General features: G+C 71.8%; 197 protein-coding genes, 1 other RNA gene, 2 pseudogenes and 1 riboswitch (2 of these 201 only partly in view). Of the genes and pseudogenes, 80 read left to right on the top strand and 120 right to left on the bottom strand.

Translation table 11 applies throughout. The annotated features are described in order from the left end of the window. On the top strand, positions 1-683 hold the 3' portion of the coding sequence (locus BKI49_RS10820; RefSeq protein ID WP_095934016.1) for a LysR family transcriptional regulator. Its footprint begins 214 nt before the window's first position; only the last 683 of its 897 coding nucleotides appear in the window; its start codon lies beyond the left edge, outside the window; the stop codon is at positions 681-683. 246 nt (positions 684-929) lie between these two features. Here BKI49_RS10820 and BKI49_RS10815 read toward each other — a convergent pair whose 3' ends face one another. Together BKI49_RS10815 and BKI49_RS10810 are read right to left on the bottom strand one after the other, a co-directional pair. Then, complete coding sequence (locus BKI49_RS10815; RefSeq protein ID WP_095934015.1) at positions 930-1,838, bottom strand: ketopantoate reductase family protein; 909 nt, start codon at positions 1,836-1,838, stop codon at positions 930-932. 130 nt (positions 1,839-1,968) lie between these two features. Further along, on the bottom strand, positions 1,969-2,742 hold the full coding sequence (locus BKI49_RS10810; RefSeq protein ID WP_095934131.1) for an MBL fold metallo-hydrolase: 774 nt from the start codon (positions 2,740-2,742) through the stop codon (positions 1,969-1,971). 168 nt (positions 2,743-2,910) lie between these two features. Between BKI49_RS10810 and BKI49_RS10805 the strand changes: the two genes are divergently transcribed. Further along, positions 2,911-3,138 carry a DUF2277 domain-containing protein gene (locus BKI49_RS10805; protein WP_095934014.1) on the top strand — a complete coding sequence of 76 codons (228 nt, stop codon included), beginning with the start codon at positions 2,911-2,913 and terminating at the stop codon, positions 3,136-3,138. 258 nt (positions 3,139-3,396) lie between these two features. Here the strand turns inward: BKI49_RS10805 and BKI49_RS10800 are convergent, their stop codons facing one another. The 5 genes from BKI49_RS10800 to BKI49_RS10775 form a co-directional block, all read right to left on the bottom strand. Beyond that, positions 3,397-4,020 carry a DedA family protein gene (locus BKI49_RS10800; protein WP_179332396.1) on the bottom strand — a complete coding sequence of 208 codons (624 nt, stop codon included), beginning with the start codon at positions 4,018-4,020 and terminating at the stop codon, positions 3,397-3,399. Positions 4,021-4,258: 238 nt separating this feature from the next. Then, positions 4,259-4,711, bottom strand: coding sequence for a DoxX family protein (locus BKI49_RS10795; RefSeq protein WP_095934012.1), 453 nt, complete (start codon positions 4,709-4,711; stop codon positions 4,259-4,261). Positions 4,712-4,798: 87 nt separating this feature from the next. Next, positions 4,799-6,811: an FAD/NAD(P)-binding protein gene (locus BKI49_RS10790; RefSeq protein WP_095934011.1), complete on the bottom strand. Its 2,013-nt coding sequence runs from the start codon at positions 6,809-6,811 to the stop codon at positions 4,799-4,801. A 151-nt stretch (positions 6,812-6,962) separates the two neighbouring features. Next, the gene (locus BKI49_RS35725) at positions 6,963-9,035 is read right to left on the bottom strand and encodes a DUF7800 domain-containing protein (protein WP_257004700.1); all 2,073 of its coding nucleotides are present in this window, start codon (positions 9,033-9,035) and stop codon (positions 6,963-6,965) included. 112 nt (positions 9,036-9,147) lie between these two features. Continuing rightward, positions 9,148-9,792 carry an HNH endonuclease family protein gene (locus BKI49_RS10775; protein ID WP_028800892.1) on the bottom strand — a complete coding sequence of 215 codons (645 nt, stop codon included), beginning with the start codon at positions 9,790-9,792 and terminating at the stop codon, positions 9,148-9,150. 488 nt (positions 9,793-10,280) lie between these two features. On the opposite strand from BKI49_RS10775, the gene BKI49_RS10770 reads away from it, so the two are divergent. After that, positions 10,281-10,862 carry a TMEM165/GDT1 family protein gene (locus BKI49_RS10770; RefSeq protein ID WP_095934010.1) on the top strand — a complete coding sequence of 194 codons (582 nt, stop codon included), beginning with the start codon at positions 10,281-10,283 and terminating at the stop codon, positions 10,860-10,862. A gap of 247 nt (positions 10,863-11,109) precedes the next feature. Next, on the top strand, positions 11,110-11,772 hold the full coding sequence (locus BKI49_RS10765) for an HAD family hydrolase (RefSeq protein ID WP_095934009.1): 663 nt from the start codon (positions 11,110-11,112) through the stop codon (positions 11,770-11,772). A gap of 661 nt (positions 11,773-12,433) precedes the next feature. Here the strand turns inward: BKI49_RS10765 and BKI49_RS10760 are convergent. Further along, positions 12,434-13,537, bottom strand: coding sequence for a peptidoglycan-binding domain-containing protein (locus BKI49_RS10760; protein WP_257004699.1), 1,104 nt, complete (start codon positions 13,535-13,537; stop codon positions 12,434-12,436). 165 nt (positions 13,538-13,702) lie between these two features. On the opposite strand from BKI49_RS10760, the gene BKI49_RS10755 reads away from it, so the two are divergent. Then, entirely contained in the window at positions 13,703-15,871 is a 2,169-nt protein-coding gene (locus tag BKI49_RS10755; protein ID WP_095934007.1) for an MDR family MFS transporter, read from the top strand. 13 nt (positions 15,872-15,884) lie between these two features. Here BKI49_RS10755 and BKI49_RS10750 read toward each other — a convergent pair whose 3' ends face one another. After that, a complete protein-coding gene (locus BKI49_RS10750) occupies positions 15,885-16,430 on the bottom strand; it encodes a GNAT family N-acetyltransferase (RefSeq protein ID WP_095934006.1) in 546 nt (181 codons plus the stop codon). Positions 16,431-16,602: 172 nt separating this feature from the next. On the opposite strand from BKI49_RS10750, the gene BKI49_RS10745 reads away from it, so the two are divergent. Together BKI49_RS10745 and BKI49_RS36135 are read left to right on the top strand one after the other, a co-directional pair. Next, positions 16,603-17,280: a hypothetical protein gene (locus BKI49_RS10745; RefSeq protein ID WP_095934005.1), complete on the top strand. Its 678-nt coding sequence runs from the start codon at positions 16,603-16,605 to the stop codon at positions 17,278-17,280. Positions 17,281-17,285: 5 nt separating this feature from the next. Beyond that, positions 17,286-18,134, top strand: a complete 849-nt coding sequence (locus BKI49_RS36135; RefSeq protein ID WP_143658412.1) for a hypothetical protein — start codon at positions 17,286-17,288, stop codon at positions 18,132-18,134. A gap of 180 nt (positions 18,135-18,314) precedes the next feature. Here BKI49_RS36135 and BKI49_RS10735 read toward each other — a convergent pair whose 3' ends face one another. Next, a complete protein-coding gene (locus tag BKI49_RS10735) occupies positions 18,315-18,719 on the bottom strand; it encodes a DnaJ family domain-containing protein (RefSeq protein WP_095934003.1) in 405 nt (134 codons plus the stop codon). Positions 18,720-18,838: 119 nt separating this feature from the next. Between BKI49_RS10735 and BKI49_RS10730 the strand changes: the two genes are divergently transcribed. Next, positions 18,839-19,234, top strand: coding sequence for an FHA domain-containing protein (locus BKI49_RS10730; RefSeq protein WP_095934002.1), 396 nt, complete (start codon positions 18,839-18,841; stop codon positions 19,232-19,234). Between the two features lie 42 nt (positions 19,235-19,276). Here BKI49_RS10730 and BKI49_RS10725 read toward each other — a convergent pair whose 3' ends face one another. From BKI49_RS10725 to proP, 3 genes are all read right to left on the bottom strand, one after another. Then, entirely contained in the window at positions 19,277-19,948 is a 672-nt protein-coding gene (locus tag BKI49_RS10725; protein WP_095934001.1) for an O-methyltransferase, read from the bottom strand. 109 nt (positions 19,949-20,057) lie between these two features. Then, positions 20,058-21,188 (bottom strand): DUF2330 domain-containing protein, encoded by a 1,131-nt coding sequence (locus BKI49_RS10720; protein WP_095934000.1) that lies wholly within the window; start codon positions 21,186-21,188, stop codon positions 20,058-20,060. 149 nt (positions 21,189-21,337) lie between these two features. Beyond that, a complete protein-coding gene (gene proP, locus BKI49_RS10715) occupies positions 21,338-22,735 on the bottom strand; it encodes a glycine betaine/L-proline transporter ProP (RefSeq protein WP_095933999.1) in 1,398 nt (465 codons plus the stop codon). 509 nt (positions 22,736-23,244) lie between these two features. Here proP and BKI49_RS10710 point away from each other — a divergent pair. Next, positions 23,245-25,296: a bifunctional glycosyltransferase 87/phosphatase PAP2 family protein gene (locus tag BKI49_RS10710; protein WP_257004698.1), complete on the top strand. Its 2,052-nt coding sequence runs from the start codon at positions 23,245-23,247 to the stop codon at positions 25,294-25,296. On the opposite strand, the gene BKI49_RS10705 is transcribed toward BKI49_RS10710, so the two are convergent. Both BKI49_RS10705 and BKI49_RS10700 read right to left on the bottom strand, forming a co-directional pair. Then, positions 25,250-26,884, bottom strand: coding sequence for a hypothetical protein (locus BKI49_RS10705; protein WP_095934130.1), 1,635 nt, complete (start codon positions 26,882-26,884; stop codon positions 25,250-25,252). The genes BKI49_RS10710 and BKI49_RS10705 overlap by 47 nt on opposite strands. 128 nt (positions 26,885-27,012) lie before the next feature. Beyond that, positions 27,013-27,432: an ATP-binding protein gene (locus BKI49_RS10700; protein ID WP_095933998.1), complete on the bottom strand. Its 420-nt coding sequence runs from the start codon at positions 27,430-27,432 to the stop codon at positions 27,013-27,015. A gap of 92 nt (positions 27,433-27,524) precedes the next feature. Here BKI49_RS10700 and BKI49_RS10695 point away from each other — a divergent pair, with 92 nt between their 5' ends. Together BKI49_RS10695 and BKI49_RS10690 are read left to right on the top strand one after the other, a co-directional pair. Next, positions 27,525-28,391 carry a helix-turn-helix domain-containing protein gene (locus BKI49_RS10695; RefSeq protein WP_095934128.1) on the top strand — a complete coding sequence of 289 codons (867 nt, stop codon included), beginning with the start codon at positions 27,525-27,527 and terminating at the stop codon, positions 28,389-28,391. After that, positions 28,333-28,611 carry a DUF397 domain-containing protein gene (locus tag BKI49_RS10690; RefSeq protein WP_095933997.1) on the top strand — a complete coding sequence of 93 codons (279 nt, stop codon included), beginning with the start codon at positions 28,333-28,335 and terminating at the stop codon, positions 28,609-28,611. Before BKI49_RS10695 ends, BKI49_RS10690 begins: the two co-directional genes overlap by 59 nt. Here BKI49_RS10690 and BKI49_RS10685 read toward each other — a convergent pair. Beyond that, complete coding sequence (locus BKI49_RS10685) at positions 28,595-29,764, bottom strand: steroid 3-ketoacyl-CoA thiolase (protein ID WP_095933996.1); 1,170 nt, start codon at positions 29,762-29,764, stop codon at positions 28,595-28,597. The two genes, BKI49_RS10690 and BKI49_RS10685, sit on opposite strands and share 17 nt — an antisense overlap. Positions 29,765-30,027: 263 nt before the next feature. Between BKI49_RS10685 and BKI49_RS10680 the strand changes: the two genes are divergently transcribed. After that, positions 30,028-31,263, top strand: a complete 1,236-nt coding sequence (locus tag BKI49_RS10680; protein WP_095933995.1) for a cytochrome P450 — start codon at positions 30,028-30,030, stop codon at positions 31,261-31,263. Positions 31,264-31,395: 132 nt separating this feature from the next. Here BKI49_RS10680 and BKI49_RS10675 read toward each other — a convergent pair whose 3' ends face one another. Beyond that, positions 31,396-32,082 (bottom strand): YoaK family protein, encoded by a 687-nt coding sequence (locus tag BKI49_RS10675; RefSeq protein WP_095933994.1) that lies wholly within the window; start codon positions 32,080-32,082, stop codon positions 31,396-31,398. 103 nt (positions 32,083-32,185) lie between these two features. On the opposite strand from BKI49_RS10675, the gene BKI49_RS10670 reads away from it, so the two are divergent. Further along, entirely contained in the window at positions 32,186-33,445 is a 1,260-nt protein-coding gene (locus BKI49_RS10670; RefSeq protein ID WP_095933993.1) for an alpha/beta hydrolase, read from the top strand. Between the two features lie 122 nt (positions 33,446-33,567). Here the strand turns inward: BKI49_RS10670 and BKI49_RS10665 are convergent, their stop codons facing one another. The 6 genes from BKI49_RS10665 to BKI49_RS10640 all read right to left on the bottom strand — a co-directional run bounded on the left by BKI49_RS10665 (position 33,568) and on the right by BKI49_RS10640 (position 40,150). Beyond that, positions 33,568-33,987: an aggregation-promoting factor C-terminal-like domain-containing protein gene (locus BKI49_RS10665; RefSeq protein ID WP_095933992.1), complete on the bottom strand. Its 420-nt coding sequence runs from the start codon at positions 33,985-33,987 to the stop codon at positions 33,568-33,570. A 376-nt stretch (positions 33,988-34,363) separates the two neighbouring features. Further along, positions 34,364-35,209: an ECF transporter S component gene (locus BKI49_RS10660; protein WP_095933991.1), complete on the bottom strand. Its 846-nt coding sequence runs from the start codon at positions 35,207-35,209 to the stop codon at positions 34,364-34,366. Then, positions 35,206-37,020 (bottom strand): ABC transporter ATP-binding protein, encoded by a 1,815-nt coding sequence (locus BKI49_RS10655; RefSeq protein WP_095933990.1) that lies wholly within the window; start codon positions 37,018-37,020, stop codon positions 35,206-35,208. Before BKI49_RS10655 ends, BKI49_RS10660 begins: the two co-directional genes overlap by 4 nt. Continuing rightward, on the bottom strand, positions 37,017-38,261 hold the full coding sequence (locus BKI49_RS10650; protein WP_179332395.1) for an energy-coupling factor transporter transmembrane component T: 1,245 nt from the start codon (positions 38,259-38,261) through the stop codon (positions 37,017-37,019). The genes BKI49_RS10655 and BKI49_RS10650 overlap by 4 nt, the downstream gene beginning before the upstream one ends. A 9-nt stretch (positions 38,262-38,270) precedes the next feature. Next, complete coding sequence (locus tag BKI49_RS10645; protein WP_373557534.1) at positions 38,271-38,927, bottom strand: SCO2322 family protein; 657 nt, start codon at positions 38,925-38,927, stop codon at positions 38,271-38,273. After that, positions 38,927-40,150, bottom strand: coding sequence for a prenyltransferase/squalene oxidase repeat-containing protein (locus BKI49_RS10640; protein ID WP_095933988.1), 1,224 nt, complete (start codon positions 40,148-40,150; stop codon positions 38,927-38,929). The genes BKI49_RS10645 and BKI49_RS10640 overlap by 1 nt, the downstream gene beginning before the upstream one ends. A gap of 142 nt (positions 40,151-40,292) precedes the next feature. Continuing rightward, a riboswitch (cobalamin riboswitch) is annotated at positions 40,293-40,349 on the bottom strand. Positions 40,350-40,452: 103 nt separating this feature from the next. Between BKI49_RS10640 and BKI49_RS10635 the strand changes: the two genes are divergently transcribed. Next, a complete protein-coding gene (locus BKI49_RS10635; protein WP_095933987.1) occupies positions 40,453-41,115 on the top strand; it encodes a phosphotransferase in 663 nt (220 codons plus the stop codon). Here the strand turns inward: BKI49_RS10635 and BKI49_RS10630 are convergent. The 3 genes from BKI49_RS10630 to BKI49_RS10620 all read right to left on the bottom strand — a co-directional run bounded on the left by BKI49_RS10630 (position 41,109) and on the right by BKI49_RS10620 (position 44,020). Then, positions 41,109-42,257, bottom strand: coding sequence for a serine hydrolase domain-containing protein (locus tag BKI49_RS10630; protein WP_095933986.1), 1,149 nt, complete (start codon positions 42,255-42,257; stop codon positions 41,109-41,111). The two genes, BKI49_RS10635 and BKI49_RS10630, sit on opposite strands and share 7 nt — an antisense overlap. Before the next feature lie 121 nt (positions 42,258-42,378). After that, positions 42,379-42,819, bottom strand: coding sequence for a nuclear transport factor 2 family protein (locus BKI49_RS10625; protein WP_095933985.1), 441 nt, complete (start codon positions 42,817-42,819; stop codon positions 42,379-42,381). A gap of 160 nt (positions 42,820-42,979) precedes the next feature. Then, positions 42,980-44,020: an MBL fold metallo-hydrolase gene (locus BKI49_RS10620; RefSeq protein WP_095933984.1), complete on the bottom strand. Its 1,041-nt coding sequence runs from the start codon at positions 44,018-44,020 to the stop codon at positions 42,980-42,982. A gap of 259 nt (positions 44,021-44,279) precedes the next feature. Between BKI49_RS10620 and BKI49_RS10615 the strand changes: the two genes are divergently transcribed. Both BKI49_RS10615 and BKI49_RS10610 read left to right on the top strand, forming a co-directional pair. Beyond that, positions 44,280-45,737 (top strand): aldehyde dehydrogenase, encoded by a 1,458-nt coding sequence (locus BKI49_RS10615; protein ID WP_095933983.1) that lies wholly within the window; start codon positions 44,280-44,282, stop codon positions 45,735-45,737. Between the two features lie 2 nt (positions 45,738-45,739). Continuing rightward, a complete protein-coding gene (locus BKI49_RS10610) occupies positions 45,740-45,973 on the top strand; it encodes a ferredoxin (RefSeq protein WP_095933982.1) in 234 nt (77 codons plus the stop codon). A gap of 256 nt (positions 45,974-46,229) precedes the next feature. On the opposite strand, the gene BKI49_RS10605 is transcribed toward BKI49_RS10610, so the two are convergent. Continuing rightward, positions 46,230-46,895, bottom strand: coding sequence for a TetR family transcriptional regulator (locus BKI49_RS10605; RefSeq protein ID WP_095933981.1), 666 nt, complete (start codon positions 46,893-46,895; stop codon positions 46,230-46,232). A 250-nt stretch (positions 46,896-47,145) separates the two neighbouring features. Here BKI49_RS10605 and BKI49_RS10600 point away from each other — a divergent pair, with 250 nt between their 5' ends. The 3 genes from BKI49_RS10600 to BKI49_RS10590 are packed head-to-tail and all read left to right on the top strand — an operon-like array spanning position 47,146 to position 50,449. Continuing rightward, entirely contained in the window at positions 47,146-48,645 is a 1,500-nt protein-coding gene (locus BKI49_RS10600; RefSeq protein ID WP_095933980.1) for a glycosyltransferase family 4 protein, read from the top strand. Then, entirely contained in the window at positions 48,639-49,382 is a 744-nt protein-coding gene (locus tag BKI49_RS10595; protein ID WP_095933979.1) for a class I SAM-dependent methyltransferase, read from the top strand. Before BKI49_RS10600 ends, BKI49_RS10595 begins: the two co-directional genes overlap by 7 nt. Then, a complete protein-coding gene (locus tag BKI49_RS10590; protein ID WP_095933978.1) occupies positions 49,379-50,449 on the top strand; it encodes a prenyltransferase/squalene oxidase repeat-containing protein in 1,071 nt (356 codons plus the stop codon). Before BKI49_RS10595 ends, BKI49_RS10590 begins: the two co-directional genes overlap by 4 nt. Positions 50,450-50,528: 79 nt before the next feature. Here BKI49_RS10590 and BKI49_RS10585 read toward each other — a convergent pair whose 3' ends face one another. Further along, entirely contained in the window at positions 50,529-50,822 is a 294-nt protein-coding gene (locus BKI49_RS10585; RefSeq protein WP_095933977.1) for a hypothetical protein, read from the bottom strand. Between the two features lie 160 nt (positions 50,823-50,982). On the opposite strand from BKI49_RS10585, the gene BKI49_RS10580 reads away from it, so the two are divergent. Beyond that, complete coding sequence (locus tag BKI49_RS10580; RefSeq protein WP_095933976.1) at positions 50,983-51,600, top strand: hypothetical protein; 618 nt, start codon at positions 50,983-50,985, stop codon at positions 51,598-51,600. A gap of 68 nt (positions 51,601-51,668) precedes the next feature. Here the strand turns inward: BKI49_RS10580 and BKI49_RS10575 are convergent, their stop codons facing one another. From BKI49_RS10575 to BKI49_RS10555, 5 genes are all read right to left on the bottom strand, one after another. Further along, a complete protein-coding gene (locus BKI49_RS10575) occupies positions 51,669-52,679 on the bottom strand; it encodes an LLM class F420-dependent oxidoreductase (protein ID WP_095933975.1) in 1,011 nt (336 codons plus the stop codon). A gap of 121 nt (positions 52,680-52,800) precedes the next feature. Continuing rightward, positions 52,801-53,610: a DUF5336 domain-containing protein gene (locus BKI49_RS10570; protein WP_095933974.1), complete on the bottom strand. Its 810-nt coding sequence runs from the start codon at positions 53,608-53,610 to the stop codon at positions 52,801-52,803. A gap of 172 nt (positions 53,611-53,782) precedes the next feature. Next, positions 53,783-54,751, bottom strand: a complete 969-nt coding sequence (locus BKI49_RS10565) for an N-acetylmuramoyl-L-alanine amidase (protein WP_095933973.1) — start codon at positions 54,749-54,751, stop codon at positions 53,783-53,785. Between the two features lie 106 nt (positions 54,752-54,857). Further along, positions 54,858-55,508: a class I SAM-dependent methyltransferase gene (locus BKI49_RS10560; protein WP_095933972.1), complete on the bottom strand. Its 651-nt coding sequence runs from the start codon at positions 55,506-55,508 to the stop codon at positions 54,858-54,860. 268 nt (positions 55,509-55,776) lie between these two features. Continuing rightward, positions 55,777-57,516, bottom strand: a complete 1,740-nt coding sequence (locus tag BKI49_RS10555) for an MFS transporter (RefSeq protein ID WP_095933971.1) — start codon at positions 57,514-57,516, stop codon at positions 55,777-55,779. A 326-nt stretch (positions 57,517-57,842) separates the two neighbouring features. Between BKI49_RS10555 and BKI49_RS10550 the strand changes: the two genes are divergently transcribed. The 5 genes from BKI49_RS10550 to BKI49_RS10530 all read left to right on the top strand — a co-directional run bounded on the left by BKI49_RS10550 (position 57,843) and on the right by BKI49_RS10530 (position 64,391). After that, positions 57,843-60,005 (top strand): acyl-CoA dehydrogenase family protein, encoded by a 2,163-nt coding sequence (locus BKI49_RS10550; protein ID WP_095933970.1) that lies wholly within the window; start codon positions 57,843-57,845, stop codon positions 60,003-60,005. 35 nt (positions 60,006-60,040) lie between these two features. After that, positions 60,041-61,234: a lipid-transfer protein gene (locus BKI49_RS10545; RefSeq protein ID WP_095933969.1), complete on the top strand. Its 1,194-nt coding sequence runs from the start codon at positions 60,041-60,043 to the stop codon at positions 61,232-61,234. A gap of 135 nt (positions 61,235-61,369) precedes the next feature. Beyond that, positions 61,370-62,800, top strand: coding sequence for an MFS transporter (locus tag BKI49_RS10540; protein ID WP_095933968.1), 1,431 nt, complete (start codon positions 61,370-61,372; stop codon positions 62,798-62,800). Positions 62,801-63,018: 218 nt separating this feature from the next. Further along, positions 63,019-63,558, top strand: a complete 540-nt coding sequence (locus BKI49_RS10535) for a SigE family RNA polymerase sigma factor (RefSeq protein WP_095933967.1) — start codon at positions 63,019-63,021, stop codon at positions 63,556-63,558. Next, a complete protein-coding gene (locus BKI49_RS10530) occupies positions 63,558-64,391 on the top strand; it encodes a hypothetical protein (RefSeq protein WP_179332394.1) in 834 nt (277 codons plus the stop codon). The genes BKI49_RS10535 and BKI49_RS10530 overlap by 1 nt, the downstream gene beginning before the upstream one ends. Positions 64,392-64,431: 40 nt before the next feature. On the opposite strand, the gene BKI49_RS10525 is transcribed toward BKI49_RS10530, so the two are convergent. From BKI49_RS10525 to BKI49_RS10510, 4 genes are all read right to left on the bottom strand, one after another. After that, a complete protein-coding gene (locus tag BKI49_RS10525) occupies positions 64,432-65,064 on the bottom strand; it encodes a response regulator transcription factor (protein ID WP_095933965.1) in 633 nt (210 codons plus the stop codon). Between the two features lie 105 nt (positions 65,065-65,169). Continuing rightward, positions 65,170-66,420 carry a sensor histidine kinase gene (locus BKI49_RS10520; protein WP_095933964.1) on the bottom strand — a complete coding sequence of 417 codons (1,251 nt, stop codon included), beginning with the start codon at positions 66,418-66,420 and terminating at the stop codon, positions 65,170-65,172. Between the two features lie 15 nt (positions 66,421-66,435). Beyond that, positions 66,436-67,155: an ABC transporter permease gene (locus BKI49_RS10515; RefSeq protein WP_095933963.1), complete on the bottom strand. Its 720-nt coding sequence runs from the start codon at positions 67,153-67,155 to the stop codon at positions 66,436-66,438. Further along, the gene (locus tag BKI49_RS10510; RefSeq protein WP_257004697.1) at positions 67,155-68,084 is read right to left on the bottom strand and encodes an ABC transporter ATP-binding protein; all 930 of its coding nucleotides are present in this window, start codon (positions 68,082-68,084) and stop codon (positions 67,155-67,157) included. The genes BKI49_RS10515 and BKI49_RS10510 overlap by 1 nt, the downstream gene beginning before the upstream one ends. 269 nt (positions 68,085-68,353) lie before the next feature. On the opposite strand from BKI49_RS10510, the gene BKI49_RS10505 reads away from it, so the two are divergent. From BKI49_RS10505 to BKI49_RS10495, 3 genes are all read left to right on the top strand, one after another. Continuing rightward, complete coding sequence (locus tag BKI49_RS10505) at positions 68,354-69,211, top strand: MaoC/PaaZ C-terminal domain-containing protein (protein ID WP_095933961.1); 858 nt, start codon at positions 68,354-68,356, stop codon at positions 69,209-69,211. A 94-nt stretch (positions 69,212-69,305) separates the two neighbouring features. Then, the gene (locus tag BKI49_RS10500) at positions 69,306-70,382 is read left to right on the top strand and encodes a Zn-dependent alcohol dehydrogenase (protein WP_095933960.1); all 1,077 of its coding nucleotides are present in this window, start codon (positions 69,306-69,308) and stop codon (positions 70,380-70,382) included. A 23-nt stretch (positions 70,383-70,405) separates the two neighbouring features. Then, the gene (locus BKI49_RS10495; protein WP_095933959.1) at positions 70,406-71,344 is read left to right on the top strand and encodes a 3-oxoacyl-ACP reductase; all 939 of its coding nucleotides are present in this window, start codon (positions 70,406-70,408) and stop codon (positions 71,342-71,344) included. A gap of 110 nt (positions 71,345-71,454) precedes the next feature. Here BKI49_RS10495 and BKI49_RS10490 read toward each other — a convergent pair whose 3' ends face one another. The 3 genes from BKI49_RS10490 to BKI49_RS10485 form a co-directional block, all read right to left on the bottom strand. Further along, entirely contained in the window at positions 71,455-72,576 is a 1,122-nt protein-coding gene (locus BKI49_RS10490) for a LuxR C-terminal-related transcriptional regulator (protein ID WP_179332393.1), read from the bottom strand. A 226-nt stretch (positions 72,577-72,802) separates the two neighbouring features. Beyond that, a complete protein-coding gene (locus BKI49_RS35235; protein ID WP_179332392.1) occupies positions 72,803-72,967 on the bottom strand; it encodes a hypothetical protein in 165 nt (54 codons plus the stop codon). 48 nt (positions 72,968-73,015) lie between these two features. Then, positions 73,016-74,179, bottom strand: a complete 1,164-nt coding sequence (locus BKI49_RS10485) for a hypothetical protein (RefSeq protein WP_095934126.1) — start codon at positions 74,177-74,179, stop codon at positions 73,016-73,018. A gap of 1,959 nt (positions 74,180-76,138) precedes the next feature. Here BKI49_RS10485 and BKI49_RS10480 point away from each other — a divergent pair. From BKI49_RS10480 to BKI49_RS10470, 3 genes are read left to right on the top strand one after another with little or no spacing between them, the layout of a single operon-like run. Further along, complete coding sequence (locus BKI49_RS10480; protein WP_095933957.1) at positions 76,139-76,990, top strand: Nif3-like dinuclear metal center hexameric protein; 852 nt, start codon at positions 76,139-76,141, stop codon at positions 76,988-76,990. After that, on the top strand, positions 76,987-77,730 hold the full coding sequence (locus BKI49_RS10475) for a zinc ribbon domain-containing protein (RefSeq protein WP_179332404.1): 744 nt from the start codon (positions 76,987-76,989) through the stop codon (positions 77,728-77,730). Before BKI49_RS10480 ends, BKI49_RS10475 begins: the two co-directional genes overlap by 4 nt. Positions 77,731-77,742: 12 nt before the next feature. Continuing rightward, the gene (locus BKI49_RS10470; protein ID WP_095933955.1) at positions 77,743-79,293 is read left to right on the top strand and encodes a bifunctional RNase H/acid phosphatase; all 1,551 of its coding nucleotides are present in this window, start codon (positions 77,743-77,745) and stop codon (positions 79,291-79,293) included. 91 nt (positions 79,294-79,384) lie between these two features. On the opposite strand, the gene BKI49_RS10465 is transcribed toward BKI49_RS10470, so the two are convergent. Beyond that, positions 79,385-80,185, bottom strand: a complete 801-nt coding sequence (locus tag BKI49_RS10465) for a helix-turn-helix domain-containing protein (RefSeq protein WP_095933954.1) — start codon at positions 80,183-80,185, stop codon at positions 79,385-79,387. Between the two features lie 181 nt (positions 80,186-80,366). On the opposite strand from BKI49_RS10465, the gene BKI49_RS10460 reads away from it, so the two are divergent. Continuing rightward, positions 80,367-81,386, top strand: coding sequence for a zinc-dependent alcohol dehydrogenase family protein (locus tag BKI49_RS10460; RefSeq protein ID WP_095933953.1), 1,020 nt, complete (start codon positions 80,367-80,369; stop codon positions 81,384-81,386). 113 nt (positions 81,387-81,499) lie between these two features. On the opposite strand, the gene eda is transcribed toward BKI49_RS10460, so the two are convergent. Then, positions 81,500-82,153, bottom strand: a complete 654-nt coding sequence (eda, locus tag BKI49_RS10455) for a bifunctional 4-hydroxy-2-oxoglutarate aldolase/2-dehydro-3-deoxy-phosphogluconate aldolase (protein ID WP_095933952.1) — start codon at positions 82,151-82,153, stop codon at positions 81,500-81,502. Between the two features lie 211 nt (positions 82,154-82,364). Beyond that, a complete protein-coding gene (gene yaaA / locus BKI49_RS10450; RefSeq protein ID WP_095933951.1) occupies positions 82,365-83,165 on the bottom strand; it encodes a peroxide stress protein YaaA in 801 nt (266 codons plus the stop codon). A gap of 109 nt (positions 83,166-83,274) precedes the next feature. Here yaaA and BKI49_RS10445 point away from each other — a divergent pair, with 109 nt between their 5' ends. The 5 genes and pseudogenes from BKI49_RS10445 (at position 83,275) to rnpB (ending at position 87,754) form a co-directional block, all read left to right on the top strand. Further along, entirely contained in the window at positions 83,275-84,705 is a 1,431-nt protein-coding gene (locus tag BKI49_RS10445; protein ID WP_095933950.1) for an RNB domain-containing ribonuclease, read from the top strand. 171 nt (positions 84,706-84,876) lie between these two features. Next, positions 84,877-85,455, top strand: a complete 579-nt coding sequence (locus BKI49_RS10440; RefSeq protein ID WP_095933949.1) for a Uma2 family endonuclease — start codon at positions 84,877-84,879, stop codon at positions 85,453-85,455. A gap of 118 nt (positions 85,456-85,573) precedes the next feature. Beyond that, positions 85,574-86,425, top strand: coding sequence for an AraC family transcriptional regulator (locus BKI49_RS10435; protein WP_095933948.1), 852 nt, complete (start codon positions 85,574-85,576; stop codon positions 86,423-86,425). A 25-nt stretch (positions 86,426-86,450) separates the two neighbouring features. Next, positions 86,451-87,278: pseudogene (locus BKI49_RS36300) on the top strand (DMT family transporter); the annotation flags it as partial. Positions 87,279-87,348: 70 nt separating this feature from the next. After that, an RNA gene (gene rnpB / locus BKI49_RS10425) (RNase P RNA component class A) lies at positions 87,349-87,754 on the top strand. Positions 87,755-88,182: 428 nt separating this feature from the next. Here the strand turns inward: rnpB and BKI49_RS10420 are convergent. From BKI49_RS10420 to lat, 16 genes are all read right to left on the bottom strand, one after another. Next, on the bottom strand, positions 88,183-89,070 hold the full coding sequence (locus BKI49_RS10420; protein WP_095933947.1) for a hypothetical protein: 888 nt from the start codon (positions 89,068-89,070) through the stop codon (positions 88,183-88,185). A gap of 191 nt (positions 89,071-89,261) precedes the next feature. Beyond that, entirely contained in the window at positions 89,262-90,707 is a 1,446-nt protein-coding gene (locus BKI49_RS10415) for a DUF6177 family protein (protein ID WP_179332391.1), read from the bottom strand. Then, positions 90,704-94,705 carry a type VII secretion protein EccCb gene (gene eccCb / locus BKI49_RS10410; RefSeq protein WP_095933946.1) on the bottom strand — a complete coding sequence of 1,334 codons (4,002 nt, stop codon included), beginning with the start codon at positions 94,703-94,705 and terminating at the stop codon, positions 90,704-90,706. The genes BKI49_RS10415 and eccCb overlap by 4 nt, the downstream gene beginning before the upstream one ends. Beyond that, positions 94,702-95,625, bottom strand: coding sequence for a CpaE/TadZ family protein (locus BKI49_RS10405; protein ID WP_257004694.1), 924 nt, complete (start codon positions 95,623-95,625; stop codon positions 94,702-94,704). Before BKI49_RS10405 ends, eccCb begins: the two co-directional genes overlap by 4 nt. Before the next feature lie 262 nt (positions 95,626-95,887). Then, entirely contained in the window at positions 95,888-97,183 is a 1,296-nt protein-coding gene (gene eccD, locus BKI49_RS10400; RefSeq protein ID WP_373557531.1) for a type VII secretion integral membrane protein EccD, read from the bottom strand. A gap of 96 nt (positions 97,184-97,279) precedes the next feature. Beyond that, positions 97,280-97,579: a hypothetical protein gene (locus BKI49_RS35710; protein WP_095933943.1), complete on the bottom strand. Its 300-nt coding sequence runs from the start codon at positions 97,577-97,579 to the stop codon at positions 97,280-97,282. 9 nt (positions 97,580-97,588) lie between these two features. Next, positions 97,589-97,840 (bottom strand): hypothetical protein, encoded by a 252-nt coding sequence (locus tag BKI49_RS35005; RefSeq protein ID WP_143658410.1) that lies wholly within the window; start codon positions 97,838-97,840, stop codon positions 97,589-97,591. A gap of 7 nt (positions 97,841-97,847) precedes the next feature. Further along, positions 97,848-98,396, bottom strand: coding sequence for an Imm49 family immunity protein (locus tag BKI49_RS10390; protein WP_095933942.1), 549 nt, complete (start codon positions 98,394-98,396; stop codon positions 97,848-97,850). After that, the gene (locus tag BKI49_RS10385) at positions 98,371-98,859 is read right to left on the bottom strand and encodes a hypothetical protein (protein ID WP_095933941.1); all 489 of its coding nucleotides are present in this window, start codon (positions 98,857-98,859) and stop codon (positions 98,371-98,373) included. Before BKI49_RS10385 ends, BKI49_RS10390 begins: the two co-directional genes overlap by 26 nt. Positions 98,860-98,893: 34 nt before the next feature. Next, on the bottom strand, positions 98,894-101,188 hold the full coding sequence (locus tag BKI49_RS10380) for a hypothetical protein (RefSeq protein WP_095933940.1): 2,295 nt from the start codon (positions 101,186-101,188) through the stop codon (positions 98,894-98,896). Then, positions 101,185-101,577: a DUF6507 family protein gene (locus BKI49_RS10375; protein ID WP_095933939.1), complete on the bottom strand. Its 393-nt coding sequence runs from the start codon at positions 101,575-101,577 to the stop codon at positions 101,185-101,187. The genes BKI49_RS10380 and BKI49_RS10375 overlap by 4 nt, the downstream gene beginning before the upstream one ends. A 57-nt stretch (positions 101,578-101,634) precedes the next feature. Then, positions 101,635-101,946 carry a pore-forming ESAT-6 family protein gene (locus BKI49_RS10370; RefSeq protein ID WP_095933938.1) on the bottom strand — a complete coding sequence of 104 codons (312 nt, stop codon included), beginning with the start codon at positions 101,944-101,946 and terminating at the stop codon, positions 101,635-101,637. A gap of 23 nt (positions 101,947-101,969) precedes the next feature. Further along, a complete protein-coding gene (locus BKI49_RS10365; RefSeq protein WP_095933937.1) occupies positions 101,970-102,302 on the bottom strand; it encodes a hypothetical protein in 333 nt (110 codons plus the stop codon). A gap of 685 nt (positions 102,303-102,987) precedes the next feature. Then, entirely contained in the window at positions 102,988-105,180 is a 2,193-nt protein-coding gene (locus tag BKI49_RS10360; protein ID WP_179332390.1) for a thiamine pyrophosphate-dependent enzyme, read from the bottom strand. Beyond that, positions 105,177-106,730 carry an aldehyde dehydrogenase family protein gene (locus BKI49_RS10355; RefSeq protein WP_095933936.1) on the bottom strand — a complete coding sequence of 518 codons (1,554 nt, stop codon included), beginning with the start codon at positions 106,728-106,730 and terminating at the stop codon, positions 105,177-105,179. The genes BKI49_RS10360 and BKI49_RS10355 overlap by 4 nt, the downstream gene beginning before the upstream one ends. A 79-nt stretch (positions 106,731-106,809) precedes the next feature. Next, complete coding sequence (gene lat / locus BKI49_RS10350) at positions 106,810-108,150, bottom strand: L-lysine 6-transaminase (RefSeq protein WP_095933935.1); 1,341 nt, start codon at positions 108,148-108,150, stop codon at positions 106,810-106,812. 114 nt (positions 108,151-108,264) lie between these two features. Between lat and BKI49_RS35230 the strand changes: the two genes are divergently transcribed. Further along, positions 108,265-108,528: a hypothetical protein gene (locus tag BKI49_RS35230; RefSeq protein ID WP_179332389.1), complete on the top strand. Its 264-nt coding sequence runs from the start codon at positions 108,265-108,267 to the stop codon at positions 108,526-108,528. Between the two features lie 195 nt (positions 108,529-108,723). Here the strand turns inward: BKI49_RS35230 and BKI49_RS10340 are convergent, their stop codons facing one another. After that, positions 108,724-109,308: a TetR/AcrR family transcriptional regulator gene (locus BKI49_RS10340; RefSeq protein WP_095933933.1), complete on the bottom strand. Its 585-nt coding sequence runs from the start codon at positions 109,306-109,308 to the stop codon at positions 108,724-108,726. Between the two features lie 50 nt (positions 109,309-109,358). On the opposite strand from BKI49_RS10340, the gene BKI49_RS10335 reads away from it, so the two are divergent. Continuing rightward, entirely contained in the window at positions 109,359-109,760 is a 402-nt protein-coding gene (locus BKI49_RS10335; protein WP_095933932.1) for a DUF2867 domain-containing protein, read from the top strand. A gap of 207 nt (positions 109,761-109,967) precedes the next feature. Further along, positions 109,968-113,342, top strand: a complete 3,375-nt coding sequence (locus tag BKI49_RS10330; RefSeq protein ID WP_095933931.1) for a pyruvate carboxylase — start codon at positions 109,968-109,970, stop codon at positions 113,340-113,342. Between the two features lie 70 nt (positions 113,343-113,412). On the opposite strand, the gene BKI49_RS10325 is transcribed toward BKI49_RS10330, so the two are convergent. The 3 genes from BKI49_RS10325 to BKI49_RS10315 all read right to left on the bottom strand — a co-directional run bounded on the left by BKI49_RS10325 (position 113,413) and on the right by BKI49_RS10315 (position 115,892). Continuing rightward, the gene (locus tag BKI49_RS10325) at positions 113,413-114,735 is read right to left on the bottom strand and encodes a hypothetical protein (protein ID WP_257004712.1); all 1,323 of its coding nucleotides are present in this window, start codon (positions 114,733-114,735) and stop codon (positions 113,413-113,415) included. A gap of 174 nt (positions 114,736-114,909) precedes the next feature. Continuing rightward, complete coding sequence (locus tag BKI49_RS10320) at positions 114,910-115,248, bottom strand: MazG-like family protein (protein WP_095933929.1); 339 nt, start codon at positions 115,246-115,248, stop codon at positions 114,910-114,912. Between the two features lie 86 nt (positions 115,249-115,334). Continuing rightward, complete coding sequence (locus BKI49_RS10315) at positions 115,335-115,892, bottom strand: DoxX family protein (protein ID WP_095933928.1); 558 nt, start codon at positions 115,890-115,892, stop codon at positions 115,335-115,337. A 134-nt stretch (positions 115,893-116,026) separates the two neighbouring features. Here BKI49_RS10315 and BKI49_RS10310 point away from each other — a divergent pair, with 134 nt between their 5' ends. Further along, a complete protein-coding gene (locus BKI49_RS10310; protein WP_095933927.1) occupies positions 116,027-116,350 on the top strand; it encodes a hypothetical protein in 324 nt (107 codons plus the stop codon). A 60-nt stretch (positions 116,351-116,410) separates the two neighbouring features. Continuing rightward, positions 116,411-117,418, top strand: coding sequence for an aldo/keto reductase (locus BKI49_RS10305; RefSeq protein ID WP_095933926.1), 1,008 nt, complete (start codon positions 116,411-116,413; stop codon positions 117,416-117,418). A gap of 39 nt (positions 117,419-117,457) precedes the next feature. On the opposite strand, the gene BKI49_RS10300 is transcribed toward BKI49_RS10305, so the two are convergent. Together BKI49_RS10300 and BKI49_RS10295 are read right to left on the bottom strand one after the other, a co-directional pair. Further along, entirely contained in the window at positions 117,458-118,243 is a 786-nt protein-coding gene (locus tag BKI49_RS10300; RefSeq protein WP_257004692.1) for an ABC transporter ATP-binding protein, read from the bottom strand. A gap of 137 nt (positions 118,244-118,380) precedes the next feature. After that, positions 118,381-119,844 (bottom strand): ABC transporter permease, encoded by a 1,464-nt coding sequence (locus tag BKI49_RS10295; protein ID WP_095933925.1) that lies wholly within the window; start codon positions 119,842-119,844, stop codon positions 118,381-118,383. A gap of 363 nt (positions 119,845-120,207) precedes the next feature. On the opposite strand from BKI49_RS10295, the gene BKI49_RS10290 reads away from it, so the two are divergent. Next, positions 120,208-121,458, top strand: coding sequence for a D-alanyl-D-alanine carboxypeptidase family protein (locus tag BKI49_RS10290; protein WP_095933924.1), 1,251 nt, complete (start codon positions 120,208-120,210; stop codon positions 121,456-121,458). A gap of 325 nt (positions 121,459-121,783) precedes the next feature. On the opposite strand, the gene BKI49_RS10285 is transcribed toward BKI49_RS10290, so the two are convergent. Further along, entirely contained in the window at positions 121,784-122,542 is a 759-nt protein-coding gene (locus BKI49_RS10285) for an SDR family oxidoreductase (RefSeq protein WP_095933923.1), read from the bottom strand. A 193-nt stretch (positions 122,543-122,735) separates the two neighbouring features. Next, complete coding sequence (locus tag BKI49_RS10280; protein ID WP_095933922.1) at positions 122,736-123,743, bottom strand: Gfo/Idh/MocA family protein; 1,008 nt, start codon at positions 123,741-123,743, stop codon at positions 122,736-122,738. 98 nt (positions 123,744-123,841) lie between these two features. Here BKI49_RS10280 and BKI49_RS10275 point away from each other — a divergent pair, with 98 nt between their 5' ends. The 3 genes from BKI49_RS10275 (at position 123,842) to BKI49_RS10265 (ending at position 127,633) form a co-directional block, all read left to right on the top strand. After that, positions 123,842-125,293, top strand: a complete 1,452-nt coding sequence (locus tag BKI49_RS10275; RefSeq protein ID WP_257004691.1) for a multidrug effflux MFS transporter — start codon at positions 123,842-123,844, stop codon at positions 125,291-125,293. Continuing rightward, on the top strand, positions 125,239-126,423 hold the full coding sequence (locus BKI49_RS10270) for a serine hydrolase domain-containing protein (protein ID WP_095933921.1): 1,185 nt from the start codon (positions 125,239-125,241) through the stop codon (positions 126,421-126,423). The genes BKI49_RS10275 and BKI49_RS10270 overlap by 55 nt, the downstream gene beginning before the upstream one ends. Positions 126,424-126,640: 217 nt before the next feature. Then, positions 126,641-127,633, top strand: coding sequence for a small ribosomal subunit Rsm22 family protein (locus BKI49_RS10265; protein ID WP_095933920.1), 993 nt, complete (start codon positions 126,641-126,643; stop codon positions 127,631-127,633). A 9-nt stretch (positions 127,634-127,642) separates the two neighbouring features. On the opposite strand, the gene ddaH is transcribed toward BKI49_RS10265, so the two are convergent. Continuing rightward, positions 127,643-128,500: a dimethylargininase gene (gene ddaH, locus BKI49_RS10260; RefSeq protein WP_373557530.1), complete on the bottom strand. Its 858-nt coding sequence runs from the start codon at positions 128,498-128,500 to the stop codon at positions 127,643-127,645. A gap of 158 nt (positions 128,501-128,658) precedes the next feature. Here ddaH and BKI49_RS10255 point away from each other — a divergent pair, with 158 nt between their 5' ends. Then, positions 128,659-129,273 (top strand): TetR/AcrR family transcriptional regulator, encoded by a 615-nt coding sequence (locus BKI49_RS10255; RefSeq protein WP_095933918.1) that lies wholly within the window; start codon positions 128,659-128,661, stop codon positions 129,271-129,273. 353 nt (positions 129,274-129,626) lie between these two features. Here BKI49_RS10255 and BKI49_RS10250 read toward each other — a convergent pair whose 3' ends face one another. Next, complete coding sequence (locus BKI49_RS10250; protein ID WP_095934122.1) at positions 129,627-130,505, bottom strand: glycerophosphodiester phosphodiesterase; 879 nt, start codon at positions 130,503-130,505, stop codon at positions 129,627-129,629. A 208-nt stretch (positions 130,506-130,713) separates the two neighbouring features. Between BKI49_RS10250 and BKI49_RS10245 the strand changes: the two genes are divergently transcribed. After that, positions 130,714-131,442 (top strand): bifunctional DNA primase/polymerase, encoded by a 729-nt coding sequence (locus BKI49_RS10245; protein WP_095933917.1) that lies wholly within the window; start codon positions 130,714-130,716, stop codon positions 131,440-131,442. A gap of 156 nt (positions 131,443-131,598) precedes the next feature. Here the strand turns inward: BKI49_RS10245 and BKI49_RS10240 are convergent, their stop codons facing one another. The 5 genes and pseudogenes from BKI49_RS10240 to BKI49_RS10220 all read right to left on the bottom strand — a co-directional run. Continuing rightward, the gene (locus BKI49_RS10240; protein ID WP_095933916.1) at positions 131,599-132,612 is read right to left on the bottom strand and encodes an SCO2278 family lipoprotein; all 1,014 of its coding nucleotides are present in this window, start codon (positions 132,610-132,612) and stop codon (positions 131,599-131,601) included. Next, entirely contained in the window at positions 132,569-133,444 is an 876-nt protein-coding gene (efeU, locus tag BKI49_RS10235; protein WP_095933915.1) for an iron uptake transporter permease EfeU, read from the bottom strand. The genes BKI49_RS10240 and efeU overlap by 44 nt, the downstream gene beginning before the upstream one ends. Positions 133,445-133,448: 4 nt before the next feature. Beyond that, positions 133,449-134,729 (bottom strand): iron uptake transporter deferrochelatase/peroxidase subunit, encoded by a 1,281-nt coding sequence (gene efeB, locus BKI49_RS10230; RefSeq protein ID WP_095933914.1) that lies wholly within the window; start codon positions 134,727-134,729, stop codon positions 133,449-133,451. A 10-nt stretch (positions 134,730-134,739) separates the two neighbouring features. Then, complete coding sequence (gene efeO / locus BKI49_RS10225; protein ID WP_095933913.1) at positions 134,740-135,876, bottom strand: iron uptake system protein EfeO; 1,137 nt, start codon at positions 135,874-135,876, stop codon at positions 134,740-134,742. A 179-nt stretch (positions 135,877-136,055) separates the two neighbouring features. After that, a pseudogene (locus BKI49_RS10220) lies at positions 136,056-136,565 on the bottom strand (ATP-binding cassette domain-containing protein); the annotation flags it as partial. Between BKI49_RS10220 and BKI49_RS10215 the strand changes: the two are divergent. Continuing rightward, positions 136,468-137,433: an HtaA domain-containing protein gene (locus BKI49_RS10215; RefSeq protein WP_095933912.1), complete on the top strand. Its 966-nt coding sequence runs from the start codon at positions 136,468-136,470 to the stop codon at positions 137,431-137,433. The pseudogene BKI49_RS10220 and the gene BKI49_RS10215 sit on opposite strands and share 98 nt — an antisense overlap. Positions 137,434-137,576: 143 nt before the next feature. Continuing rightward, positions 137,577-138,221: a PhzF family phenazine biosynthesis protein gene (locus BKI49_RS10210; protein WP_095933911.1), complete on the top strand. Its 645-nt coding sequence runs from the start codon at positions 137,577-137,579 to the stop codon at positions 138,219-138,221. A 76-nt stretch (positions 138,222-138,297) separates the two neighbouring features. On the opposite strand, the gene BKI49_RS10205 is transcribed toward BKI49_RS10210, so the two are convergent. Together BKI49_RS10205 and map are read right to left on the bottom strand one after the other, a co-directional pair. After that, positions 138,298-138,945 (bottom strand): biliverdin-producing heme oxygenase, encoded by a 648-nt coding sequence (locus BKI49_RS10205; protein WP_095933910.1) that lies wholly within the window; start codon positions 138,943-138,945, stop codon positions 138,298-138,300. Between the two features lie 240 nt (positions 138,946-139,185). After that, positions 139,186-140,043, bottom strand: coding sequence for a type I methionyl aminopeptidase (gene map, locus BKI49_RS10200; protein WP_095933909.1), 858 nt, complete (start codon positions 140,041-140,043; stop codon positions 139,186-139,188). Positions 140,044-140,101: 58 nt separating this feature from the next. Between map and BKI49_RS10195 the strand changes: the two genes are divergently transcribed. Continuing rightward, positions 140,102-140,338, top strand: a complete 237-nt coding sequence (locus BKI49_RS10195) for a hypothetical protein (RefSeq protein WP_095933908.1) — start codon at positions 140,102-140,104, stop codon at positions 140,336-140,338. Positions 140,339-140,805: 467 nt separating this feature from the next. On the opposite strand, the gene BKI49_RS10190 is transcribed toward BKI49_RS10195, so the two are convergent. Both BKI49_RS10190 and BKI49_RS10185 read right to left on the bottom strand, forming a co-directional pair. Further along, positions 140,806-142,098 carry an MFS transporter gene (locus BKI49_RS10190; protein WP_095933907.1) on the bottom strand — a complete coding sequence of 431 codons (1,293 nt, stop codon included), beginning with the start codon at positions 142,096-142,098 and terminating at the stop codon, positions 140,806-140,808. 353 nt (positions 142,099-142,451) lie between these two features. Then, positions 142,452-143,054, bottom strand: a complete 603-nt coding sequence (locus BKI49_RS10185; RefSeq protein ID WP_095933906.1) for a hypothetical protein — start codon at positions 143,052-143,054, stop codon at positions 142,452-142,454. 114 nt (positions 143,055-143,168) lie between these two features. Here BKI49_RS10185 and BKI49_RS10180 point away from each other — a divergent pair, with 114 nt between their 5' ends. The 3 genes from BKI49_RS10180 (at position 143,169) to BKI49_RS10170 (ending at position 145,461) form a co-directional block, all read left to right on the top strand. Beyond that, positions 143,169-144,386, top strand: coding sequence for a sialidase family protein (locus tag BKI49_RS10180; RefSeq protein ID WP_095933905.1), 1,218 nt, complete (start codon positions 143,169-143,171; stop codon positions 144,384-144,386). A 37-nt stretch (positions 144,387-144,423) separates the two neighbouring features. After that, entirely contained in the window at positions 144,424-145,128 is a 705-nt protein-coding gene (gene npdG / locus BKI49_RS10175) for an NADPH-dependent F420 reductase (RefSeq protein WP_095933904.1), read from the top strand. Positions 145,129-145,218: 90 nt separating this feature from the next. Then, the gene (locus BKI49_RS10170) at positions 145,219-145,461 is read left to right on the top strand and encodes a hypothetical protein (RefSeq protein WP_257004688.1); all 243 of its coding nucleotides are present in this window, start codon (positions 145,219-145,221) and stop codon (positions 145,459-145,461) included. Here the strand turns inward: BKI49_RS10170 and BKI49_RS10165 are convergent. From BKI49_RS10165 to panB, 12 genes are all read right to left on the bottom strand, one after another. Then, entirely contained in the window at positions 145,451-146,251 is an 801-nt protein-coding gene (locus BKI49_RS10165; protein WP_095933902.1) for a site-2 protease family protein, read from the bottom strand. The genes BKI49_RS10170 and BKI49_RS10165 overlap by 11 nt on opposite strands. Before the next feature lie 92 nt (positions 146,252-146,343). After that, on the bottom strand, positions 146,344-147,210 hold the full coding sequence (locus BKI49_RS10160) for a class I SAM-dependent methyltransferase (protein ID WP_095933901.1): 867 nt from the start codon (positions 147,208-147,210) through the stop codon (positions 146,344-146,346). Positions 147,211-147,226: 16 nt separating this feature from the next. Beyond that, positions 147,227-148,216 (bottom strand): hypothetical protein, encoded by a 990-nt coding sequence (locus BKI49_RS10155; RefSeq protein ID WP_143658408.1) that lies wholly within the window; start codon positions 148,214-148,216, stop codon positions 147,227-147,229. Continuing rightward, positions 148,192-148,752, bottom strand: a complete 561-nt coding sequence (locus BKI49_RS10150; protein ID WP_095933899.1) for a flavoprotein — start codon at positions 148,750-148,752, stop codon at positions 148,192-148,194. The genes BKI49_RS10155 and BKI49_RS10150 overlap by 25 nt, the downstream gene beginning before the upstream one ends. A 66-nt stretch (positions 148,753-148,818) precedes the next feature. Then, positions 148,819-148,962 (bottom strand): hypothetical protein, encoded by a 144-nt coding sequence (locus BKI49_RS35225; RefSeq protein ID WP_179332387.1) that lies wholly within the window; start codon positions 148,960-148,962, stop codon positions 148,819-148,821. A 61-nt stretch (positions 148,963-149,023) separates the two neighbouring features. Then, positions 149,024-149,968 (bottom strand): T3SS effector HopA1 family protein, encoded by a 945-nt coding sequence (locus BKI49_RS10145; RefSeq protein ID WP_095933898.1) that lies wholly within the window; start codon positions 149,966-149,968, stop codon positions 149,024-149,026. Then, a complete protein-coding gene (gene lxmK, locus BKI49_RS10140; RefSeq protein WP_257004711.1) occupies positions 149,965-151,020 on the bottom strand; it encodes a class V lanthionine synthetase subunit LxmK in 1,056 nt (351 codons plus the stop codon). Before lxmK ends, BKI49_RS10145 begins: the two co-directional genes overlap by 4 nt. Beyond that, positions 151,010-151,924, bottom strand: a complete 915-nt coding sequence (locus BKI49_RS35000) for a hypothetical protein (RefSeq protein WP_143658406.1) — start codon at positions 151,922-151,924, stop codon at positions 151,010-151,012. The genes lxmK and BKI49_RS35000 overlap by 11 nt, the downstream gene beginning before the upstream one ends. Positions 151,925-152,079: 155 nt before the next feature. Continuing rightward, positions 152,080-152,484, bottom strand: coding sequence for a hypothetical protein (locus BKI49_RS10130; RefSeq protein WP_143658404.1), 405 nt, complete (start codon positions 152,482-152,484; stop codon positions 152,080-152,082). A 558-nt stretch (positions 152,485-153,042) separates the two neighbouring features. Further along, positions 153,043-153,921 (bottom strand): ABC transporter permease, encoded by an 879-nt coding sequence (locus BKI49_RS10125; protein WP_095933894.1) that lies wholly within the window; start codon positions 153,919-153,921, stop codon positions 153,043-153,045. After that, positions 153,918-154,949: an ATP-binding cassette domain-containing protein gene (locus BKI49_RS10120; RefSeq protein WP_179332386.1), complete on the bottom strand. Its 1,032-nt coding sequence runs from the start codon at positions 154,947-154,949 to the stop codon at positions 153,918-153,920. The genes BKI49_RS10125 and BKI49_RS10120 overlap by 4 nt, the downstream gene beginning before the upstream one ends. Positions 154,950-155,411: 462 nt before the next feature. Then, on the bottom strand, positions 155,412-156,299 hold the full coding sequence (gene panB / locus BKI49_RS10115; RefSeq protein ID WP_095933892.1) for a 3-methyl-2-oxobutanoate hydroxymethyltransferase: 888 nt from the start codon (positions 156,297-156,299) through the stop codon (positions 155,412-155,414). Positions 156,300-156,541: 242 nt separating this feature from the next. Between panB and BKI49_RS10110 the strand changes: the two genes are divergently transcribed. The 5 genes from BKI49_RS10110 to BKI49_RS10090 all read left to right on the top strand — a co-directional run bounded on the left by BKI49_RS10110 (position 156,542) and on the right by BKI49_RS10090 (position 163,588). Further along, positions 156,542-158,134 (top strand): MFS transporter, encoded by a 1,593-nt coding sequence (locus BKI49_RS10110; RefSeq protein ID WP_095934121.1) that lies wholly within the window; start codon positions 156,542-156,544, stop codon positions 158,132-158,134. 102 nt (positions 158,135-158,236) lie between these two features. Further along, positions 158,237-158,857 carry a TetR/AcrR family transcriptional regulator gene (locus BKI49_RS10105; RefSeq protein WP_179332385.1) on the top strand — a complete coding sequence of 207 codons (621 nt, stop codon included), beginning with the start codon at positions 158,237-158,239 and terminating at the stop codon, positions 158,855-158,857. A 216-nt stretch (positions 158,858-159,073) separates the two neighbouring features. After that, complete coding sequence (locus BKI49_RS10100; RefSeq protein WP_095933891.1) at positions 159,074-160,111, top strand: endonuclease/exonuclease/phosphatase family protein; 1,038 nt, start codon at positions 159,074-159,076, stop codon at positions 160,109-160,111. Positions 160,112-160,258: 147 nt separating this feature from the next. After that, entirely contained in the window at positions 160,259-161,488 is a 1,230-nt protein-coding gene (locus BKI49_RS10095) for an MFS transporter (protein WP_095933890.1), read from the top strand. Between the two features lie 345 nt (positions 161,489-161,833). Next, a complete protein-coding gene (locus BKI49_RS10090; RefSeq protein ID WP_095933889.1) occupies positions 161,834-163,588 on the top strand; it encodes an NAD+ synthase in 1,755 nt (584 codons plus the stop codon). 192 nt (positions 163,589-163,780) lie between these two features. On the opposite strand, the gene BKI49_RS10085 is transcribed toward BKI49_RS10090, so the two are convergent. From BKI49_RS10085 to BKI49_RS10075, 3 genes are all read right to left on the bottom strand, one after another. Beyond that, positions 163,781-165,721: a S53 family peptidase gene (locus BKI49_RS10085; protein WP_095933888.1), complete on the bottom strand. Its 1,941-nt coding sequence runs from the start codon at positions 165,719-165,721 to the stop codon at positions 163,781-163,783. Between the two features lie 480 nt (positions 165,722-166,201). Continuing rightward, positions 166,202-166,825 (bottom strand): DUF305 domain-containing protein, encoded by a 624-nt coding sequence (locus tag BKI49_RS10080; RefSeq protein ID WP_179332384.1) that lies wholly within the window; start codon positions 166,823-166,825, stop codon positions 166,202-166,204. Next, positions 166,822-167,484: a DUF3105 domain-containing protein gene (locus BKI49_RS10075; RefSeq protein WP_095933886.1), complete on the bottom strand. Its 663-nt coding sequence runs from the start codon at positions 167,482-167,484 to the stop codon at positions 166,822-166,824. Before BKI49_RS10075 ends, BKI49_RS10080 begins: the two co-directional genes overlap by 4 nt. Positions 167,485-167,658: 174 nt before the next feature. Between BKI49_RS10075 and BKI49_RS10070 the strand changes: the two genes are divergently transcribed. Further along, positions 167,659-168,090, top strand: a complete 432-nt coding sequence (locus BKI49_RS10070) for an RrF2 family transcriptional regulator (RefSeq protein WP_095933885.1) — start codon at positions 167,659-167,661, stop codon at positions 168,088-168,090. A 66-nt stretch (positions 168,091-168,156) separates the two neighbouring features. Here the strand turns inward: BKI49_RS10070 and BKI49_RS10065 are convergent, their stop codons facing one another. Next, positions 168,157-169,344: a globin domain-containing protein gene (locus BKI49_RS10065; protein ID WP_095933884.1), complete on the bottom strand. Its 1,188-nt coding sequence runs from the start codon at positions 169,342-169,344 to the stop codon at positions 168,157-168,159. Positions 169,345-169,670: 326 nt separating this feature from the next. Between BKI49_RS10065 and glnA the strand changes: the two genes are divergently transcribed. The 3 genes from glnA (at position 169,671) to BKI49_RS10045 (ending at position 175,647) form a co-directional block, all read left to right on the top strand. Next, positions 169,671-171,032: a type I glutamate--ammonia ligase gene (glnA, locus tag BKI49_RS10060; RefSeq protein ID WP_028800782.1), complete on the top strand. Its 1,362-nt coding sequence runs from the start codon at positions 169,671-169,673 to the stop codon at positions 171,030-171,032. Positions 171,033-171,429: 397 nt separating this feature from the next. Next, complete coding sequence (locus BKI49_RS10050; RefSeq protein ID WP_095933882.1) at positions 171,430-172,596, top strand: PP2C family protein-serine/threonine phosphatase; 1,167 nt, start codon at positions 171,430-171,432, stop codon at positions 172,594-172,596. A 243-nt stretch (positions 172,597-172,839) separates the two neighbouring features. Continuing rightward, complete coding sequence (locus tag BKI49_RS10045) at positions 172,840-175,647, top strand: SpoIIE family protein phosphatase (RefSeq protein WP_095933881.1); 2,808 nt, start codon at positions 172,840-172,842, stop codon at positions 175,645-175,647. Positions 175,648-175,844: 197 nt separating this feature from the next. Here BKI49_RS10045 and BKI49_RS10040 read toward each other — a convergent pair whose 3' ends face one another. The 4 genes from BKI49_RS10040 to BKI49_RS10025 all read right to left on the bottom strand — a co-directional run bounded on the left by BKI49_RS10040 (position 175,845) and on the right by BKI49_RS10025 (position 179,861). Beyond that, positions 175,845-176,867: a TolB family protein gene (locus BKI49_RS10040; RefSeq protein ID WP_095933880.1), complete on the bottom strand. Its 1,023-nt coding sequence runs from the start codon at positions 176,865-176,867 to the stop codon at positions 175,845-175,847. Then, a complete protein-coding gene (locus BKI49_RS10035) occupies positions 176,864-178,420 on the bottom strand; it encodes an MFS transporter (RefSeq protein ID WP_095933879.1) in 1,557 nt (518 codons plus the stop codon). Before BKI49_RS10035 ends, BKI49_RS10040 begins: the two co-directional genes overlap by 4 nt. 1 nt (position 178,421) lies before the next feature. Beyond that, positions 178,422-179,309, bottom strand: coding sequence for an alkaline phosphatase family protein (locus tag BKI49_RS10030; protein ID WP_095933878.1), 888 nt, complete (start codon positions 179,307-179,309; stop codon positions 178,422-178,424). Between the two features lie 111 nt (positions 179,310-179,420). Beyond that, positions 179,421-179,861: a VOC family protein gene (locus tag BKI49_RS10025; protein WP_095933877.1), complete on the bottom strand. Its 441-nt coding sequence runs from the start codon at positions 179,859-179,861 to the stop codon at positions 179,421-179,423. Between the two features lie 128 nt (positions 179,862-179,989). On the opposite strand from BKI49_RS10025, the gene BKI49_RS10020 reads away from it, so the two are divergent. Further along, on the top strand, positions 179,990-182,986 hold the full coding sequence (locus BKI49_RS10020) for a bifunctional [glutamine synthetase] adenylyltransferase/[glutamine synthetase]-adenylyl-L-tyrosine phosphorylase (RefSeq protein WP_095933876.1): 2,997 nt from the start codon (positions 179,990-179,992) through the stop codon (positions 182,984-182,986). On the opposite strand, the gene BKI49_RS10015 is transcribed toward BKI49_RS10020, so the two are convergent. Further along, positions 182,974-183,984 (bottom strand): DMT family transporter, encoded by a 1,011-nt coding sequence (locus BKI49_RS10015; protein WP_095933875.1) that lies wholly within the window; start codon positions 183,982-183,984, stop codon positions 182,974-182,976. The genes BKI49_RS10020 and BKI49_RS10015 overlap by 13 nt on opposite strands. A 71-nt stretch (positions 183,985-184,055) precedes the next feature. On the opposite strand from BKI49_RS10015, the gene BKI49_RS10010 reads away from it, so the two are divergent. Further along, positions 184,056-184,952: a LysR family transcriptional regulator gene (locus BKI49_RS10010; protein ID WP_095933874.1), complete on the top strand. Its 897-nt coding sequence runs from the start codon at positions 184,056-184,058 to the stop codon at positions 184,950-184,952. Positions 184,953-184,965: 13 nt separating this feature from the next. On the opposite strand, the gene BKI49_RS10005 is transcribed toward BKI49_RS10010, so the two are convergent. Next, positions 184,966-185,571 carry a TetR/AcrR family transcriptional regulator C-terminal domain-containing protein gene (locus BKI49_RS10005; protein WP_095933873.1) on the bottom strand — a complete coding sequence of 202 codons (606 nt, stop codon included), beginning with the start codon at positions 185,569-185,571 and terminating at the stop codon, positions 184,966-184,968. Between the two features lie 168 nt (positions 185,572-185,739). On the opposite strand from BKI49_RS10005, the gene BKI49_RS10000 reads away from it, so the two are divergent. Both BKI49_RS10000 and BKI49_RS09995 read left to right on the top strand, forming a co-directional pair. Continuing rightward, entirely contained in the window at positions 185,740-187,200 is a 1,461-nt protein-coding gene (locus BKI49_RS10000; RefSeq protein ID WP_095933872.1) for an APC family permease, read from the top strand. Positions 187,201-187,217: 17 nt separating this feature from the next. Then, positions 187,218-188,789, top strand: a complete 1,572-nt coding sequence (locus tag BKI49_RS09995; RefSeq protein WP_095933871.1) for an amidohydrolase — start codon at positions 187,218-187,220, stop codon at positions 188,787-188,789. Positions 188,790-188,856: 67 nt separating this feature from the next. Here BKI49_RS09995 and BKI49_RS09990 read toward each other — a convergent pair whose 3' ends face one another. After that, positions 188,857-189,717 (bottom strand): phosphatase PAP2 family protein, encoded by an 861-nt coding sequence (locus BKI49_RS09990; RefSeq protein ID WP_095933870.1) that lies wholly within the window; start codon positions 189,715-189,717, stop codon positions 188,857-188,859. A gap of 110 nt (positions 189,718-189,827) precedes the next feature. Continuing rightward, entirely contained in the window at positions 189,828-190,862 is a 1,035-nt protein-coding gene (locus tag BKI49_RS09985) for a LacI family DNA-binding transcriptional regulator (protein WP_028800774.1), read from the bottom strand. A 467-nt stretch (positions 190,863-191,329) separates the two neighbouring features. Here BKI49_RS09985 and BKI49_RS09980 point away from each other — a divergent pair, with 467 nt between their 5' ends. The 8 genes from BKI49_RS09980 to BKI49_RS09945 all read left to right on the top strand — a co-directional run bounded on the left by BKI49_RS09980 (position 191,330) and on the right by BKI49_RS09945 (position 205,801). Then, entirely contained in the window at positions 191,330-192,604 is a 1,275-nt protein-coding gene (locus BKI49_RS09980; protein ID WP_095933869.1) for an extracellular solute-binding protein, read from the top strand. A 133-nt stretch (positions 192,605-192,737) separates the two neighbouring features. After that, positions 192,738-193,742 carry a carbohydrate ABC transporter permease gene (locus tag BKI49_RS09975; protein WP_095933868.1) on the top strand — a complete coding sequence of 335 codons (1,005 nt, stop codon included), beginning with the start codon at positions 192,738-192,740 and terminating at the stop codon, positions 193,740-193,742. A 13-nt stretch (positions 193,743-193,755) separates the two neighbouring features. Then, on the top strand, positions 193,756-194,664 hold the full coding sequence (locus BKI49_RS09970) for a sugar ABC transporter permease (protein WP_095933867.1): 909 nt from the start codon (positions 193,756-193,758) through the stop codon (positions 194,662-194,664). 201 nt (positions 194,665-194,865) lie between these two features. Then, the gene (locus BKI49_RS09965; RefSeq protein WP_095933866.1) at positions 194,866-196,545 is read left to right on the top strand and encodes a glycoside hydrolase family 13 protein; all 1,680 of its coding nucleotides are present in this window, start codon (positions 194,866-194,868) and stop codon (positions 196,543-196,545) included. Positions 196,546-196,782: 237 nt separating this feature from the next. Then, positions 196,783-198,165: an alpha-amylase gene (locus BKI49_RS09960; protein ID WP_095933865.1), complete on the top strand. Its 1,383-nt coding sequence runs from the start codon at positions 196,783-196,785 to the stop codon at positions 198,163-198,165. Between the two features lie 144 nt (positions 198,166-198,309). Next, positions 198,310-203,709 carry a pullulanase-type alpha-1,6-glucosidase gene (gene pulA, locus BKI49_RS09955; protein WP_373557533.1) on the top strand — a complete coding sequence of 1,800 codons (5,400 nt, stop codon included), beginning with the start codon at positions 198,310-198,312 and terminating at the stop codon, positions 203,707-203,709. An 80-nt stretch (positions 203,710-203,789) separates the two neighbouring features. Continuing rightward, on the top strand, positions 203,790-205,412 hold the full coding sequence (locus tag BKI49_RS09950; protein ID WP_095933863.1) for a fused response regulator/phosphatase: 1,623 nt from the start codon (positions 203,790-203,792) through the stop codon (positions 205,410-205,412). Between the two features lie 29 nt (positions 205,413-205,441). Further along, positions 205,442-205,801, top strand: a complete 360-nt coding sequence (locus BKI49_RS09945) for a 5-carboxymethyl-2-hydroxymuconate Delta-isomerase (RefSeq protein ID WP_095933862.1) — start codon at positions 205,442-205,444, stop codon at positions 205,799-205,801. A 25-nt stretch (positions 205,802-205,826) separates the two neighbouring features. Here BKI49_RS09945 and BKI49_RS09940 read toward each other — a convergent pair whose 3' ends face one another. From BKI49_RS09940 to BKI49_RS09925, 4 genes are all read right to left on the bottom strand, one after another. Next, positions 205,827-206,528 (bottom strand): TetR/AcrR family transcriptional regulator, encoded by a 702-nt coding sequence (locus BKI49_RS09940; RefSeq protein ID WP_095933861.1) that lies wholly within the window; start codon positions 206,526-206,528, stop codon positions 205,827-205,829. A 56-nt stretch (positions 206,529-206,584) separates the two neighbouring features. After that, positions 206,585-207,637, bottom strand: a complete 1,053-nt coding sequence (locus BKI49_RS09935) for a PDR/VanB family oxidoreductase (RefSeq protein WP_095933860.1) — start codon at positions 207,635-207,637, stop codon at positions 206,585-206,587. After that, positions 207,634-208,539 (bottom strand): metal-dependent hydrolase, encoded by a 906-nt coding sequence (locus BKI49_RS09930; protein WP_095933859.1) that lies wholly within the window; start codon positions 208,537-208,539, stop codon positions 207,634-207,636. Before BKI49_RS09930 ends, BKI49_RS09935 begins: the two co-directional genes overlap by 4 nt. A 130-nt stretch (positions 208,540-208,669) precedes the next feature. Continuing rightward, positions 208,670-210,598 carry a hypothetical protein gene (locus BKI49_RS09925; RefSeq protein WP_095933858.1) on the bottom strand — a complete coding sequence of 643 codons (1,929 nt, stop codon included), beginning with the start codon at positions 210,596-210,598 and terminating at the stop codon, positions 208,670-208,672. A gap of 215 nt (positions 210,599-210,813) precedes the next feature. On the opposite strand from BKI49_RS09925, the gene BKI49_RS09920 reads away from it, so the two are divergent. Then, positions 210,814-211,275, top strand: coding sequence for a hypothetical protein (locus tag BKI49_RS09920; protein WP_095933857.1), 462 nt, complete (start codon positions 210,814-210,816; stop codon positions 211,273-211,275). A 197-nt stretch (positions 211,276-211,472) separates the two neighbouring features. Here BKI49_RS09920 and BKI49_RS09915 read toward each other — a convergent pair whose 3' ends face one another. The 9 genes from BKI49_RS09915 to BKI49_RS09870 all read right to left on the bottom strand — a co-directional run bounded on the left by BKI49_RS09915 (position 211,473) and on the right by BKI49_RS09870 (position 221,068). Continuing rightward, positions 211,473-213,020: a DUF1996 domain-containing protein gene (locus tag BKI49_RS09915; protein ID WP_095933856.1), complete on the bottom strand. Its 1,548-nt coding sequence runs from the start codon at positions 213,018-213,020 to the stop codon at positions 211,473-211,475. A gap of 232 nt (positions 213,021-213,252) precedes the next feature. Then, positions 213,253-213,909 (bottom strand): LuxR C-terminal-related transcriptional regulator, encoded by a 657-nt coding sequence (locus tag BKI49_RS09910; protein ID WP_095933855.1) that lies wholly within the window; start codon positions 213,907-213,909, stop codon positions 213,253-213,255. Beyond that, positions 213,894-215,165, bottom strand: coding sequence for a sensor histidine kinase (locus BKI49_RS09905; protein WP_095933854.1), 1,272 nt, complete (start codon positions 215,163-215,165; stop codon positions 213,894-213,896). The genes BKI49_RS09910 and BKI49_RS09905 overlap by 16 nt, the downstream gene beginning before the upstream one ends. Before the next feature lie 250 nt (positions 215,166-215,415). Then, entirely contained in the window at positions 215,416-216,408 is a 993-nt protein-coding gene (locus tag BKI49_RS09900) for an SDR family oxidoreductase (RefSeq protein ID WP_257004685.1), read from the bottom strand. Positions 216,409-216,504: 96 nt separating this feature from the next. Further along, complete coding sequence (locus tag BKI49_RS09895; RefSeq protein ID WP_095933852.1) at positions 216,505-217,125, bottom strand: winged helix-turn-helix domain-containing protein; 621 nt, start codon at positions 217,123-217,125, stop codon at positions 216,505-216,507. Between the two features lie 329 nt (positions 217,126-217,454). Continuing rightward, entirely contained in the window at positions 217,455-218,378 is a 924-nt protein-coding gene (locus tag BKI49_RS09885) for a DUF6891 domain-containing protein (RefSeq protein ID WP_095933850.1), read from the bottom strand. A 120-nt stretch (positions 218,379-218,498) separates the two neighbouring features. Beyond that, the gene (gene glnII, locus BKI49_RS09880; protein ID WP_095933849.1) at positions 218,499-219,527 is read right to left on the bottom strand and encodes a glutamine synthetase; all 1,029 of its coding nucleotides are present in this window, start codon (positions 219,525-219,527) and stop codon (positions 218,499-218,501) included. Positions 219,528-219,881: 354 nt separating this feature from the next. Then, a complete protein-coding gene (locus BKI49_RS09875; protein WP_095933848.1) occupies positions 219,882-220,580 on the bottom strand; it encodes an RlpA-like double-psi beta-barrel domain-containing protein in 699 nt (232 codons plus the stop codon). A gap of 128 nt (positions 220,581-220,708) precedes the next feature. Further along, the gene (locus BKI49_RS09870; RefSeq protein ID WP_095933847.1) at positions 220,709-221,068 is read right to left on the bottom strand and encodes an arsenate reductase family protein; all 360 of its coding nucleotides are present in this window, start codon (positions 221,066-221,068) and stop codon (positions 220,709-220,711) included. Positions 221,069-221,232: 164 nt separating this feature from the next. Between BKI49_RS09870 and BKI49_RS09865 the strand changes: the two genes are divergently transcribed. Beyond that, positions 221,233-221,541 carry a hypothetical protein gene (locus BKI49_RS09865; RefSeq protein ID WP_095933846.1) on the top strand — a complete coding sequence of 103 codons (309 nt, stop codon included), beginning with the start codon at positions 221,233-221,235 and terminating at the stop codon, positions 221,539-221,541. Positions 221,542-221,597: 56 nt separating this feature from the next. On the opposite strand, the gene BKI49_RS09860 is transcribed toward BKI49_RS09865, so the two are convergent. Further along, a complete protein-coding gene (locus BKI49_RS09860; protein WP_095933845.1) occupies positions 221,598-222,794 on the bottom strand; it encodes a winged helix DNA-binding domain-containing protein in 1,197 nt (398 codons plus the stop codon). 177 nt (positions 222,795-222,971) lie between these two features. Here BKI49_RS09860 and BKI49_RS09855 point away from each other — a divergent pair, with 177 nt between their 5' ends. Both BKI49_RS09855 and BKI49_RS09850 read left to right on the top strand, forming a co-directional pair. Then, entirely contained in the window at positions 222,972-223,448 is a 477-nt protein-coding gene (locus tag BKI49_RS09855) for an FxLYD domain-containing protein (RefSeq protein ID WP_179332383.1), read from the top strand. A gap of 5 nt (positions 223,449-223,453) precedes the next feature. Next, complete coding sequence (locus BKI49_RS09850) at positions 223,454-224,809, top strand: DUF2252 domain-containing protein (RefSeq protein WP_095933844.1); 1,356 nt, start codon at positions 223,454-223,456, stop codon at positions 224,807-224,809. A 40-nt stretch (positions 224,810-224,849) separates the two neighbouring features. Here the strand turns inward: BKI49_RS09850 and BKI49_RS09845 are convergent, their stop codons facing one another. Beyond that, entirely contained in the window at positions 224,850-225,575 is a 726-nt protein-coding gene (locus BKI49_RS09845) for an alpha/beta hydrolase (RefSeq protein WP_095933843.1), read from the bottom strand. A 75-nt stretch (positions 225,576-225,650) separates the two neighbouring features. Continuing rightward, positions 225,651-226,220, bottom strand: coding sequence for a DUF1269 domain-containing protein (locus tag BKI49_RS09840; RefSeq protein ID WP_095933842.1), 570 nt, complete (start codon positions 226,218-226,220; stop codon positions 225,651-225,653). Positions 226,221-226,497: 277 nt separating this feature from the next. Between BKI49_RS09840 and BKI49_RS09835 the strand changes: the two genes are divergently transcribed. Further along, the gene (locus BKI49_RS09835) at positions 226,498-226,788 is read left to right on the top strand and encodes a hypothetical protein (protein WP_028805165.1); all 291 of its coding nucleotides are present in this window, start codon (positions 226,498-226,500) and stop codon (positions 226,786-226,788) included. A gap of 47 nt (positions 226,789-226,835) precedes the next feature. Here BKI49_RS09835 and pspAB read toward each other — a convergent pair whose 3' ends face one another. Then, positions 226,836-227,420: a PspA-associated protein PspAB gene (gene pspAB / locus BKI49_RS09830; RefSeq protein ID WP_095933841.1), complete on the bottom strand. Its 585-nt coding sequence runs from the start codon at positions 227,418-227,420 to the stop codon at positions 226,836-226,838. Between the two features lie 22 nt (positions 227,421-227,442). Further along, a protein-coding gene (gene htpX, locus BKI49_RS09825) for a zinc metalloprotease HtpX (protein ID WP_095933840.1) crosses the window boundary here: on the bottom strand, positions 227,443-228,095 show its 3' portion. The gene runs 268 nt beyond the window's last position; only the last 653 of its 921 coding nucleotides appear in the window; its start codon lies beyond the right edge, outside the window; it ends in the stop codon at positions 227,443-227,445.

Here is a 228,095-nt window from a genome sequence, read left to right as displayed (position 1 = left end):
TATCCGGGCTCGACCTCGCGCTGCAACGGCTGGACGAGATGGTGCGCGGAGGCGGCGGAGCGGTGCGGATCGCCACCGGCGGCGCGACCGTGCGGCACTTCATGGCCGACGCCGTAGTCGAGTTCCGGCAGCGGTATCCGCGGGTGAGCCTGGAGTTCCAGACCGAGAACTCCAGCCGGAGCTGCTTCGAGGCGCTCGGCGACCACGGGCTCGACCTCGCCTGGGTCACCCTCGGGCCGCCCGAGCGCGGGGTCGAACAGCGGACCGTCGTGTCACTGCCCTGGGTGCTCGCCGTGCGCGCCGACGACGAACTCGCGGAGCGGGAGCGCATCGAGGGGGAGGAACTGGCCGGGATGCGGCTGATCGGACTGCCGGAGAACTCCACCTCACGCGCCCATCTCGACGCCTCCTACCGGGAGTTGGGGGTGCCGTCCGGCGCCTCGGACACCAGTGTCGCCGACTGGGACACCGCCGTCCTGCTCGCCGGACTCGGCCTCGGCCATGCCGTCGTGCCCGCGCTGCCCGGATGGGGACCCGGCCGCGACGGCCTCCGCTTCGTCCCGGTCCCGGCGCTCCCGCCGCTGCCCGTCGGCTGGGCCGTCCGCCAGTGGGACGCCCTGTCACCGGCGGCGCGCGCCTTCGCGGACACGGTGACGCACCACTGCCGCCCCTCGGAACCCTGACGCGTCACCGTCGTCCTTCGGGACCACGACGCGCCACTGCCGGCCCTCGGCACCGTGACGCGTCGCCGTCGTCCTTCGGGACCACGACGCGCCACTGCCGGCCCTCGGCACCGTGACGCGTCACCATCGCCTTCGGCACCGTGACGCGTCACCGTCGTCCCTCGGCACCGTGACGCGCCACCATCGCCTTCGGCACGGTGACGCGTCACCGTCGTCCCTCGGGACCGTGACGCGCCACGGCCCGGATCAGGATCCGTCCGGACCCGCCAACTCCCGTACCAGGCCGCTCGCCACCGGCACCGGAACCCCGAACCGGGTGGCGGCGCGCAGCAACGCGCCGCCGATCGCGTCCAGTTCCAGCGTGCGGCCCGCTTCCGCGTCGCGCTGCATGGAGGACTTGGTGCCGGGCGGGAACGCGTCGTAGCGGGCGAGGGCGGCGGCCGGGTCGACGGGCGCCCCGCTCGCGTGGCTCACCGCCGCGACCTCCTCCGTCAGGGCCACCAACTCCGCGCGGTGCCGGGTGCGTACGTCACCGAGCGGCACCCCGTACCGGGTGGTCAGCAGGGCGAAGGGGGCGAGGAACGACATCTTCGCCCACAGCACCGCCGCCTCGTCCTCCTGGACCCGGACGCGCACACCGGCCCGCTCCAGCGCTCCGGCGAGCGCGTCGACCCGCTCGCGGGGTGCCGTGTCGCCGGTGAGGTCGACCTCGGCGAACGGGCTGCCGTGCTCGATCACCCCCGGCGAGACGCGGGTCGACTCGACGCGGATCACCGCGGGCGCCACCTGCTCGGAGCGGTAGAGCTTCCGCAGGGCCGCCGGGTGCTCGACACCGTTCAGGAACGGCACGACGAGGCCGGCGTCCCCCAGGGCCTTCGCCGGGACGCGTTCGAGGGCGGCGTCGAGTGCCGTGGCCTTGACGGCGACGAAGCACGCGTCGACGGGCTCGCGCAGTACCGTGTCCGCCTCCACGCGCGCCGTGAAGTCGCCGAAGTGGCCGCTGCGGACCTCGATGCCGTCCGTGCCCAGCACCCGCGCGGTCTCCTCGCCGGCCAGACAGATCACCCGGTGGCCGGTGCGGGAGAGGAGCGCGGCGAGCAGACCGCCGACCCCGCCCGGACCCAGTACCGCCACCGTCAGCCGGTCATTCGCCATGGTTCCTCGATCCTTTGGCCGCGGCCCCCGGACGAGAGCCCCGGCGATGATCACAAGCCCCGGACATCCGAGTCAATCCTCGGAGAGGCTTGCCCAAGTTCAAGGTTTTGCTTGGGTGTTGCGCCGTCGTCTACGGCAGGCGCACGGAGGCGCCCGGCTCCAGGAGGTGCAGCCGGTCCGTGAGACCCGCCTCCGCGAATGCCTTGGTGAGCGTGCCACCGTCCTGGGTGAAGTGGCCCCAGTGCTCGAAGTGCAGCGGTACGACATGGCGGGCGCCCAGGATGTCGGCGGCCCGTGCCGCGTCCTCGCTCGTCAGGGTCAGCGGGGCGTCGGGCACCAGCGGAGTACGGGCGGCGCCCGCGAACAGCACGGCCACGTCGAAGGGCCCCTCGCGTCCGGCGATCGCGCGGACGACGTCCAGGGACGCGTTGTCACCGCTGATGTACACCTTGGGCAGACCGTCCCCGGACAGCACGAAGCCGGTCACCTCGCCCACGACGGGCTCCGAGCCGTCGGGGCCGTGCTGCGCGGGCACCGCGGTCACCCGCAGGGTCCCGCCGCCGGGGCGCGGCAGTTCGACGTGCTCCCAGGAGGGCAGGGCCCGCACGGGCGCGCCGATACGGTCGTACGCCGATGCCGTGGACAGGGTCACGGGGGCGCCTCGGAGGAAGGTGCGCCCGGACGTGTCGAGGTTGTCGGGGTGCTGGTCGTGCGAGAGCAGGACGGCGTCGACCGGGCCGATCTCGGCGGCCGGGAGCGCGGGCCCCGCCGTCTTCACCAGCTTCCGTGAGCCGATGGGGTACTCGCCGGGGGCGTCGAACGTCGGGTCGGTCAGCAGCCGTACGCCGCCGATCTCGACGACCGAGGTCGGGCCGCCGACGTACAGGATCTCCACTGTGGTCATGCCCAGCACAAGGGGGCGTGGAGCGGCGCTATTCCCGGACTCCGCCGCACGGCCGCGGCTCGCGCGCGACGTTCCGTGCGCGGTGCCGCGCGGTGTTCCGTACATGGTGCCGCACGGCGTTCCGTGCGCGGGTTCCCGGGACGGGGGCGTACGCGCGAGACTGGGCGCATGTGCCGCAGCATCAAGACGCTCCGTCCGCCCGTGCTCCCCGAAGAGGCGACCGAGGAGGAGATCCGGGCCGCCGCCCTTCAGTACGTCCGCAAGGTGTCCGGGTTCCGCGCCCCCGCCGCCCACAACCGTGAGGTCTTCGACCGGGCGGTCGAGGCCGTCGCGGCGGCCACCGCCGAACTGCTCGGCGGACTGGAGGTGCGCGGGGCGGCGCAGCGCGCCGGCTAGGGGGTTTCGTTCGGATCAGCTCGGGTCCGCGGTGCCCGGCACGGCACCTCGCCGCGTTGTCGGACCACCCGAGTACACCCAGTACGCAGGTGATCCTCCGCCTTGCGATGCACCGCACCGGACGCCGCGGCCTGATCCGAGCCGATCCGAACGAAACCCCCTAGCCCCCGGCCCGCCCGCGCCACGGCCGCGGGCCTGCGCGAGAACACGGCGGCTCGCGTGCGCCGGGGCCGGGGCGTCGACCCCGTGGGCCCGGTGTCAGGCGCGGGTGCCGGTCCCCTCGACCACCGGACGCCGCATGAGGTACGCCGCGCCCGCGCCCGCGACGAGCAGCGCCGCGAAGGAGACCCCCGTGGCCAGCCAGGTCGCGCCCAGCCACTGGCCGCCGAAGTAGCCGAGGGCCACGCTGTACCCGGCCCAGCTCAGGCCCGCGAGGATGGACCAGGGCAGGAACTCGCGCACCCTGCGGTGGGCCGCGCCCGCGCCGAGCGAGACGACCGAGCGGCCGGCCGGGGCGAAGCGGGCGATGACGACCAGAACTCCGCCGCCGCGCGCGAGGGCCACGCCGAGACGTTCCTGCGCCCTGGTCAGGCGGCGGGACCGGGCGATCGCCCGGTCCAGGCGCTCGCCGCCGCGCCAGGCCAGCCGGTACGCGACCAGATCACCCAGTACGGAGGCGGTGGCCGCGCACAGGGTGAGCACCAGCATGTCGGGCACGGCGTGCGGGACGGCGCCGGCGGCGGAGCCCGCCGCGGCCGTGGCGGCCGTGATGACGAGGACGCCGCTCGGCAGTATCGGCAGGAACACGTCGAGCAGGACGGACAGGGCGACGGCCACGTAGATCCATGGGCTGCCCGTCAGCGACCCCATACTTTCCAGCACTGCAACACTCCCCCTGAAATCCCCCGTAGGCACGACCACGCCGCGACGTCGCGGGGAGCGGCAGGGCGGCCTGTAACAGCCATACAGCGTACGCCGCGGGTGTGACAGGAGATCCACGGGGGGCTCATGTGTCAGTCACATCACGTTCACGCCGCGTCACCCGTGTCGGGTACGACGGCGCCCGGTCCCCGCACCGCTCGTACCGGGACCGGGCGCCGTCCTGCGCGCGGTGCGGGGGTCAGGCCGCGACGGGCTCCGAGGCCCGCTTCTCCTCGGCGGCGGGTGAGGTACGGCCGGTGAAGAGGCGGTCGAGGCCGAGTGCGCCAGACCCGGTGAAGACGAGCAGGAGCATCGCCCAGCAGAACAGCGCGGAGAGCTCGCCGCCGTTCTGGATCGGCCACAGCGCGGCCGACTGGTGCACGTCGAAGTAGGCGTACGCCATCGAGCCGGACGAGAGGAACGCGGCGGCGCGGGTACCGAGGCCGAGCAGCACGAGGACGCCGCCGACGAGCTGGATCACGGCCGCGTACCAGCCGGGCCAGGTACCGGCGCCGATGGTGCCGCCCGTGCCGCCGGCGCCGCCGAGCACGCCGAAGAGCGAGGCGGCGCCGTGCGCGGCGAAGAGCAGGCCGACGACCATGCGGAACAGGCCGACGGCGTAGGGCTGGGCGCTGTCGAGGCGTCCGGTCATGTGGGGGACTCCTTCGGTCTGGTCCGGCCCGTGGGGGGACCGGAACGTGGGGGACGGAACCGAGTGAGTCACCAACGTTAGGTGAGCCTAATCAATGCTTGCAAGTTCAACATTCGGCCATGCGTGGGCTTCCGCTTCCGGTTCCGTTTCCCGTTCCGTCCCGGCCGACGCCGAGCGCAGCACGGCCCGCGCCACCGCGTCGGCGTCCGACAGCGTGACCGAGTCCACGCCGGGCCGGGCCCCGGCCGCGGTCACCCAGTGCACGCCCTCCGTGGGCACCCCGAACGCGAACCGCCGTGGATGCGAACGCCCTTGACGGTCGATCAGGAAATAGGGGCGCGGTGTGACGTCCAGTCCGCCGGTCTCGTAGCCGTCGACGGTGTGCGGGCGGCACTGTCCCGTCCTCAGCAGCCGGCCGAGGAGCTCGTCGGCCGTCCTGCGCACATCCGGTTCCGGTAGCCGCGCCTCCACGAGCGTCGTGGCGCGTACGGCGGACCCCGGGACGTCGGGGGAGTGCGCGACCCACGTGCCGTCCTCGGCCCGCACCTCCAGCCGGGGGCCGAGGACGCTCAGCACGCCCGCCTCGATCAGCGCGTACATCTCCTCGATGCGCCGCCGGGGCGGGCCGATGGAGAGGAAGGCGTTGAGCGGTGTGTACCAGCGGTCCAGGTGCGCCCGTCGCGAGTCGCCGGACAGGCCGCGGTGGTCCACGATCTGCCGGAGTTCGTTGCGCAGGTCGCGCAGCACGTCGAGGGCGGCCTTCAGGGGTCCTTCCACATTGCCGAGCGCGGCCTGCTCGGCGTCCTGGCGCAGATGGCCGAGCAGCCAGTCGCGCCAGGCGCCGGGGCCGGCGAAGGCCCGTCCGGCGTACGGGCGCGAGAGTCGTTCCCAGGACCAGCGTTCGGCGGGCGCGATGCCGAACTCGTCGAGCAGACGCGCCTCCTGGGTGTCGCGGTGCGGTACGCCGAGGAAGCGGTCCCTGAAGTCGCCGGGAAGGCGGCCGGCGAGAGCGGGACCGCCGATCCTGCTCAACAGCCCCTCGTAGTAGACCGTTTCCACCTCCTTGGCGACCAACGGCCATATCTCGCCCAGGAAGTCGGGTGCGTCACCGGAGTCGGCGCGTTTGCGGAAGCCCGATATCACCTCGTCGCTGAGGACGAGCGGGGTGTGACGGCCGTACGGGCCCTTGGCGTTGTCGCCGCGCGCCTGGTACGGGACACCGCGCCGGGAGCCGGCGTACAGCCGCGGCTCCTTCCCCGAGGGCCGGTAGCGCAGGCCCGCGTCCGTGCGTGTGAAACGGCCGCCGCGGCCCGCGGTCAGCAGCGCCATGTGGTCGAAGAAGTTGAGGCCGAGCCCGCGCAGCAGGACCGGTTCGCCGGGAGCGAGACAGGAGAGGTCGACGTCGGCCGGGTTGGCGGGCGGGACGTGGCGCAGTCCGTGCCGCCCCGCGTGCGCGGACAGGTGCCGCTCCGCGGGATCCGCGAGGGCCGGGAGATGGCCCTGGGCGAGGACGACGGCGGCCAGGCCGGACAGGGTGCGGCCGGTGGACAGGACGAGGTCCTGCCGGCCGTCGGGAGCGTCGTCGAGCCGGGTCGCCCGCGCCGCGTGCACCTCCACCCGCACCGCGGGCGGCGCCCCGCGCACCACCTCGCCGAAGACCCATTCCAGGTAGCGGCCGTAGCGGGCGCGGGTCGGATAGTCGTCGGGCCCCAGCTCGCCGCGCGCCCACGCGTGCAGGCTGGGTCCCGGACGGATCGGTCCCGAGCAGTCCACGCTCTCGTCGGTGAACAGGGTCACCTGTGACGCCACGGTGTTCATCAGGAGGTGCGGCGACTGCGCGGTGCGCCAGACGCGGCCGGGTCCCGGCGGGTCCGGATCGACGACGTGGACGGTCAGCGGGGTGCCGGGCGGGAGGAGTTCCGGCGCGGACGCGCACAGCCGTTCCAGGACGCTCGTGCCGCGCGGGCCGGCTCCGACGAGGGCGACGGAGACGCCGGCGGTCCCGGCCGGTGGTGGGGGGTCTCCCTGTTCGGGCGCAGCCGAGGACTCGGGTGGGGGTGCTGCAGACAAAGGTGTGACTCCCGGGCGTGTGGGGCGCATGGCAGCAGACCGCCCGCTGGAAGCGGACGGTCCGCCTCATCATGCCGCCGTACGGTACGGGAACCGAGCCCTGGTGCGGATGATCCGCGCCGGGTGTGGGACGGGTCACGGGCATCACGGACAACGTGCCCAACAACCGTGCGGAAGGGGCCTATTGCGGGGTGAGTGGGGTGAGGACGGACTCCGTCACGGTCGTCAGACGGACCCGGCCGGCGGTCGCGTCGCCGCTCCGTCCGCTGCCGCCGCGCACCTCCAGCGCCTGTTCGAGCCGCAGCGTCGCCGAACGCCCGCGCAGGGTCAGCGTCATCAGCTGATTGCCGAACCAGGGGCCGCCGGTCTTCCGCCAGTCGACGGGTGGCCGGGCGCAGCGGCCGTGCCGGGCGAGCCGGTGCCCGAGCGTGCGGGCGAGACGGCTCCAGCCGAAACGGAAACCGAGCCGTATGGAGAGCGGGATCCGGTTGTGGACCGGTGAGCAGGTCAGCTGGAGGACCGTGGCCTCGAGCCGGCGGCCCGGCCAGAACGGCTCGGCGACGTAGGCGTGATGGACGTCCCCGGACAGCACGAGCACGGTCGCGGGAGCCCCGGTCCCGGCTCCAGCCCCGATCACGGTCCCGGCTCCAGCCCCGATCACGGTCCCGGCTCCAGCCCCGGCCCCGACTCCAGCCCCGGCATTGGCTCCGGCCTCGGTCCCGCCTCCGGCCCCTGCTTCGGTTGCGGCACCGGCTCCCACCGCCGCAGTCCCGGCCCCGGTCCCGTCCCCCGCCCCGGCCACCTCGGCTACGGACGTCTCGGCCACGGCTCCCACCGCCGCAGTCCCGGCCCCCGCCCCGGCCACCTCGGCTACGGACGTCTCGGCCCCGGCTCCCACCGCCGCAGTCCCGGCCCCGGTCCCGTCCTCCGCACCGGCCGCCTCGGCCCCGGCCGTCTCGGCCCCGGCTCCCGCCGGGGTCGCCGCCGCCGCGTCCTCCAGGCTGCGCGTCCCCGACCCCGCCTCCGCGATCAGAGCCGTCAGCGACTCGAACGACGAAGGGAACGCGGCCCAGTGCTCCAGATCCGCCCGCCTGCGCAGCCCCTCGCCGAACCGCGCCCACCGAGCGCCGCGTTCGCCCCGGCACAGCGCGGCGTTCCACGTCTCGGCGTCGTGCACCAGGTGTGGCAGAAGCCAGGGGAGCGAGGTGCCGATGAGGAGGTGGTCGTACGAGCCGGGCGCGTCCAGTGCCTGTTCCCGCAGCCACCGCTCCTCGCCCGGGTCCAGCATCGACCGGTTCGACTCCTCCAGGACGCGGGCCGCCCGGGTGTCGAGCATCAGGACCCGGGTGCGGCCGAAGTCGCGGCGGTAGCTCCAGCGCACCGAGGCCGGGTCGGCGTCGGCCTGGGCGGCGAAGGCGCGCAGCACATCGGTGCCGTCGGGTGTCTCGCGCACCGCGGCGTACAGCAGGTCCTCGGACAGCTCGCGCGGGGAGAGATTGCCGAGGTGCTGGTGGACCCAGTACGACATCAGGCCGCTCAGCACCCGCTCGCGCCACCACGGGGTGGCCCGCATGTCGGCGACCCAGGCGGCGCTGGTGTTCCAGTCGTCTATGACGTCGTGGTCGTCGAAGATCATGCAACTGGGCACGGTGGACAGCAGCCAGCGGATCTCGGGGTCGAGCCAGGACTCGTAGTAGAGGCGGGTGTATTCCTCGTAGTCCGCGACCTGGTTGCCCGGGGGGTCGGCGAGACCCCGGCGCGCCGCGATCCACTCCCTGGTGGCCCTGGAGACCTCGTCCGCGTACACCTGGTCGCCCAACAGCAGCAGTACGTCCGGGCGTTCGCCGTCGGGGTCGGCGGCGATGCGGGCCGCGAGGGTGTCCAGGGCGTCGGGCCCGACCGGGTCCTTCTCGTCCGCGGGCGGCGCGGCCCAGCGGCAGGAGCCGAAGGTGACGCGGACCGGGGCGTCCGGCTCGGGGGTGCGGACCACCGAGGGCGGGAAGGGGGAGTCGGGCAGCGGCCACACGGTGGTGCCGTCGAGCACGACCTCGTACGTGCGGACGGTGCCCGGTGTCAGTCCGTCGACCGGCACCAACGCGTAGTGGTGGCCGTCGACTTGGAAGGTCTCGGCGCTGCCGCGGGCGCCGTCGGCGCACCGCACCTCGGCGGTGCACGGACGGCTCGTCTCGACCCAGAAGGTCGCCGACGAGCCGTCGACATACCTCAGCAGCGGTCCCAGGCGCAGCTCCGCCATGTGATCACCCCTCCTCCGTCGCCCCGTACGGTACGGAACGACGGAGGCCGGTGGGGAGGTTCCGGAAACAGCGCGCTGCGGCGGAGCGGCGCACGAGGCGGGACCGGCCGGGTCAGCAGCCGCTGAGCACCGAGCTGAGCTTGGACTTCTCGGCGGAGTCGACCGAGAGGTTGTAGTAGTACTTCACCTGGACCCAGGCGCGGACGTAGGTGCAGGCGTACGAGCTGAGCGGGGGCATCCACTCGGCGGGGTCCTGGTCGCTCTTCTGCTGGTTCACGTTGTCGGTGACCGCGATGAGCTGGGGGCGGGTCACGTCGTTGGCGAACGCCTGGCGCTGTGCGGTGGTCCAGGCGCCGGCGCCGGAGTCCCAGGCCTCGGCCAGCGGCACGAGGTGGTCGATGTCGAGGTCGGAGGCGGCGGTCCAGGTGGCGCCGTCGTAGGCCGAGCGCCAGGTGCCGCTGGTGGCCGCGCACGCGGAGTCCGTGACGACGTTCGTGCCGTCGCGCTTGAGGATGTACTCACGGGTGTTGCAGGTGCCGCTGATGGTGATCCACGTGGGGAACAGGTCACGGTTGTAGCCCGTGCGGTTCTCCGTCGCCACCTTCAGCGAGGCGAGGTAGGTGCGGGCGGTGGCGGCGCTGACCGGGGTCGGCAGTGCGGCGGAGGCGGTCGGGCCGTTGAAAATCCCGGCCATGGCTATCAGGCCCGTGACGGCTGCGAGTATGCTCAGTCGTCGACGCGCGTAGACCTTTGGCATGCGAACTCCCTTGGAGTGGGGGGCCGTTGGGGGTGAGCGAGCACATGCTTGCGGCGGCGCATTTCCGGAGGGTGTGGCTCGGGTTAGAAGCTAGTGACGTGCACATGACACGACAAGGTCTGTGCCGGGATCTCCGCGAGGTCCCCACGTCGCCGACGGGCCCTTTTGTCGCGTTGCGCCCGATGTGACCAAAGTCCCTGTCGGGGCCGGGCCGGCGTCGCGTAGCATGGACGGCGCAGAAGGGGAGTAGCTCTTCGCCGGACCGTCGACATACTGCTCAGCTCGTCTGAGCCGGCGCCCGGAGGCAGGCCTCGTCCACGAGGCCGGCCAGCGAGACCTTCGGCAAGCAGTGCACCGCCCGTGCCGTGACCTTCGGCGTGGGTGCTGCCCGCGCCTCCCGGCGTGGGCGCCGCCGTGCGCTGCCGTGCCGAGGTGTCGCAGCGCAGCAACAGCACTCTCGGTGGGGCAGCCCGACCGATTGAGGAATTTTGATCAGCATCAGCGTGATGGCGCTCGTCTTCGGTGTCGTCTTCCTTGCCGAGCTGCCGGACAAGACCGCGCTCGCCGGGCTCGTCCTCGGCACCCGCTACCGCGCCTCGTACGTCTTCGCCGGTGTCGCCGCCGCGTTCGCCCTGCACGTCGCGCTCGCCGTCGCGGCGGGCAGTGTCCTGACCCTGCTGCCGCAGCAGATCGTGCACGCGCTCACCGGCGTGCTCTTCCTCGGTGGCGCCGCGGTCCTGCTCATGAAGAAGGACGAGGACGAGGAGGAGATCCGCAAGCCCGAGAACCAGAGCTTCTGGAAGGTCTCCGGCGCGGGTTTCATGCTCATCCTCGTCGCCGAGTTCGGTGACCTGACCCAGATCATGACGGCGAACCTCGCCGCCCGCTACGACGACCCGCTCTCCGTCGGCCTCGGCGCCGTCCTCGCCCTGTGGGCGGTCGCGGGCCTCGGCATCGTCGGCGGCAAGGCCCTGATGAAGCGGGTGCCGCTGGAGCTGATCACCAAGGTGGCGGCCGTGCTGATGCTCGGACTGGGTGTCTGGAGCCTGTACGAGGCGGTCACGGGCTGACGTCCCGCCGCCCGTCGGGCCGGGCGGCCGGAGGGTGTCGCATCGGTGTCCCGACGGTGTCGTCCGGGTGGCCGCTCGTCGCGGGGGCGACGAGCCGCAGGTCAGGCCCGGTGGCGCGGCACCCCTCTTGTTTTGTATCGTAAAAGAACAAAGTGGCTCCCGTCCGCTCCTCCCTGACCGGCGGACGGGGCCGCCTTGTTCCCAGGGGCACCCCCGTGCCCCTTTCCCGCGCCTTGGAGCATTGCCGATGACGACGGCCCCCACCGTTCTGACCGCCCGCGCCCTCCTCCTCGACATGGACGGCACCCTCGTCAACTCCGACGCCGTCGTCGAACGCTGCTGGCGCCGCTGGGCCGACCGTCACGGCCTGGACGGCGACGAGGTCATGAAGGTCGTCCACGGCCGGCAGGGCTACGCCTCGATGGCGATGCTGCTGCCCGACCGGCCCATGGAGCAGAACCACACGGACAACGCGCGCATGCTCGCCGAGGAGACCGCCGACATGGACGGCGTCGTCGCGATCGCGGGCGCCCACGACTTCCTGGCCTCCCTCGCGGGGCTGCCGCACGCGCTCGTCACCTCGGCGGACGTGGCGCTGTCCACCGCACGGATGGCCGCCGCCGGGCTGGAACTGCCCGACGTGCGGGTCACAGCCGAGTCCGTCGGGGCGAGCAAGCCCGATCCCGAGGGGTTCCTCAAGGGGGCGGCGGAGCTGGGTGTCGCTCCCGAGGACTGCGTCGTCTTCGAGGACTCGGGGGCGGGGATCGAGGCGGGCAAGGCCGCCGGGATGACGGTGGTGGGGATCGGCCCCCGGGCCGGACTCCACGGCCCGGACGTCCTCGTCGCCGACCTGACGCAGGTCCGCGTCGTGCCCGCGGAGGGCGGCACCCTCCGCCTCCACTTCGGCTGAGCCCCGCCCACCCCGACCCTGCGCGAACCCCGACCCCATCGCTCAGGCCGGCCCGGGCCGCCCCTCCCGGGCCGCCCCTCCCGGGCCGAGGCCCGGCTCCTTCTCCTCGGCTGAGACCGGCCGGCGCCGAAGCCCGGCTGTTTCGCTCCGGCTGAGACCTGAGCGCACCGCCTGCGCGCTGCCCGCCCCTTTCGCCGCGGCCCGGGCCGGGCCTGGGGCGAGGTCGGGGTCGGCGTCGCTCCACGCGGGCTGAGTCCCCCGCTCCTTCACTTCTGCCGGCCCCGGCCGCTCGTCCCGGGCCGAGGCCCGAGCGTTCGCCGCGGCCGACGCCCGACCGCCCGCTTCGGGACGAGGGCCGACCGATCCCCGCGGCCTGCCTCGGGCCGAGGGCCGACCTCGCCCCGCGTCCCGTCTCGGGTCGACGGCGGACCTCGCCCCGAGCCTGTCTCGGGCGCGGCCCGGCCGCTCCCCCTCAGGTCGCGGTGTCGTCCCTTCGCCTCGGCCGAAGCCCGACCGGTTCGGTGACCGGTTCAGCGACCGGATCGGTGACTTCAGTGACCGGTTTGACCGGATCAGTTCGGTCGAGGACCCGCCTGAGGGGCCGTCCCCGGAGGCGGGACACGTCCGGGCGTCCCGGCCCCGCGCCGGCCTCGGCGGGCGCTCACGGTTCCGTCGTCTCCGACTCCAGGCTCGCCCGGGTGAACCGCCCGTAGACGCCCATCTCGTCGCCGGAGATGCCCCGCGCCCACTGGTAGCGGCGTACGGCGTCCTCCACGTGCCTGCCGAACCTGCCGTCCGGGCCGCCCTGGTAGAGCCCGAGCTGACGCAGGCGCAGCTGGAGTTCGGTGACCTCGGGGCCCCGGTCGCCGCGCCGCAGGGTCGTGGCGCCGATTCCCTCGGACGTGTCGCTCGGCGGCTGCGCCGACGCGGTGGTGCCCGCCGTGCCCGACGACTGCGTGGGGCCGGCCGTCGACCGGGACGGGCTCGGCGACGCGCTCGACTCCGGCGCCGACTCCGACGCCGAGGACGACGGGCTCGTGCTCGGCGACGTGGAGGCCGACGCGCTCGGTGCCCGCGTCGCGGCCGACGCGCTCGCCGAGGGGGACTCCGAGGCCGCCTCGGAGGACGAGTCCGGCACGCTCGCCCGCACGTCCTCCGGCAGCGCCGCGTCCCGCGCGGGGGTGTCGTACGAGAACAGTCCGCTCGCGAACCCCGCCGCTGCCGCCACGGTCACGGTGGCCGCGGCGGCGACCAGGACCGCGGTACGGCGACGACGCCCGGGCCGCCCGTCCGAGGCGGTCGGCCGGCCGGCCTCCCGGTGCCGTCCCCGGCCCTGCCCGGTCCCTCGCTCCTGGTCCCGGAAGAGGCGTACGTCGGCGGCGCGCGGCTCGGACGGCAGCGCCGCGAGCCGCATGGTCGCGTCCGGCGGCACCGCCTTCAGCCGCACGGTGGCCGACGGGTCCCCGTCGGTGCCCGCCGCTCCGGCCGTCGCGGCAGGGCCGGCGCCACCGGAGGGCGTGCCCTCGCCGGAGGACGGACCTGCCGCGGGCCCCGAAGTACCCGGAGTCTCCGAAGCGCCCCCGGCGCCCAGTTCCACGTACGGACGTATGCGCAGGGGGTCGAAGTCCCCCGCCGCGGCGGCCTCGGCCGTGCGGGCGTCGCGGAGCGCGTCGGACGCCCGCCGTGCGCAGGCGCACGACGGGGTGCCGTCCGGCGCCCTGGGCGTCTCGCACTCGGGGCAGACATGCCCGTTCGGATCAGTCACGCGTGGGTCCCTCCCCCTGAAGCTCCAGAGATTATCCGGATGTCCCTCACGGAATCTCCAAGGAGCCCCCCGGAATACCTGCTTCCGGATGACTCGACGGGCCATAACGGGTCACACCGACCAGGATGGGGGTTGACCGGGACCCTCGGGGCTCAGGGAGGTCGAATGACCGGGGATGCGCACGGCGCGGACATACCGGGCGGGCCGGACGCGCCGGGCGGCGCGGACACGCCCGCCGGGCCGGACGGGGCGACCGGACCGGGCGGGGTGACGGCCGTCAACGAATCGGCCGTGCGGCGCCGCACCGCCGCCGCGCTCGACGCACGCGACCAGGTGCACGGCAGCGTGTTCGTCTCGATCGGCGCGCTGCTGCTCGGCATGCTGCTCGCCGCGCTGGACCAGACGATCGTGTCGACGGCGCTGCCCACCATCGTCAGCGACCTCGGCGGCCTGGAGCACCTGTCCTGGGTGGTGACCGCGTATCTGCTCGCGTCGACCGCGGCGACCCCGCTGTGGGGCAAGCTCGGCGACCAGTACGGCCGCAAGAAGCTGTTCCAGACGGCGATCGTGATCTTCCTGATCGGCTCCGCGCTGTGCGGCATGGCGCAGAACATGGGCGAGCTGATCGGCTTCCGCGCCCTCCAGGGCCTCGGCGGCGGCGGCCTGATGGTGCTGTCGATGGCGATCGTCGGCGACCTCGTGCCGCCGCGTGAACGCGGCAAGTACCAGGGGCTGTTCGGCGCGGTCTTCGGCGCGACCAGCGTGCTCGGACCGCTGCTCGGCGGCCTGCTCACCGAACACCTCAGCTGGCGCTGGGTCTTCTACGTCAATCTGCCCGTGGGCGTCGTCGCCCTCGTCGTGATCGCGGTCGTCCTGCACATCCCGGCGAAGACGGCCCGGCACGTCATCGACTACCTCGGCACGTTCCTGATCGCCGCGGTCGCCACCTGCCTGGTACTGGTGGCCTCCCTCGGGGGCACCACCTGGAGCTGGAGCTCGCCACAGATCATCGGGCTCGCGGTGCTGGGGGTGGCGCTGGCCTTCCTGTTCGTCGCCGTGGAGCGGCGGGCGGCCGAACCCGTCCTCCCTCTCAAGCTGTTCGGCATCCGCACCTTCACGCTGTCCGCCGTGATCAGCTTCATCGTCGGCTTCGCGATGTTCGGCGCGATGACCTATCTGCCGACCTTCCTCCAGGTCGTCCAGGGCGTCTCGCCGACCTGGTCCGGTGTGCACATGCTGCCGATGGTGCTCGGGCTGCTGCTGTCCTCCACCTTCTCCGGGCAGGTGGTCAGCCGCACCGGCCGCTGGAAGGTGTTCCCGGTGGCGGGCACGGGGGTGACCACCATCGGCCTGCTGCTGCTCCACCAGATGGACGAGAACAGCGGCACCGGCGAGATGAGCGCGTACTTCTTCGTCTTCGGCCTGGGGCTCGGCCTGGTCATGCAGGTCCTGGTGCTGATCGTGCAGAACGCGGTGTCGTACGAGGACCTCGGTGTCGCCACGTCCGGCGCGACGTTCTTCCGTTCCATCGGCGCCTCGTTCGGCGTCGCCATCTTCGGCACGGTCTTCGCGAACCGTCTCGGCGACAACCTCGTCGTCGCGCTCTCCGGGCAGGAGCTCCCCCCGGGCCTCACGCCCGACGCGCTCAAGGCCGACCCGAAGGGCATCGCGGAGCTGCCGTCCGCACTGCGCCAGCCCGTCCTGCACGCGTTCGCGTCGTCCATCACGGACGTGTTCCTCTACGCCGCCCCGGTGGCCCTTCTCGGCTTCGTGCTGGCCTGGTTCCTGCGCGAGGACAGGCTGCGCGGCTCGGTGACGGCGCCGGACGTCACGGAGACGCTCGCCAGCAACCCGGTGGAGCGGTCGTCGTACGACGAGGTGTGCCGGGCGCTGTCGGTGCTCGGGACCCGCGAGGGGCGGCGGGAGATCTACGAGAAGATCACCGCGCGGGCGGGCTACGACCTGCTGCCTGCGGCGAGCTGGCTGCTGCTGCGGATCAAGAAGTACGGGTGGGCGGAGCCCGCGGAGCTCGCCGAGCGCAGTTCCGTGCCGTTGCACGTCGTGCTGGCCGCGGCCCGGCAGGTGGAGGAGCGCCGGCTCGCCCTGCGTGAGGGGCTGGACCTGGTGCTGACCGAGGAGGGCCGGGAGGCCGCCGACAGGCTGGCCAAGGCCCGCGAGGAGTCGCTCGCCGAGCTGCTGGGCGACTGGTGGGGGCCGGACCGGCCGACCGATCTGGCCCGGCTGGTCGAGGAGCTGAACGCGGAGATGTGCGGCTCCGACGCGGAACGGCCGCACGACGGCTCGGTGCCCGGCCCGCACACCAGGCAGAAGTGAGAGCGGCTCCGGCCTACTCCGCCGGCCGGCCCGTCAGTTCCTTCCTGAACCAGTGCTCGGCGTAGATGTCGTCGTTGTGCGCCGCGGTCTCCCGGTAGCCGTGCCGGGCGTACAGCGCGCGGGCCTCCACGAGGTCGCTGCGGGTGTCGAGGACGAGCCGCTCGGCGCCGAGGCCGCGGGCCGCCTCCTCGACGGCCGCGAGCAGGACGGGAGCGCCGCCCCTGCCGCGCAGTTCCGGGCGGACGAAGACGCGGCTCAGTTCGCCCGTGCCGGCGTCGAGCATCCGTACACCGGCCGTGCCCGCGGGCTCGCCGTCGTACCGCGCGACGAGCAACACCCCGGTGGGCGGCGTGAATTCGTGGCCCTGGTGTGCGGCGATCTCACGCTCCAGCTCACCCGGGTCCGTCGTGCGTCCCTCGTGCAGCAGGTACCAGCGGTCGCTGACCTCCGTGTAGTACGCCCGCCACAGCGCCGCCGCCGCGGGGGAGTCGAAGGGCTCGGGAGCGACGGTCCAGGAGGCCGTCGTACGGGAGGCGTTGTCGGCGGGGGCGTCGGTCATGCCGGTCATTGTGGGGAGGTGGGGCACCCCGCCCGCAAGCGGATTACGGCGGACACCGCGGCGCGGGCGGCGGACGGCGGGCGTGCGCGGTGCGGGGACCGTTTGGGGAGCGCTTTCCGGGCAACCCGGTTCCCGAACCGGCCCGTTGGGTCGAGAACCCGGGAAGGCATCCATGTCCACAGGCGTGATCATCGCTCTGATCGTGATCGTGGTGGCCGTTGTCGTCGTTGCGGCCACCCTGACCCTTCTTGCTCAAAGGCCGCAGGGCGGGCGCAGCATGCGGCGGCGCTTCGGACCCGAGTACGAGAGGACCGTCGCCCGGCACGACGGCGACACCCGGGCCGCCGAACGTGACCTGGCCGAGCGGGTGAAGCGGCACGGGGCCCTGCGCAGGCAGCCGTTGGAGGCCGCGGCCCGCGAGGAGTACGCGAACCGCTGGACGGCCGCCCAGGAACGCTTCGTCGACTCCCCGCAGGAGGCCGTGGCCGAGGCCGACCGGCTGCTCGGCGAGGTGGCGGGCAAGCGCGGATTCCCCGACGGCGGCCGGTACGAGGAGCAGGTCGACGCCCTCTCGGTGCACCACGGGCACCACGTCCACGGCTACCGGCGCGTGCACCGCGTCGCGCAGGCCGGGGCGGCGGAGAACGGCGCCGGCACGGAGGAGATGCGCAAGGCCATGATCGAGGCCCGCGCCCTGTTCGAGGAGCTGGTGGCCCCGGCGCGGCAGGACGATCCGCGGCATCGCACGGAGGAGACGCAGACCCCGGAGGCCGACTCCGGGAAGCCGGTCTCCGGCAGCCGTTCCCCGCTTCCCTGGGCGTTCACCCGCCGTCAGGTGAAGGGGAGTTGACGAAGATGAACGACAGGACACCGGACCAGGATCCGGAGCGGACACCGTCGCGTACGACCGGGAGGGGCCCGGTGGACCCGGCGTTCCGGGCGGCGGCGGAGGAGGCCGCGGCGGCACGCGCCGGGGAGCCGGAAGGCTCCGTCACCGCGCCCCGAGAGGGCGTGCGTGCCGCCGGCGGCGCGGTGCGCGAGGAGGGACCGGGCCGGGCCGACGCGGCCGGGACACCCCGCGAGGGTGACGGACCTGCGGCCGTGGGCCGCATGGGCACGGACGGACGCGGCCGGGGCGACGACGTCCGTACCCGCGCCGACGAGGACCGCGCCGGCGGGCGTGCCGACGTCCCGGCCCGCGGGGGCGACGGCCTCGGCCGCGACGGCAACGGGAAGTCCGCTGACCGCACGGGGAAGTCCGGTGACCGCACCGCGGGAGCCGAACGCGTCGGCCGCGGCGAGGGTCTCGGCGACCGTGCCCGGACCGCCACCGGTGCCACGGGTGCCGCCGAGGGCGGCACGGGGAGCGGGCGTGCCGACGGGCACGGCGGCGGCCGGCCCGCGCGGGACACCGGACGGCCGGACACCCCGCTGCTGGCGAAGGACGAGAGCGACACGTTCGCGCTGCGTCTGCGGCACGCGCTCGGCGGATTCGTGGACGGGCCGAGGGACTCCGTGGAGGAGGCCGACCACGTGCTGGAGGAGCTGGCCGGGACGTTCACGGAGGCCGTGACCCGGCGTCGGCGCACCCTGCGCACGGTCCTCCAGCAGGGCGAGGGCAAGGAGGCGGGCGCGGACACCGAACAGCTGCGTCTCGCGCTGCGGGACTACCGCGAGATCACCGAGCGGCTCCTGCACCTGTGAGCCCGTGTCCCGCACCGTCGTCGGCAACGGTGCGGGACACGTTCCGCACGGTCGGCCACGGCCGGCCGTGCCACGGGGCCGCGGCCCCGGACCATGGTCCGGGGCCGCGGCCCCGTTCGGACTCCCGCAGCCCAGCAGCCCGGTTGCCCGGGCCGGCCCGGGTTACACCCGGGCGGCCGGTCATTCCCCCCGGGCTTCGCGCCACTCGCGCACGACCGCTTCCACGTCGTACGGCTTGAGGCCGAGGGGCGGTCCCGGCGGGGGCTTGAACATGACGTCGCGGATCTTGACGTTGATGTCCTCGACGATGCGGCGCACGACGCGTTCCGAGGGTGCCGCGGCGGCCGCGGCGAGCGCGTCCTCCGCCTCCTTGCGCAGGGCGAGGGTGGGCGGCAGCACGGACAGCCCCTCGCGGGCCATCTTCTGCTTGATCCACCACATCTCGTCGTACGACGTGTCGTTCCCGTGCGGCAGCGGCTTGCCGGCGCCCGGGAGTTCCGCGAACTCGCCGCGCGCCTGCGCCTCGCGGATCTGCTTGTCTATCCAGGACTCGAAGCTGACACCGGGTGGCTTTCGCTCGGTCATGGGTCCATTGTGCCGGAGGCCCCACCACGGGGCGATCGGTCGAATTATCATGCGGCGGCGGCGCGCCGACGGCGCTCCGTGCCCGAACGACGGGACCGGCACAACACGAAGGAGCGCGCGTGCTCGAACTCACCATGGCCTCGGTGTCCGGGGCGGACGCGGGTGCGACGGCCGGGATGCTGATGGCCGACGCGCCGAGCGACCCCGGAGCCGTGTTGCGGGTGGGCCGGGACCGGGCCGTGTGCCGTCTCGCGACCCCCGACGACTGGCTGTTCGTCTCCCGGGTCCATCTGGAGTTCCTGTGCGGCCCGGACGGCACCTGGCAGGTGACCTGGCTGCGCGGCTCGCACTCCGAGCCGTCCTCCGAGGTGCGGCTGACGCTGGCCGGGCAGCAGGCGCAGGCCCTCCCGTACGGGGGGACGGCGAAGCTGCCGGTGGGCGGTTCCGGGGAGCTCGTCATCCAGGACCGCAGCGGCCCGCGCACGGTGAACGTGGGCTTCTACCACGAGCCCTGAGGGGTTTTCGGTCCCGGGCGGCGGCCCCGCCGTCCGGGACCGTCAGGCCACCACGCGGGCCAGCGCGAATCCGTCGTACCCCTTGCTGCCCACCGTCTGGACCGCCGTGCCGCTCAACTTCGGGTGCTTGGCGAACAGTTCGAGTGCGGCACGGGTGCCGCGGACGCTCGGGTCGGTGCTGTCCGCGTCCGTGACGGCGCCACCGCGCACGACGTTGTCGAGGACGATGAGGCTGCCGGGCCGGGTGAGCATGACGGCCCACTCGACGTAGTGCGGGTTGTTCACCTTGTCGGCGTCGATGAAGACGAGGTCGAACGGCTCCGGATGCTCGTCGGCCAGTTTCGGCAGGGACTCCAGGGCGGGGCCCACCCGCACCTCGGCGATCTTGTCGAGGCCGGCGCGGGCGAGGTTGCGGCGGGCGACCTCGGCGTGCGCGGGGTCGTACTCCAGGGTGATCAGCCGGCCGTCTGCGGGCAGGGCGCGGCCCAGCCAGATGGTGCTGTAGCCGCCGAGGGTGCCGATCTCCAGGACGCGGCGCGCGCCCTGGAGCTGGGCGAGGAGGTGGAGCAGCTTGCCCTGGTTCGGCGCGACGTTGATGCGGGGCAGGCCGGCTGCGTCGCTCTCGCGCAGGGCTGCGGCGAGCGCGTCGTCGTGGGGGGCGAGGAGGGTGGCGAAATAGTCGTCGACGTCGTTCCAGAGCTGCGACTCGCTCATGCACCATGCCTTTCGTATGCCTAGTTAGATGCCCTAACTAGTTATGGTGGTGAATGTAGTCGCGGCTCCGGGCGCTCGCCAGCCGGTTTTCCGCGGGGCGTGTCGGACGTCAGCCGATCGGCGGCGGTGCGTGCACCGGGGGCGGCGGCAGCACCGGGCGCCGCCGGTGGGCCCGTACACGCAGCGCGAGGACCGTCAGGGCGGCGGCGAGCACCGCGAGGACCGTCAGCAGCCAGGCCGGGACCGGTCCCGCCATCAACAGCCGGTCGCTGTAGATCACCTGACGGTACGTCGCGTCGGTGGCCGTGCGCCGCAGCCGGTGGTCGCCGGAGATGCGCGAGGGCTGCGGGAACTCCTGGTCGAGGGCGGTGAGGAAGTCCGTGCCGTCGGCCGTGAGCCCGGCCAGCGGGCCCGGAAGGGCGGAGATCCGGCCCGCGTACGTGATCCGGGGCGCGTCGCCGCCGATCGACGAGCCCGGCTCCATGCGGTGCTCGGCGAGGACGTACAGGCCCAAAGACTGCGGTGTCCGGGCGAGCCGGGACAGCCGCATCGGGTACACCAGTTCGTCGCTGGCGAAGGTGAGGTGGAGCGGGTCCAGGGTGCCGCCGAGCGGGGCGTCGTCCTGCTGGGGGGCGAGGCGGATCGCCACGTACTCCCAGCCCTGGTCGACGTAGGGCTGCAGTGCCTTGTCGAGCCGTGCGGGGAGCGAGAAGCCGTTCTCGGAGAGCCAGTCGCCGAGGGCGCCGGAGTCGGTGGCGGTCAGGCGGGCCACGTCGAAGGGGCCCAGGCGTTCGCGGCCGACGACGTCCACGGAGGGCGCCGTCGCGCCGGCCCGCGGGGCGTCGGCGGTGTCCCCGTCATCGGCGAAGGGCCAGTCACCGGAGTCCGGCCAGAAGTGGTGGCGTGTGCGGTGCTCGGGCGCGACGGCGTCGTCGAGCAGGCCGAACAGCTCGCTGTCGCCCAGTTTCACGGTGGCCCGGTGCGGGACCGGCATGATCCACGCGGCCTTGCGGGAGTCACCGGTGACCGTCAGGCGCATCACGATCTGCTCCTGACGGCCGTCGAAGCGGACCACGGACGTCTCGCGGTTCACCGTGACGTGCCGTTGCGCGTCCGGCACCATGGCGCCGCATCCGCAGGCGTACGCCGGTGCCACCAGCGATCCCAGCTGGAGCCCCAGCAGGGCCAGGACGACGATCAGCAGCCGTCCCCGTACGAAACTCGACCGACCCGCGCGCATGTCCCCCGTAGTCCTTCCGTCGTGCCGTCGGAACAGGGACTCAGACGGCGTCGCGGAGGCCGTGGTTCCACGGCGACGGGCGCCGGTGCCGGGATGTGACCCGGCGCCGGCGCCCGTGGCGGCCTGGCGGTTCGTGCTCCGCGTCCGCGTCAGCGGTCGGCGGGTTCCACGGACGGCGCGGAACCCGGCAGCGGACGCCCGGCGGACTCGGACATGAACCAGACCGCGACGCCTCCGATCACGGCGGCGGCCATCATGTAGTAGGCGGGCATCATCATGTTGCCGGTCGCCCCGATGAGCGCCGTGACCACCAGCGGGGTGGTGCCGCCGAACATCGACACGGAGATGTTGAAGCCGATGGACAGCGAGCCGTAGCGGACCTTCGTCGGGAAGAGCGCGGGCAGCGCCGCGGGCATCGCCGCGGTGAAGCAGACCAGCAGCAGGCCGAGGGCGGCCATGCCGAGAGCGACCGCGAACAGGCTGCCCTGACGGATCAGCAGCAGCGCGGGGACCGACAGGGCCAGGAACCCGGCACAGCCCGCGAAGATCAACGGGCGGCGGCCGATCCGGTCGGTGAGCGCGCCCGCGAAGGGCTGTACGACCATCATCAGCACCATCACACCGAGGACGACGAGCAGGCCGTGCGTCTCGTCGTACTTGAGCTCACTGGTGAGGTAGCTCGGCATGTACGACAGCAGCATGTAGTCGGTGACGTTGAAGACCAGGACCAGGCCCATGCACAGCAGCAGCGCACGCCACTGGCCGGCGACCATCTCGCGCAGCGGCACCTTGGGGCGGGACTTCTCCGCCTTCTCGACCTCGGCGGCGAACGCCGGGGTCTCCTCCAGGCGCATCCGCAGGTAGAGGCCGATGATGCCCATCGGGCCCGCGATCAGGAACGGCACACGCCAGCCCCAGGACAGCAGGGCGTCGTCGGAGAGCAGGGCGGTCATCAGCGTGACCAGGCCCGCACCACCGATGTAGCCGGCGAGCGTGCCGAACTCCAGCCAGCTGCCGAAGAATCCGCGCTTCTTGTCGGGCGCGTACTCGGCGATGAACGTCGAGGCGCCCGCGTACTCGCCGCCGGTCGAGAAGCCCTGGACGAGGCGGGCGGCGAGCAGCAGGATCGGCGCACCGACGCCGATCGTCGCGTAGGAGGGGATCAGGCCGATCGCGAACGTGCCCGCCGCCATCATGATCATGGTGAGCGCGAGGACCTTCTGGCGGCCGACGCGGTCGCCGAGCGGTCCGAAGACCATGCCGCCGAGCGGGCGGACGAGGAAGGCCGCGGCGAAGGCGCCGAAGGTGGACAGCAGCTGCGCGGTCGGGTTGCCGGACGGGAAGAAGACCTTGCCCAGGGTCACCGCGATGTAGCTGTAGACACCGAAGTCGAACCACTCCATCGCGTTGCCGAGCGCTGCCGCCTTCACGGCGCGCTTGACCAGCGCCGGGTCGGTGACGGTGATCTCCGGGGGAGCGGCGGCAGGCGCGGAGCCGGCGGCGCGCGGCGCGCGGATGGTGGGGGCTACGGGCGTGGCGGTCGGCAAGGGCCTTCCTTCCGTCGGGGACAGGGACACGGTTCGCGCGGTGGCGGACCCGGGCCCACCCGGAGGCGGGCCTCGGCCCGCTCGCCGGCGGACCCGGGCCGCACGGGGCGGACCGCGGCCCGCCGGGCGGCGGGGCTCGGCCACCCGGGGGCGGACCTGGCCCACCCGGAAGCAGGCCGAAAAGCGACCATAGGGGCACTCGGTGCCATTACGTGGCGTGGCCGGCCTGCCGCGCAGTGCACATAAATGCCGCGTACGCAGGGGCGACGAAGAGATCGACCAGCGCTTCCGGGGCCGTCACCTGTGATCTTTGTCGCGGGCCGGGGAGGGAACCGGACCGCCCGCGCACGGTCGTCTTCCGGACAAAAGGAGGGAGGCCGTCAGGTGAAGAGGGGGTTGCCTGCGTCTCTCGACGGGGGCAGTGCGAGCCTCATAGGGTCCCGAAAGGGACAGATGTACGGGACATGCAGGGACACGCGGGACGGATGGGGCGGGAGGGCCGACGGAGCGTGGCGAACGCGGAGCGCGGCGGACGAGCAGGTAATGCCCTCGGGGCGGGAGTCGTCGGGACGACGGGAGAGAGACTGCGCGCCGCCCGTGTCGGGCTGTGGCTGATCGCCACGGTCCTGGCGGTGCGGCAGATGGCCGCCGTCCTCAGCACCCCCAGCACGGACCGGCTGACGGACCTGGAGACCTGGGTCGGACCCGACGGCGTCCTGCACGTGAAGGGCTCCTTGTACGACTCGACGCAGTTCACCGGCACACCCTTCGCCGGACTCGTCCTCAAACCCCTCACGCGCGCGGCCGAGCAGGCCCTCGGCTGGGGCTGGACCTTCGGCACACTGCTGCTGGTCGTCGCGCTCGGCGTGGTCGCCGCCCGCGCCCTGCCGCAGCCGGTGAGCCGCCGCACCTCGCTGCTGGCCGCGCCGGTCGCGATCAGCCTGCTGATGCTGTCGCTGCCCGTCCGCAACGCCCTCTACCTCGGCCAGACCAGCATCATCCCGGTGCTGCTCGTCCTGCTCGGCTGCTTCGCCGTCCGCGGGGAGCGCGCCGCCGGCGCCCTGATCGGTCTCGCCGCGGTCCTCCAGCCGACGGTCCTGCTCTTCGCGCCGCTGCTCTGGTTCACCGGCCGCCGCCGCGCCACCGCGTCCACCGGGTTCACTTTCGGCGGCCTCACCCTGCTCGCCTGGGCCGCGCTGCCGCACGACTCGAACACCTACTGGGTGCACCACTTCGCGGGCGTGGGACTCGGCGACCAGGCGGACGACCTCGCCAACCAGTCCCTGCACGGCGCGCTGCTGCGGCTCGGCCTGACCGGCCCGCCGGAGATAGGACTGTTCCTCTTCTTCGGGGCGGCCGTCGCCGTCCTCGGACTGCGCCGCGCCGTGCGCTACGCGCGGGACGGCCAGCTGCTGCTCGCCGTGGCGGTCACCGGCTGCGTCGCCGTCGCCGTGTCGCCCACCAGCTGGCAGCACCAGCTGCTGTGGGTGCTGCTGGCGGTGGTCGGCCGGGTCGGCAGGAAGACCTCGGACCGCTACATGTGGCCCGTCGCCGTCGTCCTCGTCATGACGCTGCCCGCGACGATGATGCTGCCGAACATGACGTCGCTGTACCCGCTGCGCGACAACGTGGTGCTGCTCGCCGCGCTCGCCGCGGCCACCGTCGTGCCGTTCCTGTCGCGCACCTCGGAGCACTACCGGGCACCGGTCCCCACCGACTACGCGCGACCCGTGCCCACCCGCTTCAGGCGGGTGCCGCTGCTGCCGTTCCCCGGCCGGGTCCTGACCCGCCCGAACCTGCTCCTCGAACTGCTCCTGATCCGCGTCGGCTACTCCGCCTACCAGCAGGTCCGGCTCGCCGCGACCGGCGGCACCAACTCGGGCGGCCGGGCCACCGCGGAGCACCACGGTGACCAGATACTGGCCATCGAGCGGTTCCTGCACATCGACATCGAGCACTGGGCCAACCACGCGGTGGTCAAGGTCGGCTTCCTGCGGGACTTCTTCGACTTCTACTACGAGTCGTTCCACTTCGTCGTCCCGCTCACCGTCCTCGGTGTCCTCTACGCCCGCCGGCCCGCCGACTACCGCTGGGCGCGCTCGGCGCTCGGCCTCGCCACCCTGCTCGCCCTCGTCGGCTTCTGGCTCTACCCGCTCGCACCGCCGCGCCTGATGCCGGGCCTCGGCGTCATCGACACGGTGCACGGCGTGCAGGACTTCTCCCAGCCGGACTACGGCACGCTGACCGCGCTCACCAACCAGTACGCGGCGATGCCGTCGCTGCACTTCGGCTGGTCCCTGTGGTGCGGGCTCGTGATCGCGATCCTGGCGCCCAAGTGGTGGATGAAGGCACTGGGTCTGCTGCACCCGCTGTTCACGGTCTCCGCGATCGTGGCGACCGGCAACCACTGGGTGCTGGACGCGGTGGGCGGCGCGGCCGTCGTCGCGGCGGGCTTCGGCCTGACCTACCTGCTCCAGGGGCCGCGGCCGCGGACGCCGGGCAGGCCCGTGGAGGTCAGCACGAAGGAGCCCGCCCTGGCGACGGGCCGTACTCCGAACTGATCCGGTACTCGCCCGGCTCGGACACCGTCAGCCGCGTGAACTCGCCCTCCTGCGAAAGGCAGCCGCCCTCGGCGCGCAGCCAGGGCGAGTACGCGATCCGCACGGTGACCGGGCCGGGCCTCGGTATCCGCACCTCGACGTCGGCGCCGGAGCTGCGCAGCACCGATGCGGGGGCCGACACCAGAGGCACCGCGTCGCGCACCCGGAACACCCGCCAGTGCGCGTCGCTCCACACCGGCTCCAGCCATGCGGGCCGTTCGCGCACCAGGCGCGCCTCGTCCCGCGCGTACCCGTCCGGCGTGCCCGAGGACAGCACGACGTAGCCGACCGCCCACCGGTCGAGCCAGGCCCGGTAGGAGGCCTCGGAGAAGGTGCCGTCGTAGAAGAGCCGCCCGCGCTCCATGTCCAGCTGGCGGTTCCAGCCGCGCGCCAGGTTCACGTGCGGGGCGAGCGCGGTGGCCTCGCGGTGGTTGCGGGCCGGGACCGCTTCGACCCGGCCGCGGTCGGCGCCGAGCCGTTCCAGCGCCCCGATCACGCCCTGTGTGTCGGCGGCCCAGGCGGGGACGGCCGTCGAGACCACCAGGTCGTCGGCGGTCTTCTTGCCGACCCAGGCGACGGAGAACACCAGCGCCACGACCAGCACGCCGCGCCGCAGCCTCTTCAGCCGGGAGACAGTGAGCAGCGCGGCCAGCAGCACGGCGGGCGCGAACAGCTCCGCGAACCGCTCGACGTTCGTGCCGACCGGCGAGGCGACCAGGTACGTGAGGACGGTGCCGGCCGCGTAGACGACCCCGCTCCACCGGGCCACCCGCCAGCCGCGCGGGGCCAGCGCGGCCACCGCGAGCCCGAGGAGCACGGGCGGCCAGACGCGGGCCGGCGGCATCAACTGCTCGCCGGTGAAGGGGAACAGCACGGTGGTCGCCCCGACCACGACGCACGGCGGCAGCAGCAGGGCGCAGGCCCGCACCCGGTCGCGTTCCGCGAGGTACGCGGCTCCCAGCACCGCCAGGAAGAGCCCGGCCACCGGGCTCGCGGCCGTCGCGAGAGCCGCGTACCCGGCCGCGAGCGGCCCGCGCCGCTCGCCGGTCAGCAGCACGCAGGCCGCGAGCCCGAAGGCGACGCCGAGGGCGAAGGTCGTCCGCCCCGAGGCGACGTTGCACCACAGCGCGAGCGAGGCGAGCAGGGCCGGGCCCGCCGGACGCCGGACGCCCGTGCGTCCGATCAGCACGGCGGCCAGCCAGGACGCGGCCAGTCCGGAGGCCACGGTCACCGTGCGCACACCGAGCGCGGCCATCAAGTACGGGGACATCAGGCTGTAGTCGGCGGTGTGCATCCCGCCGTACCAGAACAGGTTGTACGCCGATCCGCCGTGCCGGGCGGCGAATCCGGCCCAGGCCTCCTGGGCCGCCAGATCGCCGCCGCCGGTGGCGAGGAACACCCACCACACCGCGTACAGCGGGAGCGTGGGCAGGGTGGCCGGCAACGCCACCCGGTGGCGGCGCCCGAACGCCCGGAGGGGCCGCCCTCGGCGCGCGGTCGCGCGGTCCGGCCGGACGGGGATCAGGGCGGTCGGTTCGGCAGGGACCACGGCTCGGCGTTTCCGTTCGAGGTCTTCGAAGGTGTGGGTGTGCTGTGCCACGTGGGAAGACGCGAAACCGACCGGACGCGTTCATCGGGGCCGCACAGGAAGCCGTTCCCCGCGGCCGGGTGCCCGGCTCAGGGGGCGGAGCACTCGAACCACACGGTCTTGCCGCCGCCCGGTTCGGGATCCACTCCCCACTTGTCGACCACCGCGTCGAGCAGGACGAGCCCGCGGCCGTTCTCCGCCTCCGGCCGCAACTCGGTCCGGGCGGCGGGCAGTTGCGGGTGACCGTCGGTGACCTCCCCCCGCACACCCGCCGCCAGCCGCAGCAGCACCACCACGCAACGGCGGTCGGGGACATGGCGGACGACGTTGGCGAGCAGCTCGGTGAGCGCCAGCTCCACGGAGTCCGCCGCCTCTGCCAGTTCCCATTCCTCCAGGCACGAGCGGGCGATCCGGCGGATGTGCCGGGCCGAGTGCTCACCCGCCGTGAGACGGATGCGGTACTGGGCGGGACGGGGGCCCAGCAGCGTGGGGGGAAAGTATTCGTTCACACGTCGAGGCTGGCCTCGCGCGACTACTCTGGGCTACCGAACGGATGCAACTGGTACCGCTGTTGGCCGAGCCGTACGAGAAGGGGCCGTGCGTGACCCACATCAGCTCCCTCGACCCGGGTGCCTCGCCGCTCGACTACTACGGCTTCGAACTGCGCCGCCATCGCGAGGCCGCGGGGCTCACGCAGAAGCAGCTCGGGGACATCGTCAACTACACCGGTTCGCTGGTCGGCCAGATCGAGACGGCCCGCAAACTGCCCACGCCCGAGTTCAGCGAACGGGTGGACGCGGCGCTAGGGACGGGCGGGTTGTTGTCGCGGTTGGTGGGGCTGGTGTTGCGCAGTCATGTGCCCGCCTGGTTCCAACAGGTTGCGGAGTTGGAAGTGCGGGCGACGGAGATCTGCACATTCCAGATGGGCATGGTCCACGGCCTGCTCCAGACCGACGCGTATGTGCGGGCCACGCTCGGTGCGCTCGACCGCAGGGACCTCGACGACCGCACCGCCGTACGGTTGGCGCGCCAGCGCATCTTCGAGGCGGGTGAGCCGCCCGTCTTCTGGATGGTCCTGAGCGAAGCCGCTCTCTACCAGGAGATCGGTGGGCCGGGCACCATGCGGGGCCAACTGGCGCACTTGTTGGCGTTCGAGCACGATCCCCGGGTCAACATTCAGGTGCTGCCCTTCAAAGCCGGTGCGCACGCCGGGCTCACCGGCTCGTTCACTCTCTATCGCTTCGCCACCGACCCCGCCATCGTCTACACCGAGAGTTACGGGAGCGGCCATCCGACTGCGAACCCGGCCACGGTCAGGGACTGTTCGCTCCGTTACGATCACCTTCAAGCCGCCGCGCTCTCCCTCAGGGACTCGGCGATGCTGATCCGGCACGTGATGGAGGAACGCTATGGAGAGCAACTCGCGCTCGGCGGACGTGCGGTGGCGCAAGTCGAGCTACAGCGGTGACACCGGCGGTTCCTGCGTCGAATGCGCCCCCACCGCCCCCCTCGCCTGGCGCAAGGCCTCGTACAGCAGCGACCAGGGCGGCGAGTGTGTCGAGGTCGCCCAAACCCCCCACGCCACCGTCGCCGTACGCGATTCGAAGAACCCGGCGGGCCCGGCACTCGCCTTCGGGCCCGCCGCGTTCACCGGCTTCGTCGCCTGGGCGGCTACAGCCGCTGAATGATCGTCCCGGTGGCCAGTCCGCCGCCGGCGCACATCGTGATCAGGGCGAACTCCTTGTCCGTACGCTCCAGTTCGTGGAGCGCGGTGGTGATCAGGCGGGCCCCGGTGGCGCCCACCGGGTGACCCAGCGCGATCGCGCCGCCGTTGACGTTGACCTTCTCCAGGTCCTGCTCGAAGACCTGGGCCCAGCTCAGCACCACCGACGCGAAGGCCTCGTTGATCTCGACGAGGTCGATGTCCTTCAGGGACATCCCCGCCTTGCCCAGCACCGTGCGCGTCGCGTCGATCGGGCCGTCGAGGTGGAAGTGCGGGTCGGAGCCCACGAGCGCCTGGGCGACGATCCGGGCCCGCGGCTTCAGCTTCAGGGCGCGCGCCATCCGCTTCGACGCCCACAGGATGGCGGCGGCACCGTCGGAGATCTGCGAGGAGTTGCCCGCCGTGTGGACCGCGGTCGGCATCACCGGCTTCAGGCGGGCCAGCGCGTCCATGGAGGTGTCCCGCAGTCCTTCGTCCCGGTCGACGAGGCGCCACATGCCCTGTCCGGCCCGCTGCTCCTCCTCGGTGGTCGGCACCTGCACGGCGAACGTCTCACGCTTGAAGCGCTCCTCGGACCAGGCGATCGCCGCCCGCTCCTGCGAGATGAGGCCGAGCGAGTCGACGTTCTCGCGGGTCAGGCCGCGGTGGCGGGCGATGCGCTCCGCCGCCTCGAACTGGTTGGGCAGGTCCACGTTCCACTCGTCGGGGAACGGCTTGCCCGGACCGTGCTTGGAGCCGGAGCCCAGCGGCACCCGCGACATCGCCTCGACACCGCAGCTGATGCCGACGTCGATGACGCCCGCCGCGACCATGTTGGCCACCATGTGCGAGGCCTGCTGCGAGGAGCCGCACTGGCAGTCGACCGTCGTCGCCGCCGTCTCGTAGGGCAGGCCCATCGTCAGCCATGCCGTGCGGGCGGGGTTCATCGACTGTTCGCCGGCGTGCGTCACCGTGCCGCCGACGATCTGTTCGACGCAGTCGGCGTGGATGCCGGTGCGGCCCAGGAGCTCCCGGTAGGTCTCGCCCAGGAGATAGGCGGGGTGCAGATTGGCGAGCGCGCCGCCGCGCTTGCCGATGGGGGTGCGTACAGCTTCGACGATCACGGGTTCGGCGGCCATTGGGGGTGGGTCCTCTCCTCCGTTACCCGCGCGGCGCGGGCGTCCCGGCCCACCCGCCACGCAGAACTAGTACGCGTTCTAGTTCTGTGTGCAGTCTGCTGACATCGCGTCCACCACCGCAAGGGTCGTGCAGCCTCGGAAGTCGCGATCTGCACGAATCCCGCACGCAATTGGGGATGCCGCGCCTCTTGCGAGTTGTGGAACCCGTTACTACCTTCACGGCAATTCCTGATGGACCGTCAGATGGCAGGAGTGAGTTGCCGATGCCCTGTCCAGCGCTCCCCGACGGGTTCGACTTCACCGACCCCGATCTGCTGCGCGACCGTGTGCCCCTGCCGGAGTTCGCCGAACTGCGCCGTGTCGAACCGGTCCACTGGGTGGCTCAGCCGTCCAATCTCGCCGGTTTCCAGGACGAGGGCTACTGGGCCGTCACCCGGCACGTGGACGTCAAGTACGTCTCCACCCACCCGGAGATCTTCTCCTCCACCGTCAACACGGCCATCATCCGGTTCAACGAGCACATCGAGCGCGACGCCATCGACGCCCAGCGGCTCATCCTGCTCAACATGGACCCGCCCGAGCACACCCGTGTCCGGCAGATCGTGCAGCGCGTCTTCACCCCGCGCGCCATCCGCGCGCTGGAGGACACCCTGCGCACTCGCGCCCGCGCGATCGTCGAGACCGCCCGTGCCCACTCCGGTTCCTTCGACTTCGTCACCCAGGTCGCCTGTGAACTGCCCCTCCAGGCGATAGCCGAGCTGATCGGTGTCCCGCAGGACGACCGCGCCAAGATTTTCGACTGGTCCAACAAGATGATCGCGTACGACGACCCGGAGTACGCCATCACCGAGGAGGTCGGCGCCGAGTCGGCCACCGAACTCATCGCCTACGCCATGAACATGGCCGCCGACCGCAAGCAGTGCCCGGCCAAGGACCTCGTCACCACGCTCGTCGCCGCCGAGGACGAGGGCAACCTCGCCTCCGACGAGTTCGGCTTCTTCGTGCTGATGCTCTCCGTCGCCGGGAACGAGACCACCCGCAACGCCATCACCCACGGCATGCACGCCTTCCTCACCCACCCCGAGCAGTGGGAGCTGTACAAGAGGGAGCGCCCGGCCACGGCCGCCGAGGAGATCGTCCGCTGGGCCACCCCCGTCGTCTCCTTCCAGCGCACCGCCACCCAGGACACCGAACTCGGCGGCAAGCAGATCAAGAAGGGCGACCGCGTCGGCATCTTCTACTCCTCCGCCAACCACGACCCCGACGTCTTCGACCACCCGGAGGTCTTCGACGTCACCCGCGACCCCAACCCGCACCTCGGCTTCGGCGGAGGCGGCCCGCACTACTGCCTGGGCAAGTCCCTGGCCGTCCTGGAGATCGACCTCATCTTCAACGCCATCGCCGACGCCATGCCCGACCTCCGGCTCACCGGCGACCCGCGCCGGCTGCGCTCCGCCTGGATCAACGGCGTCAAGGAACTCCAGGTCAGCCACCGCTGAGCGACGCGGTCACACGCTCGGGCCGACGGACTCCCGGTGCCGTCGGCCCGTCCCGCGGGAGGCAGGGGCATCCCCCCTACGCCCCGCCCCTGCCTCCCGCGGGGCGCCGACGCGAGCGTGTCCCGTCCGCCGTCACTCGCGGCCCGACGCCGTCACCGCCAGCACCCCGGACAGCAGCGCCGCGACCAGCAGCGGCAGACCCAGGCCGTGGTGCAGCACCAGCCACGCGCCGAGCACCGCGCCCGCCAGCATCGCGACGACCGAGGCCGTACGGCGGGGGGAACGGCTGCCCTGCCCGCCGCCCAGCCGAGAGTCGGCGGCCAGGCCCGTGAGCGTCATCGTCAGCACGGTGGTCGTCAGGTCCGGCACGCCCAGCTTGCGGACGGTCGCGTTGCGCAGGCCCATCGCGAAGGCCGTCACGGCGATCAGCGTGTACACGGTGCCCGTCCTGCCGGGCGCGAGGTGGGCCACCAGCGCCGTCGCGCCGACCAGGAGCGCCTCCGCGCAGAGGATGATCCGCACCCAGGTGCGGCGGGAGCCCGTGCCCAACCGCCGTCCGGAGCGCCCGCCCCCCACCGCCCCCACCAGGAACGACCCCAGGGACACCAGCGAGTGCGTGGTGGAGAAGCCCGGCGCACCCGCGGCGGCGAAGCCGAGGACCACCACATTGCCGGTCATGTTCGCGGTGAAGACGTGCCCGAGCCCCAGATAGCTCACCGCGTCGACGATCCCGCTGACGACCGTGAGCCCCAGCAGCACCCCCACCAGCCGCAGTCCGCGCTCCTCCCGGTCGTGCGGCTTCTCCGTCTCCGTGGTCATCGGGCCTCCGGTCAGCGGGACAGGCGTGGTGGACCCAGGTCCACCACGGACGCGGGGGATCGTCGGATGTCGACGCCCGGCGCGCGTCCGTAGCGTCGACCCCATGAGCGATAACACGCGCAGGAACGTCGGATCCATACGAACACGCCGCCACCGGCGCACCCGGCGGGCGATCGCCGCCGGTGCGGCACTACTGCTCGCCGGACTCGCCGCGGCACCGGCGGCCGTGGCGGCCGACCGCCGGGGCCCGGCCGCGCGCGGCGCCCTCGTCTCCGTCGTGCCGGTCGCCTCGCACGACGCCGACGCGGTGCGGAGGTTCCTGGCCGAACGGGAGACGGCCACGGACCCCGTGCGGTACGGCGTGCGGTCGTACCGCCTCACCTACCGGACCGTCGATCCGCACGGCGCACCGACCCTCGCCACCGGCCTGCTCACCCTGCCCGCCGGGGGAAGGCACCGGCTCGACCTCGTCTCCGACACGCACGGCACGATGGTCGCCCGCGCCTACGCGCCCTCCGTCGGAGAGGACTTCGGCCGCGTCCCGTCCTATCTGCACGCCGGCGCCGGCCGCGCGGTGGCCGCGCCCGACTACCTGGGCCTGGGCGAGGGCCCCGGCCGCCACCCCTACATGGACACCCGGTCCTCGGTGACCGCCTCGGTCGACATGCTGCGCGCGGCCCGCGCCGCCGCGGACCGGCTGGGCCGGCCGCTGACCACAGACGTCTACGCGACCGGCTTCTCCCAGGGCGGGCAGGTCGCGATGGCCCTCGGAAGGGCCCTGCAGAACGGCGCGGACGGACACTTCCGGCTGAAGGCGCTCGCCCCGGTCAGCGGACCGTACGACCTGGAGGGGGAGGAGATCCCGGCCCTGTTCGACGGGCGGGTCAACGACACGAGCGGTGTCCTCTACACCTCGTACTGGCTGGTCGCGCAGAACCGGCTGCACCCGATCTACAAGGACCCCGCCGAGGCATTCCGCGAGCCGTACGCGAGCCGCGTCGAGGGGCTGTACGACGGGGCGCACGAGGAGGAGGACATCCTCGGCGCGCTGCCGCCGACCGTGGGGGAGATGCTGACGCCGGCCTTCGCCGAGCGGATGCGGCATCCCGCCGGCGCGCTGCTGGACGCGATCCGTGGCGCGGACCACACCTGCGACTGGAAGCCGCGGGTGCCGGTGCGCCTGTACGCGGGGGCGGCCGACACCGACGTGCCGATCGCGAACGCGCGCAGCTGTGCCCGGCAGCTGGCCGGGCACGGGAAGCGGGCGGAGCTCGTCGACCAGGGAGACGTGGACCACTTCGGCTCGTTCGCGGTGTCGGCGCCGCAGGTGGTGCGGTTCTTCGACTCCGTCAGCGGTGAGTGAGACCGCTGCCGTCGGCGGCCGGGGTCCGCGGGGCCGCCGGACGGTGTGACGGCATGGCGAAGGCGGCGGCCCCGGGGATCGGGGGGCCGCCGCCTTCGCGTACGGGGTGAGGCTCGGGCTGATCAGTACCAGCCGTTGGCCTGCCAGAAGCTCCAGGCGCCCATGGGGCTGCCGTAGCGGGAGTTCATGTAGTCCAGACCCCACTTGATCTGGGTCTTGGGGTTGGTCTTCCAGTCGGCGCCGGCGGACGCCATCTTCGAGCCGGGCAGGGCCTGGACCAGGCCGTACGCGCCGGAGGACGCGTTCGTGGCGCTGGCGTTCCAGCCGCTCTCGTGCTCGACGATCTTGCTGAAGGCGTTGAACTGCGCGGCGTCCGGGATCATCTGGTGCGCGATCGACTGAGCGGAGGAGGCGGAGGTGGGCGCGGCGGCCTGGGCGGGGGCCGCGGCCAGCACCATGCCGGTCGTGGCGGCGGCCACGGCGGCACCGGCGAGGGCCTTCTTCGGGGAGGCAACGGCACGGCGGATGAAGGAGACGGACACGGAGAACCTTTTTCTTCGGGGACATGGGATCGCACGCTGTCCGTTGCCACGCGGTGCGCAGGTCCGGCATACGTCGGCGCCGCGGCCCGGGTGGGCTCGTCGGCGCCTGGCGACGACTCCAGAGAAACAGCCTCGAAGCCCGTCCGCAATGACCCCTTTTACTAGTGGTGGTCGCATCCACGGAGAAAGTCCCTCGTGTGATCTGGCTCTCAAACCGCAGGTCAGAGGCTGTAATGACGTGGACATGGCGTCCGATTTATCCTACTAACTCCGTTAGGATGTGACTTAGGCCCTGTGGGGTGCTTCACCCCGGAACTGGCACAGGGTGCGCGACCGCCCGCACCCCGTCACCGGGCGGTGTGACCTGGGCCGCACCTCACCGGGGTTCGAATGTGACCGGCGCCTCGAACGCGGCCCGGCGCGTGGCCCTGCGCAGCGCCCTGAGGAGCGTCGCGCCCAGCGCGAGGGTCAGGACGACCGTGACGACCGCCCGGCCCAGGTCCCAGCCCAGGGAGGTGGCCACGCAGTACGCCAGGAACCGGGCCAGGTTCCCGGGCAGGCCGCGGTCCGGGTCGTACGCGATGTCCGAGGCCAGCGCGTCCATGAAGGGCCACCCGGCCAGATTCATGACCGTGCCGTACGCGAACGCGGCCAGGAACCCGTACGCCGCGAGCATCGCCAGCTCCGCACGCCCGCGCAGCCGGTCGGGGCCCGGCAGCAGGCCCGCGCCCATCGTGAACCAGCCCATCGACAGCATCTGGAACGGCATCCACGGCCCGACCCCGCCCGTGAGCAGCGCCGACGCGAACATCGTCACGGAGCCGAGCACGAACCCGAACCCCGGCCCGAGCACCCGCCCGCTCAGCACCATCAGGAAGAACATCGGCTCGATCCCCGCGGTGCCCGCCCCGACCGGACGCAGGGCCGCACCCGTCGCCGCCAGCACGCCCAGCATCGCCACGGCCTTCGGGCCGAGCCCCGACTCCGAGATCGTCGCGGCCACCACGGCGACCAGCAGCACCAGCAGCCCCGCGAACAGCCAGGGCGCGTCCTGCGCGTGCGCGCCGACCTGCGAACCGGGCCCGGCGATCAGCGGCCAGAGGAATCCGGCGGCACCGGTGGCGCTCACCAGGACGAGCGCGGCCACCGAGCGGGGCCCGAGGCGCACGGCCCGCGCCTGGCGCTGGATCGGGGCGGGACGGGGAGTGGCGGGTCCGGTCATGACAGGGCCTCCCGGACCTGGGCGACCGTGAGCCAGGGCAGCGGGGCGAGCACCTTGCCGACCTGCGGCGCGAACGACGGCGAGGCCACGACGACCTCCGCGGTGGGGCCGTCCGCGACGACCTCGCCGTCCGCCAGGATGACGACACGGTGGGCGAGCTCCGCGGCCAGCTCCACGTCGTGCGTGGCCAGGACGATGGCGTGCCCCTCGGCCGCCAGGCCGCGCAGCACCGTCACCAGCCGGGCCTTGGCCGCGTAGTCCAGGCCGCGGGTCGGCTCGTCGAGCAGCAGCAGCGGGGGACGCGCCGTCAGGACGACGGCCAGCGCGAGCGCCAGCCGCTGCCCCTCCGACAGGTCCCGGGGATGCGTGTCGTCCGCGATGCCGGGCAGCAGCTCCGACACCAGCGCCCGGCAGGTCCCGGCCGCGGCCCCGGCGTCCTCGTCGGCCGCGGCGCACTCGGCGGCCACCGTGTCCGCGTACAGCAGGTCCCTCGGCTCCTGCGGCACGAGACCCACCCGCCGTACGAGGTCACGGGGCGCCGTGCGGTGCGGCACCGCCCCGCCGACCAGGACCGAACCGGCCGCCGGCGCGACGAGCCCGACCAGCGCCCCGAGCAGCGTGGACTTACCCGCGCCGTTGCGGCCCATCAGGGCGATCGTCTCGCCGGGCGCTGCGGTCAGGCCGACCCGACGCAGCGCCTCGATGCGACCGCGCCGCACGGCCAGCGACTCCACGACCGCCGGCCGATCCCCCGGGGACTCCGTCGGTGCATCCGGGGCGCCGCGGCGCAGCAGCCGTGCCAGCGCGGAGACGGGGCGCACGCCCTGCGGCGCCGCTTCCCGCCGCCGTTCCGCTGCGGCCTTCCGGCCGGTCTCGTCCCGCCGTTCCGCTGCGGCCTTCCGGCCGGTCTCGTCCCGCCGTGCCGCCCCGTCTCGCCCCGCCCCGTCTCGCTGTGCCGGCACGCGGAGCTGTGCCGGACCGGCGCCGCCCGGTGCCTGCGCGAGCCGTTCGCGCAGGTCGCCCGCCCTGCGCCGGGCGTCGCGGACCGTCAGCGGGAGCGGGGACCAGCCGGCCAGCCGGCCGAGCTCCACCACCGGCGGACACACCGGGGACACCGCCATCACCTCCGCGGGGGTGCCGAGGACCGGCGCCGCGCCCGGGGAGGGAAGGAGGACGAGCCGGTCCGCGTACTGCACGACGCGCTCCAGCCGGTGCTCGGCCATGAGCACCGTCGTACCGAGGTCGTGCACCAGCCGCTGGAGCACCGCGAGGACCTCCTCGGCGGCGGCCGGGTCCAGCGCCGACGTGGGTTCGTCGAGGACCAGGACGCTCGGGTGCGGGGTGAGGACCGAGCCGATGGCCACGCGTTGCTGCTGGCCGCCGGACAGGGTCGAGATCGGCCGATCGCGCAGATCCGCGAGGGACAGCAGGTCGAGGGTCTCCTCCACCCGGCGGCGCATCACGTCCGGGGCGAGCCCCAGCGACTCCATGCCGTAGGCGAGTTCGTCCTCCACCGTGTCCGTCACGAAGTGGGACAACGGGTCCTGGCCCACCGTGCCCACCACGTCCGCGAGCTCGCGCGGCTTGTGCGTGCGGGTGTCCCGCCCGGCGACCGTGACCCGGCCGCGCAGCGTGCCGCCCGTGAAGTGCGGGACGAGCCCGCTCACCGCGCCGAGCACCGTCGACTTGCCGACCCCGGACGGGCCGACCAGCAGCACCAGCTCACCCTCCGGCACCTCGAAGTCCACGCCCCGCACGGTGGGCCCGGCCGCCCCCTCGTAGGTCACCGAGACGTCCTCGAAACGGATCATGGGGCTTCCTTGGGGATCGGAGCGACGAACGCGGGGAGAAGACCGAGCAGCACGGCCGCCGCCGGCCACAGCGGGAGGGCGGGGGCCACGAGCGGGACGACACCGGGACGCAGCGCCGCCAGATCGTACGAGGCCGCGGCGGTCATCAGCGCGGCCACCGCCACGCCCGAACCCGCGACCAGCCAGGCCCGCACACCCCACTCGTCCGGCCGGTACCGGGTGCGTGCCGTGCGGCGGCCGCCCAGCCACAGCCCGCCGAGCGCGGCGGCCAGACCGGCCGCGAGGACCGGCAGACCGTACGTTCCCCCTTCGGCGGTCAGCAGCCCGTACGTGCCCGCGCACACCCCGAGCAGACCGCCCAGCGTCAGCACGGCCGTGGTGCGGCGGACGCCGGACGGCACCCGCGCCGTGCGCCCGTAACCGCGCGCGTCCATGGCCGCCGCGAGAGCCACCGAACGCTCCAGCGCGCCCTCCAGGACCGGCAGCCCGACGTGCAGCAGACCGCGCAGACCGCGGTCGGGGCGGCCGCGCAGCCGTCGGGCCGACCGCAGCCGCTGAGCGTCCGCGATCAGGTTCGGAGCGAAGGTCAGCGCCACGACCACCGCCACGCCCGTCTCGTACAGCGCCCCCGGCAGCGACTTCAACAGCCGCGCGGGGTTGGCGAGCGCGTTCGCGGCGCCCACGCAGATGAGCAGCGTGGCCAGCTTCAGACCGTCGTACAGCGCGAACACCAGCCCCTCCGCGGTGACCCGGCCGCCGATGCGGACGCCCTGCGCCCAGTCGGGCAGCGGCACTTCGGGGAGCGTGACGACGAGGTGCGTGCCGGGGATCGGCGAACCGAGGAACACGGCGAAGACGAGCCGGATCGCGAGGACCGCCATCGCCAGCTTCACGAACGCGCCGTACGAACGGGCCCAGGGCGCCGAGGTGCGCCGGGCCGCCACGACGTATCCGGCCGTGCCGACGAGCAGGGCCAGCAGCAGAGGGTTGGTGGTGCGGGACGCCGCGGTGCCCAGCCCCAGGGCCCAGACCCACCAGGCCCCCGGGTGCAGGGCGTTGGTCCGGTTCGCCTCCGGCGCGACGCCGCGGGGGCGCCGCGGGCCCCGGCCGGCGGCGGCGTCCGGCGTCGGTCCCTGCCCGTCACCGGGCTGCCGGCCCCGCTCGAACAGGACCGACCAGCGCCCGGCCGGACGGCCGTCCGCGGCGGGCGCCGCCGTCTCCTCGGTGTCGTCCCTCGTCATCGTGCCCGCTCAGCCCCGGCGTCGGCGCGCCTGCCAGACGGCCGCGCCGGCCAGGACCGCCACGGCACCCGCTCCCGCCAGCAGGCCCACCGACGGGCCGTCGTCCGACGGCTCGGAGCGGTCCTCGGCCGAAGCGGAACCGGCCCCGCCGTTCGCCGAGACCTGCTCGCCACAGCCGGTGCGGGGGTAGCCGGAGATGGCGCACAGAAGGGCGTCGCTGCCGTAGCGCAGCGGCTTCGCGACCGACGCGAGGGCCTCCGCGGTCGTCGCGTCCGGGGCGACCCGGGCGCAGGCCGTGCGCGGCGCCGGCGGCGTCTCGCCGGACGGCGCGTCGGCGGGCACACCGAAGTCGACGACGAGCGCCACCCGCTTCTTGCCGGACTGCGCGGCCGTGGTGGCGCAGACGGACGCGAAGTCCTTGTCGCCACGCGGCCGCACGGCGTCCTTCGAGTCCTCGCTCACCGCGAAGCGGAACCCCACGACATCACCGTCGGACGGCCGCGCGGTCGACGGCCCCTGCGTGGCGTACGCCCACTTCCCGCCGGTCAGCTCCCAGAAGGACCAGTAGCGGTAGCCGACGGCCTGCGCCGGGGAGGTGCCGCCGAGCACCAGGAACAGCAGGGCCAGGGCGAGGGCCAGGACCGGCGCGGACGTCCGACGGCGTATCACAGCTGCTGCTTCTTGTTGCGGCCGCTGAGCAGGAAGCCGATGCCGATGCCGGCGACGAGGCCGACGCCGACGATCCACCACACGCCGAGACCCTTGTCGTCGTCCTTCTTCTTCTCGTCCGCGGCGTCCGAGTGATCGGCCGCGGCCGCCGCCGGGCCGGTCCTGCCGAGCTGCGTGACGAGGTCCTGGCCGCCGAAGTGACGCGGGTCGGTGCCGGTGGCGTGCGCGGCGAAGATCAGCTGCGCGTACGCGGCGGGACCGGCCTTCGCCGCCCAGGCACCGGACTCCTTCTCCAGCCAGGCGAGCGGCTTCTTCGTGTCCGCGGTCCGGCCCGCGGCGGCGAGCGCGACGACGGCGTCGGCGGTGTTGCCGTAGTCCGGCTGGTCCTTCGCGCCCGGCATCGCGGACAGCAGGTAGGGCTTGGCGTCCAGGCTTCCCGCGAGGTAGGACGCGCCGTTGGCGGCGGCCCCCTGCGGCGTCAGCCCGTCGGCGTCGCGGCAGGTGTCACCGCCGGAGGCCTTGCCCGCCGTCGTCACGAAGCCCTTGCCGAGCGAGCCGACCACGCCCGCCGCCGAGGCGTCGGCGTTCGCCGCCAGCTTCCCCTTCTTGTCCGGCTGGAAGGCGAAGGCACCACCGCCGTCCTCGTCGCACGGGACCGACAGCTTCACCAGGGCGTCGTAGGGCGACTTGCCGTCCTTCACCACGTCGCCGGGGTGCTGCCCGGCCGCGGTGAGCGCGCCGATCACCACGGACGTCGAGTTGGCGTCGCTCGCACCGCCCGCGGTGTAGCCCCAGCCGCCGTCCTTGTTCTGCACGGACTTCAGCCAGCCGACCGCCTTGCCCAGCTCGTCGTCGTGCCCGCCGAGCGCGGCGAGCGCCTGCACGGCGGCGGCCGTGTTGTTCGTGTCGACCATCGTCTTGGCGTCGCACTTCGCGCTCGCGTCGGCGCGGTACGGCGCGAACGCCCCCGTCGCGCACTGCTGCCCGGTCAGCCACTTGACCGCCTTCGCGGCCGGCTCGACGCCCACGGTGTGCTGCGCGAGCAGCGCGAGCGACTGCCGCCACACGCCGTCGTACGTGGGGTCGGTGGACCCGAAGAGGCCGGACGGAAGGGCCGGCGAGGGAGAAGGGGACGCGTCGGCGGCGAAGGCGGCCGGTGCGAAGGCCGCGCCGATCACGGCGGATGCGGCCAGTACGGCTGCGCTGCGGCGAACAATCATGACTCTCCCTGCGGGGGAGCCGGGCAGCACCGGGCACGCTGGAGCATCCGGGCGGCTCCGGCCCCGTATGCCTCGACGGTGCCGGCCACCGGCGGGCTGCCGGTGGCACGAGCCGGTCACGTCCCGGGCGAGGCGATCCGGCTCACCGCCCTCGGGGCGGTTCACGGTTGCGGGTCAGCGCCGGAATTGCACCGGCTTCCCCCCGTACGGGTGTGATGACGACGCGCTCACTCTACCGGCCCGTAGCAAGAGCCTGAGGGGCGCCTGTGACGGGCGCCGCCGGGGCCGCTAGGTTCGGCCCCATGCGAACGGGGAGACTGCTCGGCTCGGGGCGCTCGGCGGACGTCTACGAGGTCGACGAGGCCTGGGTGCTGCGCCGCGACCGGGAGGGCTGGGGCGACGCCACCGCCGAGGCCGCGGTGATGCAGCACGTGCACACGCACGGCTATCCGGTGCCCGCGATCCGCGCGGCGACCCGGACCGACCTCGTCATGGAGCGGCTGACCGGGCCGACCATGCTGGGGGCGTTCGGCGAGGGACTGCTGTCCCCCGAGGAGGCCGGTCTCATCCTCGCCCGGCTGCTGCGCAAACTGCACGCGGTGCCCGCCCGGCTCTCCGCCGACCCCGCCGTCCGCGTCCTCCACCTGGATCTGCACCCCGACAACGTGATGCTCACGCCCGACGGCCCGAAGGTCATCGACTGGGCCAACGCGGAGGAGGGGCCGCCCGGGCTGGACTGGGGCATGTCCGCGGTGATCCTCGCCCAGGTCGCGGTCGGCGGCGACGCCGTCGCCGGGGTGGCCCACGAGACGCTCGCCGCGATGCTCGACGCCAACGAGGACTGCGTGACGGACGACGGCCTCGCCGGAGCCAGGGCCCGGCGCGCCGCCAACCCGACGATGAGCACGCGCGAGGTCGAGCTCCTCGGCGACGCCGAGGAGTTGATCCGCGAACTGCTTCACTGAGGGCCGTCGGCGGTCCGCCGCCAAAAGGCCCGCATCAGCGGGGTGGGCGTCGGATTCTCCATGGCGACCTGAGTGAGCAGCACGGTGACCGTGCCGGTGGACGGCACCAGGTGGGCGGTGGTGCCGGTGCCGCCGACCCAGCCGTAGCGGCCCGGCACGTTCCACGGGTCGAGGGGCGCGATGTCGACCTGACCGCCGTACCCCCAGCCCTGCCCCTCCAGGAACAGCGCGCCGTCCTCGCGCTGGGCGGGCGTGAGGTGGTCGGTGGTCATCCGCCGCACCGCGTCGGCTGACAGCACCCGGCGCCCGCCCCCCGTGCCGCCGTCGAGCAGCATCCGCGCGAAGGCCAGCCAGTCGTCCACCGTGGAGACGAGCCCGCCGGCGCCGGACGGGAAGGGGGCGACACCGCTCCACTGCCCCTCGGGTGTGTCTACGAGCTCCAGACCGCCCCCGGCGGGCCGGTACGAGCTGGTGAACCGGTCCCGCTTCGCCGCCGGCACCTCGAAGGCGGTGTCCGTCATGCCGAGCGGCTCGAAGATCCGCTCGGCCAGGAACTCCGGCAGCGGCCGGCCGGCCGCACGGGAGACCAGGACTCCCTGGAGGTCGGAGCTGGTGTTGTACAGCCAGGCCTCGCCCGGCTGGTGCAGCAGCGGAACACGGGCCAGGCGCTCCAGCCAGGCGTCCGGCGGTGGGAAGGCCTGCGGACTGCGGCCGTCCGACGGCACCTCGAACAGCGCCTGGACCTGCGGCAGCGAGAAGTCGGAGGGGAAGCCCCAGCCCGGCCGGGAGGACAGCAGGTCCGCGACGGTGATGGGCCGCACGGCCGGGACCACGTCGTCGAGCGGCGACGACGGCGTCCGTACCACCGTCGGCTTCGCCAGCTCCGGAAGCCAGGTGTCGACCGGGTCGTCCGGCGCGATCACACCGTCGTCGACGAGCGTCAGCACGGCGGCCGCCGTGATCGGCTTCGTGATCGAGGCGATGCGGAAGATCGAGTCCCGCGCCATCGGGGCGCTGCCCTCGACGTCCACGGAGCCCACGGCCCGCACCTCGACACGGTCGGCGCGGGCGACCAGGCCCACCGCTCCCGGCACCGTGCCGTCGTCGACGTACGCCTTCAGGAGATCGTGCAGGCCGCTCATCGCGTCACCTTCCGTACGGGGCGGGCACCGCGGCCCGCCGTCACCCCGTACGACTCCCCACGCGCCCGGAACTCATCGCCGCACCGACCCGCATCCCCCGGAACGGGCGCGCGGGGGGCCGTCACCGGCGGGGCGTCGGCCCGCCGAACGGCAGGACGAGGGTGCGCGAGGCGAGCAGCCAGCCGCCGTCGGTCCGCAGCAAGGCGTCTTCGTAGTTCCCGACCTGGACGGGAGGTCCGGCCGGGACCATGCCGCCGGTGTGGCCGTCGACCCGGTAGGTCGTGAAGTACGAGGTGGCCGTCGCCGTGGCCCGGGAGTCGACCGTGACGAGGACGTTCGACATCACGCGGCGCGAGAGCCGGTCCGCGGGGCGCCCGGCGAAGTACTCCCGCAGCGCGGCGCGCCCCCGCACGACCCGTTCCCCCTCCGGCCACTGCCAGACGCCGTCCTCGGTGAACAGGTCCGCGACGGTGCCGGGTTCGCCGAGGTCGAGGCGGCGGGCGAAGTCGACGACAAGCCGTTCGCAGGCCCGCTCGGCGAGGAGTTCCTCCAAGGCGTCCATGGGACGTTGGTACCAGCCGAGGCGGATCTCCTCGACCGCTTTTCGGCGGTCCCGCCCGGCGCCGCGGCGGGCGGCTCCGGACGTTCGCGCGGCGGGTCGTCGCCGCGTGTTCACGCACGGGTGGTCGCCGCGTGTTCACATGCGGGCCGTCGCCGCGCGGTCACACGGCGACGTACGTCACCGGGTCGCTGCCCGTTACGGCCTCGGCGCGGCCCAGTTTGACCAGGCGGCGCAGGTGCGCCTCCGCCTCCGAGACCGCGATGGTCCGCGAGCCGTAGGGGATCTGCTCCCAGGGGCGGTTCCACTCCATGCGCTCGGCGAGCTGCCAGGGGGTGAGGGGGGTGGTGAGCAGCGACAGCAGACCGGTGAGGCGTTCCTCGTGGTGGTCGAGCAACTCCCGCACCCGGGCGGGGGCGTCGGCGAACGGGTGCTGGTGGGCCGGGAGCACCTCGGCGGGCTCCAGGCGGCCGATGCGTTCCAGGGAGTCGAGGTAGTCGCCGAGGGGGTCGGTGACGGTCGCGTCGTCCGGGTCTTCGTAGAGCCCGATGTGCGGGGTGATCCGCGGCAGCAGATGGTCGCCGGAGAACAGCCGTCCGCGGCCGGGCAGCCGGGCGGGATGGGTCTCCTCCAGGTGGAGGCAGACGTGGCCGGGGGTGTGGCCCGGCGTCCACACGGCGCGCAGCCGGCGGCCGGGCAGGGGCAGCAGTTCGCCGGGGACGATCTCCCGGTCGGGCAGCGCGGGCGAGAAGCCGGGCAGGGTGCTGGGCCGGCGCGCGGAGGTCCGCGTCCCGCGCAGCGGGGCGATGTGCTCCTCGGGCGCGCCCGAGGCCTCCAGCTTGGCCGCCATGTAGGCGAACCAGCGCTCGGGCCGGTTCTCCCGGGTCCGCCGGACGATGGCGACGTCCGCGGCGTGCATCGCGATCCAGGCCCCGGACGCCTCGCGGACCTTGCCGGACAGTCCGTGGTGATCGGGGTGGTGGTGGGTGATGACCACACCGTGGACGCCGGCGACGGAGGTGCCGCAGGCGGTGAGGCCCTCGGCGAGGGTGTCCCAGGAGCCGGGGTCGTCCCATCCCGTGTCGATCAGGACGGGGCCGGCGTCGGTGTCGACGACGTACACCAGGGTGTGGCCGAGGGGGTTGTCCGGGATGGGCACCTTGATCGACCGTACGCCCCCGCCGTGATCGGTCACCTGCGTCATGCGCTTCCCACCCATCGCCGAGTTCTCGCCACTATAACTAGAACGGGTTCCAATGGGAGCCCAAGTCGACCGTTCCGCCGGGGTCGGGTGCCCGGCGGGTCGGATTCCGGCCGTTGTTCCCGAGCGGTTCAGGAGCGATGCCCGTCGCACGAGGACCCCTCCCGATGGCGCCGGAGGCGTGGACTGTGCCGACGGGAACTGGTATCAGTTCTCATATCTGATGGATCGTCAGAGAACTTCCCCGGGGAGGCAGTCGGCCATGACCGAGCTCGTGGAACACGGACAGCTGTTCATCGGCGGGGAGTTGACGGACCCCCTGGGCCGGGACGTCATCGAGATCGTCTCGCCGCACACCGAGGAAGTCATCGGGCGGGTGCCGCACGCCTGTGCACAGGACGTCGACCGGGCCGTCTCCGTGGCGCGCAAGGCCTTCGACGAAGGCCCGTGGCCGCGCATGAGCCTCGACGAGCGGATCCAGGTCGTCACCCGGATCAAGGACGCGATCGCCGTGCGTCACGAGGAGATCGCCCGTGTCATCTCCTCCGAGAACGGCTCCCCGTACTCCTGGAGCGTCCTCGCGCAGGCCCTCGGCGCGATGATGGTGTGGGACGCGGCGATCACCGTCGCGCGCGACTACCCGTACGAGCAGACGCGCGACGGGGTCCTCGGCAAGATCATGGTGCGCCGCGAACCGGTGGGCGTGGTGGCGGCCGTGGTGCCGTGGAACGTGCCGCAGTTCGTGGCGGCGGCCAAGCTCGCGCCCGCCCTGCTGACCGGCTGCACCGTGGTGCTCAAGCCGTCGCCCGAGTCGCCCCTGGACGCCTATCTGCTCGGCGAGATCGCCCGGGAGGCCGGGCTGCCGGAGGGCGTGCTGTCGATCCTCCCCGCCGACCGCGAGGTCAGCGAGTACCTGGTCGGACACCCCGGCATCGACAAGGTCTCCTTCACGGGCTCCGTCGCCGCGGGCAAGCGCGTCATGGAGGTCGCCGCCCGCAACCTCACCCGCGTGACTCTGGAACTCGGCGGCAAGTCGGCGGCGGTCATCCTGCCCGACGCGGACATCGGGACGTCGGTCCCCGGGATCGTCTCGGCCGCCTGGATGAACAACGGCCAGGCGTGCGTGGCCCAGACCCGCATCCTCGTCCCGCGCTCCCGCTACGACGAGTTCGCGGACGCCTTCGCCGCCGCCGCGAGCGCCCTGGTCGTCGGCGACCCGCTCGACCCGGCGACGCAGGTCGGCCCGCTGGTCGCCAGGCGTCAGCAGCAACGCAACCTCGACTACATCCGCATCGGCCAGGAGGAGGGCGCCAAGATCCTCACCGGCGGCGGACGCCCGCACGGCCTCGACCGCGGCTGGTACGTCGAGCCGACGCTCTTCGGCGACGTCGACAACTCCATGCGCATCGCCCGCGAGGAGATCTTCGGCCCGGTGATCTGCCTGCTCCCGTACGGCGACGAGACCGAGGCCGTGAAGATCGCCAACGACTCCGACTACGGGCTCAGCGGCAGCGTCTGGACCGCCGACGTCGCCCACGGCATCGAGGTGGCCCGCCAGGTCCGCACCGGCACCTACTCCGTGAACACCTTCAGTCTCGACATGCTCGGCCCGTTCGGCGGCTACAAGAACTCCGGCCTGGGACGGGAGTTCGGACCCGAGGGGTACGGCGAGTTCCTGGAGCACAAGATGATCCACCTGCCGGCCGGCTGGGAGGCGTGAGCATGGGCGACCGCTGGCAGGTCGAGGTCGACCGCTCCGTCTGCATCGGCTCCGCCCAGTGCGTCCACCAGGCACCCGACGCCTTCCGGCAGGACAGCGTCATGCAGTCGCATCCGGTCGATCCGGAGACCGACGCCAACGAGAGGATCCTCGAGGCGGCGGAGGGCTGCCCCGTGGAGGCCATCATGATCACGGTGCTGGGGACCGGGGAGCCGGTCTTTCCTCCAGAAGACTGAAAAAAATCCGTTTTAGGGTGCTCCATTTGGCCGTGGGCGTTCTATCCTGGTATTGGCCTACGGGACGAGTGAGGGAGTTCGACCGGAGTAGCCGACTCGGGCGTGACGCTTAGGCATCCGCCGGGGCCGACGTCGACGGACGGGCTGAGAGGCCGGAAGGCAGCAGCAGGGCCGGAAGGCGACCCCCAACACCTGATCCGGACAATGCCGGCGAAGGGAACCCGTCTCGTAGGTTCTTTGTGTGCCCGCGGGCGCCTCAGCGGCCGTCGTCCGGCGTCGTGAGGTCGATCAGCCGGCACACCGTCTCGATGTCGATCTTGACCTGTGCGATCGAGGCACGGCCGGACAGCCAGGTGATCAGCGCCGAGTGCCAGGTGTGCTCGATGACGCGGACGGCCGAGAGCTGGGCCGGAGTGGGATCGTCGAGCCCCATGGCGTCCAGGATGATCACCGTGGTCTGCCGGGAGACCTGGTCGACCTCGGGGCTGACGCTGCGGTCCGCGAAGGTGAGCGCGCGGACCATGGCGTCGGCGAGGTGCGGCTCGCGCTGGAGCGCACGGAACGCCCGCATCAGCGTCTCCGCCACCCGCTCCGCCGCCGTGTCCCCGGCCGGCGGCTTCTTGCGCAGGGTGCCGTGCATGTGCTCCAGCTGGTCCTGCATCGTCGCGACCAGCAGATGGACCTTCGACGGGAAGTACCGGTACAGCGTGCCCAGGGCGACCTGGGAGGACTCCGCGACCTCGCGCATCTGCACGGCGTCGAAGCCGCCCCGGCTCGCCAGCTGCGCGCTCGCGTGCAGGATCCGGCGGCGGCGCGCCTCCTGCCGCTCGGTGAGCGGGGGCGAGGCCGGCTGGGGGGCGTGCGCGGGGGAGTGCGACGCCTGTCGCGTGTTCTTCGAGTCCGCCTTGGCTTCCGCAGGCATGGGTCCGTTCCGTGACATCAGCGAGAGGAGCGACGAGTCAGCATGGCAGGGCCTTCGCCGCGGTGCGAACCAGCTGACCCCGTCGCGCGGTCGTGGCGTCGGCCGTGGCGTGAATCACCTGATCCACCTCTCACAGCGGCGCTACCTGCCGGTAGATTCAGTCCTCCTTGAACGATCAAGTCTGAAACTTGTTCTAGATTAGCGTCCCGGCGTAATCTCGCGGGAAAGTGCAGAAAGAAGGGGGCCGGAAGTGACCGCTGAGGCCATGGAGGCGGGCCCCGGGGAGGGTGCGGCCGCCGACGCGGACGCCTCCCTGAGCGGGCGCGGCCGAGGGCCCGGTGAGGACCGGCCCCTGCGCATCGCGCTCCTCACCTACAAGGGAAACCCGTTCTGCGGCGGTCAGGGCGTCTACGTACGGCACCTCTCGCGCGAACTCGCCCGGCTCGGCCACACCGTCGAGGTCATCGGCTCCCAGCCCTACCCCGTCCTCGACGAGGGCGAGGGGCTCGCCGGGCTCTCCCTCACCGAGCTGCCCAGCCTCGACCTGTACCGCCAGCCCGACCCCTTTCGCACCCCCGGACGCGACGAGTACCGCGACTGGATCGACGCGCTGGAGGTCGGCACCATGTGGACGGGCGGCTTCCCCGAGCCGCTGACGTTCTCGCTGCGCGCCCGCCGTCATCTGCGCGCCCGCCGCGGCGAGTTCGACGTCATCCACGACAACCAGACCCTCGGCTACGGCCTGCTGGGCGACGTGGGCGCACCGCTCGTCACCACGATCCACCACCCCATCACCGTCGACCGGCAGCTCGAACTCGACGCCGCCGAGGGCTGGCAGCGGCGCGCCTCCGTCCGCCGCTGGTACGCGTTCACACGCATGCAGAAGCGCGTCGCACGCCGCCTGCCGTCCGTGCTCACCGTCTCCGGCACCTCCCGCCAGGAGATCGTCGACCACCTCCGCGTGCCCGACAGCCGCATCCACGTGGTCCACATCGGCGCCGACACCGACCTTTTCTCGCCGGATCCCGCGGTCCGTCAGGTGCCCGGCCGGATCGTGACGACGTCCAGCGCGGACGTGCCGCTCAAGGGGCTCGTCTTCCTCGTCGAGGCCCTCGCCAAGGTGCGCACCGAGCACCCCGGCGCGCACCTCGTCGTCGTCGGCAAGCGCGCCGAGGACGGGCCCGTCGCCCAGGCCATCGAGCGCTACGGGCTCGAAGGCGCCGTCGAGTTCGTCAAGGGCATCTCCGACGCCGAACTCGTCGACCTCGTCCGCTCCGCCGAAGTCGCCTGCGTGCCTTCGCTGTACGAGGGGTTCTCGCTGCCGGCCGCCGAGGCGATGGCCACGGGTACGCCGCTGGTGGCCACCACCGGAGGAGCGATCCCGGAGGTCGCCGGACCCGACGGGGAGACCTGCCTCGCGGTGCCGCCCGGCGACGCCGGCGCGCTGGCCGCCGCACTGAACCGGCTCCTCGGCGACCCCGGACTGCGGGCGCGCCTCGGCACCGCGGGACGCGCACGCGTCCTGGAGCGGTTCACCTGGGCCAGGGCCGCACAGGGCACGGTGGCGCACTACCGCGAGGCGATGGCCCGCTCGGCGGCCCCGGCCTCCGGCGGTCCGGCGGCCCCGGACCGCTCCGCGCCGGGCGCGGGCCGCCCGGCCGCCACGTCCTCCCGTCCCCCGGCGGCGCCCGCGCAGGACGCCGACGAAGAAGTAGTTGTCGCCAACCGCGAAAGCAGGGCCACGTGCTGACCGTCGACTTCTCCCGGTTCCCGCTCGCCCCGGGCGACCGTGTCCTGGACCTCGGCTGCGGTGCCGGCCGGCACGCGTTCGAGTGCTACCGGCGCGGCGCCCAGGTCGTCGCGCTGGACCAGAACGCCGACGAGATCCGCGAGGTCGCCAAGTGGTTCGCGGCGATGAAGGAGGCCGGTGAGGCACCCGCCGGTGCCACCGCCACGGCCATGGAGGGCGACGCGCTCGCGCTGCCCTTCCCCGACGAGTCCTTCGACGTCGTCATCATCTCCGAGGTGATGGAGCACATCCCCGACGACAAGGGCGTCCTCGCCGAGATGGTGCGGGTCCTCAAGCCGGGCGGCCGGATCGCCATCACCGTCCCGCGCTACGGCCCGGAGAAGGTCTGCTGGACGCTGTCCGACGCGTACCACGAGGTCGAGGGCGGCCACATCCGCATCTACAAGGCGGACGAGCTGCTGGCCAAGATCCGGGAAGCCGGACTGCGGCCGTACGGCACCCACCACGCGCACGCGCTGCACTCGCCGTACTGGTGGCTGAAGTGCGCGTTCGGCGTCGACAACGACAAGGCGCTGCCCGTGCGGGCGTACCACAAGCTGCTGGTCTGGGACATCATGAAGAAGCCGCTGGCCACCCGCGTCGCCGAGCAGGCGCTGAACCCGCTGATCGGCAAGAGCTTCGTGGCCTACGCGACCAAGCCGCACCTGCCGCAGCTCTCCGAGGCGGACGCCACGTGACCACTCCCCGGACAGAACACCTCGTCCTGCCCGGGGTCCTGACCGCCGAGCAGGCTGCCGCCACCGTGCGCGGAATCCTCGCGGTGCAGCGCCCGGACGGCGCCATACCGTGGTTCCGCGGTCACCACCTCGACCCGTGGGACCACACCGAGGCGGCCATGGCACTGGACGCGGCCGGCGAGCACGAGGCGGCCGAGCGGGCGTACGCGTGGCTGGTCCGGCACCAGAACGAGGACGGCTCCTGGTACGCGGCCTACGCCGACGGGGACGCCGACGACGTCACCGACCGCGGGCGCGAGACGAACTTCTGCGCCTACCTCGCGGTCGGCGTCTGGCACCACTACCTCGCCACCGGTGACGACGCGTTCCTGGACCGCATGTGGCCGGCCGTCTACGCGGCCGTGGAGTTCGTGCTGCGCCTCCAGCAGCCCGGCGGTCAGATCGGCTGGAAGCGCGAGGACGACGGCACACCGGTCGACGACGCGCTGCTGACCGGGAGTTCGTCGATCCACCATGCCCTGCGCTGCGCGCTCGCCATCGCCGAACAGCGCGAAGAGCCGCAGCCCGACTGGGAGTTGGCGGTGGGCGCGCTGCGCCATGCGATCCGCCGGCACCCGGAGCGGTTCCTCGACAAGGACCGCTACTCGATGGACTGGTACTACCCGGTGCTCGGCGGTGCGCTGACGGGCGCCGAGGCCAAGTCCCGTATCGAGGAGGGCTGGGACCGTTTCGTGGTCCCCGGCTTCGGTGTCCGCTGTGTGGTCCCCAACCCGTGGGTGACCGGAGGAGAATCGGCCGAACTCGCCCTGGCCCTGTGGGCCGTGGGCGAATCCGACCGCGCGCTGGACATCCTTCAGTCCATCCAGCACCTGCGCGATCCGAAGACCGGCCTGTACTGGACGGGTTACGTCTTCGAGGACCAGGTGATCTGGCCCGAGGAACTCACCACATGGACCGCGGGGTCGCTGCTCCTGGCCGTCGCCGCGCTCGGCGGCGACGAGCCCACCTGCGCCGTCTTCGGCGGGGAGCGTCTGCCGACGGGCCTGGACCCCGACTGCTGCGCCTGACCAACGCCATGCAGCCGCCCCCGGCCGTCCCGCCGGGAGCGGCTGCCGTCCGTCGGCCGTCGCGCGCCGAGCCCTGTCGTCAGTGCCGGTGCATGCGGTTGGCGATCGCGTGTCCTACGAACAGGTACACGACGGCCGCCAGGCCGTAACCGGCGACGACGCGCGCCCACGCCTCGTCGAAGGTGAACAGGTCACGGGACCAGCCCGCCAGCCAGCCGGCCACGTCATGGACGAACTGCACCAGATCGTTGGCGCGGTTGGCGTCCAGCAGGTACATCAGGATCCAGAGACCGAGGATGACGGCCATCACGTCCGCGACGATCGCGATGACCGTCCCCGCCTGGTTGGAACCGTTGCGATATCGAGGGGACATGTCCTGCGGGTTGCCGCGCAATCGTGTATGAAACCTGAACCGATTCGTCCAAGTGGCGCAACGTCCCGCGCGGGGTGACGCTGGCGGGGAGAGCCGTGTTCTCCCATGACCGGGGAGGACCACTGGACCAGGGAGCACCGCTCCTGCCCCGGAGGACCCCGTGCCTGTACCGATACGGCGCCTCGTCGTGGCGCTCACCCTCAGCTGTACCCTGATCGCGGGCGGCACCGCGTGCACCAGCGGTGCGAACGCGAAGGGCACCAGGGTCGCGATCCCCGCGGCCGCCACCGAGACCCCCTCGGCGCCCGCGAAGACCCCGAGCCCCTCGGCGTCCGGCAAGACCGCGAGTCCGTCGGCCACCGCGCAGAAACAGAAGCTCGCCAAGACGCGGTTCGTGGCGAACGCGGGCCTCGCCGCCGGCGCCACCTACCAGTGGATCTACAAGCCCTGGAAGGCGGGCAAGTTCAAGAAGGGCGCAAGCGGCCGCAAGTTCACCCTCATCAAGGCGGGCCTCGCGGGCGCGTTCGCCTACAACCGGCTGAAGGCCGCCCTGAAGAACGCCCAGGGCGACCCCACGCTCTCCAAGGCCGTCGCCCCGCTCGCCGCGGGCATCGAGTCGCTGAAGGACCTGCCCGCCAAGCTCCGCAAGGGCGACTCCACCGACGCCGTCGCGAACACCTTCAACGACATCATCAACCAGGTGAAGGACGCCGGAAAGAGCGCGGGCGCCGAGGTCAAGAACCAGGTCCCGTCCGGCTCACAGCTCACCGGCGGCTGAGCACCGCCGTCCCCCACGTCCGGTGGCCGGGCGCCCCGCGCCCGGCCACCGGACAGTACCGCGCCCCGTCAGGCGTTCAGGTCCGCGAGCACCCGGAGCGTGTGCCGGTCCGGTGACAGGACGAGCAGGTCGGTCACCGGGCCCTTGCGCCACAACTCCAGGCGCTCCGCGATGCGTTCGCGGGGACCGACGAGGGAGATCTCGTCCGCGAAGGCGTCCGGGACGGCCATGACGGCCTCCTCCCGGCGCCCTTCGAGGAACAGCCGCTGAATCCGGCGCGCCTCCTCCTCGTACCCCATGCGCGCCATCAGATCGGCGTGGAAGTTGCGGGCCGCGTGTCCCATCCCGCCGATGTAGAAGCCGAGCATCGCCTTGACGGGCAGCAGCCCCTCGGCGAGGTCGTCGCAGACGTGGGCACGGGCCATGGGGGCGACGAGGAAGCCGTCCCGCAGCCCGTCCAGCGACGCCTCGTACGCCTGGGGGCGCGTCGGCGCCCAGTACAGCGGTAGCCAGCCGTCCGCGATCCGTGCGGTCTGCGCGACGTTCTTCGGCCCCTCCGCGCCGAGCAGCACGGGCAGGCCGGCGCGCAGTGGGTGCGTGATGGGCTTCAGGGCCTTGCCGAGGCCGGTCCCGTCGGGCCCGCGGTAGGGATGGGCGTGGAAGCGTCCGTCCAGCTCGACGGGCCCTTCACGGCGGAGCACCTGGCGGACGACGTCGACGTACTCCCGGGTGGCGGTGAGCGGCGACTTCGGGAACGGACGTCCGTACCAGCCCTCGACGACCTGTGGTCCCGACAGGCCGAGACCGAGCATCATGCGCCCGCCGGATAGGTGGTCGAGGGTGAGCGCGTGCATCGCGGTGGTGGTGGGGGAGCGGGCCGCCATCTGCGCGACGGCGGTGCCGAGCCGGATGCGGGAGGTGTGTGCGGCGATCCAGGTGAGCGGGGTGAAGGCGTCGGAGCCCCAGGACTCGGCGGTCCACACCGAGTGGTAGCCGAGCCGCTCGGCCTCCTGGGCGAGCGGCACATGGTCCGCGGACGGGCCGCGTCCCCAGTAGCCGAGTGCGAGACCGAGCCGCATGTCGCCTCCAGAACCCAGTATCTGACGGACCGTCAGGAGATGTTCCGCGCCTGCGACTGTACGACAACGGCCCCCCGCCGTGAAGGGCGAGGGGCCGTGGTCCGGTGTACGGGTGCGGGGTTCAGCCGCGCTGGATCCCCGACGTGTCCTGCAGGACACCGCGACGGCCGTCCTGCGTCTGCGCCACCAGGGTGGCACCGCGCTGCTCGACGGCCAGGTACCAGGTGCCCGGCGCCAGCTCGGCGATCGGCGTCTGCGAACCGTCCTCGCCGAACAGCGGACGCGCCACCGGCACGGCGAACCAGAACGGCGAGAAGTCCGAGGCGGGCTGCTGCTGCGACGGCGCGGGCTGCTGCTGCGACGGACCGCCGAACGGCGCTCCCTGCGGCTGGCCGCCGTAGGGCTGCTGCCCCGGCTGCTGGGCGCCCGGGTAGCCGTAACCACCCTGCGGCTGACCGCCGTACGGCTGCGGCGCGGCCGGACGCGGAGCGCCGACGAGGGCCGCCTTGAGGGCGGGGACGAGGGGGGTGGCGATGGCGGCACCGGCCAGCACGAGCGCGGCGAGCAGGCCGAGGATCAGGCCCGAGCCCGTGTCGACGTCCGAGCTGCCGAAGGTGTCGCTGAAGGCGCCCAGCGGGTCGAGGATCGTCCAGAACGAGGTCCACGCGGCGAAGATCGTCAGGGCCACCCCGAGCTGGCCGAGGTCGAGGCCGATGATCTTCCGCGGCTGCGGGAGCGCCCGGGCGACGACGATGAGGGCCGCACCGATGATGCCGGCGACGTACATGCTCATCACGAGGCCCAGGTTGTCCCAGGCGTTGGGAACGTCGCTGCCGCGGCCGTCGAACGTGTCGAGGAACGACGCGATGAACAGCAACACCGCTGCTCCGATCACCACGCCGTCGCCTCTAGTGAGGGAGCGGATATTCACTTCAGGTCCTTCGTCAGTCGTCTCGTCATCGGTGGAGGCGTCGCTGTCACCGTGTCGCCGTCATGGTGTCGCCGTCGGGCCTCGGTGTGAAGCGCGGGGGTGGCCCCTCATCGTAGGGACGACACTATCGCCCGTCCGATCTGGGTGTCCGCCGGGTTCCGTCCGCCGATCACTACCCGCGCAGGAAACTCACGATTCCCTCAGAGATCCCACGCGCCGCCTTCTGCCGCCACGCGCCACTGGTCAGCAGCGCCGCGTCCTTGCTATCGCGCATGTTGCCGCACTCGATGAACACCTTGGGAACCGTTGACAGATTGAGACCGCCAAGGTCCTTACGCGTCACCAGACCGGTGCCGTCACCGATGTAGTTGGATGGCGCGCTGCCCGTCTCGCGGACGAACAGGCCGGCGATGCGCTCGCCCAGGTCGCGGGAAGGGGCGGCGATCGGGCGGGTGTCCGCGGTGCCCGCGTGCACCGCGGCCGGCAGGATCACATGGAATCCGCGGTTGCCGGTCGCCGATCCGTCCGCGTGGATGGAGACGGCCGCGTCGGCGTGCGCCTCGTTGCCGATCCGGGCCCGCTCGTCGACGCAGGGACCCCAGGAGCGGTCGCCGTCCTGGGTGAACTTCACGGTGGCGCCCTGCTGTTCGAGGATCGTCCGCATCCGGCGGGCGACGTCGAGTGTGAACTTCGCCTCTGTGTAACCCGCGTTGGTGGAGGTGCCGGTGGTGTCGCACTCCTTCCAGTTCGTGCCGATGTTCACCTTGCGGTTGATCTCGGACGGATGCTGGAAGTTGCCCGCGTTGTGCCCCGGGTCGATGACGACGACCTTGCCCTTGAGGGAGCCGGAGGCGGCGGGCCGGGACGTGGAGGGCTTCGCGGCCGGGGACGACGCGGCCGGCGAACTCGCCTTGCCGTCGGCCGTCGGGGACGCGGACGCCTCGGGGGAGGCGGACGAGGGCGCCGCCGTCGAGGCTCCGGCCGCCTTGCCGGAACCGCCTCCCGAGTCGTCGCCCACGGCCTGCCACACCAGCCATCCGGCCAGCGCGCCCGGCACGAGCGCGGCGAGTGCGACGGTGAGCGGTCCACGCCGGGGACGGCGCGGCTGGGGCGGATCGAAGTCAGGGCCTACGTACGACACGCCTGCCACCCTAGCGGCCGTCCACGGTCTGCACGGCGGACATGGCTGCTGTCGACTCCGTGCGGGCCGTCGGCGGTGCGGGGGAGGGGCCCCCGCGGCGGCGGCCTCAGATGCCCGCTCCGGTCCGCCGCAGGACGCGCAGCGAGTCGGTCGCCGAGACCTCGGTGAACGCGCCGGACCCCAGGGCCCTGAGGTACACGCGGTACGGGGCCTGGCCGGTGAACTCGTCGGCCGGGTCGGGGAACACGTCGTGGATCACGAGGAGGCCGCCCTCGGCGACGTGCGGCGCCCAGCCCTCGTAGTCGCCGTTCGCGTGCTCGTCCGTGTGGCCGCCGTCGACGAAGACGAGACCGAGGGGCGTGCGCCAGAACGCGGCGATCTGCGGGGAGCGGCCCACCACCGCGACCACGTGGTCCTCCAGGCCGGCCCGGTGCAGGGTGCGGCGGAAGGTGGGCAGCGTGTCCATCCGCCCCACCTGCGGGTCGACGGTGTCCGGGTCGTGGTACTCCCAGCCGGGCTGCTGCTCCTCGCTGCCCCGGTGGTGGTCGACGGTGATCGCGGTCACCCCGGCCTCACGCGCCGCGTCGGCGAGCAGGATCGTGGAGCGCCCGCAGTACGTGCCGACCTCCAGGAGGGGCAGCCCGAGCCGCCCGGCCTCGACGGCTGCCTCGTACAGCGCGAGCCCCTCGCCGACGGGCATGAACCCCTTCGCGGCCTCGAAGGCGGCGAGGATCTCCGGCTTGGGTGCCGCGGGCATGGGGTTCCTCCAGGGGGTGCGGGTCTGTCGGCGCCCCATGGTGCCGCACACCCCCGCCGCGACGGCGGCGGGGGTGTGCGGGAGAGGTGTGCCGTTCGTTCCGCCAGGGGGTTTCGTTTGGATCAGGTCGGATCGGGCCGCGGCGTCCGGTGCGGTGCATCGCGAGGCGGAGGATCATCCGCGTGCTGGGCGTACTCGGGTCCGACAACGCGGCGAGGTGCCGTGCCGGGAGTCGCGGACCCGGGCTGATCCAAACGAAACCCGCTAGCTAGGCGGGGACGCTCTCGCCCGGCAGGGCCAGGTCCACCTCGACGGGGCGCGCGTCGCCCGCGTGCGTGGCCGACGAGGCGAGGGGGCCGTGGCCCGCGGCGCGGGCGGCCAGGACGTACGCGCCCTCGGAGGGCACAGCCAGCGCGTAGCGGCCGTCCTCGGCGGAGAGCGTGGCGCCCGCCTGGCGGCCACGCCGGTCGATCAGCGTGACCTTGGCGCGGGCGACCGGGGCGCCGTCGGCGTTCAGGACCCGGCCGTGGAAGCCGCCGAGGAGCTCGTGCGCCCGCTCCAGCGCGGCGTCCTCCTCGCTGCTGGCCACCAGCTGCGGCTTGGTCGCCCGGCGGCGGCCGGGCAGGAACAGGGCCATGAGCAGGCCGACCGCCACGGCGCCGGTGGCGATGGCGAAGGACACCCGGAAGCCGTGCATGGTCGGGACGGCGACGGGGCCGACGTGGTGGGCGGTGTTGGCCAGCACCATGCCGATGACGGCGCTCGACACGGAGGTGCCGATGGACCGCATCAGCGTGTTCAGGCCGTTGGCCGCGCCGGTCTCCGACGCCGGGACGGAGCCGACGATCAGCGCGGGCAGCGAGGAGTAGGCGAGACCGATGCCCGCGCCGAGGACGACCGAGATCACGATGGTCTGCCAGGCGGCGTTCATCAGGCCGAGGCCCGCGCCGTAGCCGACCCCGATGATCAGCATGCCGATGATCAGCGTGACCTTCGGGCCGTACTTGGCGGACAGGCGGGCGTACACGGGTGCGGTGAACATCATCGTCAGGCCGAGCGGCGCCACGCACAGGCCGGCGACGACCATCGACTGGCCGAGGCCGTAGCCGGTGGACTTCGGCAGCTGGAGCAGCTGCGGCAGGACCAGCGAGACGACGTAGAAGGAGACGCCGACCATGATCGAGGCGAGGTTGGTGAACAGCACCGCGGGACGGGCGGTGGTGCGCAGGTCGACCAGCGGGGCCTTCAGCCGCAGCTCCATCACGCCCCACAGGACCAGGACGGCGGCCGACGCGGCGAACAGGCCGAGCGTGGTGGACGAGCTCCAGCCCCAGTCGCTGCCCTTGGTGATGGGCAGCAGGAAGAGGACGAGTCCGGCGGAGAGGCCGAGCGCGCCCAGGACGTCGAAGGTGCCCTCGGCGCGCATCGGGGACTCGGGCACGACGAGGAGGGTGAGGGCGATCGAGAGGACGCCGAGTCCGGCGGCGCCGTAGAAGAGGGCGTGCCAGTCGGCGTGCTGGGCGACGAGGGCCGCGGCGGGCAGCGCGAGGCCGCCGCCGACACCGATCGAGGAACTCATCAGCGCCATCGCGGAGCCGAGCTTCTCGCGGGGCAGCATGTCGCGCATCAGGCCGATGCCGAGGGGGATCGCGCCCATGGCGAAGCCCTGGAGCGTGCGGCCGGCGATCATCGGCAGCAGGGTGCTGGTCAGGGCGCTGACCAGGGCGCCGACCACCATGACGGCCAGGCTGGTGAGCAGCATGCGCCGCTTGCCGAAGAGGTCGCCGAGGCGGCCCATGATCGGGGTGGCCACGGCGCCGGAGAGCAGGGTAGAGGTCAGGACCCAGGTGGCGTTGCTGGGCGAGGTGTCCAGCAGCGTCGGCAGGTCCTTGATGACCGGGACGAGCAGGGTCTGCATCACCGCGACAACGATGCCCGCGAAGGCGAGCACCGGCACGGTCGTGCCGCTCGGCCTCCGCGTGGGCTGGTCGGTCGTCGTGTGCGTCATTGCGTGGGGCCTCCAGGCCGTAACGAAGTGCGGTCGTCCGCGTCGGTGCGCGGACCGGGGTCGGTGTGTCCGTACGGGTGCGGGTGGCTCGGACGGATACGGAAGTCGGTGTTCCGTGCGGGTCGGGGGGCGGGGGCGCGCAGTGCGGGCCGCGTCACCACGTCATCCGCGCGCGGATACGTGTAGGAGAAACCCGGTGTGCCTGGGCAACTATTCCGATGCTTCGGCGTACTAACGAATCCTTGACCCTCTCATGGGTATCTGACCTACCGTCAGAATGAAACGTGTTCTAGTCTGGCGCGCATCTTGGGGCGCGGGAGGCACGCATGGGCATCGGGATCACACCGGAGCAGCGGGAACTGGCCGACGCCGTACGCGGCTGGATCGCCCGCGCCGTGCCCCCCGAAGAAGTACGCAAACGCCTCGACGCCCCGGGCACCGGCAGACCGGCCTACTGGGACGGCATCGCCGGACAGGGCCTGCTCGCCGTGCACCTGCCCGAGCCGCACGGCGGCGGGGACCTCGTCGACCTCGCCGTCGTCGTGGAGGAGACCGCGCGGGCGGCGCTGCCGGGACCGTACGTGGCGAGCGTCCTCGCCGCGGAGCTGCTCGCGGGACGGGACGACCTCGTGCGGGCCCTCGGCACCGGGGAGCGCATCGGCGCCGTGGCGTTCGGCACGGGCACGCTGACCGCCACACCGGCGGCCGACGGCGGGTACCGCCTCGACGGGACCGCACCGCCCGTACTGGCGGGCGCCGACGCCGACCTCCTCGTCCTGGCCGCGACGACCTCCGGGAGCGCGGCAGCCCCCGCGGGCGACACCGTATGGCTCGTCGTGGACACCTGCCGGCTCGCCGTACGGCCCCACGAGAGCGCCGATCCGACACGGGCCACCGCCGAGGTACGCGCCGACGGGGTGCGGGTCCCCGCCGAGCACGTCCTCGGCGTCGACACCGCCCGGGTCCGCGACCTCGCCGCCGTGCTCCTGGCCGCCGACGCCTGCGGCACGGCCGCCTGGGCCCTGGACACCGCCACCCGGCACGCCACGGTCCGCGAACAGTTCGGCCGGCCCATCGGCCGCTTCCAGGGCGTCAAGCACCTGTGCGCCGACATGCTCGTGCGCGTCGAACAGGCGCGGGCCCTCACCTGGGACGCGGCCCGCGCGGCCCGGGGACCCGACGCCGTGCGCGGGCTGGTCTGCTCGCTCGCCGCCGGCACCGCACTCGAAGCGGCCTACTCGTGCGCCAAGGACTGCATCCAGATCCTCGGCGGCATCGGGTTCACCTGGGAACACGACGCCCACCTGTACCTGCGCCGGGCGGTGGTGGCGCGGCAACTGCTCGGGACCGGCGACTTCCACCTGGACCGGGCCGCCCGGATCGCACGGGACGGCACCCGCCGCCCGCTGCGCCTGGAACTGCCGCCCGAGGCGGCCGGGTACCGGGAGAGCGCCCGGGAGACCGTCGGCGCCGCCCGCGGGCTCGACCCGGCCGCCGCCCGCAGACTGCTCGCCCCCACCGGCCACGCCGCCCCGCACCTGCCCCCGCCGTACGGACTCGGCGCGGGCCCCGTGCGACAGCTCGCCGTGCAGCAGGAACTGGACGCGGCGGGCGTGCGCGTCAGCGACCTGGGCATCGCCACCTGGGTCGTACCGTCCCTCATCGCCTACGGAACCGAGCGGCAACGCGAGCGCTACCTCCTGCCCACCCTGCGCGGCGACCTGCTGTGGTGTCAGCTCTTCTCGGAGCCCGACGCCGGCTCCGACCTCGCCGCCCTGCGCACCCGCGCCGAACGCACCCCCGACGGACGCTGGCGCGTCAACGGGCAGAAGGTGTGGACGAGCGCGGCACAGTGGGCCGACCACGGGATCCTCCTCGCCCGCACGAACCCGGCGGCCCCCAAGCACAAGGGGCTCACCTACTTCGTCGTCGACATGAAGAACACCGACGGCATCGGCATCCGCCCGCTGAAGGAGATCACCGGGGACTCCCTCTTCAACGAGGTCCACTTCGACGACGTCCTGCTGCCCGCGGACGCCGTCGTCGGCGAGGTCGACGACGGCTGGCGGGTCGCCCGCAACACCCTCGGCAACGAACGCGTCCACATGGCCGACCAGTTGACCTTCGACACCGGCCTGGAGGCCCTGCTCGACCGCGCCGACGAGATCGGCGGAGCGCGCCTCGGCGCCCTCCTCGCCGAGGCGCACGCCCTGGCCTGCGTCGGACTGCGCACCACCCTGCGGCAGGTGTCCGGAGTCGACCCCGGCGCCGGCGCCTCCGTGCGCAAACTGGTGCAGACCGCGCACCAGCAGAAGGTCGCCGAGCTGGCACTCGAACTCCTCGGCCCGGCCGGCGCGGTGAGCGAGCGCGCCGGTGAGCGCGCCCTGCACGGATTCCTGCTCTCCCGCTGCCTGACCATCGCGGGCGGCACCACCCAGGTCCAGCTCAACGTCGTCGCCGAGCGCATCCTCGGCCTGCCCAGGGACTGACCCACGGACCGACCCCACGGACCCAGGAGGAACGCATGAAGGCGTACGTCGCCGGAGTCGGCATGACCAGGTTCGAGAAGCCCGAGACCCGCGAGTGGCAGTACTGGGACATGGCCCGGGAGGCGGGCACGGCCGCCCTCGCCGACGCCGGGATCGGCTACGAGCTCGTGGAACAGGTCCCCGTCGGGTACTGCTTCCAGCCCTCCACCGCGGGACAGCGCGCCGCCTACGAACTGGGCCTGACCGGGGTCCCCGTCTACAACGTCAACAACAACTGCGCCACCGGGTCCAGCGCCCTGATGCTGGCACGGCAGCTCGTCGAGGGCGGAGTCTCGGACTGCGTCCTCGCGCTCGGTTTCGAGAAGATGAAACGCGGCGCGCTCGGCGGCGGGGCGGACGGCGGCGACTTCAAGACCTCCCCGGTGGCCCGGCACTACGGAATCATGGCCGCCCGGCACGGCTTCGAGATGTCCCCGCCCACCGCGCAGATCTTCGGCGACGCGGCACGCGAGCACATGGCGGCCTACGGCACGACCGAGGCGCAGCTCGCCGCCGTCGGCGCCAAGAACCACCGGCACTCCGCGCACAACCCCAACGCGCAGTTCCAGGACGTGTACGACGTCGACGAGATCCTCGCCTCCCGGGTCGTGCACCGGCCGCTGACCAAGCTCCAGTGTTCACCCACCTCGGACGGCGCCGCCGCGGCCGTCGTCGTGTCCGAACGGTTCGCCGAGCGGCACGCGCTCGCCGGCCGGGCCGTGGAGATCGTGGCGCAGGCGATGACCACCGACACCGAGGCGTCCTTCGCCTCCGGCTCCTGCATCGACGTCGTGGGACAGCCCATGTCCCGCGAGGCCGCGCGCCAGGTCTACGAACGGTCCGGGCTCGGCATCGAGGACGTCGACGTGGTCGAACTGCACGACTGCTTCTCCATCAACGAACTGCTCACCTACGAGGCGCTCGGCATGTGCGGGGAGGGGGAGTCCGGCAAACTCGTCGAGTCCGGCGCCACGACGTACGGCGGACGCTGGGTGGTCAACCCCTCCGGCGGGTTGATCTCCAAGGGCCATCCGCTCGGCGCCACCGGCATCGCGCAGGCGGCGGAACTGGTGTGGCAGCTGCGCGGGGAAGCGGGGCCGCGGCAGGTTCCCGGCGCCCGGGTCGGACTCGCCCACAACATCGGACTGGGCGGCGCGGCGGTGGTGACCCTGCTGCGCGCCACGGACTGAGCGCGGAGGCACCGCCGGAGGGCGAGGGCCTGTGCGGCGGGCGCCGTCGCGGAGGGCCGGGCGGGTCCTAGGTCCCGTGGCCTACGGACGCGTGCGGCGAAATCCCGATGCAAGGGGCGCAGGCCGGTTGAGAGCATGACGCCCATGCTCAGAGCCGCGCAGGACACCCCCGTATCCGTACGCACCGCACCGCCGACCTGGCTGGTGGTCGCACTCGTGTGCGCCGGACAGTTCCTCGTCGTGCTCGACGTGTCCGTGGTCAACGTGGCGCTGCCCTCCATGCGCGCCGACCTGGGCCTGAGCGCGCCGGGACTGCAGTGGGTGGTGAACGCCTACTCGATCGCCTTCGCCGGGTTCATGCTGCTCGGCGGCCGGGCCGGCGACCTGTACGGACGCAAGCGGATGTTCCTGGTGGGGCTCGCGCTGTTCACCGTGGCCTCGCTCGGTGGCGGTCTCGCCCAGGAGGGCTGGCAGCTGCTGACCGCGCGGGCCGCGCAGGGACTGGGGGCCGCGGTGCTCGCCCCCTCGACCCTCACCATCCTGACGTCCACCGTCCCGGAGGGGCCCGCCCGGGCCCGGGCGATAGCGACCTGGACCGCGGTCGGCGCCGGGGGCGGCGCGGCGGGCGGACTCGTCGGCGGACTCCTCGTCGACGGCCTGTCATGGCGCTGGGTGCTCCTCATCAACGTGCCGTTCGGCGCGGTGCTGCTCGCCGGGGCGGCGTCCATGCTCGTGGAGAGCCGGGCCGGCGACGGACGGCGTCTGGACCTGCCGGGCGCGCTGCTGGTGACCGCGGGCCTCGCGACCGTGGCGTACGGCGTCGTGCAGACGGAGGCCGAGGGGTGGACGGCCGCCGCGACCCTCGCCCCGCTCGCCGCCGGACTCGCGCTCATCGGCCTGTTCCTTCTTGTCGAGGCCCGGACGAAGGCGCCGCTGATGCCGCTGAAACTGTTCACGCTGCGGTCCGTGTCGTCGGCGAACGCGGCCATGTTCGTGTGCGGCTCCGCGATGTTCTGCATGTGGTTCTTCATGACGCTCTACGCGCAGAACGTCCTCGGCTACACGCCGCTCGGCGCCGGGCTCGCCCTGGTGCCGAGCTCCCTCGCCGTCGTCCTCGGCTCGAAGCTGGCGCCGCGCCTCATGCCGGTCGTCGGCGCACGCAACGTGGCGGCGGTCGGCACGCTGGTGGCCGCGGCCGGCTTCGGCTGGCAGGCCATGATGACGGCGGACGGCGGGTACCTGACGGCGATCATGTTCCCGGGCCTGATGATGATGGCCGGCGCGGGTCTGGCCGCGACACCGCTCGCCGCGCTCGCCACCTCGGGCGCGGCACCGGGCGACGCCGGACTCGTGTCCGGGCTGGTCAACACCTCCCGGGTGATGGGCGGCTCGCTCGGTCTCGCGGTCATGTCGACGATCGCGGCGGCCCGCACGGGCGGCAGCACCTCGGGTGAGGCGCTCACCGCCGGGTACGCCCTGGCGTTCCGCACCAGCGGGTTCCTGCTGCTGGGCGGGGCGCTGCTGATGCTGCTGTGGCTGCCGCGGAAGATCTCCCGGGCCGCCTGAGGTGGCGGGGCTGCCGGGCCCGAGACGCCAGGGTTGCCAGGTCCGGGGCGTGACGTCTGCCGGGTCTGAGGCGGTGGGGCTGCCGGGCCCGAGACGCCAGGGTTGCCGGTCCTGGACGTGACGTCTGCCGGGCCCTGGAGACGGGGCGGAAGATCTTCCGGGCCCGAGGCAACGGAATCCGGCCCTCGTGGACTCCATAAGACATCTAGGAGGTGCCCATGGGGGATCGGAAACAGGCTCGGGACGAGGAGTTCCAGCACTTCGTCGTCGGCCGCTGGCCGCGGCTGATGCGTACGGCATTTCTCCTGACGGGGGAGCAGCACGCCGCGGAGGACCTGGTCCAGACGACGCTCGAACAGGTCTTCGTGGCCTGGCGCAGGGTCGGCTCGGCTGACGAGCCCGAGGCCTACGTACGACGCGTGATGATCAACGCGCATTCCCGCAGGCACCGCAGACGCCTCAAGGAGTTCCTCGCGCCGAAGGACGACTCGGGCCTCACCCGCGAACTGGCCGACAGCGGTGACCGGATGGCCCAGGCCGACGACCGCGGCGCCCTGCTCAAGGCCCTCGCCGAACTGCCCCCGCGCCAGCGCGAGGCGGTGGTCCTGCGGTACTGGGAGGACCTGAGCGAGACCCAGGCGGCCGAGGCGATGGGCTGTTCGGTCGGTTCGGTGAAGAGCAACGCGGCCAAGGGGATCGCGAAACTGCGCGCCATACCGGGCCTGGCGGAGCTGGTGACCAATGGAGGGCGGAAGTGATGAGCGCGGACCGGGAGACGAACAGCGACATGACGCACACGGACATCGCCCTCCTGCTGGCCGAGGCTGCCGACGAGGTCGAGATCGGCATAGCCCCCTACCAGGCCGTGGTCCGCGGCGGCCGGCGCCGCAGGGCCCGCCGCTGGGCGGTCGCCGCCGCGGCGGCCCTGGTGGTCGCCGGTTCGACGGGCACCCTGGCGCTCGCCGGGTCGTTCGGCGGTGACGGCGGACAGGTCGCCCCCGCCGCCACCCGGCCCGCCACGAGCGACCAGCGGCATGTGTTCGAGCCGCAGCGGAGCTCCGTGGCCAGGGGCACGGACCACGGCAAGAAGTGGTCGGTCACCGTGGACGTCTGGGGAGCGCCGAAGGACATCGCGGAGGCGCAGTACCAGCGTTCGCAGATGGGCGAGTACGGCGTCACTCCCACCGGAGCACGCGTGGCCGCGGACCTCGTCGGCAAGGGATGGCTCTTCGTGCGCCTCACGGTGGGCGACGGCGCCCCGTCGACGGTGATCGACGGGGCCGTCGAGAAGGGCGACGCGCTCACGGGCACGGACGTCCAGGCGTACTCCATGCCGCTGTCGACCGGGGCACCCGACAAGGACTCGGCGTCCCAGCGGCTCGTGATCGGCAAGGTCGCGACCACCGCGGAGCGGGTCACCTGCACCTGGGACGACGGCACGACGATCGACGCCGGGCGAGCCGCCCCGGGCACGGGCCTCACCTCGGACGTCGAGGATCTGATCCGCCCGGTGGACGGCTCCCCGTCCGACTGGTTCGTCTGCCTGGCGCCGGAGGGGAAGAACTACAAGGCGGTGAACGTGACCGAGTGACCCGCCCCTCGCCGGAAGACCGCGGCCTCCTTTGCCGGGATCACAGCCATCCCTGCTGACGGGCCTCCCGCATCGCCTCCATGCGGTTGCGGGTGCCCGTCTTGCCGATGGCGGAGGAGAGATAGTTGCGGACGGTCGACTCGGACAGGTGGAGCCTGTCGGCGATGTCGGCGACGGTGGCGCCGTCCACCGACGCCTTCAGCACGTCGCACTCGCGGGCGGTGAGCGGATTGGGGCCCGCGCTCAGTGCCGCCGCGGCGAGCGCCGGATCGATGACGGTCTCGCCGGTCAGCACCCGCCGGACGGCCTCCGCCAACTCCTCCACGGGGCCGTCCTTGACCAGGAAGCCGGCCGCCCCCGCCTCCATGGCCCGCCGCAGATAGCCGGGCCGGCCGAAGGTGGTGAGGATCAGCACCCGGCAGTCGGGGGCCTGCCCGCGCAGTTCGGCGGCGGCGTCCAGCCCGCTCATCCCGGGCAACTCGATGTCCAGCAGCGCCACATCGGGGCGGTGCGTCAGCACCGCGTCCACGATCGCGTCCCCGGCGGACACCTGGGCGACCACCTCGATGTCCGCCTCCATCCCCAGCAGCAGCGCGAGCGCTCCCCGCATCATGCCCTGGTCCTCGGCGAGCAGGACGCGAATGGACTTGGCTGGCCGGTGATCCCGGGGCATCTCGTTCACAGGGCAAGGGTAGGCGGCGCACCCCGATGAGGTGCCCTGAACTGCGCTTGTGCGCAAGGCATCGGCGCGGGGGTCTTCCTCACGCCGACACCGTCCTCACGCCGGTACCTCCGTCAAGTCGGTCGCCTCCACGGGGAGTTCGGCCCGCACCTGGAAACCGGTGCGGGCGCCCGGTCCCGCCTCCAGTGATCCGCCGGCCGTCGCGAGGCGCTCGGTGAGGCCCTTCAGGCCGGTGCCGCCGATGCCTGCGGCGGCGGACGAGCCCGCGGACGAGCCCGTGCCGTCGTCGGTGACGGTCAGCCGGACGCGGTCGGGCGTGCCGTCGACGGTGATCTCGCAGTGGGCCGCGCCGCTGTGCCGCACGACATTGGTGACCGCCTCGCGGACCACCCAGCCCAGGAGCGCCTCGGTCTGCGGGACGAGCGGCGGGCCCGACTGCCGTACGACGGGTTCGACGCCGGCCGCGGACAGTGCGGAACGGGCGCGGTCCAGTTCCGTGGCCAGGCTGCCCTCGCGGTAGCCGGTGACCGCCTCACGGATCTCGGTCAGGGCCTGGCGGCCCACCGACTCGATGTCCGTGACCTGGACGAGTGCCGCGTCCAGGTCACGCGGGGCCAGCCTGCGGGCCGCCTCCGACTTCACCACGATCACCGACAGCGTGTGACCGAGCAGGTCGTGCAGGTCGCGGGAGAAACGCAGCCGCTCCTTCTCGACGGCGCGCCGCGCCAGTTCCTCGCGTGCCGCGCGCAGTTCGCGCACGGCCTCCGACAGGGAGAGGATCGCGGCCGTCACCATCGTGGACAGGAACGTGCCGTAGGCGACGTTCACCGCGTCCCAGCCGGCCCGGTACGCGGAGACCACGGCGGCGAGCGCCGTCAGCGCGAACCCGATCCGGCCGAGCCAGGCCCCTCGCATGATCGCGCCCGTGGCCAGTCCGAGCAGCGGGAAGAAGTACAGCCAGGTGCCGCCGTACACGATCGCCAGCGTGCAGGTGATCAGGCCCATCAGGACCAGGGCCACCCGGGTGGAGCGGGCCTCGCGCGTCTCCTTCACGAAGGCGCGGAAGGTCACGTAGATGTAGAGCGAGTTGAAGGCGAACAGGCCGATGGCGCCGATCCAGGGCTGCTGCGTCCGGCCCTGGAGGATGTTGGAGAAGGCGCCCATGCCCATCAGCAGCCACGGCAGCAGCGCGAAGCCGGTGGGCGGCGGGCCGGGGTCACGGACCTCCTTCCCCGAAGCGCGGGCGGCCCGCTGCTCGGTCTTGTACCGCTCCATGTCCGCCTTCCAGCGCGCCCGCGCCGCCCGCCACTCGTGCAACTGGCAGGTGACCTCTCGCATCCAGGGCATCTCGCCGCTCCCCGCTCAGACGGTCCGTGCGGACCGACGGTACGCGAACACCGCGTACGAACCGAAGGCCAGCAGCCACGCCGTGAGCACCGCCACCCCACCCGCGGCGGGGGCGTGGCCGTCCGCGACCGAGACGCCCAGCTGCGCGAAGCGGTTCGTGGGGGTGTAGACCGCCAGGGACCGCAGCCAGCCGGGGAACAGCTCGAGCGGGAACCACAGCCCGCCGACCACCGAAAGTCCCAGGTTGCACACCATGTTGGCGACGCCCGTCGTCTGCGCGGTCAGCCGGTAGCCGTTGCCGAGGCCCAGCAGGGTGAAGGGCACCGAGCCCAGCCACAGCAGCACGGCGATCGCCGCCCACTGCCACAGGTGCAGCCGTACGCCGTTGACCAGGCCGCCCGCCGCCAGCACCGCGGTGATCGCGGGCAGCACGGTGACCGATCCGGTCAGCGTCCGCCCGACCACCACCTCGCGCGGCGTCATCGGCGTCACCCGCAGCTGCCGCAGCCAGCCGATCACCTTGTCCTCGGCGACCCCGCCGCCGGTGTTCAGGGCCGAGCCGACCGCGCCGTACGCGGCCATGCCGACCATGGACGCCGTCTTCCACTCGCCGTCGTCACCGCCGCCGAGATTGGTGAAGAGCAGGTACATCATGACCGGCATCGCGATGCCGCCGATCACGAAGCCGGTGTCGCGCAGCGTCCGGCGCACTTCGAGTCGCAGATAGTCCAGCATCACACCGTCTCCAGAACCTGTGAGGTCAGCGCCATGAACGCGTCGTCGAGGGAGGCGGGCACGACCTCCAGGCCGCGTATCGCCCCGAGCTCGGCCAGCGCGATCACCGTCGCGTCCGAGTCGTCCGTGCGCAGCCGGGCCCGGTCCCCGCGTATCTCCACCGAGACGACGCCGGGCAGCAGCGCCAGACCCTCCGTGCCCTGCCCCGCGAGGTCGAAGGAGACCAGATTGCCGCCCACCGACCGCTTGAGCTGCTCCCCGGTGCCGTCCGCGACGATCCGGCCGTGGTCGATGACGACGATCCGGTCCGCGTGCGCGTCGGCCTCCTCCAGGTAGTGGGTGGAGAAGACCACCGTGTGGCCGCGTCGCGCGTACCCCCGCATCGAGCCCCAGAAGGCGTGCCGCGCCTCCACGTCCAGGGCGGCGGTCGGCTCGTCGAGCACGATCAGCGCGGGATTCCCGGCGAGCGCCACCGCGAACCGCACCCGCTGCGTCTGTCCTCCGGAGAGCCGGTCGACGCGCCGGGCCGCCAGGTCCGCGATGCCCGCGAGTTCCAGCGCCTCGTCCACCGACAGCGGCGCCGGGTAGCGTCCGGCCACGAAGGCCACCAGTTCCCGCACGGTGACGCGGGGCACCGGCCGTGTGTCCTGGAGCATCGCGCCGACCCGCCCGGCCCGCACGGACTCCTCCGGGCGGCTGCCGAAGAGCGTCACCGTGCCCTCGTCGGGCTCGTTCAGCCCGAGCAGCAGGGAGATCGTCGTCGACTTGCCGGCGCCGTTGCGGCCCAGCAGCGCCACCGTCTCGCCCCGCGCGATCGTGAGGTTCACCCCGTCCACGGCGCGTATGTCGCCGAAGGTCTTGGCCGCCCCCTCGAAGGACACGGCCGACCGTGCCCCCGCCATCGGCTCTGTCCCCGTCGTCTTTGTCATGGCTACGACGCTAGGGGCGGGCGGGCGCGCCCGGCAGATGCACTTGTGGGCGATCGGCCGGGACAAATGTCACGGGTGACCGTGGCGACCCGCGGATCTGACATGGCGTCAGTAGTCTTCACAAGTGCTGGGCGCTGGGCTATACAAGGGGGCGCCGGACTGGAACGCGTTCTAGCACGGGCGGGTTCCGCGGCCCAGTGTCGACCTCGGTGCGGCCGACGGTGCGGACGGCCGCACCGAGGTCTCTCGCGCTAGTCATCAGGAGCCCCATGCCCATTGACGCCGCCAAGGCCGTCGCCGCGGAACCCCGGACCGGAGAGATCACCTGGAACCACCGGGACGTCCAGCTCTACCACCTGGGCGTCGGCGCGGGCGTCCCCGCGACCGACCCCGACGAGCTGCGCTACACCCTCGAATCCAGGCTGCACGTCCTGCCCAGCTTCGCGACCGTCGCGGGCGCCGGCTCTCCCGGTGTGATCAGCGGACTGTCCATGCCCGGTGTCGACGTCGACCTCGCCCGCGTCCTGCACGGCGGCCAGACCGTGCGACTGCACCGCCCGATCCCCGTCGAGGGCACCGCCACCGCCACCGGACGCATCGCCGCCGTCTACGACAAGGGCAAGGCGGCGATCCTCGTCATGCGCACCGAGGTCGCCGACGCCGACGGCCCGCTGTGGACCAACGACGCCCAGATCTTCGTCCGGGGGGAAGGCGGCTGGGGCGGCGACCGCGGCCCCTCCACCCGCCTCGAAGCGCCGACGGGCCCACCGGACCGGACCGTCGAACGGCCCGTCCGCGAGGACCAGGCGCTGCTCTACCGGCTCTCCGGGGACTGGAACCCGCTGCACGCCGACCCCGAGTTCGCCAAACTCGCCGGATTCGACCGGCCCATCCTGCACGGACTGTGCACCTACGGAATGACGCTCAAGGCGGTCGTCGACACCCTCCTGGGCGGCGACGTCACCCGCGTCCGTTCGTACACCACACGCTTCGCCGGCGTCGTCTTCCCCGGCGAGACCCTGCGCATCCGGATGTGGCGGCGGGACGGCTCGGTCCAGGTGGCGGTCGCCGCGGTCGAACGGGACGACGCCCCGGTACTGGCCGACACGGTCGTCGAACACTCCTGAGCGCCGCCGGACACCCCAGGGCCGCCGGCACCCAGGACTCCAGCACTTCAGTACGCCCGCACGTCCGAGGGGACCTTCCGAGGGGAGCCGCACCATGCGCGCAGCCGTACAGCAGGAGATAGGCCAGGACAAGCTCGAAGTGTTCGACGACGTCGAGGCGGTGGGCTTCGGGCCCGGCAAGGTGAGGATCCGGGTGCGCGCCACCGGGCTGTGCCACTCGGACCTGTCCGCGATGAACGGCGTACTGCCGCAGCCCGCGCCGTTCGTCCCCGGCCACGAGGGCGCCGGGGAGATCACCGAGATCGGCGACGGGGTGAGCCACCTCAAGCCCGGCGACCGGGTCGTCGTCTGCTGGCTGCCCGCCTGCGGCGTCTGCCCCGCCTGCAAGCGTGGGCAGACCGAACTGTGTCTGGCCGGATTCATGAACGCGGGCACCCCCAACTTCAAACGCCCCGGCGGCGACGTCTTCGGCTTCGCCGGCACCGGCACCTTCACCGAGGAGGTCGTCGTCGACGCGGGCTGCGCGGTGCCCATCCCCGACGACGTGCCCTACGACATCGCGGCCCTCATCGGCTGCGGCGTCACCACCGGGCTCGGTGCCGCCCTCAACACCGCCGACCTGGAGGCCGGTTCGTCGGTCGCCGTCATCGGCTGCGGCGGCGTCGGCATCTCCGCGATCCAGGGCGCGCGGCTCAAGGGCGCCGCCGAGATCGTCGCCGTCGACCCGGTCGCCTCGCGCCGCGAGGCCGCGCTGAGGTTCGGCGCCACGAAGGCCCTCTCGCCCGACGAACTCGCCGACGCCAAACAGTCGGTGACGGGCGGCGAGGGCTTCGACTACGTCTTCGAGGTCGTCGGCAAGTCGGCCACGGCACGCACGGCGTACGACAACACCCGCCGCGGCGGGACCCTCGTGGTCGTCGGCGCGGGAGCCATGGACGACTTCCTCCAGCTCAACATGTTCGAGCTGTTCTTCGACGAGAAGCGCATCCTGCCGTCCATGTACGGCGGCGGGGACGTCCTCCGGTCCTACGAGCGCACCATCGCCCTGTGGCGGGCCGGCCGCATCGACCTGGAGGGCCTGATCACCCACCGGGTGCCGCTGGCCGGGATCAACGAGGCACTCGACCAGATGCGCACGGGCACCGCGCTGCGCACCTGCATCGAGATCTGACCCCACAACCGCTAAGGACTTTGATGTCACTGCCACTTGAGGGTCTCGCCGCGATCGTCACCGGCGCGGGACGCGGCCTCGGCCGGGCCGAGGCACTGGAGCTCGCCCGGCTGGGCGCGGCCGTCGTCGTCAACGACTACGGCCAGTCCCGGCGGGACGGGTCGGGCGCGTCCTCGGCCACGCCCGCCGAGGAGGTCGCCGCCGAGATCCGCGCCGCGGGTGGCCGGGCCGTCGCCCACACCGGGGACGTCGCCGACCACGAACAGGCCCGCCTGCTGGTGGAACTGGCGGTCACCGAGTTCGGGAAACTCGACGTCCTCGTCAACAACGCGGGCATCCTGCGCGACCGGATGGTCTTCTCGATGTCCGAGGACGAGTGGGACTCGGTGATCCGGGTGCACCTGAAGGGCCACTTCAACACCACCCGCTTCGCGTCCGCGCACTGGCGGGCGCGGTCCAAGGCGGCCGGCGGCCCCGTGTACGGGCGCATCGTGAACACCTCCTCGGAGGCCTTCCTCGCGGGCTCCGCCGGACAGCCCAACTACGCGGCGGCGAAGGGCGGGATCGTCGGCCTGACCACGTCGAGCGCCCTGGCGCTGGCCAAGTACGGCGTCACGGCGAACGTCATCTGCCCACGCGCCCGGACCCGGATGACGGAGGACGTCTTCGCGGGGTTCGCCGAGCCCGACGAGGGCCTCGACCCGCTCGCCCCCGAGCATGTCGCCCCCCTCGTCGGCTATCTGGCCGCGCCCGCCGCCGGACATGTCAACGGGCAGCTCATCGTCGTGCACGGCGGCATGGTCGCGATCGTCGAACGCCCCCGTGTCGCCGCCAAGTTCGACTCCAAGCAGGACGCCTTCAGCCACGACGAACTCGACGCGCTGCTCACGCCGTACTACGCCGACCGGCCGAAGGGCGAGACGTTCGCGGCCGCGGAGGTGCTGGGGCTCAAGCACGGGTGACGACCGTAGGGGGCGGCCCCGCTTCAGGGCCGCCCGGCTCCGGGCCGGCCTGGTTCCGGACCGCCCCGGTTCCGGAAGGACAGTTGTCCGGCCGCCCCGGATCCGGGAGGTCAGCCGTCCGGGCCGCCGAGCAGGCGGCCGTCGGTCGACAGGGGAGGGTGCGCCAGCTGGGGCAAGTAGTGCCGGAAGAACAGCTCGGCGACGAGTTCCCGGCGGCTGCGCACCCCCACCTTGTCGAAGATCTGCTTGAGATGGTCCTGAACGGTGTACGCGGAGACCCCGAGCTGCCGGGCGATCTCACTGGTCGAGCGGCCCAGCAGCACGAGCTGGGCGATCTGCCGCGCACGCGGCGACAGCCCGTACACGTCGAGGACCAGCGCGGTCAGCTCGCCGGGATCGGTGGGGCCCACCGACACCACCGTGGTGGGTTCGCCGCCCTGGTCGACGGGCCAGGCCCGCAGCGAGATCCACCGCCCCGCGCTCGTCGGCGCCCGCACATGCGCGCCGGCCCCGGCCACCTCGCCCCGCGCCTGCACGGCCAGCGCCCGCATCAGGTACGGGCCCGCCTTGCCGCGGCCCGGCGCGTGCCGCTCCTGGAGCCGGTCCAGCCAGTGCTGCGCCGTCGGCGACATCGACCGCACCTCCAGATCGCCGTCGAGGACCACCCAGCCCGGCGCGTCCGGCAGCGGGCCCGAGTCCACGCCGGACAGCAGCAGCGAACGGCGCAGCGCGGCGCAGGCCGGCACGCTCACCGCCTCGGCGACGGCGAGGTCGGCCGAGGAGAAGGCGCGGGTGTGCCCGTCCCGGCAGAGCACGAGCAGACCCCAGGTGCGCCGGCCGTCCCGCAGCAGGACGCGCAACTCGTCGGTGAGCCCCAGGGGGTGCAGGATCTCGCGGTAGTACTTGCTGTCGTCGAGCCGGCCGTGGGTGGAGCGGCTCAGCAGGCTCACCCTGCCCGGGCGCCGGGCCAGCGCCCGCAGGTTGTCGACGTCGTCCTGCTCCACGTGCTCGATCTCGAAGAGGCGGCGCATGCTCGACTCGGGGAAGCCGGACTCGTGCTGGCCCCCGGTGTCCAGCAGCGTCGAGGGGTCGAGGACGACTCCGCACCAGATGTCCGCCGGCACGGCATCGAGCAGGACGCGGCTGGTGCGGTCGAGGACGGCGAGTGCGTTGAGCTCGCCGCGCAGGGCGCGTTCGAGGCGGGCGGTGGTCTCGGCAGGAGTCATCGGCATGTCCCCGGAATATCGGCCCGTCATATCCCAGGAATCTGGGATACCCCCGCGGATGTCAGTTCCGTACCGTGGGTCTCGATTGTGGAGGCCGGTCCGCAGCCGGACAAGGCCGCCGCGACAGCGGGGGAGTCGGACGCCGCCCGCACGTGGGGCCCGGGGGAGCCCCGCACAGAACGGCCCCGCTCGCCGTCGGCGAGCGGGGCCGTGTGCCGGTTACGACGTGCCGTCAGATCGACAGGTCCGTCTGCTCGGACGGCTTGCGGTGGCGTCCCTGTGGGGTCGCCTCGTCGTCATGGCCGGAGACCGGACCGCGGTGCCTGCCGTGACCTTCGGCGAGGGCCGTGGCCTCGTCGGCGGTGACCTGCGGTTCCTTGATGCTCGTGTCGCTCATCTGTGTGTTCACCCCGTATGCAAGATCCTTCTGTGCAGCCGGGGGATTCTAACCGGCCGTCACCACAGAGGTGTCGGCGGGTGACGGCACCGGGGCGACCTGACGTACCACCCGGCCCTTCAGGGGCGCCTGCTGGAGGGGGACGGGACGGGCGGCGACGGGCGGGGCGGGGTCCTGAACGGCGTCCCGGTCAGGACCCCCATCCCCTTCCCCCGTCCCCGCGGGCGCTCCCACCCGGGCCACGCCGCACCGCACCGCACCCGTCGCGTACGGCAGTTGGAGCACCCCCTCTTTGGTCCACAGTCCGGTGCCCGCCAGCCATCCCGCCGGCGCGGGGAGTTGGTGGACATGGCGTTCGGCGGGGCGCCAGATGCCCAGCCAGGTGCCGGCCGGGCCGTCGATGCGCAGGGCCACCGCGCAGGTCTCGGGGGTGAGTACCTGGCCGGGCTGGATCGCGAAGGGTGTGACGGTGTGTTCCGGCGCACGCAGGCAGTCCGGGAAGCGGACCGGGAGGGTGCTGCCGAGGACGCCCCAGCCGAGGCGGTCGTGGCCCGGCGACGGCGCGTCGGAGCGGATGAGCAGGAGCCCGCTGTCGGCGTCCGCGAGGAGCAGACGGTCGTTGCTGCGCTCGGTGATCTGCAGGAGCGGGGACATCTCGCCGCCGCGCTCCAGGTCGACGACCACCGACTTGGTGCGGCCGTCCTGGAACCGGTCCAGGGCGAGCAGCCGGCCGGTGCGGTCCAGCCAGACGCCGCCCGAGCAGTGGCCCGGCACCTCGGCGACGTGCTCGGGGCCGAACGCGCCGCCCGCCACCAGCCACACCGTCGTGGAGCCGCGGCCGACGGCGAGGGCGTACGCGCGCTCCCCGCCCGGCGCGGGCGGCAGCAGCCGCAGCCGGGTCTCGCGGTCGGGGCACTCGACGGCGCCGAGCGGCAGTTCGCCGGTGCCCGGCCCCGTCGGGTACAGCAGCGAGAAGGTGTGCCGACCGTCCACGACCCGGTGGATCAGCACCCGTCCGTCGGACAGCGGCTGCACCTCCGTGCCGGGCTCCTCCGGCTGGTTGACCGGGAGCGGCACGGCGTACGGCTCGGGCCCGTCCAGCGTCCAGCGCTCCGGGTACCAGGACGCGCCGTCGAGGGCGAGCCGCGCGGCGTACGTGCCGTCGGCGGCGATCACACACCCGGGCCCCGCGGCCCACGCGCCCTCGTCCATACCCACCGCCTCCACGTCGGTCCCGACCGCCCCGTCGCGGACCTGGCCACGCGCGTCCGTGGCCGACCTGTCCTGGACTTGGCCACGCGCGTCCCCGATCCGGGCCTGGCCACCTGCGTCCCCGACCGCCCCGTGCCGGATCTGGCCACGCGCGTCCGTGGCCGACCTGTCCTGGACTTGGCCACGCGCGTCCCCGATCCAGGCCTGGCCACCTGCGTCCCCGACCGCCCCGTGCCGGATCTGGCCACGCGCGTCCGTGGCCGACCTGTCCTGGACTTGGCCACGCGCGTCCCCGATCCGGACCTGGCCACCTGCGTCCCCGACCGCCCCGTCGCGGACCTGGCCACCCGCTTCTCCGGCGTGGCCGGCCGTGCCCCGGCTCGCGCGCTCCCGCGGGGCGCCGACGGCGGGGGCCGCCGCGCTCCCCACGGCTGGTGCAGCGCGGTCCGCCGCGCCGCTACCCCACGCGCCGCCGCCCGCAGTGCCGCCGGCGGCGAGCTCGGCGCGGCTGTCCCGCGTGGTGCCGACGGCAGCGTCGGTCGCGCCGTTCGCCGCGACGACCCACACGCCGTCGGCCGCGCGCTGCAGCGGGACGTCGGCGGCGCGTCCGCCGGCGCTCCGGACGACGACGCCCGTGGTGCGGTCGGCCACGATCCCCGGCGCGCGCCCCCACGCGCCGTCGCCCGCGCCTCCGGGCGGATTCCCCGCCGCGATGCCGACGGCGGGGTCCGCCATGGCCCAGGTCGCGCTGTTCGTTTCTGCACCGACGGCGGGGTGCGCCGTGGTCCAGGTCGCGGTGTCCGTCGCGACGTCGACGGTCGGGCCGGGCGCGGTCCAGTTCGTGCTGGCTGTCGCGGTGTCGACGGCAGGGCCGGGCACGTTCCGGGGTGCGCTGTCTGTCTCGGCGCCGACGGCGGGGTTCGCCATCGTCCAGGTCGCGGTGTCCGTCGCGTCACCGGCGGTGGGGTTCGTCGTGGTCCAGCTCGTGCCGGCTGTCGCGACCTCGACGGCGGGGTCGGCCGGGGTCCCGGTCGCGCTCTCCCGCGCGATCCGTACGGCGCGGTCGAGCGCGCTCCCCGCCGGGGCACCCGGGGAGGGGTCCGTCGTGCTCACCGCGCCGGGGCTCACGTCGTGGTTCACCGCGACCCAGGTCGTGCTCCGCGTCCCGAAGCCCACGGTGCGTTCGGGAGCGCTCCTCGTCGCGCGCCCTGCGGCGCCGCCCGCGGTGCGGTCCGCCGCAACCCCCGTCGTGCTGCCCCGCACGTCACCCGCGGCGCGGTCGGACGCGTTCCCCTCCGCGCTCCCCGGGACAGGGGCCGCCGCGATCCAGGCCGTACGCGCGGCCGCGCTCTCCGCCGTGCGGACCGCAGCGGGCTCGACCGCGTAGCGCGGCGCGTTCCCCGCCGTGGCGTTCACGGCGCGGCCCGGGGCGACCCCCGGCGCGCTGTCGGGCGTGAGGCCCGCGGTGGGCTCCGGCGCGGTGCCCGGTGCGCTCCCCGCCGAGCGGTCCGTCGCGGGCAGCGGTGCCGCGGGCGCCGGCGCCGCGGTCTCCGCCGGCGCCCCCGCGGAGCGGTCCGGCACGAACTCCGCCGCCGTCCCCGCCGGGTGATCCGCCGCGAGCGGTGTCGTCGCGTGGTCCGGTACGAGCCCCGCGGGGTCCTCCGGCACGAGCCCCGACGCGTTCTCCGCCCCGGGCTCCGTCGCACAGGCCGTCATCGTTCGGTCACCTCCGGCGACGAAGCTAGTTTTCGCACGCACAGACGTGGGACCGACGAGCTGCCGCTTCACACATAAGGGTGGCCATGTCGGGATTCGCCTGAGGAAACGGGGGCGGGTGTGCTGAACGGTGGTCAGGAGACGGGGCGGACCGCGCGCGCCGGGAGCCGCGCGCCGCCGGGCCCCTGGTCGAGTGGCCCGCGGCAGGCCGGGTACGGACACGGGGCAGGTAGCCTTTTCCCCGTGCCCCGTCTGTCTGAAGTCATCGCCGCGCTCGACGCTCTCTGGCCCCCCGAGAGGGCCGAGGGGTGGGACGCGGTCGGCACCGTCTGCGGCGACCCCGACCAGGAGGTCACGCGCGTGCTGTTCGCCGTCGACCCGGTCCAGGACATCGTCGACGAGGCGGTGAAGCTGGGCGCCGACCTGCTCGTCACCCACCACCCGCTCTACCTCCGCGGTACGACGACGGTCGCGGCCGGCACCTTCAAGGGCCGGGTCGTCCACACCCTGATCAAGAACGACGTCGCGCTGCACGTGGCCCACACCAACGCGGACCGCGCCGACCCCGGCGTCTCGGACGCCCTCGCCGGCGCGCTGGACCTGCGGGTCGTACGGCCCCTCGTGCCGGACCCCGCCGACCCGGAGGGCCGCCGTGGCCTCGGCCGCGTCTGCGAGCTGGACCATCCGCTGACCGTCCGCGACCTCGCCGCGCGCGTCGCCGAGCGGCTGCCCGCCACCGCGCAGGGCATCCGCGTCGCCGGCGACCCCGAGGCACTCGTACGGACCGTCGCGGTCAGCGGCGGCTCGGGCGACAGCCTCTTCGACGACGTGCGCGCCGCAGGCGTGGACGCCTTCCTCACCGCGGACCTGCGCCACCACCCGGTGTCCGAGGCCCGCGCCCACAGTCCTCTCGCGCTGCTCGACGCGGCGCACTGGGCCACCGAGTGGCCCTGGTGCGAGCTGGCCGCCGCCCAGCTCGACGAGATCTCCGACCGGCACGGATGGGGACTTCGCGTCCACGTCTCCAAAACGGTCACCGACCCCTGGACCGCCCACGCGGCCTCTCACACCGACACATCAGGAGCCCCCAACTGAACGCCGCGCCCGCCGACCAGATCCGACTTCTCGACGTCCAGGCCCTCGACGTACGCCTGCAGCAGCTCGCGCACAAGCGGAGGTCGCTGCCCGAGCACGCCGAGATCGACTCGTTGAACAAGGACCTCACGCAGCTGCGCGACCTGCTCGTCGCCGCGCAGACCGAGGAGAGCGACTGCGCCCGCGAGCAGACCAAGGCCGAGCAGGACGTCGACCAGGTGCGCCAGCGCGCGACCCGCGACCAGCAGCGCCTCGACTCGGGTGCCGTCACCTCCCCGAAGGACCTGGAGAACCTCCAGCGCGAGATCACCTCCCTCGCCAAGCGCCAGGGCGACCTCGAGGACGTCGTCCTGGAGGTCATGGAGCGCCGTGAGTCCGCCCAGGAGCGGGTGGCCGAGCTGACCGGCCGCGTCTCCTCCGTGCAGCAGAAGATCGACGACGCGACCGCCCGCCGGGACGCGGCCTTCGAGCAGCTCGACGGCGAGTCGGCCTCGGTGACCAAGGAGCGCGAGGTCATCGCCGGCACCATCCCCGCCGACCTGCTGAAGCTCTACGACAAGCTGCGCGAGCAGCAGGGCGGCATCGGTGCCGCGCGGCTCTACCAGCGTCGCTGCGAGGGCTGCCGCCTGGAGCTCAACATCACCGAGGTCAACGAGGTGAAGGCGGCCTCCCCGGACACCGTGCTGCGCTGCGAGAACTGCCGCCGCATCCTGGTGCGCACCTCCGAGTCCGGCCTGTAAGGGGCCTGGCGCGTGCGGGAGTTCATCGTCGAGGCCGACGGCGGTTCCCGGGGCAACCCGGGGCCCGCGGGCTACGGCTCCGTGGTCGCCGACGCGGCCACGGGCCAGACCCTGGTGGAGCGCGCCGAGTACATCGGCATCGCCACCAACAACGTGGCCGAGTACAAGGGTCTGGTGGCGGGCCTGCGCGCGGCCCGCGAGCTGGACCCGACCGCCTCGGTCCGGGTTCGCATGGACTCCAAACTCGTCGTCGAGCAGATGTCGGGACGCTGGAAGATCAAGCACCCGGACATGAAGCCGCTGGCCGCCGAGGCGGCGCGGATCTTCCCGGCGTCGCAGGTGACGTACGAGTGGATCCCCCGGGAGCGCAACAAGCACGCGGACCGGCTGGCCAACGAGGCGATGGACGCGGGCAAGCGCGGGGAGCAGTGGTCGCCGTCCGCGTCGACGGCGGAGCTGGACGCGCGGACGACGACGGCCGGTCCGCCCGAGCCGTCCGGCCCGCCCGGGGACGCGGCGGCGGGCGCCGCGAGGGCCCGCGCGGCACTCGCGGGCGCACGGGACCATACGGCTCCCTCTGCCGCACCGGCGTCGGGAGCGCCCCTTCAGGGGCGCGAGGAACGGCGCGCCCAGCCGACAGGGACCCGCGACTCGACGACGTCCGACACCGCCCCGCCTCCCGGCGGCGACACGGAACCCTCTGCCGCACCGGCTCCGGGAGCGCCCCTTCAGGGGCGCGGGGAACTGCGCGCCCAGCCCCCGGCGACCCGCGGCTCGACGACATCCGAAAGCGCCCGGCCGCCCGGCGGCGACGCCGCGACGTCGGAGGCCGACAGGCGCGCAGCACGCACCGTGGCGGCGGCGACAGGCACGGCCGGCACGGCCGCCCCCGCGGAGGGCAAGGCGCCGACCGTCGGCTGGGGCGCGGCCCCCGACATGGGCGCTCCCGCCACCTTCGTCCTGCTGCGCCACGGCGAGACCCTCCTGACCCCGCAGAAGCGGTTCTCGGGCAGCGGCGGCAGCGACCCGTCGCTGTCGGACGTCGGCCGTGAACAGGCCGAACGGGTCGCCGCTGCGCTCGCCGCACGCGGCACGATCCAGGCGATCGTGGCGTCGCCGCTCACCCGGACCCGCGAGACCGCGGGCGCCGTCGCCGCCCGCCTCGGCCTCGACGTGGTCATCGAGGACGGGCTGCGCGAGACGGACTTCGGTGCCTGGGAGGGGCTGACGTTCGGCGAGGTGCGGGAGCGCTACCCCGACGACCTGAACGCCTGGCTCGCCTCACCGAAGGCCGAACCGACCGGCGGCGGCGAGAGCTTCGCGGCGACCGCCCGTCGTATGGCCGCCACCCGCGACAAGCTGATCGCCTCGTACGCCGGCCGCACCGTCCTGCTCGTCTCGCACGTCACCCCGATCAAGACCCTCGTACGCCTCGCCCTCGGCGCCCCGCCGGAGTCCCTGTTCCGCATGGAACTGTCCGCGGCCTCGCTCTCCGCGGTGGCGTACTACGCGGACGGCAACGCGAGTGTCCGGCTGTTCAACGACACGTCTCACCTGCGCTGATCACGTGTGCTGATCACGTGTGCTGAGCATGTGCGCCGATCAGACGAGCTGGTCGGGCGAGCTGATCACGTGCGCTGATCATGAGTGCTGGTCACGTGCGCTGCGCGGCCCGCTTCCGCAGGATCTCCGCCGTCTCCCGGTCCGCCGGGAGGAACGCCTCCAGGTGGAGCTCGGCGAGCGTGACGTCCACCGCCGTCGCGAACGACGTCAGCGTGGTGAGCAGTCTCAACTCGCCCTCCGCGCAGCGCAGTCGCAGCGGTACGGCGAAGCCGAGGTAGTCCGCGCCGGGCGCGCTGGCCGGTACGTACTCCGTCAGTTCCTCGGCCAGCGCGTCGAGCAGGGGATCAGGGCTGCGGGCGGCCCGGGCCCGCAGGTTCTCCACGATGTGCTGCCCCCACGCGTCCAGGTTCACCACCCGTGACGCCATCCCGCTCGGATGCAGCGCGAGCCGTAGAACATTGACGGGCGGTGCGAGCAGTTCCGGGGCGACGCCCTCGGTGAGAACGTCGAACGCCTCGTTGGCCGCGACGAGTTCACCCCGTGGCCCCGCCACCACGGCCGGATAGGGCAGATGCCCTTCGAGAATGCTGTCCAGCGCCTCCCGTACGGGCTTCAGCGCGACCGCGTCGAGCGGAGACTCGGCGAACGCCGGCGCGTAACCGGCCGCCAGAAGCAATGAGTTGCGCTCCCGCAGCGTCAGCTCCAGCGACTCGGCGAGCCTGATCACGATCTCTCTGCCGGGCACCGAACGCCCACGCTCGATGAAACTGACGTACCGCTGCGTCGTCCCCGCCCGCGAGGCGAGCTCCAGCTGACTGACCCGACGCGCGGTGCGCCAGCGCAACAGCTCCCGGGCGAAGGGAGGGGGCTCGGTGGAGATGCTGGTGGTCATGGGACCAGTTGTACGTCACGGGTACGACATCGCGGTTTCTGCGACGTGGCGCTCTTCACGACGACAGCCGTCCCTACGACCTCGCCGTCCCGGCGGGCTGTCATACCTTGCCGGGAATTGAGCGACGTACCCCGTGCGATCAGCATGGATGCATCCACAGAGCAGACCTCAGGGAGCGGACATGCGCGCCTACCACCTCGAAACGCTCGGCACCCTCGACGGCATCGTCCCGCGCGAAACCGACTGCCCGGAGCCCGGCCCGCGCGAAATCCTTGTCCGTGTCCGGGCCGTCTCCCTCAACAAGCGCGATCTCCTGCTCATGAAGGGGACCTACCCGCTGAAGGCCGTGCCGGATGTGATCCCGGTGAGCGACGGGGCAGGCGAAGTCGTCGCGGTGGGAGGGGAGGTGACCCGGTTCGCGGTCGGCGACCGGGTGGCGGGCACGTATTTCCCCAACTGGCGCGACGGAAGGATCACTCCGACCCAGTTCGACCAGCCGGGCGCCACCCTGAACGGCATGCTCACCGAGTACACCGCCCTCGACCAGGAGGCCGCTGTACGCGTCCCGGACCACCTGACCTGGGAGGAAGCGGCCTGCCTGCCCTGTGCCGGAGTCACCGCCTGGCACTCCCTGACGGGCGGCGAGCCCCTGGCCCCCGGCCAGACCGTGCTCACCCTGGGCGCCGGCGCACTGTCCCTGTTCGTAGTGCAGTTCGCCAAGATGCTGGGCGCCGAGGTCATCGCGACGACGTCGAGCGCCGCGAAGGCCGACCGTCTCAAGGCGCTCGGCGCGGACCACGTAGTCAACTACGCGGAGAGCCCCGAATGGGGGTTGACGGTGAAGGAGTTGACCGGCGGTCGCGGTGCGGACCTAGTCGTCGAGACGAACGGCCCCGACACCATCGAGCAGTCGATGCGCGCCGCCGCGCTCTACGGCCAGATCGTGCTCCTGATCACCGGCGCCCCGCGCAGGCCGGGCATCGAGATCTCCAATGCGGCGTACGCGGCGAGTCTGGCGACGATCCGCCGGGTGTTCGTCGGCAGTCGAGCGCACTTCGAGTCCATGAACCGGGCGCTGACGCTGCACGGGACGCGCCCGGTCATCGACCGCGTCTTCGGCTTCGACGAGGTCCACGAGGCCTTCCGCCACTACGAGAGCGCGGCGGCTTTCGGCAAGGTCGTCATCCGGGTGGGGGCCTGAGCGGTCGTCGTCCCAGTGGCGGCTTTCGGCAAGGTCGCCCGCATGACGGCCTGTGCGGTCGTCATCCGAGTGGCGACTGCGCGGTCGTCATCCGAGCAGCGACTGCGGGGTCGTCATCCCAGTGTTGACCTGAGCGCCGCGGCCTCCCGCGCCAGAGCCTCGATCCGGTCCCAGTCCCGCCCGGCGACCGCGTCCTGCGGGAGCATCCAACTCCCGCCCACGCAGCCGACGTTGGGAAGGGAGAGGTACTCCGGCGCGGAGGCCGGACCGATGCCGCCCGTCGGGCAGAACCGCGCCTGCGGCAGCGGGCCCGCCAGCGACTTGAGATATTCCGTACCGCCCGCCGCCTGCGCCGGGAAGAACTTCATCTCGCGCACGCCCCGCTCCAGCAGCGCCACGACCTCCGACGTCGTGGACACCCCGGGCAGGAACGGCACCCCGGACGCCGCCATGGCGGCCAGCAGCGCGTCCGTCCAGCCGGGGCTGACGAGGAAGCGGGCCCCCGCGGCCACCGACTCCGCGACGTGCGCGGGGGAGAGGACCGTGCCCGCACCGACCACGGCGTCCGGGACCTCCGCGGCGATCGCCCCGATCGCGGGGAGGGCGGCCGGGGTCCGCAGCGTCACCTCGATCGCGGGCAGCCCGCCGGCGACCAGCGCCCGCGCGAGCGGGACGGCGTCGGCGGCGTCCTCGACCACGACGACGGGGACGACCGGCGCGAGATCCAGCACGGAGGCAGGCGAGAAGGAGGGCAGCGGCGAAGTCATGGCCTCATCCTGCCCGGGGTGTGCAGCATGCGCAAAGGACGTTGCACATGCTGCAATCACCTGCTGTATGCCGACCCGGCCGACCCACCCGGCCCGAGGCACCCGCCACGGCCCGCCTGGCAAGAGCCGCCCGGCAAGAGCCTCCTGGCAAGAGCCGCCTGGCAAGAGCCGCCCGGCACGAGCCGCCGCGCACCGGGCGCCGCGGCCCGGCTCAGTGGATCTCCGTCACCACCACGTCCAGCGCCCACGGCCTGCCCGCCCGGCCGGGCGCCTCCGCCTCCACCGTGTACCCGAGGTCCCGCAGCGCCTCCACCAGCTCCGCCGGGCCCTTGGGCGCGATACCGGCGCTGAGGAGGCTGCGGACGATCCTGCCCTTGGTCGCCTTGTTGAAGTGGCTGACGACCGAGCGCTTCTCCACCCCGTCGACCAGCTGCGTGTGCAGCACCCGCACGGTCGCCGTCCGCCCCGCCAGCTCGCCCTTCGGCTTCCACGCCGCCGTGTACGCGGAGGAACGCAGGTCCAGGACGAGTCCGTCGCCGGCCGCCTCGGGCAGCGCGGTGGCCATCGGAGTACGCCAGTGCGTGCCGAGCGCCCCGAGCCCCGGCAGCTTCACGCCCATCGAGCAGCGGTACGAGGGGATGCGGTCGGTCACCCGGACCGCGCCCCACAGCCCCGAGAACACCAGGAGCGACCGGCTCGCGCGCCGCTTGGCGGACGCGTCCAGCGAACCCAGGTCCAGGGCGTCGTACAGGACACCCGTGTAGATCTCGCCGGCCGGCCGGGCCCCCGCGGCGCGCAGCTCCGTGTTCTTCGCGATCTCGCCGCGCAGCCCCTCGCTCAGCCCGAGGACCTCGCGGGCCTTCTCCTCGTCGCCCGCGCACAGGTCGACCAGCTCGTCCAGGACCGCCTGCCGTGCCTCGGTGAGACCGGGCAGGGACAGCGACTCCAGCTTCAGCGCGGCCCCCCTGCCGGAGGGGGCCTTGCCTTCGGAGGGCGGCAGCAGCACGAGCACGGTGGTGTTCTCCTAACGGTGGTGTGGCCCCGCGCCAGCCTAAAGGGTGCCGGGCACACCGTTCCGCGCCCGGAGTGCCGCCCGGTGGCGCTCGTCCTACGCTCGACCCATGCCCCGACGTCACATGCGCGTCACCGGTGCACCGGAGGCTCCCCTGCGGGCCGCGCTGCGCGCGCTGCGCACCGAGCTGGGTGTGCCCGAAGGCTTCCCGCCCGACGTCCTGGAGGAGGCCGGGCGGGCTCCCCGGCTGCCCTCCGACGACGCGACGGACATCCCCCTGTTCACCATCGACCCGCCGGGCTCCATGGACCTCGACCAGGCGATGCACCTGTCCCGGCGGCGCGGCGGCTACCGCGTCCGGTACGCCATCGCCGACGTCGCTGCCTTCGTCGCCCCCGGCGGCGCCCTCGACGCCGAGGCCCACCGGCGCGTGACCACGCTCTACTTCCCCGACGAGAGGGTGCCGCTGCACCCGGCGGCCCTGTCCGAGGACGCCGCCAGCCTGCTCCCGGACCGGACCCGTCCGGCCGTCCTGTGGACGATCGACCTCGACGCGGACGGCCGTACGACGGCGACCGACGTCCACCGTGCCCTCGTACGCAGCCGGGCCCGGCTCGACCACAAGCAGGCGCAGAAGCAGATCGGGGAGGGGAGGGCGGAGGAACCCCTGGCTCTCCTCAAGGACATCGGGCAGGCACGCGAACGGCTGGAGGCCGAGCGCGGCGGCGTCTCGCTCAACGTGCCCGAACAGGAGATCCTCGACGAGGACGGGGCGTACGAACTCGTCTACCGCGCCCCGCTCCCCGTGGAGTGCTGGAACGCGCAGCTCTCCCTGCTCACCGGCATGGCGGCGGCCGAACTGATGCTCTCGCACGGCACGGGGATCCTGCGTACGCTGCCCACCGCCCCCGACGGCGCGGTGGGCCGTCTCCGCCGCACGGCCAAGGCCCTGCGCATCCGCTGGCCGCATCACGTCTCGTACGCGGAGCTCATCCGCTCCCTCGACCCGCACTGGCCGCACCATGCCGCCTTCCTCCAGGAGTGCACGACACTGCTGCGCGGCGCGGGCTACACCGTGTTCCGGGACGGCGTCCGACCGAAGACCACGATCCACTCCGCCGTCGCCGCGCCCTACGCCCACTGCACGGCCCCGTTGCGCCGGCTCGCCGACCGGTACGCCTCGGAGCTCTGCCTCGCGGCGGCCGCAGACGGGCCGCCGCCCGAGTGGGTCCTCGCGGCCCTCGACGACCTCCCCAAGGTGATGGCGGAGGGCACCCGGCGCGCGGGCACCGTGGAGCGCGAGTGCGTCGACATCGTGGAGGCCGCGCTGCTGAAGGACCGCGTGGGCGACCTCTTCGAGGCCTGTGTGGTCGACGTACGGGACGACGAACCCACCGTCGGGACAGTGCAGTTGGAGTCCCCGGCGGTCTTCGCCCGGATCGCCGGGGGGACGACGGAACTCCCCCTGGGCGAACGCCTGCGGGTACGCCTCACCCAGGCGGACCCGGGCACGGCGAAGGTGGAGTTCGCGCCCGCGTGATCTCCCGTACGGGCCGGACGGCGCCGGCCGTCGAGCGGGGGTCCGCCGCGTCCGCGCGTCCCTGACGGAGACCGTGATCGTGTGCCACGATCGAGGGAACGGTTCCCGATCTCATGGTCAGGTGGTCTTCCGGTGTCCCAGTCTGGCGAACGACCGAAGGAGGGGCGTGACATGACTGCCGTGGCGCACGAGCCCACCACGCCGGCCGAAGGCCTGCTGGACATCTTCCTGTCCCTCGACACCCCGGAGGGGTTCCGGGCCGAACTGATCGAGGGGGAGATCGTTGTGACACCGCCGCCGGACGGGGATCACGAGGACTACATCAACCGTGTCATGAAACAAGTGATCCGGCGGTCTCGCACCGACATGGATTTCTCGGGGAACAAGGGCCTGAAATTGCGGAGCGGGGGCGGCTGCCCGAAGAATTATGTGATCCCCGACGGCACGTTCGCGCCCGCGGAGCTGCGGCTCTACCGGGGCGCCGACTCCTGGATGCCGTGCGACGGAGTCTCCATGGTCCTCGAAGTGACGTCGACGAAGCCCGAGGTCGACCGCGAGGCCAAACGCCGCTGCTACGCCCGCGGCGGCATCCCCCTCTACCTGCTCGTCGACCGCGACGCCTCGGCGATCACGCTGTTCGGAGACCCGGAGAACGACGACTACCGACGGCACTGCACGCTTCCCCTCGGCAAGCCCCTCTCCCTCCCGGAGCCCTTCGCCTTCGAACTGGACACGTCGGACTTCCTCTGACCGCCCGCGCCGCCTTCCGTACCGCGGCACGCCCACTTCGTCCATGCCGCGGTCAGGCCACCCGCCCGCGGCATGGAAAAGGGACCTCCAGGCGTTGCACCCGCCAGGGAGGTGTGCGGTGGGCGGACGTGAGCAGGCGTTGTGGACCAGGGCGCGGCTGGGGCGCTGCGGGCCGCCGCTCGACCTCCTGACCGCCCGGTTCGACCGGCACGTCTACGCCCCGCACGCCCACGAGGAGTTCACCATCGGCGTCTGCGTCGGCGGGTCCGAGATCATCGACTACCGCGGCGGCCACATCCGCACCGGGCCCGGCTCGATCGTCGTCCTGGCCCCCGGCGAGATGCACACCGGCGGCCCCGGCAACGCCACCGACGGCTACGCCTACCGCGCCCTGTACGCCGAGCCCTCCCTGCTCGCCGACGGCACCCTCGGCGGCCTGCCGCACTTCCGGGAGCCGCTCCTCGACGACCCCGAGCTGGCCGCCGCGCTCCGCGCCGCCCACACCGAACTCAGCGCCTGCCCCGATCCCCTGGAAGCCGAGTCCGTCCTCCCCTGGCTGCTCACCGGCCTGGCCCGCCGCCACTCCACGGCCCGCGCCGCGTGCGACACGGTCACCGGGGCGGCCCACATAGCCCGCGCGGTACGGGACCGCCTGGCCGACGAACTCCAGGCACCCCCCTCGCTCGCCGCGCTCGCCGCCGACCTGGGCCTGTCCCGCTACCAACTGCTGCGCGCCTTCCGCACGGCCACGGGGATACCGCCGTACGCCTGGCTGGCCCAGTACCGGGTGAACCGTGCCCGCGGACTGCTGGACTCCGGTCTGCGCCCCGCCGAGGTCGCCCCGCTCGTGGGCTTCGCCGACCAGGCGCACCTGACCCGCTGGTTCCGGCGGGTGCTCGGCGTGACGCCGGCGGCGTACCGGGCGAGCGTGGCGGCGACGGCGTACCGCAACAGCGTTCAAGACTCCTGAGGGCCGGGCGGCCGAAACTGCCCGCATGACTGCACGCGGCTGGTTTCTCTTCTCCCTCATGGGAGTGGTCTGGGGCATCCCCTACCTGATGATCAAGGTGGCGGTGGACGCCGTGTCCCCGTCCGCGGTGGTGTTCACGCGCTGTGCGCTCGGCGCCGCGCTGCTGCTCCCCTTCGCGATACGCCAGGGCGGCCTGGCCCGCAACGTCCGCACCCACTGGCGCCCCATGCTGGCGTTCTCGTGCATCGAGATCATCGGCCCCTGGTGGACCCTGACCGACGCCGAACGCCATCTGTCGAGCTCCACGGCGGGCCTGCTGATCGCGGGCGTCCCCATCGTGGGCGTGCTCGCCGCCCGCCTCCTCGGCGACACGGAACGGCTCGGTGCCCGCCGCGTCACGGGCCTCGCCCTCGGCATGTCCGGCGTCGCGGTCCTCACCGTCCCGCACCTGACCGGCGGCGACGCCCGTTCCCTGGCCGAGGTGCTGCTCACGGTCGTCGGGTACGCCACGGCACCGGTGATCGCGGCACGCCATCTGAAGGACGTGCCATCACTCCACCTCACGGCGCCCTGCCTGGCCCTGGCGGCGCTGGTCTACGCCCCCGCCGCGGCGGCCACCCGGCCGGAGACAGTCCCGTCCGGGCAGGTCCTGGCCGCCCTCGCCGGCCTGGGTGTCGTCTGCACGGCGGTCGCCTTCGTCGCCTTCCTGGAACTCATCAAGGAGGCGGGCCCGACGAGGGCGACGGTGATCACGTACGTCAACCCGGCGGTCGCGGTGGCGGCCGGCGCCGTCTTCCTCGACGAAAGCCTGACCCCCGGCGTCCTCGCGGCCTTCGCCCTCATCCTGGCGGGCTCGGTCCTCGCGACGGCGACGGCCGGACCGAGGCGCGCCGCACGCCCGGTACCATGGTCGACACGGCAGACGAGCCGGGCGGACGGCCGCGTGGAGGTCCTTGTGGACCTTCCCGAGGAACGTCCGGGCTCCACAGGGCAGGGTGGTGGCTAACGGCCACCCGGGGTGACCCGCGGGACAGTGCCACAGAAAGCAGACCGCCGGGGATCTCGGTCCTCGGTAAGGGTGAAACGGTGGTGTAAGAGACCACCAGCGCCTGAGGTGACTCAGGCGGCTAGGTAAACCCCACCCGGAGCAAGGTCAAGAGGAGCCGCTGTAAAAGGCGGCTCTGCGCGGACGTTCGAGGGCTGCCCGCCCGAGTCCGCGGGTAGACCGCACGAGGCCGACGGCAACGTCGGTCCTAGATGGATGGCCGTCTCCCCGGCCGCCGCGAGGCGACCGGGCGACAGAACCCGGCGTACAGCCCGACTCGTCTGCCGCTACCTGCGGCTTTGCCTTGGAAAGGGCCTCTGACCTGCGTCGGAGGCCCTTTCCGATCTTTCGAGGGCTTGCCGCGTTAGGCGGCGAAAAGTCCCTCGGAAGTCCCTCGGACAGCGCTGAAAGTCCCTGACAAATCCCTGGAGCGGAGGGGCGGGCGCGGTCTCTGGGCAGGGCGTTTGCGACAGCCACCGGAACCTTACGCTGGAGTCGCCCACCTCGGGGCCGTCTTGGATCGCCGGGATTACGCGGTCCTGGCGTTGGTGATGGCGATCCGCCTGTGAACGACGGCGTATACAGCTGCACAGTTCGACCTGGTCGACGATCTTCGACTGCTCGGGCCGCTCCGTGAGCGGGACCAGATGGCTGAACACCTGCGGTACGGCCCGCAGAGGTTGCCGGGGCACCCCGCTGCTTGGGCCCGGAGCTATTGGAGGTGGTGAAACCCAGAACGCCGGTCATTGTGGGACGGGACGATGTCGCTGCCGCCAGCCCACCTCGTACCGCATACGCGGCACTTGACGTGCCAGTCGTCCCCGGGTTCTTGGAAGATCACCTCTCCTTTCTGCCCCGTCCCGGGGCAGTCTCTCCGGGCGTCTGCGTCACGCGGCGCGGCCTCGGGCGCCTTCCGTTGCTGCCGCGCGGACTCCTGCGAGCTGTCGCGGTCGGGGCCCTCGACGACACGGCGCTTGGTGTCCTCGTGGGTGACGGCGCCCAGGGACACCTTCATGCCTAGGGCCAGGAATCCGTAGAACATCTGCCGGTACCACTCGCCGTGCTGCTCCAGCTCGGGCGGGGCGTCGATCAGGTACGAGTCCTTGGCGGGCTCGGTGTGTTCGAAGTGCCGGTACAAGGTGACCGGGAAGCAGGTGCCCGGGTCCTTCGGGTTGAACGGGTTGGACAGGGCCGTGAATGTCCAGGCGCGAGCCCATGCGGGTACCTCGTGCCCGCCCTGGGACAGCACAAGTGCCGCCTCCGCGCACCGGTGAAGACGTGGTCGGATGCGCACGGCGAACGATCCGCGCTGCACGATGCGCCACGGTGGCTCCGCGCCATGCTGCGTAGCGTCGTAGAACAATGCCCTGCGCAGTGCGCCATAGTCGGCCGCAGTCCGCGACAGCGCCATCGCGTCGTCCGCGAGCTGATGGGCGGTGTCACAGGAGTGCCGCAGGTCACGGTAGGCGGTCAGCCGCTGCCGGACGGCGGGTGCGAGGAACGAGTCCAATCCACCCATGAGCCAGGCCTGCTCTGCTGCCTCCGCGGTGAACAGAGCTCCGTGGTATCCGTCGTCGTACTGCTCGTCGATCGTCTTCACTGCTTCCCTCCCTGGCAATTGAGACGCCGAATTCATTCCGATCACCGGGGCCGGGGATCGAATGGGGCGCTTGGCATCTCATGGTTTGGGTAATTGGGTCAGTCTGGTTGCGAATTGCACCGAATTGAGTCGTATGGGCTTGCGTCACGGGCGCTGTGCGGAGTTCGTACTCCGCTGGGGCCAGGGCATTGTCAGTTCGCCGACCGTCCGGGCCGCCGTCCCAGGTGTTGGTTGAGCTGTTGGAGCCTGGTCCAGGCGTCCGGGTCCGTGCCGTCGCCCAGGGGATAGCGCAGAGCCGGTCTGGCAGTGGGGCCGAGGCGGATCGGGGTCACGTCGAGGGTGGGGTTCTCGGCGTGGGTGAGGCCGATGTCGCGAACGGAATCCGGGCCAAGAGTGAAGGACACGGGTATGGGCGGGGGTTCGAGGCGCGGCGGAATGGTCAGGTCGCGTCGTGCGGTGCGCAGGGTGGTGAGCAGGGAGGTCAGGCCGTGCTGGGTGGCGAGGGTTTCGGCCAGGTCGGGGAGAGAGTCGAGGGGCACGGTTTCGTCGGGGCCGTAGCCGAGGGCGAGGGTGGTGTGTTCCTCGATGCCTGCGGGAGTGTGGGTGATGCGGGTGGTGGCGATGGTTGGGTGTTCGGGTGCGCCAATTGCGATGAGCCAGGTGGGGGCCGATTGCTGGGCTCGGGCGCGGGCCAGGTCCGTCAACTGTCGTTTATTCCAAGGGAGGTTGACGGGTTCGGCGGTGGACCAGCCGGCGGGCGGGGCGCCGGTGAGGTGGTGCCAGGCGGTTTCCAGGGCGTCGCCGAGGAGGAGGTCCTCGGTGGCAGGGTGGAGGGTACGGAGGGTGAGCAGGAGTTGCCGTTCGCCTTGTGCCACGGGGAGATTGCCTGGGGGGTGGAAGGCTTCCGCGAGGCGGGGTTTGCCGTCGGTGTCCTTGGTGGGGGTGAATGCGCCGTCGGCCCAGTGGAGTTCGGCGCCGGACAGGCCGTCGTAGTAGCCGGAGTCGGGGTGTTGGACGACCCAGCGGTGGGGGTAGCCGCCTAGGGCATTGCGGGTGGGCAGGGTGAGGCGGGTGTGGGGCGAGGTGACGATCTGCAGGGCGCGGCCGGAGGTGATGGCGGTGCTCAGGGTGTCGGACAGCCAGCTGGTCATGGGGATGAGCGGGCGGTCCTGGATGACGATGGCGGCCCGGTCGGTGAGGATATCGGCGGCCGGCGGTGTGGTGGTGCCGGGGGCCGGAGCCGTGGTGGTTTGTGTGCTGAGGGGGACGACGTCGGTGTGGGCGGCCTCGGGGGGCCAGACGGTGCCGCCGAGGACGGTGGCCAGGCGTCCGGCGAAGGAGCCGGCCAGGCGTTCGGCCTCTACGAGGGCGGTGGTGGCGCGGGCTTCGGTCCACCACAGGGGGGTGTCGGGGGCCTGGGTGCGCGGGCCGAGCAGCCGGGAGACCTCGCCTGGGACCTGGAGCAGGAGCGGTACCTCTACGGAGACCAGGGGGAGTCCGCCGGGGGTGCACAGCTGGGTGACGGCCCCGTCGGCGAGGGTGTTGATGCGCAGGTCGGGGCCGCCCGCGTACAGGCCCGCGAGCACGGTGACCGGGTCGGGCATCTTCTCGGTGAGGGCGATGACGTCCTTGGTCACAACTGCTCAGTTCTGTCAGTCTGGTCGGCGTGGGTGAGGGCCGTCTGGATGAGCTGGTGGCGGCGGCCTCGGCGGATGAGAGTGCCGCGGCCGGGCGGCTGGACGGAGGCGTACAGGCCCGGGAAGAGCTGGCCCTCGGTGCGGTCGCCGGTCATCAGCAGGGCGGTGGTGCCGGTCTCGCGCAGGGTGGTGAGGAAGGGCTCGTACAGGGCGCGGGCGGATCCGGCCACCCGGCGGGTGACGATGAAGTGCAGGCCGATGTCGGGGGCGGAGGAGACATAGGGCAGGAAAGGGGCGAGGGGCTGCTGGCCCGCAGTGGTGAGGATGTCGTAGTCGTCGACGAGGATGACGATGCGCGGTCCGGTGAAGGCGGGCTCCAGGATCGGCGCATCGGGGTCCGCCGTCTCCGGCAGCCGCTTCTCCAGCTCGGTGGCGATGCCGCTGGCCAGAGCGGCGGCGAGTTTCGCGTTGTGGGCGTAGCCGCCGCGGTACGGCTCGGGGATCACACCGCGCAGGCCGCGGCGCGGGTCGAAGACGCCGAAGACCAGTTCCGTGTCGGTATAGCGGGCGGTGAGTTGGCCGGCGATGAGCTTGAGCAGGTTGGTCTTGCCGCACTCGTTGTCGCCGAGGATCAGCAGGTGCTGATCGGTGCCGAAGAGGTCGAGGACGGCGGGGGCGAGGGCGTCCTGGTCCAGGCCGAGGGGGATCCGGGTGGGTTCGGTGGCCGGCGAGGGCAGCCGGGCGGCGTCCAGGTGGGTGGGCAGGACCCGTACGGGTGGGGCGAGTTCGCCGTGCCAGGCGGCGCGGAGGGTGCGTGCCGCCTCCTCCAGGGCATCGCCCAGGTTGGCCGTGGAGGCCTGGCCGTCGATGCGGGGCAGCGCGGCGTGCGCGAAGAGCTTGCCGTCGGTCAGGGCCCGGCCCGGGGTGTCTGGGCCGAGGGTCTGTGACAGTTTGCGGTCGACGGAGGAGTCGGCGGGGTCGTTGAGCCGCAGCTCGATCCGGCTGCCGAACATCGACTGCGTGTTGATACGCACGTCGTTCCAGCGCAGCATGCCCGCGACGATGTGGATGCCGTAGCCGCCGCCGCGCTTGAGCAGGTCGGCGATGGATTCTTCGAGGTCGTTGAACTCCTCGCGCAGTTGGCCGAATCCGTCGATGAGCAGTACCACGTCGGTCGAGCCGAGTTCGGTCAGCTTGCCCGCGGACCGCAGGGCGCGTAGTTGGTCGACGGAGTCGATGCCGTAGGTGCGGAAGGCCTCTTCGCGCTGGTTGAGCATGGCGCGGACCTCGGCGACGGTGCGGGTGGCCCGTTCGTGGTCGGCGCGGGAGGCGATCCCGCCGACGTGCGGCAGCCCGGACAGCGCGGCCAGGCCACCGCCGACCAGGTCGAGGCCGTAGAGGGCGACCTCGTTCGGGGTGTGCGTGAGGGCCAGGGACAGCGCCAGGGTGCGCAGCAGCGTGGTCTTGCCGGACTGCGGCCCGCCGATGACCGCGGTGTGGCCGCCAGCGGTGTTCAGGTCGTGCACCCAGGGTCCCTGCCATTGCCGGGCCGGATCGTCCAGCACGCCCAGCGGCACCCGCATTACGCCGTGGCTGGGGGTGAGGTGCAGGCCGCGCGGGGAGGCCTGCACCGGGCCGGCGGCCTGGTCGAGGGTGAGGGCGTCGGGGAGCGGGGGCAGCCAGATGCGGCGCACCGGCGGTGCGGCGAGGGCGAGTTGGTCGACCATGGTGGACATGACGGTCGGGCCGGTCTCGCGTTCCCGCATCGCCGGTGGCTCGTCCGCCGTCTCCGTGGGCGAGGGGAGGGTGTTGAAGGCGGGATACGTCCACATGAGCGGCTCGGCGTCGGCGTTCTCGCGCCGGGCGGGGCCGTGGTAGGCGCCGGAGACGAAGCCCGCCTTGAAGCGTTCGTACGTGGAGGTGTCGACCTTCAGGTAGCCGAAGCCCGGCAGCGGCGGTAGCTGGAAGGCGTCCGTGGTGTCCAGGACCGTACGCGACTCGTCGGCGGAGAAGGTGCGCAGGCCGAGGCGGTAGGACAGGTAGGTGTCCAGGCCCTTGAGCTTGCCGGATTCGATGCGCTGGCTGGACAGCAGCAGATGGACGCCGATGGAGCGGCCGATGCGGCCGATGGAGAGGAACAGGTCGATGAAGTCGGGCTTGGCGGTGAGGAGTTCGCCGAACTCGTCGATGACGACGAACAGGTGTGGCAGTGGCTCCAGGTCGGGCCGCCTTGTGGCGCGCAGCGCGGCATAGTGGCCGATGTCGGCGATGTTCCCGGCGTCTTTGAGGACCTGCTGGCGGCGCTTGACCTCGCCGGCCAGGCTGGTGTGGACGCGCTCGACGAGTCCGGCCTCGTTCTCCAGGTTGGTGATCACCCCGGCCACGTGCGGGAGGTGGGTGAACGGGGCGAAGGTGGCGCCGCCCTTGTAGTCGACCAGCACCATCGCCAGGTCCTCGGGCGCGTGAGTGGCGACGAGCGCGAGGACCAGGGTGCGCAGCAGTTCGCTCTTGCCGGAGCCGGTGGCGCCCACGCACAGCCCGTGCGGGCCCATGCCGAGTTCGGCGGACTCCTTCAGGTCCAGCAGGACCGGTCGATGGCGGTCGTTGAGGCCGATGGGGACGCGCAGGAAGTCCCGCTCCCCGCGTGGCGCCCAGAGTCGTACGAGGTCGAGGGCGGCCGGGTCGTCGATGCCCAGCAGGCCGGGGAAGTCCACCGGCCCCGAGACCGGGGTGCCCTCGGCCGCCGACTCCGCGGACAGCCGCAGCGGGGCGAGCAGCCGGGCCAGGCCCTCCGCGCCCGGCACGCTGACCGTATCCGCGACCCCCTGGCCGGGCAGGCCGTCGGGGGTGCGTAGGTCCTCGACGGTGACCCGGTCGCCGTCGACGGTGATCCGCACGCTGACCTGGTCCGGTTCGTGGATCTGCTGCTGCAGCAGGTGCAGCACGGTGATCCCCATGTCGGCCAGGCCCACGGCCTGGTCCGGGCGCGGGAGTTCGGCGGCGGCCTGTCCGTGGCTGTCGTGGACGATGAGGAGCCGGTCGGTGAGTTGGAGTGCGTGCCGGTCGGCGAGACCGCGGCGTACCTCGGCGGCGTAGGAGGCGCGGCGGCGCAGATCCGCCGTGCTCTGGGCGGCGAGCTGGGCGAGGTCCGGCGCGATCCGACGCGCGGCCACCGGCCCGTCCTGCCCCTGGGTGTCGAGGACGTGGGGCAGCCATTTGGCCCACTCCCACTGCGCCAGCTCGTCGCTTGGTACCGCCAGGGCGAGGGCCGCGTCGTCCGGCGCGTGCGTGACCGCGGTCTGGATGAGCAGGGCGCGGGCGACGTTCAGCACGCCGTCCCGGTCGCCGACAATGCTGACGTTGCCCGCCCTGTCCAGGGCGGCGGTGAGCGGTACCTCCGGTGCGGTGGCGAAGCGGTGCTGCAGGGCGCGAGCCTCGTTCAGCATGAACGGATCCGGCGGGGTGAGCACACCTCCCACCGAGCTCTGCCCAACAACCAGCTCCTGCACCGGAACATCGCCCACGCCGAGGCGCACGCGCATAAAGTCCGCGTCCGTGCGGCGGCGCTCCCACAGCCGGGCCGGATCGCGCACCACGTCGTACAGGGCCGGCGGCGGCGGGTTCAGCAGCCGCGCCCTATCTCGCAACTCCCGCTCCACTTGGCCGAGGTGCTCGCGCTGCTCCTCGACGTACTCCAGATAGCGTTCGCGCTGGGTGCGCCGGGTGCGGGCCGCCTTACCCCGCTGGGACAGCAACAGCGCGACCCCGCCGAGCAGCGCCACGACCAAGATGATCGCGCCGAGCCCGGCGAACTGGCTGTTGCGGATGACGGTCATCATGACGACCGAGCTCATCACCCCGGCCATCGGCAGCAGCGCGGTCGCCGCCCGGCCGCTGCTGCCCTCGGGCAGATTCGGCGGGGGCTCGATCGTGCGCGGCTCGGCCGGGGACAGGGGGCGGGTGGAACGGGCCGGACGGTGGATCTGGTGCTGGGTCATCGCACCCGCACCGCCCGCGCCATGGCCTCGGCGGCGAGCCGGATGGCGGCCTGGCGGGTGGACTGGCCGAGCATGGCGGTGTGGATGGGGCCTCCCTGGGCCAGATGACGGTCATAGGGCAGCAGCACCACGACCACCCCGGCGTCCCGCAGATGCGCGACGGCCGTCTTCGCATCGAGCGTGGTGTCAGGGGAGTTCGCGGAGAGCGCCACCACACTCGAGGCGAGCGCGGAGTGCGGCAACTGGGCCAGCCAGTCCAGCACCTGGCGGGTGGCGCCCACGCCCTCCGCGGTCATCGGGGCGACCACCACCCGGGCGTGGGCGGTGTCCATCGCGGTCCGCGCCACCTCGCCGGGCAGGCTCTCACAGTCCACCACCGTCACCGCGAAGTAGCGGCGCAGCGCCAGGGTCACGGTGCGGTAGGTGCGTACGTCCAGGGGGGCGCCGACCCGGCCCTGGCCGGCGGGCAGCAGCCAGCCCCCGTCCGCCACCGGCGCCAAGTAGCCAGTGACATCGGTGAGTTGCATAGAGGGCTTGAGAATGGGTGCGAGGTCCGCGCACGCCCAGCGCACCGACTCCGCTCCCAGACGCACCGGCAGCGTGCCCAGGGCCGCATCCGCCTCCAGCGCGAGGACCGGGTCATGCCGGTAGTGGTTGAAGGTGCGGGCCAGCAGGGCGGACACGGTGGACTTGCCCACCCCTCCCCGGATCGAGGTCACCGCGATGATGCGCCCGGTAGTCACCGGCTGCTGGATCTCCCGCGCCAGCCGGGACTGCTCGGCCACCTCCCGCCCGGCCGACGCGGTCAGCTGGCGTAGGGTGCGCCCGGTGCGCCTGGCCACCGAGTCGCCGTGCTGCGGAGAGCCGAGGGCGTGCGCGAGGCGGGGATCGACGGTGGGCACGGATTCCGGCGCGGCCATCGGAAGGCGCGGATCCCGCAGGCCACGTGGAACCGGCGGCCGGGCCCGCCCCTGCTGCTCGTTCGGGCCAGGCTGGTCGGGAGCTGGTTGGTCGGGTCCGGGTGCCTGCTGGGCCTGCGCGACGCCGTGGGGATCCGCTGGTCCAGTAGGGAGCGGGCGGGCAGGGCGCAGGGCGATGGTCGGCTCAACGCCCGCGGGAGCCTGGTCGCCGAGCTGCTGCAGGATGTCCCGCTGCCAGTCTGGTTGAGCCATGGCGCACCCCCTACGCGAAGGTGCCGAGCAGACGCCCGTACACACCGAACACCCCGATCACCAACGGGAACAGAGCGATCACACCGACCGACTCCAGCACATCCCCGAACCTGCGCAGCCGCACCCGCACATGCTCAGCGGGCCGCACCGCCAGCACCGACAGGGGTACCAGCGCCAGCGCCACCAGTACCACCAACGGCCCCGCCGCACCGGAGCGTTCCAGCCACACTCGGATCAGGCGTACGGCCACCACCGAGGCCGCAGCGAAGAGCGCCACCACCTCGACGGTCAGGGGGAACGCGCGGGCCCGCAGCGCGAGCACCACCGTCACACCCCCCGCCAAGGCCACCGTCCACACCGACACCGCATCCAGCACCAGCACCCCGGCCACGGCGGCCGAAACCGCCATGACCACGGTGGCCAGCGCCAGCCCGCGATGGGTGGCCGCCAGCGCCGAAGACACCTGGTACCGGCTCACCGACGCCCCACCCGAGCGCCGGTCATCCAGGCCCGAGAGGCCCGAGACCATCAGCGCGAGCCGAGGCAACACGCCCAGCACGATGACCGATACCACCGCCAGCAGGGCCGACGCGCGGGCCGTCTGCGAGACCGGCCCGCCACCGGACTGCACCGCGAGCGCGGCTTCCCAGCACACGACCGATCCGCCGAGCGCGGCCGCCCCCACGAGACCGCCTCGCCCCAACGGCGAGAACCAGCCCAACAGCAACAACGCCACCACCGCGACCGCGCCCACACCGGCCAGCCGCCCCGCCCCCGGCCACGCGTACACATCACCCAGCGACCACATCCCGAGCACGCCCAGCACAGCGCCAGTGCCGATCAGCGTGGCGGCCAACGGATACTTCCCGGCCCGCCCCAACAGGGCACCGCTCAGCGCCGCCACTCCGGCGACGGCGAGCAGTGACCCGCCTGCCGCAGCGAGTTCGAACCGGCCCAGGGACAGCACGCCGGCCGCCAGCGCCCACAACAGCGTGGCGGCCCCGGCCACTACCTGCCGCGCTCCAGGCCGCCACCGCCAGGCACGCGTATCCAGATCCGCAGCTGCCTCGTCGGTGACGTCATGTACCACCGGAGCCGACGGCGCATCCTCCGCCCGCACCAGCCGCAACACGGCGCCATCGGCCACGCCCGCCGACTCCAGCGTGCCGTGCAGCTCCAGCGCTGTACCGTCCGCGCTCACCAGATGCCGCAACTCCGGGCGGCCGGTCACCTGGTCATCCAGCAACCGCATGACCTCCGGCAGCAGCAGACCCACCGGCTCCTGCGACGGCAGCACGAGATCCACTCGCCGCCGCTCACCCACCAAAGTGACCCGGCTCAACGTCGTCCGGCCACGGCCCACAGCCCCCGCAGTTATCACGCACTCCAACCAATCATCGAGTCATCGAGAAGCAGACGCCGCCGCCGACGGCGAAGCGGAAGCCGACGGTACAGATGGCGGAGAGGACGGCACCGAGGACCCGTACCCGCGCTTCCCGATCAGCCGATGCGACACGAACGACCACCCCACACACCCCGCACACAACACCGCCGCGATCACCACCCCGGCCACCATCTTCCCCAGCCGCTCATCAACCGTCCGCCGCTGCCGCTGCGCCCCGAACAACAGGGCATCCCGCAGCCGCCGACGCCGCACCGACACCGACTCCAGCAACTGACTGTCGTAGTCCTGGGCTGCCATGCCGCGGCCTCAGACGTCGAGGGTCATGGTGTCGGCGACCTTGTCGTGCAGGCACTGCCGCAACGGCTTGTCCCAGCAGCACCACAACGGAGCACCCAGCCGGGACCCCAAGTCCGCGAACGACAGCGGGGCCGCGCCCATTCCAGCCGGTCCGCCGTAGTACGGGCCCGGATAGGCACCCAAGGACTCATGAGGCTGCGGGTAGTAGGGCGGCTGCTGTCCCGGCTGGCTTCCACCGGCGGGGTATGAGGGATAAGTCACTTGATTCCTAGCTGGGTTGGCCCATGGGCTGCTGAGTGCTGCCTGCGGTCACGTCTCGAACTCGCCCACCCAACCGCGCTCCAGGACAGGAGTAGATGTCTTCATCGAACGTGGCGCCAAAAGCGCGTAGCGTGGAGAAATGAACATTGCAGAGTTCCGTCACGCGGTTCTGCTCGCGGCAGATGGTGGCAAGCCAGAGCGCAGAGATTGAGCTTCCGGTGTGAGCGTACGACTGGGCACCGGCGGTAGGAATTGACCGGAGTTGTCGATCGACCCGGTATTCGATCGCGGGCTCATCTGTGGCGGCTGCGGCGAAAGGAGCGGAACCCAACTGCATGGACGTCACATAGGAGGCCCAGGTGTCGAACTCCTCCGCTTCTGGATCCAGCCCGCCGCGAGTCCTGGACAAGGTCGAGGAGGCTTTGAAGGCAGTGTCGAGACCGTCCGGAGTACGCCCGATCTTGCCGATCAGCTCCTGAGTGTCTTCGGCGAGGAATTCAATGCCGTCCGCCGCGTGAGAGGTAGGGATCTCATGGCCTCGATGAATCAGCGCCATTTTCCCCTCCGTCGCCAGGCTGAGATGCCAAGTGCAACGTCAACTCCGCGCTGGCCAGCATCCTGGTGATCTCAATGGGCAGATTGCCGAACTCAACCCGAACGATGTCGACTGGGTCGATCCTGCGAGTCTCTCCATCGCGGCCCTCGACCTCAACGACGTAGCGATATCCGCGAGGCATCGAAGGATCGTCGACCACTTTCCAGTGCGCGCCATGCCGCCGGATTAGGAAATCCGCAATATATGCGATGAGGTCACTCTGCAGCGTCACCCAGTCCGACTCCTCGAACTCGGCGAGCGGAAGACGGGACGTGTAGTTCTGTAGGGCGGGGATGAGAGTGAGCGGGTCCCCCTCATACACTTCTTGGGAAACACCCAGCATGCTGGCGATATCAAGAATGGTAAGGCGCCCTTCCTCGATCCATCGTTCGAGATCGGGTCCGGGAGTATTCGCCCTCGGCATTTCTGACACCTTCCATTACGCGCTTGATTTCATACTACCTTGGAGCCGGTCCGTATGTAACGAAAATTATACGAGCCTGCTTGAGGTAACCCTGTAGGGCTGGAGACGGGTGGGCGCCCGTAAATACCCAGCGAGGATCGTAGCTGGGATCCAGGCGGCGCAGCGTGAGATCCTTATTTATCTGCTCCATAATCCCCTTGTTGAGTGGCACCTCCCCTTGAACCACCTTATTCGTTCCATCTTCAAGCTTGACCGTCCGGAATTCCAGGTAGTGCTTAATTTCTACAGCCAGAACCCTGCCATCCGGGAGATCCACTGGCACGTCGACCTTACGCCCCATAGGAGTCGACACGGGGTAGTAGGGATGGTCATGCATCGGAACTGGGAAGTGCCGCTCAGGGTCCCCACCCCAGGTCTCCCGACCAAACTCCTCCGCGGCCTCGAAGCGTCGCCGAAAGCCTCGGACAGCACGCAGTTCGCGTAGAGACAGCGACCCATCGCCGGGTGGCAAGGTCGGGCGGGTGAAGTCAGGCTCCCCATCCCCTCCGCCATGCCGACCTGTGTCGTGGGGCGTACTCGTGTCGGCGGTGCCTTCCTCCCCATGCCCCTCGTGTGGCTCCTGGTTGTCCGCATGCTCCGGGTCGTGATCGTGCACAGGCTCGTGAGGAGTGCCAGCCTCGGATCCTTCAGATCCTCGCGAGCCTTCTGAACCATGCCCGCCATGGCCTGTTGCCCGGGCTTTCGCGGATCCCGACTCCTGGCTCACGGGACCAGAGCCATTCGAGTTCTCGCGGGCCGTGCTCGCCTCGCTCCCGGAGCGATTATGCGAGCCTGCGCTCGTGTCCCCCGAGCCGTGGCCTGCCCGACCGGACGACGGCGTTGGTCCTGATTTTTGACGAGGTTCGTGGCTGGCCCGTGCGGGCAGGTTCTCGCTCGCGTGCATGCGGCCTTCGGCCGCACGCGCTCCGGCGCCGACGAGTGCGGGCTCCTGGGGGCGCACGGTGGCTGAGGCGGCACGTTCGGCGGCCGGCAGCTCGTGCGGGATGGCACCGGGGTGGGGGATGCCGTTCTTGCCGGCGGTGAACTCGCCGTTTCCGACGTGGAGTGTGGATCCGTCGGAGAGCTCCAGCACGCTCTCCGGTCCCTTGGCGGCACGGAATTCGCCGAGTCCGTTACGGACGTTGGCGGTGACTTCGGAGATTTTGGGCAGGGCATACCGGGTGGCCCGGACGGCCGTACTGACCGGGTCCACGGCGTCGGCGATGCGTGCCGCGGTGAGAACGGCCTTGGCGCCGGCCCCGGCCTTGCCGGCCGCACTGACGCGTGCCGCCGTGGCGGCACCGGCGAAGGGGAGGAGGTTGAAGGTGACGACGCTGCCGGAGGCGCGGGCCGGGTTGGTCTTCCACATGTCCCACTTGAGGAAGGCCTTGCCGGTCTCCTTGGCGTACGGCTTGCTTCCCTGGGCGAAGTCGCTGGCCCAGAAACCGGTGGCCTTCTGTCCGCTCGACTCCTGCAAGTAGGTCTCCCCGCCGACGATGGCGCGGGTGAGGCCTTCCCAGGCGAGCTTCGCCTGGTCGGTACCGTGACCTCCGGCCATGGTGAAGACACCGTCGAGGGTCCCTACCACGCCGTCGACGACGAACCCGTCCCAGACGTGTTCCTTGATCTGGTAACCGATGTCCCAACCACTGTGGGTCAGGCCCTGTGGGCTGCCCCACGGCAGCTTCTGGGCGTGCTCGTAGGTCTCGGCGGTGGCCCCGTAGAACTTGACCCCGAACGGCACCAGCATGTGGTTGGACTGCTGCATGTACTGGGTGCCGCCCACCAGGGCCGTGATCTTGTTGTGGGCGGCGATCTCGGCGGCCTCGAAGGCAGCCTTGGCCTCGGCCACCCCGTTCATCAGCGCCGTATGTTCGTCGACCTTGTCCTGGTTCTTGGTCCAGTCGTTGTCCACCGGGCCGTGGGTCCACTCGCCGGAGCCGCGGTAGGTGTCCTTGTCGACGGACGCCACGAATGCGGCCGCCTTGACCTTGAGATGGGCCAGCCGGTCGATGATCGGCTTGACCGTCTGGCCGTACTCGGCGAGCGCTGCGGCGACGGTCTCGACCTTGTCGGCGAACGCGTCTGCGCCATCGCGCACCGGTGCCGTGGAAGCGAACAGATCGGTTGCCTCGGGTGCCTGGTAGAACCCCGACAACGCCTGGAACCGCGTGTGTGCGGCATCGCCCGCCCGCCGGATGCCGTCCGCGTTGTTCTGCAGCCCGGTGACGTGGTGGTCCAGCAGCCCCAGATCGCCGGTGAAATGAGGGATGCCCTCGGGGTTGATCACAGCCTGCCCCGCTTCAGGTCCGCAATCTCCAGCCTGTCGTCCACCACGCCGGCCGCCTCGTGCTGTACGTGCGCGGCCATCTCCACGTCGCCCGCCTCATAGGCCAGGGTTGCCTCGATCGCGCCGGTGACCGACTTGCCGGTCCGCGTGCCGATGAACTGCAGCTCGCTCGCGGTGCCTTCGACGAACTCGACCAGCGCCGAGCCCACCAGCCCGCCGACCAGACCCTTGCCGCCCGTGTCACCGGACACGAGGGTGCCGGCCGCTGTCGCGGCCCCCTCCAGGTCCGTGCCGTACGCCTGGACGATCTCGTCCAGCGCGGTCATCACCTCACCCACCCGCGAGGTGACCACACCCACACCGGCCGGATCGATATCCCACTTCGACATGCCCGCCCCCTAATGCCCCCACTGCCCCGCTACTCCCGCACGCCAAGTACGCACAACTCAGCCGATGTTGTCGACAGCCGCCCGTGCCTTGGCCATGGTCGACTGCGCGGTGCCGTCGTTCTGCTCGAGCGTGGTGCGTACGAGGCGGATGATGTCGCGGACCTCGTTGGCGGCGTGGTTCCAGCGCTTTTCCTTGCCGTGGTACTCGTCGGCGACGCCGTCGGCGGTGAAGTCGGCCATCGCGGCCTGCACCGCGCGGTCGCGGTCACCGAGGACGCGTTCCAACTGGCCGATGATGCCCTGCAGGCTGCCCTGCACTTCGCCGGAGGCGCCGGTGTCGTACGAGCGGCGGTCCTGGTTCTGACCCATGGTCACGTTCCCCCTGTGTGTGCCTATCGGGCGCCGAAGCGGGCCGCGTCGAAGTTGGACTGGCCCATGTTCTGGTGGGCGTTGTCCTCCTGCTCCAGATCACCGGAGCCGAACGCGGTGTCCATGCCGGACTGGCCGCCCAGGATCGCGCCGAGCGACCCGTTCAAAGCGTTGGTGATCTCGTCCGTGTGTGCCTTGAACGAGTCGAACGCGGCCTTGCCCGACCCGTTGAACTTCCCCTCCAGCGGCTCCGCCGCCTGTACCAGCCACCGGATCAGCGTGCCCAGGTCCTCGGTCGACCCGACCGTGCTCTTGCCGAGATCCGTCAGGGTCGACGACCCCATGTCGAACTTCATCCACCCACCCCCGTGTCGATCGTCCTCGCATGCCGCGACGGTTCACGTGTTCGACCGGTACGGCGCCTCTGCACCTCACGCAGTTCCCGTGTGTCACGCCCGTCTCGCAGTGTGTCGAACATGTTCTCGCATTGCGCGTTGCGGGCGCAACGCAGTACAGCGTGAAGTGGCGTGATCCATCCCATGAGTTGCCTCACGTCGCCATGAGCCAACTGCCGGACTCCTGCCGGACGGACCGCGAGGGGGGCTCACCCGAGAGCCCCGGCGGCTGAGTGGGCCGGCCGGGCGCGTCGTAACGGCTGAGAATGTGCGGTGCTGGCAGGCGCTGTTTGAGGCAGGCTCAGACGGCTGGCAAGTGCCCCGCTTCCTTGCCCTCATGGCTCATGGGAAAGCAGCCAGACCGGCTCTGCATCCGTGGGGGTCCGGTGACGGAAGAGACCTTCAGCTCAGGGAGATTCGCCCGTAGGCGACCCGTCTCCGCGTTCGCTATGACGGCCGGGATCGTGGCGTCCAACTTCAAGCCACGATCTGTGCCGCTGCCGCGCCAGATCCTGCCTAGACACGGAGCGGGCCCGGCTTTTGCCCGCGGTCGGTCGATCACGGCCAGCCCGCTCGAAGACGCCCGCGCATCATCCGCGAGCGCCTCGAACCCACCGGTGTCCACGGCCGCCCGACCAGCCGGCCGTCACCTCTGAGTATCCGGGCCTGCGGAGAGCATCTCGGTCGCGGCGTGCTCGACGTCCGCCTCCGACACAAGTACCAACTGAGCCGCGTTCCCCAGCGGGACGAAGCTGTCCACGCTCGTGACCCGTCTGACCGCCCCGGTGAATCCGGCATCGACCAGGGCGGTCACGACTCCCTCCGACACACCTCCCGTACGGCGGGTCTCGTCGACCACGAGGACGCGTCCCGTCGCACGGGCTTCCCGCAGCAGGTCGTCGAGCGGCAGGGGGGCCAGCCAGCGCAGGTCGACGACCCGGCCGGCGATGCCCTGTTGATCCAGTCGGCGTGCGGCTCGCAGCGAGATGGGGAGGCCGTTGCCGAAGGTGACGAGGGTCAGGTCTGTGCCTGTGCCGTAGGTGCGGGCTCGGCCGATCGGTACGTGGCCTGCGGGGGGCGGGTATGCCGCCAGCCAGGCGTTGTCGCCCTCCTCGTGGAGGTCTCGCGTGTGGTAGAGCGCGATCGGCTCCAGGAAGGCGCTGACCGTGCCGTCCACCTTCGCGGTCGCCACGCACGTGCGGAGCATCGCCGCCGCGTCGTCGGGGCGGGAGGGGGAGGCGATGACCAGGCCGGGGATGTCGCGCAGGGCGCCGAGCGCGTTGTCGTTGTGGAAGTGGCCGCCGAAGCCGCGCTGGTAGCCGTAGCCGGCGATGCGGACCACGAGGGGGTTGCGGTACTGGCCCTGGGAGAAGAACTGGAGCGTGGCGGCCTCGCCTCGCAGTTGGTCTGCGGCGTTGTGCAGGTAGGCGAGGTATTGGATTTCGGGAACCGGCAGGAGTCCGGACAGGCCCGCCCCCAGCGCGAGGCCGAGGATGGACTGCTCGTCGAGCAGGGTGTCGAAGACCCGCGCGGTACCGAATCGCCGCTGGAGGCCCCGTGTCAGACCATAGACCCCACCCTTGCGGCCGACGTCCTCGCCGAAGACGACCATCTCCGGGTGGCTGCCGAGCAGGTCGGCGAGTGTGTGGGTGATGGCCTGGGCGACTGTGACGGGCTCGCCCACGGGGGCTGTGGGTGGTTCGGTCGTCCGGCGTGCCGTAGCCGCCACGAGGGCGGGGCGGCGGGGTGCGATGGGGGCTGTGATCTGCGCGACGGTGGTCAGGGGCTCGCTCTCCAGGGCCTCCTTGGCTACGGCGAACACCCGTCCGCTCACCTCGTCGTACCGGTCGAGAACCTGTTGCGGTGACAGGATGCCGGCCGCTGTGAGCAGCCGGGCCGTGGCCGGCAGTGGGTCGCGTTCCAGGTCCGCGGCGACTTCGGACGGCGTGCGGTAGGCGGCTTCGGCGTCCGAGCCCGCGTGGCCGAGGAAGCGCACCATCGACAGGTGCAGGAAGGCGGGTTGCCGGTTCTTGCGTACGTGGTGCACGGCCTCGCGCGCGGTGTCGAAGGCGGCCTGCGGATCGCAGCCGTCCGCGGCGAAGTAGGTGAGAGAAGGCCGGCTGCCGTAGGCCTGTCGCACCCAGTCGTGCGGTGTCGGGACGCTGATGCCCAGGCCGTTGTCCTCGCAGACGAACAGGATCGGCATCGGGAGGCCCTGGTAGGCCGCGTGGCAGGCGCTGTTGATGGCGCCTGCCGCCGTGGAGTGGTTCACGGAAGCGTCGCCGAAGGTGCAGCAGACCACGGCGTCGCCGGGCCAGGCGCACTTGGTTCCGAGTCGCTTGGCGCGGGCGATGCTCCATGCCACGCCGACCGCTCGGGGCAGGTGGGAGGCGATGGTCGACGTCTGCGGGACGACGGCCAGTTCGCGGCGTCCGTACACCTTGTGCCGGCCGCCGGCGATCGGCTCCTCGGCCCCGGCGGCCACCCCCAGCAGCATGTCCCTGACCGCGTCGACGTCGCCGGCCTGCCGGGCGCGGGCGCAGTAGAAGGCGCCGGATCGGTAGTGCAGCAGCGCCGGGTCGGTGGGGCGCAGGGCGAGGGCGAGCGCGGCGTTGCCCTCGTGCCCGCTCGATCCGATGGTGTAGTAGCCGCGGCCCTGTTGTTGCATCCAGCGTGCGGCGGCGTCGGTGTGCCGGCTCTCCAACTGCGCGTCGAACAGGTCCAGTGCGGTACCGGTGTCCAGTCCGCCGGCGTCGCGCGGCGGGATCGCCGCGTCCGCAGACCGCAGACCGGCTACCGCCTCGCGGAAGTGCCGGTCCAGGTCCTCGACGGTGCTCACAGGCGGAAGGACAGGTCGGGCTCGAGCGCGACCACGTCCATCTGCGCTTTCTGCAGACGGCCGGAGTGGTCCCAGTTCATGGACTGCCAGCGGGTGAACTGGTCGAGCACCCACTGCCCCGACTGTCGGCTGCCGTTGCCCGACTTGCCGTTGCCGCCGAAGGGAAGGTGGGCCTCGGCTCCGGAGGTGGTGTTGTTGACGCTGACCATGCCCGCGGAGATGCCGCGCCGGTACGTCCATACCTCGTGCGGATCGTTGGTGTAGATCGCGGCGGACAGTCCGTAGCCGTGGGCGTTGGCCAGATCGAGTGCCTCGTCGAAGTCCCGGTAGGTGGTCACTCCGACGATGGGGCCGAAGGTCTCGTTGAGGAACAGGTCGTCGTCGCGGCGCACTCCGTCGACGATCACCGGGTGGTAGAACGTGCCCGCCTCAGGGTCCCCGACGAAGCCCTTGCGCGGGTTGCCGGCCGTGATCCGCCCGATGCCGTCGGAGCCGTACGTGCGGTGGTGGTCCTTGATCCAGCCGAGGAAGGTCTCGTAGCGCTGCGCGAAGCGCTCGTCGAGCATCGGGCCGTAGAGGACGTCCTCGAACGCGTCGCCGATCCGGGCCGCGCGGCTCGCGGCGTCGAAGCGGGCGAGGAAGTCCTCGTGCACCGACTCGTGCACGATGAGCGTCCCGAGGGAGGTGCAGCGCTGCCCCGCGGTGCCGAACCCGGAGAACAACGCCCCCTCGACCGCCAGGTCGAGGTTGGCGCTCGGGGTGATCACCTGGGGGTTCTTGCCACCCAGCTCCAGGCACGGGGTCTGCAGGTGGCTCCCGCACAGGGCGCCGATCTTCTGGCCGACGAGCGTGGACCCCGTGAAGCCGACCTTGTCGACCAGGCCGGCGTCGAGGGAGGCCTCCAGACCCGCGTATGTCTGCTCCCCGTCGGCGAGGACGAGGTTGAGTACGCCGTCGGGCAAGCCCCCTCCGTGCACGAACAGTTCGAAGAGGGCCTTGGCGCTCGCGGCGGCGTACTCGGCGGGCTTCCACACCACGGTGTTGCCGGTCACGAGCGCCGGTACGAGGTACCAGGACGGCACGGCCACCGGGAAGTTGCCGGCGGTGATCACCGCGACCGCGCCCATGGGGTTGCGGAAGGTGAACAGCTGCTTGTCCGGCATTTCCGAGGGCACCGTCTGCCCGTACAGCCTGCGCCCCTCGCCCAGGAAGAAGTCGCAGGTGTCGATGATCTCCTGGACCTCGCCGAGTGCCTCGGCCAGCGGCTTGCCGATCTCCTCGGTCACGATGCGGGCGAGCCGGTCCTTGTTCGCCTCGACGAGTCGGCCGATCTTTCCGATCGCGGACCCGCGCACCGGCGCCGGGACGTCCGCCCAGGACCGCTGAGCCGCCTTCGCGGCCCTGGCGGCCTCGACGAAGGTCGAGGCGTCCCCGAGCGAGACCTCGGTGACCACTTCGGCGGTACGACCGGGATTGGGGCGCCGAAGAGTCCCGCCGGGAGCGCCGGCGACCGGATGGCCGGCAACGATCGAGGCGACGGAACGGGCCATGTCTGTGCCCTGCCTTTCGGGTGGGTTGGGCTGGGGTGGCTGGTACGGGGTCGGCTCGTACGGGGTCGTCCGGTACGGGTCAGTGGAGACCGGCGAGGATCCGGTCGAGGGCCCGCAGGGCGAACCCGAGCTCGTCCCGGGTGATGGACAGGGCAGGGCGGAAGCGCACCGTACGCTCACCGCACGACAATGCGATCACCTGCTCCTCGGTGCGCAGCCTGCGCACCACGTCGTCACGCACGGCGCCGTCAGGCAGATCGATGGCGCACATCAGTCCACGGCCTCGCGCGTTGGCCGCCATCGGCGTGTGTCGGACTTCGAGATCACGCAGTTCGGTCAGGAACCACGCTCCCACGGCAGCGGCATTGGCCACCAGGTCGTCCCTTTCGATGATCTCCAGGATGCGGCGGGCCCGGACCATGTCGACGAGTCCGCCGCCCCAGGTGGAGTTGATCCGCCCGGAGACCCGGAGGACGTTGTCGGGTACCTGGTCGACCCGGCGGCCGGCCATGATGCCGCCGAGCTGGACCTTCTTGGCGAAGGCGACGATATCCGGCTCGAGACCGAGTTGCTGGTAGGCCCAGGTGGTGCCGGTGATCCCCACCCCGGTCTGCACCTCGTCGAGCACGAACAGCGCGTCGTACTCGTGGCAGAGCGCCTGCATCGCCTGCAGGAACTCCGGGCGCATGTGGTTGTCGCCGCCCTCGCCCTGGATCGGCTCGGCGATGAAGCAGGCGATGTCGTGCGGGTTGTCCTCGAACGCTCGCCGCGCCTGCGCGAGGGCCTCTCGCTCGGCCTCCTCGACCTCGGCGAGGTGGCGCTCGAGGGGGAAGCGCACCGCGGGTACGTCGATGCGCGGCCAGTCGAACTTCGGGAAGCGGGCCGTCTTGTTGGGCTCGGTGTTGGTCAGCGAGAGGGTGTACCCGCTGCGGCCGTGGAACGCCTGCCGAAGGTGGAGCACCTTGGTGCCGAGCTCGGGGGAGCGGCCTGCGGCCTCGTTGCGGCGGCTCTTCCAGTCGAACGCCGTCTTGAGCGCGTTCTCGACGGCGAGCGCCCCGCCCTCGACGAAGAACAGTCTCGGCAGGTCCGGATCGCCCAGCACCCGGGCGAACGTCTCGACGAACTCGGCGTAGTGCGTGGTGTAGACGTCGGGGTTGGCGGGCTTGTTCGCCGCCACTTGTGCGAGGAGGGTCATGAACTCCGGGTCGTCCACGATGCCCGGCGCGTTGAGCCCCAGCGGGGCGGACGCGAAGAACGAGTAGAGGTCGAGGAACTTCCCACCGGTGCGCGCGTCGACGATCCACGAGCCCTGGCTGTCGAGCGGGTCGAGCACAAGCTTGAAACCGTCGGTCAGCACATGCCGGCCGAGCCTCTCGTGCACCTCGTCGGGGTGGACTGTCGACACTGCGGCAACCGTCATGGAGGCACCTACTCTCGATAGCCGTCTACCGAAGAAACTTCGTTGAACGCGAGAATCAGCGAAAATATTTTAGATATGGGGCGGTCGATGCTGCAAGGCTTCGTGCAGCGGTAGATGCGGATGCGTCGAGCCTGCCCGCGGCAGGTGGTGCCCGCGATCTTCCGCACCGACGGAACGTGGGTCTGGTCGGACCAGATCGCGTACTACCTCGACCGGTACGGCTACGCACCCGACCCCGGGCTGCGGCGGCACTTCGCCACGCGGCAGGAGCCGCCGCCGCAGGTCACCGCACGGGTGTGCAGCCAAGCGGGCAGGCTGGTGCTCGCCGAGCCCGAAGGCTCCTTGACGGGCCGCCCCGCCTCGGACACCCGTCGGTAGCCGCGCCCGCCGCGCCCGCCGCGCCCGCCGCGCCCGCCGCGCCCGCCGCGCCCGCCGCGCCCGCCGCGCCCGCCGCGCCCGCCGCGCCCGCCGCGCCCGTCGCGCCCGCCGCGTCCGCCGCACCCGGTGACCCGGCCACCGCGCCGGTGCCCACGGGCGGCGGGGTAAGGAGTCGAGGTTGCCCGAGCGCCCCGGCTAGGCGCGCTGAAGCAGCGCCCCCACCACCGCCTCCACATACCCCGGGAACTCCGCGGCCGAGGGCAGCGCGGACGGGACGGCGTGGCCGAGCTGGGTGTGGCCCAGGTAGAAGTTGTAGGCCATCAGGCCCCGCCGCCGTGCCTCGGCGTCGGTGAAGCCGAGTTCGGTGAAGAGCCCGGTCAGGTAGCCGATCCGGCGCTCGGTGACCTGCTTGAGTGCGGCGGCGACCTGGGGATGGCCGACGCTGGCGAGCAGGGAGAGTTCGAGCGGGTCGTGCTTGGCCGGCCGGGTGACCTCGGTGAACAGGCGGCGCAGGCGCTTCTCCGGGTCCGGCTCGGTCTGCATCGCGGCGATGATCTGCTCGGTGTCCGTCTCGACCCAGCGGGCGAGCGCCGCCTCGATCAGTGCCTCGCGGTTGCCGAAGTGCCAGTAGAAGCTGCCCTTCGTGGCGCCCAGGCGGGCGGCGAGCGGTTCGACCGCCACCGCCGCGAGACCGCCGCCCGCACCGATGGCGGCGAGTGCGGCGTCGGCCCAGTCGTCCGCACTGAGTCTGGACTTCTTCACCTGTTGCCGTCGCTCCATGACCGTACGCTACCGTATGGTTTCCATACGCTGGCGTATGGAGGTACGCGATGCTCAGGAACAGGCCCGTGGCGGTGGAGTTCCCCGAAGGTGCACGGCTGATCAGGGCGGCGCTGGACCGGCCCGACTACCAGGACGCGTATGCCATGGAGTTGCGGCCCGGGATGCCACGCGATCCCGCGGCCTGGACGGGCGTCCTGCGGGACGCCTTCCCGATCGCGGCGCGGCGGGACGGCGAGGTGCTGATGGACGTGAGCACCGCCGGTCTCGACGCCTGGGCCTCGATCGTCGTCGACGACACGTACGTGATCCTGTGCAGCTCGGTGAAGACGCACGCGTGGCGGTCCAGGCTCTACTGGGGCGTCGTGAAACGGGTCCACCCCTTCATGGCCCGCCTCATGCTGGCCCGCACGCACCGAAATCTCGATCATGCGGCGCGGAAAACCGGGTAGGCACCCGGAAGTACCGCTCGATCCGGCCCCGCCGGCCCTCGCGCGGGACACAACGTCACGTCCCCCAGGCGGTCGCACCCCGCGATCCGGGTGATCCGGGTGGTCATATCCGGATGTGCCCCACCCGAGTGACGCGAGTTACATGGCACCGGGGGGCCCGCATCGACACGATGGGGGGCGTCACCGGCAGGCTGAAGGGATCCAAGGATGTTCCGCAAGGTGCTGGTCGCCAACCGCGGTGAGATCGCGATTCGCGCGTTCCGGGCCGGCTTCGAGCTGGGCGCGCGAACCGTCGCCGTCTTCCCGCACGAGGACCGCAACTCGTTGCACCGGCTCAAGGCCGACGAGGCGTACGAGATCGGTGAACCTGGGCACCCCGTGCGCGCCTACCTCTCCGTCGAGGAGATCGTCCGGGCCGCGCGCCGGGCGGGCGCGGACGCGGTCTACCCGGGCTACGGGTTCCTGTCCGAGAACCCCGACCTGGCTCGCGCGTGCGAGGAAGCGGGCATCATGTTCGTCGGCCCCAGCGCCGACACCCTGGAACTCACCGGCAACAAGGCCCGCGCCGTGGCCGCCGCCCGCGCGGCCGGCGTTCCGGTGCTGGGCTCCTCGGCGCCCTCCACCGACGTGGACGAACTGGTCCGCGCCGCGGACGAGGTCGGCTTCCCCGTGTTCGTCAAGGCGGTCGCGGGCGGCGGCGGGCGCGGCATGCGCCGCGTCGAGGACCCCGCGTCGCTGCGCGACGCCATCGAGGCGGCGGCCCGCGAGGCGGCGTCCGCGTTCGGCGACCCGACGGTCTTCCTGGAGAAGGCCGTCGTCGAACCCCGCCACATCGAGGTGCAGATCCTCGCCGACGGGCAGGGCGGCGTCATCCACCTCTACGAGCGCGACTGTTCGCTCCAGCGCCGCCACCAGAAGGTCATCGAGATCGCGCCCGCACCGAACCTCGACCCCGAACTGCGGGACCGGATCTGCGCCGACGCGGTGCGGTTCGCCCGCGAGATCGGCTACCGCAACGCCGGCACCGTCGAGTTCCTGCTCGACCGCGACGGCAACCACGTCTTCATCGAGATGAACCCGCGCATCCAGGTCGAGCACACGGTGACCGAGGAGGTCACCGATGTCGACCTGGTCCAGGCCCAGATGCGCATCGCGGCCGGCGAGAGCCTGGCCGACCTCGGGCTGTCGCAGGAGAGCATCACCCTGCGCGGCGCGGCCCTCCAGTGCCGTATCACCACCGAGGACCCGGCCAACGGCTTCCGTCCCGACACCGGACGCATCAGCGCCTACCGCTCGCCCGGCGGCTCGGGCATCCGCCTGGACGGCGGCACCACCCACGCGGGTACCGAGATCAGCGCGCACTTCGACTCGATGCTCGTCAAACTCACCTGCCGCGGCCGGGACTTCAAGGCCGCGATCGGCCGTGCCCGGCGCGCGGTCGCCGAGTTCCGCATCCGTGGCGTCGCCACCAACATCCCCTTCCTCCAGGCGGTGCTGGACGACCCGGACTTCCGGGAAGGGCGGGTGACGACGTCGTTCATCGAGCAGCGCCCGCAGCTGCTCACCGCGCGCCACTCCGCCGACCGCGGCACCAAGCTGCTCACCTATCTCGCCGACGTCACCGTGAACAAGCCGCACGGCGAGCGGCCCCAACTGATCGACCCCGTCACCAAACTGCCTCCGCTGCCCGCAGGCGAGCCGCCCGCCGGTTCCCGGCAGCGCCTGACCGAACTGGGGCCCGAGGGGTTCGCGCGGTGGCTGCGTGAGTCGCCGGCCATCGGTGTCACGGACACCACGTTCCGCGACGCCCACCAGTCGCTGCTGGCCACCCGCGTGCGGACCAAGGACATGCTCGCCGTCGCACCGGTGGTGGCACGCACCCTGCCGCAGCTGCTGTCCCTGGAGTGCTGGGGCGGCGCCACCTACGACGTCGCCCTGCGCTTCCTCGCCGAGGACCCGTGGGAGCGGCTCGCCGCCATCCGCGAGGAAGTCCCCAACATCTGTCTCCAGATGCTGCTGCGCGGACGCAACACGGTCGGCTACACGCCGTACCCCACCGAGGTGACGGACGCGTTCGTCCAGGAGGCCGCGGCCACCGGCATCGACATCTTCCGGATCTTCGACGCCCTGAACGACGTCGGTCAGATGCGGCCCGCCATCGACGCCGTGCGCGAGACCGGGACGGCCGTCGCCGAGGTCGCCCTCTGCTACACCTCGGACCTGTCCGACCCCTCCGAGAAGCTCTACACCCTCGACTACTACCTCCGCCTCGCCGAGCAGATCGTCGCCGCCGGCGCCCACGTCCTGGCCGTCAAGGACATGGCGGGCCTGCTGCGCGCCCCGGCCGCGGCGACGCTCGTCTCGGCGCTGCGCCGCGAGTTCGACCTGCCGGTGCACGTCCACACGCACGACACCGCGGGCGGCCAGCTCGCGACCTACCTCGCCGCGATCCAGGCCGGGGCGGACGCGGTGGACGGCGCGGTGGCGTCGATGGCGGGCACCACCTCGCAGCCGTCGCTGTCGGCGATCGTCGCCGCCACCGACCACTCCGCGCGGCCGACCGGACTCGACCTCCAGGCGGTCGGGGACCTGGAGCCGTACTGGGAGAGCGTGCGCCGGGTCTACGCCCCGTTCGAGGCGGGCCTCGCCTCGCCGACCGGGCGCGTCTACCACCACGAGATCCCGGGCGGACAGCTGTCCAACCTGCGGACCCAGGCCGTCGCGCTGGGCCTCGGCGACCGCTTCGAGGACATCGAGAAGATGTACGCCGCCGCCGACCGCATCCTCGGCCGACTGGTGAAGGTCACCCCGTCGTCGAAGGTGGTCGGCGACCTGGCGCTGCACCTGGTGGGCGCCGGGGTGTCGCCGGACCGGTTCGAGGAGACGCCGGACCGGTTCGACATCCCCGACTCCGTCATCGGCTTCCTGCGCGGCGAGCTCGGCAGCCCGCCCGGGGGATGGCCGGAGCCGTTCCGCAGCAAGGCCCTCCAGGGCCGGGCCGACCCCAAGCCCGTGCAGGAGCTGAGCGCCGAGGACCGTACGGCGCTGGACAAGGACCGTCGCGCGACGCTCAACCGGCTGCTGTTCCCCGGCCCGACACGGGACTTCGAGACGCACCGGCAGAACTACGGCGACACCGGAGTGCTGGAGAGCAAGGACTTCTTCTACGGTCTGCGCCCCGGCACGGAGTACGCCGTCGACCTGGAGCCCGGTGTGCGGCTGCTCATCGCGCTGGAGGCGGTGGGCGACGCCGACGAACGCGGCATGCGCACGGTGATGTCGACGCTCAACGGCCAGCTGCGGCCCATCCAGGTCCGCGACAACGCCGCCGCCTCCGACGTCCCGGTGACCGAGAAGGCCGACCGCGGCAACTCCGGCCATGTCGCCGCCCCGTTCGCCGGAGTGGTGACCCTGGTGGTCGCCGAGGGGGACCAGGTGGAGGCCGGTGCCACGGTGGCCACGATCGAGGCGATGAAGATGGAGGCGGCGATCACCGCCGGGCGGTCCGGCACGGTGTCCCGGCTCGCCATCAACAAGGTGCAGCAGGTGGAGGGCGGCGACCTCCTCGTCGAGATCGGCTGACCGCACCACCGCGGGAACACGAGCGCACCGGCACCGGAGACCCCTCCCGTGCCGGTGCGCTCGCGTCGCGTCAGCCGGTGACCGTGAACCAGGTGGCCCGCGACTTCTTCCACTCGGGGTGGGTGAGGTCCTTGGCCTCGATGCCGTCGCCGTACAGGTCGGCGGAGCCGTCGTCGGTGATCAGCTGGGCGCGGGCGCCGGGCACGCTCAGGTCGGGGACGTCGACGACCGACTCCCAGCCGCCCGGGTCCGAGGTCGGCAGGTCGAGGCGCTTGACCGGGGCGTGGGCGGGGTCGCCGTCCCAGGAGTAGAGGGCGTACGGGTCGGAGTTGTCGTCGGCGGCCCAGGAACCGGCGACGATCAGATACTGGTTCGCCGCGTTCTTGCGGATGTCACGGACCGAGAGGCCGCCGAGGTCCAGCTCGATCGGCGTGCCGAAGACCGCCGACGCGCCGCTGCCCACCATCTTGTCGATGTTGGTGACCGGCACGAGGAGCGCCTTGCCGCCGGGGACCGCGGGGGCGAGGGGCGCGCGGAAGCCGAGGTACGCGGTCGTCGTGGAGCCCGGCGCGAACTCCAGGCCCTCCACGTTGAAGCCGTCGATCTGCTTGGGGATCTGCCCGCTGGCGGTGCCGGCCGCGAAGCCGTAGCGGTTGCCGTTCGCCTTGTCCCAGGCGACGAGGTTGTCGCGGAGTTTCGCGTACGAGCCGCCGTACGTCAGGGTGGTGGACGCCCCGGACCCGGTCACCTTGGTCGTGAAGACCGTGTTGCGGGCCGACTTGTACTCGCCGTCCTTGTTGTTGCCCAGCGAACCCGTCCAGTAGATGGTGTCGCCGACGCGCGCGGCGCCCTCGATGTCGATCTCCTTGGAGACACCGATCCTGGAGCTGAAGTCCCAGGTCCTGACGGGCGCCCCGGACGTGGAACGGTCGTACAGGCGCAGGGTGTTGGACTCGTCGTCCGCGACGACCGCGTAGCCGCCGCCCACGTCGACGGCGGCGGACGCGTCGCTCGAACCGGTCAGGTAGCGGCTGTCCGCCGACCGCTGGACGGCGGCGGACGCCGCGTAGTGCAGGGTCTTCGTGGCCGTCTGCCCGTCCACCCCGGTCACCTGCACGGTCAGGTCGGTGTAGCCGCGGCCGCGCGCGGCGACGGCGACCTGCCGGGTGGCGCCGGTCCCGGTGACGGTGGCGTCCGTCGCCGTCGCCACGGAGGTCTTGCTGCTCCTGGTCACCGTGACGGTGAGCGCGCCCGCGTCGGCACCGCTCTGAGCGACCGTCACGTTCACGACCGGGTCCCCACTGGCGCCCACCGCGCCGGACAGGTACGACGCCGAGAGCGTGAGGCTCGGGGTGCCGTAACTCGCCGCCTGCGCCTGGCTTCCCATGCTCATGGCGGCGAGCGTGAGCACTCCGCCCAGCACGGCGACCGCCCGGCGGCCTGAGGGGAGAAGGTAGTCCTGCACGGGGACCCTTTCGTCGACGAGATGACGCCGAGAAGGCTCAGCCGCGCCCGCCAACTCCACGCTGCGCGCGCACGTCTGAACGGTGAACAGATTCGGACGGCGTCAGGTCGCGGGAGCCGTGCCCCCGCCGAGCGACCTGCGCGCCACCCTCGCCAGATGGGCGGCGAAGACCTCGCGCGTGTCCGGCGTCAGCGTGCGCAGCGCCACCAGCGCCGTGATGACGACGTCGCACAGCTCCGACTGGACGTCGTCCCAGCCGTGGGTGGTGCCCTTGCGCGGGTTCTGGCCCGTCGCGCCGATCACCGCCTGGGCGACCTCGCCGACCTCCTCCGACAGTTTCAGGATGCGCAGGAGCAGGCCGTCGGTGCCGTCGACCGCCCTGTTCGCGTCGAGCCAGGCGTACAGGCCGTCGATCGTGCCCCAGACGTCTTCGTCAGTCATGGGATCAGCTTCCCGCAGCCGGCCCGGGGCGCGGGCGCCGCCCCCGCGAGGCCCGCCGGCGCACCGTGCGGGCGTACGGCCCGCGGCTACTCGTCGAACAGCGTCTCCTGCTCGCCCTCCGCGGCCCGGCGCACCCGCTTGTTCCGCGCGCCCACCACCACGGCGGTCACGGCCGCCGTCGCCCCGAGCGCCAACGGCACCATCCAGCCGCGGTTGACCGTGTGGCGCAGCAGATGGTCCAGGGACAGCCGGCCGGGGCCCGCCACGGCGAGGCCCGCCGCGGTGAGTCCGAGCGAGGCCGCGTACTCGTAGCCGCCGCTGTTCGCGAAGAACCCGTTCGGCATGTGGACCGCCGCCGCGCCCGCCATCGCGCCGGCCGCGGCGGCACCGGCCGCGGGCGTCGCCAGGCCCAGCATCAGCAGCGTGCCGCCGCCCGCCTCCGCCAGGCCCGCCGCGGTCGCGCTCGCCCTTCCGGGCGCATAGCCCATGGCCTCCATGGCGGTGCCGGTTCCCTCGATGCCGCCCCCGCCGAACCAGCCGAGCAGCTTCTGCGTGCCGTGCGCGGCGAGCACCCCACCGGTCCCCAGACGGAGCAGCAGCAGTCCCAGATCGGTTCGGTCGACGCAGGTGCCGGTACAGGTCACGGTGACTCCCAGAGCAGACGGCAGTGGCAACAGTCCCTCCCGTGTCCCCACCGTCGCACCGATCCCGGGCCCGCGGCGTACCCGGGCCGCCGTTCGGGTGGCGGCCCGGCGGTACCGGTGTGACTCTGTCTGGCATGACGATTCAGGTAGCGAAACTCAGCGACCCGGCCGTCCGGGCCTTCGTCACCGCCGTGAACGCCCACGACCGTGAGGCCTTCAAGGCAGTCCTGGCGCCCGGCGCCACGATGTCCGACGACGGCTCCGACCGGGACCTCGACGACTGGACCGACCAGGAGATCTTCTCCACCCACGGCCACATGGACGTCGACAACGAGTCCAACGGCGGTCGCTCCCTCATCGCCCGCTACAGCAACGACACCTGGGGCGAGATGAAGACGAAGTGGAGCTTCACCGTCGACGACGGCAAGATCTCCCGCTTCGAGACCGGCCAGGCCTGACGGCCTTTTCCCGCAGGATACTTGCCTTCGCCTGCGCTCCAACTCCTAGCGTCCCGGGGCATGGAGCGCATCGAGAAGCAGAGCACGCGGAACCGGACACTGGGCCGAGCCGGGATCGAGGTCAGCGCCCTCGGGTTCGGCTGCTGGGCCATCGGCGGCGAGTGGGCGACACCCGACGGGCAGCCCCTGGGCTGGGGCAAGGTCGACGACGAGGAGTCCGTACGGGCGGTCCGGCGCGCCCTCGACCTCGGGGTGACGTTCTTCGACACGGCCGACGCGTACGGCGCGGGCCACAGCGAGCGGGTGCTCGCGCGGGCCCTGGGCAAGCGGCGGGCCGACGTGGTCGTCGCCACCAAGTGGGGCAACGTCGTCGACGAGGAGCGCCGGCTGCTGACCGGCAGCGACGACTCCCCGGCCTACGTCCGCCGCGCGCTGACCGCCTCACTGCGCCGCCTCGACACCGACTACGTCGACCTGTACCAGCTGCACCTGTCCGACGCCGAACCGGAGCGCGGAGCCGAACTCCGTGACGTCTGCGAGGAGTTCGTACGGGAAGGGCTGATCCGCGGCTACGCGTGGAGCACGGACGACCCGGGGCGCGCCGCGGTCTTCGCCGAGGGTGAGCACTGCGCGGCCGTGCAGCACCGGCTCAACGTCCTCCAGGACGCGCCCGAACTGCTGCTGCTCTGCGAGGAGTCCGGGCTCGCCAGCATCAACCGCAGCCCGCTGGCGATGGGCTTGCTGACCGGGAAGCACACGGCGGGACGCGCCCTGGAAGCGGGCGACATCCGCAATACGCCGCCCGCCTGGCTGCCGGGCTTCACGGAGCGGCACGGCGCCGACCCGGAATGGCTCGCCCGGGTCGACGCCCTCAGGGAGATCCTCACCAGCGGCGGCCGTACGCTCGCGCAGGGCGCCCTGGCCTGGCTGTGGGCGCGCAGCCCTCGCACCGTCCCGATCCCGGGGTTCCGTTCGGTGGCCCAGGCCGAGGAGAACGCGGGCGCGATCGCCAAGGGGCCGCTCACCGCCGGGCAACTGGCCGAGGTGGACCGGCTGCTGGGACGGTGAGCGGCCCACGCCGCCGGGACCGGTTCGGGAGCCGGGGGATCAGTACCCCCGGCCGTCGTACTGCTGCTGCGCGTACTGCGGCAGACCGGGCTGCCGTGCGTGCCCGTCCCCGTGCGGCGCCTGCCGCTGCGGCGACGCGGCACGGCCGTCGCCCCGCTCGGTCAGGGTGATCCGGCCAGCCTCGATGGTCGCCAGCCGTGGCGCGCGACGGGCGATGGACGAGTCGTGGGTGACCATGACGAAGGTCAGTCCGTACTCGTGCCACAGCCCTTCGAGCAGACCCATGATGTCGTCACGGGTGCCCTCGTCGAGGTTGCCGGTCGGCTCGTCCGCGAGCAGCACCTTCGGCTTCTTGACCAGCGCGCGGGCGATGGCGACGCGCTGCTGCTGGCCGCCGGACATCTCGGACGGCACATGCGCGAGGCGTTCGCCGAGACCGACCGAGCGCAGCGCCTCGGCGGCCCGCTCGCGCCGCTCGGCGGGCTTGACCCCGAGCGGCACGAGGGCCGTCTCGACGTTCTCCTGCGCGGTCAGCGTCGGGATGAGGTTGAACGCCTGGAAGATGATGCCGATCTTCTCGGCGCGCAGCCGGGTCAGCTTGGCCTCGCTGATGGAGGCGAGGTCCACGCCGTCCAGTTCGACACTGCCGGCGGAGGGCCGGTCCAGGCCGCCGATCATCTGGAGCAGGGTGGACTTGCCGCCGCCGGTGGGGCCCTGGATGACGAGCTGGTCGCCGTCCTCGATGGCGAGGTCGACGCCGCGCAGCGCCTCCACCGTGTCCTTGCCCCGCGTGTAGCGCTTGGTGACGCCGGTGAGCTTGTACATGAGGTTCTCCGAAGGTGCAGAAGAGGAAGGGGTGGGGCGCCGCGGCCCGGGGGGAACGGACGCGGCGCCCCGGTTCGGGGCCCCGGGGGCCGGTCAGGAGAGCGGCGCCCCGGTTCGGGTGGTGGCCCGGGGGCCGGTCAGGAGACGCTGCGCAGCGCGTCCGCGGGACGCATCCGGGAGGCGCGCCAGCCGCCCATGGCGCCGGCGACCAGGCCGCCCGCGATGGCGAGGCCCGCGGCGAGCGCGATGGTGGTCGCCGAGACCGGCGCGGACAGCGCGATCTCCAGGGTGTTCTTCGCCGCGGAGGCCGTCTGACCGCCGGGGCCGCCGCCACCGGGACCGCCCATGCCGCCGCCCATGCCGCCGGTGGAGCCCAGCTCCGCCGTCAACTTCGGGCTGATCGCCGTGACCGCGTAGGCCGCGCCGAGACCGAGCGCGATACCGAGGGCGCCGCCGAGCAGGCCGTTGACGACGGACTCGCCGACGACCTGCCGGGTGACCTTGCGGGACGGCCAGCCGAGCGCCTTCAGGGTGCCGAACTCACGGACCCGGCGGCTGACCGCGGAGGAGGTGAGCAGCGCGGCCACCAGGAACGCGGCGACGAGGACCGCGACGGACAGCCACTTGCCGACGCTGGTCGCCAGGTTCGAGGCGGTCGACAGCGAGCCCGAGACGGTGTCGGCGAGGTCCGCGGAGGTGGTGACCGTGGTGCCCGAGATGTTCTTCTGGATGGTCGCCTTGACGGTGTCGATCTGCTGGGAGTCGGTCGCCTTGACGTAGATCGTGGTGACCTGGTTCTTCGCGTCGCCCAGCGTCTGCGCCTGCTTCAGGGGCAGGTAGACGTCGGTGGTGGAGTCGCTGCTGTCGGGCGTCGCGATCCCGATGATCGTGTACTTGGTGCCGGAGATCTTCAGGGTCTTGCCGACCTTGTACTTGTTCTCCTTGGCGTACGACTTGCTGACCACCGCGACCTTCGCGTTCGCCTGCGCGGCCGTGAAGGTCGCACCCGTGGTGATCTTCGAGGTGGCCAGCGGGCCGAGGTCCTGGTCGGTGACGTCGACGCCCGCGACGGAGTACGAATTCACGTCGAAGGACGCGCCGCCGCCCTGCACCTGGGGCGCGCCGCTGTCGCCGCTCTGGCCGCCGCCGGGGCCGCCCTGCTGCTGGGTGGTGCCCGACTTGGCCTTGCCCTGAGTGAAGGAGCCGTCGACCTTGGTGACGTTCAGGCTCAGCGCGCCCACCGCGTTCGCGACGCCCTTCTGTGCGGCGACCTTTGCGACGAGCGAGGACTTCAGGGCCTGACCGCCCTGCGTCATCACCCGGTCGGAACTCTGCTTCTTGCTGCTGTCCGACTTGGCGTCGAAGTCGAACTTCGGCCGGTCCGAGGCACTGCCGGAGGGCGCCGACCTGGCCTTGGTGACGGTCATGTCGGTGCCGAGGCCGTACAGCGACTTCAGGACCTTGTCCTGCGCCTGCTGCATGCCGGCCGACACCGAGTTGACGGTGATGACCAGCGCGATACCGAGCGCCAGACCCAGGGCGATCACCAGCGCCGCCTTCTTGCGCCGGCTCAGCTCACGCTTGAGATAGATGCCAAACATCCCGTTCCTCAAAGGTTCTTGGCGCCCGCTGTGGGCGCGGCCACAAGCTATGGAGGAACCTTTGAGCGGGGCTGAGCAAGAGATGTGTGAGAGCTGAGAAAGCGGAGCCCGAAATCAAAATTCCGTAAGACAGCCCATTCCTAATCCGTTCAGGGCTTATTGCCAGAAACCCCCTGTTGAGTGGCGCCCGGTGAAGAACGGCGGGCCCGCCCGGCACGCAACTCCCGGTGGGACGGTGGGCGGCCGTACGGGGCGGGCCCGCGCCGTCACCCGGCAGCGTTTTGCCGCCCCTTTGGGATTGGCTTTCCTTTTCTTTGTCACCCCGCTGTACGGTCTCACGGACGGGCTTTGTACGGTCCCGGGATGCGTGATTCCTCGCCGCGTACCCCGCGTTCCGCTCCGCCGTCCCCGCGTGCGGCCTCCGTGCCCGCCGCCCGCTCCGCCGTGCTGTCGCGCCGCGCCGCCCTCGGCCTCGCGGCGGCCGTCCCGCTGGCCGTGTCCGGCGTCCCGGCCGCCTCCGCCGCCACGACGATCGGCGGTGAACGCCTCGGCCGCGGCGGCGTCCAGGTCCTCGGCGGCTCGGCACTGCCCGAGCGGCTCACCGCGCGGGCCTGGCTCGTCGCGGACCACGAGAGCGGCGAGGTGCTCGCCGCGTACGACGCGCACCGGCGACTGGCACCCGCGTCCACCTTGAAGATGCTGTTCGCGGACACCGTGCTGAAGCGGTTCGAGCGGACCGAGACCCGCAAGGCGACCGACGGTGACCTCGCCGACGTGCCCGCGGGCTCCAGCCTCGTCGGCATCAAGCCCGGAATCACCTACACCGTCGAGCAGTTGTGGCAGGGCGTCTTCCTGCGCTCGGGCAACGACGCGGTGCACGTCCTCAGTCACATGAACGGCGGCATCGCCGTGACCGTCGCGCAGATGCAGGCCAGGGCGAGGGACCTGCAGGCCCTGGACACGCACGTGGTGAGCCCCGACGGGTTCGACCACAAGGGTCAGTTGTCCTCCGCCTACGACCTGACGCTCTTCGCCCGGCACGGCCTCGCCGACGCCGACTTCCGCGGCTACTGCGCGACGAAGACCGCCGACTTCCCCGCCGGCGGCAAGAAGACCTTCCAGATCCAGAACACCGACCGCCTGCTCACGGGCGCGTGGGGCGTGCGGCCGTACGACGGTCTGATCGGGGTGAAGAACGGCTACACCAGCCACGCGGGCAACACCTTCACCGGCGCGGCCACCCATGACGGGCGGACCCTGCTCGTCACGGTGATGCACCCGAAGAACGGCGGCAGCGGCGTCTACGAGGAGACCGCCCAACTGCTCGACTGGGGCTTCGCGAACGCGGCGAAGGTGCGGCCGGTGGGCAGGCTGGTCGAGCCGCTCAGTGAGGGCGGGGCGAGCGCGACGCCCGCGCGGAAGGCGCCGAAGGCGGCGGCGGGTGCCTCGGCGGCCGCCGCCGGTCCCGCCTCGGCCGGCCCGTCGTGGGGACTGTTCGCCGGAGCCGGGGGAGCGGCCGCCCTGCTGGCGGGCGGCGCTTTCGCGCTGCGTGGGCGCCGGCGCGCGGTCACCGGGGAGGACGGCGAGGCGGGGAGCGCCCGTCACCGGCGCTGACCCCTGCCCGCGCGTGTACCGACTCCTCGCGGTCGCACACGTGTTGGGGCAGCCGTCCCGCGCTCCGGTGCTCACCTCGCGGTCCCGCGCGAGGTCCGCCCCCTTCCGGGCCGCGGAACGGCTGCCACCTCCCCCCTCGGTATGGACCGTGGTCGTACCGAAGTCTGGTGCTCCAAGTGTGAAGCTCTCGTGGAGGAGGTGTTGAGCATAAGCCCTTGACCGGCTTATACGGTCCGGAGCTTCAGCTTCCGTTTGTGCAAGTTGAGTCGTTGACCAGTTCTTGGCGCCCGGTTGGTGAACCGCGCGGAGGGACGCGGCGACAGCCTCAGCCGCGCCCCACGTACGGCATCGTCGTCGCCAGAACCGTCGCGAACTGCACGTTCGCCTCCAGGGGGAGTTCCGCCATGTGCCGGACGGTGCGCGCGATGTCGGCGACGTCCATCACCGGTTCGACCGCCAGTTCTCCATTGGCCTGGAGCGTTCCCGTCCGCATCCCCTCGGTCATGTCGGTGGCGGCGTTCCCGATGTCGATCTGACCGCACGCGATCCGGTACGGGCGCCCGTCCAGGGACAGCGACTTGGTGAGCCCGGTCAGCGCGTGCTTGGTCGCGGTGTACGCCACCGACCGCGGGCGGGGCGCGTGCGCCGAGATGGAGCCGTTGTTGATGATCCGGCCGCCCTGCGGGTCCTGCTCCTTCATCTGCCGGTACGCCGCCTGCGCGCACAGGAACGCGCCGTTGAGGTTGGTGTCCACGACGTGCCGCCAGGCGTCGTACGGCAGCTCCTCGAGCGGGACGCCGCCCGGGCCGAACGTGCCCGCGTTGTTGAAGAGCAGGTCGAGTCGTCCGAAGCGGTCGCGCACGGCGGCGAAGAGGGCGGCCACGTCGTCGGGGCGCGCGACGTCCGTGCGGACGGCCGTCGACGGGGCCCCGGGCGCCAGGGCGGCCGTCTCCTCCAGTGTTGCCGTCCGGCGTCCGGCCAGCGCCACCGACCAGCCGGTGCGCAGCAGTTCCACGGCCACCGCGCGGCCGATGCCGGAGCCCGCCCCGGTCACCACCGCGATCTTCGTGTGCTGAGCGTTCATGGCATTCATGGAGCCGCAGCGTACGGGAGAGTCCGCGGTACGGAAGGGAAGGTCCGCACTGCGGAAGGGTGAGGGTGCGGGGTGCTGGTGTCCGTCCCGTTGGCGCCGGTGGCGGTGACAGTGACGCGGGGACAGGGGCAGAGGCAGGGACGGCGCGACCGGCGCCGTCGGCGGCGGCCGCCCCTGCCTCGTGTCAGGCGGCCTCGCCCGGGTAGCGGACGCCGATCCGGTCCCGTATCGCGTCGAGCGTCCGCATCACGGCGAGGCTGCCGTCGAGGGGGACGAGCGGGGACTCGGTCTCACCGGCCCGCAGCGCGCGCATCGCCTCGGCGGCCTCGTGCTTGAGGCTGTTGCGCGGGCCGGACACCGGGTCGGCGGAGAACGTCTCCGGCTCACGGCCGTCGCGGTGCAGCACGAAGTGCTCGGGGAAGAAGAAACCGTCCGGAAGGTCGATACGGCCCTCGGAACCGGTGATGGAGGCGGAGACGGGCGTGCCGCCGTTGATGGAGCAGTGCACCGAGGCGAGAGCGCCGCTCTCCCAGGTGAGCAGTGCTCCCGTCTGGAGGTCGACCCCCTCGTCGGAGAGCACCGCCTTCGCGACGACGTCCGACGGCTCCCCGAGCAGCAGCTGCGCGAACGACACCGGGTAGACACCCAGATCGAGGAGCGCCCCGCCGCCCTGTGCCGGGTCGCGCAGCCGGTGCGAGGGCGGGAACGGCCCGGAGATCCCGAAGTCGGCCTGCACCGTGCGGACCTCACCGACCACGCCGTCGTCGACGAGCGCCTTGAGCCGCCGGACCAGCGGATTGCAGTACATCCACATGGCCTCCATCAGGAAGCGGTCGTGCTCCTTCGCGAGCGCCACCAGTTCCTCGGCCTCACGCACGTTCAGCGTGAACGCCTTCTCGCACAGCACATGGCGCCCCGCCTCCAGGCACAACCCGGCCGCGGTCCGGTGCGCCGCGTGCGGAGTGGCGACGTACACGATGTCGACGTCCGTGTCCTCGGCGAGCGACGCCCAGTCGCCGTACGCCCTGGATATCCCGAACCGTTCCGCGAACGCCTTCGCGGAGGCCTCCGTCCGCGAGGCCACGGCCACGACCTCGGCGTCCGGCATGTCCACCAGATCCGCCGTGAACGACGCGGCGATCCCGCCGGTCGCCAGAATCCCCCACCGCACGCTGTCGCGCTCGCCCGTCATTCCCGCCCCTTGTCCGCCCCGCGCCCTGTCCTTGTGACCCGAACACGCCGTTCGAACTGAGAGCATAGGTGGCGGATCACTCGGAGAGGGAGGGGCGCATGCCCGAGCGTGGCCGCACCGCGCGGGACCAGGAAGGCCGGGAAGGCCCGGACGGACACATACCGAACGCGGCGGCCACCGAGGCCGACCCGCACCCGGACGCCGCGCCCGCCGCGCGCCCGGACACGCTCCCCGGCCCGCGCCCGGACACGGACACCGCCCTCGGCACACCCGCCGAGCCGCTCCCCGGCCCGCACCCGGACGCACCCGCCGGCACCGGGGCCGCGCGCCGCACCGGACTCCTCGTCACCCTGATCCTCGGCGGCCTCACCGCCACACCCCCGCTGGCGATGGACATGTACCTCCCGTCGCTGCCGGACGTCACGAAGGCGCTGCACGCACCCGCCGCGACCGTGCAGCTCACCCTCACCGCCTGCCTCGCCGGCATGGCGCTCGGACAACTCGTCGTCGGCCCGATGAGCGACAAGTGGGGCCGCAGACGTCCGCTCCTCGCCGGCCTCGCCGTCTACGTCCTGGCCACCGTGCTGTGCGCGCTGGCCCCCGATGTCGAACTGCTCGTCGCCTTCCGCCTGGCCCAGGGACTCGCCGGCGCGGCGGGCATCGTGATCGCCCGGGCCGTCGTCCGCGACCTGTACGACGGCGTGGCCATGGCACGCTTCTTCTCCACCCTGATGCTGATCTCCGGAGTCGCCCCGATCGTCGCGCCGCTCATCGGCGGCCAGATCCTGCGCGTCACCGACTGGCGGGGCGTGTTCGTGGTCCTCACGGCGGTCGGCGTCGCACTGACCGCCGTCGTCTGGACGAAACTGCCCGAGACGCTGCCGCCCGCGGACCGGCACGGCGGCGGTGTCGGCGTGGCGCTGCACGCCATGCGGGGCCTGCTCGCGGACCGCGTCTTCACCGGGTACATGCTCGCCGGCGGGTTCGCCTTCGCCGCACTGTTCGCCTACATCTCGGCGTCGCCGTTCGTCGTGCAGGAGATCTACGGCGCCTCCCCGCAGACCTTCAGCCTGCTCTTCGGCCTCAACTCCGTCGGTCTCGTCCTCGTCGGCCAGATCAACGGAAAGATCCTGGTCGGCCGGGTCAGGCTCGACAAGGCACTCGCCGCGGGCCTCGCCCTCGTCGCGCTCGCGGCGACCGCACTGCTGCTGATGTCCACGGGCGTGCTCGGCGAGGTCGGTCTCGCCCCGGTGGCCGCCGCCCTGTTCGTGCTGATGTCCTCGATGGGCCTGGCCCTGCCCAACACCCAGGCGCTCGCCCTGATGCGGGTGCGGCACGCGGCCGGCTCCGCCTCCGCGCTGCTGGGCACCTCCTCCTTCCTCATCGGCGCGATCGCCTCGCCCCTCGTCGGCATCGCGGGCGAGCACACCGCCGTCCCGATGGCCGTCGTCCAACTGGGCGCGGTACTGGTGGCCGTCGCCTGCTTCGTGGGACTGTGCCGTCCCTGGCAGACGGGACGTGCACCGGACGGAAAGGCGGCGGACAGCTGAGCGCACCCAGACTGCGCATCGACACACCGGAACGGGCCGGGCTCGACCCCGGAGAACTGCGTCACCTCGTCAGCGAGGTCCGCGCGCTCACGCGCGGAGCCGACCCCTGGGCGGCGGGCGTGGTCCTCATCGCGGGACGCGGCCCGGTCGTCGCCGTCGAGGAGGCGGCGGGGTGGGCGGTGCGCTACGCGGCGTACGACGAGGAGACCGACACCGGGGTCGAGCTGCCACCCGGGGCGCGGGTGCCGATGAGCGTGCACACGCCCTTCGACCTGGCCTCGCTCACCAAGCTGTTCACCGCGGTCGCCGCGGTGCAGCAACTGGAGCGCGGCACCCTGGGCATCGACGCGCTGGTGGGCGCGTACCTGCCGGAGTTCCACGCGGCCGCCGAGCACGGCGTGACCGTGCGCCAGCTGCTCACGCACACCTCCGGGCTGCGGCCCGAACTGCCTTTGTACGACTGCCCGGACGACACGGTACGGCTCGCGATGCTGCGGGCCGAGGCTCCCTCGTCCGCGCCGGGCGAGTACCTCTACTCCGACCTCAACCTGCTGCTGCTCCAGTTCGTCCTGGAGCGCGTCACCGGGCGTTCCCTGGACGTCCTCGTCCGGGACGGCATCACCCGGCCGCTCGGCATGCGGGCCACCGGCTTCGGCCCCTGCCCGGGCGCCGCGGCCTCAGAGGACCAGCGGCGGCCCTGGGGCAAGGTGGACCGGGGCATGCTGCGGGGCGTGGTCCACGACGAGAACGCGTGGGCGCTCGGCGGGGTGGCGGGGCACGCGGGGCTCTTCTCCACGGGGCGCGACCTCGCCGTGTTCTGCCGTGCCCTGCTCTCGGGCGGCTCCTACGGGCCCGCCCGCATACTCGGCCCCGACTTCGTCGAGCTGATGCTCGGGCCGCCCGCGCTCGGCTTCGCCCTCGACCAGGCCTGGTTCATGGGGGACCTCGCGGGGCGCGGCGCGGTGGGGCACACCGGGTTCACGGGGACGTCGCTGGTCCTGGACCCCGCGACGGACACGTTCCTCGTGCTGCTCGCGAACACGGTGCACCCGCGACGCAGGCCGGCGGACAGCGCGCCCCGCGCGGCGGCCGCCACCCGCCTGGCCCACGCGGTGCGCGACTGCACGTGACGGCCGCGGTCCGGGGGCGCCGGGCCCCGGATCGTGCGGGCCGGGTGGGGTCGGCTTCGGATCGTGCGGGCCGGGTGGGGTCGGCCTTCGATCGTGCGGGCCGGGTGGGGTCGGCCCCCGACCGTGCACGCCGGGTGGGCCGGAGGTGGCGCGGAGCGCCGCTGGGGACCCGTCGGCGCCGGCCGGAGGGTGTCGGCGCCGACCGTAGAATCGCGGGGTGAACGCCCCCCTTCCCCCCGCCGACACCCTGCGCACCGCCCTCGCCGGGCTGCTGGACGGCCTGCCGCCGAAGGCCGCCGCGCAGGCCGTGGAACGGCTGATCGCCAACTACCGGGGGACCACCCCGACGCACGCGCCGATCCTCCGCGACCGCTCGGACGTCGTCGCGTACGCCGCGTACCGGATGCCCGCGACGTTCGAGGCGGTGCGCGCGGCGCTGGAGGAGTTCGCGGACGCGGTGCCCGGCTGGGCCCCGGGCAGCCACGTGGACGTCGGCGGCGGCACCGGCGCCGCCACCTGGGCGGTGAACGCCACCTGGGAGGGCGCCCGCCCGGTGACGGTCCTCGACTGGGCCGAACCCGCGCTCGCGCTCGGCAGCGAGATCGCCGCGGCGAATCCCGAGCTGAAGTCCGCACAGTGGCGGCGCTCCCGCATCGGGGCGGCGCTCACCATCGAGAGCACTGATCTCGTCACCGTCTCCTACGTCCTGGGCGAGCTGACCGACGACGACCGCGCCAGCGTCGTGGCCGCCGCGGCGGCCGCCGCTCAGGCCGTCGTGATCATCGAGCCCGGCACCCCGGACGGCTACGCCCGCGTCATCGAGGCCCGCGACCGGTTGATCGACGCCGGGTTCCACGTCGCCGCCCCCTGCCCGCACAGCGCGGCCTGCCCGATCGTGCCCGGCGAGGACTGGTGCCACTTCTCGGCCCGGGTCGCCCGCTCCTCCCTGCACCGCCAGGTCAAGGGCGGCTCCCTGCCCTACGAGGACGAGAAGTTCAGCTACGTGGCCGCCACCCGCTTCCCGCCCGAGCCGGCGGCCTCCCGGGTCGTGCGCAAGCCGCAGATCCGCAAGGGGCAGGTGCTGCTGGACCTGTGCGGCCCGGACGAGTCGCTGCGGCGGGAGACGGTGACGAAGCGTCACGGACCGCTGTACCGTGCGGCCCGTGACGCGGAGTGGGGCGACGCGTGGCCGCCCGCCGACACCCCGTAGGGCCTGAGGTCACACGCCGGCAAGTCCCGCGACGCCCGGCGGGCCCTGGGAGCGCAGCTCCTGTGTGCAGCACTTCACGCTGCCGCCGCCCTTGAGGAGTTCGCTCAGATCGATCGGGACGGGCGCGAAGCCGCGTTCCCGCAGGGGCTCCAGCAGGCCCGTCGCGGCCTGGGGGAGCAGCACGTGCAGGCCGTCCGAGACCGCGTTGAGCCCGAACGCCGCGGCGTCTTCGGCGGTGGCGATCAGGGCGTCGGGGAACAGTCTGCGCAGTGCCTCACGGCTGCCGGGGGAGAAGGCCGGCGGGTGGTACATGATCTCGTCCGTGCGGTCGTCCAGGACCGCGAGTGCCGTGTCCAGGTGGTAGTAGCGCGGGTCGACGAGATCGAGTCCGATCACCGGGCGGCCGAAGAACTCCTGGGCCTCCGCGTGCGAGAGGGGGCTCGCCCGAAAGCCGCGGCCCGCGAGCAGGTAGGACGCGGTGACCGCGAAGTCGCCCTCCCCTTCGTTGACGTGCACCGGCTCCTGTACCCGCGGGAAGCCGTGCGCGCGGAACCATTCCAGGTGGGCCGGTGCCTCCGGGGCACGCTCGCGGTGCGCGAACCGGGCGCCGAGGACCCGGCCGTCCACGACGGTCGCGCCGTTCGCCGCGAAGACCATGTCCGGCAGTCCGGGGCGGGGTTCGAGCTCCTCGACGGTGTGGCCGAGGGAGCGGTACCGGTCGCGGAGGTCCTCCCACTGGGCGACGGCGAGCGGCACGTCGACCGGCTTGGCGGGATTCATCCACGGATTGATGGCGTACGTGACCTCGAAGTGCGTCGGCGGGCACATGAGGTAGCGCCGGGGCGTGGCGCGTCGGGGAGGGTGCAAGGAGGACTCCTTACGCAACCGCAGGGGCAGTTGGTGCCATGGTGCGCCGAGGGGTGCGCGGTGCCCGGGAGCCGAAAGGGTTGTGTCCGCCGGGGTGGCCTGGCGGGCTCCGGCCGGAGGCGAGACGGAGCGTATCGCCCGCTTGGTAAATTTCCCTCATGGCCGAGAAACCCACCCCGGACGCCACCCGTCGCAGCGCCAGGTCGCGCCGAGCGATCTTCGACGCCGCCCTCGCCCTCGTCGGCGAGGTCGGCTACCCGAGGACCACGATCGAGGGCATCGCGGCCCGCGCCGGGGTCGGCAAGCAGACCATCTACCGCTGGTGGCCGTCGAAGGCGGACGTGCTGCTGGAGGCGTTCATGGATCTCGGCGAGCAGGCCGCGCGGGCCGCGGGGCAGGAGCCGTACGAGATCCCGGACACGGGCGACCTGGCCGCCGACCTCAGGCTGGTCCTGCGCGCCACCGTGGACGAGCTGATCAACCCCGCCTTCGAGGTGCCGGCCCGCGCGCTGGCCGCCGAGGGCGTCGTCAACGACCAGATCGGCGCCGAGTTCGTCGCCAAGCTCCTCGAACCCCAGCTCCAGCTGTACGTGAAGCGGCTGCGTTCGGCGCAGGACCGCGGCGACGTACGCGCGGACGTCGACCCCCGGATCGCCCTGGAGCTGTTCGTCTCCCCGCTCGCCCAGCGCTGGCTCCAGCGCATCGGCCCGATCTCCTACGACTACACCGACACGCTCGTCGACTACGCCCTGCACGGGATCGCCCCGCGCTGAGCGGACACCACGGGGGAGCCGCGCGCGCCGCATGCCGCGCGGCGGGCGACGGGACCGTCGAGCCGCCGGACAGGGGCAGGGGCCTTGGGGCCGTGCGTCCGGCGGCGGGCGACGGGACCGTCGAGCCGCCGGACAGGGGCAGGGGCCTTGGGGCCGTGCGTCCGGCGGCGGGCGACGGGACCGTCGAGCCGCCGGACAGGGGGCAGGGACCTTGGGACCGTGCGCCCGGCGGCGGACCACGGGACCGCCGAGTCGCCGGCCATGGGCACCGGCCACGGGGTCGGCGAGCCGTCGGCCCGGGTCACGGGCCGCGGGCCGGGGGACCGCCCGCCGGATCGTGGACCGTCCGGTCGTCAGCGGGTCACCCCGTGTCGGACGGCCGACGGCACGGCGGAGACCCCGGCACGCTCGTGTGCCGCCAGGCGGCCCGGAGCGTCCGTGACGATCCCGTCGCAGCCCAGCGCGAGCGCCCGGTCCCGCTGGGCCGGGGTGACCACGGTGTGCGCCCACACCCGCGGCACGCCGGAGCGCACGGCGCGCTCCAGATCGGCCTCGCGCGCCTTGTGGTCGACGTCGAGCACGTCCAGGAACGACGCCCAGCGCGCGGGCCGGTCGCGGCGCATCTGGGCCGCCGAACGCCACAGCTGGCTGAGCAGGCCCAGCCGGTGGATACGGCGGGCCATCACCGGGTCGTTGGTGTTGACGAACACCGAGCGGGTGAGGCCGCGGCCGCGGATCATGGCGGCCAGCGCGTCCAGGCTCCGCGGCTCTTTCGCCTCCATCGTCAGCACGATCCGCCCGCCGAACCGGTCCAGGACCTCGGCGACGGTCGGCGGCCGCTCCGCGGGCCACCTGCCGGGCAGCCCCTCCGCGGGGCGCAGCCGTACCCGCTTCCAGTCCTCGGCGGTCAGGTCCCGGACCCGGCCGTGCGAGTGGGTGGTGCGGTCCAGGGTCGCGTCGTGCATCACGACCACGGTCCCGTCCCGCAGCGTCTGAGTGTCCAGATCGAGGACCTGGGCCGTTCCCCGCTCGTAGGCCGCCGTCAGACCCGACATGCTGTTCTCCGGCACCTCCCGGGCGCCGCCGCGGTGCGCCACGTGCACGACGCGGGGCAGTGCGTCCACGGTCAGCGGTCCGGCGCCCCACTCCAGCGGGGACGGCGGGCCGCCGTGTCCGGCGAGGGCGAGCGAGGCGAGCGTGACCAGACCGGCGAGGGCAGTCCGTGTGAGCATGGCGACCACGGTAGGGGTGCAAATCCAGCCAAAGTGGTCAATGACACTCGATTTGAAGGGGGCGAACACATGGCCCCACCCACCCCGGATGCGGGCTCTGGCCACCCGGAGCGCAGGATGGTGGGACGATAGGGCTTGCGGACAGCCCCGGAACGGGCTGTCGGCCCCGGATGGTTGTCGTCGGGACCAACGGCTAGCGAGGGGATAGATGAGCGCAGAGTTCGGTCGCCGCTCCGGCGCGCAGGGCAGGATCTCCCAGTGGCTGCGTGGACGCCGTCAGAAGGAGACCGCCGACGACGGCGGGCGTGAGGCCCTGCTGCTCGCCGCCGCCGCCGCGGGACTCCCGCTCGCGCAGGCCGCCCACCCCTCCGGCTACCGCTGCTCCTGCGACCGCATCGGCTGTCCCACCCCCGCCCGCCACCCGGTCTCCTTCGCCTGGCAGACGCAGTCCACCACCGACCGCGCCCAGATCGAGCGATGGGCCCGGCATCAGCCGCAGGCCAACTTCATCACCGCGACCGGCATGGTGCACGACGTCCTCGACGTGCCGCTGGAGGCGGGCCGCGAGGCGCTGGAGCGGATGCTCGCCTCCGGGATCGAGGTCGGTCCCGTCGCCGAGAGCGGCGACGGCCGGATGCTCTTCTTCACCCTCACCCGCGGTACGCCAGAGGACGAGGACGAGTGGTGGCCCTGCGAGCTGGACTGCCACCCCGAGACGATGGACGAGCACCCGGGGTTCCGCTGGCACTGCCGAGGCTCCTACGTCCTCGTCCCGCCGGCCCGGCTCCCCGGTGACCTGACCGTCGACTGGGTGCGCGGGCCCGAGCACGCCCTGCCGGACCCGCTCAGCCTGCTGGAGATCCTCACCGACGCCTGCGCCCGGTACGCGGGGCAGCAGGAGACGGACCAGCTGGCCGCCTGGCCCCACCGGCACTGACGGCCCGCACGGGGGACGGACCGGCCGCGCGTCCGGACCTCGTCGGCACGGGACCGACCCCGCGTCCGGTACGAGGTGACGGGACCGACCCCGCGTCCGATGCGACGTGACGAGATCGGCCCCGCGTCCGGTACGACGTGACGGGTGACGGGCGGGTTATTCGCCCTTCGCCCCCGTCAGCCCCTCGATCCGCCCCAGTACCGAGACCCGAGGGTCCCCCGAGCCCTTCGCCGGATCCAGGGCCACCTGGTTGGAGACGAACTCCAGGGTGAGGGACTGCTTGATCTCGCCGGTCGTCAGGGCCCGGACGTCCGCCGTCGGCGCGGGGATCTCGGTGCCCGCCGCGGCGGTCTGCTTCTCGTAGCGATGCGTGGTGAAGAACACCAGCGCCCCGCCGTCCGCCGTGCGCAGCCCCACCGGGGCGTACTCGCCCGAGGACATCGGCTCGTCGATGTACTGCCGGGCGAGTCCGGGCTTGCTCGCGAACTTCTTGCGCTGGGCCCGCCACTGCGAGGTGTGCGTGCCGGGGCCGAACTCGTCGCCACCGGACTTGAGATAGGCCACGTAGGTCTGGCTGAGCTTGCCGGGCTCGACCGTCACGGCGGCGTCGTCGGCCGTGACCGGCTGGGCCCAGCCGTCCTCGTCCGTCTCGAACTTCGGCACGTCCCCGGCGGCGAGGACCGTCAGGTACGACACCGCCCAGACGTCGTCGGCGCTCGTGCGGGTGAAGACGAGCAGCCAACGGCTGCCCTTGACGCCCTTGTTGGCCGCCGTGTCGGCCACGAACCAGCGCGGCCAGGCGGCCTTCTCGGGTATCACGAACTTGGCGTCCGTGAACGTCAGCGGCGAATGCGAAGGATTGCCGCCCGGGTTGTTCTTGTGGCCCGCCTTGAGCTTCGCGGCGTCGATGTCGGCGAGCGGCCCGGCGACCCGGTCCGCGTCCAGCGAACGGTCGTACTCCTCGTCCGCCTTGTTGTACGCGGTGGTGAAGTCCTTGAGCGCGCGGGCGGCTTCGGACCGGGTCGCCGCCGGTACGACCTCCCGCTCGCCGTGCACCACCACGCAGCCGCTCGCCGTCAGCGACAGAACGGTCAACGCCCCCGTTGCCAGGGCGAATCGATTGAGACTACGAAGCGTTCGTGGGCTGCGACCCGTGCGATCCCTGCTCATCAGGTGCCTTCACCTTCCCCTTCCCGGAGGCGAACCCTACCGGGGCGAGGAAGACGGCGAGTGTCGGGACCAGGTACAGCGCCCACACCGTGACCTGGAGGACGGTCGGGTCCGGCTGGAAGTTGAAGACGCCCTTCAGCAGGGTGCCGTACCAGCTCGTCGGGTCGATGGTGCTGCTGATGTCGAACGCCAGGTTCGTCAGGCCGGGGACGAAGTCGGCCTCCTGGAGGTCGTGGACGCCGTACGCGAGCACGCCCGCGGCGACGACGACCAGCATGCCGCCGGTCCAGGTGAAGAACTTGGCGAGGTTGATCCGCAGCGCGCCCCGGTAGAACAGCCAGCCGAGCAGGACCGCGGTGGCCAGGCCCAGGGCCACGCCGATCAGCGGGCGGGGGGTGCCGTCGCTGGCCGCGTGCACCGACGCCCACACGAACAGCGCGGTCTCCAGGCCCTCACGGCCCACCGCCAGGAACGCGGTCGCCACCAGCGCGCCCGTGCCCATGGCGAGGGCGGCGTCCAGCTTGCCGTGCAGCTCGCTCTTGAGGTGCCGCGCGGTGCGCCGCATCCAGAAGACCATCCATGTCACCAGGCCGACCGCCAGGATGGACAGCGAGCCGCCGAGCGCCTCCTGCGCCTGGAACGTCATCTCCTGGGAGCCGAATTCGAGCGCGCAGCCGAAGCCGAGCGCCAGCGCGATGGCGACGCCGATGCCGAGCCAGATCGGCCGCAGGCCGTCCCGGCGGCCGGTCTTCACCAGGTAGGCGATCAGGATGCAGACGACGAGGCTCGCCTCCAGCCCCTCGCGCAGACCGATCAGGTAGTTGCTGAACACTGGGCTACGCCTCCTCGGAGAACAGCGCCCGGCCCCACCAGTCGTCCTTGCCGCGGACGCCGGGCGGGACGGCGAAGACCGCCGAACTCACGTGCTGGATGTACTCGTTGAGCGCGTCCGAGCGCGACAGGCTGCGCTGGAGCGGGATGAACCCCTTGCGCACGTCGCGCTGGTAGGCGAGGAAGAACAGGCCCGCCTCCAGACGGCCGAGGCCGTCCGTGCCGTCCGTGAACGAGTAGCCCCGCCGCAGGATCGTCACGCCGTTGTTGGAGTCGGGGTGCGCGAGCCGTACGTGCGCGTCCGGCTTCATCGCCTTCAGGAAGGGCTTGTCGTGCTCCTTCGCCTTGCCCACCGGAGCGCCTTCGCCCTTGTCGCGGCCGAAGATGTCCTCCTGCTCCTGGAGCGAGGTGCGGTCCCAGGTCTCGATGTGCATCCGGATGCGGCGGGCGACGAGGTACGAGCCGCCGGTCATCCAGTCGGGACCGTCCTTCTCGCCGACCCACACGAACTTCTCCAGCCGGTCCTTCTCGGTGCCGGCGATGTTGCGCGTGCCGTCCTTGAAGCCCATCAGGTTGCGCGGGGTCTGCGCGTCCGGGGTGGTGGACGAGGTCTTGCCGAAGCCGAGCTGGGACCACCGGATGACGACCTTGCCGAAGCCGATGCGGGCCAGGTTGCGGATCGCGTGCACCGCGACCTGCGGGTCGTCCGCGCACGCCTGGATGCACAGGTCGCCGTTGCTGCGGGTCTTCTCCAGGGCGTCGCCCGGGAACTGCGGCAGATCCACGAGTGCCTCGGGGCGCCGGTCGTTCAGCCCGAACTTCTCGAACAGGGAGGGGCCGAAACCGATCGTCAGCGTCAGCCGCGACGGCTTGAGGCCCAGCGCCTCACCGGTGTCGTCCGGCGGCGCCTCGGCCAGACCGCCGTACGCCCCCTCGCCGACCGCGTGCCCCGCGGTCATCCGCCGGGCGGCGGCCGTCCAGTCCTTCAGCATCTGCACGAGCTCGGCGCGGTCGTCCGTCTGCACGTCGAACGCGGCGAAGTGCAGCCGGTCCTGCACCGGCGTCGCGATGCCCGCCTGGTGCGCGCCGTGGAAGGCGATCGCGCCGCCCGCGTCGGCGCCGACCGGGTCGACGTCGTTGCCGGTGCGGGTCATCGCCACCGCGCCGCCGGCCGCGGCGGCGCCGAGCGCGAGCCCGGCACCGCCCCAGCCGATCAGCGAGCGCCGTGACGGCGCGGACGAGCCCGTGTTCTCGGCGGCTTGGGAGGCTTCCGTGGTGTCCGTCATGTTGCTGCTCCTACTTCACGACGGCGGCGGCGAGCTTGGACAGGGGCTCGGCGAGCGCGTTCACCGCGTCGGAGAGCTCCTTGCGGTCGGCCTTGCCGACCTTGTCGTACGAGGTGAAGACGTACGAGGACTTGTCCGTGCGGTACTTGTCGAGCAGCGTGTCGAGCGCCGTGAACTGCTTGTCGAGCTCGGTGGTCAGCGCCGCGTCGTTCTCCTGGGCGACCGGCTTCAGCAGCTCGTACGCCTTCTGCGCGCCCTCGACGTTGCCCTTGAAGTCGGTCAGGTCGGTGTGCGAGTAGCGGTCCTCCTCGCCGGTGACCTTGCCGGTGGCGACCTCGTCGAGCAGCTCCTTGGCGCCGTTGGCCATGGAGGTCGGGGTGATCTCGGCCTTGCCGACCCGCTTCTGCCAGTCCTTCAGGTCGGTGACGAGCTGGTCGGCGAGGGTCTTCTCCTCCGCGCCGATCTTCTTGTCGTGCCACAGGGCCTTCTCCAGACGGTGCCAGCCCGTCCACTTCTGGCCGTCCTCCAGGCCGTCCTCGCGGACGTCGACCTTCGGGTCGATGTCGCCGAAGGACTCCGCGACGGGCTCGGTGCGCTCCCAGCCGAGGCGGGAGTCGGCGAACGCCTTCTTCGCCGCCTCCATGTCGCCGTCCTTGACGGACTTCGCGAACGCCTCGGCCTTGGGCAGCGTGGCGTCGGCCTGCTCCTGCGCGTACGCGCGGTAGGCGGCGACGGCCTTGTCGAGACGCGGGTCCCGCTTGGCGACCTTGCCGCCGGTGACCGTGAGCTTCTGGCGGACGCCGTGGCCCTTCATGCCCGGGCGGCAGGCGATCTCGTACGAACCGGCCTTCACCTCGGCGGTCAGCGTGTACTTGGTGCCGGGTCCGATGTTCTCCTTCTCGGAGACGATCCGGTCGTCCGGGAAGACGATCTCGACCTCGGTGGCCTTCGACCCCTTGTTCTCGATCTTCAGCGTGACCTGGCCGGCCGGGACGGTCTTGGCGGAGGTGTCGCACTTGCTGTCGGCGGCGGTCACCTGGATCGCGTCACCGTTCTTGGCGTCGCTCTTCTCGGTGCAGCCCGTGACGGCGGTCAGAGCTGCCGCGGTGGCGGCAGCGGTGACAACTGAGAGGCGGACGGCTCGCATTCAGGCTCCAAGAGAAGTCGGACAAACCGCACGGCGGTGACCGCGTCGGCGTGGTGAGGCTGGCCTAACTTATCTGAGGCTTCCCTCACTGATACCCGCCCGTCCGGTGATTCAGCTCTCACAGACGGTGTACAGGCACGGCTTGATCACGGCGGCCAAAAACAGGCCCCATGAAATGGTCAAGTGAAAGTCAAGAGCCTCGTCGGGGTGTGAATCAGTACGGCACCCGTCCCGGGGGGCGGGAACACTTCGACCGGCTGGCGGTAGACCTCGCCGAGCAGATCGGCGGTGAAGACCTCGGCCGGAGGACCGGCGGCCGCGTCACGACCGGCGCACAGAATCGCCACCCGGTGCGCGTACGCCGCCGCGAGCCCCAGATCGTGCAGCACCACGACCACCGCGTCCCCGGCACGCGCCCTTTCCCGGCAGATCCGCAGCATCAACTCCTGGTGCCGCAGGTCGAGTGCGGCTATCGGCTCGTCGAGCGGCAGCGGCGGAGCGCGCTGGGCGAGCACCCGGGCCAGCGCGGCCCGCGCGCGTTCGCCACCGCTGAGCGCGGAGAACGGGCGGTCGGCGAACCCGGCGACCTCCGTGGCCGCCATCGCCCCGGCGACGGCCGCGTCGTCCTCGTCGCGGCCCACGCCGGCCCAGGGCGCCCGGCCCATCCGGACGACCTCCTCGACCCTGAACACGGCCTCCCCGTCGGCCTCGGCCTCGCCCTCGTCGTCCGCGTCGGAGCCGACGCCGACCAGCACGGCTCCGAGCGCCACGGCGTCCGCGCCCGCCGCCACGCGGGGGGACGTCGTCGACGGCACCCTCGGCCGGGGAGTGAAGCGGTCCTTCCGCACGTACGTCGTGGACGGTGCCGCGCACGGCAGGATCACCGCCATTGCCGGCGCCACCCAGGCCGTCGGGAACGGTGTCTTCACCTTCACCGGCCCGACCGGCACGTACGACACCGAGGCCGACACCCTCTCCGTCTCCTTCGAGGGCGCCGTGAACTTCAAGGGCCATGAGCAGAACGGCAGTTACGGACTGGACCTCACCCTCAGTGACCTCACCGTGAAGCTGGACGGCGGCTCCGGCGAGCTCACCGCGGACGTCGAGAGCCTCGGCAGGACGTCCGGCGACGTCGTGCTCGCCGAGCTGACGGCGGACTCCGCGGACCTGGTGGCGAAGGACGAGGTGATCGGCGTCGACGACGTGACGGCCACGCTCACGGACGCGGGCGCGAAGGCCTTCGGCGGCTTCTACCCGGCCGGCACCGAGCTGGACCCGGTGGACCTGGCGGTCGCCCTGAGCGAGGACGCGGACCTGCCGGACGGCGGCGACGGCGACGGCTCGGGCTCGGGCTCTGGTTCCGGCTCGGGCTCGGATTCGGGTGGCGGCTCCGGCACGACCACCGGCGGCACCTGGAGCACGACCGGCGGCGCGGGCGGCGCGCTCGCCTCCACCGGATCCCAGGTGTCGGCGGTCGCCCGCGGTGCCGCAGCGGCCGTCACCGCGGCCGCCGGGGCGGGCGTGGTGCTCGCGGTGCGCAGGCGCCGCTCGGTGTGATCCGGAACGGGCGCGGCCCGGGCCACGCGACGCGGACCTCAGGGCCCGTGTCTCGGGGTTCGGGCCGCACGGTGCGGGGCCTCGGGGTCCGGCCCGCACGCTCCAGGAAGCGCCCGCGGCTCGGGTGATGTTTGAATGCCGGAGTGACTGACTACGACGTGCTCCGGGTGTTCTGCGGACCCGGCGGCGGGTACGGCAATGAGCTCGGTGTCGTGCGCGACGGCTCCGTGCTGCCGGACCGCGAGGAACGGCAGGCGCTCGCGGCCAAGCTCGGGTTCAGCGAGACCGTGTTCGTCGACGACCCCGAGCGCGGGGTGATCGACATCTACACGCCGACACTGCGGCTGCCGTTCGCCGGGCATCCCTGCGTCGGAGTGGGCTGGCTGCTCGACGTGCCCGAACTGGTCACCCCCGCCGGGACGGTGGGGGTACGGCTCGACGGCGAGTTCAGCTGGATCGAGGCACGCGCCGAGTGGGCGCCGGAGCGCACGCTGCGGCAGTACGGATCGGCCACCGAGGTCGACGCGCTGACCGTGCCGCCGCCGGGGGAGTGGATCTACGCCTGGGCGTGGGAGGACGAGGCGGCCGGCCGTGTGCGCGCCCGTGCCTTCCCCGGCCGTGACGACGGCATCGACGAGGACGAGGCGACGGGCGCGGCGGCACTGCTGCTCACCGACCGCCTGGGCCGCGCTCTCAACATCGTGCAAGGCGCGGGTTCGCAGATCCTCACGGCTCCGCAGCCGCACGGCTGGGTCGAGGTGGGCGGACGGGTCCTGCTGGAACGCTGACGGCCCGGGCCCGAGGCCCCCGGCGCCCCTCCGGCTCGCCGCCGCAGGCCGATTGCGGTTCCGGTACCCCCGACGGTCACGCCGTGAGCGGGAACTCCTCGCCCAGGGCGTGGAAGACGGCGGTGTTCAACGCGAACGCCTGCTTGCACTCCGCGACGATGCGCTGCTTCTCCAGGTCGTCGGCGGGGACCGCGTCCAGCAGTTCGCGGTAGCCGCGCTTGAAGGCGGCCGGATTGGCGATGTCCTCGAAGACGTAGAAGCGGACGCCGTCGCCCTTGCGGGCGAAGCCCCAGGTCTGCTCGGCCTTGCCACGGATGATCTGGCCGCCGGAGAGGTCGCCGAGGTAGCGGGTGTAGTGGTGGGCCACGTAGCCGCCGGGCCACTCCCGCGCGCACTCCGCGACGCGGGCGGCGTAGCACCGGGTCGCGGGCAGGGCGGTGAGCGAATCCCGCCACCCGGGGCCCCGCAGATGGGCCAGGTCGCGCTCCAGGGCGGTGCGGCGCAGCAGCTCGGGCCGGATGAACGGGCCGGCCACCGGATCGGACACCAGCCGGTCGGCCGCGGCCTCCAAGGCCTCGTAGACGAACCACAGTTGCTCGGTGTAGCGCGCGTAGGCCTCGACGCCGAGCCGGCCGCCCAGCAGGTCGGCCATGAACGTCGAGGTCTCCGCCTCCACATGCTGCTCGTGCGAGGCGGTGCGGATGAGTGCCGAGAACGAGTCCATGCGCCGAATCATCTAAGGTAAGCCTTACCTAAGTCAACAGCTTGCCGACCACCTGTCGGGAACTTTCCCGACAGCTTGTCGGTAAAAACATACCCCGACCCGGTCGAGCGGGCACGAAGAAGCCCGCCCTCCGAGGAGGGCGGGCTCGATGCTTCCCGGGCTACGGCTACGCCTGCCGGGCTGCAGCAGTGCCTGCGGGGTTACGGCAGTGCTTGCGGGGCTACGGCAGTGCTTGCCGGGCTACGGCAGGGTGAGGATGTCGGTCCCGCTGTCCGTCACCACCAGCGTGTGCTCGAACTGGGCGGTGCGCCTGCGGTCCTTCGTCACGACGGTCCACCCGTCGTCCCACATGTCGTACTCGTGGGTGCCGAGCGTGAGCATGGGCTCGATGGTGAAGGTCATCCCCGGCTGGATGACGGTGGTTGCGTGCGGGCTGTCGTAGTGGGGAATGATCAATCCCGAGTGGAAGGAGGAGTTGATCCCGTGCCCGGTGAAGTCCCGGACGACGCCGTACCCGAACCGCTTCGCGTAGGACTCGATGACCCGGCCGATGACATTGATCTGGCGGCCCGGCTTGACGGCCTTGATCGCGCGTTCGAGGGACTCGCGGGTCCGCTCGACCAGCAGCCGCGACTCCTCGTCGACGTCGCCGACCAGGTAGGTCGCGTTGTTGTCGCCGTGCACGCCGCCGATGTACGCCGTGACGTCGAGGTTGATGATGTCGCCGTCCCTGAGGACCGTGGAGTCCGGGATGCCGTGGCATATGACCTCGTTGACGGAGGTGCACAGCGACTTGGGGAAGCCGCGGTAGCCGAGCGTCGACGGGTAGGCGCCGTGGTCGCACATGTACGCGTGCGCCACGCGGTCCAGCTCGTCCGTCGTCACGCCCGGCGCGATGAGCTTCGCGGCCTCCGCCATCGCCTGCGCGGCGATGCGGCCGGCGACCCGCATCGCCTCGACGGTCTCCGGCGTCTGCACCTCGGGGCCCGTGTACGGCGTGGGCGCGGGCTTGCCCACGTACTCGGGACGCCGGATGTTTCCCGGGACGGGACGGGTGGGAGAGAGCTCCCCTGGTACGAGCAGCGACTGGCCAGACATGCCAGCGAGTCTAACCAGCGGGCATGGGGGACCATGTCCGTGTCGAAAGGAGCCGGTCATGGCCCTGTTCAAGAAGCGGACCGTCGGCAAGCCCGGCGAGTGGTACTACTGCCTGGAGCACAAGAAGGTCGAGGAAGGCCCCGAGTGCCCGGCCAAGAACCGCTTCGGGCCGTACGCGACCCGCGAGGAGGCGGCCCACGCGATGGAGACCGCGCGCGAGCGGAACCTCGAATGGGAAACCGACCCCAAGTGGCATGACGCGTCGGACACGGAGCAGGCCCCCGAGGACCGCTGAGCCACCCGCACTCGCCGACGGGTCTCGGCCGCGATGGGGCGGGCCGAGCCTGTCGGGCGAGGGTTTCGGGCGGTGCGGGTGGGAAAGCCCCGGCGGTGCCCCCGGGTGGCGGGTCCTTGGCGCCCGACGCCAGGGCGAGCGAACCGGCGGCAGCCCACCCGCACTCGCCGACGCACCCCGGTCGCGACGGGGCGGGCCGAGCCTGTCGGGCGAGGGTTCCGGGCGGTGGGGGTGGGAAAGCCCCGGCGGTGCCCCCGGGTGGCGGGTCCTTGGCGCCCGACGCCAGGGCGAGCGAACCGGCGGCAGCCCACCCGCACCCGCCGACGGGTCTCGGTCGCGACGGGGCGGGCCGAGCCTGTCGGGCGAGGGTTTCGGGCGGTGCGGGTGGGAAACTCCCGGCGGTGCCCCCGGGTGACGGAGCCCTGGAAACGGCCCCCGGACCAGCGGGCCCGCAGCCAACCCGGAGTTCAGAGCGAAGCCCCCGCTTCGACCCCCCGCGCCGCCCGCATCCGCACAGCATGCTCATTCGTCCGGACGTCGTACGTCATCAGTTTCGGAAGGAACGCGGCCAGCACCACCACCGCCCCCACACAGAGCAGCCCACCGGCCCAGATCGACGTCCGCACGCCGGTCCACGCGGCCATGCCACCGGCGCGGACCTGCCCGAGCTGGGGCCCGGCGGAGTACGACAGCAGCTCGATCCCGGCGAGCCGCCCGCGCAGCTCGTCCGGGATCGTCTGGTTCCAGATGGCGGCGCGGAAGATCCCGCTGACCATGTCGCAGCAGCCGCCGAGCGTCAGGAAGAGCAGCACCAGCCACACGTCGTGCACGACCCCCGCCGCGGCCATGGCGAGACCCCAGCACGCCGCGGCGAGGGCGACCATCCGCCCGTGCCGGTGGATGCGGGAGGTCCACCCGCTGGTCAGGCTCACCAGCAGCGACCCGGCGGGAACCGCGGCGTACATCAGCCCCAGCGACCACTCCGCGTCCAACTCGTCCGCGAGGAACGGCAGCAACGCCAGCGGCATCGCGAGGAACATCGCCGCGAGGTCGAGCGCGTACGTGCCGAGCAGCTCCTTGCGGCTCCACGCGTACCGCGCACCCTCCGCGACGGACCGCAGGGACGGCCTGGCCGCCTCGTGCGAGGCGGGCGACGCGGCCAGGCCCACGGCCAGCGCCACCGACACGGCGAAGGTCGCCAGGTCCACGGCGTACGCCCAGCCCAGCCCGGCGTAGGCGACGACGACGCCGGCGAGCGCGGGGCCCGCCACCCCGCCCACGGTCCAGCGCAGCGAGTTGAGGGCGGCGGCGGCCGGCAGATGCTCGTGGGCCACGATCCGCGGCAGGAGCGAGTCGAGCGCGGGCCGCTGGACGGCGACGAGCGCGGAGGACAGCGCGGCGACGGCGTACAGCGGCCACACCGCGGGGTGCGGCAGCGACGCGTTCACCAGGAGTGCGACGCACAGCAGGCCCTGCCCGACCTCGGTACGGAGGATCAGTTTCCGTTTGTCCAGCGCGTCGGCGAGGGCGCCGCCGTACAGGCCGAACACCACCAGCGGCACGAGCTCGACGGCTCCGAGCGCGCCCACCGCCACGGCCGACCCGGTCAGGTCCTTCATCTGCACCGGCAGCGCGACGAAGGTCAGGAAGCTGCCGAAGTTGGTGATCAGCCCCGCCACCCACAGCCGCCGGAAGTCGGCGGAGGTCCGCCACGGCGCGAGATCGGGCAGCAGGGAGCGGAGTCGGGATGAGGGGGCCACAACGGGCCATGCTCGGCGGACGCGCGGAGCGGAGCAACCGCTTTTCCGGGCCACCCGGCCCCGCACCACCGCCCGCGCGACACCGGACCCGTGCCGTCACCGCGCCGGCGTTTCCGGGCGTCACCGTTCGGCGGTGGTCCCGGGCGTTACCGTGCGGCGGCGGCCCCGGGCGGGCACCGTGCGCCGGCGTTCCCGGGCCGTCTTCGTACGCAGGCGGTCCCGGGCGTCACCGCGCGACAGCGTTCCCAGGCGTCACGGCGGGACAGCGTTCCCGGGCGGTCACCGTCCGGCGGCGATGCGAAGGCCGGCGGCCTCGCGTCGGCGCGGGTGCCGACGCGGAGAGCGGCCCCGCGCTACCACCGGTACGACGGCGGAGCCGTCAGCTGGTCCGCGAGGCGGGAAAGGCGGTCGCGGAAGCGCCGGGGCCTCCGCGGCGAGGGCAGCGCGTTCTCCCCGGCCGCCGCGCTGACCAGGTGCTGCACGGTGTCGAGGTCGAGCTCGGGGTCCGTCGGCACGGCGAGCGACTCATGGGCCAGCGCGGGCAGCTCCGGATCGTCCGCGGACAGGGCCAGTACCGTCGCCCCGGCCCTCCGCGCGCCGTGCAGCCGCTCCAACAGGGGCGCGCCGGTCGGGCCCGGCGCGACCACGAGCAGTGTCTCCCCGCGCCGCGCCGCCTCGACGCGGCCCAGCCCCACGGCGAGGTGGGCCGGATCGGACGCGCGCGCCCCGTGCCGCACCAGGGTCGGCGACAGTTCCGGCGTCCCCGACCACGCCGCCTCGTCCACCAGGTGCGCGGCGAGGTGCCAGGGTTCGTACTCCTCGGTGCCGACCAGCAGCAGGCCGCCCCCGTGCGACACGACGGACCCCCGCAGCGCCCCGCCGAACCGCCGCGTGGCGCCCAGCCACTCGGTCCCGGCGAGCACCTCGCGCAGCAACGCGACCCGTACGGCATCCATGCGGACGATCCTGCCTCAAACGGCCACTCGTGACCCGGAGTTCACCACGAATTCGCCCGAGTTGGGCACGGGCCCCGATCACCGGCCGCCCCCAGGAACCGCGAGGAGCCCGCCATGACCGAGCCGACCACCGGGACACCCGCCGCACCCGCAACGACCGGGCCGGGCACCGGGACACCCGCCGCACCCGACAGCGGGCCGACCGAACCAGGCACCGACGTCGGCACCGACCCCGGTACCGCCCCCACCCCCCGTACGGACTCCGCGCCGACCAGCCCCTTCCGCGGCGGCCGCGAGGGCTACGCCAGCTTCCGGATCCCCGCGGTCGTCGTCACCGGCGCCGGCACCCTCCTCGCCTTCTGCGAGGGCCGGGTCGCCTCCGCGCACGACCACGGCCACATCGACATCGTGCTGAAGCGGTCCACGGACGGCGGCCGCACCTGGGGCCCGCTCCTGGCCGTCGCCAAGAACGGCAGCAACCTCGCGGGCAACCCGGCGCCCGTCGTCCTCGACACCGGCCGCGTCCTGCTCGTGCACGTCCGCAGCGCGGCCGGCGCGAGCGAGGACGCCCTGCTGCGGGGCAAGGTGAAACCGGCCGACGGGCGGCGCGTATGGGTGCAGCACAGCGACGACGACGGGCTCACCTGGTCGGCGCCGAAGGAGATCACCGCGCAGGTCAAGAAGGCGGGCTGGCGCTGGTACGCCACCACGCCCGGGCACGCGATCCAGCTGACCGGCGGCCGCGTGGTCGTCCCCGGCAACCACACACTTCCGCCCACCGGCACCGACAACGGCACCGAGGCGAAGTACAACAGCGGTCACTGCCTCCTCAGCGACGACCGCGGTCGCACCTGGTACCTCGGCTACATCGACGAGAACACCAACGGCTACATCAACGTCAACGAGACGACCGCGGCCGAACTCCCCGACGGCCGCGTGTACTTCAACACCCGCAACGACTCCCCGTCGCCCGGCAACCGCGCCGACGCGCACTCCCGCGACGGCGGCAGGACCCTGGAGAAACCGTTCCGCCCGCAGGCCGGGATCGTCACGGCCGTCGTCCAGGGCAGCGTCCTCCAGCTCCGCGACCCGGACCTGCTGCTGTACTCGGGGCCCGCCGACCCCGACTTCCGCGCCCTGATGACCGTCCGCGTCTCCACCGACGGCGGCACCACCTGGCGGACCGCCCACACGGTCGACGGACTGCCCGCCGCCTACTCCGACCTCGTCCGCGTCGACGCCACGACCGTCGGACTCCTCTACGAGACAGGCGACTTCGGCGCGTACGAGACGATCGCCTTCCGGCGCATCCCCGTGACCGCCCTCACCTGACCCGCACGGTCGCGGACCACGCACGTAAAGTCGGCCCATGACCTCTACTGACAGTGCACAGAAGGCTCCCGCCAAGGATCCCTGGGACCTTCCCGACGTGTCCGGGCTCGTCGTCGGCGTGCTCGGCGGCACCGGGCCGCAGGGCAAGGGCCTCGCCTACCGGCTCGCCCGCGCCGGACAGAAGGTGATCATCGGCTCGCGTGCCGAGGAGCGCGCGCAGGCCGCCGCCGAGGAGATCGGCCACGGCATCGAGGGCGCCGACAACGCCGAGACCGCGCGACGCAGCGACATCGTGATCGTCGCCGTGCCCTGGGAGGGTCACGGCAAGACCCTCGAATCGCTGCGCGGAGAGCTCGCCGGCAAGCTGGTCGTCGACTGCGTCAACCCGCTCGGCTTCGACAAGAAGGGCGCCTACGCGCTCAAGCCCGAGGAGGGCAGCGCCGCCGAGCAGGCCGCCGCCCTGCTGCCGGACTCCCGGGTCACGGCCGCCTTCCACCACCTGTCCGCCGTCCTCCTCGAGGACCCGGAGATCGACGTGATCGACACCGACGTCATGGTCCTCGGCGAGGAGCGGGCAGACGTCGAGGTCGTGCAGGCGCTCGCCGGCCGCATCCCCGGCATGCGCGGAGTCTTCGCCGGCCGGCTGCGCAACGCCCACCAGGTCGAGTCCCTGGTCGCCAACCTCATCTCCGTGAACCGGCGCTACAAGGCCCACGCGGGCCTGCGGGTCACGGACGTCTAGGCCGCCGGGCACCCCCGCGGTGCCCGGGACGACGGCCGTCCCGGCCCCCGGGGCCCACGTGGGCCGGCGGGTGACGGCCGTCGACGTCGCGTGGGGGACACTGGTGGGCAAGCAGTGTCCCCCCGACAGGAGCCGACCCCCATGCCCCGCCTCGCGCTGTACGCACTCGCCGTCTGTGTCCTCTCCGTCGCCGCGGCCGTGGTCTCCTTCGCCCAGGGCAGCTGGCTCGGGATCGTGTGGGTGCTGCTGGCGGGCCTCACGTCCAACATGGCGTGGTACTACCTGCGGCGCGCCCGGGCCGGCCGGGCGGGCAGCGGTTCCGTCACCGGCTGACCGTGCAGTACTGGTCGACACCGTCCCAGAAGCGGTAGAGGTTCTGGCCGCAGTAGCGCTGCACGTCGTCGATGCCCAGACCGCCGAGGATCGAGTAGATCGCGTCGAAGAAGACGTGGTTGACCGACGGGATCCACAGCACCGCGAAGACCGCGAGCAGACCGAACGGCGCGAACGGCTCGACCTGCCGACGGACGCCGTACGACAGCCAGGGCTCGATCACGCCGTATCCGTCCAGGCCCGGCACCGGCAGGAAGTTCAGGATCGCGGCCGTGACCTGGAGCAGCGCCAGGAACGCCAGCGCGTACTGGAAGACCGGGGGCACGCCGTCCAGGGCGTGCAGCCAGAACGGCGCGGTGCACACGAGCGCGAACAGGACGTTCGTCAGGGGGCCCGCGGCGGAGATCAGGCTGTGCTTCCAGCGGCCCCGGATGCGGTTGCGCTCGATGAAGACCGCGCCGCCCGGCAGACCGATCCCGCCCATGATCACGAAGAGCACCGGCAGCACGATGCTCAGCAGCGCGTGCGTGTACTTCAGCGGGTTCAGCGTCAGATAGCCCTTGGCGCCGATCGAGATGTCGCCGCTGTGCAGGGCGGTGCGCGCGTGCGCGTACTCGTGCAGGCACAGGGAGACGATCCAGCCGGACGTGACGAAGAGGAACACGGCCACGCCGGGCTCCTCGGCGAAGCCGGTCCAGGCCGCCCATCCGGTCACCGCCATGACGGCCACGATCCCGAGGAAGACGGGGCTGATTCTCCTGTCACTGCGGCGGGAGGCTGCGGTGGTCATATGGGCGAGGCTCCTGAGGTGGTGGGTCGGCAGCGGACATGACGGGCCGCACCGTCGGGCCAGGCAAGTCTGAACCGTGTCTCCCGAGCCTGTCACCCTCGCCCGTGGCCTTCGGGCAGAGCTTCGGCGACGACGAGCTCCCGCGAGGCGAAGGGCGTCGGCCCCGCACTCGGCACAGCGTGCAGGTCGGGGTATCGGTCGCGCACCGACAACCCGAACCGCGCGAGCTCGTGAGCGAGCGTGTCCGAGGAGTCGACTCTGAACGTGAAGCCGGTCAAATGGCGCTCGGTGTTGCCCGCGGCGTCCATGATCTCTGCGTACATGTTGGTGAACTGCCGACGCTCCGCGGGCAGCCGCTGCGCGCCGAGCAGGACGAATCCGCGGCGATCCCCGAGTGCGACCGGCAGGGTGAGCACCTGCTCCGTCGCGGACTCGTCGGGCCGGGCGGGGGTGTGGTCGAGCAGGAGCTGCCCACCCGGCGCCAGGTGTCGCCGGATCACGCGCAACAGGGCGGTGCGCGCGTCCTTTTCGAACAGGGTGAGACTCAGCCCGGCGATGACGACGACGTCGAAGGTACGTCCCAGATCCAGCCCGGTGACGTCGGCCGTCACCCAGTCCACCTGTCCCGCGAAGCCTTCCTCCGCGCCGTGCTTCTCGGCGGCGGCGATCTGCAGGGCTGAACGGTCCACGGCGGTCACCCGACGGCCGGAACGAGCGAACGCAACCGCCGTACGCCCTCCGCCGCAGCACAGGTCGAGTACGGTCTCTGCGGTGCGCGGGGCGTGGCCGACGAACCAGTCGGGATCCTGCCCCGACTGCGTCACCAGCTTGGTGTAGTACGCGCCCAGCAGGCCCTCGAACGGAGGGCTGACAGTGGTGCGGGGGAGTGCCAGGGAGTGGATTCCCGCAAACACCCCGAACAGGCTCTGTGCAGTGTCGTTCTTCGGAATCTCTGACATTTCTTGCTCCTTGGGGTCACATCGAGGGCAGCCGTGCGGCCACGTCCTCTTCCCAGCCGATCCGGGACAGCGTGCTCATGCCGTGGCTGTCGACGAGTTCCGGCAACAGCGCCACGTACGGGTTGACCAGGTCGCTCCATCCGAAGGCCGACACGTAGTCGATGACGTGCATCAGTCTGCGCAGTACAACGACCCTTCCCAGCAGGTCGAAGTCCAGGTCCGGAAGCGGCCGGAGGAAGGAGCTCGCCAGGGAGCCGAGTGGCAGCGCTGTCGCTCCGCCCTCGGCCCGGGAGACGTCGGACCACTCGGCGAGTTCGCCCAGGAGCCACCCGGCGTCGTACTCGATCGCCCCTCGGGACACCGTTTCACCGAAGAGCACCGCCAATTGACGCCGGTCCTGGGCGGGGACCATCGCGGACACCGAGTACTCGCCGTGCAGCAGGCCGGGCCGACGGGGTTCCTCGATCAATTCGCCGGCCCATGCCTCGAGGGTGCGGGCACGGGCCGTACCGGCGATGGTGAACAGTTGGGTACGGAGTCGAGCGTGTCCCCTCGATTCCCCCGATGTGCCGGAGTCGGGCCGGCGCAGCCGGCTGAGGATCTGGCATGCGCCCAGTGGCGGCGGCAGTTCCTGGTGGAACTCGGACGAGGTGGCGAGGGCGTGCAGCGTTGCGCCGGCGGCCGCGAAATACCGAGCCACGGGACCCGCCTGCCCCGACCTCCAGGCCCGTGCCAGGTCTTCGCCGAGGGTGGTGTCACCCGGCAATCGGTAGGTGAACGTGTTGCCCGCACGGACACCCGCGACCAGCCGGGCAGCGTCTTCGGTCTGCGCCGGGATGAGTTCGCCCGGTGAGTCGACGAGGGAGCGGTGTTCTCGCGTCCGCCGCCAGGTGAAGGCATCGCCCATGCGATGGATCCGTGTGCGCACCTTGCGAGATCCGAACTCGCGGTGCGCGGTGGAGGGGACGGAGGTCTGCGCGGTCATGCGGGTACCGCTTTTCGCCATGTTGTGTGCAGTTCCTCCCACGCCTGCGGGAACGGCACGGGGGCGCCAGGGGTTTTCCCGCCCGTTCCCACGCTGAAGCCGTTCACCGTCGGGAGCACTGTGACGTTGCGTGCCGCCTCGAGCGTGGCGAGGTGACGGGTGACGGGTGGCGAGCCCGCGGCCCCGGTGGGAAGGGAAGGGGCGACGACGACGGGTTTTTCGGTGCACTGCAGGGCGAGGAGTGCGGGTGTGTCGGTCATTCCGATGGAAAATCTGGTGAGGAAATTCATCGTGGCCGGATAAACGAGAGTCGCGTCTGCCCACTCGGCGATCTCCACATGGAATGCCCGGTAATGACCTGGGATCGACTCCCACTGGTCCTCGATGACCTCGCAGTCACCGAGTACGCGCAGCGCCTCGGTCGACACAAAGCGAGTGGCATTCCTCGTTACCACGATGCGCAGCTGGACTTCGGGATGGACCGTCCTCACCCAGGAGATCCAGGTGGGCAGATGGGCGGCCGCTATGGCGCCGGTACCCACGACAAGGACATGCATGAAATCACTCCACTGGTCGGGTGTGGTCGGGAGCCGAAGATCCCGACCACACCCCGCAGGCGTTGATCAGCAGTGCACGGTCAGCGTCACGGCGATGGTGACGGGCGGGCCGGTCCGGCCCTCCACCTCGAGGTCGGGGATCTCCACCGCAGCAGCCTCCTCGGGGGAGACGTACATCGCGTAACCTTCGATCAGTTCTGTCGCGTCCATGACTTCCTCTTTCTCTCAACATCAGCCCGTTCAGGCGAAGGGCTTAAAAAAAATGCCTCAATCAGGTGGGTGTGATGACCTCCTCAAGGGCCGGGGAATCAATATTTCGGTGGATTTCGGTCGGCTCGATGTGATACTCGATCAAGCGCTCGCGGACATGCTCCATGAACGGCTTTTCCGGATTCGCGGCCTGATCGAACAGTGCTGCAGTGATGGCCCTCGCACGATGCTGGCCGAAGCTCAGACGCCCCTGTGGGGAATGGTGCACGGGTTCCCATGCATAGGAAATGCCGGCGGCCATAGCACGTGTGAAGGTCGGTACTTCGGTACACAGGGCAAGCTGGGACACTTCCCGGACCAGGCCCGCGACGAGGGGGCGCGCCGCACCGTCCAGGTAGACCACCATGCCGTCGCGCCGGGAGACGAGGCTCGCGCGTGAGATCACCTTGGCCTGATAGGTGGCCTCGGACGCTTCCAGGTACTTCAGCGCTCGTCCCCAGGCCTCGACGGCCATCTCCGCGGTGCCGACATTGACATAGACGCGAAGTATTGGCGCGCGTGGTGTCCAGCCTCTGCTGCCGACCACCGTGTAGAACCCCGGAGAGAGGTGGGGCCGCTGGCATCCGACAGACAGGACGTACCGGTCGCCGTCGATCGCGAGCACTGATTCGGGTGGGAACTCGACGCGTACGCCCTCCAGGCCGAACACGGTTGAATCGCATGCCGGTTGCTGTGCAGCCGTACCGTGCGCACGGCTGTACCGGTGCGGCAGCCGGGAGGCGTAACGCCGCTCCAACTCCGGTTCGGGCGCGCGTACTGGCCGGCTCGTGGCGCTGAGCCCGGTGTGGAAGTGTTCGTAGAGGGCGTTCGACACAGCTCTGCGCAGTTCGTGTTCGGTCTTCGCCGTCACCAACTCGTCGTTGACCTGCGCCTCGAGCAGCTCCGCGCGCAGGACCACCGCCTTCTCGACCGCCAGGGCGCGAGGATCCACCGGATGCGCGCTCATGAGTGGCTCCCCAACCCGAGGACGCCCGCGAACTTCCACGGAGACCTCAGCGCGGTGCTGCCTATGCCCAGCGTCATGCGATCGAGGGTGCTCAGCTGCGATCGGCACTCTGCCGTGGCCAGGACACGCTCCAGCAGGTGCCAGCCCGCATACGCGGTCGCCCGTTCCGCAAGGCCGTCCGCCGGAATCCCCGTCGCAGCCGTGTAGCCGTTCCAGAAAGCCACTGTCTTCGTCCGCGCCTCGGCCAGGCCCGACAGTCCGCGCCCCAGGACCCGGGTGCGCGGGGAACGGTCCTGATCGACGGTCCGCAAGCCGCCTTCGGGCCGCGTGGGAATGGAGCGGACGGCCCGGTACAGCCACTCGCCCGCGAAGGCGCCGACGTCGCGGGCGGGATCGCCCATGTCCCACTCCTCCCAATCGCACAGCAGAGGCCCCGTCGAGTCGATGAGGAATTGATCCAGGCGGAGGTCGGCGTGGATCAGCGTGTGCGGTGCTCGCGTGCTCGCCTCACGGAGCGACGTGAGGCAGGAGGTGGCGACCCCGTCCCTGTGCAGCACGCTCCAGAACTCCAGGACCGCCCCGCTCGCCCGTTCGTAGTAATGCAGGGGCAACGCCTTGAAGAGGTCGGGGCGTTCAGGTTGTGGCGGCGGCGTCGCCGACCGGTCGCCAGGCGCGGTGTGTACCGCGCCCAGCAGCGTCCCGCAGCGACGGGCCAGGCCTCCACTGAAGGCGTCGGAGGCCGCGAGCGAGAGTCCTGACTCCGCATGCCTGAGCCACTGGAAGACGATGATTTCGTTCGCCTCTTCCCAGCCCAGGCACTCGGGGGTGCGGAGGGCGGGCGGCAGGTGACGGCGACAGGTCTGCTCGAAGGAGATCAGCTTCTGCAGGCGGTGCGCTGCGTGGTCGCCCTTGAGCTTCTTGACGAAGACGTCGTGGCCCGAGCTGGTGGTCCCCGTGATGTTCTCGTTGCGCCCCTCGTGCGGCGCTTCGTCCGACGGCTTGAACGTGCCCAGACCCAGTCGTTCCGTGACCTGCCTCGCGTCATCGATCATCGTGGTCACGGGCCCCCCTGTTGATCTTCTGGGCCGCGGCCACACGCTGGTCGAGATTCTCGCGCACACTGGTCAGGGTTTCCCGGTATTCCTTCACGACGTCTCTTTGGTAGAGCTCGGTGAGGTAGCCGGCGACTCCCAGGTAGTTCACCTTCTGTTGACAGACGGCGTCCCTGCCGGCGAGTTTCCGCTCTCGTTCCGACGCGCCGCCAGATTTCGTCGGCACCATTTCCATCGCCGCGCTGCGTGCATCGGCGGGCAGTTTGTACGCGTAACCCGCGTTTCGCATGCAGGAAGCCCAGGATGTGATCATGGAGCGGAATCGCGCATCGCGTTCGATACGGTCCGTCGCCTGGGACTTCAGCGTCAGTATCAGATTCAGGATCTGGGTGGACGAGGTCACCTTCTGGCCGCCGTTGATGCGGGGACGGGTCGTGTGTGCCATCAGACGGGCGTCGGACTCCCCCAGACATCCGGTCTTGGTTACCGGCCGGCCGCCGTATCTGTGCAGGGCCACCTGTTTGGGGGTGTTTCCCCAGCCGTTCATGACCGCGTCGACAGCCTTGCGCTCGGATGCCGACATTCGGTGGCGGGTTTCGACGGTGCCGGGCGATGGTGAGGGCGGCGTCGCCTGCGCGGGCGCCCGGTATCCGTACCGGTTCGCGTCGTTCTCGGAGAGGAACAGCGGAACAGGGTTCCGGACCATTCCGGTGGCGGGGTCTGTCAATTCGCTCTGCACCGGGAGGTCGTAGCGCTTCAGACATTGACCTGCCAGTCTGGTTCGCGCCCGGAGGATGGCAGATTCCTCTTCCTCGTTCTGGAAATATTGATTCAAGGGTGCATGGATGTCGTCGAGCGAGTCGATTTGCGGGATCGGCCGGCCGGTCTTCTCAGATTCGCCCAAGTCTGCAGAACACCCTGCGATGGCCGTGCACGAAACCAGTCCGATCGCCGCAATGCCGACGGGTATGCGTTTCCGCACTCGCGCGGTCCCTTCCTCGCTTGTTTCCAGCAGGGGCCCGCCGCAGAAGAGCAGGCCCCTGACTGATTCTTCAGGCCCTACGAGACGGCGGACGCGAGGTCGGAGCAGGACTTCTGGTTGCCGTGCGAGTCGAACGTGCAGGCCCGGTACCGGATGGGCAGGTTCTCACTCAGGTTGTACTTGACTGGCACACCCCTGTTCGCGCCCTCCTTGTTCATCGCGAAGTTCGGGCACGGCGGATTGAGGCCGCCACAAGGCGTCATCACTGCCCAAATTGCGCCGGTGGAGTAGTGGTCGGCCTTCCAGTCGCCGACCCAGAAGGTGTCACCGTTCGCCTGGAACCAGGCGGAGGCCGAGCCGTTGGGGTTTTTCACAAGGGGACCGTCCTGGCTGGCCTCGGCGGAACCCGCGCCAAGTGCAAGCGTGGTCGCCGCTGCAACACCGACAAATGCGAAGGTCGCTTTGCGGAGAAGGGTACGCATCTTTCTCCCTCGTTGAAAGGAATGCCTCCGGAAACGATTTTTCCCGGCTGCGGTCTCTACGTTTGTTGGCGCCCGCTTCCCTTGTCAACCTGTTTTGCCGGTTGATTTCCATTCGAGAAATGCGCCGATTTTTGGCATGCGGAATTGTCCCCCGACTGTAAAAGCATGCGAGAAAACGCCAGCGCGACACCGTCGCAGGGTGATGGTGTCGTTACGGACAAAAAGCAGGCATGTGGGGGCGCGGCATGGACTGCGGGCCGCACGATGGAACGTGAGCGAAAATTCGCGAAATTGGTCAAATGGTGACGCGGCAGCGTCAGGGTGCGAAGTTGGCGCGAGTGGTCAGCTCGTGCCGCCACACCCCTCCCCGTAATTCCCCCTGGGCATCAGGTGAATGTGTTGGCAACCCTCAGTATGGCGCGACCCTGCATGTGTGATCAATGCGCCAAGCTCAGATGAACCTCAAAATTCGTCGGTGACAACAGTGGGCCCTGCCCGCCGGGTCGGCGGACAGGGCCTCGGTGTGTGTCGTAACCGCTACTGTGGCAGCAGCGCTTTTCAGCCGGTGGCGCGGAATTTATGAAGGGCGACAGGAGCCGCCGTCGCGGTGATGGCAATGGTCCAGCACAGCGTCATCCGCAGATCGAAGGCGATGGGTCCGTGGGTCATCAAACCCCGCGCCGTGTCGGCGAGGTTCGACAGCGGGTTGTAGTCGGTGAAGGTCTTCAGCCAGCCCGGCATCGAGCGTGGCGGCGCAAAGATCGACGAGCCGAACTGCAGTGGCATCAGCACGAGAAAGCCCAGCGCTTGGACGGACTGGGCGCTTTTGAGAACCAGCCCCAGTACCAGGAAGATCCACATCAGTGCCGAGCCGAAGAGGACAGCGAGTCCCACGGCCGCGAACAGACCCGGCCAGTTCTCGATGTCGAAGCCGACCAGCACGCCGACGATCATGAGGATCGTCGTCGCGACGAGCATCCTCATCAGCTCCACCACGATCTTGGCGAAGAGCACCGAACCCTGGCCGATCGGCAGCGTGCGGAAGCGGTCCATGACACCGCTCTGGAAGTCCTGGTTGAAGCCGGTGCCGACGGCGGTGGCGATGTTCATGCCCATCATCGCCATCAGACCGGGCACCACATATTGCACGTACCGGTCCTGCCCGCCGCCGAGCGCCTGGCCGATGGAACCGCCGAAGACATACACGAACAGCAGGGTGAAGACGACCGGCATCAGGACGGCGTCGAACATCGACTCGGGGTCCTGGCGGATCCACAGCAGATTGCGGCGGACCAGGGCGCCGATGTGGCGGGCGTGCGCGCGGGGCGAGATGCGGGAGTCGCCCTCGGTGGCGAGGGGGGCATCGGGGACAGGGGGGAGGGGAGCGGCGGAGCCGCTCTTCGCAAGGGTGGCGGTGGGCGACGGGCTGGCGCTCATACGGCGACCTCCTCGGGGGCGGGGGCGGGGACCTCGTCCTGCGGGGCGGAGGCCTTGTGGCCGGTGAGGGACAGGAACACCTCGTCCAGGCTGGGCAGTTCGGTGGAGATGGAGCCGATGGTGATGCCGCGCGCGGTGACGGCGCCGACCACGGCGGTGAGCTGCTCGTCGCTGAGGACCGGCACGAGCACGCTGCCGGTCTCGGCGTCCACGGTCGTCGTGGCGAGGCCGGTGAGGCCCAGCTCGTCGAACATCGCGGCCAGCGGGCGCAGTTCGAGCGGGTCCACCGGGCGGACGCGCAGCGTGCGGCCGCCGACGCGGGCCTTCAGCTCGTCGATCCGGCCGTTCGCGATGACCTTGCCGCGGTCGATGACCGTCAGCTCGGAGGCCAGCTGTTCGGCCTCCTCCATGTACTGGGTGGTGAGCAGCACGGTGGCGCCTTCGGCGACCATGCGCTTGACCTCGTGCCACACCTCGTTGCGGGTGCGCGGGTCGAGGCCGGTGGTCGGCTCGTCCAGGTACAGGACGGCCGGGTTGCCGATCATGGAGGCGGCGAGGTCGAGTCGGCGGCGCATTCCGCCGGAGTACGTGGAGGCCGGGCGCCGGGCCGCCTCGGTGAGCGAGAAGCGCTCCAGGAGCTCGTCGGCGCGGCGGCGGGCGGCCTTGCGGGGCAGGTCGAGCAGCCGTCCGATCATGTAGAGGTTCTCCCAGCCGGGGAGCTTCTCGTCGACCGAGGCGTACTGGCCGGTGAGGCCTATCACTCGGCGCAGCTGGCGGGGCTGGCGCAGCACGTCGTAACCGGCGACGGTGGCGTGCCCGGAGTCGGGGGTGATGAGGGTGGACAGGCAGCGGACGAGGGTGGTCTTGCCGGCGCCGTTGGGACCCAGTACCCCGAGGACGGTGCCCTCGTGCACGTCCAGGTCCACACCGTCCAGCGCCTTGGTCTCGCCGTAGTGCTTGACCAGCCCCCGTACGGTGACGGCGCTTCCGGCGCTGTCCTCTCGGGGGTTCTTGTCGATTCGCGTCATGCCGACCAAGGTGTCAGCCGCCACCGACAACCGGCCGACAGTCCACCGACAGCCCGTCGGCGCCGCCCGACGCTCACCGACAGGCGGCCGACAGCGCACCGACACCGGGCCCCGCGACGCGGACTCGGGCACGCGAATCCGGTGCGTACCCGGGACGACGCGCATGCGGGAGGTGCGGACGCGCGAAGAAGCGGCGGTCCCTCGGCACGGGGCAGGTGCGAAAAGGCGGCGACCCGTCGACGGGGGAAGATCGACGGGTCGCCTCGGTGCCGCAGTGGCTCAGGGTCCTAGGCCCTGTCTGACCATTCCCGCCTGCCCGGCGACGCCATGCACGCACGCTCGCCGCACCGGACACAGCCCCAAGTACATCCAGTACGAGGGGCTGCGTCCGGCGCGCCGAGCGCACGCACCTGACGCCGCCGAGCCGCCCTTCGGGCGACGCCGCGAATTGTCAGACAGGCCCTAGTGGACGGAGTGCTCCTCCAGCGGGAACGTCCCGCCGACCACGTCCTCGGCGAACGCCTTCGCCGCGTCGCCCATGACCTGGCGCAGGTCGGCGTACTTCTTGACGAACTTCGGCACCCGGCCGCCGGTCAGACCGAGCATGTCGGTCCAGACGAGGACCTGCGCGTCGGTCTCCGGACCGGCACCGATGCCGACGGTCGGGATGTGCAGCGTGCGCGTGACCTCGGCGGCCAGCTCCGCCGGGACCAGTTCCAGGACGACGGCGAACGCGCCGGCGTCCTGCACCGCCTTGGCGTCCCGCAGCAGCTGGTGCGCGGCCTCGTCGCCGCGGCCCTGTACGCGGTAGCCCATGGCGTTCACGGACTGCGGGGTCAGGCCGATGTGCGCCATGACCGGGATGCCGGACTCCACGAGCAGCTCGATCTGGCGGTGCGAGCGCTCGCCGCCCTCCAGCTTCACCGCGCCGACCCCGGCCTCCTTGACGAGGCGGGTCGCCGAGCGCAGGGCCTGCACGGGGCCCTCCTGGTAGGAGCCGAAGGGCAGGTCGCCGACGATCAGGGCGCGCGAGGTGCCCCGGACCACCGCGGCGGACAGCATCGTCATCTCGTCCATCGTGACGGGCACGGTCGTCTCGTACCCCAGGTGGCAGTTGCCCGCCGAGTCGCCGACGAGCATCACCGGGATGCCGGCCTCGTCGAAGACCGACGCGGTCATTGCGTCGTAGGCGGTGAGCATGGGCCACTTCTCGCCGCGTTCCTTGGCGGCGGTGATGTCGCGCACCGTGATACGGCGGGTGCTCTTGCCTCCGTAGAGCGCCTTGCTGCTGTCGGTGCGCTTGAGGGCGCCCTCCGCAGACTGCTCCTGGGCAGCCGAAAGCTGCGTCATCGCAACGGCTCCTTCTGTCATCTCGAGGCGCCCTGACGGCGTCCCCGGACCGCCTCCATGGTGGCACTTCGTGCCACGCGCGGCTAGACCGGGCCGGGCGATGTACGTCTCGTCCAAGCGGGCGGTGTCTGCGCGCCACGGCCCCCGCCTCCGTCCTGCGACCTAGGTCCCTTTGTAAGGTCTCCGTAAAGCATTTCCGATACGAGACGGTGCCGTATCGGAAATCGCCTAGGGTGGTCGCCATGACGACCTCCGCTCCTCCTGCCGAACGACGTGTGTCCGAGGCGGTGCACCGGCGCCGCTGGGCGATCCTCGGCGTGCTCATGCTCAGCCTGCTGATCGTGGTGCTCGACAACTCCATCCTCAACGTCGCGATCAAGACGATCTCGACACCGGCGCCCACCGGACTCGGCGCCACGCAGAGCGAGCTGGAGTGGGCCATCAACGCCTACACGCTCGTCTTCGCCGGACTTCTGTTCACCGCCGGCCTCCTCGGCGACCGGCTCGGCCGCAAGAAGATGCTGCTCGCCGGTCTCGCCGTGTTCGGCATCGGATCCGCGCTGGCCGCGGAGTCCGGCTCGCCGGTCCAGCTCATCGTGTTCCGCGCGGTGATGGGTCTCGGGGCCGCCTTCGTGATGCCCGCGACCCTCGCCGTCCTGATGAACGTCTTCGAGCGCGACGAGCAGCCGAAGGCCATCGGCATCTGGGCCGGCGGCGTCGGTCTCGCCATCGCGATCGGCCCGATCACCGGCGGTGTCCTGCTGGACCACTTCTGGTGGGGCTCGGTCTTCCTGATCAACGTGCCGATCGTGGCGCTCGCGCTGGTCCTGATGTTCTGGCTGGTCCCCGACTCCCGTGACCCGAACCCCGGCCGCCTCGACCCGGTCGGCGTCGTCCTCTCCGTCATCGGGCTCGTCCTGCTGGTCTACGGCATCATCAAGGGCGGCCAGCTCGCCGACTTCACCGACGGCACCGTCCTCGCGACCATCGCCGCCGGGCTCGCCGTCCTCGCCTTCTTCGTCGTGTACGAGAAGCGCAGCGACCACCCGTCGATCGACGTCACGTACTTCCAGAACAAGGTCTTCTCGGCCGCGATCGCGGCCATCGCGCTGGTCTTCTTCGCGCTGATGGGTGTGACCTTCTTCTCCGTCTTCTACACGCAGAGCGTGCGCGGCTACTCGCCGCTGCAGACCGGTCTGCTGATGCTGCCGCTCGCCGCGGCCCAGATCATCTTCGCGCCGCGCGCCCGCCTCGTCGTCGACCGCATCGGCAACAAGGCCACCTGCACGGCGGGCCTGCTGATCATCGCCGCGATGCTCGCCGCGTTCGCCGTCCTGGACACGGACACCCCCATCTGGCTCCTGGAGGTCATCTTCTTCCTCATGGGCACCGGAATGGCGCACATCATGACGCCCACCAGCGTCGTGATAATGCAGGCCCTGCCGCGCGAGAAGGCGGGTTCGGCGTCCGCGCTCAGCAACACCTTCCGTCAAGTCGGCGGCGCCCTGGGCATCGCCGTCCTCGGCTCCGTGCTCTCCACGTCCTACCGCACCGGCATCGAGGACAAGCTGTCCCTCGTCCCGGCCGGCCTGCGGCACACCGCCGGAGAGTCCATCGAGGCCACCCTCGGCGTCGCGGCCCGGCTGGGCCCGCAGGGCAAGGCCCTCGTCACCCCCGCCAACGACGCCTTCCTGCACGCCATGCACGTCACCGCGCTGTGCGGCGCGGGCGTGGCGATCATCGGCGCGCTGGTCGTCGCCGTGTTCCTGCCCGGACGGTCGGCCGAGGAGCGGGCGGGCGAGGAGGAGGCCGAGCTGGTGACGGCCGACCACTGACGCGCCGTCGCACCGATTCGTGGGCATCCTGGCACCGGGTGCCCGCGAATCGCGTGCACCGGGGAGAATGGGACCAGGTCAACGAAGGGAACGGAGTTCGACGTGAGCCTCGCGCACAGCCGACCCGGGCACGGGGGGCCCACCCGGGGACGCCCCCGAAGCGAGGCCGTGGAGCGCGCCATCCTGGAGGGTGTCATGAAACTCCTGGAGGACGGTGTGCCGCTCGGCGAGCTCTCCATCGAGCGCATCGCGCGTACGGCGGGCGTCGGCAAGGCGACCATCTACCGCCGTTGGAGCGGCAAGGAAGAGCTCTTCGTCGACGTCCTGCGCGCCGCCGAACCCCCCGATCCCGACCTCCCCGGCACCTCGATGCGCGACGACCTGATCGTGCTGCTCGAGTCGCTGCGCCAACGCGGCCTGCTCAACCGCTCGTCGGCGATCCTGCACAACGTCCACGCGCAGATGAAGAGCAGCCCGAAACTCTGGGCCGCCTACGACGCGACCGTCATAGCGCCGCGGCGCCAGCTGGGTTACGAGGTGCTGCGGCGCGGCCAGCGCAACGGCGAACTGCGCACGGACCTCGACATCGAGTTGCTCAACGACCTGTTCGTCGGCCCCATGCTCGTGCGGGCCGTGTTGCGCCCGGAGACGGAACTCCCCGAGGACCTCGCGGAGCGGATCGTCGACACGGTGCTGGAGGGGCTGCGTCCCGACCGGCCGTAGACCGCATCGTTTCTGACGGGCCGGTTCCTGACGGATCGAATGTGCGCGTTTCGTCACAGAGGACGCGATCCGCGTCCTCATCCGGAACTCCGGACGCGAAGTTGTACGTCCCCTTGCCCGTACGGCCGCCCCCGGGCGGCAGGAACGACGCCGATCATCCCCTAGGGTCGTAGCCGAGGGGCAGACGGTGCGCGCGGCAGTTTGTGAGGCGACGGTATGGCGCAGGCGTATATGACGGAGACGGGAAGCGGCGGCCAGGGGCCGGACCGCAGAGGGTCCCGGCTTCGGCGCCTGCTCGACGGCTGGCGCGGCGACCGGGGTATCTGGCGCCGTGGCATCCTCCTCGCCGCCTTCGCGGTGTTCCTCGCCCTGGTGATGCTGCTGCACGCGCAGATCCCCAACCGCATCGGCAACCTCGGCAGCCTCACGGAGACGTTCCTGCCGTGGCTCGGCGTGTTCGTCCCGGTCCTGCTGGTCCTCGGCCTGGTGCGGAAGTCCCTCACCGCCCTGATCGCCGTGCTGCTGCCCGCGATCGTCTGGCTGAACCTGTTCGGCGGACTGCTCACCGACAAGACCGGCACCGGCGGCGACCTCACCGTCGCCACCCACAACGTCAACGCCGAGAACCCGGACCCGTCCGGCACCGCCCGCGACGTGGCCTCCTCCGGTGCCGACGTGCTGGCCCTGGAGGAGCTGACCGCCTCCGCGGTCCCGGTCTACGAGAAGGCGCTCGCGTCGACGTACAAGTACCACTCCGTGCAGGGCACCGTCGGACTGTGGAGCAAGTACCCGCTGTCCGGTTCCCGGCCCGTCGACATCAAGCTGGGCTGGACGCGCGCCATGCGGGCGACGGTGGACGCGCCGGCCGGGCAGGTCGCCGTGTACGTCGCCCACCTGCCCTCGGTGCGCGTGAAGATGGAGGCGGGGTTCACCGCACGCCAGCGCGACAAGAGCGCCGACGCGCTGGGCGAGGCCATCGCCGACGAGCGTCTGACGCGGGTCGTCCTGCTCGGCGACCTCAACGGCACGATGAACGACCGCGCCCTGAACGCCGTCACCGCGCAGATGCGCTCCACCCAGGGCGCGGCGGGCAGCGGCTTCGGGTTCAGCTGGCCGGCGTCGTTCCCGATGGCCCGCATCGACCAGATCATGGTCAAGGGCGTCGAGCCGGTGACCTCCTGGACCCTGCCCGAGACCGGCAGCGACCACCTGCCGATCGCCGCTCGCGTCAAGATCGACGAATCGGCGTCGTAGCCCCGGGAATACTGGGCCTGAGCTATTTTGTTCCGTAGCTGAACTTATGCTGTCCGTGCACAGTGCCGTGCACGGGCGGCGACATGCCTACGGAGCAGCACCCGTGCGGCGCACCGCTCCACCACCCCGCTCGTGAAAGGCCCCTCCATGCCCCTGGCCCTGCTCGCCCTAGCCGTGGGCGCCTTCGGCATCGGTACCACCGAGTTCGTGATGATGGGGCTGCTCCCCGACGTCGCGGACGACCTGCACATATCCATCCCCGCCGCCGGGCACCTCGTCTCCGCGTACGCCCTCGGCGTCGTCATCGGTGCCCCGCTGCTCGCCGCGGCCACCGCCCGGATGCCCCGCCGCAAGGTCCTGATCGCCCTCATGGGCCTCTTCGTCGCGGGCAACGCCCTCTCCGCCCTCGCCCCCGACGAGCACTGGCTGCTCGCCGCCCGCTTCCTCAGCGGACTGCCGCACGGCGCCTTCTTCGGCGTGGGCGCCGTCGTCGCGACCGGCATGGTCGCCCCCGAACGCAAGGCGCGCTCCGTCTCCCTGATGTTCCTCGGCCTGACCGTCGCGAACATCGCCGGCGTCCCCGTCGCCACGCTCGTGGGGCAGCACCTCGGCTGGCGTGCCGCCTTCCTCGGCGTCAGCGTCATCGGTGTCGCCGCCATCGCCTCGCTGCTGCTGCTCATCCCGCACGCCCCGGCGCACGCCCCCGCGGGCGGTCTGCGCGGCGAGCTCGCCGCGCTGCGCTCCCTGCCCGTCTGGCTGGCGCTCGGCACCACCGTGGCGGGCTTCGGGGCGCTGTTCTCCGCGTACAGCTACGTCGCGCCCATGCTCACGGACTCCGCCGGGTACGCCGAGGGCAGCGTCACCCTGCTGCTCGCCCTCTTCGGCGTCGGCGCGACCGTAGGCAACCTCGTCGGCGGACGCCTCGCCGATCACTCGCTGCGCGGCACGCTCTTCGGCGGCCTGGCGTCCCTCGTCGTCGTCCTCGCGCTCTTCCCGGCCCTCATGGGCGCGCAGTGGAGCGCGGCCGTCGCGGTCACCCTCCTCGGCGTCGCCGCGTTCGTCACCGGCTCGCCCCTCCAGTTGATGGTCATGGAGAAGGCCGCCGCCGCGCCGTCCCTCGCGTCCTCCGCCAACCAGGCCGCGTTCAACCTCGCCAACGCCGGTGGCGCGTGGATCGGCGGGCTCGCCCTGGCCGCCGGATTCGGCGTGACGTCTCCCGCGGTCGCCGGGGCGGGGCTCGCGGTGCTCGGGCTCGTCGTCGCCGGTGTCGCGTACGGCGTGGACCGGCGCCGGGCGCCGGCCTCCGGGGCCGGCGCGTCCGCCGGGCGGCTCGTCGCCGGGCACGTCCCGTCGGCCGCGGAGCGGGTCTCCGGCTGACCCGGGGGCGGTCCACCGGTATTCGCCCCCTCCGCCCCTACCCGTCCCGTCCCCGGGGCTCCGCCCCGGACCCCGCTCCTCAAACGCCGGAGGGGCTGATTCTTCGCCGCTGCCGACCGGAGCCGGAGGGTTCCAGCCCGTCCGGCGCTTGAGGACGAGGCCGTTCAGGCCGATGCGGGGGTGCGGGGGCGGAGCCCCCGAGTGCCGGGCGGGACCCAGGGGCGGAGCCCCCGAAGTGCCGGCCGGGGCCGAGTCCGGGTGGCGGCCGGGGCGACAGCGTCGGCCGTCGGGTGCAGTGGGGCGGCACACACCCCATTGCGTCGCTCTGACGATTAGACTGGCCCCGTGCCTCAACTACGTCTCGCTCTGAATCAGATCGACTCGACGGTCGGCGACATCGCCGCCAACGTCGAGGCGATCGTCCGTTGGACCCGGCACTCCGCCGAGCAGGGAGCGCACCTGGTGGCGTTCCCCGAGATGGTGCTGACCGGGTATCCCGTGGAGGACCTCGCCCTGCGGTCGTCCTTCGTCGAGGCCTCCCGCGCGGCGCTGCACTCGCTCGCCGCCCGCCTGGCCGACGAGGGATTCGGGGAGCTGCCGGTGATCGTCGGCTACCTCGACCGGTCCGAGACGGCGCAGCCGAAGTACGGCCAGCCGGCCGGCGCCCCGCAGAACGCCGCCGCCGTGCTGCACGGCGGCCGGGTGGCGCTGACCTTCGCCAAGCACCACCTCCCCAACTACGGCGTGTTCGACGAGTTCCGGTACTTCGTGCCCGGCGACACCATGCCGGTCGTACGGGTGCACGGCATCGATGTCGCCCTCGCCATCTGCGAGGACCTCTGGCAGGACGGCGGGCGCGTCCCCGCCGCCCGCTCCGCCGGGGCCGGCCTGCTGCTCTCCGTCAACGCCTCCCCGTACGAGCGCGACAAGGACGACACGCGTCTGGAGCTGGTGCGCAAGCGGGCCCAGGAGGCGGGCTGCACCACCGCCTACCTCGCCATGATCGGCGGACAGGACGAGCTCGTCTTCGACGGCGACTCGATCGTCGTGGACCGGGACGGTGAAGTCGTCGCACGGGCACCGCAGTTCGCGGAGGGATGCGTCGTCCTGGACCTGGACCTGCCGGCCGGGGCCGCCGAGCCCGTGACGGGCGTCGTCGACGACGGGCTGCGCATCGAGCGGCTGGTCGTCTCCGAGGAGCCGCTGCCGCCCTACGAGGTGGAGCTGACCGGAGGTTACGCCGAGCGGCTCGACGACGACGAGGAGGTGTACTCGGCGCTCGTCGTCGGCCTGCGCGCCTACGTGGCGAAGAACGGTTTCCGTTCCGTGCTCGTCGGCCTGTCCGGAGGCATCGACTCGGCGCTCGTCGCCGCCATCGCGTGCGACGCGGTCGGCGCGCAGAACGTGTACGGCGTGTCGATGCCGTCGAAGTACTCCTCGGACCACTCCAAGGGGGACGCGGCCGAACTGGCGCGACGCACGGGGCTGAACTTCCGTACCGTGCCGATCGAGCCGATGTTCGACGCCTACATGTCGTCGCTGGGGCTGACGGGTCTGGCCGAGGAGAATCTCCAGTCGCGGCTGCGGGGCACGATGCTCATGGCCGTCTCCAACCAGGAGGGGCACATCGTGCTGGCGCCCGGCAACAAGTCCGAGCTGGCCGTGGGCTACTCCACCCTCTACGGCGACTCCGTCGGCGCGTACGGGCCCATCAAGGACGTGTACAAGACGTCCGTCTTCCGGCTCGCCGAGTGGCGCAACCGGGCGGCGGCCGAGCGCGGGCAGACGCCGCCGATCCCGGAGAGCTCCATCACCAAGCCGCCGAGCGCCGAGCTGCGGCCGGGCCAGGTCGACACGGACTCGCTGCCCGACTATCCCGTCCTGGACGCGATCCTGGAGCGGTACGTGGACCGCGACGAGGGTGCCGACACCATCGTGGCGGCCGGCTTCGACCGGGAACTCGTGGTGAAGACGCTCCGCATGGTCGACACGGCGGAGTACAAGCGGCGCCAGTACCCGCCGGGCACCAAGATCTCCGCGAAGGGCTTCGGCAAGGACCGCCGGCTGCCCATCACCAACGGCTGGCGCGAGCACGCGTGACCCGCGGCGGGGCGAGGACCCCGCGCGGCACCGGGAGGTCCCGGTAGCCGGGCGAACCCCCATGCCCGCTCCTCCCGGAGAGAGCCCGCTTCTCCCGGAGAGAGTCCGCTCCTCCCGGACGGACAGGACAAACGCGTGCGCCCGCCCCTCCCGAAGAACAGGAGAAGCGGGCGCACCCGTGATGACGGTCCGTCAGTGACGGTTGTACGACTCGACGTAGCCCGGGGCGGGTGAACCCACGCCGGTGACGTCGTCGTAGCCCTTCACGGCCTTCAGCGAGCTGTCCTTGCCGAGGCTGCGGACGGAGGTGAGCACACCGTCGGCCGCGTCGAAGCCGTTCGCGAAGTCGACACGCGCCACGGCGAGCCCGGACCCCGTGGGGGTGTCCGTGACGTCGTGGTACGCCTTCGAGCCGTACTTGGCGTAGATCGACGGGTTGGCGAAGCCGATCGCCTTGCCGCCGCGCGCCTCCTGGGCCAGGGCCTGCACGCCCGCGATCACCGGAGCGGCGAGCGAGGTGCCGCCGATGCGGTACTCGCTGTACTGCTCGGTCCCGTCCGGGAAGGTCTGCGTCTGGCCGACCTTGAAACCGGTGTTGGGGTCGGCGATGGCCGCGATGTCCGGGACGACCCGGTTGCCCGCGGGGTTGTTCGCCGTGGCGAGCGCGTTCGGGACGACACCCTTCTGGTAGTACGGCTGCGCCACGGTCTTGCTCGTGCCGCCGCCCGCACCTGAGGTGAACGCGCCCGGGAACGCGTCCCAGCTCTTCCCGTCGGCCGACAGGCCGGCCTTCTGGGTGCCCCAGCCGGTCTCCCACAGGTACGAGTCGCCCTTGCCGACCGCCAGCGAGGTGCCGCCGACAGCCGTCACCCACGCCGAGTTGGCCGGGGTGTCGACCTGCTTCGTACCGGTGTTGGCGACCTCGTCGCCGTTGTCGCCGGAGGAGAAGTAGAAGCCGATGCCCTGGACGGCGCCGAACTGGAAGACCTGGTCGTAGGCGGCCGCGATGTCCGGCGTCTCGTTGGCCTCGATGTCGCCCCACGAGTTGGAGACGATGTCGGCCAGGTGCCCGTCGACGATCTTGTTCAGCGAGTCGAGCAGATCGTCGTCGTAGCAGGAGGCGGCACCCACGTAGGTGATGCTCGCGTCCGGCGCGACGGCGTGCACGGCCTCGACGTCGAGGGTCTCCTCGCCGTACCAGCCGGCGGCTCCGCACTCCTCGGTCTTCGTGTACTTCTTCGGCAGCACCTGACGCAACTGGCCGCTGCTGTACGTCGCGTCACCGTGCTTGCCGGCGTAGGTGGCCGCGTCGAAGGCGATGGTCGGCGAGGCGTACGCGTCGGTGATGGCGACCCGCACCCCCTTGCCGGTGCGCTTGCCCGCGCCGTACGCGGCGCGCAGCTGCTTGCCCGTGTAGCCCTTGACCGCGTACGGGATCTTCTTGCCGTAGGCGTTCGGCAGGGTGCTCGCGACGTTCGAGCCGTAGTACGAGGAGAACGGCCCGGAGTTCTTGAACACCGCGTCCGGGGGCGGCAGCTGGTCGGCGTGTGTCGCCTTGTGCGGCGCGTTGTCCAGGCCGGTGACGGTCAGGACGGCGCCGTTCAGGGCGGCCGGGGCGGAAGCCGTCTTCGACGGCGCCCGGTAGGTCTTGGCACCCTTGGCGTAGTTGTGCAGCTGGGTGCCGAAGGCCTTCTCGGCGGCGGCCACGTCACCGGTCACGGAGACGTAGTGCCGCGTGGTGCCGGTGACCTTCAGGCCGGCCGACTTCAGCCACGAGGTCACCGCGGTGACCTGGGCCTTGGTGGCGCCGAAGCGCGTCTGCGCCTGCTTGGCGCTCAGGTACTTGCCGTACGAGGCCGAGTCCGGGTCGGACACGGCCTTGGCGTACGCGGCCAGACCGGAGGCGTTCCGGCCGGCGAGGTAGACCCGGGCGGAGACCTGGGAGCCGTCGGACGTGGCCCCCTTGTCCGCCTTCGCCGTCGCCCAGGCGGGCTTGGTGCCCGCGAGGGTGTCCCGGCTCGGGCCGTCCGCGGCGTGGGCCGCGGGTATGCCGAGCGCCAGCGCGCCGGCGAGTAGTGGCAGTGTCGCCGCCATGCTCACCCCGGCGCGCGTCTTGGCGCGATTGGATCTCATAGAACCCCCTGCGATGCGGTTCGTCGCATGTAGTGGTCTTTCGGTGAAACACGTGGTTGCCCGCGCCTGAGGAGGTGGCGGGTAATGGATCACACGATGGGGGCCACTCTGGCGATGAACCGTTCATGCCAGGGGAATGGAAAGGCCAAGGAAACCCCAAGTGGCCGTGATTCGCGGCCGTTTGGGGCGGTTTGCGGCAGGCCTCTGGGGAGAATCGAGGGTTTTCCCTCGGTTCCATGACGAGTTGTTGTGAAAAGGCCCCGGCCTTGTGTAGGCGCGGGGCCGGTTGTCCGGGTCAGGGCTTCGGGCGTGGCGGACCCGCCGTGCGCGCGGAGTCCCGGTGCGGCCGTGTGGAGCTGCGCAAGGGACGGACCGTCAGCGCGCGAGGCCGCTGTCGGCGACGGGCTGCTGCCGGGACGCCCGACGGAGCCAGAGCCCGTCCCGGAGCTCGGAGCGCCCCGGGACCGGCCCGCACACGTCCTAGTCGCGCGCCTTCGCGCCGCGCGCCTTGAGCATGTCGGCCATCAGCCGGATCTCCGACTGCTGGGCGTCGACCATGCCCTGCGCCAGCTTCTTCTCCACGCCGACCTTGCACTTCGCGACACAGCCCTCGGCCATGTGGATGCCGCCCTTGTGGTGGTCGGTCATCAGCTGGAGGTAGAAGATCTCCGCCTGCTTGCCGTTCAGCGTGCCGAGCTTCTTCATCTCGGCGTTGGTGGCCATGCCGGGCATCAGGGCACCGTCGTCGCCGGAGGCCATGTCACCCATGCCCATCCAGGTCATGGGGGCGTCCGCGGACACCTTCGGCAGCTCCCACAGGTCGAGCCAGCCGATCAGCATGCCGCGCTGATTGGCCTGCGTCTGCGCGATGTCGTACGCGAGACGCCGTACCTCGGTGTCCTTGGTGCGGTCGCGCACGATGTACGACATCTCGACGGCCTGCTGGTGGTGGACCGCCATGTCGCGCGCGAAGCCCGCGTCGGCGGAGTCGGCGGCGGGCACGCCGGTGTTCGAGCCGTCGTCCTGCGCCACCGCGTACGTGATCGCGCCGCCCGCGACGAGCACGGCCGCGGCGGTTCCCGCGATCCAGCCGACCTGCCTCACTGGGACAGACCGTTGGTGCAGGCGGCGCCAGGCTCGGGCGTCTGCTTGCCCTGCACGAACTCCGAGAAGAACTTGTCGACGTTCGGGTCGCTCGCGCCCGTCACCGTGCGCTGCTTGCCCCAGGCGCTGAGCATGATCGGGTCCTTCTGGTCGTCGACGGGGCTCATCAGCGTGTACGGGGTCTTCTTGACCTTCGCCGCGAGGGCCTTCACGTCCGCGTCCGACGCCTTGCTGTTGTACGTCACCCAGACGGCGCCGTGCTCCAGCGAGTGCACGGCGTTCATGTTGTTGACCGCCTTTGCGTAGACGTCGCCGTTGCAGTTCATCCAGACCTGGTTGTGGTCACCGCCGACCGGCGGCTCCATCGGGTACGTCACGGTCTTGGAGACGTGGTTGCGGGCCAGCGTGCCCTGCCAGGTCTTCACGCCGTCCTTGCCCGTGACGAAGTGGCCCGCCGTCTTCGAGTCGCTCGCCGAGTCGTTCTTGTCGGACTGCGATTTCACGAGGACGACGCCGCCGACGACGAGGCCGGCGACGACGACCACGCTCGCGGTGATCGTGAGGATCCGGTTGCGCCGCTCACGGGCGCGCTCGGCACGGCGCAGCTCCTCTATGCGCGCCTTGCGCGAGGCGTTGCTGGTGTTCTTGGCGGAACCCATGGCGAGTCCTTATGGGGGAATGGGACGGTCGGTCCGCTGATCGTAGTAGGGGAGACGGTCGCGTATGCAGAGCGGGCCACAGGAATGACCGAACAGGGGGGCTTCGGGCCGGTGGATGGGCGGCTTTCGTCCCGATAATTTGAACCTCGGATGCGTATTATTTACGCTGGCGGTATGCGGCTGCTGCGATCCACCGACCTTGCCCTGCGCGTCCTGATGCGGCTCGCCGTCGCGGACGGGGCCACCCCCACGACCCGCGAGGTCGCCGAGGACATGGACGTGCCGTACACGCATGCCGCGAAGGTCGTCGCCGAGCTCCAGCACCTGGGCCTGCTCGCGGCCCGCCGCGGCCGGGGTGGCGGCCTCGCGCTCACCGAGGCGGGGCTCTCGGCGTCGGTGGGCGCCGTCGTCCGCGCCTTCGAGGGGGACGGGGACGTCGTCGAGTGCGAGGGGGCCGTGCCCTGCCCGCTGAACTCCGCCTGCCGCCTGCGCGGTGCGCTCAAGCGGGCCCAGGAGGCGTTCTACGCCTCGCTGGACCCGCTGACCGTCGCGGACATGGTCGCCGCGCCGACCGGGCCCGTGCTGCTCGGCATCTCCCGGCGCTGACCGGGCCCCGCGACGACGGCCGGCACCTTCCGGCGCCGGCCGCCTCGCCCTTTGCCGACCGTCGGCTCAGTCGTGGGCGAGCCACAGGTCGGGCCCGAACACCTCGTAGTGGATGTCGGCGGCCGCCACGCCCTTGTCGAGGAGCTGCTCCCGCACCCTGCGCATGAAGGGCAGCGGACCGCACAGGTACGCCCGGGCGCCCGGCAGGACCGCCACCCCGGAGAGGTCGACGAAGCCCGTGCGGTCGGCGGGGTGCCCCGGCTCCGGGCGCTCGTACCAGAAGTGGACGGCCGCGTCCGGCAGCTTGCCCGCGTACGCCTCGTGGTCGGCGCGCAGGGCGTGCTCGGCCGGTGAGCGGTCCGCGTGCACCACGGTGACCGGAGCGCTGTGTCCGGTGTCCGCGAGCTGCTCCAGCATCGCGATCATCGGAGTCACGCCGATTCCGGCCGAGGCGAGCAGGAGCGGCGCGTCGTCGGCCTCCAGCACCAGATCGCCGTACGGGGCGGAGAGCCACAGCCTGTCGCCTTCGTGCACGCGCGCGTGGAGGTGGTTCGAGACCTCGCCGTCGGGCGCGCCGCCCCCGTGCACGCGCTTCACGCCGATCTGGCGCACGGGTGAGCCCGGGGCGCTGGACAGGCTGTACTGACGTATCTGACGGGCGCCGTCCGGCAGTTCGACGCGCGCCGAGACGTACTGCCCCGGGCGGAAGTCCGGCACCGGCCCGCCGTCGGCCGGGCGCAGCCGGAAGGTCGCGACGTCCGCGGTCTCCTCGACCCGGTCGACGACCTCCCACTCGCGCCAGCCGCCGCCGTCCCGCTCGTCGTACAGGCGTCGCTCGATGGCGACGAGGGCGTTCGCCATCAGCCAGTAGACCTCGTCCCAGGCCGCCGCGACCTCGGGGGTCACCGCGTCGCCGAGCACTCCGGCGATGGCCGCGAACAGGTGCTCGTGGACGACCGCGTACTGCTCGGGCGCGACGCCCAGAGAGGCGTGCTTGTGAGCGATGCGCTGGAGCATCGCGTCCGGGCGCTCGTCCGGGTGTTCCACCAGGTATGTGGCGAACGCGGCGATGGAGCCGGCCAGGGCCTGGCGCTGGGTGCCGGCGGCCTGGTTGCCGCGGTTGAAGAGGTCGCGCAGCAGGCCGGGGTGGGCGGCGAACAGTCCGGCGTAGAAGCGCTCGGTGATCTCTCCGATGGCGGCTCCGACGACGGGGAGGGTGGCGCGCACGGTGGCGGTGGACTGTTCGGACAGCATCAGGGCTCCTCGGGGGAGAGGCGGGAGGGTGGGCCGCGGCCCCCCTTGTCTGCCCCGCACGGTAGTAAAACTTGCATCTGAGATGCAAATTAAAATCGAAGCGGGAGGAGGCGGGGGTCGGCCATTTCAGAGACGCGGCCGAACAGGCAAGATGGGCCCAGAGCAGGACACCTGCCGTACGCGAGGCGTTCAGACCGGGGTCGCCCGGGCGATCATGGTCCGCAACGCGCACGAAATGGTGTTGTGGTGGGATGCTCAGGTGCCCCGATCGTCCCCGGGACGTGGGAGCAGGCGGCCTGACCAGCAAGGATGGGTGGAAGCGGAAGATGGACAAGCAGCAGGAGTTCGTGCTCCGGACCCTGGAGGAGCGGGACATCCGGTTCGTACGTCTGTGGTTCACGGACGTGCTCGGCTTCCTCAAGTCGGTGGCCGTGGCCCCGGCCGAGCTGGAACAGGCCTTCGACGAGGGCATCGGCTTCGACGGCTCCGCGATCGAGGGCTTCGCCCGCGTCTACGAGTCCGACATGATCGCCAAGCCGGACCCCTCCACCTTCCAGGTCCTGCCCTGGCGCGCCGAGGCCCCCGGCACCGCCCGCATGTTCTGCGACATCCTCATGCCGGACGGCTCCCCGTCCTTCGCCGACCCGCGCTACGTGCTCAAGCGGGCCCTGGCCAAGACCTCCGACCTGGGCTTCACCTTCTACACCCACCCGGAGATCGAGTTCTTCCTGCTGAAGGACCGCCCGCTGGACGGCTCGCGGCCCACCCCCGCCGACAACTCCGGCTACTTCGACCACACCCCGCAGAACGTCGGCCAGGACTTCCGGCGCCAGGCCATCACGATGCTGGAGTCGATGGGCATCTCGGTCGAGTTCAGCCACCACGAGGGCGCCCCGGGCCAGCAGGAGATCGACCTGCGCTACGCCGACGCGCTCTCCACGGCCGACAACATCATGACCTTCCGGCTGATCATGAAGCAGGTCGCGCTGGAGCAGGGCGTGCAGGCCACCTTCATGCCGAAGCCGTTCTCGGAGTACCCGGGCAGCGGAATGCACACCCACCTCTCCCTCTTCGAGGGCGACCGCAACGCTTTCTACGAGTCCGGCTCGGAGTACCAGCTCTCCAAGGTCGGCCGCTCCTTCATCGCCGGCCTGCTCCGGCACGCCGCGGAGATCTCCGCCGTCACCAATCAGTGGGTCAACTCCTACAAGCGCATCTGGGGCGGCTCCGAGCGCACCGCTGGCGCCGGCGGCGAGGCGCCCTCGTACATCTGCTGGGGTCACAACAACCGGTCCGCACTGGTCCGCGTCCCCATGTACAAGCCCGGCAAGACCGGCTCGGCCCGCGTCGAGGTCCGCTCCCTCGACTCCGGCGCCAACCCCTACCTGGCCTACGCCCTCCTCCTCGCCGCCGGCCTGAAGGGCATCGAAGAGGGCTACGAGCTCCCGCCGGGCGCCGACGACGACGTGTGGGCCCTCTCCGACGCCGAACGCCGCGCCATGGGCATCGAGCCCCTCCCGCAGAACCTCGGCGAGGCGCTCACCCTCATGCAGCGCAGCGAACTCGTCGCCGAGACCCTCGGCGAACACGTCTTCGACTTCTTCCTGCGCAACAAGAAGTCGGAGTGGGAGGAGTACCGGTCCGAGGTGACCGCGTTCGAGCTGCGGAAGAATCTGCCGGTGCTGTAGAGGCAGGTCAGCGGCACTTTTCGTGATGCCGTACGCGGGCCCTGCGGTTGACGACCGCAGGGCCCGCGGCTGTCCTCACTGGGCCGCAACCGCTTCGAGGACCCGGGAACGTTCGCTGCGCGGCCCCCACTTGCTCGGTGGCCTCGTCGTACTTCGCGCCGGGCGCCCGCACGTCGTCGAACGCTCTGTTGAGTGCGGTAAGGAGTTCATCCCCCTTCTCCAGTACGGCTGGGTCACCAGCCAGGCGCAGCTCCATGTAGGCCTGCGTCATCTCCGCGAGGACCTTCCGGTTCACGTCGGCGAGCTCGGCCGCCCGCTGTAAATGGGCCTGGCCAGTCTCCGGGCCGCCCAGGGCGGCCGGGTGGAGCCGTAGGCGCCAGGGAGGCAGGCTTGGTGCATGAAGTCGCTCTTGCGCTCACCCCCGGTGCCAAGAGCAGGCGGTCATCACCGGGTCCTCTTCATGCTGATGCAGTGTCTGCCCTATCTGATCGCACTGGCCGTGCTGGTCATCGAGCTCACGCCTGCGCACTTCATCTATACCGGCCCCTTTCTCACCGCGGTCCCGGCGCTGGCGGCAGTGACTTTGGGGCCCAAGGGCACCACCGCGGCGGCGGCCCTCGCGCTGGCGATCAGCGTGACCACCGCGACCCATAACGGGGCGTGGGGGACGCTGCAGGTCTACAGCAACTTCCTGGCCTTGGCCTTGGTCTCCGTGGCCGGCTTCATCACCAGCCGCGCCATGCAGGAGCGCAGGCAGAGAGAGCTCGACCAGGTCCGCGGTATCGCCGTAGCGGCCCAAGAGGTCGTGCTGCGGCCTGTGCCCGCGTGCCTGGGCCCACTGCGGGCCGGCAGCCTGTGCCTTGCGGCCGGGACCGGGGCGCGGGTGGGCGGTGATCTGTACGAGGCCGTGCAGACGAGGTACGGCGTTCGGATGATCGTCGGGGACGTCCGGGGCAAGGGTCTGTCCGCGGTGCGGGCAGTCGCGGTGGCGCTGGGCGCGTTCCGGGAAGCCGTGCACTATGAGGAGGACCTGGTGGAGGTCATGAACCGCTGCGCGGCTGCGCTGCGACGGGAAGTCTCCGTGCCGGGCGCGTGTGGCCAGGAGGTTCTGCTGGAAGGGTTCACCACGGCGCTCATCGCGCAGGTGCCAGACCAACTCCTGGTACAGCTGGTCAACCGTGGACATCCACCGCCGCTGCTGCTGCACGAGGGCAAGGCTGCACCACTGACGCCGAGCTTGGCGTCGCCGCCCCTCGGCCTCGAAGACCTCGTCACCGACCTCCCCGAGAAGCCTGAAAGCTATGCGTTCATTCCCGGCGACCGTCTGTTGTTGTACACCGACGGTGTGATCGAGGCCCGCAATCGCGACGGCGAATTCTTCGCTCTGCCGGAGGCCATGGAGGGGATAGGCGTCGGTCCCAGCCCACCGGAATTCCTGGAGCAACTGCACCAGGGGTTGACCCTCCACACCGGCGGCGACCTGGCGGACGATGTGGCGATCATCCTCGCCGATCGGTTCGACGGCCTACCAGGGTCACCGTCGGGTGGGGCAGACGTGGGGTGACCGTTGTCTTCGGCTGCGAAACCGCAGCTCGAGGGTCGCCCTCCGCACGGTCTGTAAGTCTGCCGCTGTCGGAAGGCGGCCGTAGTCGGGCCGTCAACGGTCAACCTGCAACAACAACTGACGACGCCCGTACGGCGAAGACGCGCTCCGCGCTCCACGGCACAACGCGGCCACTTCCCGCAGCAGGCGGACGCACCGATTGCACGTGCGTCGGCTTCCTCGCAGCGGTGTTATCAAGGGTGTATGGAAGTATTTTCCGGGCGCCCACGGGGTCCGGAACGTCATCCGCCCGTGGGGGGCTCGCGCGCACGTCGCGCCTCCCTGCTGGACCTGCGCAGTGCGGCCGGTCAGGTGTTCCTTCTCCAGGTCGTGATCGTGGTCCTGCTGGTCGTGGCCGCCGTGGGGGCCATGGTGCTCCAGGCGGCAAATGACGCCTTGCAGCAGGGGCGCATGGAGTCGATCGTCGCGGCGCAGTCGTTCGCGAGTGCTCCTGGCGTGGCCGAGGCGCTGCAGAGCCCGGATCCGACGGCGGTGCTCCAGCCTCGGGCCGAGGAGGCGCGGAAGCGTGCGGGCGTGGACTTCGTCATCGCCATGAACACGGACGGGATTCGTTATACGTATCCCTACCCGCGGGAGATCGGGAAGAAGTTCGTCGGCACCATCGAACCGGCGCTGAATGGCCGTACCGTCGTCGAGCAGGCCGGCGGGCCGCCGCTGCCCGCGGGCAGGGGGACGGACGTGCAGGCGGTGGTCCCGGTGACCGACTCGCACGGCAAGGTGGTCGGCCTGGTCTCCGCCGGAATCACGGTCAGGAACGTGGCGGCGCTGTGGCTGCCAGAGCTGCCGATCATCCTGGGCAGCGGCGTGGCCGCGCTGGTGCTGGCCGTGACGGGAACGACGCTGGTCTCCCGGCGACTGCGGCGGCAGACGTACGGCATGGCCCCGGCGGAGCTGGCGGAGCTGTACAGGCACCACGACGCGGTCCTGCACGCGGTGCGGGAAGGATTGTTGATCACCGACGCCGACGGACGACTGCTGATGGCCAACGACGAGGCGACACGGCTGCTCGGACTGCCGGCGGACTTGCGGGGGCGCCCGGTGCGGGAGCTGGGACTGCCGGAGCCGATCACGCGTCTGCTGTCGTCGCCGGAGGCGGTCACCGATGAGGTTCGTCTCGCGGGGGACCGGTTGCTGGCGGTGAACAAGCGGCCGACGTACCCGAAGGCCGAGCCGGAGGGCAGCGTGGTGACTCTGCGGGACACCACGGAGCTGGCCGCGGTCTCGGGGCGGGCCGAGGTCGCGCGGGAGCGGCTGAAGCTGCTGTACGAGGCCGGGGTGGGGATCGGGACCACGCTGGATGTGGAGCGTACGGCCCAGGAGCTCGCCGACGTGGCGGTGCCGCAGTTCGCCGACCTCGTGACGGTGGATCTGCTCGAAGCGGTGCTGCGGGGGTGGGAGCCCACGGCGGAGGGCTGGCGGCATCTGCGCCGGGCGGCGATCGGCGGCGAGGGGCGGATGATTCCGGTGTATCCGCGGGGCCAGATGATCTCATTCTCGCGCCGAACGCCGCAGATGCGGGCGCTGCAGGAGCGACGGGTGACGCTCGAGACGGACCTGCGGCAGGCACAGGGCTGGCGGGAACAAGATCCGGAGCGCGCCATGAGGGCACTGGAGCGCGGGTTGCGTTCACTGGTGGCCGTGCCACTGCAGGCGCGGAACGTAACGCTGGGCGTGGCGAACTTCTACCGGACGGTGGATTCCGCGACGTTCGAGCCGGATGACCTCACCTTCGCGGAGGAACTGGCCGCGCGGGCGGCGGTGGCCATCGACAACGCCCGGAGGTTCACCCGGGAGCGCGCGATGGCGGTGACGCTGCAGCGCAGCCTGCTGCCGCGGCGCCAGCCGGAGCAGGACGCACTGGAGGTGGCCTGGCGGTACATGCCCGCGGAGGCCGGGGTGGGCGGGGACTGGTTCGACGTCATCCCGCTTCCGGGCGCTCGCGTCGCTCTGGTCATGGGTGATGTCGTCGGTCACGGGCTGCACGCGGCGGCGACGATGGGCCGGCTGCGCACCGCGGTGCACAACTTCTCCACCCTGGACCTGCCCGTGGACGAGGTGCTCGGGAACCTGGACGACCTGGTCGTCCGCATGGACAACGAGGAGAACACGGACGATGCCAGGGAGGGCCAGGAAGGCGAGGGCGTGACCGGAGCGACCTGCCTCTACGCGGTCTACGACCCGGTGACGGAGGCCTGCACGATGGCCCGTGCGGGGCATCCGGAGCCGGTGGTGGTGCGCCCGGACGGGACGGTCACCTGTCCTGACGTGCCGGCCTCGGCACCGCTCGGCCTGGGCGGCTACCCCTTCGAGACCGTGGAACTGTCCCTGCCGGAGGGTTCGCAACTGGTGCTGTACACCGACGGCCTCGTGGAGGACCGTACCCACGACATCGACATCGACGTCGGGATGGAGCGACTGCGCCGGGCATTGGGCGGGTCCGGGGGCCGCACACCGGAGGAGACGTGTCGAGCGGTGATCGACTCGTTGAAGCCGTCACACTCCTCCGACGACATCGCGCTGTTGACGGCACGTACCCGGAGGTTCCCGCGCTCGGATGTGGCCATGTGGGACGTGCCGCCGGACCCCGCGGTGGTTCCCTCGGTACGGGCGCGCTGCCGGGAGACGTTGCTGAAGTGGGGGCTGGAGGAGACCGCATTCGCCACGGAGCTGATCATCAGCGAGTTGGTCACGAACGCGATCCGGTACGGCTCGCCACCGGTCGGCGTACGGCTGCTCCACGGACGCTGTCTGATCTGCGAGGTGTCGGACGGAAGCGGCACGTCGCCGCGCATGCGGCGGGCGGCGACCACCGACGAAGGCGGGCGGGGACTGTTCCTGGTGGCGCAGTTCGCCTCGCGATGGGGGACGCGGTACACCACTCACGGCAAGGTCATCTGGACGGAGCAGCCTCTTCACGACGGCGCATCCGCCGCCTTGGGCCTCGCCCCGGTCGACTTTCTTCTCGACCAGTTCGATGATCCTGGCCTGTGAGCCGGCGTTGAGAAAGGGAAGCGCCTGCCGGTGCTGCAGGCGCGGATCGGCGTCGCTGACAGTCCGACGGGGCTCGTGGTCGCCGACCGCGGGTCCCGTGGTTGTTCCCGGGCGTCGGGCGCGAGGTCCGTGCCATTCGCACGGTCACCCCGCGACCCCACCCGCGTCCCCGGGCCGGGCCGGTTCACGCTCGCACGTCAGTCGATGTACGCCGGTGACACCGCCGCCGTGCTGATGCGTCGTGGTGCTCCCGTGCCGTCGGACGGGACGGCGTACAGGTCGGCGCCGTAGTCGCCGGGGAGGGCGTAGACGAGGGTGTGGTCGTCGCGCCAGACGGCCTGGTCGTCGACGCTGCGGGGCTCGGCGAGCGGGGTTTCGCGCATGGTGCGCAGGTCGAGGACGTAGAGGTGCCAGGGGGCGTCCTTCGGGAGGCCCTCGACCCGCTTCTTGAAGGCGACGCGGGTGCCGTCGGGGGAGAGGGACGGGCATTCGACGTTCGTGCGCAGCGTGGTGACCGTGCGGGTGCGCAGGTCCCCGCGGACCAGGTACGTCTTCCCGCCGGTCGCCAGCGTCGCGTAGAACGTGCGGTCGTCGGCGGCGAAGGTGACGCCCCAGAAGTTCACGTCCGCCGCGTGGTAGTTCCTGCCGTCCTTCACCACCCGGTACGCCTCCAGGGACGGGGTCAGCTTCCCCGTCCGCGTGTCGACGACGGCCGCGCGGGTGGAGAAGTTCGTGCCCGCGTACGAGTCGCCGCCCACGAATGCCGTCCAGGAGGCGTAGCGGCCGCTGGGGGAGACCCGGGCGCGGGACGGGATGCCGGGCACGTCGTAGCGGGCCCGCTCCTTCAGCCGCGCGTCGAGGACCACGGCACGGTAGGTGTCCTGGACGGGTCCGTGCACCGCCTGGAGGCACACCCCGGTGCCCGACGCGGCGTAGAAGCGCAGGCACTTGACCCCGGACGCGGTGCGCGGGCCCGACGGGTCGGACGCCGGGACCGTGACCAGTTCGTCGCGGTGCGGGCCCCACGCCATGTTCCGGAAGACCATACGGCCGCCGTCGCCGGTCAGCGCCACCGTGCCCGCGGTGATCCGCGGGCCGCCGGGCCGGGCCTGGTTCCTGCGGTCCGCCCGGGCCGACGCGTGCAGGACGGACGCCGTGGCGACGCCAGCCAGGGCGACCAGCGCCGAGACCAGGACCAGGATGCGGGTGCGGAGGGTCATGCGAGCCCTTCGGGAGGGGTGGGACGGAGCCGGAACGAGAACAGGGCGCAGCACGCCAGCGCCACGGCCGACGCGGTCAGCGCCGTGCGGTCGCCCCACGCCGTCCAGGCCGCGCCGAAGCCGAGCGAGCAGGCGAAGCGGGCCAGCGCCTGACCCGTCTGGACGAGCGCGAGCCCCGACGAACGCAGCTCCCTCGGCACGCTGTCGGAGGCGGCCGCCATGAGCACGCCGTCGGTCGCCGCGTAGAAGGCGCCGTGCAGCACGAGGACGGCGTACGGCAGGGCCGACCCGTGCCAGGAGGACAGCAGGAGCCCGTACGCCAGGAGCAGGGCGCCGTGGCCCGCCAGGAACACGCGCCACCGGCCGGTCCGGTCCGCGAGCCGGCCGAGCGGGACGGCCAGCAGCAGGAACGCCGCCGCCGTGCCGAGCGGCAGCAGCGCGAACCACCGGTCCGGCACGCCGAGCCGCCGCTGGAGCAGCAGGTACACGAACGAGTCGCTGACGGTCGCGAGCCCGAGGAGCAGGGCGCAGACGGTGATGCGGCGCAGGTCACGCCGGCCCAGGAGAGCGAGGGCGGCGCGGAGCGTGGGGCGGGGGGCCGCCTTCCCGCGGTCGGCGGGCGCGGCGGTGTCCACGACGGTTTCCACGGCGGCGTCCGGGCCGGTTTCCACGGCGGCGTCCGGGCCGGTTTCCGCAGCGGCGTCGAGGCCGGTTTCCACGGCGGCCTCGTCGGCCCTCCCGCCGGAACGGGCCTTCGTCTCGGAACCAGCCCCTGTGCCGGAACGGGCCTCCGCCTCGGAACCGGCCCCTGTGCCTGTGCCGGAGCCGGTCCTTGCGCCGGAGCCGGCCCCCGCGCCGGAGCCGGCCCCCGCGCCGGAGCCGCCCCTCGTGCCGGAACCCCCCGGCACGAACAGCACCAGCACCAGCACCCCGACCACGGCCACGCAGAAACTCACCGTGAACACGGCGTCATAGCCGTCCACGGTCGTCCGCAGGATCAGGAAGGCGACCAGAGGCCCGAAGAGCGCGCCCGCCGTGTCCATCGCGCGGTGCACACCGAAGGCGCGCCCCCGGGTCTCCGGGGTGCTCGACAAGGAGATCAGCGCGTCGCGCGGGGCGGTGCGCAGGCCCTTGCCGGTGCGGTCGGCGGCCAGGATCAGCCCGATGGGCGTCAGGGACGGCGCCACCAGCAGCAGGGGCTTGCAGGCCGCCGACAGCGCGTACCCGGCGCCCGCCACCCACTTGTGCCGGCCGCCGCCCCGGTCGGCCAGGTGCCCGCCGACCAGACGCACCAGCGCCGAGAAGCCGTTGTAGATCCCGTCGAGGAGTCCGAAGCCCAGCGGGGACAGGCCGAGGCCCGCCACCAGGTAGAGGGGCAGCACGGCCGTCACCATCTCCGAGGAGACGTCGGTGATCAGACTGACCGTGCCGAGCGCCAGCACCGTGGGTGCGACCGCGGCACGGCGCCGCCCGGCCCGGGGCCGGGCGGCGCTTTCCGCGGACGCCGCCGCCGAGGTCTTCGGGGTGCCGGCGCGGCTGTCCGCCACGTACATCTCAGGACGTCCAGATGCCGGTGATGTCCTTGGCCGAGGCGGCGTTGCCCGCGTGCGGGAGGCCGTGCATGTCCTCCAGCGTGCGCAGCAGGTCGTAGTGGTTGAACGTCGTGGAGGACGAGGAGCCGGCGGTCACCTGCTGGCCGTAGAGCACGGTCGGGATGCGGTTGCCGCTGAGCCGGTTGTCCTCGTCGAAGGTGACGACGAGGAGACTGTTGTGGGTCTTGGCCCAGGTCGCGTAGGCGCCCAGGTTGTTCTTCAGCCAGGTGTCGCCCGAGGACACCGAGCAGTCGTGCATGTCGCTGCACAGGTTGGGGACGACGAAGGAGACCTGCGGGAGCGTCGAGTAGTCCGTCGGGAACTGCGCGAACGTCCTGGCGCTCGACGTCGGTACGTTGCTGAAGCCGAACCACGGGTTGTGCTTGCGGGCGTACTTGCCGCTGCTGCACGTCGTGGAGCCCTGGCTGGGCAGCGTCTCGTTGTAGCTGCCCCACGTCTTGCCCGCCGCGATCAGCTCGGAGGCGAGGTTGGGGGCCGAGGAGAAGCCGGGCGTGTAGCAGCTGTCGTCGGTGATGCCCTGGGTGGAGCCCGAGAACAGGGCGAAGTAGTTGGGCTGGCTCGGGTGGGTCTCGGCGTAGGACTGGGAGAGGTTCGCGCCTCCCGTCTTGAGGGAGTTGATGTACGGCGCGCTGGACGAGCCGATCACCTGGCTGTAGGCGTGGTTCTCGAAGACCACGACGACGACGTGGTCCGGGGTCGGGACCGCGGCCGCGGCGTGGGCGGTGGACGAGCCGCCGAATCCGGTCCACAGCCCGACCGCCGCGGCGGTGAAGGCGAGGGCCGACGCCACGAGGGCACGGCTGCGGTGGTACACGTTTCTGCCGGACACTTCAGACCTCCGGTGGGGGGGGAAGAGGCGGGGGCGGTGCGGACAGAGCATGTACACGCCAACATTCCCCCGCCCCACGCGGCCCAACCCGAGGGGTGAAGAGCGGATGAACTACTGCCGCCGGGCGGCCAGCTCGCTCAGCAGCAGGTGCAGCGGCTCCGTCTCGCGCCGCCGGTACTCCTGGATCGCCCAGCCGTTCCCGTCCGGGTCCTTGAAGTACATGAACGTGGCGCCGTCCTGCGGGGCGAACTCCACCGGCTCGCTGACGTCGAGGCCACGGGCCGTGAGCTCGTCGTACGCGGCCTTGGCGTCGGCGACGCACAACTGCATCCCGTGGTACGTCCCCGGCTGCGGGGTGCCGGTCGGGACCTGGAGGCCGTCCACCAGCGCGATGGAGCACCCCGAGCCGGGCGGAGTCAGCTGGACGATCCGCACCCCCTCCATCACCTCGCCGTCCAGGTCGACGTGGAACCCGACCTTGTCGCGGTAGAACTCCTTGGCCCGGTCCACGTCGGACACCGGCAGCAGGATCACTTCGAGGGTCATGTCCATGGCGTGACTCCTTTGTCGTACGGCGCACGGGCATCCCCTACAGAAGCGGAGTCCGGCGCGGGGCGCCACCCTGGTGACCGGGGTTAGGCTCTGGCTCGTACGACCTTGATCGGACAAGGAGGGCGAGGATGACGGCGCCGGGACGCAGGAGCAGTACCTTCACACGGCTGCTGCGGCACGGTTTCACCGACCCTTCCGCCGCCGAGCGCCTCCTGGACGGCGCCGAGCTGGAACCCGTCCGCTCCGACCCGGTGCTCCTGGAGGCGCTCGGCGCCACGGCCGACCCCGACCTCGCGCTCCTCGGACTGGTCCGGCTCGTCGAGGCGCAGGACGGCCACACCGCCCAGCGGGAACTGCTCGACACCCTGATCGCGGCCAAGCCCCTGCGCGACCGGCTCCTCGGCGTGCTCGGCTCCTCGGCCGCCCTCGCCGACCATCTCGCCCGGCACCCGCGTGACTGGCACGCCCTCGTCACCTACGAGCCGCAGGACCTGCACCCCGGAGTACGGGAGTTCGAGCGGGGGCTCGCCGAGGCATCGACCCCCGTCTCGCTGCGCGTCGCCTATCGGCGCTGCCTGCTGTCCATCGCCGCGCGCGACGTGTGCGGCACCACCGACCTCGCCGAGTCCGCCGCCGAGCTCGCCGACCTCGCCACCGCGACCCTGCGCGCCGCCCTCGCCATAGCCGGGACGGCCGCCCCCGACGACGCGGCGCAGTGCCGCCTCGCGGTCGTCGCGATGGGCAAGTGCGGGGGACACGAGCTCAATTACGTGTCGGACGTCGACGTGATCTTCGTCGGCGAGGCCGCCGACGGGGCCGACGAACGCAAGGCCCTCCAGGCCGCGACGCGGCTCGCCTCCCACATGATGCGGATCTGCTCCGAGACGACCGTCGAGGGCAGCATCTGGCCGGTGGACGCCAACCTGCGCCCCGAGGGGCGCAACGGACCGCTGGTGCGCACGCTGAGCAGCCATCTCGCCTACTACCAGAGGTGGGCCAAGACCTGGGAGTTCCAGGCACTGCTGAAGGCCAGGCCGGTGGCCGGGGACCTCGACCTCGGCGAGCAGTACGTGGCCACACTCGCCCCGCTGGTGTGGCACGCGGCCGAGCGTGACAACTTCGTCGCCGACGTGCAGAAGATGCGCCGCAGGGTCGTCGAGAACATCCCCGCCGCCGAGATCGAGCGCGAGCTGAAGCTCGGCCCCGGCGGACTGCGCGACGTCGAATTCGCCGTTCAGCTGCTCCAGTTGGTGCACGGGCGGGCGGACACGTCGCTGCGCAGCGGCACCACGCTGGACGCGCTGAAGGCGCTGGCCGCCGGCGGTTACGTGGGGCGCGCCGACGCCATGCAGCTCGACGACGCGTACCGGTTCCTGCGCTCCATGGAGCACCGCATCCAGCTCTACCGGCTGCGGCGCACGCATCTGGTACCCCGGGACGAGGCCGATCTGCGCCGCATCGGACGGTCGCTGGGACTGCGGTCCGACCCCGTCGTGGCACTGAACCGGGAGTGGAAGCGGCACGCAGCCGTCGTCCGCCGGCTGCACGAGAAGCTGTTCTACCGGCCGCTGCTCGACGCCGTCGCCCAACTCGCCCCCGGCGAGAGCAGGCTGAGCCCCGACGCGGCCCGCGAACGGCTCGTCGCGCTCGGGTACGCCGACCCGGCCGCCGCGCTGCGGCACCTGGAGGCGCTGGCGTCCGGCGTCACGCGCAAGGCCGCCATCCAGCGGACCCTGCTGCCCGTCCTGCTCGGCTGGTTCGCCGACTCCGCCGACCCCGATGCCGGACTGCTCAACTTCCGCAAGGTGTCCGACGCCCTAGGCAAGACCCCTTGGTACCTGCGGCTGTTGAGGGACGAGGGCGCCGCGGCGGAGAACCTGGCACGGGTGCTGTCCGCGGGCCGGCTCGCCCCCGACCTGCTGATGCGCGCCCCGGAAGCGGTGGCCCTGCTCGGCGACGGGGACGGCGGCGGGCTCGAACCGCGGACCCGGGCCCATCTGGAGCAGGAGATACTCGCCGCGGTCGGCCGGGCCGACGGCGGCGAGCAGGCGGTCACCGCCGCCCGCGGGGTGCGGCGGCGCGAGCTGTTCCGCACCGCCGCGGCCGACATCGTCGCCTCCTACGCCACCGAGGAGATGCCCGCCGTCGCCGACCAGGGCGCCCTGGTGGACCTGGTCGGCGGCGCGGTCTCCGACCTGACGGCCGCGACCCTCGCCGGCACGCTGCGGGCCGTGGTGCGTGACGGGTGGGGGGACACCCTGCCCACCCGGTTCGCGGTGATCGGGATGGGCCGGTTCGGCGGACACGAACTCGGCTACGGCTCCGACGCGGACGTGCTGTTCGTGCACGAGCCCCGGGAGGGCGTCGACGATCAGGAGGCGGCCCGCGCCGCGAACAAGGTGGTGTCCGAGATGCGGCGGCTGCTCCAGATCCCGAGCGCCGACCCGCCCCTGCTCATCGACGCGGACCTGCGGCCCGAGGGCAAGTCGGGCCCGCTGGTGAGGACGTTGAAGTCGTACGAGGCCTACTACCGGCGCTGGTCGCTGGTGTGGGAGTCGCAGGCGCTGCTGCGCGCGGAACACGTGGCGGGCGACGAGGACCTGGGCAGCCGGTTCATCGAGCTGATCGACCCGTTGCGGTACCCGGCGGAGGGGCTCGGCGACGACGCGGTGCGCGAGATCCGCCGGCTGAAGGCACGGATGGAGGCGGAGCGGCTGCCACGGGGCGCCGACCCCGCGCTGCACACCAAGCTCGGACGGGGCGGGCTGTCCGACGTGGAGTGGACCGTGCAACTGATGCAGTTGCAGAACGGCTGGGCGGAGCCGGGCCTGCGGACGACACGGACGCGGGAGGCGCTGGCCGCCGCCTGTGCGGCGGAGCTCATCTCGACGGAGGACGCGGCGACGCTGGACGAGGCCTGGGTGCTGGCCACCCGGGTGCGCAACGCCGTGATGCTGGTCCGCGGCCGGGCCGGCGACACCTTCCCGACCGACGCGCGTGAACTCGCCGCGGTGGGACGGTACCTGGGCTACGGGCCGGGCCACGTGGGAGACATGCTCGACGACTACCGGCGGACGACCAGGCGGGCGAGGGCCCTCGTGGAGGAACTGTTCTACGGGGCGTGAGCCGTCCCCGGACCGGTGGCGGCGACGGCGTCGGCGTCCGTGGCGTCCGCGACGGCTGCGGCCCTGGTCTCCGCCCGGGCTCCGGCTCCGGCCCCGGGCCCGGCTCCGGTCCCGCCCGCGGCCGGGCCCGGCCGCGCCCGACGTGACAGCGCCACGCCGGCGAGCACCGTCACCATCCCCGCCACGACCCGCGCGCCGATGCGTTCGTCCAGGACCAGCGCGCCCAGCGCCACCGAGACGACCGGCAGCAGATAGCCCACGGTCGCCGCGCTGGTGGGGCCCTCGTCGGCGATCATGCGGTAGTTGAGGTAGAAGGTGATGCCGGTGGCGAAGACGCCGAGCACGGCGACCGCCGGCAGGGCCGTCACGTCGACGTCGTGGAGCGGGCCCGCGGCCGGCAGGGCCAGGGCGCTCCAGCCGGTGGCGGTGAGCAACTGGGCCGCCGAGACGGCGAGCGGGGCGCCGTGTCCCGTCAGGTGGCGGGCCATGTAGGCGAAGGCGATCGCGTAACTGGCGGCCGCGCCCAGCAGTGCGAGGGCGCCCCAGCCCACGAGGTGCGAGTGCCGCCAGGGGGCGAAGATCACCAGGACGCCCGCGAAGCCGAGGAGAAGGCCGGTCAGACGCCGCGGGCGCAGGTCGCGGTCGGTGCCCAGCAGGACTCCGATGAGCAGCGACCACAGGGGTGTCGTCGCGTTGAGGACACCGGCGACGCCCGAGTCGACGGTCTGCTCGCCGAGGGCGAAGAGCGCGAAGGGGATCGCGTTGCAGAAGAGGGCGGCGACGACCAGGTGTCCCCACAGGGAGCGCGAGCGGGGGAGCCGCTGACCTGCCGAGCGGGCGAGGAGGGCGAGGACCGCCGTGCCCAGGGCGCAGCGCGTGAGGGTGATGGCGGCGGGCGACAGGCCGTGGTTCAGGGCCAGTTTGATCCAGAGGAAGCCCGAACCCCAGAGGAGGGCCAGGGCGCCCATGCGCAGGGAGGACGTCAGGGAGCGCTGCATGGGTCCACGGTCCAGGAGGAATGGATTGAGGACAAGTGAAGAGTGCTGTATGGACTGTTAAGCTGAGCTGCATGCTTGATGTGCGGCGCATGCAGGTCCTGCGGGCGGTGGTCGGATGCGGGTCCGTCACGGGCGCCGCGGCGGACCTCGGGTACACACCGTCCGCCGTCAGCCAGCAGATCGCCGCGCTGGAGCGGGAAGCGGGGGCCGAGCTCCTGGAGCGGGTCGGGCGGGGCGTGCGGCCCACCCCGGCCGGGCTCCTGCTGACCGAGTACGCCGAGGTCATCGGGCGCCAGGTCGCCGAGGCCGAGACCGCGCTGGCCGATCTGCTGTCCGGGCGCACGGGACGGCTGGCCGTACGGTATTTCGCGACCGCGGGGGCCGCGCTCGTCGCGCCCGCCGTCGCCCGCTTCCGCTCCGAACATCCGGGTGTCGAGGTCGAGTTGAAGCTCACCGACCCCGAGGACCCGTTGCCGGACGTGAAGGAGGGGCGGGCCGATCTGGCGCTCGTCGTGGGACCGCGCGACCCCGTCCCGGACGGTGTGCGGCTCGTGCACCTGCTGGACGATCCGTACCGCGCCGTCCTGCCGCGGGGGCACCGGCTCGCGGGGCGGCGCACGCCCGCACTCGCCGACCTCGCGGGGGAGCCCTTCGTGGGCAGCGAATGGCCCGGGCCCTGCCTCGCCGCTCAGCTCGACGCCTGCGCGGCGGCCGGCTTCACGCCCGGCTTCGTGGTGCAGAGCGAGGACTACGTCACCGCGCAGGGCTTCGTGGCGGCGGGACTCGGGGTGAGCCTGATCCCCCGGCTCGGACTGCGGGGCCGCCATCCCGACGTCGTCGTGCGCAAGGTCCGCGACCCCGAGCCCATGAGGGTCATCTACGCGGCCGTGCGCGAGTCCGCCCCCGAACGGCCCGCGCTGCGGGGTCTGCTGGACGCGCTGAGCGCCGTGGCCCGCGAGGGCGCGTAACGCCGCCCGGGCCTCACGCCCCCTGCAGGGCCCTCGCGTGGGCGAGGAAGGCGTCCAGGGCCAGTTCGAAGGCGCGGTCCGCGCGGCCTTCGCCGACGGCGTCCAGGGCCGCGGCGAGGCGCGGGGTGGTCGTGTCGTCGGGGAGCTCCCACATGGCCTCCGGGGCCGCGAGGTCCAGGGCCGAGCCGAGGACCAGGTTCTCCAGGGCGATGATCACCGGCATCACGTCGGGCAGGGCGAAGCCGGCGTCCTGCAGGAGGGTGACCGCGCGCTCGTACTGCTCCAGGACGCGTGGCGCTCGTACGGGTGACGTGGTGAGGAGCGGGATCGCCTTCGGGTGCGCGGCGAAGGCCGCGCGGTAGGAGCGGGCCCAGGCGGCCAGTGCCGCGTCCCAGGGCGCCAGGGACAGGGTGTGGGTGTCGATCGCGGATGCCACCCGCTCCCGCAGGAGTTCCACGATGCCGTCCCGGCCGTCCACATGGTGATACACCGAGCCGGTCTGCACGCCGAGCCGCCTGGCGATCTGCGGCACGCTGAACTCGCCCTGCTCGTCGATCAGTTCGAGCGCCGTCGTGGTGATGCGCTCGCGGTCGAGGAGTGGTGTGCGCGGCCGTCCCATGATCTGCGTACTCCCTGAGGTCTTCCCGGATGCCCAACGGGAGGTTACATTGCGGAAACCGAAAGGCTTTAGGTTTACGGGTCCCGGCAGCCGTCGCGGCTGCGGACCCCGGGCCGCCCCGCACGCCCCGGACCTGCTCCCCGCCCCCGCCAGAAGGGCTTTGCCAGCATGCCCGTCACCACTTCCGAAGAGAGAGCGCCGGCCCCCGCGGCGACCCTCCGCCCGGGCTCCCTCGGCACCGCCGACATCGCGTTCTTCGTCGTCTCGGCCGCCGCACCGCTCACCGTCATGGCGGGCGTCGCCCCGCTCGCCGTCCTGCTCGGCGGGATCGGGGCACCCGCCGGATACCTCATCGCCGGTGTCACGCTCGCCGTCTTCGCCGTCGGATTCACGGCCATGAGCCGGCACGTGCGCAGCGGCGGAGCCTTCTACGCGTACATCACCCGCGGCCTCGGCCGTCCCGTCGGCATCGGTGCCGCGCTGCTCGCCCTCATCGGCTACAACGGCATGGAGATCGGCGTCTACGGCCTGCTGGGCACCGCCACCCAGGACACTGTGCACGCCCTCTTCGGGACGGACGTCCCCTGGCTCCCCGTGTCCCTGGTGGGACTGCTCCTGATCGGATACGGCGGCTACCGCTCCATCGACTTCGGCGCCAAGCTGCTCGGCGTCCTGCTCGTCGCCGAGACCGGGATACTCGTCCTGCTCGCGGGCGGGGTCCTGCTCAAGGGCGGCGCGCACGGGCTGTCGGGCGCCTCCTTCGCACCGGACCACGTCCTCGTGCCCGGCACCGCCGCGGTGCTCGCCTTCGCCTTCGCCGCGTTCACCGGATTCGAGTCCACCGTCATCTACCGCCGGGAGGCCCGCGACCCGGAACGCACGGTGCCGCGCGCCACGTACGTCGCCGTCGGATTCCTCGGCCTCTTCTACGCGTTCGTCGTCTGGGTGGTCATCCAGGCCTTCGGCGACGCGGAGGTCATGAAGGCCGCGGCCACCGACCCCGGCGGGCTCTTCTTCTCCGCCATCACCACCTACGTGGGCGGCTGGGCGGCCGACCTGATGCACGTCTTCATCATCACCAGCGTGCTCGCCTCCCTGCTCGCCTTCCACAACGCCATCAACCGCTACGGCCTCGCGCTCGCCGAGGAGGGCGTGCTGCCCCGGGCGCTCGGCCGCATCCACCCCCGGCACCGCTCCCCGTACGTCGCCGGGATCGCCCAGACCGTCCTCGGCGCCGTCGTCGTCCTCGGCTTCTGGGCGGCCGGCGCCGACCCGTACAACCAGCTGCTGCTGTGGGTCAACACGCCCGGAATGATAGGGCTGTTCGCGCTCCAGCTGCTCGCCGCCATCGCCGTGCCGTGCTACTTCCGCAAGGTCAGCCACCAGGAGGGCGTCCTGCGCACCGTGGTGGCGCCCGTCCTCGCGACCGTGCTGCTCGCCACCGCCATCGTGCTCGTGGTGACCCACATCGACCTGTTCACCGGCGCGTCCACCACGGTCAACACCGTCCTGATCGTCCTGTCGCCCGCCGTCTTCGTCATCGGCCTCGCCGTGGCCGGCTGGCTGCGCCGCGCACGACCGCGGGTGTACCAGAACTTCGCCGCCGAACCCGTCGAAGCCACCGATTAGCCAAAGGAGTTCCGCAGATGCCCACCGCCGAGCTGATCCTCACCGGCGCCGAGGTCCGCACCCTCGATCCCGCCCGGCCGCACGCCACCGCGGTCGCCGTCCGCGGCGGGGTGATCGCCGCGGTCGGCGACGAGGACGACGTACGCGACTGGCGCGGGCCGGGCACCGAGACCGTCGCCCTGCAGGGGGCGCACCTCGTGCCCGGACTCGTGGACTCCCACAGCCACCCCGTGTGGGGGCTGGAGATGGCCACCGGCGCCGACCTGTCCGCCGTACGGGACCTGGACGGTCTGCGCCACGCGCTCGCCACGGCGGCACGGACCGACGGCTGGGTCATCGGCTTCGGGCTCGACCACAACGTCTTCGGCGGACGCCCCGTGCACCGCCGGCTCGTCGAGGACGCCCTGGGCGGCGCGCCCGCCTTCCTGCGCCTGTACGACGGCCACTCGGCGCTCGTCAGCGAGGCCGCCCTGGCCCGCGCGGGCGTCGACGGGCCGCGCTCCTTCGTCCAGCGGTCCGAGGTCGTGTGCGACACCGACGGGCGGCCCACCGGCCACCTCGTCGAGCACGCCGCGATGGACCTGGTCGCCGACGTCATGCCCCGGCCCTCGTACCGCGAACGGCGGACCCGGCTCGTCGAGCTGCTGTCCGCGATGGCGGCCACCGGGCTGACCGGCGCGCACGTGATGGACGCCGGGGACCCGGAGCTGGTCGGCGCCGTCGCCGAGGAGACCGTGCTGCCGGTACGGCTGCGGTTCGCGCCCTGGTGCATGCCCGGCGCGGACCGCGCGGCCCTCGACGAGCTGGTGGCGCTCCAGGGCCGCAAGGGCCGGCACTGGCTGGTCGGCGGCGTCAAGTTCTTCATGGACGGCACCGTGGAGGGCGGCACGGCCTGGCTGGAGCACGCCGACTGCCACGGACAGGGCACCGAGGCCTTCTGGCCCGACCCCGCCGCCTACGCCGCCGCCGTACGGCACCTGCACGCGGCCGGCGTCCGCACCGCCACGCACGCCATCGGGGACGCGGCCGTACGGCACGTGCTCGACACCGTGCGGGCGCTCGGCCCGGGCGGGCGGCTGGCCCACCGGATCGAGCACATCGAGACCGCCCCCGACGGCACCCCGGCACGCTTCGCGGAGCTCGGGGTCATCGCCTCCATGCAGCCGCCGCACACCGGGTACACGCGCGCCGACCACGGCGACGAGTGGTCCCGCAGGCTCGGGCCCGAGCGGGCCGCACGCGCCTGGCGCACCCGGGACCTGCGCGACGCCGGTGCGGTGGTCGCCCTGGGCTCCGACTGGCCGATCGCCGCGTACGACGTGCGCGGCGTCCTGGCGACCGCCCGCGCGCCGCTGGGCGCGGCCTCGGCGCGGGCCGGGCTCACGGGGCTCCAGGCACTGGAGGGCTGCACGACGCACGCCGCGATCGCCGCGGGTGAGCCGGAGGCGGCCGGACGCATCGCTCCGGGCCTGCGGGCGGACCTCACGGCCTTCGGTCTGGACCCCGTCGAGGCACCCGCGGACGAGGTCGCCGAGGCCCCGGTGCGCCTCACCGTGACCGGGGGACACATCGTGCACCGCGGCGCCTGACACCGGTACGCCGACGGGCCGGCGGCGGGTCCAGGGGGACCCGGCCACCGGCCCGCGGGCGTACCGGTCAGACCTTCAGCGGCAGCAGGGCGGCCCCGCCCGTACCCGGCACCCAGCGCGGCAGCGCGTACGGCAGGGCGCCGAACCACAGCCGCGCCACCAGGAACCCGAACGCCAGGCACATCATGCCGCCGACCGCGTCCAGCCAGAAGTGATTGGCGGTGGCGACGATGACCACGAGCGTCGTCGCCGGGTACAGCAGGCCCAGGACGCGCGCCCAGGGCACGGACGCCAGCGCGAAGACGGTCACACCGCACCACAGCGACCAGCCGATGTGCATGGAGGGCATCGCGGCGTACTGGTTGGACATGTGCTTCAGGTCGCCCGAGGCCATCGAGCCCCAGGTGTGGTGGACCAGGACCGTGTCGACGAAGTCGCCGCCGGTCATCAGACGGGGCGGCGCGAGCGGGAAGAAGTAGTAGCCGACGAGGGCCACGGCCGTGGTCGCGAACAGCGCGAGCCGGGCCGCCGCGTAGCGGCCCGGGTGGCTGCGGTACAGCCACACCAGCACACCGAGCGTCACCACGAAGTGCAGTGTCGCGTAGTAGTAGTTCATCCCGATGATCAGCCATGTCACCGAGTTCACGGTGTGGTTGACCGACTGCTCGACGGCGATCCCGAGGTGGTGCTCCGTGCGCCAGATCCAGTCCGCGTTGCGCAGGGCCTCGTGCTTCTGCTCCGGCACGGCGTTGCGGATCAGCGAGTACGTCCAGTAGCTCAAGGCGATCAACAGGATCTCGAACCAGAAGCGGGGGCGCCGCGGGGCCCGCAACCTGTGCAGGAAACCGTGCCCCGCTTCCTCCTCCGCGACGGGCTGTGGAGGGGCCTGCTCCCGGCCTTCCAGTGTCGTCACGGTCTTCTCACCCATAGGCACAGAGTCTGCCAGAAAAGCGTTCTGCGACCGATCATCCCCTGGTCGGGTCCGGGCCGCACGTTCTACACCGGGAGGAGGGGCACGAAGGCCCCGCATTCTCCTCCTCAGGGACGATTGCGGTCCCCGGGTGCAGAAGCGGTCGAACCGCGCACCACCAGCTCCGGCATGAACACGAACTCACTGTGCGGAGCGGGCGTCCCGCCGATCTCCTCCAGCAGCGTGCGGACCGCGGCCTGCCCCATCGCCGGGACCGGCTTGCGGATCGTCGTCAGCGGCGGGTCGGTGAACGCGATCAGCGGGGAGTCGTCGAAACCGACCACCGAGACGTCCTTCGGCACCTCCAGGCCGCGCTGCCGGGCCGCCCGTATGGCACCGAGCGCCATCATGTCGCTCGCGCACACCACCGCCGTGCAGTCCCGGTCCATCAAGGCGCTGGCGGCGGCCTGACCGCCCTCCAGGGTGTAGAGCGAGTGCTGGACCAGCCGCTCCTCGATGTCGGCGGGGCTCAGCCCCAACTGCTCCTGCACGGTGCGCACGAAGCCCTCGATCTTGCGCTGCACGGGCACGAACCGCTTGGGGCCGAGTGCCAGCCCGATGTTGGTGTGTCCGAGCGAGACGAGGTGGGTGACCGCGAGGGCCATCGCCGCGCGGTCGTCCGGAGAGATGAAGGGTGCCTGCACCTTGGGGGAGAAGCCGTCGACGAGGACGAAAGGGACACCCTGGGCGCGCAGCTGCTCGTAGCGCTGCATGTCCGCGGAGGTGTCCGCGTGCAGACCGGAGACGAAGATGATGCCCGCGACACCGCGGTCCACCAGCATCTCCGTGAGCTCGTCCTCGGTGGAGCCGCCCGGTGTCTGGGTGGCGAGCACCGGCGTGTAGCCCTGCCGGGTCAGCGCCTGCCCGATGACCTGCGCCAGGGCGGGGAATATCGGGTTCTCCAGCTCGGGGGTTATCAGGCCCACCAGGCCCTCGCTGCGCTGCCGCAGACGCACGGGGCGCTCGTAGCCCAGTACGTCCAGCGCGGCCAGGACGGACTGGCGGGTGGTCGCGGCGACGCCCGGCTTCCCGTTCAGGACGCGGCTGACAGTCGCCTCGCTGACCCCCGCCTGGGCTGCGATGTCGGCAAGCCGTGTGGTCACGGGATTGGACTGTACCGGCCGAATCTCACCCTGCCCACCAACCAGACGCCGTGTGCGGGCGGTTGATCGGCCCGCTCCGGGCTGCTGCGTCATCGCGCTCCCTCTTGTTCTGGTCGGCTCGGCGTCCCGTGCGTGCGCCGCGGGAAGGGGTGGCTCCTGCAAGGCGCTGACGGGCAGATGATCCCCGTACCCGGCCGCCATGGCAAGAGCTTGCAGAGTCTTGCACAGAGGCCCACATGTCTGCTGAGCGGCCTCGCACAAGGGTTTCCTTAGTGCCACCGACGGGTCACGGGCGGGTAACTCTCGGCAGTCCTTGCATTTTTTTTCTGCAAGGTCTTTCGCGGCGCTTACAACGCTGTTACGTTCACGTCGCCCGGCGGACGCAACGGCGCAGTCGGCAAGTCGGCAAGGAGAGCGGGCGGGACCGCTCCTCCACCCACTCGGGCTTTCACCCTCAAGGAGATCTCATGCGGCGTGGCATAGCGGCCACCGCGCTGGTGGCGTCCCTCGCCCTCGCGGCGACGGCCTGCGGCGGCAGCGACAGCGGCAGCGACAAGTCGGACGGACCCCTCACCATCACGTGGTGGGACACCTCCAACGCCACCAATGAGGCGCCGACGTACAAGGCCCTGGCCAAGGAGTTCGAGAAGGCCAACCCGAACATCAAGGTCAAGTACGTCAACGTGCCCTTCGACCAGGCGCAGAACAAGTTCGACACGGCCGCCGGTTCCAAGGGTGCCCCGGACGTCCTGCGCTCCGAGGTCGGCTGGACCCCGGCCTTCGCGAAGAAGGGCTACTTCCTGCCGCTCGACGGCACCGAGGCCCTCGCGGACCAGAGCAAGTTCCAGCCCAACCTGATCGAGCAGGCCAAGTTCGACGGCAAGACGTACGGTGTGCCGTTCGTCACGGACACCCTGGCGCTCGTCTACAACAAGGCGCTCTACAAGAAGGCCGGCATCACCGAGGCCCCGAAGACCTGGGCCGACCTGAAGACCGCCGCCGCGACGATCAAGAAGAAGACGGGCGTCGACGGCTACTGGGGCTCGACCCAGGCCTACTACGCGCAGTCCTTCCTCTACGGCGAGGGCACCAACACGGTCGACGCCGACGCCAAGAAGATCACGGTGAACTCGCCCGAGGCCAAGAAGGCGTTCGGCACCTGGCAGGGTCTGTTCTCCGGCAAGGGCCTGCACAAGGCGGACACCACCGCCGACGCGTACGCCCACATCCAGGACGCCTTCGTCAACGGCAAGGTCGCCTCGATCATCCAGGGCCCGTGGGAGATCACCAACTTCTACAAGGGCTCGGCCTTCGCGGACAAGGCGAACCTCGGTATCGCCACCGTCCCGGCCGGCTCCACCGGCAAGGCGGGCGCCCCGACCGGCGGCCACAACCTCTCCGTGTACGCGGGTTCGGACAAGGCCCACCAGGAGGCCTCGCTGAAGTTCGTGAAGTTCATGACCTCCGCGAAGTCGCAGTCGACGATCGCCCTCAAGAACTCCACACTGCCGACGCGTGACGACGCCTACACCGCCGAGGTCAAGGCCGACCCGGGCATCGCCGGCTACCAGAGCGTCCTCCCCGCCGCCCAGCCGCGCCCGGCGCTTCCCGAGTACGGCTCCCTGTGGGGCCCGCTCGACACCGAGCTGCCGAAGATCGCGGGTGGCAAGGAGTCGCTGGACAAGGGCCTGAGCAACGCCGAACTGGCGATCGCCAAGCTGGTCCCGGACTTCAGCAAGTGAGCCCGTGTGGCCGCCGGATCCTTCCCCGGCCCGACTTCCGTCGGGCCGGAGGGACCCCTACAACAGGGGGAGAGGATCCGGCGGCCACCGGCTGTGTGCGCCCAACTCCTGATCTTGCAGAAGGTGTCGAACCATGACAGTCGCCATCGACCGAGCGACCGGCAAGCGCCGCGGTGACCGAGCACCGCGTCCGGGCCGGATGCAGCGTCTGAAGCACTCGTACCAGAAGTACTGGTACGCGTACGCGATGATCGCACCGGTCGTCGTCGTACTCGGCGGATTGGTGCTCTATCCCCTGGTACGGGGCCTCTATCTGACGTTCACGGACGCCAACAGCCTCAACTCGGCCCGCACGATCGGCGTCAACCACATCGACGCCACCTACAAGTTCATCGGCCTGGACAACTACAAGGACATCCTGTGGGGTCCGACGTCGTACGACCGCTTCTGGTCGCACTTCATCTGGACCATCGCCTGGACCGTCCTGTGTGTCGCCCTGCACTTCTGCATCGGCCTCGGTCTCGCGCTGCTGCTCAACCAGAAGTTGCGCGGCCGTACCTTCTACCGGCTGGTCCTGGTGCTGCCGTGGGCCGTGCCGACCTTCGTCACCGTCTTCGGCTGGCGCTTCATGCTCGCCGACGGCGGCATCATCAACTCCATGCTCGACGCGGTGCACCTGCCGGCGCCGTCCTGGCTGGAGGACACCTTCTGGCAGCGCTTCGCCGCCATCATGGTCAACACCTGGTGCGGTGTGCCGTTCATGATGGTCTCGCTGCTCGGCGGACTGCAGTCCATCGACGGCACGCTGTACGAGGCGGCCGAGATGGACGGCGCGAACAAGTGGCAGCAGTTCCGCTTCGTGACCCTGCCGGGTCTCAGGTCGGTCAGCTCCACCGTCGTGCTCCTCGGCATCATCTGGACGTTCAACCAGTTCGCGGTGATCTTCATCCTCTTCGGCAACACCGCGCCGGACGCCCAGATCCTCGTCACCTGGGCCTACTACCTGGGCTTCGGACAGCAGCCGCGCGACTTCGCGCAGTCGGCGGCCTACGGCATGCTGCTGCTGGCCATTCTGATCGTCTTCACCTCCTTCTACCGCCGCTGGCTGAACCGCAATGACCAGCAGCTCGCGATCTGAGGCAGGAGTCTCCATGAGCACCACCACCCTTCAGACGCCTCCGGCCGAGCAGGCTCCCGGGTACGACGAGTCGCCCCGTCCGGCACGCAGGCGCGGTGAGCGCAGCCTCACCGGCAAGCTCGTCTCCCACGGCATCCTGATCGTCGCGAGCCTCGCTGCGCTGTTCCCGATCGCCTGGCTCGTCTTCCTGTCCCTCGGCCCGGACAAGGACGACTACCTGCACCCCGGACGCATCTGGGACACGATGACGTTCGACAACTACTCCTTCGTGCTCCAGCACACGAACTTCTTCGAGTGGATGAAGAGTTCGCTCATCGTGTCGCTCGGCACCACGGTCATCGGCGTCATGGTCGCGGCCACCACCGGCTACGCGGTGTCGCGCATGCGCTTCCCCGGCTACAAGAAGTTCATGTGGGTCCTGCTGGTCACCCAGATGTTCCCGATCGCCGTGCTGATCGTGCCGATGTACCAGATCCTCTCGGACCTGCAGCTCATCGACTCCTACTTCGGTCTGATCCTCGTCTACTGCTCGACGGCGGTGCCCTACAGCGCCTGGCTGCTCAAGGGCTACTTCGACACCATCCCGTTCGAGATCGACGAGGCCGGCCGCGTCGACGGGCTGACCCCCTTCGGCACCTTCTTCCGGCTGATCCTGCCGCTCGCCAAGCCGGGCCTCGCGGTGGCCGCGTTCTACAACTTCATCACCGCGTTCGGTGAGGTCGCCTTCGCCTCGACGTTCATGCTGGACGACTCGAAGTACACCTTCGCCGTCGGCCTCCAGACCTTCGTCAGCGAGCACGACGCGCAGCGCAACCTGGCCGCCGCGACGGCCGTACTGATCGCGATACCGGTCTCCCTCTTCTTCTACCTCGTGCAGAAGAACCTGGTGACCGGACTCACCGCGGGCGGCACGAAGGGCTGACCCGCCCGGCACGCCCCCGACGCCCGAAGACTCCCGCGCGCTCCCAGCGCGCGGGTGGCGGCCGCGGTGCCCATCCGACCCCGCCGGTTCCGCGGCCGCCTCATCGCCCGCCACACCGATGACGCATTTCCTCTCCCGCACCGGGCACCGCCCCGGTGCGGGGGAGCCCCCACCTCGAACCCGTCACGCATCAAGGACGACATGAGCCAGCACTCCGCCGACCAGGCCCCGAACTCCGCTCTCGCCACCGTCGCCGCACATCGCGACTGGTGGCGCGACGCGGTGATCTACCAGGTCTATCCGCGCAGCTTCGCCGACAGCAACGGCGACGGCATGGGCGACCTGGAGGGCGTACGTTCCCGACTCCCGTACCTGCGCGACCTCGGCGTGGACGCCGTGTGGCTCAGCCCCTTCTACGCCTCGCCGCAGGCCGACGCCGGGTACGACGTGGCGGACTACCGCGCGGTCGACCCCATGTTCGGCAGCCTCCTGGACGCCGACGCCCTCATCCGCGAGGCCCACGCCCTGGGCCTGCGGATCATCGTCGACCTCGTGCCCAACCACTCCTCCGACCAGCACGAGTGGTTCAAGCGCGCCCTGCGCGAGGGCCCAGGCTCCGACCTGCGGGACCGCTACCACTTCCGTCCTGGCAAGGGCGTGAACGGCGAACTGCCGCCCAACGACTGGGAGTCCATCTTCGGCGGGCCGGCCTGGACCCGGGTCACCGAGCCGGACGGCACCCCCGGCGAGTGGTACCTGCACCTCTTCGCTCCCGAACAGCCGGACTTCAACTGGGAGCACCCGGCCGTCGGCGACGAGTTCCGCTCGATCCTGCGGTTCTGGCTGGACATGGGGGTCGACGGCTTCCGCATCGACGTGGCGCACGGACTGGTGAAGGCGGAGGGCCTGCCGGACCTCGGCGACCACGACCAGCTGAAACTGCTGGGCAACGATGTCATGCCGTTCTTCGACCAGGACGGCGTGCACGCCGTCTACCGCCAGTGGCGCACCATCCTCGACGAGTACTCCGGCGAGCGCATCTTCGTCGCCGAGGCGTGGACGCCCACCATCGAGCGCACCGCCCACTACGTGCGCCCCGACGAGCTCCACCAGGCCTTCAACTTCCAGTACCTGGGCACCCACTGGGACGCGGCGGAGCTGCGCTCGGTCATCGACCGCACCCTCGACGCGATGCGGCCGGTCGGCGCCCCCTCCACCTGGGTGCTGTCCAACCACGACGTGACCCGGCACGCCACCCGGTTCGCCAACGAGGCAGGTCTCGGCACCCAGATCCGCACGGCGGGCGACCGGGAGCTGGGGCTGCGCCGGGCCCGCGCGGCGACCCTGCTGATGCTGGCGCTGCCCGGCTCCGCCTACCTCTACCAGGGCGAGGAGCTCGGCCTGCCCGACGTCGTGGACCTGCCCGACGAGGTGCGGCAGGACCCCGCCTACTTCCGTGGCGCGGGCCAGGACGGCTTCCGCGACGGCTGCCGGGTGCCGATCCCGTGGACCCGCGCCGGCTCCTCGTACGGTTTCGGCAGCGGGGGCAGCTGGCTGCCGCAGCCCGCCGAGTGGGCCGAGCTGAGCGTCGAGGCGCAGTCCGGGGTGGCGGGCTCCACCCTGGAGCTGTACCGCGAGGCGCTCGCGGTGCGCCGTGCGCAGCCCGACCTCGGTGCGGGCGACAGCGTCTCCTGGCTGACGGCGCCCGAGGGCGTACTCGCCTTCCGGCGCGGGGAGTTCGTCTGCACGGCGAACACCACGGGCGAGCCCGTGACCCTCCCGGCGCACGGCCGGGTGCTCATCGCCAGCGGTGACGTGACCGTGTCGCCGGACGGCAAGGCCGAGCTGGCCGCGGACACGACCGTGTGGTGGACTGCCTGACGGCCCGCCACCACGGCGCCCTCAAGGGGTGCTCCGGTCCCATCGGGACCGGAGCACCCCTTTTTCACGCACTGAAATCCCTTACGACATCTTGCTGAAACTTCCCGGCAAGAGATACGTTCCGGCACACGCCCGACTGGTTCATCGGGCAACTTCCGTCCAGGGCCCCCCACTTGCACCAGGCGCCCCGGTCCCGCACCCGCATCCCCCACCGCACGACGATGTGCAGGAGAAGACATGGCCAAGAGAACTCTCGCCACCGCGCTCGCGCTCGCCGCAGGCATGGCGGCCTCCGTGACCCTCCCCGCCGGAGTGGCCGAAGCCTCCCCGCCCGGAACCAAGGACGTGACCGCCGTCCTGTTCGAGTGGAAGTTCGACTCGGTCGCCAAGGAGTGCACCAACACGCTGGGCCCGGCCGGCTACGGCTACGTCCAGGTGTCCCCGCCCGCCGAGCACATACAGGGCTCGCAGTGGTGGACGTCCTACCAGCCGGTCAGCTACCGCATCGCCGGCCGGCTCGGTGACGCCACCGCCTTCCGCAACATGGTCAGCACCTGTCACGCCGCCGGCGTGAAGGTCGTGGCCGACTCGGTGATCAACCACATGTCGGCCGGTTCCGGCACCGGGACAGGCGGCTCCTCGTACACGAAGTACAACTACCCGGGCCTGTACTCCTCGTACGACATGGACGACTGCACCGCCACCATCAGCGACTACACCAATCGCGGCAACGTCCAGAACTGCGAACTCGTCGGTCTCGCGGACCTCGACACCGGTGAGGAGTACGTCCGGGCGACCATCGCCGGCTACCTGAACACCCTGCTCGGCTACGGGGTCGACGGCTTCCGGATCGACGCGGCCAAGCACATCCCGGCCGGTGACCTCGCCAACATCAAGTCCCGGCTGAGTAACCCGTCGGTGTACTGGAAGCAGGAGGTCATCTACGGTTCGGGCGAGGCGGTCCAGCCGACCGAGTACACCGGCAACGGCGACGTGCAGGAGTTCCGCTACGCCTACGACCTCAAGCGGGTCTTCAACAACGAGAACCTCGCCTACCTGAAGAACTACGGCGAGGGCTGGGGCTACATGAGCAGCTCGGTCGCCGGCGTCTTCGTCGACAATCACGACACCGAGCGCAACGGCTCGACGCTCAACTACAAGGACGGCGCGAACTACACCCTCGCCAACGTGTTCATGCTCGCCTACCCGTACGGCGCCCCCGACATCAACTCCGCCTACGAGTGGTCCGACGCGGACGCCGGCCCGCCCAACGGCGGCACCGTCAACGCCTGCTGGCAGGACGGCTGGAAGTGCCAGCACGCCTGGCCGGAGATCAAGTCGATGGTCGCCTTCCGCAACGCCACCCGCGGACAGTCCGTCACCAACTGGTGGGACAACGGCAACGACGCCATCGCCTTCGGACGCGGCAGCAAGGGGTTCGTCGCCATCAACCACGAGTCCTCCGCGCTGACCCGCACGTACAGCACCTCGCTCGCCGCGGGCACGTACTGCAACGTGCAGAACAACACGACGGTCACCGTGAACGCCTCGGGCCAGCTCACGGCCACCCTGGGCGCCAACACCGCGCTCGCGGTCTACGCGGGCAAGTCCAGCTGCTGAAAAGCTTTTCTGCACCTTGCAAGACTCTTGCTGTAAACCTTGCGTGAGCGATACGGTCACGCGGGCGTTCGGCACCGGAGCCGGAACGCTGCGCGGGGTCGGACCCGAGTACGCCGTAATCGCTAGGAGTTCACACCTGTGGACCTGATACCGAGAGGGCCGGCGCGCCGCCCCGGCCGTTCCAGACTGCGCGCAGCCGTTCTTGCCGCCGCTCTGGCCGTATCGCTCGCACAACCCCTCGCCGCGCGGGCCGAGACCCCGCCCGCACCGCCGTCGGACGCCGCGCTCGCCGCGCAACCCGCCCGGCACGACGCCACCCGCGAGCAGTTCTACTTCGTCCTGCCCGACCGCTTCGCCAACGGCGACACGGGCAACGACAAGGGCGGCCTGACCGGTTCGCGCCTGTCGACCGGCTACGACCCCACCGACAAGGGCTTCTACCAGGGCGGCGACCTCAAGGGTCTGACCCGCAAGCTCGACTACATCAAGGGCCTCGGCACCACCGCCATCTGGATGGCGCCGATCTTCAAGAACCAGCCCGTCCAGGGCACCGGCAAGGACGCCTCAGCCGGCTACCACGGTTACTGGATCACCGACTTCACCCAGGTCGACCCGCACTTCGGCACCAACAAGGACCTGGAGACCCTGATCTCCAAGGCCCACGCCAAGGGCATGAAGGTCTTCTTCGACGTCATCACCAACCACACGGCCGACGTCGTCGACTACGACGAGAAGTCCTACGACTACCTCTCCAAGGGTGCCTTCCCGTATCTGACCGAGGACGGAAAGCCCTTCGACGACGCCGCCCACGCCGCCGCGGGCACGACCTTCCCCCGGGTCGGCACCGGCTCCTTCCCGCGCACCCCGACCGTGCCGGCCGCGAAGCAGAACGCCAAGGTCCCGTCGTGGCTCAACGACCCGACGATGTACCACAACCGCGGTGACTCGACCTACGCCGGTGAGTCCACCACGTACGGAGACTTCTCCGGCCTCGACGACCTGTGGACCGAACGGCCCGAGGTCGTCTCCGGCATGGAGAAGATCTACGAGAAGTGGGTGCGGGACTTCGGCGTCGACGGCTTCCGGATCGACACCGTCAAGCACGTGAACATGGAGTTCTGGACCCAGTGGGCCACGGCCCTCGACGCCTACGCCGCCCGGCACGGCCGCAAGGACTTCTTCATGTTCGGCGAGGTCTACTCCGCCGACACGTCGATCACCTCGCCCTACGTCACCGAGGGCCGCCTCGACTCCACGCTCGACTTCCCCTTCCAGGAGGCGGCCCGCCAGTACGCCTCCCAGGGCGGCAGCGCGCAGAAGCTGGCGTCCGTCTTCGGCGACGACTACAAGTACACGACGGACAAGGCCAACGCGTACGAGCAGGTCACCTTCCTCGGCAACCACGACATGGGCCGCATCGGGACCTTCCTGAACCAGGACGACCCGAAGGCCACCGACGCCGAACTGCTGAAGAAGGACCAGCTCGCCAACGAGCTGATGTTCCTCAGCCGCGGCAACCCGGTCGTCTACTACGGCGACGAGCAGGGCTTCACCGGCGCCGGCGGCGACAAGGACGCCCGGCAGACGATGTTCGCCTCCAAGGTCGCCGACTACCTCGACGACGACGAGATCGGCACCGAGCGCACCCACGCGAGCGACGCCTACGACACGAGCGCGCCGCTGTACCGGCGGATCGCCGCGCTCTCCGCGCTCCGCAAGGCCAACCCCGCCCTCACGGACGGCATCCAGACGGAGCGGTACGCGGCGGACGGCTCCGGTGTGTACGCCGTCACCCGCACCGACGCCCGGACCGGTGCCGAGTACGTCGTCGCCTTCAACAACGCCGGCGAGGCGAAGACCGCGACCTTCGCGACCGGCTCCGCGGACATGACGTACCGCGGCATCTACGGTACGGACGCCATCGCGAAGACCGACGCCGACAAGAAGATCACCGTCACCGTCCCGGCCGGTTCCGCCGTCGTCCTCAAGGCGGCCGGAGGCCTCGCCAAGCCCGTCACCAAGCCGACGGTCACCCTCAAGGCCCCGGACGCCGGCGCCACCGGGACCGTCGAGCTCGCCGCGAACGTCGACGGCGGCCGGCTCGACCGGGTCGTCTTCGCCGCCCAGGTGGGCAACGGCAAGTGGCGCGTCCTCGGTTCCGCCGACCACGCCCCGTACAAGGTCACCCAGGCCATCGGCAAGGATGTCCCCGCGGGAACGGCCCTGCGCTACAAGGCGGTCGTGATCGACTCCGCCGGCCGGACCGCGAGCGCCACCGCCACGAGCACCACCGGCACCCCGTCCGCCCCGGAGGTCCCCACCGCCTCCTCGCGCGACTACGCGATCGTCCACTACAAGCGCACCGACGGCGACTACGACGACTGGGGCCTGTACGCCTGGGGCGACCTCGCCGACGGCGAGGCCACGAACTGGCCCGCCAGCCACCCCTTCACCGGCCGCGACGCCTACGGCGCCTTCGCCTACGTCAAGCTCAAGCCCGGCGCCTCGAACGTGGGCTTCCTGGTCATCGACAAGGACGGCAACAAGGACGTCTCCGCCGACCGGACGATCGACGTCACCAAGACCGGCGAGGTCTGGGTCGAGCAGGGCAAGACGGACGTCCTCACGCAGAAGCCCGACTATCCCGCGCAGGACAAGAGCAAGGCGGCCGTCCACTACCACCGCGCCGACGGGAACTACGACGGCTGGGGCCTGCACGTCTGGACGGGCGCCGCGAACCCCACCGACTGGTCGAACCCCCTGAAGCCGGTGAAGACTGATGCCTATGGCGCGGTCTTCGAGGTACCGCTCACCGACGGTGCCACCAGCCTCAGCTACATCATCCACAAGGGCGACGACAAGGATCTGCCCACCGACCAGTCCCTGGACCTCAAGTCCAGCGGCTACGAGGTGTGGCTGTTGAACGGCCAGGAGAAGTACCTGCTGCCGCAGCCCGCGGGCAGTGCGGCCGCTCTCGACCTGACCACCTCCAAGGCGGTCTGGATCGACCGGGACACGGTCGCCTGGAACGGCGCCGACGGCGCTGCCTCCACCCAGCTGCTCTCCTCCCACGACGGCTCGATCGCCGTCAAGGACGGGACGCTGACCAGCGACGACGAGCGCTGGCTGCGGCTGACGAAGACGAGCCTCACCGACGCCCAGAAGGCCAAGTTCCCGCACCTGAAGGACTACACGGCCTGGTCCGTCGACCCGCGTGACCGGGACCGGGTGCGCCAGGCGCTCGGCGGCCAGATCGTGGCCTCCCAGCGGGCGGCGAACGGCGCGGTGCTGGCCGCGACCGGTGTGCAGATCGCGGGCGTCCTCGACGACGTGTACGACGCGACCGCGGCGAAGCTCGGACCCGTCTTCCACGACGGGAGGCCGACCCTCTCCGTCTGGGCGCCGACGGCACAGAGCGTCTCCCTGGAGCTGGCCGGCTCCGAGGTGGCCATGCGCCGCGACGCGGCCACCGGCGTCTGGTCCGTCACGGGTCCGGCGTCCTGGAAGAACAAGCCCTACCGGTACGTCGTGAAGGTCTGGGCCCCCAGCGTCCGCAAGGTCGTGACGAACAAGGTCACCGACCCCTACTCGGTCGCCCTGACCGCGAACTCCCAGCGCAGCCTGGTCGTCGACCTGAACGACAAGGCCCTCGCCCCGGGCGGCTGGTCGACCCTGAGCAAGCCCAAGGCCGTACCGCTGCGGGACGCCCAGATCCAGGAACTGCACATCCGGGACTTCTCGGTGGCCGACAAGACGGTCCCGGCCGAGGACCAGGGCACCTACCTGGCCTTCACGGACAAGGGCAGCGACGGCTCGAAGCACCTGCGCGAGCTGGCGAAGTCCGGCACGTCGTACGTCCACCTCCTGCCCGCCTTCGACATCGCCACCATTCCCGAGAAGAAGGCCGACCAGGCCACCCCGGACTGCGACCTGGCCTCCTTCGCGGCCGACTCCGACAAGCAGCAGGAGTGCGTCGCGAAGACCGCCGCCAAGGACGCCTACAACTGGGGCTACGACCCCTACCACTACACGGTCCCCGAGGGCTCGTACGCGACGGACCCGGACGGCACCGCCCGCACGGTCCAGTTCCGCAAGATGGTCAAGTCGCTCAACGACGACGGCCTGCGGGTCGTCATGGACGTCGTCTACAACCACACGGCGGCCTCCGGCCAGGCGGACACCAGCGTGCTCGACAGGATCGTGCCCGGCTACTACCAGCGGCTCCTCGCCGACGGCTCGGTGGCCAACAGCACCTGCTGCGCCAACACGGCGACCGAGAACGCCATGATGGGCAAGCTGGTGGTCGACTCGATCGTCACCTGGGCCAAGGAGTACAAGGTCGACGGCTTCCGCTTCGACCTCATGGGCCACCACCCCAAGGCCAACATCCTCGCGGTCCGCAAGGCCCTGGACGCCCTCACCCTCGCGAAGGACGGCGTCGACGGCAAGAAGATCATCCTGTACGGGGAGGGCTGGAACTTCGGCGAGGTCGCCGACGACGCCCGCTTCGTCCAGGCCACCCAGAAGAACATGGCCGGCACCGGAATCGCGACCTTCTCCGACCGTGCCCGCGACGCGGTGCGCGGCGGCGGCCCCTTCGACGCCGACCCCGGCGTCCAGGGCTTCGCCTCCGGCCTCTACACCGACCCCAACTCCTCTGACGCGAACGGCACCACGGCCGAACAGAAGGCCCGCCTGCTGCACTACCAGGACCTCATCAAGGTCGGTCTGAGCGGCAATCTCGCCAAGTACCGCTTCACCGACACCGCCGGCAAGGAGGTCAAGGGCTCCGAGGTCGACTACAACGGGCAGCCCGCAGGCTACGCGGACGCCCCCGGCGACGCCCTCGCGTACGCCGACGCGCACGACAACGAATCGCTGTTCGACGCGCTCACCTACAAGCTGCCCGCCACCACGAGCGCGGCCGACAGGGCCCGGATGCAGGTCCTGGCGATGGCGACGGCCACCCTCTCGCAGGGCCCGTCCCTGTCCCAGGCCGGCAGCGACCTGCTGCGCTCCAAGTCCCTCGACCGCAACTCGTTCGACAGCGGCGACTGGTTCAACGCCGTCCACTGGGACTGCCGCGACGGCAACGGCTTCGGGCGCGGGCTGCCGATGGCCGCCGACAACGCCTCCAAGTGGCCCTACGCCAAGCCGCTGCTGACCTCGGTCGAGGTGGGCTGCGACCAGATCGGGGCGACGTCGGCCGCCTACCGGGACCTCCAGAGCATCCGCACCACGGAGGGCGTCTTCTCGCTCCCCACCGCCGACCGGGTGCAGTCCGAGCTCGCCTTCCCGCTGTCCGGGAAGACGGAGACACCCGGGGTGATCACGATGGAACTCGGCGATCTCGTCGTCGTCTTCAACGCGACGCCCGAGAAGCAGGAGCAGACCGTCGGCTCGCTGGCCGGAACGGCGTACGCGCTGCATCCGGTACAGGCGTCGGGCGCGGACCCTATCGTCAAGTCCTCGTCCTACGCGGCCGAATCGGGCACGTTCGCCGTTCCGGGCCGCACGGTGGCGGTTTTCACCCGGACCGGCTGATAGCGCACTAATTTGATGGAGGCAGGACCGGGACCTCCCCGGACCTGCCTCCATCACCCGTGCTCCGAGGGACTGTTCCGATGGCCATCGAATCGGCCGGACCCACGGTGGAGACCCTGTCCACCGTGATGGTGGTCGACGACATCGCGGCCAGCCGCTACGCGCTGGGCGCCGTGCTCACCCGCGCGGGACACAGGGTCGTCCCCGTCGCCAGTGCCGCCGAGGCGCTCATCGAGCTCGACGTACGGCTGCGCGCCGGAGTCCTGCCCGACGTCGCCCTGGTGGACGTCGGCCTGCCCGACATGAGCGGCTTCGAACTGTGCCGCAGACTCAAGGCGCAGCCACCTATGGCCGCCCTGCCCGTGGTGCACTTCTCCGCCGCCTCCTCCGGACCCGACCACCGCTGCCGGGGCCTGGACTCGGGTGGCGACGCGTACCTCTCGGTGCCCGCGGAGCCCGAGGAGATCCAGGCCGTCGTCCGCGCTGCGGTGCGCCGCTCCCGGATGCGGATCGGCGCCGAGACGCTCGTACGACGGCTGACACTGCTCTCCGAGACCATCGTCGCCGTCCAGGCGGCCCGCTGCCCCGAGGAGCTCGCCGACGCCGCGGCCGAGGGCACCGCCCGGCTCACCGGCTCGCCCGCCGCCGTGTTCGTCCTCTCCGAGGACGGAGAGCTCTACCGCGGGACGTCCACCCGGGCGCGCACGACAGCGTCCGACCCGGGCGCGCACGAGACCGTCAGCCGGCTGGTCCGCCACATGGCGGCAGGCCACACCGGAGTGAGCGGCACAGTCGTCCCCGCCCCGCTGTGGCCGCGCGGATTCTTCCGGCCCGGTGCCTCCGACGCCGCCCGGGTCGTGCTGGCACGCACCCCCGACGGCAGGGTGCCGGTCTGCCTCGCGACGCCCGCGCACGGCGACCGGGACCTGGCCCCGCAGACCGACACCCTCGTGGCCCGGCTCGCCCAGGCCACCGCGCTGGCCGCGGAGCCCCTGCTGATGTACCAGGCGGAGCGGCATGTCGCGCTGACCCTCCAGCACAGCTTCCTGCCCCAGAAGATGCCCGAGACGCCGGGCCTCGACGTCGTCGTGCGCTATGTTCCCGCCTCCCGGCAGGCCGAGATCGGCGGTGACTTCTACGCGGTGCTGCGCACCTCGGACGGGGTCCTCGCCGCCGTCGGCGACGTCGTCGGCCACTCGCTGGAGGCGGCCACCGTGATGGTCGAGATCCGGCACGCGCTGCGCGCCTACTGCGTCGAGGACCCCGACCCCGGAGTGCTGGCCCGGCGTCTGGACCGGATGCTCCAGCACTACCACCCCGACGTCACGGCCACCGTCTGCCTGTGCCTGGTCGACCCGGCGAGCGGGCGGGCGCGCATCGCGAACGCGGGCCACATCCCGCCGCTGATCGTCGGCGACGACGGCACCGCCGACTACGCGGACGTCCGCGGCCCGCTGCTCGGCCTCGGCCTGGACCGGCCGCGGCCCACCGAGGTCGTCCTGCTGCCGACCGACCGGCTCCTCATGGTCACCGACGGCCTCATCGAGACGCGCGGGACCGATCTGGGGGTCTCCCTGGAGCAGCTGCGCAGCGCCGGCGCCGAGGCACCGGCCGGCGTCGCCGGCCTGTGCGACACCCTGCTCGACTGCTTCGGACCGGGCCGGGAGGACGACATCGCGCTGCTCGCGCTGCGGTTAGGGTGATCGCAGATTCCTAGAACAGGAGTGCGCTGATGCCGCAGATCACCGTCGACTACTCCGAGTCGCTCGACGACGCCTTCGACCGGCGCGGGTTCGCGCTGTCGCTGCACCCGGTGGTGGTGGAGACGGCTGCCGCCCGCATCGAGGCGTGCAAGACACGGTTCCGTGCGACCGGGGACGACGTGGTCGGAGCGGACGGGGAGGGCCACGCGATCGTGCACGTCACACTGGCGCTGCTCGCCGGCCGGTCCGACGAGACCAAGGCGAGGCTGACCGAGGCCGCGCTGGAGCTGCTGCGCAAGTACATCGAGCCGGTCGAGGGCGTCACCGTGCACGCCTCCGCCGAAGTGCGGGACCTCGACCCGTCGTACCGCAAGTTCGAGGGCGCCTAGCCCGCCGCCCGCGGCTCGCGGGGGCTCAGGCGTCCGGGGGCGAGGCCAGTGCGACGAGCCGGACGACGAGATCGCTGAACGGCCCGTCGCCCGGCTCGCCCTTGAGCCCCTGGCGCAGCTGCTCGCTCATCTCCTCGTCGTGGGCGGCGCTCACCGCGGCCAGTGCCGCGAAGTCGTGCACCAGCTGCAACTCCAGCTCGCCGCGCGGGATCCGCCGTCCGTCCAGCCAGAGCAGGGCCGTCGACTCGACCAGCGAGATCCAGGAGCGGATCATCAGCTCCAGGCGGGCCGTCGGCCTCTCGACGTTCAGGTGCGACAGGATCTGCACGTACGCGGCCTGCCGTACGGCGTCGATCAGGGCGTTGGTGGTGGAGGAGCCGACCGCGGGGCCGCCCCGCATCAACGCCGCGAAACCGGGCCCGTGATCGTCCACGAAGTCGAAGAACCGGCGCATCACCCGCAGCAGCCGCGCCCCCAACGGTCCTTCCGCGGGTTCCACGAACCGTCCCGCGAGGTCGTCCGAAGCGCGCTGCAAGGCGGCCTCGTACAGGCTGAGTTTGCCGGGGAAGTAGTGGTAGACCAGGGGACGGGAGATGCCCGCGGCGGAGGCTATCTCGTCGATGGAGACCTCGTCGGGCGAGCGTCGGCTGAACAGTTCGAGGGCGACGCCGATCAACTGCTGCCGGCGTTCCTCGACACCCATCCTGCGTCGTACCCCGGTTGTCATGCGAACACCTTACCGATCGGATCCGGCCCGGAACGGGCCGGTCCGCCCACGATCGTTCACATGTCCAACACAATTCTCTCACCACGTGCCCGCGAGACACAGATCAGCATCGAGTCGTCACGCTCCGCGTCCGTCAGCAGCTCGTCCCGGTGGTCGATCTCTCCTTCCAGCACCCGCTGTTGGCAGGTTCCGCAGAACCCCTGCTCGCACGAGTACACGGTGCCCGGCAATTCCGCGCGGACGGCCGCGAGGACGGTGGAGTCCGCGGCCACGGTCACCGTGCGTCCACTGCGCCGCAGTTCGACCTCGAAGGCGCCGTTGCCCTCGCTCGACGTGCGGGGCGCGAAGCGCTCCAGATGGAGCGTCGCCCCGTCCGGGACGCGGGCCTCGACCGCGGCCATCAGCCCCTCGGGGCCGCAGCAGTAGACCGCCGTGTCCCGGGGGAGGTCCGCGAACAGCGCGTCGAGGTCCGGCAGCCCCACCTCGTCCTCCGCGACGACGGTGACCCGCTCGGGGTCCAGCTTCTCGATCTCCTCCAGGAAGGGCATCGAGGCCCGCGACCGGCCGCCGTAGACCAGCCGCCAGTCCGCGCGCCCCCGCACGGCGCGCAGCATCGGCAGGACCGGGGTGATCCCGATGCCGCCCACGACGAACACGTAAGACGGCGCGTCCACGAGGGGGAAACGGTTGCGCGGCCCGCGCACCTCGATCTCCGAGCCCTCCCACACCTGCTCGTGCACCTCGCGCGAACCGCCCCGCCCGTCCTCGACGAGCCGCGTCGCGACGGTGTACGACGAGGTGTCCTCGGGGTCCCCGCACAGCGAGTACTGCCGTACGAGACCCGACGGCAGGACCAGGTCGAGGTGGGCGCCCGGCTCCCAGCGCGGCAGGTCCCGCCCCTCCAGGCGCAGTTGGACGACACCGTCGGCGACCCGCTCGTGCCCGGTGACCGGCAGGCGCAGCGCCCGGGTGCGCGGCCGGCCGGAGATCGGCTCCTCCAGCGCGGGCAGCGGCCACAGCGGCGAGACCTCGATCCGGCGGCGCAGCGCGCGTCGTACGACGAGGGCCGCACCGGCGACGGCCACGACGGTCCGCAGCCGGGGCGTCATGCCGCACCCCGTTCCGCCGCGGTCGCCGCGGGGGAGGAGGCGAGATAGGCGATCGCCTGCTCGGTGGAACCCTCCTGGGAGGGGTGGTAGGAGCGGCTGAGGTAGCGGGGGATGGACTTGAGCATGTCCCCGGTGGACGGCAGCACGCCCTGCTTCCCGCTCTCGTAGAAGTCCTTGAAGCTCGCCCGGCCGTCCGCCAGCGTCGGGTCGTTCTCCATGAAGAACCGTGCTCCGCGCTGCCAGAGGAAGACGAGCGCCGCGAACGCGGTGGCCCAGGTCCGGGCCCGCCGCCGGTAACTCCCGTCGACGTGCATGAACAGCTCGAACGCCACCGAGCGGTGCTCGACCTCCTCCGCGCCGTGCCAGCGCAGCAGATCCAGCATGGTCGGGTCGGCGCCCCGCCGGTCCAGCTCCTCGGCGTTCAGGACCCAGTCGCCGAGGAAGGCGGTGTAGTGCTCGATCGCCGCGATGATGGCGACCCGCTCCAGCAGCCACCACTTGCGGGCCTTGCCCGGCGGCAGTGTGCGGTCGCCGAGGAGCTTCTCGAAGAGCCAGTCGACCTGGGCGGTGTACGGGGTCGGGTCGAGCCCCAGCTCCTTGAGGTGCGGCAGCACCTCGTCGTGCGCCTGCGAGTGCATCGCCTCCTGCCCGATGAACCCGATGACGTCCTCGCGCAGCCGCTCGTCGCGGATGTGGGGCAGCACCTGCTTGTACACATGCACGAACCAGCGCTCACCGGCCGGCAGCAGCAGGTGCAGCACGTTGATGGTGTGCGCGGCGAACGGGTCCCCGGGCACCCAGTGCAGGGGTGTGTCCTCCCAGGAGAACGACACCTTCCGCGCCTTGAGCGCCGTCCGCTCGGAGTCGACTGGCCGGGGCAGCCGGGCCTGCGTGTTAGACATGGCGTCAATGTACTGACGGGTAGGCGCGCGGAGAAGCCCCGTGCGCCTACTTATTTACGCGAACGTCAACTAGCCTTCCGGTCCGGGCAGCGTCAGTCGGCGACCGGCTGACGCAGCCCGGAGCGACCGGCTAACGCAGCCCGGAGATCGACCGTCCGTCCGACAGGGTCGCCTTCAGCTGGGCCTGGGCGCCCTGCCGTGCCCGCACCGCCAGCATGCTGCCCCGCACGGAGCCCTCGACCCCGCCCGTGGCCCGGACGGACGACGTGTCCCTGCTCCCGGCGGCCAGCAGGTACCAGCTGCCCGTCCCCGACTTCCACAGCACGCCGGCCAGCACATGGGGGTCGCGGGAGCCGCACGCGGGGGAGTTCTCGGCCTTCGCGGCGACCGCCCCGTACACCCCGCCCGGGGTGTGGAACTGGGCGAGCACCCGCGTCCCGCCGCCCCGCCAGGTGTCGGCGCGGGTGCAGACCCAGGCCGCCGTGCCACTCGCCTCCGGCAGCGGCTGCTGCGCGAACCGCCAGGCGTTCACGGACCGCACGCCCTGGGAACGCACCGAGGCGAGCGAGCAGGCGAACGGGGACCACTCGCGCAGCGCCTCGGCGCCGGAAGCCTCGTGCGGGGACGAGGGCTTGCCCGCCGTGAGGTGCGCCGGGATCAGCTCGCCGAGGTCGGTCATCAGACGGGTGCCCGAGCCGTCCTTCAGCTGGAGCACGTTCCACGAGGTGCAGGCGCCGCTCTGGGCAGGACCGGCCAGCGGGGAGGTGACGCCGTCGGCGGAGATCGGCAGGTCCATCGCGCCCGAGGACGGCTTCATCAGGTCCCGCTCGGCCGCCTCGGTCACCCAGGGCGCGGTCAGATACCGGACGTTGCCGTCGGAGCGGCCCACGACCACCGCGTTCGCCTCGGCCCGCTTCGCGCCGTCGACCCGTGCGAAGTCGAGGGCGGCGCCGCTCGTGCCGTCCTTCGGCTCCGCGTACCGGGCGATGCGCAGACCGTCGTAGAGGAGCACCACGCGCGCCTGGTCGACCTCGCCCGCGTACAGCAGCTGCGGCGGGCCGGGCGGGGCACCGGACGGGGTGCCGGGGGTCGCCGAGACCCGCACCGACTCGCCGGGCCTGGCCCACACGGCGAGCGCGCGCCGCAGCAGCGCGCTGTCGTCGACGAGGCCGCCGCGGGCGGGCCACACGGAGAAGTCGGTGCGCGCGGACGACTCCCAGGCCGTGCCCGCCACCTCGGTCAGCCTGCCGGGGTCGAGGGCGGCCTCGGCCGCCGGGTTCTGCGCGTAGGAGGGCGCCGCGGCGCCGTCGGGGCCCCAGCCGTCCCCGGGCAGCGCGAGGAGTGCGCCGCACACGGCCACCGCGGCGGTGGCGGCGAGCGCGGCCCTGACGTGCTGCCTGCGCCGCATCAGGTCGGTGGGCCGGGCGTGCAGCGAACAGGGGTCGAACTCGGGGGAGTCGAGCAGCGCGTCGCGGGCCTCGACGCCGGACGCCTCGGCGAGCGCCGTGTCCGGGTCCGCGACCCCCGCCGCCGTGAGGACCTTCCGTACGTGGGTGTCCGGCAGCTTCTCCAGACCGCGCAGGACGTAGGCCGCGCGGGCGGGCCCGGACAACGCGGACAGCCGCTGGTCCAGGGCGAGTTCGTCGGCACCGCCCGAGCGCGGGAACAGCTTCAGACCCCATACGTGCGGCAGCAGCGGCGGCAGTTGGGCGCGCCTGGGCCGGGCGCGGAACCTCAGCGGCAGGCCCGCTTCCAGGGCCGCGCGCACCACGTGCAGGCGTACGTAGGCATAGCCGGGGTCGCCGTCGCGGCCGCCGCCGGACTGCTGGGCGGGGATGACCGAGGCGTCGCCCGAGGCACGGCCCCGGGGCAGCGCGCGCTGGGTGAGGGCGTGCGCGGTCATCACCCGGCGGCCACGGCCCAGGCCCGGCGGCAGCACCAGATAGGCCAGCCGGACCAGCCGCGGGTAGTGCTCGACGAGGGCGGCCTCGGCCTGCTCGACGTCGACGACCGGTCCTGAGGAGGGTGCGGGGCGCGGGGCTACATCCTGTGACTGCACGTTCAGCAGAACGAGCGAATCGGCGGATGGTCACCCCGCGCCGGGCGGGTCGGTCCCCGGGCCCGACGGGCAGACGTGCGTGGTTCGCCATCGACCGCCGGTGGCACGGCAGATGGGGGGACGATTGAGCGCGGGGCCCGCCGGAGCCGTATCGAAGGCAGAGCCCCCGCCGGGGCTCTCATCGGCGTGAGCGCCGACAGGCAGCGGAGGTACGTATGACGTTGACACGCGAGAAGCTCGCGGCCGGGGCCGCCGTGGCCCTGCTGGTGCTCACCGGCTGCGGTGGGTCGGGCGACAAGGCGGCCGACCGGCAGGACAAGGTGCCGGCCACGGCGACCGGGAGCCTGGAGGACCTGGCGGCCGAGGTGAAGTGCACGCCGGACATCCAGACGGACGCGGACGAGATCCGCCAGGGCGTGTGCAAGATCCGTTCCGGCAAGTTCATCCTGGCGACCTTCGCCACCGACCGCGGACAGCGCGAGTGGCTCAACGGCGCCAAGGACTACGGTGGGTCGTACCTCGTCGGCGCCAAGTGGGTCGCCGTCGGCGACCAGAAGATGGTCACGACGCTGCGCGGCCGGCTCGGCGGGACCGTCGAGGAGGGCATGTCCCACCACGCGGGAGGCGCCGGTGGTGCGGGAACCGCGACCGGGCACTCCGGTCAGCACGCCGGCTGACGCCTCTGGCCCGGGAGGGACGGGGCGGGGACGCCACCGGCACATCCCGGGCAGGAGCCGGAACGGGCCCGCGGCGCGGGGGCGCCCGGGGGAATGCGGAAGGCCGGTGGCGGGAGGAACGCGGAAGGCCGGTGGCGGGAGATCCGCCACCGGCCTTCTTCGCGCTTCATGTCGGGTCGGTCACCGCTGCGAGCGGCTCACCTGCAACGCTGGCCCCGGTTGATGCAGTTGACCATCTTGTTCATCACGTTCTCGTCGAAGACGTTGATGAAGTCGTCGTGGTCGGTGGCGGGCTTGTGCAGCTGTTCCGGGAAGCCGTCCACCGCATAGGCGTTCTTGATCTGCCCGTTCTGCAGGGTCGGCGCCGGCACGTTGTACACCAGGCGCATCGTCAGCTGCGGGATCGCCTTGAAGCCGTTGGCGCAGTTGCCCTGGGCGTCGGCGAAGGCCACGTGCGTACGGTGGTTCGCGCTGTCGATGTTCTGGCCGTCCCAGCAGCTCTGGAAGGCGAAGGTGCGCACCACGCTGCTGCCCTGGGGGCAGATCGGGTACTGCGTCGTCAGCTGCACCTTGTTCTCGAAGCCGGTGCAGCTCCAGTGGGCGTTGGCGTTCGCGAGTCCGTTGGTCGTCGTCTTCGCGTCACCGGTGATGATCCGCAGGAACTTCGGCATCGCGACGACCTTGCTCTTCGGGTTGCCGACGAACTTGATCTGCGCCTGCTTGGCCTGCTGGATCTGGCCGACGTTGCCTTCCTTGCCACCGCCGTCGTTGTTCTGGTCGAAGTCCTGCGTGCCGTTCTGGATACGCACGACCGGCCAGTAGTACGACGACTTGTCGCCCTGGTTCGAGCAGCTGGTCTTGGCCGCGGCGAACGTGTCGTTGTTGGCGAAGGCGTCGTTCGACTGGTTGCCGACGTAGTCGTGCAGGTGGTGCGCGCCATTGGTCACGCCGGGCGCCACGATCACGTTGTCGGTGTTGAACTTCTTGTTCGCGTTCACACCGCAGGCGCTCGAGAAGGTGCCGGAGGAGCCGCCCGCCCGGGTCCGCGCCTTCTGGGGCACGTTCGGCCGGACCTTCGTGATGTCGACGAAGTCGGCGGCGACGGGACCGTTGCCGGCCTGGCCGCCGTTGCCCTGCTGCTGGCCGCCACCCTGCTGCTGCCCGCCACCCTGCTGCTGGCCGCCGGCCGGAGCGCTCGGGGAGGCGGTGGCCTGGCCGCCACCTTGCTGCTGCCCGCCGCCCTGCTGCTGGCCGCCGTTGTTGGCCTGCGTCTGGTCGGCGGTGGTCGCGTTGCAGCCGGCGAGAGTGCTCAGCGAGTCCGGGGCGGTGCCGCCCACGCGCGAGATCTCCAGCTTGATCCGGTCGATGATGGCCGAACGCCGGTCCTTGAGCGGCTGGAGGATGGAGTTCTGCACGAACTGGGCGTCCCTGGCCTGCGCGTCCCGCGTGGTGGCGAGACGCTGGTAGGCGTCGGTGATCTGCTGATCGAGCGTGGCGAGCTCGCCGTCGACCTCTGTGCGGGCCTGGTTCGGCACGTCGGGGAGCTTCTGCCCGACGTCGGGACAGCTGATCGTGGCCACCTGAGCGGCGGCGGCCTTGGTGGTGTTGGGGGAAGAATTCTCCTCGTGCGCCGAAGCGTAGTAATTCGCCCAGATCAGCCCGCCTCCGCCGAGCGCTAGAGCCGCCGATGCGGCTACGGCGCGGACGGCCAGCGGCGAACGGCGTTTTCGTGTGTTGCGTCCCATGGAACTCCTCTGACTTCCTTGCGGGGCATCGAGGCGCCCGACAGGAGTGAAGCGGCTCCATTCCATACGCATGAGGTGTGTGAGGCGTTCAGAAGCCTCGGAAAAACTTGGAAGTCCGTGTGGCCAATTCAGGCACAATGGGCCCAGAAGCCCGCGTTTCCGCGAGAGTTGATGATGCCATTCAGGTTTGAACGGCGAATTTTTGAATCCGATTCAGTTCCGTTGATCGCATTCAGTGAGCTCCCCGGTCCAAATACGCGAGCACCGCGAGGACCCGGCGATTGTCGTCGTCGGAGACCTCCAGGCCCAGCTTCGCGAAGATGTTGGACGTGTGCTTGGCGATCGCCCGCTCCGTGACCACGAGCTGGCCGGCGATCGCCGCGTTCGACCGTCCCTGCGCCATCAGTTCGAGCACCTCCGTCTCCCGCGGAGTGAGCCGCCCGAGCGGCTTGTCGACGGTGGACCGCCGCGACAGCAACTGCTGGATGACCTGCGGATCCATCGCCGTACCCCCCGCCGCGACTCGGCGCACCGCGTCCACGAACTGCTCCGCGTCGAACACCCGGTCCTTCAGCAGATAACCGATGCCGCCGGTTCCGTCGGCGAGCAACTCCCGTGCGTACAACTGCTCCACGTGCTGCGACAGCACCAGGACCGGCAGTCCCGGCCGGTTGCGCCGGGCCTCCAGGGCGCACTGCAGGCCCTCGTCCGTGTGCGAGGGCGGCAGCCGTACGTCGACCACCGCCACGTCCGGCTCCAACTCGGCCAGCGCGCGGCTCAGTTCGGGCCCGCTCTCGACGGCTGCGGCGATCTCGAAGTCGTAGGCCTGGAGCATCCGCACCAGCCCGTCGCGCAGCAGGAACAGATCTTCGGCTAGGACAACGCGCAAGGGATCTCCATGGTGACCATGGTGGGGCCGCCGGCGGGACTGCTGACGGCGAGGACGCCGTCGAATGTACCGAGCCGCCGCTCGATCCCCGACAGGCCCGAACCCGCGCCGATCCGGGCGCCGCCCCTGCCGTTGTCGGTGACCGCGATACGCAGCATGCCGTCCGTGTGGTGGAGGTCGACCCAGACGCGGTCGGCGCCGGAGTGCTTGACCGTGTTGGTCAGCACCTCGCTGACCGCGAAGTACGCGGCGGACTCGACGGGCGCGTCCGCCCGCCCCGCCAGCTCCGCGTCCACCTCGCTCGTCAGCGGCAGGCGCAGCGCCAACGCCCTTATCGCGTCGGCGAGTCCGCGTTCCGCGAGCACCGGAGGATGGATGCCGCGCACCAGGTCCCGCAGCTCGGTGAGCGCGTCGGCGGACGACCTCCGCGCCTGGGCGAGCAGTTCCCTGGCCCGCGCCGGGTCCTTGTCGATCAGTGCCTCGATCGTGCCCAGGTCCATGCCCATGGCGACCAGGCGTGCCTGCGCCCCGTCGTGCAGGTCCCGCTCGATGCGCCGCAGTTCGGCCGCCGACGTGTCGACGGCGTCGCGCCGTGTCTCCGTCAGCACCCTGACCCGCTCGGCGAGTTCGCCCTGTCCGGAGGCCAGTACGGACCGGGTGAGCCGGAAGTGCAGACGCAGCAGCGGCGGGGAGAGGTGGTAGCCGGCGGCCAGCAGACCGGCGGCGAGCGCGCCGGCCAGCAGGGCGGTGCTCTGTCCCGAGACCGGCACGAAGCCGTACCACCAGCCGACGTGGGTGCCGTCGGTGAAGACCCGCCACAGCCCGAGCGCGAGCGCGAACCCCTCCAGCGGGTACAGGAGCAGTGCCCCGGGCAGCAGGGCCGTGACGAACCCGACGGTCATGTCGAACAGCAGCCATCCCAGGTCCCGCCAGGTCGCCGGGTCCCCGAGCATCCCGAAGCAGCGCGTCCACGGGCCCGCGCCCGCCGGCACCGGCCGGTACACGGCCGGGATCCGTATCCCGTACCACTGTGCCGCGACCACCCGGCGGGCGTTCGCGAAGGACCGGACGCCGGTCAGCACCCAGGGCGTCGTCACGACGCCCACGCCCAGCGGTACGAGGACGAGTGACACGACGGCAAGGACGAAGAGGGCCACGGACCCGGCGAACCCCAGGACGGCGACGGCCAGTCCCCGTGCGCCGGCCACGGCCGCCTCCCGCGCTCGCGCCCGGACGTCGGTGCTGTGCTTCTCCATGGCCTCAGTCTCACCGACCGGATGCACCGGGTCACTGGGCCGGGCACCCCTACCGGCGGTGGTGCCGGCACCACCCCCGGCATGCGGGAGAGCGAACCGGGACGCCCGTGCGGACGAGAGCGACCGGGATGCCGGTGCGGACGAGGGCGACCGGGATGCCGGTGCGGACGAGGGCGACCGGGATGCCCGTGCGGACGAGGGCGACCGGGATCCCGGTGCTGACGAGGGGGGCCGGGCAGGCAGCCCCCGCTCAGCCCGCCAGTGCTTTCGCCTCCTGTTCGGGGGAGAGCCCCACCACGGGTCGGTCGGGCCGCTGCGGGGCGATCCCGCCGAGCTCCTGGAGCCAGCTCCAGGTGTCGGTGACGGTCTCCAGGACGCCCCGGCACCGCAGCCCCGCGTCCACCGCGCGGGAGACGTCCGCCCTGTGCAGGGCGTCGTGCAGATCGCTGCCCGCCGGCACCCATACCGGCAGCTGCGTCCACGGCTCGATCCCGGCGTCGAGCACGGCCTCGGCGGCGGTCCACCGCAGCTCCGCCGATGCCCCGGTGACGGACACGCACGCGTCGAGGAGCTCTCCCATGGTGCTGTGCCCCGGCGGAGAGACGAGGTTGTACGCGCCGCCCGGCGCCCCCTCCACCGCCGTGAGCGTCCACTCGGCGAGGTCACGGACGTCGATGTACTGGATCGGCAGGTCGCGCGGGCCGGGCGCGAGGACGGGCCCGCCCCGCGCGATCCGGTTCAGCCACCACGGCAGCCGCCCGATGTTCTCGTACGGGCCGAGGACCAGCCCGGCCCGCACGAGCAGCGAGCGCTCCTCGCCGAAGGCGTCGAGCACGGCCAGCTCCGCGCCTCGCTTGTCCCGCGCGTAGTCGGTCTGTTCCGCGGCGGCGGACGCCCCGGTCACCAGGGCGGCGTCCTCCGTGTAGCCGGCGGCCGGTGCCCACGCGTACACCGAGCAGCTGGACACGTACGCGTACCGCCGCACCCGGCCGGCCAGCAGGAGTGCCGCGTCCCGCACGGCCCGCGGCGCCGCCGACCAGGTGTCGACGACGACGTCCCACTCACCGTCGGCGAGCGCCGCGAGCCCGTCCGGCGCGGTGCGGTCGCCGAGCAACGAGCGCACCCCGGGCGGGGGTTCGTGCCGCCCCCGGTGGAAGACGGTCACCTCCCACCCCCGGGCGAGCGCCGCCTCGACGACGGCGCGTCCCACGAACTCCGTACCTCCGAGCATCAGCAGTCTCATGGGGACGACTCTGCACGGCCGGCCGTCCGCACGGAACAGGATTCTGCCGACAGAAGATCCGTCACCGCGACCGGCCGCTCGGCGGCACGATCAGGATCAACGACCGGTCGGAGGCGCGTACTTGTATCCCACGCGGCGTACGGTCTGGATCGTCTGCCGGTGCTGCGCGCCGAGCTTGCGGCGCAGCCGGGCGACATGGACGTCGACGGTCCGTCCGTCGCCCACGTGACCGTAGCCCCACACCGTGGTGACCAGCTGGTCGCGGGTGTGCACCCGGTGCGGGTGGGCGACGAGGTGCGCGAGCAGCTCGAACTCCAGGTAGGTGAGGTCGAGCGGCCGTCCGTCGACCTCGGCGGTGCGCTGCACGCTGTCGATGCGGAGAAGCGGGTCGTCGCCGTCGGCGTCGGCCGCCTCCGACGGCGCGGGCCGGTCCGGCACGGCGACGGGCAGCGCGGGGTGCTGGTCCGCCGGGACGAGGACCAGGTAGCCGATCATCGGCGGCTGTCCCGGCAGGACGGGCACGGTGTGCTGGGGAGCGGGCAGCCAGGTGGCGCCCGGCGGCAGGAACTCGGTGACGTCCACCACCTCGTCCCGGTCGACGGCACGCAGCCGGTGCCGCCCGGGGCCGGCCGGAAGGGTGGACGGCCCGCCGCCCGCCCGGACGGAGTCGAGGGCGGGGGAGGACGCGACGGAGGAGAAGGAACGAGTGGTCGCCATGAGAGGTCAGCTCTTTCGCGCGAGAAGTTCGTCGGGGAGGTCGACGACCGCGAGTTCGTGGTCGGGGCCGTCGAGGACGTACGTCGTGCGCGCTGGCCGAAGGCCGGGGTGTACGGCTTTAGAGGGCCGGCGCGTTCATCGCGCGGCAACACACCCGGTCGAAGTCGTGATGCTGACGGGACGGCCAGAAGGGCTCCAGGTCATGGCGACCTGTCGCGAGGTGCTTCTGGAAACCGGCCATGACCCCATTGAAGCAGAACCCGGCGCCGGGCAGGAGCCTACTCTCACGGGCCGGACGCCGGATTGGCGTGATCCTGGCCTCGCCCGCGTCATCCCACCAGGCGTTTGTGCCAGGTCAGGGGCGTCACGGTGATCGCCCTGTCCGGGCTGCCGTCCCACTGGGCGGACAGTCCGGCGGCGGTGAGCGCGGCGACGACCTCGCGTCCGACGGCCTCGGTGGTGTCGGCCGAACCGTCGAACCCTCCGTACAGCAGTGTCAGTCCGTGCCCGGCGGCGGCGCTCTGTGTGCACTGCGAGTGGAAGTAGACGAAGCCGCGGGCTCCTTCGCGGCTCTCGCCGCCGATCTCGGCGGTGCCGCAGGAGCGGCAGCAGGTGAAGTTCTCCCGGGCGGTGATGCCTTCCGCGTCGAGCGACTCGAAGGCCGTGGTGAGGCGCTCCGGGTCCGTGAGACCCTGCCAGGTCTCCTGCTCGGCCAGACGCTCCAGCCAGAGCCGGTCCACGAGCTCCCGGGCCTGGACCGCGGACACCGGTCGGTCGTCGCCGTCCACGAGCCACTCCTCGGCGTCCTCCGCCAGCCGGGCGCGGTCGTCGTACCCGCAGCGCAGCAGCTCCCGTACGTGCTCCTCGACCTCCTCGCGCACGTCCTCGGGCAGTTCGGGGACGTCCGCTGCGGGGTCGGCCGCCACCGGTTCCCAGCCGAGACCCGCGTGCCAGTCGTCCTGCCGACGGGCCCAGCCCACCATGGCGTCCGCGACCCGGTCGGGGTCCGCCACACCGGTCCCGAAGAACTGCTCCCGGCCGGCGCGGTGTTCGAGCCGGTAGTCGCCGCCCGTCTCGTGCCACACCTGGATGAAGACGTCGGGGATGTCGGGTATGCGCTGCACGACCAGGAAGTGGTCGCCCTTGCCGCCGATCCGCCGTACCAGCTCACGCAGCCGTTGCTCCGAGATCCGGGCGTGCTTCTGCCAGTTCTCCGTCTCGGCCTTGATGGCGAGCGGCTCGTGGTTCTCCATGGGGGCAAGACTGGCACGCGCCACTGACACCGTGGGTCCACGGGCCGGCGTACGCCGGCACATGCGGGAGGGGCGCCCACCGCGACGGTGGGCGCCCCTCTCACGGAGCCGTGGCGCGGATCAGACCTGGCCGGCCTTCTCCAGCGCGGAGCAGCAGGTGTCGACGAGCAGACGCGTCACCACGTACGGGTCGACGTTGGCGTTCGGACGGCGGTCCTCGATGTAGCCCTTGCCGTCCTTCTCGACCTGCCAGGGGATGCGGACCGAGGCGCCGCGGTTCGAGACGCCGTACGAGTACTCGTTCCACGGGGCGGTCTCGTGCAGACCGGTCAGGCGGTCGTCGATGCCGGCGCCGTAGTTCTTGACGTGGTCCATCGGCTTGGAGCCCTCGCCGAGCGACTCGCACGCGGTGATGATCGCGTCGTAGCCCTCGCGCATCGCCTTGGTGGAGAAGTTGGTGTGCGCGCCGGCACCGTTCCAGTCGCCCTTGACCGGCTTCGGGTCGAGGGTCGCGGAGACGCCGAAGTCCTCGGCGGTGCGGTAGAGCAGCCAGCGGGCGACCCAGAGCTGGTCCGAGACCTCCAGCGGTGCCAGCGGGCCGACCTGGAACTCCCACTGGCCGGGCATGACCTCGGCGTTGATGCCGGAGATGCCGAGGCCCGCCTTGAGGCAGTTGTCCAGGTGCGCCTCGACGACGTCGCGGCCGAAGATCTCGTCCGCGCCGACACCGCAGTAGTAGCCCCCCTGCGCGGCCGGGAAGCCGCCCTCGGGGAAGCCGAGCGGACGCGACCCCTTGAAGAAGGTGTACTCCTGCTCGATGCCGAAGATCGACTCCTGCGCGGCGAACCGCTCCGCGACCTCGGCAAGCCCGGCACGGGTGTTGGACTCGTGGGGCGTCATGTCGATGTTGAGGACCTCGCACATGACGAGGATGTCGTCGCCGCCGCGGATCGGGTCCGGGAAGCTGGCCACGGGCCTGAGCACTCGGTCCGAGGCGTGCCCCTCGGCCTGGTTCGTGGAGGAGCCGTCGAAGCCCCAGATCGGCAGGTCCGCACCCTTGGCGTCGTCGCCCAGTATCTTCGTCTTGGAACGGAGCTTGGCCGTCGGCTCGGTGCCGTCGATCCAGATGTACTCAGCCTTGAAGGTCACGGGCCACATCCTTCGGGGTGTGTCTCTAGGCGCACTTGCGGGTGCTGCGGCGCTGCGGCACTGGGGCGCCGCCAGGGATGCGGGCAGCCTGTCAACAGGCGATTTCCCGATCATTGCCCGAATGTGAACCCCGTGTTACCTGAGCTGTGTGTGCCCGGTGTCACTCCGCCCGGCCGGTGCGGGCTCCCGTGCGGGAGTGTTCGCGTCCGCGACCGCCGGCCCGTCCTGTCGTGGACGCGCCGCGCACGACGGCTCGTATGCGATGGGGTGCGAAGACGCCCCGGGAGGTGCGGACACGTGTCGGCCCTGCCGCCCCCGTCCCGGAGCGGCAGGGCCTTCGACCCGTTCTCCGCGTCACCCCACCTTCTCGATGACGGCCTTGCGGATCAGGAACTTCCCGGGCTCCCGCACCTGCTCGAAGGCGGCGTTGTTCAGCAGCACACAGCTGCCGGACACCGAGGTGACCTCGACAGTCGTGGACTTGTTGTTGTCCAGGTTGGTGACCTTCAGCTTCGTCCCCGCCGGGAACTGGTTGCTGGAGGCGGCCGGGGCGCCGCCCTCACCGGAGAGCGTGACGGTCGAGCCGTTGCAGACCTGCTGGCCGCCGCCGGCGCCGCCGCCCGCGTTGTTCGCACCGCCGGCGTTGTTCGCGCCGCCGGCCGCGTTGTTCGCGCCACCGCCGTTGTTCGCGGGTGCGGACTGCGCCGGCGCGGACTGCGCGGGCTGCGTTCCGGCCTGGGAGCCCTGAGCCGACTCCCCGACCGCGCAACCGGACGCCTTCTGCTGAACCTTGATCTGCTCGATGACGGCCTCGCGGTTGGCGATCCGCGCCTGCGACTGCGCGTCGGGGTTGGCCCGCTGGCCCTCGATGAACTTCTGGTTGTTGCCGAGCGCGGTGGCCAGGCCTTGGCAGACCGTCGAGTTCTGCGCGTTCTGCACCGGTGCCGCGTTGGACGTGGCGGCCAGGGCGAAGGCCCCGCCGCCGGCCACGGTCGCGGCGCTGACGAACAGCGCGATCTTCTTCTTCGTGCTGAGAGTTCTCCTACGCGACATGCGCGCCTCCTGGGTGAGGTGGAGCGTTACGCCGCTATGTACGAGATGCCGAACAGGGTTACTCAACGGTTACCGCAGTCACTCAAGTAACGTAGGTCACAGCCGAGTTGGTGAGGCCGTTTCGAGGGCTACCGGGACAGGGCGTCCCGTACGGACTCCTCCGTGCGGCCCACCACGGCGCTGCCGTCGTCCGCGGTGATGATCGGCCGCTGGATGAGCTTCGGGTGCCGCGAGAGCGCCGTGATCCACCGCTGCCGCGCCTCCGCGTCCCGCGGCCAGTCCTTGAGCCCCAGCTCCTTGGCGTCGGCCTCCTGGGTGCGTGTGATGTCCCACGGCTCCAGTCCCAGCCGGTCGAGCACCTCGCGGATCTCGTCCTCGGTGGGCACGTCCTCCAGGTAGCGGCGGACGGTGTAGTCCGCGCCCTCGGCGTCGAGCAGGGTGAGCGCGCTGCGGCACTTCGAACAGGCCGGATTGATCCAGATCTCCATGCCGCACACGGTACGCCAGACATCGGTTTCCCCAGGCGTCACGGGGTCCCCAAGAGCCCTGTGGCCAGCGGCTTTTGTCAGTGCCCGGCAGTAGAATAGAAGCAGTGTTCGAGGGTGTCGCCGGGGCGTCCGGACGGCTCCCTGACCGCGACAGGAGGATGCCTGTGCCCGCTGCCGCACTGAAGCCGCTGCCCACCCAGTCCACGTCCAGGAGGGCGGTCCTGCTGGACCTGCCGTACGAGCCCGTGGAGAAGCGCCCGCTGCCGCCGGGCCGCCCCCGCGAGTGGTACGTCACGCACAACCGCCGGCTCAAGGCGATGCGTCTGGCCATCGCCCTGCTCGACTCCGGCGTCTACGTGCCGAACCAGGCCCGCAACGAGACGATACGAAGCACCGCGGAACTCATCGGCGTCCACGCGCCGTCCGACACGACGTGCCACATGGTGCGCGCGCTGATGAAGTACGCCCGCTGACGCCCGCTGCCGGGTGCCGCCGCACCGCGCGGCGGCACCCGGCACCGGCCCCGGACTCACCCCGAGGACAACTCCTTCTCCAGGGGCGTCCGGAAGCGCGGGGTCACCCGGGTCCCGTCCAGCCAGGCCTGCGCACGCGCGGCCTCGGCCGCGATCGCGTCCAGGGCCTCGCGCCCCACACCCCGGTCGTCCAGCACCCGCCACACGACCTCACCGCCGGGCCGCTGCGCCCAGCCACCGACCACCCGTCCGTCCCACCACACCGTCGGACCGACGTTGCCGCTGCCGTCGAAGAGGGCGGGCCGCAGATCGGGTGCCAGGTACCAGTCCCGCTCCTGCCAGCCCATGGCGGTCGGATCGAGGCCGGGCAGCAGGGCCGCCCAGGGCGTTCCCGGCGCGTCGACGGGCTCCTCGTCGTCGTCGGCGACATAGCCGGTGGCGCCGTCGTCGAGCGACACGGCCACCGCCCCGGCCGCGGCGAGAGCCCGCCGCACATCGGTGACCTTCCACCCCGTCCACCACTTCAGGTCGCCCTCGGTGGCGGGTCCGCACGCCCGCAGCCAGCGGCGCAGCAGATCCGGCTGGGCCTCGGCGGGCTGCAGTTCGGGATGCGGCGGAGCGACCGCCCAGCGGAACTGGCTCGACGTCCACGAGCCGAGCGGACGTCCGCGCACCACCCGGCCCTCCACCCCGAGCACCCGCATCAGCCGGGACGACACGGTCTGCGGGCTCTCGTAGCTCTTCCCGGCACCGTAGGTGAACTGCTCCTTCAACCGCGGTTCGTCCCGGGTGAGTTCGTTCACCGTGGCCTGCCCGCGACGGGCCAGCGCGGCGAGCGCGGACGCCTCGACCTCGGCGAGCCACTCCTCGGTCAGCCGCCCGTCGCTGCCGGTGGTCACGTTCTTGACCAGTTCCGCGCGAGCCTTCGCGGCGATGGCGAGCCCCGTCGAGGCGTGCACCACCGCGGTCAGGGAGGCGGGGAACACGAACACCGTGTGCCGCATGCCGTGCATCCGCACCAGTGTCCGGTCCTCGTACAGCGCCCGGTCGACCTCCGCCACCGTCTTCCCGGCGTCCTCCAGCCGCGCGCCGACCGCCAGGTACACCGTCGCCGGATCGGTGCCGTGCAGCGCGACCAGGGAGTCGGCGACCTCCTCGGGCCGTGTCGCCCGCGCGGTGACCGCCAGCCTCTGCCGCAGGGCGAGCCGGGCCCGCCGTTCCGCCGTACCGATGTGCCGTCGCCGTCCGCTCATGCCGCCTCCAGCCGGTCCCCTGAACCCCGTGATCCCATCCTCTCGAACAGGCGGCCGTCACCGGGAGCGACTCACTCGTTTCGCCGTATCCCGCATGCGTGCCCGCTGCCGTCGGCATTGACTGAGGCGACCGCGAGACGCGGGATCCGCAGGACGAGGAGCACATCGGGAGACGCGATGCACCGGCACGGCGTACGAGGGCTGATCCTGGCGGCGACCGCGACGACGGCCCTGGCCGCGTTCCTCGCAGGCTGCTCGGAGGGCGACAGCCCGTCCGGGGCCGTGTCCAAGGCCGCGTCCGCCGCGTCCGAGGCCGGGGACGCCCTGGCCTCCGCGACCGCCGAGGCCGGCCAGAAGTTCGACGACGTCAAGAACGGTGTCGACGCCAAGGGCGACGTGAAGCTCGACGGCAAGGTCACCCCCGACGCCGACGGACGGGCCACCGTCAAGCTGACCGCCACCAACTCGGCTTCCGCGACGAAGTCCTACGTCATCCAGGTCGACTTCCGCGACAAGGACGGCAACCTCCTCGGCGTGTCGGTCGTCACCGTGAACGACGTGGCGAAGGGCGCCTCCAAGGACGCCACCGCCCGCACCAACCGCTCGCTCTCCGGTGACATCACGGCCGGTGTCGCCCGCGCAGTGCGGTACTGACGGCCGTGGCCCAGAACGGTGCCCCCAGCCCCGCCGACCGGGCGGCAGGGGGCAAGGCCGCTCGCAAGCGCGTCCCCCGTTCCTCGCACGCCGGCTGGATACCCGCCGCCGACCGTCCGGACCCCGTCGCCGTCCTCGAACGGCAGGGCCGCGACCGGCTCCAGGAGCTGCTGCCGATCCGGTACGGGCGGATGACGGTGTCCCCGTTCGCGTTCCTGCGCGGCTCCGCCGCCGTGATGGCCGCCGACCTCGCCGCACACCCGCACACCGGCCTCATGGTGCAGCTGTGCGGCGACGCCCATCTGCTCAACTTCGGCGTGTACGCCTCCCCGGAACGCGCCCTGGTCTTCGACCTCAACGACTTCGACGAGACCTTCCCCGGCCCCTTCGAGTGGGACGTCAAACGGCTCGCGGCCAGCGTCGCCGTCGCCGCCCGCGAGAACGGGCACAAGGAGGCACAGGCCCACGGCGCGGCCATGACCGCCGTGGGCGAGTACCGCCGGGCCGTACGACGTCTGGCCGAACAGGGCGAACTCGCCGTCTGGTACGCCCGCGTCGACGCCGCGGAGCTGCTCCCGCTTGCGCCGACGGCCCGGCGGCGCAAGCGCGTCGAGTCGAGCCTCACCCGGGCCCGCCGCCGCACCAGCCTGCACGCCCTGGGCAAGCTCACCGAGATCGTCGACGGACGGCCGCGCATCGTCCAGGACCCGCCCCTGCTGGAGACGGTCGGCGCCCCCGACATGGCCTCACTGCGCAAGATCTTCAGCGACTACCGCTCCACGCTCTCCGAGGAGCGCCGCCTGCTCCTCGACCGCTACCGCTTCGTGGACGCCGCCCGCAAGGTCGTGGGTGTCGGCAGCGTCGGCACCAGGTGCTTCATCGTGCTGCTCACCGGCCGGGACATGACCGACCCACTGTTCCTCCAGATCAAGGAGGCCGGCCGGTCCGTCCTGGAGGAGCACCTGCCCAGCGGTCCGTACGTGCACCCGGGACACCGGGTCGTCGCGGGGCAGCGACTGCTCCAGGCCGCCAGCGACATCTTCCTCGGCTGGATGAGCGGGCCGCAGGACCGGGCCTACTACTGGCGGCAGTTGCGCGACATGAAGTCCTCGGCGGACGTCGCGGGCATGAGCCCGGCCGTCCTGCGGATCTACGCCGGGCTGTGCGGCACCACTCTGGCCCGCGCGCACGCGCGCTCCGGCGACCGCATCGCGATCGCCTCGTACCTCGGCGCCTCCGACACCTTCGACCGGGCCGTCGCCGACTTCGCGCTGCGCTACGCCGACCGGACCGTCGAGGACCACGCGGCCCTCGGCGCGGCCGTGGCGGCCGGGGTGGTCCGGGCGGCCCCGGGCGTCTGAACGCGGGCGAGCGGCCCCCTCGGCGGGTCCGCCTTCCCGGTCAGCGGGCCGGGTCGGTGAGGACGAGGTCGACGAACCGTGCCCGGTCCTCGGCATGGTCGTGGAACCACAGGTCGAGCCTGTGCTCCGCGTCGGGCACGTCGAAGCGGGTGAACCGGGCCTTCGCGGACAGGGCGTCCGTCACGGCCTCGGTCACGGCGGGCGGGATCACGGCGTCCGTGCCCGGCACGGCGAGCACCGCACGGCCCGCGTAGGCCCGCAGCACGTCGAGTGCGGGCGCCGTACGCCAGGTGTCCGGGGTGCGGATGATCGTGCTGAACAGGCTGTCGCCCTCGCCGAACGGGAGCGGCCACGCCTCGGCGCTGTACACGGCCGGCGCGCACAGCCCGACGGCGGCGACGCGCTCTTCGTAGTGCCCCGCGAGATCGGCCACGGTCTGCCCGCTCATGCTGAAGCCGACGAGGATCAGCTCCCCGTTCGCGGGGACGCTCGCGTCGATGACGGAGACGGCCTGCTCGAAGCGCCGCCGAAGGCTCAACTCCTTGAGCGCGCCCGTGCTTTCGCCGTGTCCGGAGAAGTCGAGCGCGAGTGCGCGGCAGCCGCGCGCCACGAAGTCGCCGAGCAGCGGGAGCAGTCGTTCCTTGCTGCCGTTGCCCGCGCCGTGCAGCAGGACGGCGGTGGCGGCACCGCCACCGCTCAGGTCGCCTCCGCCGCTGACACAGCTGAGTCGTTCACCGTCGTGGTGGTGCGTGAAGGTGGAGAGCATCTCCCCATTTACGCATGCCGCACGTGCCGCCTCGGCACAGGGCTCCGGGCCGCTCGGGAGGAGGCGGGAGCGGGCTCAGGAGGAAGCGGGCGCGGCGGTGTCGGTCCCGGCCTGCGCGGCGGTGTCGCTCTGCGCGGGTGCCGCCGTGTCGCTCTTCGCCCGTGCGGCGGCGATCGCCTCGCGCAGCGCGTCCTCCTGTTCCTGGCTCAGCGACGTCTGCACCAACTGGCCGCCGAACTCGGCGATCTGGGGGACCACCTTGTCGGCGGCGGCCTGCTTGACGAGCACGAACAGCGCGGCGGCACCCGGCCGCAGATTCTGGCTGAGGTCCTTCATGAAGTTGTCGTTGATGCCGGTGTCCGTGACCGCGCCGCCGGCGGCACCGGCCGCCGCGCCCACCGCGGCGCCGAGCAGCGGCGCCAGGAAGAGCAGTCCGATCACTCCGCCCCACAGGGCACCCCCGGCCGCGCCCACGGCCGTGTGGCTGACGGCCTGATGGAGCTTGATCTTTCCGTCGTCGCGCCGCTCCACCACCACCGCGTCCTCCAGCTCGACGAGGTGCTGCTTGGACAGCTCGAAGAGCTTCTCCCGCACCTGGTTGGCGGTGGCGAGTTCGTTGTACGCGATGACGAACAGATTGCTCATCCGAAGGCACCCCTTATGTCGAGTTCGTTCGACTTTATAGCGGTACGGGGTGGGGTGCAGTCGGGAGAAATCCGGATGCGTACGCCCGGGCCCGGTCCCTACGCTGGACATGCGTCGCGGAGCTGCCCGGCACCGCTTGCCGCCGGACAGGCATCAGTCGGCGGACACGGGGCTACTCTCTACGCACCGACGTGCGGCCGCCCACCCCCAGCGCCTCGTCGGCACACCCCACCGGCACGTCAAGACCCGCCATCCACGCATCCCAAGGAGTCCCGTCATGGGCACCTTGATCGTCTCGGCGACCCTGGTTCTGGTCGTCATGGGCTTCTCCGACCACGTCCTCTGGCTCGCGGCGGTGGCCCTGCTCTTCCTGTACGTCCGCTACGGCCGCACGGGGGAGAGCACGTCCGCCGCGTCCTCGAACGGGGCCCCCGCCCGGGGTTCCGCGGGCCGCACGGACACGAGTTACCGCGCCTACCGTGACCGCCGTGACCGTCAGGCCAGGTGGGAGCGCCGCTACCGTCGCGAGCGTCCTCTGGAGGCACGCCGCCAGGAGCGCCAGAAGTAGGCCCGCCCGGGCCGTCCACGGATCCCGCCCCGCGCGGATCCATGCCGTCACAGACCCGGGGCGCCCCAGATCGGGAACCAGCGCCCCAGGTCCTGCTCGATCCGCAGGTCGTCGGCGAGCACCGCCTTGACCTGCAGCTCCAGCGCGTTGTCGCGCCGTCGGCCGGTACCGGCCAGCGGCGCGAACGGGTAGAAGGTCCCGCGCTTGTAGAGGTAGACGAGTCCGAGCCGCCGCTGCCCGGTGTCCTCGAAGCCGGCGACCGAGCACAGCAGTTGCGGGCCGAAGCCGGTTCCCTCCAGGGCGCTGTTGACCGCGTGCAGATCGCTCACCAGCGCGGGCAGGTCGTCGGGCTGCCGCCGGGAGACCAGCCACGAGTACCCGAACTCGTCGCGGATGAGCTCGACGGGCGGCCCGGTGCGCCCGGCATCGGCGTCGAGCAGCGCCTGCACCTCGTGGTGCGCCTCGGCGAAGGCCGCACCCTCGACGCTCGCGAAGCACACCGCACCCGTCCCGGTCGGGGTGAACCCGGCGGCGGCCTGAAGGGTCACGGCCGCCGACGGCAGCCCGAAGAGCTGGTCCAGATCGGGCGCCACGGGCTTGGTGCGACCCAGCAGGATGTCCAGGAACCCCATGCAGATGGCCTTTCCGGGAGTCTCAGGCGGTCGTACCGGGCGCCGCGGGCTCGCCCAGCTCGGCGGAGATGCGGGCCAGTTGCTCCAGACGCTGTTCCAGACTCGGGTGCGTGGAGAACAGCTTGGCGAAACCGGGCTCGGCGCCGAGCGCGGGCGTGAAGTAGAAGGCGTTGAAGGCCTGCGCGGTACGCAGGTCCTTCGTGGGGATCCGGCCGATGTCCCCGGTGACCTTGGTCAGCGCGGACGCCAGTGCCGAGGGCCGTCCGGTGAGCAGGGCCGCGGCGCGGTCGGCGGCCAGCTCGCGGTAGCGCGACAGCGCCCTGATCAGCAGGAAACTGATCGCGTACACGGCCGCGGAGACGGCCATCACCATCGCGAAGATCGCGACCGTGTTCTGGTCCTTGCGCCCCCGCCCGAACAGCTCGGAGTAGAAGGCGAAGCGCACGATCAGCCCGGCGATCACACCGAGGAACGACGCCACGGTGATCACCGCCACGTCCTTGTGCGCCACGTGCGAGAGCTCGTGCGCCAGGACGCCTTCGAGCTCGTCGGGTTCGAGCCTTCGCAGCAGTCCGCTGGTCACGCACAGTACGGCGTGGTCGGCGTTGCGTCCGGTGGCGAAGGCGTTGGGCATGTCCAGGTCGGACACCGCGACCAGCGGCTTCGGCATGTCGG

It is taken from the genome of Streptomyces sp. Tue6028 (assembly GCF_002300165.1).
Taxonomy (GTDB): Bacteria; Actinomycetota; Actinomycetes; order Streptomycetales; family Streptomycetaceae; genus Streptomyces; species Streptomyces siamensis.
Note: the sequence above shows the minus strand (reverse complement) of the source record. Positions and strands in the feature narration are given on the sequence as shown.

Excerpts from the sequence above, each read along its gene's own strand:
- BKI49_RS09975 (WP_095933868.1), top strand. The coding sequence starts at position 192,738 with ATGACAGTCGCCATCGACCGAGCGACCGGCAAGCGCCGCGGTGACCGA.
- BKI49_RS10010 (WP_095933874.1), top strand. The coding sequence starts at position 184,056 with ATGCTTGATGTGCGGCGCATGCAGGTCCTGCGGGCGGTGGTCGGATGC.
- BKI49_RS35230 (WP_179332389.1), top strand. The coding sequence starts at position 108,265 with ATGCGGATGCGTCGAGCCTGCCCGCGGCAGGTGGTGCCCGCGATCTTC.
- BKI49_RS10385 (WP_095933941.1), bottom strand. The coding sequence starts at position 98,859 with ATGCCGAGGGCGAATACTCCCGGACCCGATCTCGAACGATGGATCGAG.
- BKI49_RS10795 (WP_095934012.1), bottom strand. The coding sequence starts at position 4,711 with ATGACCGGACGCCTCGACAGCGCCCAGCCCTACGCCGTCGGCCTGTTC.
- BKI49_RS10575 (WP_095933975.1), bottom strand. The coding sequence starts at position 52,679 with ATGCGGCTCGGTCTCGCACTCGGCTACTGGGGACGCGGCCCGTCCGCG.
- BKI49_RS10065 (WP_095933884.1), bottom strand. The coding sequence starts at position 169,344 with ATGCTGTCCGAACAGTCCACCGCCACCGTGCGCGCCACCCTCCCCGTC.
- BKI49_RS10510 (WP_257004697.1), bottom strand. The coding sequence starts at position 68,084 with ATGACAAAGACGACGGGGACAGAGCCGATGGCGGGGGCACGGTCGGCC.
- map (WP_095933909.1), bottom strand. The coding sequence starts at position 140,043 with ATGTCTGGCCAGTCGCTGCTCGTACCAGGGGAGCTCTCTCCCACCCGT.
- BKI49_RS10365 (WP_095933937.1), bottom strand. The coding sequence starts at position 102,302 with ATGAAGTTCGACATGGGGTCGTCGACCCTGACGGATCTCGGCAAGAGC.
- BKI49_RS09980 (WP_095933869.1), top strand. The coding sequence starts at position 191,330 with ATGCGGCGTGGCATAGCGGCCACCGCGCTGGTGGCGTCCCTCGCCCTC.
- BKI49_RS10725 (WP_095934001.1), bottom strand. The coding sequence starts at position 19,948 with ATGAGCGAGTCGCAGCTCTGGAACGACGTCGACGACTATTTCGCCACC.
- BKI49_RS10550 (WP_095933970.1), top strand. The coding sequence starts at position 57,843 with ATGGGCATCGGGATCACACCGGAGCAGCGGGAACTGGCCGACGCCGTA.
- BKI49_RS09845 (WP_095933843.1), bottom strand. The coding sequence starts at position 225,575 with ATGCTCTCCACCTTCACGCACCACCACGACGGTGAACGACTCAGCTGT.
- BKI49_RS10290 (WP_095933924.1), top strand. The coding sequence starts at position 120,208 with ATGCGTGATTCCTCGCCGCGTACCCCGCGTTCCGCTCCGCCGTCCCCG.
- BKI49_RS09900 (WP_257004685.1), bottom strand. The coding sequence starts at position 216,408 with ATGAGACTGCTGATGCTCGGAGGTACGGAGTTCGTGGGACGCGCCGTC.
- BKI49_RS10545 (WP_095933969.1), top strand. The coding sequence starts at position 60,041 with ATGAAGGCGTACGTCGCCGGAGTCGGCATGACCAGGTTCGAGAAGCCC.
- BKI49_RS10180 (WP_095933905.1), top strand. The coding sequence starts at position 143,169 with ATGACCGAGCCGACCACCGGGACACCCGCCGCACCCGCAACGACCGGG.
- BKI49_RS10675 (WP_095933994.1), bottom strand. The coding sequence starts at position 32,082 with ATGACCACGGAGACGGAGAAGCCGCACGACCGGGAGGAGCGCGGACTG.
- BKI49_RS10815 (WP_095934015.1), bottom strand. The coding sequence starts at position 1,838 with ATGGCGAATGACCGGCTGACGGTGGCGGTACTGGGTCCGGGCGGGGTC.
- BKI49_RS35225 (WP_179332387.1), bottom strand. The coding sequence starts at position 148,962 with ATGGACGCGACAGAACTGATCGAAGGTTACGCGATGTACGTCTCCCCC.
- BKI49_RS10555 (WP_095933971.1), bottom strand. The coding sequence starts at position 57,516 with ATGACGCACACGACGACCGACCAGCCCACGCGGAGGCCGAGCGGCACG.
- BKI49_RS10485 (WP_095934126.1), bottom strand. The coding sequence starts at position 74,179 with ATGGACGAGGGCGCGTGGGCCGCGGGGCCCGGGTGTGTGATCGCCGCC.
- BKI49_RS10240 (WP_095933916.1), bottom strand. The coding sequence starts at position 132,612 with ATGAGCAGGGATCGCACGGGTCGCAGCCCACGAACGCTTCGTAGTCTC.
- BKI49_RS10130 (WP_143658404.1), bottom strand. The coding sequence starts at position 152,484 with ATGCGTACCCTTCTCCGCAAAGCGACCTTCGCATTTGTCGGTGTTGCA.
- BKI49_RS09990 (WP_095933870.1), bottom strand. The coding sequence starts at position 189,717 with ATGGGTGAGAAGACCGTGACGACACTGGAAGGCCGGGAGCAGGCCCCT.
- BKI49_RS10660 (WP_095933991.1), bottom strand. The coding sequence starts at position 35,209 with ATGACCGGACCCGCCACTCCCCGTCCCGCCCCGATCCAGCGCCAGGCG.
- BKI49_RS35710 (WP_095933943.1), bottom strand. The coding sequence starts at position 97,579 with ATGGCAGCCCAGGACTACGACAGTCAGTTGCTGGAGTCGGTGTCGGTG.
- BKI49_RS10620 (WP_095933984.1), bottom strand. The coding sequence starts at position 44,020 with ATGACGCAGGTGACCGATCACGGCGGGGGCGTACGGTCGATCAAGGTG.
- BKI49_RS10735 (WP_095934003.1), bottom strand. The coding sequence starts at position 18,719 with ATGACCGAGCGAAAGCCACCCGGTGTCAGCTTCGAGTCCTGGATAGAC.
- BKI49_RS10310 (WP_095933927.1), top strand. The coding sequence starts at position 116,027 with ATGACGATTCAGGTAGCGAAACTCAGCGACCCGGCCGTCCGGGCCTTC.
- BKI49_RS10160 (WP_095933901.1), bottom strand. The coding sequence starts at position 147,210 with ATGTCAGAGATTCCGAAGAACGACACTGCACAGAGCCTGTTCGGGGTG.
- BKI49_RS09895 (WP_095933852.1), bottom strand. The coding sequence starts at position 217,125 with ATGGCGACCACTCGTTCCTTCTCCTCCGTCGCGTCCTCCCCCGCCCTC.
- BKI49_RS10195 (WP_095933908.1), top strand. The coding sequence starts at position 140,102 with ATGGCCCTGTTCAAGAAGCGGACCGTCGGCAAGCCCGGCGAGTGGTAC.
- BKI49_RS10520 (WP_095933964.1), bottom strand. The coding sequence starts at position 66,420 with ATGCCCTGGATGCGAGAGGTCACCTGCCAGTTGCACGAGTGGCGGGCG.
- BKI49_RS10120 (WP_179332386.1), bottom strand. The coding sequence starts at position 154,949 with ATGACGCGAATCGACAAGAACCCCCGAGAGGACAGCGCCGGAAGCGCC.
- BKI49_RS10690 (WP_095933997.1), top strand. The coding sequence starts at position 28,333 with ATGGAGAGCAACTCGCGCTCGGCGGACGTGCGGTGGCGCAAGTCGAGC.
- eda (WP_095933952.1), bottom strand. The coding sequence starts at position 82,153 with ATGACTTCGCCGCTGCCCTCCTTCTCGCCTGCCTCCGTGCTGGATCTC.
- BKI49_RS10610 (WP_095933982.1), top strand. The coding sequence starts at position 45,740 with ATGGGCGACCGCTGGCAGGTCGAGGTCGACCGCTCCGTCTGCATCGGC.
- BKI49_RS10630 (WP_095933986.1), bottom strand. The coding sequence starts at position 42,257 with ATGAGCGGCCTGCACGATCTCCTGAAGGCGTACGTCGACGACGGCACG.
- BKI49_RS10655 (WP_095933990.1), bottom strand. The coding sequence starts at position 37,020 with ATGATCCGTTTCGAGGACGTCTCGGTGACCTACGAGGGGGCGGCCGGG.
- BKI49_RS10605 (WP_095933981.1), bottom strand. The coding sequence starts at position 46,895 with ATGCCTGCGGAAGCCAAGGCGGACTCGAAGAACACGCGACAGGCGTCG.
- BKI49_RS10275 (WP_257004691.1), top strand. The coding sequence starts at position 123,842 with ATGCCCGAGCGTGGCCGCACCGCGCGGGACCAGGAAGGCCGGGAAGGC.
- BKI49_RS10340 (WP_095933933.1), bottom strand. The coding sequence starts at position 109,308 with ATGGAGCGACGGCAACAGGTGAAGAAGTCCAGACTCAGTGCGGACGAC.
- BKI49_RS10720 (WP_095934000.1), bottom strand. The coding sequence starts at position 21,188 with ATGCGCGCGGGTCGGTCGAGTTTCGTACGGGGACGGCTGCTGATCGTC.
- BKI49_RS10250 (WP_095934122.1), bottom strand. The coding sequence starts at position 130,505 with ATGCTCACACGGACTGCCCTCGCCGGTCTGGTCACGCTCGCCTCGCTC.
- BKI49_RS10650 (WP_179332395.1), bottom strand. The coding sequence starts at position 38,261 with ATGACGAGGGACGACACCGAGGAGACGGCGGCGCCCGCCGCGGACGGC.
- BKI49_RS10755 (WP_095934007.1), top strand. The coding sequence starts at position 13,703 with ATGACCGGGGATGCGCACGGCGCGGACATACCGGGCGGGCCGGACGCG.
- BKI49_RS10035 (WP_095933879.1), bottom strand. The coding sequence starts at position 178,420 with ATGTACGTGGCGGACAGCCGCGCCGGCACCCCGAAGACCTCGGCGGCG.
- BKI49_RS10460 (WP_095933953.1), top strand. The coding sequence starts at position 80,367 with ATGCGCGCCTACCACCTCGAAACGCTCGGCACCCTCGACGGCATCGTC.
- BKI49_RS09930 (WP_095933859.1), bottom strand. The coding sequence starts at position 208,539 with ATGTCTAACACGCAGGCCCGGCTGCCCCGGCCAGTCGACTCCGAGCGG.
- BKI49_RS09885 (WP_095933850.1), bottom strand. The coding sequence starts at position 218,378 with ATGGAGAACCACGAGCCGCTCGCCATCAAGGCCGAGACGGAGAACTGG.
- BKI49_RS09945 (WP_095933862.1), top strand. The coding sequence starts at position 205,442 with ATGCCGCAGATCACCGTCGACTACTCCGAGTCGCTCGACGACGCCTTC.
- BKI49_RS09870 (WP_095933847.1), bottom strand. The coding sequence starts at position 221,068 with ATGGAGATCTGGATCAATCCGGCCTGTTCGAAGTGCCGCAGCGCGCTC.
- BKI49_RS10500 (WP_095933960.1), top strand. The coding sequence starts at position 69,306 with ATGCGCGCAGCCGTACAGCAGGAGATAGGCCAGGACAAGCTCGAAGTG.
- BKI49_RS10305 (WP_095933926.1), top strand. The coding sequence starts at position 116,411 with ATGGAGCGCATCGAGAAGCAGAGCACGCGGAACCGGACACTGGGCCGA.
- BKI49_RS10335 (WP_095933932.1), top strand. The coding sequence starts at position 109,359 with ATGCTCAGGAACAGGCCCGTGGCGGTGGAGTTCCCCGAAGGTGCACGG.
- BKI49_RS10085 (WP_095933888.1), bottom strand. The coding sequence starts at position 165,721 with ATGAGATCCAATCGCGCCAAGACGCGCGCCGGGGTGAGCATGGCGGCG.
- BKI49_RS10125 (WP_095933894.1), bottom strand. The coding sequence starts at position 153,921 with ATGAGCGCCAGCCCGTCGCCCACCGCCACCCTTGCGAAGAGCGGCTCC.
- BKI49_RS10165 (WP_095933902.1), bottom strand. The coding sequence starts at position 146,251 with ATGACCACCGCAGCCTCCCGCCGCAGTGACAGGAGAATCAGCCCCGTC.
- BKI49_RS10445 (WP_095933950.1), top strand. The coding sequence starts at position 83,275 with ATGCCCCGACGTCACATGCGCGTCACCGGTGCACCGGAGGCTCCCCTG.
- BKI49_RS10020 (WP_095933876.1), top strand. The coding sequence starts at position 179,990 with ATGACGGCGCCGGGACGCAGGAGCAGTACCTTCACACGGCTGCTGCGG.
- BKI49_RS10330 (WP_095933931.1), top strand. The coding sequence starts at position 109,968 with ATGTTCCGCAAGGTGCTGGTCGCCAACCGCGGTGAGATCGCGATTCGC.
- BKI49_RS10805 (WP_095934014.1), top strand. The coding sequence starts at position 2,911 with ATGTGCCGCAGCATCAAGACGCTCCGTCCGCCCGTGCTCCCCGAAGAG.
- BKI49_RS10145 (WP_095933898.1), bottom strand. The coding sequence starts at position 149,968 with ATGAGCGCGCATCCGGTGGATCCTCGCGCCCTGGCGGTCGAGAAGGCG.
- BKI49_RS09855 (WP_179332383.1), top strand. The coding sequence starts at position 222,972 with ATGCACCGGCACGGCGTACGAGGGCTGATCCTGGCGGCGACCGCGACG.
- BKI49_RS10750 (WP_095934006.1), bottom strand. The coding sequence starts at position 16,430 with ATGACCGACGCCCCCGCCGACAACGCCTCCCGTACGACGGCCTCCTGG.
- pspAB (WP_095933841.1), bottom strand. The coding sequence starts at position 227,420 with ATGGGGTTCCTGGACATCCTGCTGGGTCGCACCAAGCCCGTGGCGCCC.
- BKI49_RS10530 (WP_179332394.1), top strand. The coding sequence starts at position 63,558 with ATGAGCGCGGACCGGGAGACGAACAGCGACATGACGCACACGGACATC.
- panB (WP_095933892.1), bottom strand. The coding sequence starts at position 156,299 with ATGACGCAGCTTTCGGCTGCCCAGGAGCAGTCTGCGGAGGGCGCCCTC.
- efeB (WP_095933914.1), bottom strand. The coding sequence starts at position 134,729 with ATGACGGACACCACGGAAGCCTCCCAAGCCGCCGAGAACACGGGCTCG.
- BKI49_RS10685 (WP_095933996.1), bottom strand. The coding sequence starts at position 29,764 with ATGGCCGCCGAACCCGTGATCGTCGAAGCTGTACGCACCCCCATCGGC.
- BKI49_RS10515 (WP_095933963.1), bottom strand. The coding sequence starts at position 67,155 with ATGCTGGACTATCTGCGACTCGAAGTGCGCCGGACGCTGCGCGACACC.
- BKI49_RS10045 (WP_095933881.1), top strand. The coding sequence starts at position 172,840 with ATGGAAGTATTTTCCGGGCGCCCACGGGGTCCGGAACGTCATCCGCCC.
- BKI49_RS10765 (WP_095934009.1), top strand. The coding sequence starts at position 11,110 with ATGACGACGGCCCCCACCGTTCTGACCGCCCGCGCCCTCCTCCTCGAC.
- BKI49_RS09965 (WP_095933866.1), top strand. The coding sequence starts at position 194,866 with ATGAGCCAGCACTCCGCCGACCAGGCCCCGAACTCCGCTCTCGCCACC.
- eccCb (WP_095933946.1), bottom strand. The coding sequence starts at position 94,705 with ATGACCCAGCACCAGATCCACCGTCCGGCCCGTTCCACCCGCCCCCTG.
- BKI49_RS10040 (WP_095933880.1), bottom strand. The coding sequence starts at position 176,867 with ATGACCCTCCGCACCCGCATCCTGGTCCTGGTCTCGGCGCTGGTCGCC.
- BKI49_RS09920 (WP_095933857.1), top strand. The coding sequence starts at position 210,814 with ATGACGTTGACACGCGAGAAGCTCGCGGCCGGGGCCGCCGTGGCCCTG.
- BKI49_RS10465 (WP_095933954.1), bottom strand. The coding sequence starts at position 80,185 with ATGACCACCAGCATCTCCACCGAGCCCCCTCCCTTCGCCCGGGAGCTG.
- BKI49_RS10680 (WP_095933995.1), top strand. The coding sequence starts at position 30,028 with ATGCCCTGTCCAGCGCTCCCCGACGGGTTCGACTTCACCGACCCCGAT.
- BKI49_RS09995 (WP_095933871.1), top strand. The coding sequence starts at position 187,218 with ATGCCCACCGCCGAGCTGATCCTCACCGGCGCCGAGGTCCGCACCCTC.
- BKI49_RS10540 (WP_095933968.1), top strand. The coding sequence starts at position 61,370 with ATGACGCCCATGCTCAGAGCCGCGCAGGACACCCCCGTATCCGTACGC.
- BKI49_RS10560 (WP_095933972.1), bottom strand. The coding sequence starts at position 55,508 with ATGCCCGCGGCACCCAAGCCGGAGATCCTCGCCGCCTTCGAGGCCGCG.
- BKI49_RS36135 (WP_143658412.1), top strand. The coding sequence starts at position 17,286 with ATGAACGACAGGACACCGGACCAGGATCCGGAGCGGACACCGTCGCGT.
- BKI49_RS10505 (WP_095933961.1), top strand. The coding sequence starts at position 68,354 with ATGCCCATTGACGCCGCCAAGGCCGTCGCCGCGGAACCCCGGACCGGA.
- BKI49_RS10640 (WP_095933988.1), bottom strand. The coding sequence starts at position 40,150 with ATGATTGTTCGCCGCAGCGCAGCCGTACTGGCCGCATCCGCCGTGATC.
- BKI49_RS10150 (WP_095933899.1), bottom strand. The coding sequence starts at position 148,752 with ATGCATGTCCTTGTCGTGGGTACCGGCGCCATAGCGGCCGCCCATCTG.
- BKI49_RS09915 (WP_095933856.1), bottom strand. The coding sequence starts at position 213,020 with ATGGGACGCAACACACGAAAACGCCGTTCGCCGCTGGCCGTCCGCGCC.
- BKI49_RS10405 (WP_257004694.1), bottom strand. The coding sequence starts at position 95,625 with ATGGCCGCGCCGGAATCCGTGCCCACCGTCGATCCCCGCCTCGCGCAC.
- lxmK (WP_257004711.1), bottom strand. The coding sequence starts at position 151,020 with ATGATCGATGACGCGAGGCAGGTCACGGAACGACTGGGTCTGGGCACG.
- BKI49_RS10635 (WP_095933987.1), top strand. The coding sequence starts at position 40,453 with ATGCGAACGGGGAGACTGCTCGGCTCGGGGCGCTCGGCGGACGTCTAC.
- BKI49_RS10525 (WP_095933965.1), bottom strand. The coding sequence starts at position 65,064 with ATGCCCCGGGATCACCGGCCAGCCAAGTCCATTCGCGTCCTGCTCGCC.
- BKI49_RS10775 (WP_028800892.1), bottom strand. The coding sequence starts at position 9,792 with ATGCCAAAGGTCTACGCGCGTCGACGACTGAGCATACTCGCAGCCGTC.
- BKI49_RS10005 (WP_095933873.1), bottom strand. The coding sequence starts at position 185,571 with ATGGGACGGCCGCGCACACCACTCCTCGACCGCGAGCGCATCACCACG.
- BKI49_RS09835 (WP_028805165.1), top strand. The coding sequence starts at position 226,498 with ATGGGCACCTTGATCGTCTCGGCGACCCTGGTTCTGGTCGTCATGGGC.
- BKI49_RS09940 (WP_095933861.1), bottom strand. The coding sequence starts at position 206,528 with ATGACAACCGGGGTACGACGCAGGATGGGTGTCGAGGAACGCCGGCAG.
- BKI49_RS09875 (WP_095933848.1), bottom strand. The coding sequence starts at position 220,580 with ATGTCGCGTAGGAGAACTCTCAGCACGAAGAAGAAGATCGCGCTGTTC.
- BKI49_RS10390 (WP_095933942.1), bottom strand. The coding sequence starts at position 98,396 with ATGGCGCTGATTCATCGAGGCCATGAGATCCCTACCTCTCACGCGGCG.
- BKI49_RS10325 (WP_257004712.1), bottom strand. The coding sequence starts at position 114,735 with ATGAGCATGGGAAGCCAGGCGCAGGCGGCGAGTTACGGCACCCCGAGC.
- BKI49_RS10355 (WP_095933936.1), bottom strand. The coding sequence starts at position 106,730 with ATGGCCCGTTCCGTCGCCTCGATCGTTGCCGGCCATCCGGTCGCCGGC.
- BKI49_RS09860 (WP_095933845.1), bottom strand. The coding sequence starts at position 222,794 with ATGAGCGGACGGCGACGGCACATCGGTACGGCGGAACGGCGGGCCCGG.
- BKI49_RS10025 (WP_095933877.1), bottom strand. The coding sequence starts at position 179,861 with ATGGACATGACCCTCGAAGTGATCCTGCTGCCGGTGTCCGACGTGGAC.
- BKI49_RS10585 (WP_095933977.1), bottom strand. The coding sequence starts at position 50,822 with ATGTCCCCTCGATATCGCAACGGTTCCAACCAGGCGGGGACGGTCATC.
- BKI49_RS10615 (WP_095933983.1), top strand. The coding sequence starts at position 44,280 with ATGACCGAGCTCGTGGAACACGGACAGCTGTTCATCGGCGGGGAGTTG.
- BKI49_RS09840 (WP_095933842.1), bottom strand. The coding sequence starts at position 226,220 with ATGAGCAATCTGTTCGTCATCGCGTACAACGAACTCGCCACCGCCAAC.
- glnA (WP_028800782.1), top strand. The coding sequence starts at position 169,671 with ATGGACAAGCAGCAGGAGTTCGTGCTCCGGACCCTGGAGGAGCGGGAC.
- BKI49_RS10535 (WP_095933967.1), top strand. The coding sequence starts at position 63,019 with ATGGGGGATCGGAAACAGGCTCGGGACGAGGAGTTCCAGCACTTCGTC.
- BKI49_RS10245 (WP_095933917.1), top strand. The coding sequence starts at position 130,714 with ATGAGCGCAGAGTTCGGTCGCCGCTCCGGCGCGCAGGGCAGGATCTCC.
- lat (WP_095933935.1), bottom strand. The coding sequence starts at position 108,150 with ATGACGGTTGCCGCAGTGTCGACAGTCCACCCCGACGAGGTGCACGAG.
- BKI49_RS10670 (WP_095933993.1), top strand. The coding sequence starts at position 32,186 with ATGAGCGATAACACGCGCAGGAACGTCGGATCCATACGAACACGCCGC.
- BKI49_RS10300 (WP_257004692.1), bottom strand. The coding sequence starts at position 118,243 with ATGTACAAGCTCACCGGCGTCACCAAGCGCTACACGCGGGGCAAGGAC.
- BKI49_RS09935 (WP_095933860.1), bottom strand. The coding sequence starts at position 207,637 with ATGACGCCCCGGCTGCGGACCGTCGTGGCCGTCGCCGGTGCGGCCCTC.
- BKI49_RS10110 (WP_095934121.1), top strand. The coding sequence starts at position 156,542 with ATGACGACCTCCGCTCCTCCTGCCGAACGACGTGTGTCCGAGGCGGTG.
- BKI49_RS10810 (WP_095934131.1), bottom strand. The coding sequence starts at position 2,742 with ATGACCACAGTGGAGATCCTGTACGTCGGCGGCCCGACCTCGGTCGTC.
- BKI49_RS10280 (WP_095933922.1), bottom strand. The coding sequence starts at position 123,743 with ATGACGGGCGAGCGCGACAGCGTGCGGTGGGGGATTCTGGCGACCGGC.
- BKI49_RS09950 (WP_095933863.1), top strand. The coding sequence starts at position 203,790 with ATGGCCATCGAATCGGCCGGACCCACGGTGGAGACCCTGTCCACCGTG.
- BKI49_RS10490 (WP_179332393.1), bottom strand. The coding sequence starts at position 72,576 with ATGCCGATGACTCCTGCCGAGACCACCGCCCGCCTCGAACGCGCCCTG.
- BKI49_RS10155 (WP_143658408.1), bottom strand. The coding sequence starts at position 148,216 with ATGGCGAAAAGCGGTACCCGCATGACCGCGCAGACCTCCGTCCCCTCC.
- BKI49_RS09905 (WP_095933854.1), bottom strand. The coding sequence starts at position 215,165 with ATGGAGAAGCACAGCACCGACGTCCGGGCGCGAGCGCGGGAGGCGGCC.
- BKI49_RS10050 (WP_095933882.1), top strand. The coding sequence starts at position 171,430 with ATGAAGTCGCTCTTGCGCTCACCCCCGGTGCCAAGAGCAGGCGGTCAT.
- BKI49_RS10745 (WP_095934005.1), top strand. The coding sequence starts at position 16,603 with ATGTCCACAGGCGTGATCATCGCTCTGATCGTGATCGTGGTGGCCGTT.
- BKI49_RS35725 (WP_257004700.1), bottom strand. The coding sequence starts at position 9,035 with ATGGCGGAGCTGCGCCTGGGACCGCTGCTGAGGTATGTCGACGGCTCG.
- BKI49_RS10255 (WP_095933918.1), top strand. The coding sequence starts at position 128,659 with ATGGCCGAGAAACCCACCCCGGACGCCACCCGTCGCAGCGCCAGGTCG.
- BKI49_RS10790 (WP_095934011.1), bottom strand. The coding sequence starts at position 6,811 with ATGCGCCCCACACGCCCGGGAGTCACACCTTTGTCTGCAGCACCCCCA.
- BKI49_RS10075 (WP_095933886.1), bottom strand. The coding sequence starts at position 167,484 with ATGGGTTCCGCCAAGAACACCAGCAACGCCTCGCGCAAGGCGCGCATA.
- BKI49_RS09960 (WP_095933865.1), top strand. The coding sequence starts at position 196,783 with ATGGCCAAGAGAACTCTCGCCACCGCGCTCGCGCTCGCCGCAGGCATG.
- BKI49_RS10205 (WP_095933910.1), bottom strand. The coding sequence starts at position 138,945 with ATGGACTCGTTCTCGGCACTCATCCGCACCGCCTCGCACGAGCAGCAT.
- BKI49_RS10070 (WP_095933885.1), top strand. The coding sequence starts at position 167,659 with ATGCGGCTGCTGCGATCCACCGACCTTGCCCTGCGCGTCCTGATGCGG.
- BKI49_RS10320 (WP_095933929.1), bottom strand. The coding sequence starts at position 115,248 with ATGACTGACGAAGACGTCTGGGGCACGATCGACGGCCTGTACGCCTGG.
- BKI49_RS10100 (WP_095933891.1), top strand. The coding sequence starts at position 159,074 with ATGGCGCAGGCGTATATGACGGAGACGGGAAGCGGCGGCCAGGGGCCG.
- BKI49_RS10440 (WP_095933949.1), top strand. The coding sequence starts at position 84,877 with ATGACTGCCGTGGCGCACGAGCCCACCACGCCGGCCGAAGGCCTGCTG.
- BKI49_RS10015 (WP_095933875.1), bottom strand. The coding sequence starts at position 183,984 with ATGCAGCGCTCCCTGACGTCCTCCCTGCGCATGGGCGCCCTGGCCCTC.
- BKI49_RS10295 (WP_095933925.1), bottom strand. The coding sequence starts at position 119,844 with ATGTTTGGCATCTATCTCAAGCGTGAGCTGAGCCGGCGCAAGAAGGCG.
- efeO (WP_095933913.1), bottom strand. The coding sequence starts at position 135,876 with ATGCGAGCCGTCCGCCTCTCAGTTGTCACCGCTGCCGCCACCGCGGCA.
- BKI49_RS10370 (WP_095933938.1), bottom strand. The coding sequence starts at position 101,946 with ATGGGTCAGAACCAGGACCGCCGCTCGTACGACACCGGCGCCTCCGGC.
- npdG (WP_095933904.1), top strand. The coding sequence starts at position 144,424 with ATGACCTCTACTGACAGTGCACAGAAGGCTCCCGCCAAGGATCCCTGG.
- BKI49_RS10000 (WP_095933872.1), top strand. The coding sequence starts at position 185,740 with ATGCCCGTCACCACTTCCGAAGAGAGAGCGCCGGCCCCCGCGGCGACC.
- BKI49_RS10625 (WP_095933985.1), bottom strand. The coding sequence starts at position 42,819 with ATGGACGCCTTGGAGGAACTCCTCGCCGAGCGGGCCTGCGAACGGCTT.
- BKI49_RS10285 (WP_095933923.1), bottom strand. The coding sequence starts at position 122,542 with ATGAACGCTCAGCACACGAAGATCGCGGTGGTGACCGGGGCGGGCTCC.
- BKI49_RS10095 (WP_095933890.1), top strand. The coding sequence starts at position 160,259 with ATGCCCCTGGCCCTGCTCGCCCTAGCCGTGGGCGCCTTCGGCATCGGT.
- BKI49_RS10495 (WP_095933959.1), top strand. The coding sequence starts at position 70,406 with ATGTCACTGCCACTTGAGGGTCTCGCCGCGATCGTCACCGGCGCGGGA.
- BKI49_RS09970 (WP_095933867.1), top strand. The coding sequence starts at position 193,756 with ATGAGCACCACCACCCTTCAGACGCCTCCGGCCGAGCAGGCTCCCGGG.
- BKI49_RS10375 (WP_095933939.1), bottom strand. The coding sequence starts at position 101,577 with ATGTCGAAGTGGGATATCGATCCGGCCGGTGTGGGTGTGGTCACCTCG.
- BKI49_RS35235 (WP_179332392.1), bottom strand. The coding sequence starts at position 72,967 with ATGAGCGACACGAGCATCAAGGAACCGCAGGTCACCGCCGACGAGGCC.
- BKI49_RS10185 (WP_095933906.1), bottom strand. The coding sequence starts at position 143,054 with ATGGATGCCGTACGGGTCGCGTTGCTGCGCGAGGTGCTCGCCGGGACC.